Here is a 227,288-nt window from a genome sequence, read left to right as displayed (position 1 = left end):
CTCAAGGGGCCGGCAAATCCTTCCAGGTTGGCATCCAGCCAGGCAGTCAGGGCCGCCACGTCGAACAGATGCTGGTCAGAAACAGGGCGGGTGCCGACGAAATGATCAAAGTCGCTCATGGTGGGAGATTTATGGTTTCAGTTGTCTGCATCAACGATGCGCATGAGCGCATCGCGGTTTCGGATCGTCAATCCAGCCGGCTCGATGCGAATGGCTTCCTCGCGCTCCATGGCCTTGAGTTCCTGGTTGACCCGCTGGCGCGAGGCTCCCAGCAACTGCGCCAGTTCTTCCTGCGCCAGATGCAGGCCGATACGCACTTCGCTGCTGTCCGACAGGCTCGGCACGCCATAGCTGCGCACCAGATGCAGCAACTGCTTGGCCAGACGGGCGCGCAGGGGCAATGTATTGAGGTCTTCCACCAGGCCATACAACTGGCGAATGCGGCGGGCATGCAGGCGCAGCATGGCTTCGTAGAGTTCCACATGCGCCGCGAGAATCTTCTTGAAATCGGTTTTGGCCACGCACAGGATGGTGGTCTCGCCGTGCGCATAGGCATCGTGGGTGCGCCGGTCGCCGTCGAAAATGGACACATCGCCAAACCAGATGCCCGGCTCCACGTAGGTCAGGGTGATCTGCTTGCCCGAGATGGAAGTCGAACTGACCCTGACGGCACCCCGGGCACAGGCAATCCACTCCTCCGGCGGATCGCCGCGCGCAGCAATCAGCTCGCCGTCCTTGTAACGTTTGACGTAGGCGCATCGAAGAATGTCGTGTCGTAGCGATGGAGAAAGTGATGAAAACCAGCGACCGGAGTTGATCGCTTCACGTTCTTCGATGGTAAGAATGGGGTCGTCCATAGCCTGTCTTTTGGGTGACTGATAACGCCTCCATTGTCGCGTGCGGGACCAGGCGGCCGCATTGGGGATGTCACCTGAGTGTCTGCCTTATTCAAGGCCGGGGCAAATGCCGGCGGCTATTCGAAGCGTGGCGTCTGCTTGCTCAAAAAGGCGGCGATCCCGATCCCGGCATTGGCGTGGTGCAGGTTCCGTACAAAGTGATCGCGCTCGGCTGCAAGCTGGCCGCTCAAAGTGTTGTGCGACGCCTCATTGACCAGCTCCTTGATGCTCGCCAGCGCATTCGGCGCCCGGGCGTTCAGGCTCGCGGCGAGCGCCAGGGCCTCGGTCAGCGCGCCGCCCGCATCGGCCAGCCGATTCACCACGCCCAGCTCATGCAGGCGCTGCGCGCTGATCCGTTCACCGCACATCATCAGCTCGGTGACCAGTTGACGGGGCAGGGCGCGGGCGAGGCTCCAGCTGCCGCCGCCGTCGGGCGACAGGGCGATGTTGCTGTACGCCATCACGAATACCGCGTTGGTGGCGGCAACCAGCAAATCGCAAGCCAGTGCCAGCGAGAACCCGGCGCCCGCCGCCGCACCTTCCACCGCCGCGATCACCGGCTTGGGGAAAGCGCGGATGGCCTCGATCCAGCTGTGCAGCCCTTCGATGCTTTGCGCCTGGTAGTCCGGTGGCTGTTGCCGGTTGGCCAGCAGGCGCTGCAGATTGCCGCCCGCACTGAAGATCGCTCCTTCACCCACAAGGACGACGCTGCGCACATCCGCGCTGGACTCGGCCACATTCAGGGCCTCGACGCCCGCGGCATAGATATCCGGCCCCAGGGCATTGCGATGCTCCGGATTGCTCAGCGTGAGCACCATGGTCTGGCCATGGCTGGTGCTTTTGAGTTCAGCGGGCATGATTTAGTGAGTTGAGGACAGGGCTGAAGATCTGTTCTGCAAGGTATCACGATTCTTCATGCAGCAGGCTCAGGCCAATCGCGCCGCGGCGCCGCAGCCACGGGCTGGGACGATAGCGCGGATCGCCATAGACGGTCTGCATGTTGAACAGCACCTCCAGCACATTGGCGGGGCCGTAGCGATCGCCCATGGCCAGCGGCCCCAGGGGATAACCCAGGCCCAGCGTCACGGCGGTCTCCAGGTCTTTGGGCGAGCAAATGCGCTGCTGGCACATATCGGCCGCGATGTTGATGATGGTGGCGACGACGCGCTGCGTCACAAAGCCACCGCTGTCGCGGATCACGCTGACGGCCTTGCCGTCGCGCGCGAACAGGGCATGGGCCGCATCTCGCATGTCGCTACGCGTGGCCGGATTGGTAGCCAGCACGCGGCGTTTGGTGGCAGCATCGTCCACCAGCATGTCGATGCCGATGGTGCGCGCAGGGTCGAGTCGTTCGACCACGGCAACGGTGGTGACATCGAACCCCAGAGGGGCGACCAGCGTCAGCGCAGCGGGCGACGGCGATGCGCCGGTTTCAATCGAAGCCCCAAGGGATTTCAGCAACGCGAGCAGTTCTGCGCGACGGGCCGCGCGCGGTGACACCCACACTGGCGGCATTTCGTCCACTTGCGGAGCTGGGGGCTCGGGGCTGATTTGGGCGACACCGTCTACATAGCGGTAAAAACCCTCGCCGACCTTCTTGCCGACGACGCCGGCGGCCAGCCGCTGCGCCGTGATCACACTGGGGCGGTAGCGCGGTTCCTCGTAGTACTGCTGGTAGATGGACTCCATCACCGGATGCGAAACGTCCAGCGCTGTCAGATCCATCAACTCGAACGGCCCGAGTTTAAAGCCGGCCTGGTCTCTCAAGATGCGGTCAATGGTGACGAAATCGGCGACGCCTTCGCCTACGATGCGCAGGGCTTCGGTGCCGTAGCCGCGCCCCGCGTGATTCACGATGAAGCCGGGGGTATCCTGGGCCTGCACGGCGGTATGGCCCATCTGCTTCGCATAGGCTGCCAGGTTGGCGCAGATGGCGGGATCGGTTTTGAGTCCGGCAACGGCCTCGACCACCTTCATCAGGGGCACCGGGTTGAAAAAGTGATAGCCCGCAAACTGCTGCGGGCGCTTCAACCCTGCGGCAATGGCGGTGACGGACAGCGATGACGTATTGGTGGCCAGTACCGCGCCCGGACGCACCAGACTCTCAAGTTCCGAGAACAGCGCTTTCTTGATGTCCAGCCGCTCCACTACCGCCTCGATGATCAGGTCGCAGTCGGACAGCGACTGCAGCGAATCCGTCGCCAGCAAGCGGGCTTTCTGGCCGGCAACCTGGGCCGCATCCATGCGGCCCTTTTCCTGCAGCTTGTCCCACTGCGCGAAGACCGCGTCGCGCGCCTTGGCAACGGCCCCGGGCTGGGTGTCAAACAGCTTGACGGTGCTTCCGGCTTGCGCCGCGATCTGGGCGATGCCCCGGCCCATGGCCCCGGCGCCCACTATTCCCACATTTGTATAGACAGGTTTCATGCGGGGCATTATCACGCAGCACGTAGCGTGGCGGCTATGTCAGAATTCTTGTTACTTGATGGACCCGACTGTGAATATCCGTAACTTTGCCGCTGGCGGCGCTCTGTTGCTTGCCGCGTTGAGCGGTCATGCGCTCACCTTGGGCGCCATGCGGGGGGCCGCGCTGGTCGGTCAGCCACTTGACGTTTCTGTGCCGGTGGCACTTGAAGCGGGCGAAGACGCCTCTTCCCTGTGCTTTGATGGCGATGTTTTATATGCCGACACCCGGTTGGGCGCCAGCCGGGTCAGCATTGCGCCGCAGGCGGCGTCGGCTCGCCAGGAGGTCATCGTGCGGATCCGCTCGACGGTCGCGGTGGACGAGCCCGTGGTGACGGTGAATCTGCGCGTGGGATGTGCCGGGGCCGTGACGCGGCGCTACGTTTTGCTGGCGGATGCGCCGAACGTTGCCATGGTGGCTCCAGCGTCGCTTGCCGCGCCGGGCCTGTCGCAGAGCAGTGGCGGCAGCAATGCATCTTCCGGTTTGAATCCCGACTCGGGCCCGACTTCGCCGGACGCCGGCCAGGCTGTCGCCACGCGAAGTCCGGGGGCAGCCCCGGGTGCCCGGCGCGTCGCACGCTCACACATCCGCCGTCCGCCGCGGCGCCGTGTCGCACATTCCACTGTCTCGCCCAAGGCGGCTGCGTCGACGGCCGGCAAGCCCGCGCGCGAAGAGATCGCCTCCAACAAGGCACGGCTCAAGCTGGACCTGCTGGCAGAACCTGCCCCTGATCTCAGGGTCTCCAGTGCGCTGCAAAGGCCTCCTGCCGAGAACGACCCCAAACGCGCGGAAGCGGCCGCCATGTGGCGCACCCTGAATGTCCAGCCGCAGGATGCATTGCACGATGCGCTAAGAATGCAGGCGCTGGAGGCCGACATGAACACGCTGCGCGCCCAGAGCCTGAAAAACCAGGCCAGTCTGCTGGAGCTCAGCATACAACTGCAAAGGGCCGCAGACCGGCGGTTCAGTAACGCGCTGGTGTACGCGTTGCTGGCCTTGCTGGCGGCAGCAGTCGGTGTGGCGGCCTACCTTGGGTGGCAGATGCGCCGGGCGCGAGCCCCGGGCCGTCGATCCTGGCGGGGCGATGGCCGCGGTTTGGCGGCTCATGACGAAGAGGTTTTGGGCCCCCTTGGCGCCACCATTGTGAGTCCGCTCAGCGAGCAACTTCCCCAAACTCCTTCTCCTCGGAATGGCCGGTTCGGTGGCAACCAGCCGATGGCGGGGCGGGTTGCAAAGTCAGGGGATGACGACCCTCTTAAACATCCCCCTGCCAGGCCGTCCTCGGACTTCTCTCCCAGCATGGCGCCGGCGGCGCGGGCGGTGAATGCCGAAGAACTGTTCGATATCCAGCAGCAGGCCGATTTTTTTGTCTCCCTGGGCCAGCATGAGCAGGCCATCGAGTTGCTGAGGCAGCACATCGGCGACAACACCGGCACCAGTCCGCTGGCCTACCTTGACCTGCTCGGCATCTACCACAGGTTCGATCTCAGGGACGACTACGAGCGCCTGCGCGTGGACTTCACCCGGGCCTTCAACGTGCAGGTGCCGCCGTTTGGCGCATTCAGCGATGCCAGCAAAGGGCTTGAGGCGTACCCGGCCGCGTTGTCCCGCATAGAAGCGCTCTGGCCCTGCATTCAGGTTCTTGACGTCATTGAAGCTTCGATTTTTCGTCGGCCCGGCACCGGCGACGCTGAAGGGGAACCGTTTGATCCGGAGGCTTACCGCGAATTGCTGCTGCTGTTCTCGATTGCCAGGGAGGTGGCTGTTTCAACGGGCGCCGACAAGCACCTGGCGGCCCCCCGTGCCACCGCGACGTTGCCTGACACCGTGCCTCCCTTGACACCGCCGCCGCCGTCTCCCCGATTGGGGCTCGATATTGATTTGAGCGACCCCTGCGGCCCTTGAGACCCCGAGGTGCCGCCAAAGGCGTCCAGAGTTCTGCCGGGAGGTCGCTATCGACGCACCTGCAGCGCGCCGGGGTTGACGATGTTGGTGGGCGTGCCCTTGATGAAGTTGACGACATTGTCAAATGCCGCGCTGAAGTACATCTCGTAGCTGCCTTGCTCGACATAGCCGATGTGCGGCGTGCAAATGCAGTTTTCCAGGCGCAGGAGGGCATGGCCCTGCAGCGGCGGCTCGGTCTCGTACACATCCACGGCCGCCATGCCGGGGCGGCCGCGGTTGAGCGCGCAGATCAGCGCGTCCGGCTCGATCAACTCGGCCCGGGCCGTGTTCACGAACAGGGCGGTGGGCCGCATGCGTGACAAATCGTCGAGGGTGACGATACCGTCGGTCTGGTCATTGAGCCGCAGGTGCACCGACAGGATATCGGCGCTGGAGAAGAATTCTTCGCGGCTACCCGCTGCCAGCAGCCCATCGCTGACGGCCTTGCTGCGCGAGGCCTCGCTACCCCAGACCATCACATGCATGCCGAAGCATTTGCCGTAGCCGGCGATGATGCGTCCGATCTTGCCGTAGCCCCAGATGCCCAGGGTCTTGCCATGCAGCACGCTGCCGATGCCGAAGTTCGGTGGCATCGAGGCGGTCTTGAGCCCCGATTGCTGCCAGGCGCCGTGCTTGAGATTGGAAATGTACTGTGGCAGGCGGCGCATCGCCGCCATGATGAGCGCCCATGTCAGTTCGGCCGGCGCCAGCGGCGAGCCCACGCCTTCGGCAATGGCGATGCCCCGCTCGGTGCATGCCGCGACATCAATATGGCGGCCAACCTTGCCGGTTTGGGCAATCAGCTTGAGCTTTGGCAATTTTTCGATCAGTTGGCGGCTGAACTGGGTGCGCTCGCGGATCAGGACGATCACGTCGGCATCCTTGAGTCGGACCGCGAGTTGGCCCATGCCCTTCACGGTGTTGGTAAAGACCTTGGCAGAGTAGGCGTCGAGTTTGCTGGCACACTGCAGTTTGCGAACCGCGTCCTGGTAATCGTCAAGAATCACTATGTTCATAGCGCCATTGTGCCTTGGCTCCCGGTGTACCGGCTCACAGCTGCCCAGCGCCTCACACCGCTGGCTGCATACCTTTCCATTCGTTACCAGGACCCATCACCATGTCAATTTCCATGTCATCCGCCAGTCTGCCGGTCTTTACCACCATGCTGGGCAACCTGAGTCATTTGCTGGACAAGGCACAAGCGTGTGCCGATGCAAAAAAATTCGACGCTTCGATCCTGATGCAGTACCGGCTGGCCCCCGACATGCTGCCTTTTACGCGGCAAGTCCTGATCGCCTGCGACACCGCAAAAAATGGCGTTGCCAGGCTGGCCGGCATGGAAGCACCCAAGTTCGAAGACTTTGAATCCACCATCCCCGAGCTGAAGGCGCGGATTCAAAAGACGCTGGATTACCTGGCTACAGTGCCTGCCGGCGCGCTGGATGGAACGGAAGACAAGGACATCACTTTCCCGGTCGGGCGCGACGCCACCCACACCATGAAGGGTGAGGCCTACCTCACGCGCTGGGTTTTGCCGAACCTGTTCTTCCACGTGACCACCGCCTATGACATCCTGCGGCATAACGGGGTGGAGATTGGCAAGCGCGATTATTTGCTGGGCGCAAAGGCCTGAGGCTCAGTGCAGGGTTGCCTCAAAGGCGGCCAGCCGTTCCAGTTCGGCGCATACATCCGCCATGCGGCCAGAGATGACCATCCGCCCGGCACTGGCTGGCGCCGAGTTGGCGTCCACCACACGCCATACGCGCAGCGGCTTGTGCGTGCTTGTATTCGAATGATTTCGGCCTGCAGCCCTTATGGAGTGGGCATGAGAAGCTATTGAACTGATAGCGCTCCGGTCGAGCCGGGTCATCGCCGGCCGTTGTGCGCAGGCGGGTTGGGCCATGCCCGGCATGAGCCAGTGAATGGCGTCGTGAAGTGGTGCGAAGAGCCTGGAGGCGGTGAACAATGCGAGTCCCATGTGAAACCTTTCAATCAAAAAAGAGGGTCGAACACAGACAGGATTGCTTGAAACATCGCCGCGCCAGGGTTGTGATCTGCTGCATTGCGGCAGCCGTCAAACGCCCGTCACCTGGAGCGGCAACTTGAACCTACATGAGCATGGTGTTGCGGATCAGTCCCACGGCCAGGCCCTCGATCTCGAACGGCTCGCCGGGCTCGACGATGATGGTCTGGAAGTCGGGGTTCTCGGCGTGCAGCTCGATCAGGTGCTTGTTGCGCCGAAAGCGCTTGACCGTGACTTCGTCGCCCAGCCGCGCCACCACGATCTGGCCATTCTTGGCGTCTTTGGTGGCCTGCACGGCCAGCAGGTCGCCGTCCATGATGCCGGCGTCGCGCATGGACATGCCGCGCACCTTGAGCAGGTAGTCCGGCTTGCGCTGGAACAGGCTGCTCTCCACGTAGTAGGTCTGGTCCACATGCTCCTGCGCGAGAATCGGGGAGCCGGCGGCCACCCGCCCAACCAATGGAAGCGCCAATTGCGCCAGGCCTTGCAGTGGCAGGGAGAACTGCTTGAAGCGCGATTCGTTGATGGAGCGCAGCGCGTCACTTTTGAGGCGAATGCCGCGCGAGGTGCCGCTGACGAGCTCGATCACGCCTTTGCGGGCCAGCGCCTGCAGATGCTCTTCTGCCGCATTGGCGGACTTGAAACCGAGCTCGGCGGCGATTTCGGCGCGTGTGGGCGGCGCACCGGTGCGCGCAATGGCGCTCTGGATCAGGTCCAGAATCTGTTGCTGGCGGGCGGTGAGCTTGGGCGGGAACGGCGTCTGGTCGATCATGATGACTCCTTGGACTGCGTTTGAAACAGGGCCCGGATGGCAGTTACTGTTTTAATATCCAGTAGCTGTATTTTTAACCAGTTTTTGAAAGTTTGCAAGTCATGGCGCAACAAAGCGACAAAAAAATCGTGGTACTGGGCACGGGCGGCACGATTGCCGGCACGGCGGACAGCGCCGCCGACAACATTGGCTACACGGCCGCACAGGTGGGCGTGGCGCAGCTGCTGCAGGCCATTCCGGCCCTGTCCTCGGTCCTCGCCGGGCGTGCGCTGATCACCGAACAGGTGGCGCAGATCGACAGCAAGGACATGAGTTTTGGCGTCTGGCAGCAGTTGGCCAGCCGCGTGGCGCACTGGCTGGCACAGCCCGAAGTGCAGGGCATCGTCATCACCCATGGCACCGATACGCTGGAGGAGACCGCGTACTTCCTGCAGACCGTCCTCAATCCAGCCAAGCCGGTGGTGCTGACCTGCGCCATGCGCCCGGCCACGGCTGTGACGCCCGACGGGCCGCAGAATGTGCTGGACGCGGTGGCGGTGGCCATGCACCCCGGCGCGCGCGGCGTGGTGGCGGTGTGTGCGGGCACCCTCCACAGCGCGTTCGACGTGCAAAAAGTGCATCCCTACCGGATCGATGCCTTCAACTCGGGCGATGCCGGGCCGCTCGGCTATGTGGAGGAGGGTGCGCTGCGTTTGCTACGAAATTGGCCAGAAGCCCATATGGGTTCAGCACAGTATGCTATTGAAAATATAGCGAATTTCGCACGGTGGCCGCGCGTCGAGATCGTCATGAACTACGCCGGCGCCAGTGGCGCCGTGGTGGATGCGCTGGTGGCGCAGGGCGTGCAGGGCCTGGTGGTGGCTGCCACCGGCAACGGCACGCTGCACCATGACCTGCAGGCTGCGCTGCTCAAAGCCCAGCGCGCCGGTGTCAAGGTGGTGCGCGCCAGCCGCTGCCCCAACGGCCGCGTGCTGGGCCAGCCCGGTGACGCCATTCCCGATTCGCAGGGCCTGTCTGCCGTGAAGGCCCGCGTGGCGCTGATGCTGGCGCTGATGCCCGCTTGACGGAGGGCGCCGCAGCGCGAACGCAGCGAAGGGCCGCCCCGAGCAAGTTCAGCCCCCTCGGGGGGCAGCGCAGTACGCGCAGCGACAAGCGTGGGGGCTCTAGTTCTCCAGCGCCGCAAACGCGCGCGCCGTGATGTCTTCCACGCTGCCGGTGCCGCTGATGGCACGGTATTTGGGCGCAGCAGCGGGCTCGGCCTTGGCCCAGCCGGCGTAGTAGTCCACCAGCGGGCGGGTCTGCGCGCTGTACACCTCGAGCCGCTTCTTCACGGTTTCTTCCTTGTCGTCGTCGCGCTGGATCAAAGGCTCACCGGTCACGTCATCCTTGCCGGCCACCTTGGGCGGATTGAACTTGACGTGGTAAGTGCGGCCCGAGGCCGGGTGCGAGCGGCGCCCGCTCATGCGTTCGATGATGGCGTCAAAGGGCACGTCGATTTCCAGCACGTAGTCGAGCTTGACGCCCGCCGCCTTCATCGCATCGGCCTGCGGAATGGTGCGCGGAAAGCCGTCGAACAGAAAGCCGTTGGCGCAGTCGCTCTGGGCGATACGCTCCTTCACCAGTCCGATGATGATGTCGTCGCTGACCAGCGCACCCGAGTCCATCACGGCCTTGGCCTGCAGGCCCAGCGGCGTGCCGGCCTTGACCGCGGCGCGCAGCATGTCGCCCGTGGAGATTTGCGGGATGCCGTATTTCTGGCAGATGAACGTGGCCTGCGTGCCTTTGCCCGCGCCGGGGGCGCCTAACAGAATCAGTCTCATGAATCTCCTCGAATTTGGTAAACCAGGTGGCATCGCTGGGATCTGGAACCTGCAACGGATCCCGCGACGCTTCATTGGCGGCAAGAATAGCACGCAGGAGCTTCAGGCTGGCTTACGCCGCGCCGATGCTAACGCAGCGAAGGGCCGCCCCCGAGCAAGTTCGGCCCCCATGGGGGGCAACGCAACACACGAAGTGGCAAGCGTGGGGGCTCTACGAGGCAAACAGTTTGCGCACGCGCTCCAGATCTTGCGGCGTATCGACGCCCGGGCCGGGGGCATGCTGCGTCACGTGCACGGCAATGCGGTAGCCGTGCCACAGGGCGCGCAGTTGCTCCAGCGCCTCGGCGTCTTCGATGGGCGCTGTCGCCAGCCTGGGGAACTCGCGCAGAAAACCGGCGCGGTAGCCGTAGATGCCGATATGCCGCAGCGGCGCCGCCGGTGGCAGTTGCGTGACGCCTTGCGCGGCGCCATCGCGCCACCACGGGATCGGGGCGCGGCTGAAGTACAGTGCCAGTCCCTGGCGGTCCAGCACCACCTTGACCACATTCGGGTTGACAAAATCCGCCAGCGTATCGATGGCGTGCGCCGCCGTGCTCATGGCGGCCTCGGGGCGCTGCAGCAGCAGTTCGGCCACGGCATCGATCAGCAACGGCTCGATCAGGGGCTCGTCGCCCTGCACATTGACCACGATATCGTCGTCCGACAAACCGAGCAGATCACAGGCTTCGGCCAGCCGGTCGCTGCCCGAAGAGTGGTCGGCGCGGGTCAACACCGCCTCGACGCCATGGGCCCGGCAGGCGCTGACGATCTGCGCGCTGTCGCCCGCCACCACCACGCGCACCGCCGGCACGCCGCCCCTGCCTGCCATGCCAGACTGCAGGGCGCGCTGCGCCACCCGCACGACCATTGGCACGCCGCCGAGGTCGGCCAGCGGCTTGTTCGGCAGCCGGGTCGAGGCCAGCCGGGCTGGAATCAGGACGGTGAAGCTCATGTCAACAGGTCTCTTGCCTCATTCCACCAGTGGTGTGCGCTTGGGCAGCTTCTCCAGTTCGTCGTCGCTCAAGGTGCGCGCCTCGTCCTCCAGCAGGACCGGAATGCCGTCGCGCACCGGATAGGCGAGCCGGGCGCTGCGCGAGATCAGCTCGTGGTGCGCACGGTCGTAGTCGAGCGGGCCCTTGGTCACGGGGCAGACCAGCAGTTCAAGAAGTTTGATGTCCATGGGCGGGTGTCTCTGAGGTGGCTGTGTGCGGTGATGATAGCTTTGCATCCAGCAGCGCATCGACGGCCGCGAGAAAGGCCGGCTCGGGCGCAAATTGCAATGGAACGGCCAGTGCAGCGGGATGGCCGCGCCACAGTTTGACCGCGTCTTTTTCGGTACAAATCAGGGTGTAGCCCTTATCGGGCGTTGGCATCCAGCTATCAAAATCGTAGTGATCGGGCAACGCGATGGTGTGCGTCAGAGTCAGGCCGCGTGCGCGCAGCATGCTGAAAAACTCCTCGGGCCGCGCGATGGCCGCCACGGCGAGCAGCGGCTGGCCCTGCAACTGCGCCAGGGGCAGCCGCGTGCCGTCCTGCCGGACGGCGAAATCGGCCAGTGCGCGCTTTGAGGTGAAGCCGGCAAAGGCGGGGTGCGCTCCGCTGTGCAGTACCAGATCGACCGGGCGCGGCCAGGACTCGCGCAGCGGGCCTGCGGGCAGCAGGAAACCGTTGCCGGCGCCGCGGTCGTCAAACACGCAAATCTCGATGTCGCGCCGGAGCGCGTAGTGCTGTAGGCCGTCGTCGCTGACGATCACCTGGGTGGCAGGGTGGGCCGCGAGCAGGGCCCGGGCCGCGTCAATGCGCCGGCGTGCTACAAAAACTGGAGTGCCTGTGGAACGCCGGATCAGGGCGGGCTCGTCACCCACTTCCGAGGCCAGGCTGTCGCCTTGAGCCTCGCGGCAGTCGGTCGTGTGCCGCCCGTAGCCGCGCGAGATCACACCGACGACGAGTCCACGCGCCTGCCAGTGTTGCACCAGCGCCATGACGACCGGCGTTTTGCCGGCGCCGCCCGCCACCACGTTGCCGATGACCACAACCACCGGCGGCGGCCCGCCGACGCGGTGCGTCTTGACTAGGCCAGTCCGGTACAACGTGCGCCGCGTCGCGCTCAACACGCCGAAAACCAGGGAAAGCGGCCACAGCAGCCAGGCCAGCGCGCCGCGTCGCGTCCAGGCCCGCAGCAATGCATCCCGCATCGCGCTACTTCGCGCCTGCCTTGGCCGAGGACTGGGTGGCAAAGGTGATCTGGTTCAGCCCGCTGCGCCGCGCCGCTTCCATCACGGTGATGACCGACTGGTGCGTGGCGCTGGCGTCCGCGCTGATGATGACCACGGTGTCCCTGCCGGCTTGCGCCGCCTCGGTCAGCGCCGCCGCGATGGCCTCGACGCTGCGGCCCGCGATCGGCGTCTTGTTGACCATGTAGCGCCCGTCGCTGCTCACGGCCACGATGACTTCCTTGTTGTAGTCGCGCTGCGCCTCGGTGTCGGCCACCGGCAGCCTGAGCTGCATCTCGGTGAACTTGCTGTAGGTGGTGGTGAGCATCAGGAAGATCAGGATCACCAGCAGCACGTCGATGAACGGAATCAGGTTGATCTCGGGCTCGTCCCGCGATTTGGGCCGGAAGTTCATGGCGGGATCCCTCTACCGGCGCAAGGTCGCCAGATGCCGCACAAACCGCTCGGCTGCGAGCTCCAGCGTCAGCAGGTATTCGTCCACGCGGCCGCGGAAGTAGCGCCAGAAAATCAGCGATGGGATCGCGATGATCAGCCCGAAGGCCGTGTTGTACAGCGCCACCGCGATGCCATGCGCGAGTTGCGCCGGGTTGCCGACGCCCGCCGCGCCACCAACGGCCGAGCCGAGGCCGCCGGGCGACTGCGAACCGAAGATCTCGATCATGCCGATCACGGTGCCCAGCAGTCCCAGCAGCGGCGCGGCCGAGGCGATGGTGGCGAGCGCGCTCAGGTACTTCTCCAGCCGGTGCGCGACGGCGCGGCCGGCCCCCTCCAGCGTGGCGCGCAGGTCAGCCTCGCTGCAGCGCGGGTCGATGTTGAGTGCGCGCAGGCCGCTGGCCAGGATTTCACCGAGCGCCGAGTTCTGCTCGAGCTGCGTCACCACGTCGGGCGCCGGCACGGCGGTGCGCGACACCGCAATGGCTTCGTCGAGTAGCCGGGGCGGTGCAATCCTGGCGGTTTTCAGGCTGGCAAAGCGTTCGATGACGAGGGCCAGCGCCACGATGGAGGCGGCAACCAGCGGCCAGATCGGCCAGCCGGCGGCTTGTATGATGGACAGCAAATGGAGTCTCCGCTCTGGAATAGGGCGCGTGGGTAGCGCTGGAAAAGTACGTGGGTGCGGGATGGGATTATGGCCCACCGTTCCGGGATTTTGGAGAATCAGTCGATGATGAATCCTTCGCGCAAGGCCCTGCGTCGGGCCGGGCCCTCGGCCCTTCTTCGGGCCTGGTTCGCGTGCGCGCTGCTGCTCATGGCGGGCGCCGCCGTGGCGGGCGGCCTCGAAGCGGTCAGCCCCTCCGTCCTGCGCACCCGGTACGCGGCGCTGGGCCCCGAACTGGCGAATAACCAGTTCAACGGGCCGCTGCACCTGGACTCGGTCGAGACCTCGCAGCAAAGCGAGGGCGACATCTATGCCGTGGTCGATTACCCGTTTGCCACGGTCAGCAATGCGCTGAACAGCCCCGAGCACTGGTGCGACGTGCTGATCCTGCACCTGAACACCAAGTACTGCCGCGCGAAGACCACAGGCGCGGCAACCCAGCTGGACCTGAGGGTCGGCAAGAAGTTCGATCAGCCGGTGGCCGACGCCTCCGAACTGGTGTTTGCCTATCGCGCGGTCACAGTCACACCGGAATATTTCGATATCGAGCTCGATGCACCGTCGGGCCCATTTGGCACGAGCGACTACCGCATCCTGCTCGAGGCCGTATCCATTGAGGGCGGCCACACCTTCCTGCACCTGGGCTACGCCTTCGGTTACGGCGCGGTAAGCCACATGGCGTTGCAGGCCTACCTGGCGACCGTGGGCCGCGGCAAGGTGGGCTTTACGACCTTGGGCGTGCCCCAGGTCGGGAGCCAGCCAACCTACATTGGCGGCATGCGCGGCCTGGTGGAGCGCAACACCATGCGCTACTACCTGGCCATCGACGCCTACCTGGGGGCGCTGTCGGCGCCGCCGGCGAATCAGCTGGAAAAGAGGTTGCAGAGCTGGTTCGCGGCCACCGAAAAATACCCCCGCCAGCTGCACGAGATGGACCGGACGGCCTATCTGGAGATGAAGCGCAGCGAGTACCGGCGCCAGCAATCGTCACCTTGATGGCGGCTCACAGCATGTCTTCGGAAATCTACTCGAGATTCTGCGTCAACCGGGCATGCGTATACGGCGTTAGAGTGCTTGGAATATGCGTAATAACCCGTTGGATTGTTACAACAACTCTTCATATATCGCTTTTCGGCGCAGGAAGAGTTGGTAGTATTCAAAACGCTTCCCTTAACCCTCTGGAGAACCCTGTATGAAAAAAATCATTTTGCCTCTGAGTATCGCCCTGGCCCAAATGCTGGCCGTGAGCGCTTTTGCCCAAACCTCGACGGGTCAAGCCGACGTTTCCGGCTCCAAGGCTGCTCCGTCTGCCCCGGCGACCCCCGCCGAGAAGGCCGCTGCCAGGACCGAGCGCAAGGCTGAAGGCAAAGCTGCCGCCAAGGAAGAGACGCCCCAAGAGGGCATGCCCAAGAGTGCCGGCACTGCGCGCAAGACCACCAAAGCGCAGCGTAAGGCGGCCCACGCCAAGCGCAAGGCTGCTGCAGCCGCTGCCGTCAAGAGTGGCGAACTCCAAGCTGTACCTGGCGAGAAATAATCTACCCGAAAGACGCACTCGCTGCACAAAGGCGGACCCACCCGGGTCCGTTTTTTTTGGCGATCTCCTCACATCTCTACATTGATTCCAGCTTCAGTGGTTAGGCCGGTGGTCAGGGGCTTGATTGCTGAACGGGTTGACTCGCAGACATGCCTCCATTCTTTTGATTGATGCGGCAAGTGTTCATATACTGGTTTGTTCAACCATCCTCGAAGGAGCCGGTATGAACAAGATCATGTTGACTATGGGTATCGCCCTGGCCCAGATGCTGGCCGTGAGCACTTTTGCCCAGGCCAAGGGCGGCGAAGCTGACACTACGGGTTCCATGGCGGCCCCTTCTGCCCCGGCCACCCCGGCCGAGAAGGCTGCCGCCAAGGCAGAGCGTAAAACTGAAGGCGCTGCCGCCGCCAAAGACATGGCGCCGAAGGAAGGCGAGAGCAAGAGCGCCGGCACTGCTCGCAAGTACACCAAGGCCGAGCGCGCCGAAGCCCGCGCCAAGCGCAAGGCCGAGACCGCCGAAGCCATCAAGCGGGGCGAAGTCAAGTCTGGTGAGATGTACTGAAGATAGACTCGCCTCAACCCGGCGGATTCACCCGGGCCCGTTTTTTGAGAGGAACTCATTGGCAGGGCACGCGCGCAGTGGGCCGATGCAGTAACCGGCTTGCCGTACGTGCGGGCCTTCTTCATGACCCGGATAATGGCGCATCGCGATGCCTCTGAGAAACCAACAAAAAATGTGGATAACTTTGTTGAGAAGTACGTCCGCACCCTGCCGCAGGCCGCGCCAGCGCGTGAATGTGACAAATCGCTTACATTTTGAGCTGAAAAATAGTGAATGAAATCAATAACTTGCACGGTGATATCTGCGTTTGCGCACGGCTCTGATACTTTGTCATGCAGGGTGCGGGCCGCTGTGGAGGGTTGCCGTTTGATGCGGCCCGAATCAAGCCATGCTTGACGCGCCCAGCCCCGTCACGGCGCCGCGAATCTGGCAGGTTGGCGCGCTGTGCCGCGCCGTTGCTGATGCGCTGGACGCCCGCTTCAACCCGGTCGCGGTGCGCGGCGAGATTTCGAATTTTTCACGCGCGGCCAGCGGCCACTGCTACTTCTCGCTCAAGGACGAAACCGGCCAGATTCGCTGCGCCATGTTCCGGCGCGCCGCTGGCCTGCTCGACTTTGCGCCGCGCGATGGGGAACTGGTCGAGTTGCGCGGGCGCCTGGGCGTGTACGAGCAGCGCGGCGACCTGCAATTGATCGTGGAGAGCATGAGCCGGGCCGGGCAGGGCGCGTTGTTCGAGCAGTTCCTCAAACTCAAGGCCAGGCTGGAGCAGGAGGGCTTGTTCGATGCCGCCCGCAAACGCGAACTGCCCGCCATGCCGCGCGGCATCGGCATCGTCACCTCGCTGGGCGCCGCCGCGCTGCACGACGTGGTGACCGCACTCAGGCGGCGCGTGCCCCACATCCCGGTGGTGCTCTCGCCCGCGCTGGTGCAGGGCGCCGGCGCGCCGGCCGATCTGGTCCGGGCGCTATCAAATCTGTATCGCCTCACGCCCTCTGGACAAGGGCTTGCGGCCGATTTGGCTCCAAAAAAGGGCGCGACGCAGAGTCCTTGCATCGACGTGATCCTGCTGGTGCGCGGCGGCGGCTCGATGGAAGACTTGTGGGCTTTCAACGACGAGCAGCTCGCGCGCACCATAGCTAAAAGCCCGGTACCACTGGTCAGCGGCGTTGGCCATGAGACCGATTTCACCATCGCCGACTTCTGCGCCGACCTGCGCGCGCCCACGCCGACCGCCGCCGCCGAGCTGGTGGCGCAGCCGCGTGAGGTCTGGCTCGGGGCGCTGGCGCTGGCGGGGGAGCGGCTGCACGACGCGCTGCTGCGGCAGATCGACAGCCAGAGCCAGCGTGTCGATCTGGCGGCCTCCAGGCTCGGCCGGCCGTCCGCATTGCTCGCTCGCCAGCAGCTGCGTTTGGGCCATCAGGCGCAGCGCCTGCGCTACGGTGCGCTATCGGATTTGCAGCATAAAGCGTCCCTTGTACAAGGGCTGGAGGCCAATTTCCCTGAAAAGGTGCGACGCGCGGCGGCGGCCGCGCAGGAGCGGCTGGCGCGCGCGCGTTTGCGCCTCGAGCTGCTCGATCCGCGGCTGGTCCTGCAGCGCGGCTATGCCTGGCTGGCGGACCTGGAGGGCAGCGCCATCACCCGCGCGAGCCAGACCCACATCGGCCAGGCGCTGCGTGCCACCCTTGCGGATGGCGAGGTTGATCTCACGGTATCGCCGCAACGCCTCATTTAATTCCTACAATCAGCAATCCCGACAACAAACCACGAGGAAAGAAATCATGGAACACAAGCTGCCTGCACTGCCTTACGCGATCGACGCGCTGGCCCCCAGTTACTCCAAGGAAACCATGGAGTACCACTACGGCAAGCACCACAACGCCTATGTGGTGAACCTCAACAACCTGCAAAAGGGTACCGAATTCGAGAACATGGCACTGGAAGACATCGTCAAAAAATCCAGCGGTGGCATCTACAACAATTCCGCGCAGATCTGGAACCATACCTTCTTCTGGAATTGCATGAAGCCGAGTGGCGGCGGCGAGCCGTCCGGCGCGCTGGCCAAAGCCATTGCGGCCAAGTGGGGCAGCTATGCCGCGTTCAAGGAAGCATTCGTGAAGTCGGCGGTCGGCAACTTCGGCTCCGGCTGGACCTGGCTGGTGAAGAAGGCCGATGGCTCGGTGGATATCGTCAACATGGGTGCCGCCGGCACGCCGCTGACCACGGCCGACAAGGCGCTGCTGACCGTGGACGTGTGGGAGCACGCCTACTACATCGACTACCGCAACCTGCGCCCGAAATACGTGGAAACCTTCCTCGACAAGCTGGTGAACTGGAGCTTTGCCGAGAAAAACTTCGGCTGATAGCGGCTACTGTCCCATGAAAAAGCCGGCGCGAGCCGGCTTTTTTGCATCTGGTGCGGGTACCGCGCGCCTTGCTGGCAAAAAGAACGCGCCAGGCGGCAGGTGACGGGCGTCAATGCCCCTCGAACGGTTTGCCACCCAGCTTGAAACCGGCCTTGATCGCTCTTTTGGCAAACCAGCCCTGATTCATTTCCAGCACGTAGCGCACGGGCCTGGCCGAGCAGTGCGAGTCGGTGGTCTGCGGCGCCATGTCGGCCAGATTCACGATGGTGCCGTCGTCGGCCACGAACGCAGCCGTCAGCGGCAGGATGGTGTTCTTCATCCAGAAGCATTGAGTGGCCGGCACGTCAAACACAAACAGCATGCCCTCGGGCTGCGGCATCCGCTTGCGAAACATCAACCCGAATTCGCGCTGCGCGGGGGTCTGCGCCAGCTGGACGTCGATCTGGTACATGTCGGCTGTCAGCTTGATACGCGGCAGCTCCAGTTGCGGGCTGCCCTGGGCGTTCGCCGTGCCTGCCAGCAAGGCGAGGCCGATGACGAGGATGGATAACGACGCGGAGCGCAGATTCATGGCGTTCACCTTCAAAGGGCGGGCTCAAAAACAAAAATGCCCGCAGGAGCGGGCATTTTCGCGCAAAGTCAAAAGGACTTATTCAGTCTTGGGGGCAGCGGCTTTCGCAGCCTTCTTGGCTTTATGGGTCTTCTTGGCTTTGTGGGCCTTTTTCGTGGCCTTGGCAGGAGCGGCAGCGGCTGGCGTGGCGGCAGGTGCTGCGGCAGCGGCGGGGGCTGCAGGTGCAGCAGCGGGGGCGGCAGGCGCTTGTGCGTAGGCACCAACAGCAAACAGACCAGCGATCAGGGCGCCGAGGATTTTGTTCATTTGAGAATTCCTTGAGGTAACGTTATGGTGAAGCTCCCTCCCAGTAATCGGAAGGCTCTTCTGTAACGGGGCCGCTTTGCGCTTGGTTGACAGAAGCGACAGAAATTTTTAAAGCTAAAATCCGCAGGTTCCCTTCGAACAGCAAAAGCGGCCGAATCAAGCCAGTCACCACCGGAGAAGTTCCCCCCATGTATCAGCACATCAAGGTGCCCGCCGAGGGCCAGAAAATTACCGTCAACGCCGACATGTCCCTGAATGTGCCTGACCAGCCCGTGATCCCCTTTATCGAAGGCGACGGCACGGGCGCCGACATCACGCCGGTGATGCTGAAAGTGGTGGATGCCGCGGTTGCCAAGGCCTACGGCGGCAAGAAGAAGATCCACTGGATGGAGGTCTATGCCGGTGAAAAATCCACCCAGGTGTATGGTCCCGACGTCTGGCTGCCGGATGAGACCCTGGAGGCGGTGCGCGACTATGTGGTGTCCATCAAGGGGCCGCTGACCACGCCTGTGGGCGGCGGCATCCGTTCGCTCAACGTGGCGCTGCGCCAGCAGCTCGACCTGTACGTGTGCCTGCGCCCGATCCAGTACTTCAAGGGCGTGCCCTCGCCGGTGAAGGAGCCCGAAAAAACCAACATGGTGATCTTCCGCGAAAACTCGGAAGACATCTACGCCGGCATCGAGTTCGAGGCCGAGTCCGACAAGGCCAAAAAGCTCATCAAGTTCCTGCAGGACGAAATGGGCGTCAAGAAGATCCGCTTCCCGAACACGTCCGGCATCGGCATCAAGCCGGTGTCGCGCGAAGGCACCGAGCGCCTGGTGCGCAAGGCGATCCAGTACGCGATCGACAACGACAAGCCCAGCGTGACCATCGTGCACAAGGGCAACATCATGAAGTTCACCGAAGGGGGGTTCCGCGATTGGGCCTATGGCCTGGCGGCGAAGGAATTTGGCGCCCAGCTGATCGACGGCGGTCCGTGGATGAAGTTCAAGAACCCCAAGACGGGTAAGGACATCACGGTCAAGGACAGCATTGCCGACGCTTTCTTGCAGCAAATCCTGCTGCGCCCGGCCGAATACTCGGTGATCGCCACGCTCAACCTGAACGGCGACTACGTGTCCGACGCGCTGGCCGCGCAGGTTGGCGGCATCGGTATCGCTCCCGGCGCGAACCTGAGCGACACGATTGCCATGTTCGAAGCCACGCACGGCACGGCGCCCAAGTATGCCGGCAAGGACTACGTGAACCCGGGCTCCGAAATCCTCTCGGCCGAGATGATGCTGCGCCACATGGGCTGGACGGCCGCAGCGGACTTGATCATCAGTTCGATGGAAAAGTCGATTCTGAGCAAAAAGGTCACCTATGACTTCGCCCGGCTGATGGACGGCGCCACGCAGGTGAGCTGCTCCGGCTTTGGCCAGGTCATGATCGATCACATGTAAAGTTTGTATTGGCGCGGGCGGCCCACAGCCGCCCTGCACCGGATCACCGCCCCGCAGCGCCTTCTGCGGGGCGGTTTTGCTTTTCGGGCTTGAATGTGGCCCGGGCGTCACCAATTTACCCTCGTGGTGCAGCGCGGCGAACTGCCCGATAGAATGAAATCCATGGCAACCAAAATCCCCTCCAAACCCCCTGCGCCGAGGACTCAGCCGCCCGACGGGGAGAATGGCGACTCGGTCGTTCTGGAGCGGCGCACCCAGAAGGTCAAGCCCCCCCACATGCACCAGGTGGTGATGCTCAATGACGACTACACGCCGATGGAGTTCGTGGTGGTGGTGATCCAGGAGTTTTTCAACAAGGACCGCGAGACCGCGACGCAGATCATGCTCAAGATCCACCTGGACGGCCGGGGCGTGTGCGGCGTGTATTCGAGGGACGTGGCGGCCACCAAGGTCGACCAGGTCATGGACGCCGCCAACAAGGCAGGGCATCCGCTGCAATGTATCAGCGAGCCTGTTGAATAAATTACACAAGCGTCCATATAAAGTTCATCATTACAGCAAGGCAAAAAGGAAATCACATGATTGCCCAGGAATTGGAAGTCAGCTTGCACATGGCCTTCGTGGAGGCCAGGCAGCAGCGCCACGAGTTCATCACCGTGGAGCACCTGTTGCTCGCCTTGCTCGATAACCCCAGCGCCGCCGAGGTGCTGCGGGCCTGCTCGGCCAACATCGACGACTTGCGCAAGTCGCTCGCCAACTTCATCAAGGACAACACGCCGCAGGTGGCGGGTGCCGACGATGTCGATACACAGCCCACGCTGGGCTTCCAGCGTGTGATCCAGCGCGCCATCATGCACGTGCAGTCCACGGGCAACGGCAAGAAGGAAGTCACCGGCGCGAATGTGCTGGTGGCGATCTTCGGCGAGAAAGACTCGCACGCCGTGTATTACCTGCACCAGCAGGGCGTCACAAGGCTGGACGTGGTGAACTTCATCGCGCACGGCATCAAGAAAAGCGATCCGCCCGAGCCCGCCAAGAGCAGCGAATCGGCCGCCCAGGAAGGCGAAGAGGGCGGTGAGCGCAACGAAAAGGCATCGCCGCTGGAGCAGTACACGCAGAACCTGAACCAGCTCGCCAAGGACGGCAAGATCGACCCGCTGATCGGCCGCGAATACGAGGTCGAGCGCGTGATCCAGATCCTGTGCCGCCGGCGCAAGAACAACCCGCTGCTGGTCGGCGAGGCCGGTGTCGGCAAGACCGCGATTGCCGAAGGCCTGGCCTGGCGCATCACGCAAAAGGATGTGCCGGAAATCCTTGCCGAGTCGAACGTCTATTCGCTCGACATGGGCGCGCTGCTGGCCGGCACCAAATACCGCGGGGACTTCGAGCAGCGCCTCAAGGGTGTGCTGAAGAGCCTCAAGGACAAGCCCAATGCGATCCTGTTCATCGACGAGATCCACACCCTGATCGGGGCCGGCGCGGCCTCGGGCGGCACGCTGGACGCGTCCAACCTGCTCAAGCCGGCGCTCAGTTCGGGCCAGATCAAGTGCATCGGCGCCACCACGTTCACCGAGTATCGGGGGATCTTTGAGAAGGACGCTGCGCTGTCACGGCGCTTCCAGAAAGTGGATGTGGTGGAGCCCACCGTCGCCGAAACCGTGGAAATCCTCAAGGGATTGAAGTCGCGCTTTGAAGAGCACCACAGCGTCAAGTACGCCGTGGCGGCGCTGCAGGCCGCAGCGGAGCTGTCCGCCAAGTACATCAACGACCGGCATCTGCCCGACAAGGCGATCGACGTGATCGACGAGGCTGGCGCCGCGCAGCGCATCCTGCCTGCCAACAAGCGCAAGAAAACGATCACCAAGACCGAGGTCGAGGAAATCGTGGCGAAGATCGCGCGCATTCCGCCGGCCAATGTGTCCAACGACGACCGCGGCAAACTCAAGACGCTGGAGCGCGACCTCAAGAGCGTGGTGTTCGGCCAGGACAAGGCCCTCGATGTGCTGGCCAGTGCCGTCAAGATGGCGCGCTCGGGCCTGGGCAAGGGCGACAAGCCGATCGGCTCGTTCCTGTTCTCCGGTCCCACGGGCGTCGGCAAGACCGAAGCGGCCAAGCAGCTCGCCTACATCATGGGCATCGAGCTGATCCGCTTCGACATGTCGGAGTACATGGAGCGCCACGCCGTGAGCCGCCTGATCGGCGCGCCGCCGGGCTACGTCGGTTTTGACCAGGGCGGTCTGCTGACCGAGGCCGTCACCAAGAAGCCGCACGCGGTGCTGCTGCTCGACGAGATCGAGAAGGCGCACCCGGACATCTTCAACGTGCTGCTGCAAGTGATGGACCATGGCACGCTGACCGACAACAACGGGCGCAAGGCCGACTTCCGCAACATCATCATCATCATGACGACGAATGCGGGCGCCGAGACCATGAACAAGGCGATGATCGGCTTCACGACGCATCGCGAAGCGGGCGACGAGATGGCGGACATCAAGCGCCTGTTCACGCCCGAGTTCCGGAACCGGCTGGACGCCACGGTGAGCTTCAAGGCGCTGGACGAAACCGTGATCCTGCGCGTGGTCGACAAGTTCCTGCTGCAGCTCGAGACGCAACTGGCCGAGAAGAAGGTGGAAGTCACCTTCACCGATGCGCTGCGCAAGTACCTGGGCAAGAAGGGGTTCGATCCGCTCATGGGTGCGCGCCCGATGCAGCGCCTGATTCAGGATACGATTCGCCGCGCGCTGGCCGATGAGTTGCTGTTCGGCCGCCTGATGGAGGGCGGACGCCTGACGGTGGACATGAAGGTGACCACCGACGACAAGGGTGTCGAAACCGGCGAGGTGCAGCTCGATATCCAGCCGCTGCCCAAGAAGGAAGGCCGCGCCAAACCGGAGTCGGAAGAAGCGACCACCGGCTGATACCGCCTGCGGCAAAATGCAAAGGGTCGACAGCGTCAGGCTGCCGACCCTTTTGCTATTCTAATAATAGCTATATACCGATATCCAGTAAGGTCTAAAGGCCTATTTCATCCCTAAAACTCCCGGGTGATCATGCACACCTTTCTCTGGCACGACTACGAAACTTTCGGCACCCAGGTGCGGCGTGACCGGCCGGCCCAGTTCGCGGCCATCCGCACCGATGCCGATCTCAACGAGATCGGCGAGCCCCTGATGCTGTACTGCCAGCCGGCGCCCGATTTCCTGCCCGATCCGCAGTCGTGCCTGATCACCGGCATCACGCCGCAGCTGTGCCTGGCGCGCGGCGTGCCGGAGCACCAGTTTGCCGCGCAGATCGAACAGGCGCTGGCCGAGCCCGGCACGATCGGCGTGGGCTACAACACCATCCGCTTCGACGATGAGATCACGCGCTTCATGTTCTGGCGCAACCTGATCGATCCGTACGCGCGCGAGTGGCAAAACGAGTGCGGGCGCTGGGACCTGTTAGATGTGGTGCGAACCGCGTATGCGCTGCGCCCGGACGGCGTCAACTGGCCAAAAAATGCGCAGGGCGGCGCCAGCTTCAAGCTGACCGACCTGACGGCCGCCAATGGGCTCATCCACGAGGCCGCGCACGACGCGCTGTCCGACGTGCGCGCCACCATCGCGCTGGCGCGGCTGCTTCGAGGCGCGCAGCCCAAGCTGTTCGACTTTTGTCTGGGGCTGCACAAAAAGGACCGCGTGGCGGCCGAGCTGGGCTTGCCCACTTCGCACCAGTTTGCCCGGCCGTTTCTGCACATCTCGGGCATGTTCCCGGCCGAGCGCGGCTGCCTCGCCGTGATGTGGCCGCTGGCCAGCCACCCGACCAACAAGAACGAGCTGATCGCCTGGGACCTGGCGCACGACCCGCGCGAGCTCGCCCTGCTGGACGCCGACACGATCCGCACGCGCCTGTTCAGCCGGGCCGACGATCTGCCCGAGGGCATGACGCGCCTGCCGCTCAAGACGGTTCACCTGAACAAGTCGCCGATGGTGATCAGCCAGCTCAAAACGCTCACGCCCGCGATGGCGCAGCGCTGGGGGCTGGACGTTGACCAGGCCCTGGCGCACGCCGGCGCTGCGGCCGCGCTGCCCGACATGAGCGCGATCTGGCAGGAAGTCTTCCGCCGTCCTCCGGAGCCGGCGCCCGACGTGGACGAGGACTTGTACGGCGGCTTTGTCGGCAACAACGACCGGCGCAAGCTCACGCAACTGCGCAGCCTGTCCCCGGAGAAACTGGCCGCTGCCCGCACCGGTTTTGACGACCCGCGGCTGGAGGAACTGCTGTTTCGCTACCGCGCGCGCAACTATCCCGCGACCTTGTCGGACGACGAGGCCCGGCGCTGGGAAGAACACCGCGCGGCCCGCCTGTTCGAAGGCGAGGGTGGTGCGCGCACCGTGGAGCAGCTGTTCACCGAGATCGACCAGTTGTCGGAGACGGCCGACGAGCACGGTGAAGAGATCCTGGGCGCGCTGTACGACTATGCCGAGAGCATCGCGCCCTCGCGGTGAGGCCACTGACATGGGGCGCCCGATGACGATGACCGATCTGGCCGAATTCGCGCAGCGCCACCGGCGGCTGTTCGTGCTGACCGGCGCGGGCTGCAGCACGGAATCGGGCATCCCGGACTACCGCGACGCCAATGGCGACTGGAAGCGCGCCGCGCCTGTGACCTACCAGGCCTTCATGGGCGAGGAGGCCACACGCCAGCGCTACTGGGCGCGCAGCCTGATCGGCTGGCGCGTGATGGGCCACGCACGGCCTGGCCTGGCGCACCGCGCGCTGGCCCGGCTGGAGACGGCCGGGCGCATGGAGCTGCTGCTCACGCAGAACGTGGATGGCCTGCACCGTGCCGCCGGCAGCCGGCGCGTGATCGACCTGCACGGGCGCATCGACATCGTGCGCTGCATGGCCTGCGAAGCCCGCAGCCCGCGCGCGGCGCTGCAGGCCGAACTGTTGCGCCGCAACCCCGAATGGGCCGCACTGGATGCGACGCCCGCGCCCGACGGCGACGCCGACCTCGAGGCCCGCGACTTCTCGGGTTTTGATATTCCCGCGTGCGCCCACTGCGGCGGCCTGCTCAAGCCCGACGTGGTCTTCTTCGGCGAGAACGTGCCACGCGAGCGCGTCAACGAGGCGCTGGGCGCATTGGCGCAGGCCGACGCCGTGCTGGTGGCCGGCTCCTCGCTGATGGTGTATTCGGGCTTTCGCTTCGTGCAGGCGGCCGTGGCGGCCGGCAAGCCGGTGGCCGCCGTGAATCTGGGGCGCACGCGGGCGGATGAACTGTTGACGCTCAAACTGGAGCGGCCCGTGGGCGAGGCGCTGGAGGCGCTCGCCAGCGCCCTGGGCGAACGCGCTTAACCCGCCAGACCGACAAACACGTTCTGCACGTCGTCGTTGCCGTCGATGGCCGCCAGGAAGGCTTCCACCTCTTCCAGCTCCGCGGCGCCCAGGCTTGCGGGGTCGATCGGGTTCTTCGGCCGGTAGCCCAGCTTGGCGGACAAGACGCTGAAACCGTGGGTGGGCAGCGCGCGGCTCACCAGATCGAGATCGGTGGGATCGGTCAGGAACAGGGTGGTGCCGTCTTCCTCGCCCGGCTCGAAGTCCTGGGCGCCCGCTTCAATCGCGGCCAGTTCGGGATCGGCGCCCGCCGTGGCAGGTTCGGCTTCGATCATGCCCACATGGTCGAAATCCCAGGACACCGAGCCCGACGTGCCCAGCTGGCCCTTGCGGAACAGCACGCGCATCTCGGGCGCGGTGCGGTTCACGTTATCGGTCAGGCATTCGACCATCACGGGCACGCGGTGCGGCGCAAAGCCCTCGTACATCACGTGCTCGAACTGCACCGCCTCGCCCGTGAGCCCGGCGCCTTTCTTGATGGCCCGGTCCAGGGTTTCCTTGGGCATGGACACCTTGCGTGCCTGCTCCACGACCAGCCGCAGGCGCGAATTCAGGGCCGGATCGGCGCCGCCGCGCGCCGCCACCATGATGTCCTTGGCCAGTCGCCCGAACAGCTTGCCCCTGGCATCCGCGGCCTGTGCCTTGCCTTTTGCTTTCCACTGCGCGCCCATGTGTGAGGTTCCTTGATGTTTTGCCGCATTGCTGCGTGAACCCCGCAGTTTATGCCAGGGGCCAGCGGCTCCTACAATCCTCCCCTCACTCAAAACACCCGCCATGCAAACCACCGACGCCGAAGACGGAACAGAAAAAATTCAGGAACCGCGCCTGTGGCGTGACAACGGCTGGACGGCGCGCGTCATCAAGAATGAAGACGACGACGGCTGGGCCGTGGCCATGACGCTGCAAGGCCACGCGGAGCCGGCCCTGGTCGGGCCGTGGACCATGGGGCGCGACAAGAAAAACCCCAAGCCGCTGGATGTACCGGCGTTCAACACCCTGGTCAAGACCGCCGCTGAATTCGTGCGGCGGCATGAGCAGCAATTGCACGCCACGCTGCACCAGCAGATCGCCATCACGCACAACACCGAGCGCCTGAGCATCTCGCTCGACATCGAACCCGACGAAGAGAATCCGTCCGCGCTGCTCCGCGCCCTGGATGCCTCTGGCGAGCCGCTGGCGGAAATCCGCGTGGCGCCTTCTTTCAAGCTGACCCGGGCCAGCGCAAGCGCCTGGGCCGAGGCCGGTTTCAGCGCGGATGCCGTGCGCAGGGCGTAGCGTGAGTGGAACCATGAAAGTCGCTGTCATGGGTGCCGGTGCCGTGGGCTGCTACTACGGCGGCATGCTGGCGCGCGCCGGCCACGACGTGGTGCTGATCGCCCGGCCCCCGCACGTGCAGGCCATCCACCGCGACGGCCTGCGCATGGAAACGCGCAGCTTCGACGAGCACGTCCGCCTGGCTGCCAGCGCCGAGGCCGGCGCGGTGCAGGGCGCTAAGGTGGTCCTGTTCTGCGTCAAGTCCACCGACACCGAATCCGCCGGCGCCCAGATGCGGCCGCACCTGCCGGCCGACGCCCTGGTGCTGTGTCTGCAAAACGGCGTGGACAACGCCGACCGGCTGCGCGCGGTGCTGCCCGACACTGCGGTGGCCGCGGCCGTGGTGTACGTGGCTACCGAAATGGCCGGCCCCGGCCACGTCAGGCATCACGGCCGCGGCGAGCTGGTGATCGAGCCCGCCCATTCCGGGTCGTTTTCCAGCGAAGCCGTGGCGCAAGCGCTGATCGCAGCCGGCGTGCCCACCGAGGTCTCCAGCAACGTGCGCGGCGCGCTGTGGGCCAAGCTCATCCTCAACTGCGCCTACAACGCCGTCTCGGCCATCGCCCAGCTACCCTACGGCAAGACCGTGCAGGGCGAGGGCGTAAAAGACGTGATGCGCGACGTGGTGGCCGAATGCCTGGCCGTGGCCCAGGCCGAGGGCGTGCAAGTGCCCGGCGACGCGGTGGCGGCGGTGGACACGCTTGCCGACAGCATGCCCAGCCAGTTTTCCTCCACCGCGCAAGACCTGGTGCGCGGCAAGCGCAGCGAGATCGACTACCTCAATGGGCTGGTGGTGCGGCGCGGCGAGGCGTTGGGGATTGCGACGCCGGCGAACCGGGTGCTATGGGCGTTGGTGAAGTTGCTGGAATCAAAGCGGGCTTAGTGGCGCATCTTCCCGCACGCTCAAAACGGTGGGTCAACCGCCGTTCGCTTCAACGCGCCGGGGCATCGAGCAGTTTTGAAATGATCCGCCAGTGCTGCGGCTCGACCGGCGTGATGGACAGGCGGTTGCCCTTGCGCAGCACCATCAGGTCTTCAAGCGCCTCATGGGCGCGCAGCTCGGGCAGCGCGAGGTTGCGCGTCTTGCGCAGCACCTGCACGTCCACCAGCAACCAGCGCGGCTCCTCTGGTTTTGATCTGGCATCGAAGTAGGGCGACGTCGAGTCGAACTGCGTCGGGTCGGGGTAGGGCGTGGACGCCACCTGCGCGATGCCGACAATGCCGGGCTCGGCACAACTCGAGTGGTAGAACAACACCCCGTCACCCACGCGCATTCCATCGCGCATGAAGTTGCGCGCCTGGTAGTTGCGCACGCCGACCCAAGGCACCGTGGCGCTGGGCGCAGCCAGCGCGTCATCCACCGAGCATTCGCCGGGTTCGGATTTCATGAGCCAGTAGCGTGTCATGAGGCCTGCCTTATTGCGTCATGGATCGGGTGGAAACGAAACGCCTGCCGTGCCGGATTCCCATTTCGGATATTTTTGCATGATCCGGCCATATAGCGCCGAATTCACGAAGGCGGACAACCAGGCCTGCAACGGCGCCCAGGGCTGTTGTGCAAACCAGCCGGTGTCGGTCTGCGCGAACTGGCGCACGAACGGTGCCAGCGCCATGTCGGCCAGTGCCGCGCGCTCGCCGAACAGATGGGGAGTGCTGAGGAGTTGCGCGTTGAGCCGGTCCAGATAGACCGCGGCCTGCGCTCGGTGCGCTGGCGCCGCGGCGCCGTCTGCATCGTCATGGCGGCCGGCGTACTTGTAGCGGTCCAGGTGGTATTTGAAGCCGTCATCGAATTCGGCAATCAGCGCCAGCATGGTTTCAAGATCCGCCCGTTCGGGCCGCAACCATTGCCCGGGATCGTTGTGCCGCAAGGCCCACAGCATGATGTCCAGGCTCTGGTCGATGACCCGGCCGCCCTCATCGATCAGGACCGGCACGGTGGCCTTGGGTGAGGCCTGCAGCAGCTCCGGCGGCTTGTCGCGCAACACGACTTCGCGCAGTTCGCAGACTTGTGCGCTCACCGCCAGCGCGAGGCGTGCGCGCATGGCGTAGGGGCAGCGGCGGAAGGAATACAAAACGGGTGTCAAGGGTGTTGCCACGAGCGTTGCATTTCACGGAGAAATCAAAAGAATTCGCCTCCAGCCGTTGACTGGCGTACACAGACAGCTATTGTTCTTGTAGCGAGCACGCGCCTTGTCCAAATTGCCGCCGCAGCGTTTCGAGATCTGCGAGGATTTTCATGGCGCGCGTCTTTGCGGCCTACTTGGTCCCGAAGATGCGGTCGCCCGCGTCACCCAGGCCGGGCAGGATGTAGCCGTGCTCGTTGAGCTGGCGGTCGATCGCGGCGGTGTAGATCGGCACGTCCGGGTGCGCCCTGTGCAGCGCGGCGATGCCCTCGGGGCAGGTCAGCAGGCAGACGAATTTGATCGACTTCGGGTTCAGTTCCTTGAGCCGCTCCACGGCGGCGATGGCCGAATTGCCGGTCGCCAGCATCGGGTCGACGACCACGATGTCACGCTCTTGCATGTCTTGCGGCATCTTGAAGTAATACTCCACGGCCGTCAGCGTCTTCGGGTCGCGGTACAGGCCCACGTGTCCGACGCGCGCGCCCGGCACCACGTTCAGCATGCCTTCCAGAATGCCGTTGCCGGCGCGCAGGATCGAGACGAACACCAGCTTTTTGCCATCGATCACGCGCGCGGTCATGGTCTCCAGCGGGGTCTCGATCTGCACGTCCTGCATCGGCATGTCGCGTGTGACCTCGTAGGCCATCAAGCTGCTGATCTCGCCCAGCAGGCGCCGGAAGGTGTTGGTGGACGCTTCTTTTTTGCGCATCAGCGTCAGCTTGTGCTGCACCAGCGGGTGATCGATCAGGTGCACATTGGCGGGCAGGGTGGTCATGGGGTTTCTTCTTCCTTTTTCAAAAAACGGTTCCGTCGCTCTCAATTGCGAGGGGCGGCGCGCCGCCGCGCTGGCGCTGCGCCAGCACGCGGCCGGCCGCCCAGGTGCCGCCCTCGAGCACACAGGCCAGCGGCATCTGCGATTCACTCAATCCTAGCTGCTCACGCACCAGCGGCGCCAGTTCGTCCAGCAGGGCAACGGTCAGGGCGCGCCATTCGACGATGAGTTCATCGCCGGCGCGGTGTGTCTGGGTGGCCAGCGCCGCATCCTTCAGGCGCAGCACGCCGGCATCGAGCAGCAGGCCGCCGTTGCGGTATTCGGGCAGGCCCGTGAGCGCATCGAGGCCGGTGACGGTCACGCCCGCCCACTCGAACGGCTCCAGCAGCGAATAGGTCAGCCATTGCGAGAGTTTGTGGAACGGCATCCAGCCGTCCGAGAGACCTTCGCCGCGCACGGCGGAATGCCGCCAGCAATCGCCGAGCGCTATTTTTTCAATAGCGTTGTGTCCAGGCCAGATGGGGGCCAGGGCCGTTAAAAGTGTGGAAAGGATACGGCTGGCCGGCACCGTGGTCGCACCGTCAGTCGCCTCGTCGTTGCTGCCAGTCTGCTCGGGCGCCGTGAGGTAATCGAACAGGCGCCCGGGTCGGCACAGGCCGCCCGCGCCGCCAAAGATTTCGGGCTGCTCGGCAATGACCTCGCCCAGGCGGCGCAGCAGCGCGGCACGCCCGTCCAGCCCCACCATCGGGTTGTCGACACCGACCTGAAATGCGGCGCCGAGCTGGCGTGCCGTCAGCGCCATCAAGCCCGGCGCGTCGGCCTGGCAGCGCTGGGTCGGCTTGCTCGAAAACAGGCCCTTGCGGAAGGCGTTGAAACTCGCCACGCCCAGGCCTTCCGAGCGCGTCAGGCGCTGGCCGGAGCGCGGGTCGAGGTAATGCCAGTCGGGCCCGGCGCCGGCGTCGAGCAGCACGCTGACGACGGCCAGATCGATCTGCGCGCGCGCGCGCCGCGGCGGCGATACCTTGCCCAGGGCTTCATTCAGCAGCGCCACGCGGTCCAGCCCGCCGGCCTCGAAATGCCGCCAGCGGCTGTGGTACGGAATGATCAGGTCCGGGTAGCGCTCGCGGGTGACTTCGGCCACCAGCGCCGCTGCCTCAGCCAGCGCGTCGTTGTGCACCGTGAAGTACACGGACTCACCTGCACGCGCACGCGCCAGCAGGCCCCGGGCGCGCGTGCGGATCGTGTCTGTACTGCGTAATAAGGCTGCAGCCCTTGTTGCATCTGCGCTGTCTGCTATCAAAACAATATCTTTCATTTATCCAGTTGCCGGCCCTTGGCCTTTTTGAGCTCATCGGCATCCGGCACGGCGCCGGGCGTGAAATAGCCGGCCGCCATCTTGGCATCCATCTCGACCCGGGCATCGTCCGGAATCAGGGCATCGGGAAGATTCACGCGCTCGACGATCTCGATGCCGGCCTTGGTGATGGCGTCGAACTTCATGTTGCTCATGGACACGAGCCGGTGGATTTTCGTGATGCCGAGCCAATTCAAGGTGTCGGGCATGAGCTCCTGAAAGCGCATGTCCTGCACGCCGGCCACGCATTCGGTGCGTGCAAAGTACTGCTCGGCGGTGTCGCCACCGAGCTGGCGCTTGCGCGCGTTGTAGACCAAAAACTTCGTCACCTCGCCCAGCGCGCGGCCTTCCTTGCGCGAGTAGGCGACCAGCCCGACGCCGCCGCGCTGCGCGCCCTGGATGCATTCCTCGATCGCGTGCGTGAGGTAGGGGCGGCAGGTGCAGATGTCGGAGCCGAACACGTCCGAGCCGTTGCACTCGTCGTGCACGCGGGCCGTGAGTTCGACCGCCGGGTTGGCCAGGTCGCGCGGGTTGCCGAAGATGTAAATCGTTTGCCCGCCAATCGGTGGCAAGAACACCTCCAGGTCGCTGCGCGTCACCAGCTCGGGGTACATGCCGCCGGTCTCCTCGAACAGCACGCGGCGCAAATCGGCCTCGGTGCAGCCAAAGCGCCTGGCCACTTCGGGCAAATACCAGACCGGCTCGATGGCCGCCTTGGTCACCATGGCCGCGCCGTTTGCGGTGAGGAACTTGCCGTCCGCCTTGAGCCGCCCCGACTGCAGCGCCTCGATCACCTCGGGCAGGATCACGTGCGCCTTGGTCACGGCGATGGTCGGGCGAATGTCGTAGCCCGCCGCCAGCTCGGCCGCGAACACCTCGGCGATGCGGGCGCCCCAGGGGTCCATCGAGACGATCCGGCCCGGCTCGCTCCACTGCGGATAGGGGCCGATGACGTCGGTCGGTGCAGTGTTGGTCAGGTCGGCCTTGTGGTGCGGCGACAGCGCGCCGGAGGCCACCGCCAGCGCCCGGTACACGCTGTACGAGCCGCTGTGCGTGCCAATCACGTTGCGGTGGCTGCGCTTTGATGTGGTGCCGACCACGGGGCCGCGCTCGGCGGCGCTGGCGGCTGCCCAGTGGATGGGCAGGGCGCCATGCCCGCTGGCATGCGAGGTCAGGCGAATATGGCTGGGGCCGGGGGCGCCGCCGGGGGCAACGGGATCGGGGGACTTCGGCGCAACTTCAATGGGCATCGCGGCTCCTCAAAAAATGCAATGTACAGAGGTGTGTCGGGGCTGACAAGGCTCGGTGAAAGGGGCGGGCACGCAAGCTCGCGCTCAAGGCGCCACCAGTTGCGCAAAGCGCGCCAGATCCACGTTGCCGCCGCTGATGATCACGCCGACGCGCGCGCTCTTCAACGCCACGCCGCCGTGCTGCGCGCCCGCAAAACCCAGGCAGCCGGTGGGCTCGACCAGCATCTTCATGCGCTCGGCGAAGAAGCTCATGGCCTGCACCAGTTGCGCGTCGCTCGCGGTCAGGATGTCGTCCACGTCGCGCCGGATGATGGCAAAGGTGTACTGCCCCAGGAACTGCGTTTGCGCGCCGTCGGCGATGGTTTGGGGAGTGTCGATGTGCACGATCTCGCCGCGTTGGAACGACTGCTGGCCATCGTTGCCGGCTTGCGGCTCCACGCCGTAAACCTTGCAGCGCGGCGACAGGGCGCGCGCGGCCAGCGCCGAGCCCGACAACAGACCACCGCCGCCCAGGCACACGAACAGGTGGTCCAGTTCGCCCACCTCGTCGAACAATTCCTTGGCCGCGGTGCCCTGGCCCGCCAGCACATCGGGATGGTCATAAGGCGGGATCAGGGTCATGCCGCGCTCCTGGGCGAGCCGCTGGCTGATGGCCTGGCGGTCTTCGGTAAAGCGGTCGTAGGTGATGACCTCGGCGCCGTAGCCGCGCGTGGCCGCCAGCTTGGCGGCGGGCGCATCCTGCGGCATCACAATCGCGGCGGGCATGCCCAGGATGCGCGCCGACAGCGCGACGGCCTGCGCATGGTTGCCCGACGAGAAGGCCAGCACGCCGGTTTTGCGCTGCGCGGGTGTGAACTGCGACAGCGCGTTGAACGCGCCGCGGAATTTGAAGGCCCCCATGCGCTGGAAGTTCTCGCATTTGAAGAACAGCTGCGCGCCGAGCAGGGTGTCGGCCGTGCGCGAGCGCAGCACCGGGGTGCGGTGCGCGTGGCCCTCTAACCTGCGCGCCGCGGCGGCGACGTCGTCGTAGGTGGGGAGTTGCAATGGGGGCATGGTGATCGGTTCCATCAGCGTTTCTTGCTCCCGAAGATGCCGCCCAGCACGCCGCGGATGATTTCGCGCCCGACCGTAGAGCCCATGGTGCGCACGGCCGATTTGGCCATGGATTGGGCCAGGCCGTCGCGCTGGCCGCCGCGCGGGCCGGTGGAGCCGAACAGCACGTCGCTCAGCCCGCCCAGAATGCCGCCGGATGCGGGCTGCGCCGTCGTGCTGCCAGGCGGATGGGCGCTGGCAGGTGCGGACGCCGTGCGGGCCTGGAGTTTTTCGTAAGCCGACTCGCGGTCCACCACTTTTTCGTAGACCCCGGCGACCAGCGAGCCGGCGATCAGCGCCTGGCGCTGCGCCAGCGTGATCGGGCCGATCTGGCTGCCCGGCGCCAGCACATAGGCCCGTTCGGTCATGCTCGGGCGGCCCTTGGCGTCGAGCAGGCTCACCAGCGCCTCGCCCACCGCCAGTTCGGTGATGGCGGCTTCGATGTCCAGGCCGGGCTTTTGCCGCATGGTCTGCGCCGTGGCCTTCACGGCCTTCTGGTCGCGCGGCGTGAAGGCGCGCAGCGCGTGCTGCACGCGGTTGCCCAGTTGCGCCAGCACCGAATCGGGAATATCCAGCGGGTTCTGCGTGACGAAATACACGCCCACGCCCTTGGAGCGCACCAGCCGCACCACCAGCTCGATGCGCTCCACCAGCACCTTGGGCGCCTCGTTGAACAGCAGGTGCGCCTCGTCGAAGAAGAACACCAGCTTCGGTTGCTCGGGGTCGCCGATCTCGGGCAACTGCTCGAACAGCTCGGACAGCAGCCACAGCAGGAAGGTGGCATACAGGCGCGGCGCGTTCATCAGCTTGTCGGCCGCCAGGATGTTGATGACCCCCTTGCCATTGACCGTCTGCATGAAGTCCGCGATGTTGAGCATCGGCTCGCCGAAGAACTTCTCGCCGCCCTGGGACTCGATCTGCAGCAGTCCGCGCTGGATCGCGCCCACGCTGGCCGCGCTCACGTTGCCGTACTGGGTGGTGAACTGGCCGGCGTTGTCGCCGACGTATTGCAGCATGGCGCGCAGGTCCTTCAGGTCGAGCAGCAGCAGGCCGCTGTCGTCGGCGATCTTGAACACAAGGTTGAGCACGCCGGCCTGGGTGTCGTTCAGATCGAGCATGCGCCCGAGCAGCAGCGGCCCCATGTCGGAGATGGTGGCGCGCACGGGGTGGCCCTGCTCGCCGAACACGTCCCACAGCGTGGCGGGGCACGCCAGCGGCTCGGGCGCGGTGATGCCGCGCTCCTTCAGCACCTGCGCCAGCTTGCCGGCGATACTGCCGGCCTGGCTGATGCCGGTCAGGTCGCCCTTGACGTCGGCCATGAACACCGGCACGCCGATTTTCGAGAAGCCCTCGGCCATGGTCTGCAAGGTGACGGTCTTGCCCGTGCCCGTCGCGCCCGTGATCAGTCCATGGCGGTTTGCCAGGGCGGGCAGCAGCTCGCACAGGGTGGCGGCGTTTTTGGCAATCAGCAGCGGTTCGGCCATGGCGGGGGTTTCCTCGGGGCAGGCGGGTCGTTGAAAAGTAAAATCGGTGGTGTAGATTAAATCAATACCAAAGGATTCTCCGTGGCCGGACACAGTAAATGGGCGAATATCCAGCACCGCAAGGGCCGGCAGGACGAGAAGCGCGGCAAGATCTGGACCCGCATCATCCGCGAAATCACCGTCGCGGCCCGTGCCGGTGGCGGTGATCTCGGCGCCAACCCGCGTCTGCGGCTGGCGGTGGACAAGGCCAAGGCGGCCAACATGCCGGCGGATCGCATCAAATACAACATCGACAAGGCCACCGGCAACGCCGAGGGCGTGAGCTATGAAGAAGTCCGCTACGAGGGCTACGGCATCGGCGGCGCCGCCATCCTCGTCGACACCATGACCGACAACCGCGTGCGCACCGTGGCCGAGGTGCGCCATGCCTTCAGCAAATTTGGCGGCAACATGGGCACCGAAGGTTCGGTGGCGTTCCAGTTCAAGCACTGCGGCCAGTTGATTTTTGCGCCCGGCACCAGCGAGGACAAGGTGATGGAAGTCGCGCTCGAAGCTGGCGCCGAAGACGTGATTGCCGACGACGACGGCGCGATCGAGGTGCTGACGGCGTACACCGACTTTGAAGTCGTGAAGAACGCGCTGGAAGCGGCGGGCTTGAGGCCCGAGGTGGCCGGCGTCACCATGCGCGCCGAAAACACGGTCGATCTCAGCGGCGACGAGGCCGCGCGCATGCAGAAACTGCTCGATGTGCTGGAAGACCTGGACGATACCCAGGAGGTGTTCCACAACGCCAACATCGACGAGGCGGGCAGCGCATGAAGGTTCTTGTGATTGGCGGCGGTGGCCGTGAACATGCGCTGGCCTGGAAGCTCAGCGCATCGCCCAAGGTGCAGCAGGTCTTTGTGGCGCCCGGCAATGGCGGCACCGCGCTGGACCCCCGGTTTGAGTGTGTCGATATCACGGAAGTCAGCGCCCTGCGTGCCTGGGCTGCCATGAACAAGATAGCGCTCACGGTGGTGGGGCCGGAGGGGCCGCTGGCGGCGGGTGTGGTCGATGAGTTTCGCGCGCATGGCTTGCGGATCTTTGGACCGACCAGGGCCGCCGCGCAGCTGGAAAGCTCCAAGGCGTTTTCCAAGGCCTTCATGAAGCGCCACGGCATTCCGACCGCCGAGTACGAGACCTTCTCAAGCGCCGCCGCCGCGCACGCCTACGTGGACAGGAAGGGTGCGCCGATCGTAGTCAAGGCGGACGGCCTGGCGGCCGGCAAGGGGGTGGTGGTGGCCATGACCGCCGCCGAGGCGCACGCGGCGATCGACTTCATGCTGCTGGACGACACGCTGGGCGTCACGCACAACGCGGGCGCGGATGGCCAGGCCGTGCCGCGTGTGGTGATCGAGGAGTTCTTGCACGGCGAGGAGGCCAGTTTCATCGTGCTGTGCGACGGCAAGAACGTGGCGGCGCTGGCCACCTCGCAGGACCACAAGCGTCTGCTCGACGACGACCAGGGCCCCAACACCGGTGGCATGGGGGCCTATTCGCCGGCGCCGGTCGTGACGGCCGACGTGCACGCCCGCACCATGCGCGAGATCATCCTGCCGACCCTCAAGGGTATGGAAAAAGACGGCATCGCCTACACCGGCTTTTTGTACGCCGGGCTGATGATCGACGCCAGGGGCCGGCCCAAGACACTGGAATTCAACTGCCGCCTGGGTGACCCCGAGGCGCAGCCGATTTTGCTGCGGCTGAAATCGGATTTGTTCGAGGTCTTGTGGGCCGCCACCGAGCCCGGCCTGCACGGCCGCCTCGACCAGGTCGATCTGCAGTGGGACCGCCGTACCGCGCTCGGCGTGGTGCTGGCGGCGCACGGCTATCCGGTGAGCCCGCGCAAGGGCGACGTGATCACCGGGTTGCCGCCAGAGGCCAGCGACGCCGTGGTGTTTCACGCCGGCACGGCGCTGGAGGACGGCGTGCTGCGCACCTCGGGCGGGCGCGTGCTGTGCGTGACGGCGCTGGCCGACAACGTCAAGCTGGCGCAGCAGCGTGCCTACGAAGTCACGCGCAGCATCGCGTTCGACGGCATGCAATACCGGCGCGACATCGGCCATCGGGCGGTCAAATGATGACGTCCGGCGGTGATACCGTGCGCGCGGCGCGAACCTATCTGCTGGAGTTGCAGCAAAGCATCACGTCGACCATCGCTGCGCTGGATGGCACGGCCTTTTTGACCGATGTCTGGAAAAAACCCCCCGGCGAGCCGTTGCAGGGCTCGGGCGTGACGCAGATATTGGAGAACGGCCCGGTTTTCGAGCGCGCGGGCTGCGGCTTCTCGCATGTCACGGGCCCGCGGCTGCCGCCCTCGGCCACGCAGCACCGGCCCGAACTGGCCGGCGCACCGTTCGAGGCGATGGGCGTCTCGCTGGTGTTCCATCCGCGCAATCCCTATGTGCCGACAGTGCACATGAACGTGCGCATGCTGGCCGCCACCGCGGCGGGCCAGGCGCCCGTATGCTGGTTCGGCGGCGGCATGGACTTGACGCCGTTCTATGGCTTCGAGGAAGACGCGGTGCATTTCCACCGCACCTGCAAGGCGGCGCTGCAGCCGTTTGGTGACGACAAGTACCCGCGCTTCAAGCAATGGTGCGACGAGTATTTTTTCCTGAAGCACCGGGGCGAGGCGCGCGGTGTCGGCGGCGTGTTTTTCGACGACTTTGCCGAGCTCGGTTTCGAGCGCAGCCTGGCCATGATGCAGTCGGTCGGCTCGGCGTTTCTCGGCGCCTATCTGCCCATCGTGGAGCGCCGCAAGGACACGGCGTATGGCGAGCGCGAGCGCAGCTTCCAGTTGTACCGGCGCGGGCGTTATGTCGAGTTCAACCTGGTGTGGGACCGCGGCACGCACTTCGGGCTGCAATCGGGCGGGCGCACCGAATCCATCTTGCTGTCCATGCCGCCGCTGGCGAGCTGGTCCTACCAGCACCAGACCGAGCCCGGCTCGCCCGAAGAAGCGCTGTACACCCGGTTCCTGCCGCGACGGGAGTGGGTTTGACTGCCGGCCCGCGGCGTGTCGGCATGTTCGGCGGCGCGTTCGACCCGCCCCACAATGCCCACGTCGCGCTGGTCCAGGCCGCCATGGCGCAATTGCAGCTCGATGAGCTGCGGATCTTTCCCACCGGCCACGCCTGGCACAAGCCGCGGGTGCTGACGCCCGCGCAGCACCGGCTGGCGATGGCGCGGCTGGCGTTTGCCGGACTGCCCGGCGTGGTGGTGGACGAGCGGGAAATGCTGCGTGCCGGCCCGACCTACACGATCGACACCCTGCACGAACTGGCGCGGGAGCAGCCCGGCGCGCAGCTGTATCTGGTCATGGGCGCCGACCAGGCGCGTGCCCTGCCGAGCTGGCACCGGTGGCAGGATCTTTTGCAGATCGCTACTATTTCAATAGCTGAACGCCAACAGCCAGAAAGGGCTGGCGCCGGATTTGATGCCAAAAATTATCCGCAGGGGCGGTTTGCGCCGCTGCAACTGCCCCTCATGCCGGTCAGCGCCACCCAGGTTCGCGCGCTGGCCGCCAAGCCTCACAATACGGCTCAGGGGATCGCCCAACTGGTTCCCGGCCCCGTTGCACGCTATATTGAACAACATCACCTCTACCTTGCCCCTTGATGACCACCGAAACCAACGCCAAAAAAGACACCCAGAAACTCCAGCGCGCCATCGTCGATGGGCTGGAGGACGTAAAGGCACAGGACCTGCAGGTGTTCAACACCGAGCATCTGTCCGCGCTGTTTGAGAGGGTCATCATCGCATCGGGCAGTTCCAACCGTCAGACCAAGGCGCTGGCCAGCAGCGTGCGCGATGCCGTGCGCGACGCCGGTTTTCCCAAGCCGCGCATGGAGGGCGAAGCCAACGGCGAGTGGATCATCGTGGACTGTGGCCGCGCGGTGGTGCATATCATGCAGCCCACCATCCGGACCTACTACAACCTGGAAGAAATCTGGGGCGGCACGCCGGTGCGCCTGAAGTTTGGCGCGGCCCGGCCCGAAGTGGCGCCGGCCGCCAAACCGGCAGCCAGGCCGGCGGCAAAAGCTGGCGCGAGGAAGCCCGCCGCGAAAAAGACCGAGTCAAAAGTGGCACCAGCCCCCGCCAAATCTGCAAAGCAGGCTACAAAAATAGTAGTGAAGGCGGAAACATCACCTTCACTGCGCCGCTCGTCCGCCGTCAAAACGGCGGCCCGCGCGGCCAAAACCGCGGCTAAAACGCCGGCCGGAGCGCCGGTCAAGACCGCGCCGCGATCGCGCGCCAAACCTGCTGCCCCAAAAGCGCCGGCCCGCAAGGCCTGACGGCGTCCCGGCTCGCGTGTCATGAAGCTGGTGATCGTGGCCGTCGGCCAGCGCCTGCCCGAGTGGGCGCAGACAGCCTGCGACGACTACGCCAAACGCTTTCCGCCGGACTGCAGAATCGAGGTCAAAACGGTCAAGACCGAGCCGCGCGGCTCCAGGACGCTGGACACGCTGTATGCGGCCGAGCGCGAGCGCATCCAGGCGGCCATCCAGTCCAGCTGCGGCAAAGGCGCTCGCGTGGTGGCGCTGGATGAGCGCGGCAGCACGGTCACGACCGCGGCGCTGGCGGGCAAGCTCAAGCAATGGCAGCTGGAAGGCGTCGACGTCGCGCTGGTGATTGGCGGACCCGACGGACTGGACCCGGCATTCAAGCAAAGCGCCCAAGAGCGCATCCGTTTGTCGGACCTGACGCTGCCTCATGCCTTCGCGCGCGTGCTGCTGCTGGAGCAGCTCTACCGCGCCTGGTCCATCAACGCCGGGCATCCGTACCACCGTGAGTGAATTCATTTACCTGGCCTCGCAGAGCCCGCGCCGGCGCCAGTTGCTGGAGCAGATGGGCGTGCGCTTCGAGCTGCTGCTGCCCGATGCCGGCGAGGACGCCGAAGCCATCGAGGCCGTGCTGCCAGGCGAGGCGCCGGCCACTTACGTCAAGCGCGTGACCGGTCTCAAGCTCGACGCCGCCGTGGCGCGGCTCAAACGCCGCGGCCTGCCGCCCGCGCCCATCCTGTGCTGCGACACCACCGTGGCGCTCGGGCGCACCATCTACGGCAAGCCGGTGGACGGCCCCGACGCCCGGCGCATGCTGCGTGAGCTCTCCGGCACCACACACCGCGTGTTGACCGCCATCGCGGCGCAGCAGGGCCGCCAACGGCTGGCCGCGTTGAGCGATTCGCGCGTGACGTTTGCCGCGCTCACGCCGGCGCAGATCAGGCGCTATGTCGCCTCGGGCGAGCCGCTCGGCAAGGCCGGGGCGTACGCGGTGCAGGGCAGGGCGGCAACGTTCATCACGCACATCAGCGGCAGTTATTCTGGCATCATGGGATTGCCGATGTTCGAGACGGCGCAACTCCTCCAAGCCCTCGGCCTCCAATTTTGATTCACCGCTGGTGAAGCCTGCTGCATGCAACAAGACATTCTGATCAACTGGTCGCCCCAGGAAACGCGCGTGGCCGTGGTGGAAAGCGGTGCTGTGCAGGAGCTGCACGTGGAGCGCACGCTTGAGCGCGGGCTGGTCAGCAACGTCTATCTGGGCAAGGTGGTGCGCGTGCTGCCGGGCATGCAGTCGGCCTTCATCGACATCGGCCTGGAGCGCGCCGCTTTCCTGCACGTGGCCGATGTCTGGCATCGCCAGGAGGGCGGGGAGCCGCCGCTGATCGCGCGCAACACCCAGCCGCAGGTGCCGATTGAAAAGCAGGTATTTGAAGGCCAGGCCCTGATGGTGCAGGTCATCAAGGATCCGCTCGGCAGCAAGGGCGCGCGGCTGTCCACGCAAATCAGCATCGCGGGCCGGCTGCTGGTGTTCCTGCCGCAGGACGACCATGTGGGCGTCTCGCAGAAGATTCCCGCGGCGCAGCGCGACGCCTTGCGCGCGCGGCTGCAGGCCCTGGCGGGGGAGCCCGGCGGCGGCTTCATCCTGCGCACCAACGGCGAAGACGCCACCGACGCCGAACTGGCGGAAGACATTGCCTACCTGCGCAAAACCTGGGCGCGCATCAAGGAGGCGTCGATGCGGCTGCCGCCCAAGTCCCTGCTGCACCAGGATTTGAACCTGCTGCAGCGCGTGCTGCGCGATCTGGTGAGCGCCGAGACGCAGACCATCCGGCTCGATTCGATCGAGCAGTTCAGCATGCTGCAGGCTTTCGGCCGCGAATTCATGCCGGCCGCCGCCGAGAAGCTGCAACTCTACAAGGGTGAGCGCCCGATTTTCGATCTGTTCTCGATCGACGAGGAAATCGCCAAGGCGCTGGGGCGCCGCGTCGATCTGAAGTCGGGCGGCTACCTGATCGTGGACCAGACCGAGGCGCTCACCACGGTGGACGTCAACACCGGCGGCTTCGTCGGCGCCCGAAACTTCGACGACACGATTTTCAAGACCAACCTGGAAGCCACCTGGGCCATCGCGCGCCAGCTGCGCCTGCGCAATCTGGGCGGCATCATCATCGTGGACTTCATCGACATGGTGCGCGAGGAGCACCGCGAGGCCGTGCTGGCCGAGCTGCGCAAGCAACTCGCGCGCGACCGCGTCAAGACCATGGCCGGCGGTTTTTCACAGCTCGGCCTGGTGGAGATGACGCGCAAGCGCACGCGCGAATCCCTGGCCCACATGCTGTGCGAGCCGTGCGAAGCCTGCGGCGGCAAGGGCAGCGTGAAGACCGCACGCAGCGTGACCTACGACATCCTGCGCGAGATCCTGCGCGAGGCGCGCCAGTTCAACCCGCGCGAATTCCGCGTGGTGGCGGCGCCCAAGGTGATCGAGCTGTTTCTGGACGAGGAAAGCCAGCATCTGGCGGGACTGTCCGACTTTATCGGCAAGCCGATTTCGCTGCAAAGCGAAAGCGCCATGGGGCAGGAGCAGTACGACATCGTGCTGCTGTAGGGCATGGCGCGCGCCGGCCGGCCGGCAGCGCAGCCTCAAGCGACCATTTTCGCTGTGTGAGGCTCGTCGAAGCCCATGCGGTGCAGGCGCGCATACAGGCCGCGCTGCGCGACCAGTTCGGCGTGCGTTCCCTGTTCCACCACCTGGCCCGCCGCCATCACGGCGATGCGGTCCGCGTGCTCGATGGTGCTCAGGCGGTGCGCGATGATCAGGGTCGTGCGCCCCGTCATGAGCCGCTGCAAGGCCTCCTGCACCAGCCGCTCCGACTCGGTGTCCAGTGCCGAGGTTGCTTCATCGAGGATCAGGATCGGTGCGTCCTTGTACAGGGCCCGGGCAATGGCCAGGCGCTGGCGCTGCCCGCCGGAGAGCTGGGTCGCGTTGTGCCCCACCAGCGTATCGATGCCGGCCGGCAGCGTGGCGATGTGACTCGCGAGGTTGGCCGCCTCCAGGCAATGCATGACCCGTTCGCGGTCCACTGCCTGGCCGAGCGCCACGTTGGCCGCCAGGGTGTCATTGAGCATGGTCACGTCCTGGCTGACCATCGCGATCTGGCGGCGCAGCGCCGACAGCTGCCAAGTGGCGATGTCGTGGCCGTCGAGCAGCACGCGGCCGCCCTGGGGCAATACAAAGCGCGGCAGCAGGTTGATCAGCGTGGTCTTGCCCGCGCCCGAGGGTCCCACCAGCGCCACGATTTCGCCGGGGGCAATGCTCAGTGTCACGTTGTTCAGGGCCGGCTCTGCCTCGTCGTTGTACTTGACGCTGACCGCATCGAAGGTGATTTGGCCCAAGGCGCTCTTGGCCTGATAGCTGCCGTCGGCCTCGGACGGTGTCTGCTCGATCAGATCGAGCCCGCGCTCGAGCGCCGCGAGCCCGCGGGTGATCGGGTTGGCCACTTCGGAGAGGTGCTTGATCGGCGCCACCAGCATCAGCATGGCCGAGACGAATGCCACAAAGCTGCCCACGCTGATGCCGCTGGTGTTGTTTTGCCACAGTGCGATGGTGATCACCGCCGACAGGGCCGCCGCCGCCAGCATCTGGGTCAGCGGCGTCATGGCTGCCTGCGCGGCGACCGACTTCATGGCGAGCCGGCGGATCACCTGGCTCAGCGTATCGAAGCGGCCGGCCTGGGAGGCCTGCGCGTCATGCAGCCGCACCATGCGGTGCGCCAGCACGTTTTCTTCCACCACATAGGCCAGGGAGTCGGTGGCGTTCTGGCTCGCCTTGGTGATGCGGTACAGGCGGCGCGAGAGCGTTTGCATCACGAACGCGACCGCGGGAAACAGCACACCGACGATCAGGGTCAGCTTCCAGTTGAGGTACAGCAGGTAGCCCAGCAGGGCCAGCAGCGTCATGGAATCGCGCGCCAGCCCCGAGAGCGAATTGACCAGCATGGTGGCGCCCGTTTGCACCTCGTAGACCACGGTGTTGGACAGTGCACTGGCCGACTGGCGCGTAAACAGCGACATGTCGGCATCCAACAGACGTGCGAACAAACTCCGGCGCAGCAACAGCATGCCGTCGTTGGTCACCTTGGCCAGCGCCAGCTGTGCCAGGTAGCCGCTGAAGCCGCGCACCGCGAACAGCAGCAGCAGCGCGGCCGGCACCAGCCACAGCGGCAAGGCGCCGCGCTGGAAGCCCCGGTCCAGCAAGGGCTTGAGCAGCGCCGGAATCAGGGGTTCGGTGGATGCTCCGACGATGGTCGCCACCACTGCCGCGAACCAGGCCAGGCGGGCCTGTCCGAAATACGGCAGCAGGCGCTTCAGGCCTCGCAAAGGCGGGGATGAGGGTGCCGGCACGGTGGCGTCCGCCGTCACGCCACTGCCACCGGGGCTTGCGGGTGCTGCTCAAGGTTCAATTTGAAGGCTCGAAACAAAAGATCACTCCGGTTAACAAGGATGCGAGACAGTGCCATTGTCGCAATGGGCATAATGACGGCTGGCCTGATGATTATCAGACACCGCAGTTTGTGAGTTTTACCAGACAAGATGAATCGAAAAACAATCGAATCGCGCCGGCTCCTGCTGGCCGGCTTGTTGGCTGTTCCCCTCGCACCCGCCTTCGCACAATTCCGGGTTGAAGTCTCAGGCGTAGGCCTGACCCAACTGCCCATTGCGGTCGCGCCGTTTCGTGGCGAAGACCAGTCCCCCCAAAAAATTGGCGCCATCGTGCGCGCCGACCTGGAGCGCAGCGGCCAGTTCCGCGGTGTCGACGCTGCCGGCGTCGCGCTGGACGAAACCTCGCGCCCCGATGTTTCGGTGTGGCGGCAAAAAGGCGCCGATTCGCTGGCCGCGGGCAGCGTCACCAGGCTGGCCGATGGCCGCTTCGATGTGCGGTTCCGCCTGTGGGACGTGGTGCGCGGGCAGGACCTGGGCGGCCAAAGTTACGCCGTGGTCGCGGGTGATCTGCGCCTGGCGGCACACCGGATCGCCGATTTCATTTACGAAAAGCTCACCGGCGACAAGGGCATTTTTTCCACCCGCATCGCCTACGTGACCAAAAACGGGTCGCGCTACACCCTGTGGGTGGCCGATGCCGACGGCGAGAATGCGCAGGCGGCGCTGGCCAGCCCCGAGCCCATCATTTCGCCAGCCTGGTCGCCCAATGGCGGCCAACTTGCGTATGTGTCGTTCGAGTCGCGCAAGCCGGTGGTGTATGTGCACGACGTTGCCAGCGGCAAGCGCCGCCTGATTGCGAACTTCCGCGGCTCCAACAGCGCCCCGGCCTGGGCCCCCGACGGGCGCTCGCTGGCCGTCACACTGAGCCGGGACGGCGGCTCGCAGCTCTACACCATCGGGGCCAATGGCGGCGAGCCGCGCCGGCTCAACCAGAACGCCAGCATCGATACCGAACCCGCGTATTCACCCGACGGCAAGAGCATTTACTTTGTCAGCGACCGGGGCGGCGCGCCGCAGATCTACCGCATGGCGAACACCGGGGGCAGCGCGACGCGCGTGACCTTCGCGGGCAACTACAACGTGTCTCCCGCCCTCAGCCCGGATGGACGCTGGCTGGCCTACATATCGCGAATCAATGGCGCGTTCAAGCTGCAAGTCATGGAACTTACAAGTGGAAACGTGAACTCAATCACTGACACGTCCGCCGATGAACACCCGAGTTTTGCGCCCAACAGCCGCCTGATCGTCTACGCTACGCAGCAGCAAGGCCGCGAAGCGCTGATGACCACGACACTGGACGGCAAGATCAAGGCGCGGCTGGCCGGTCAGGGCGGCGACATCCGGGAGCCGAGCTGGGGCCCGTTCCAGAAACAATGAATTTTTACTTCAGGAGTTTGACTATGAAACGTATCTTGTTGGCATTTGCGGTGGTTGCACTCATGGCGGGTTGCAGCTCGGGCGTCAATCTGAACAAGGCGCCGGTAGACGACAAATCCGGCAGCCTGGTGACGCCGGGCGCTGACAGCGGCAACGCGGCCAAGAGCAATGTGGCGCCGGTCGATCTGAGCAATTCGGCACAGAACGCTGCGGGCCCGGCCGGGGTGGACCACTCCGTGTACTTTGACTTCGACAAGTACATCGTCAAGCCCGAGTACCAGAGCCTCATTGAAGCCCATGCCCGGTTCCTGAAGGCCGACCCGAAGCGCCACTCGGTGATTGAGGGCAACACCGATGACCGCGGCAGCAGCGAGTACAACCTGGCGCTGGGCCAGAAGCGGGCCGAGGCCGTGCGCCGCGCTCTGGATCTGCTGGGCGTGAACGACAACCAGGTCGAAGCGGTCAGTTTCGGCAAGGAAAAGCCGCTCGCGCTGGGTGATGATGAGGCCTCGCGCGCCAAAAACCGTCGCGCCGACATTACCTACCGATGAGATCTGTGGCGACCCTGAAGCTGCTGCGCGGCCTCGTCCTTGCGACGTCGGCCTGCGCGGCCTTGACCGCCGCGCACGCCGGCCTGTTTGAAGACGACGAAGCACGCCGGGCCATTCTGGAGTTGCGCCAGCGCGTCGATGCCAGCCGCCAGGCGGCCGACGCGGCCCAGGCCAAGCAGTCGGACGACAACGCCCAGCTGCGCCGCAGTCTGCTCGACCTGCAAAGCCAGATCGAGGCCATGCGCGCCGACATGGCCAACCTGCGCGGGCAGGACGAGCAGCTGGCGCGCGATGTGGCGGACCTTCAGCGCAAGCAAAAAGACATCGTGCAGAACGTGGATGCGCAGCAGGCCGCGAGCCAGCCGGCGCAGGTCACGGTCGATGGCAAGACTTTCTCGGCCACCCCCGCAGAAAAAACCGACTTCGAAGCGGCGCTGGGCACCTTCCGCCAGGGTGATTTCGCGGGCGCGCAAACCGCATTCGCCGGCTTCGTCAAGCGCTACCCGCAAAGCGGCTACAACCCGTCCGCGCTATTCTGGCTCGGCAATGCCCAGTACGCCACGCGCGACTACAAGGGCGCCATCACCAACTTCCGCGCGCTGGTGGCACAGAGCCCCGATCATGCGCGCGCACCCGAGTCCATCCTGTCCATTGCCAATTGCCAGATTGAGCTGGGCGACACGAAATCCGCGCGCAAGACACTGGGCGACCTGATGAAGGCCTATCCGCAATCGGAAGCGGCCCAGGCCGCCAAGGAACGGCTGGCCAAGCTGAAATAAGCGTGGCCGGCGAGGAGGTTGGGTGACCGGTCCTGCGTCACCGCTCCTTTAAAATTGGGCGATGCAAATTTCTGACATCCAGGCGCTCACCACGCAAGTGCTGTGGGCCGCCTTTCTCCTCTCGGTCATCTTCGGGGCTATTGCCCAGCGCACGCATTTTTGCACCATGGGTGCGGTCAGCGACGTCGTCAACATGGGCGACTGGACGCGCATGCGCCAGTGGGGCATGGCCATAGGCGTGGCCATGATCGGTTTTGCCGTGCTGGTGTACAGCGGGCAAATCGACCCAAGCAAAACCCTGTATGCCTCGAATCGCTGGATCTGGCTGTCGGCCACCGTGGGCGGTGCGCTGTTTGGCTTCGGCATGGTGCTGACCTCGGGCTGCGGCAGCAAGACCCTGATTCGCATCGGCGGCGGGAGCCTGAAGTCGCTCATGGTTTTTATCGTGATGGGGATCGCCGCCTTTGCCACCCTCAAGGGCATCACGGCCGTGGCGCGGGTTGACACCGTGGATCAGGTTGCTATTGATTTTGCAGCTGGTACCGCACTACCCAATTGGGCTGCAGCCGCTTTTGGCATCAAAGCCGCGCTGGCCGGGCTGATTCTGGCCGTGCTGCTGGGCGGCGCCCTGATCGTGTGGGCGCTGGCGGGGCCGGACTTTCGCCGTCCCGACAATCTGCTGGCGGGACTGGGCATTGGCGCGGTGATTGTTGCCATGTGGTGGGTCAGCGGCCATCTCGGCTACGTGGCCGAGCACCCCGACACGCTGCAGGAGACTTTTCTGGCCACCAACTCGGGCCGGGCCGAAGCCATGAGTTTTGTTTCGCCCGCGGCCTACACGCTCGACTGGCTCATGTTTTTCAGTGACAAGAGCAAGGTCCTCACGCTCGGCATCGTCTCGGTGTTCGGCGTGGTGGTCGGCTCGGCAGCCTGCGCCATCGCCATGCGCAACTTTCGCTGGGAAGGCTTTGGCAGCACCGAAGACGTGGCCAACCACATGTCGGGCGCCGTTTTGATGGGCGTGGGCGGCGTTACCGCCCTGGGCTGCACCATAGGCCAGGGCCTGAGCGGCATCTCCACGCTGAGTGCGACCAGCTTTGTCGCCGTCGCGGCCATCCTGGCCGGTGCCGTGGCAGCACTCAAGTACCAGATATGGCGCATGGAGCGCACGGCTTGAACCAAAACAATCCGCTGCCCGTCAGCTTGCCGGGCGACATTGCCGTTGACGCAGAGCGCCGCTTTGGCGGGCTGGCGCGCCTGTACGGCGTGGCCGGAGCCGCGCGGATTCGCGCCGCCCATGTGGCCGTCGTCGGCATCGGCGGCGTGGGCTCCTGGGCCGCCGAGGCGCTGGCGCGCAGCGGGTTGGCGCGCTTGACGCTGATCGACCTGGACCACGTGTCCGAATCCAACATCAACCGCCAGATTCAGGCGCTGGACGCCACGCTCGGCCAGGCCAAGGTGCTGGCCATGCGCGAGCGCATCGGCCAGATCAACCCCGCGTGCGTCGTCACCGGCATCGAGGAATTCGTCGAGGCGGCCAACTGGCCGCAACTGCTGCCCGCGGGGGTGGATGCCGTGATCGACGCCTGTGACCAGGTCCAGGCCAAAACCGCCATGGCCGCCTGGGCGCGCGCGAGCGGCGCCATGTTCATCTGCGCCGGTGCGGCCGGCGGCAAGCGCCATGCGCACAAGGTCGACATCGACGATCTGGCCCACACCACGCACGACCCGCTGCTGGCCCAACTGCGCTACCGCCTGCGCAAGGAGCACGGCGCGCCGCGCGAGGGCAAGAAAATCGGCATCGCCTGCGTCTTCAGCCGCGAAGCCGTCATGCCGCCCGATGCCAGTTGCGCCGTGGAAGGGGACGGCTCCCTCAACTGCCACGGCTATGGCTCGGTAGTCAGCGTCACTGCCACCTTCGGGCAATGCGCGGCGGGCTGGATTCTCGATCAGTTGGCGGTGCGGCACTGAAAAAAGCAGGCGCCAATCACGTTATAATTTATGGCTTTGCTGAAAAGCAAAGATCAGGCGAAAGCCTTGAGGGACCTTAGCTCAGTTGGTAGAGCAGCGGACTTTTAATCCGTTTGTCGTGGGTTCGACCCCCGCAGGTCCCACCAAGCTACACATAGAAAGCCAGCTATCGAAACGATAGCTGGCTTTTTTGCTTCTCAAGGGCGGGGGTGTTCGCGCGCCTGCAGACCCCGTCTTTTTTGCTCCGGGAAGTCCGCGCCAAGGCTTCGCGGTATTGCAGGTGTGGGCGCCGCCCTTGCAGCCTGGGCTGCGTCGAACCGGGACTTGGGCGGAAAATCGCCTGCGCTGTCTGGAGAACGAGCTTGAGAAAAACTGGCAAATCGGGTCCTGATCCTGATCGGACGGAGGCGCTGGCCCTGTACCGCCAGCGTGCCGCCCGGTACGACCTGGAAATGGCACTCTTCGAGCCGATCCGGCGCATGGCGATCTCGCGCCTTGCGCTCAGGCACGGTGACGTCGTGCTGGACGTGGGATGCGGCACCGGGCTCAGCCTGGCCTTGCTGCGGCAGGGGGTCGGCGCCAAAGGTCGGGTCATCGGCATCGACCAGAGCCCCGAGATGATAGCGAAGGCTAAAGCGCGGGTCATGCAGAACCACTGGAGAAATGTGGTTTTGCTGTGCTCGCCGGTCGAGACGGCCAAGATACCGCGACCGGCAGATGCCGCCCTGTTCCATTTCACGCACGACCTCCTGCGCCGGTCCGATGCGCTCGCCAATGTGCTCCATCATTTGAAGCCGGGCGCGCGAGTGGTCGCCAGCGGGCTCAAGTGGAGCTGGGCTATCCCCGCAAACCTGTTCGTGTGGTCCGCAGCGCTGCACTCCGTCACGACGCTGGAGGGGCTCGATAAACCCTGGAGCCGGCTGGCCGCGCGCATCGGGCCCCTGAATGTGGAAACACTGCTGCTGGATACCGTCTACATCGCCAGCGGACAACTCGCAGATCAGGCTTGACCCAATGTATGCCTGCTTCAGGTTAAAGCGGCTTTTGGAGAGTCTCGTGGGCAAAGTCAATTCTGTGCAGCCGGCTACAGAATTTTTGCCAAAAAGTCCTTCGTGCGCTGGGCTTGCGGATTCGAAAAGATATCTTGCGGCTTTCCTTCTTCGACGATGTAGCCGCCGTCCATGAAGATGACGCGATGCCCGACCTCGCGGGCAAAGCCCATCTCGTGGGTGACGACCACCATCGTCATGCCTTCGACCGCCAGCGCCTTCATCACCTGCAGCACTTCACCGACCATTTCGGGGTCGAGCGCGGAGGTGGGTTCGTCGAACAGCATGACGGCGGGCTCCATCGCCAGTGCCCGGGCGATCGCCACACGCTGCTGCTGGCCGCCGGAGAGCTGATCGGGGTAGCTGTCTTCCTTGCCCGACAGGCCGACCTTCGCCAGTAGTTCGCGCGCAATCTTGTTGCTGTCGGCCTCCGACATTTTCTTGACCTTGCGCGGGCCGATCGTGATGTTCTCCAGAATGGTCAGGTGCTTGAACAGGTTGAACTGCTGAAACACCATGCCCACATGCTGGCGCAGCTTGTGGATATTCTTCCTGGAGTGGGTGAGCTTCATGCCGGCGATTTCGATTTCACCGCTTGTCACCTCTTCCAGCCCGTTCAGGCATCGCAGGAACGTGCTCTTGCCGCTGCCCGACGGGCCGATGACAACAACGACCTCCTTCTCCTGCACATGATTGTTGATGCCCTTGAGGATCTCGTGCGCGCCAAAGGACTTGTGGAGATTGTTAACGTTTATCAACTTGAAGCCTCCTCTCCAGATGAGACGCCCACTGCGACACCGCGAAGATGATGATGAAGTACAGGACGGCGATCAGGCCCCAGATCTTGAATGACTCGAACGTGGATGCGATAACGATCTCGCCCTTGTAGACGAGTTCGATGATGCCCACTGGCGCCAGCAGCGAGGTGTCCTTGATCGTTTGCGCCGCCTGATTGACCAGCGGCGGAATCATCCGCTTGAACGCCTGTGGCAGCACGATGTAGCGCATGGTCTGGAAGCCCGTCATGCCGATGCTCTCAGCTGCTTCCCTCTGGCCTCGATCGACACCCAGAATGCCCGCGCGAATGATCTCCGTGACGTACGCGCCTTCGTTCAAACTGAGCGTGAACGCCGCAGCCAGAATCGGATAGGTCAGCTGCCCAAACCATTCGTTGACCGGCAGGATGGCGGGCAGCCCCAGCACGATGAAAAACAGCTGGACCAGCAGCGGGGTGGAACGGAATATCTCGACGTATGTCGACGCGAGCCAGTTCAGGATGCGGAACCGGGACAGGCGCATCAGCGCCGCGACCAGGCCGATGATCACCATGAGGATGATCGCGACGATCGCATACTGGATCGTGAGGCGCAGTCCATCCAGAAGAACGGGGAGGTTTTGCCAGATTACATTCATAAGCCTTGGCCTCGTCTTGTTTTTTTATGCCATCGATTCCGGTGTGGCTGAAAACAAGGTGCGCAGCGCAACGTGCGCACCGCGCGTCCCTCGTGTCAGCCCGGCAAATGAAAGGGAGCCTAGTCTGTGATCGCCACGTCGGCCGGTTTCATCACACCGTTGACTGCGCCGCTGACATCACCACCAAAGTACTTCACAAACAATTGGTGGTACTCGCCGCTCTTCTTGATCTTGGCCAGACCGTCATTGATCTTGCCGGCCAGTGCAGGATTCTTCTTGCTCACCGCGATACCGTAGTATTCACCGGTCAGCAGATCACCCACGACCTTCATGCCCGGGTGCGATGTCTTGAAGTTGACATTGACCGGGTTGTCGAACACCACTGCGTCCACACCGCCGGTGGCAAGCGCCTGGTAGGCGGTATCGATGTCCTGGAACTGCTTGATGTACTCCGGGTTGATGCCGTGCGCGGTCATGTAGTCGACCGACGACGTGGCCTTCTTCGTCGCGACGACGTGGCCCTTCAGGTCAGCGAAACTCTTGATCTTGGAGTCGCTCTTGACGAGCACCGACAGACCCGATTTGTAGTACGCATTGCTGAAGTCGACACTCTGCATGCGGCTTTTCTTGATCGTGATCCCCGCGACCGCGGCATCGATCGATCCGGCCTGCAGACTCGGGATGATTCCGTTGAACGGCATGGTTTTCAGGGTGATGGTCATGCCTTCAGCCTTGGCGATGGCGCTGATCATGTCGATATCGAAGCCCGATACCTTGCCATTCACCTCTGTCTCGAACGGCGGGAACGTGGTATCGGCACCCACGACGATGGACATTTGACCGCCAGCGCTATCCGCGGCCGAGGCCGTCGTGGCACAAACGGAAAAAGCCAGTCCGGCGATCAGGGGAGCGGCCAATGCGGCGAGAAGTGATTTGCTTTTCAAAGCGTTCTCCTTGATTTTGAAAAATTATTGTATGCCTTCAGAGAGCCAGCGCAAGAGCGCCTCGCAGGCGCCGGCGGGGCGGGCCTGGGGCTGCTCGCTCGTCCACCGCCCACCGTCCGGGTGTCAGAATCGGTACTTCGACCTTCTCTCTTGCACTTCAAGATTTCACCATGACCATTTCCATGTATCAGGCCAGCGTGCCGCGGCTGGCGAACATCCTCGGCAACCTGTCGAACATTCTGGACAAGGCGCAGGCTCATGTCGACGCCAGGAAGCTCGATGTTTCCACGCTGATGAACTATCGGCTGTTCCCCGATATGCTGCCTTTCGCAAAGCAGGTGCAGATCGCCTGCGATAAAAGCAGAAGCGTCGTGGCGCGCCTGGCGGGGCTGGATGTGCCGGTCTATGACGACCATGAAAAAACTCTGGCGGAACTCAAGGTTCGTATTGCCAAAACGATTGCCTTTATCCAGAGCGTGTCGCCCGCGCAGATCGACGGCACCGAAGACAAGGAGGTCGTGCTCAAGGTCGCGGGCAAGGAAACGCACTACAAGGGCATGCAACTCCTGCTGGGACATTCCCTGCCGAATGTCTATTTTCACATCACGACTGCGTACAACATCCTGCGCCACAACGGTGTCGGGATTGGCAAACGCGATTACCTCGGCAACCCCTGACCCGGCTGCAGCTCCGCCAATACCGCCTGCATCCGCATTGTTCGGGTCAGCCGTTATGCACCAGCATCTTCGCCTGGGCATTGGCGACTTCGATGCCGTCCTGATTGGTGCAGGTGCCCCCGAGCGTGACCAGCCCGCCCTCGATCTTCGGCTTGGCATCGAGCGCAGCGACCGTCCATTTCACCTTGAGCGTGTCGCCGGCGCGCACCGGGTGGGTAAAGCGGATGTGATGTTCGACATAGGCGATGGCGGTGCTGTGGAACAGCATGCCGAGCGGCGCGGCCATTGCGTTGCTGGTCAGGTAGCCATGCGCAATGCGGCCGCCGTAACGGCTTTTCGCGGCGAACGCTGCATCGACGTGCAGTGGATTGAAGTCGCAGAACAAGCCGGCGCCGAGCACGATGTGCGCCTCCGTGAGTGTCAGGCTGGTTTCAAATTCATTGCCCAGACTGAGTTCGTCGAAGCTGCGACCGATGTACATGTTCATGCTGAGATCCGCAAAGGTGGCCCGATCGGGCCATGCCAGCGCTTGAATGCTGGATGAAAGGCGCGGGCATCATGATAGACCAGCAGCGCCCCATCTCGCCCCAACTGCTTGTCTCCCGGAGTTTGTTCCCCTATGCTTGAAGACCAGCCACTGGAGACAAGCCATGATCAAAGTCAGCGTGATGTACCCCAACACACCCGGGGCCCGTTTCAACCACGAGTATTACCGCGACAAGCACATGCCGCTGGTCAAGAGCAAGATGGGTGACGCCTGCAAGTACTACACGATTGACAAGGGGCTTGCCGGCGGCACTGCTGGCGCGCCCGCGACCTATGTGGGCATGTGCCACATCTTCTGTGATTCCGTGGAGTCGTTTCAAGCCGGCTTCGGACCGCACGCGCAGGAGATCATGGCGGACATTCCGAACTACACCGATTTGAGTCCGGTGATCCAGATCAGCGAAGTCGTGGTGGGCTGAAGGCGCGGGTGTTGGACGGTGCCGGAGACGGCAACGCAAGCTGCGCCGTCTGCGCCACGCGCACGCAGTCCTGGATATGCTGCTCGCCCAGGTAGCGGATGGCCGTGTAGCCCATGGCGGCGGACACGGCCTGGCCGGCCAGAGGCACATACTTGGCGGCCTGCTGCACGGTCAGGCGCATGCCGATCTTTTGCGCGGCCATAAAGACCAGCTCTTTGGTGATGAATTTGCCGATCAGCACCGACCCGACCACGGCGACCGCCTTTTGTACTTGCGCGCGCTGGCCTGGGTCCAGCCGGTCGAGCTGCACGGGCGTGAGGCCGAACTCGGCGCTGATCTTGGGCAGCAGGCGCGACAGCAGGGCGGCGTCCACGGCCCAGTCCAGCCCCGGCACGGGTACCGTGCTGGCCACGGCGGCCACTAGTGCGCGCCGGTGCAGCAACTGGTGGCTGCGGCGCACGGCGGCCGACAGGGCCTCGTCGCCAGCAGCCATTTGCAGGGCGGTCGGCATGCCGTGCCGATCAGGCGAGGGAGATCAAATCGACGGCCAGGCGACCGGGACTGTGCATCATGGTGAGCGCTCCAAAAACGAGTGAATCGGCGAACCACTCTACACCGCTGAGTGTCATTCGATCCCCTCAGGCGCCGGCGGTGTGCTCGATTTCCTCGGTCAGCTCCAGCCAGCGTTCTTCGAGTGCATGCAGCTCGTCGCCGACCGCCTTGAGTCGCTTGCCGGTCTCGGCAATAGCCGCCGGCGCCAGTGGCGTTGCCAGCTGTGCCTCGATCCGCGCTTTTTCCTGCGTCAGCTCCGCCATGCGCCGCTCGCAGCCATCCAGCTCGCGCTTGATGGGCCTGGCCTTGTCCGCCTGCTGCTGCCGGCGCTGCGCGTCGAGTTTTCGCTGTGCCGGTGCATTCTTTGAGTTAAATGTGCCTGTAGCCCCCGTGGGTGCTTCGCTTTCAGCTATTTTTATAGTAGCAACAACGGGCTCCTTCAACGACTCCTTGAGGCTTTCGCGCTGGCGCTTGGCCTCATCCAACAAGTAGCGCTGGTAGTCGTCGAGGTCGCCGTCAAACGGCTCGACACCACCGCGCGTGACCAGCCAGAACTCGTCGCAGACGGCGCGCAGCAGGGCGCGGTCGTGGCTCACCAGCATGACAGTGCCCTCGAACTCGTTGAGCGCCATCGACAGCGCCTCGCGTGTGGCCAGGTCCAGGTGGTTGGTCGGCTCGTCGAGCAGCAGCAGGTTGGGACGCTGCCAGACGATCATGCACAGCACCAAGCGCGCCTTTTCGCCGCCGCTCATGCTGCCCACGGCCTGCTTGACCATGTCGCCGCCGAAGTTGAACATGCCCAGAAAGCTGCGCAGGTCCTGCTCGCGCGTGCCCTGGCCGTGGTTTTGCCCGCGCGCCGCGGTCTCCTTGACGAGACGGATCATGTGCTCCAGCGGCGTATCCAGCGGCCGCAGCACGTCGAGTTCCTGCTGGGCAAAGTAGCCGATGTTCAGGCCCTTGCCTTCGGTGAGTTCGCCTTGAATAGGCGCCAGCGCGCGCGCCACGGTTTTCACCAGCGTGGATTTGCCCTGGCCGTTCGCCCCGAGGATGCCGATGCGCTGGCCCGCCAGCACCGAGCGGTTGACGTGCTGCACGATCACGGTGGGCGGCGTGCCGGCCGGGGCGTCTTCGGGCGGCGGGTAGCCAAAGCTCGCGCCCGACATCGACAGCATCGGATTCGGTAGATTGGCCGGCTCCTTGAACTCGAAGCTGAAGTCGGCGTCGGCCAGCATCGGCGCGATTTTCTCCATGCGCTCGAGCGCCTTGACGCGGCTCTGCGCCTGCCTGGCCTTGCTGGCCTTGGCCTTGAAGCGGTCGATGAACTTTTGCAGGTGCGCGATCTTGTCCTGCTGCTTGCCAAAGGCGGCCTGCTGCAGCTCCATCTGCTCGGCGCGCATGTCCTCGAATTTGCTGTAGTTGCCGCCGTAGCGCACCAGCTTGCCGGCGTCGATGTGCAGGGTGACGTTGGTCACCGCATCGAGAAACTCGCGGTCGTGGCTGATCACCACCAAGGTGCCCTCGTAGCGCTTGAGCCACGCTTCCAGCCACACCAGCGCGTCCAGATCCAGGTGATTGGTCGGCTCGTCGAGCAGCAGCAGGTCGGACGGGCACATCAGCGCGCGCGCCAGCTGCAGCCGCATGCGCCAGCCGCCCGAGAAGCTGTTCACCGGGTTGCTCAGCTCGGTGGTCTTGAAGCCCAGGCCCAGGATCAGCGCCTGGGCACGCGCGGGCGCATCGTGCGCTCCGGCGTCGTGCAGCTCCATGTAGGCGTGCGCCATGCGGTCGTAGTCTTCGGTGGCCTCGGCAGCGATTACCTCGGTCTGGGCGGCCAGCAGGGCGGTGTCGCCCTCGACCACGAAGTCGGTGGCGCTCTGGTCGGTCTCGGGCATCTCCTGCGCGACCTGGCCCATGCGCCACTGGGCCGGGATGTAGTAGTCGCCGCCGTCTTCGTGCAGCGTGCCGTTCAGCAGTGCAAACAGCGAGGATTTGCCGGCGCCGTTGCGCCCCACCAGGCCGACCTTCTCGCCGGGGTTGAGGGTCACAGAGGCGCTGTCGAGCAGCACCTTCGCGCTGCGGCGCAGGGTCACGTTTTTAAGGGTAATCATGATTCAAGAGATTCGCGCGTCACCAGCAGCACCTGGTCAACGCCTGCGCTGGTTTCCAGCCAGACCGCTTCGAGGTGCGGAAAGGCGGCTTCAAAGTGATCGCGCTCGTGGCCGATTTCCAGCACCAGCACGCCGTGTTCGGTCATGTGCTGCGGCGCGTCGCGCAGCAGCTGGCGGATGAAGTCCATGCCATCCGCGCCACCGGCCAGCGCCAGTGCGGGCTCGGCGCGGTACTCGGGGGGCAGGGCGGTCATGCTTTGCGTGTTGACGTAAGGCGGGTTGCACAGAATCAGGTCGTAAGGGCCGCCCACCTGGGCCAGGCCATCGGACGGCAGCAGTGTGATGCGCCGCTGCAGCTGGTGCCGGTCCACGTTGATGCGGGCGACTTCGAGGGCATCGGTGGAAATATCGGCGGCATCGATGCTGACCTCCGGATAGACCATCGCCGCCAGCACGGCCAGACTGCCATTGCCGGTGCACAAATCCAGCACACGACGGGTCTGCGGTTCCAGCCACGGGTCGATGTCGCCGTGTACCAGCAGCTCGGCAATCAGGCTGCGCGGCACGATGGCACGTTCGTCCACATAGAACGGCACGCCCTGCAGCCAGGCCCCGCGGGTCAGGTACGCGGCGGGTTTACGCGTTTCGATGCGCGCTCTTAAAAGAGTAGCTACCTGTGCTTGCTCCAAGGGGGCTACGGGCCGATTTGCTACTGAATCCGGGCCCTGCAGCGGGGAATCCAGCGGCAGGCCCAATTGCCACAGCACCAGCCAGGCGGCTTCGTCGAACGCATTGTTGGTGCCGTGGCCAAAGGAAACGCCGGCTCCTGCGAGCTGCTCGGCGCCCGCGTCGATCAACTCGCCGATGGTCATGCGGACAGCGTTTCCAGCACGCGGCGGTAGATGTTCTTGAGCGGTTCGATATCGGCCACCGCCACGCACTCGTCGATTTTGTGGATGCTGGCGTTGGGTGGGCCGAGTTCGATCACCTGCGGGCAGATCTTGGCGATGAAGCGGCCGTCGCTGGTGCCGCCGGTGGTGGAGAGTTCGGTCTCGAGGCCGGTCTCGGCCCGAATCGCGTCCTGCACCGCGCTGACCAGCGTGCCGGGCGTGGTCAAAAAGGGCAGACCGCCCACGGTCCACTGCAGCTCATAGTCCAGGCCATGCCGGTCCAGCACGGCGTGCAGGCGTTGCTGCAAGCCTTCGGGCGTCGATTCGGTCGAAAAGCGGAAATTGAAGTCGATCACGACCGTGCCGGGAATCACGTTGCCGGCCCCGGTGCCACCGTGGATGTTGCTCATCTGCCAGGTGGTGGGCGGGAAGAATTCGTTGCCGCGGTCCCATTCGACAGTGACCAGCTCGGCCAGCGCGGGCGCGACCAGATGGATCGGGTTCTTCGCCAGATGCGGATAGGCGATGTGGCCCTGCACGCCTTTGACCGTGAGCTTGCCGCTCATGGTGCCGCGGCGCCCGTTCTTGATCATGTCGCCGGTGCGCTTGACCGAAGTCGGCTCGCCCACGATGCAATAGTCCAGCCGCTCGCCACGCACCTTGAGGCGCTCGCAGACCGTCACGGTGCCGTCCAGCGCCGGGCCTTCTTCGTCGCTCGTGAGCAGGAAACCGATGGACAGCGCCGGGTCGGGATGCGCCGCCAGAAACTCTTCCACCGCCACCACCATGGCCGCCAGCGAGGTCTTCATGTCGGCGGCGCCGCGGCCGTACAGCAGGCCGTCCCGATGCGTGGGCGTGAACGGGTCGCTGCGCCACTGCGCCAGCGGGCCGGTCGGTACCACATCGGTGTGGCCCGCGAAAACTATCAATTTGGTAGCGTCTTGTGCCCGTGCAGGCTGGGCATTCGCGTTAAAACCTTTGCGAACCGCCCACAGGTTGGTGACCTGAAAGTGCTCCGGGCCGCCCAGGATGGTTTCGCATTCGAAGCCGAGCGGGGCCAGGCGCGCGCCGATGATCTTCAGGCAGCCCATGTCATTGGGCGTGACCGAGGGTCGGGCGATCAGCTGTTCGGCAAGGTGGAGCGTGGAGGTCATGGAGTGGGTCCGCAATCAGGGCATTGGCATTACAACGGGCCAAAGCCCGTCTTGCCAAAACCGGTGGCGCCGAAACCGGTCGTGCGCACGTCCAGCGTAATTTCTGTGAATGAAGGATCGTCGCTTTGCGGCTCTTCTTCCAGCGCCTTGGCCGCCCGGACCTGGTTGTTCTGCAGGCGCCACATCAGGTTGGTGGGCGAATCCGAATGGCTCAGGCCTTCCTTGCGCTCGACGCTGCCGTCCAGAATCAGGCGCGCGATGTCTTCTTCAAAGCTTTGCGAGCCCTCGGCAATCGAGTTTTCCATGGCTTCCTTGACGCCCGGGAAGTCGCCTTTCTCGATCAGCTCGGCCACCAGCTTGGTGTTGAGCATGACCTCCACGGCGGGCAGCCGCTTGCCGGCGGCGGTGCGCAGCAGGCGCTGCGACACCACGGCCTTGAGCGCGGCGGCCAGGTCGCCCAGCATGGTCGGGCGCACTTCCACGGGGTAGAAGCTCAGGATCCGGTTCAGCGCCTGGTAGCTGTTGTTGGCATGCATGGTGGCCAGGCACAGGTGGCCCGACTGGGCGTAGGCGATGGCCGAGGACATGGTGTCGCGGTCGCGGATTTCGCCGATCAGGATCACGTCGGGTGCCTGCCGCAGCGCGTTGCGCAGCGCGGTTTGCAGCGACTCGGTGTCGGTGCCGACCTCGCGCTGGTTGATCACGGACTTCTTGTTCTTGAACATGTACTCGATCGGGTCCTCGATCGTGAGGACGTGGCCCACGGCGTTTTCGTTGCGGTGGTCGATCATGGAGGCCAGCGTCGTGCTCTTGCCCGCGCCGGTGGCGCCCACCAGCAGCAGCAGCCCGCGCTTTTCCATCACCAGCTGGCTCAGGATGGGCGGCAGGTTCAGCGAGTCCAGCGGCGGAATGTCGTCGGCGATGTAGCGGATCACGGCGGCATAGCTGCCGCGCTGGCGCAGGCCGCTGATGCGGAAATTGCCGACCCCATGGAGCGGAAAGGCCATGTTCAGCTCGCCGGTCTTTTCCAGCTCCTCGATGCGCTCGGGCGCCAGGATTTCGGCCAGCAGGTTGCGCGGTGCCTCGGGCGGCAGCACCTGCGCGTTGATGGGAACGCACTGGCCATTGATCTTGATCAGCGCCGGCGAGTGGGCCGACAGGTACACGTCCGAGGCCTTGCGGTCCGCCATCAGGCGAAGAATTCTCTCCATCGTGTTCATCGTGCGTCTTTTCCCGGAAGTGTTGTGAGGTGGTGACCGGCTCAGTCGCGCAGCAGCTCGTTCAGGCTGGTAGTGGCGCGGGTTTTCGCGTCGACCCGCTTGACGATGATGGCGGCGTACAGGCTATACTTGCCGCCGGGCTTGGGCAGGCTGCCGCTGATCACGACCGAGCCCGCGGGGATGCGGCCGTAGCTCACCGTGTCGCTGGCGCGGTCGTAGATCGGGGTGCTCTGGCCCAGGTACACGCCCATCGAGATGACCGAGTTTTCTTCGACGATCACGCCTTCGACCACTTCGGAGCGTGCGCCGATGAAGCAGTTGTCCTCGATGATGGTTGGATTCGCCTGCAAGGGCTCGAGCACGCCGCCCAAGCCGACGCCGCCGGACAGGTGCACGTTCTTGCCAACTTGCGCGCACGAGCCCACGGTAGCCCAGGTGTCGACCATCGTGCCTTCATCGACGTAGGCGCCGATGTTGACGTAAGAGGGCATCAGGATCGCGCCTTTGGCAATAAAGCTGCCGCGGCGTGCCACGGCCGGCGGCACCACGCGCACGCCGGTGCCGCGCATCTGCTCTGCGTCGAGGTGCGCGAATTTGGTTTTGACCTTGTCGTAAAACCCCAGATCGCCGGCGCGGATGATTTCGTTGTCGTTCAGTCGAAAGCTCAGCAGCACGGCCTTCTTGAGCCACTGGTGCGTGGTCCACTGGCCCACGCCTTCGCGCGTGGCTACGCGCAGATGGCCGTTGTTGAGTTCGCCGATGGCGTGCTCCACGGCTTCGAGCACTTCCTTGGGTGCGGCCTTGGGCGAGAGGTTGGCGCGATCTTCCCACGCGGTATCGATGATTTTTTGCAGTTGTTGGGTCATGGTGGAGGTCTCGGGATCGGGGTTTTGGAAATCAGGATTGGGCTTTGACAAATCGAACGATGCGCTGCGCGGCCTCCAGGCACTCCGCTGTTTCAGCCACCAGCGCCATGCGGATGCGGCCCCGGCCGGGGTTCGAGCCATGGGCCTCGCGCGCCAGATAACTGCCGGGCAACACCGTCACATTGTATTGAGCCAGCAATTCGCTTGCGAAAACGGTGTCATCGCCGGGCCCGCCGGTGCGACTGGCGGGCACCTTGGCCCACAGGTAAAAGCCGGCGTCGGGCAGCGCCACCTCCAGCACTTGGGCAAGCAGTGGCGTGACCTGGGCAAATTTCTCGCGGTACATTGCGCGGTTGTCCACCACATGCTGCTCGTCGCGCCAGGCGGCGATGCTGGCCGCCTGCACCACGCCGCCCATGGCGCTGCCGTGGTAGGTGCGGTAGAGCAAAAACTGCTTCAGCAGCGCCGCATCGCCCGCCACGAAGCCGCTGCGCATGCCGGGCACATTGCTGCGCTTGGACAGACTGGTGAACGAGACCAGATTTTTGAAGTTGCTGCGCCCCAGTTGCGCCGCCGCCTGCAGCGCGCCCAGCGGCGGCTCCTCGCGGAAATAGATCTCGCTGTAGCACTCGTCCGAGGCAATCACGAAACCATGGCGCTCGCTCAAGTCGAACAGCTTGCGCCACTCGGCCATTGGCATCACGGCGCCCGTGGGGTTGCCGGGCGAGCAGGCGAACAGCAGCTGCGTGCGCGCCCAGACCTCGGCCGGCACGCTGTCCCAGTCCACTGCGAAGTTACGTGCCGGATCGCTCGGTGCAAAGTACGGCTGCGCGCCCGCCAGCAGCGCCGCGCCCTCGTAGATTTGGTAGAACGGGTTGGGGCAGACCACGATCGCCCCTGGCCGGGTCGGGTCCAGCACGGTTTGCGCGAAGGCAAACAGCGCCTCGCGCGAGCCATTGACAGGCAGCACCTGGGTGGCCGGGTCCAGCGCCAGGCCGTAACGGCGCTCGAGCCATGCGACAAAGGCCTCGCGCAGTTGGGGCGAGCCCGCGGTGGCCGGATAGGCGGCCAGTCCGCCGGCCGGGTCGGCTGCGGCATTCATCAGGGCCTGTTTGACGAGGTCGGGAGTGGCATGCCGCGGCTCGCCGATGCCCAGGCTGATGGGACGGTAGGAGGTGTTGGGGGTGATGCCGGCGAATAATTGCCGCAGCCGCTCGAAGGGATAGGGCTGTAATTGACTCAACAAGGGGTTCATCCCCGAATTATCCCGGATGGACCGTGCTGTGATGAGGAATCGGCTGGATTTCATGTAAAACAGGGGGCGTTTGGCGCTCCGCCGTCCCGGATACTGGGGGAAGGTCCAGGCAACAAGAAGTCACAACATGAAATTTCTTCCATGAGCCGTTTTTTCCGAGCGCCGGCGTACCTGTCGGCCCTGTTGTGTGTTGCTGCGGCATTGGCAGGCTGCTCGCACCACGACGACAACACTTATCAGGGCTATATCGAGGGCGAATTCGTGTACCTCGGCTCGTCGCAGTCCGGCAAGCTCGCGCAATTGCCGGTGGCGCGCGGGCAGACGGTCGAGGCCGGTGCGCCGGTGTTCGCGCTCGAATCGGTGGACGAAGCCGCTGCGGTGCAGCAGGCGCAGCAGCAACTCGCGGTGGCGCGCGCGCAACTGGCCGACATCCAGACCGGCAAGCGGCCGCCCGAAGTCAACGTCATCAAGGCACAGCTCGCGCAGGCGCTCGCCAATGCGCGCAAGGCCGCATTGCAGCTCACGCGCGACGAGGCCCAGTTCCGCGTCGGCGGGATCGCGAAGGCGCAACTCGACGACTCGCAGGCCAACGCCGATGCGACCGCGGCCCGGGTGCGCGAACTGGCGCATCAGGTCGATGTCGCCAGGCTCCCCGGGCGGTCCCAGCAGATCAGCGCGCAGAGTGCGCAGATCGAAGCGGCGCAGGCGGCCGTCGCCCAGGCGCGCTGGAAGCTGGATCAGACGCGTGTGAACGCGCCGGCCGGGGGGCTCGTGTACGACACGCTGTATCGCATCGGCGAATGGGTGCAGGCCGGCAATCCCGTCGTGCAACTGCTGCCACCGCAAAACGTAAAGGTGCGCTTTTTTGTGTCGGAGACGATCGTCGGCGCCCTGGCGCCGGGCCGCGCCCTGGCGATCCACTGCGACGGCTGCGCTGCGGACGTGCCTGCGAAGATCACGTACATCGCGAACAAGGCTGAATACACGCCGCCCGTGATCTACAGCAACGAGAACCGCGCGAAGCTGGTGTTCATGGTCGAAGCGCGTCCTTCCGCCGCCGCCGCCGCGCGGCTGCATCCCGGCCAGCCCGTCGCGGTGACATTGCAATGAGCCCGACCGCGCCGCCCTACGCCATCGACGTGCAAAAGCTCAACAAACGCTTCGGCGACAAGCATGTCGTGAGCGACCTGTCGCTGCAGGTCGCGCGCGGCGAGATCTTCGGCTTTCTCGGGCCGAATGGCAGCGGCAAGACCACCTCCATCCGCCTGATGTGCGGATTGCTCACGCCGGATTCGGGCACCGGCACCTGTCTTGGCTACGACATCGTGCGCGAGAGTGCGCAGATCAAGCGCAACGTCGGCTACATGACGCAGCGCTTCTCCTACTGGGACGACCTGACGATCCGGGAAAATCTCGACTTTGTCGCGCGCATTTACCAGATGCCGGCCCGCCGCGAAACGGTGGACCGCTCGCTTGAGTCGCTCGGTCTGCAGAGTCGGGCGGATCAACTGACGGGCGCGTTGTCCGGTGGCTGGAAGCAACGGCTCGCGCTCGCCGCCTGCATGCTGCACGAGCCGCAGCTGCTGTTGCTCGACGAACCGACCGCGGGCGTCGACCCCGGGGCGCGCCGCAACTTCTGGGAAACGCTGCACCAGCTCGCTGCGCGCGGCATCTCAGTGCTGGTCAGCACGCATTACATGGACGAGGCCGAGCGCTGCCACAAGCTCGCGTACATGGCGTACGGCAGGCTGCTGGCGCAAGGCACCGCAAAACAAATCATCGACTCGCAGAATCTCGCAACGTGGAGCCTGTATGGCGAACATCTGAGCCAACTGTCGGATCGGCTGCGCGGGATGCCGGGTGTCGATCAGGTCGCCGTGTTTGGTTCGGCGCTGCATGTCAGTGGCAGCGACCACGCTGCGCTCGAAGCCGCTGTCGAGCAGGCGACCGCCGGCACGGGGTTGCGCATCGAGCGTATCGAGACCGGACTCGAGGACGTGTTCATCTACCTGGTGGACCGTTCAAGCGACAACGATGGAGCGCCATCGTGACGACGCGCGTTCTTTTCTCGTGGTCGCGCTGGTGGAGCATCGTGCTCAAGGAGTTCCTGCAACTGCGGCGCGACCGCATCACGTTCGCCATGATCATCGGCCTGCCGATCATCCAGCTCACGCTGTTCGGCTTCGCGATCAACACCGACCCCAAGCACCTGCCCACCGCCGTCGTCATGGGCGACCAGAGCGCCTTCACGCGCAGTTTTGTCGCGGCGATGACCAACTCCAGCTATTTCGACATCGTTGAAACCCTGCCCGATGAGGAAGCCGGCCGACGCGCGCTGGCACAAGGCCGGGTGCAGTTCGTGCTCAACATCCCGGTCGATTTTTCGCGCAGGCTGCTGCGCGGTGAGCGTCCGTCGCTGCTGGTCGAAGCCGATGCCACCGACCCCACTGCGACGGGCAGTGCACTGGCGGCGCTCTCCGGCCTGGTGCAGCCGGTTGCGGACAAGGACATTACCGGGCCGCTGGCCCACCTGAATGGCAGCCCTGCTGCGTTCGATGTGCAGGTGCACAAGCTGTACAACCCCGAGGGCATTACGCAATACAACGTGGTGCCGGGCCTGATGGGCGTGATCCTGACACTGACGATGGTGATGATGACCGGCCTGGCGATCACGCGCGAGCGCGAACGCGGCACGATGGAAAACCTGCTCGCGACACCCGCGCTGCCGGTCGAGGTGATGACCGGCAAGATCGTGCCTTATGTGGTGATCGGGCTGGTGCAGGCGTCCATCATCCTGGCCGCGGCGCGCCTTGTCTTTCATGTGCCGTTCGCGGGCAGCCTGCTCGCCATCTATCTGGCCTCGCTGCTGTTCATTGCGGCGAACCTGACGGTCGGCATCACGCTGTCGTCGATGGCCCGGAACCAGTTGCAGGCCATGCAGCTGACCGTGTTCTATTTTCTGCCGAGCCTGCTGCTGTCGGGCTTCATGTTCCCGTTCGCGGGAATGCCGGGCTGGGCGCAATTCATCGGCAACCTGCTGCCGCTGACCTATTTCAACCGGCTGATTCGCGGCATTTTGCTCAAGGGCAGTGGCTGGGTCGACCTGTGGCCGTCGGTCTGGCCGATGGCGTTGTTCATGGTCATCGTAATGGGCATTGCGCTGCGCTTTTACCGGCGCACGCTCGACTGAGGGGACCGGTCAATGAAGCCGCTCGCTCTTTTCGTCACCATTGCGCTGTGCGGCTGTGCGGTCGGACCGGATTTTCGGCCGCCTGCCGCGCCGGCCACCCAGACCTACACCCGCGAAACCCCGCCTGCGGCAACGGTGGCGGCCGGTGGCGCGGCGGGGGCATCCCAGATCTTTGTCACCGCGCCACACGCCGTCCCGATGTGGTGGACCCGGTTTCACTGCGATGCGCTCAACCGCCTGGTCGATCACGCTTTGCAGCACAGCCCGACGCTCGCGCAAGCCCGCGCAAGACTCATCCAGGCGCGCGAAAACTACCTGGCACAGGCCGGCGCGACCGACTTCCCGAAGATCGACGCGACGCTCGGCGGCGCGCGGCAACAGGTCGATATCGCGGCGTTCGGCATCCAGAATGTGCCGAATCCCGGCCCGTTTTCGTTGTACAACGCGTCGGTCAGCGTGTCGTATGCGCTCGATATCTTCGGCGGCAATCGCCGCGCGCTGGAGGCCTTGAAGGCGCAGATCGACTATCAGTCCTTCGAACTCGAAGCGGCGCGGCTCACACTGGCAGGCAACGTCGTCTCGGCCGCCGTTCGGCGCGCGTCGCTGGCGCAGCAGATCGCGCTGGCACAGCGCCTCGCCGACGCCCAGGCGCAACAACTGGCGATCACCGAGGGACGCTTCGCGGCCGGTGGCGTGGCGCAGCTCGACGTGCGCAGCCAGCGTACGCTGCTGGCGCAGACCCGGGCGTCGCTGCCGCCGCTCGCAACGCAACTCGCGCAGGCCGATCACCAGCTCGCGATTCTGCTGGGCAGCGTGCCGTCCAAGGCGGATTTCGGCGCCATCACGCTCGATGCGCTGCAGTTGCCGGACACGCTGGCGCTCACCCTGCCGTCCACGCTGGCGCGCGAGCGGCCCGACATCCGCGCGTCGGAGGCGCTGCTGCACCAGGCCGGCGCGAATGTCGGCGTGGCGACAGCGAACCTGTATCCGCAGTTCATGATTTCCTCCGGGATCGGCTCGGAGCGCACCCGCATCGAAGATGTCGTGAACGGGCTGAATATCTGGAATGTGGGCCTGGCCCTCACGCAGCCGATTTTTCATGGGGGCGCACTGCAGGCGAAGAAACGCTCGGCGCAGGCGGCGTACGACGCAGCGCTTGCCGGCTACCAGCAGACGGTATTGCAGGCGCTGCAGCAGGTCGCAGACACCTTGACGGCGCTGGGCAACGATGCGCGCGAACTGCAGACCCGCGATGAAGCCGCGCAGCAGGCGCAGGCGAGTCTTGCGATCGCGCAGGAGCGTTATTCAGTCGGCGGCGTCAGCCGGTTCGATCAACTCGATACGCAGCGACAGGCGCTGCAGACGGCGCTGGAGCGGACCCGCGCACAGGCCAACCGGCTCGCCGATACGGCGGCGCTGTTTCAGGCGCTGGGCGGCGGATTGATCACATATTGACACAGGCATCAGCATGACTCGACAACTCATCAGCTCCGGATCGACCTTTGAGCAGGAAATGGGCTACTCGCGCGCCGTGGTGAGCCACGACGCGGGCGGCGACTGGATTTTTGTCTCGGGCACCACGGGCTTTGACTACGCCAGCATGACCATCGCCGGCGACGTGGTGGCGCAGACCGACCAGTGCCTGCGCAACATCCAGGCGGCACTGGCACAGGCCGGCAGCAGCCTGACCGACGTGGTGCGCGTCACCTATGTGCTGCCCGACGCGGCCGATTTCCCGCAATGCTGGCCCACCTTGCGCCGCTACTTCGGCGAAGTTCTCCCTGCGGCCATGATGATCTCGGCCGGCCTGGCCGATCCGCGCATGAAAATCGAGATCGAGGTGACGGCGCGCAAGCCGGCCCCGTGACTCCGTCGGTATAAAAATGATAGCTGCCAAGCCCCGGTTTAAAAGGGCTGCGGCGCTAAAAGGCTCAAATTTCGAGCACCAGCTGGGTTTGCGTCACGACGGCGCACAGCTTGCCCTGGGCGGTCAGGATCTTCGTCTGCCAGACCATCGTGGTCTTGCCCCGGTGCAAGGCCTCGCACTCGGCGGTCACGGTGCTGCCCACCCTGGCGGCACCGATGAACTTGGTGCTCGACTCCACCGTTGCTGTGCGTTTGCCCTCGGCAAGATTGACGAAGGTGCCAACCCCGCCCAGGGTGTCGGCGAATGCCATGATCGCGCCGCCGTGCAGGATTTCACCCGTCGTGCACAGATCGGGCCGGACCTTCAGCGTGGCGACCACGCGGTCCGGCGTCACCTCCACCAGCTGCATGCCGATGAGGCCGGGGAACAGCGGCGCCAGAAGTTCCGCAATGGAAGCAAGATCGTTCACGGTATCTCCTTCGATGTTTGCCGACACAAGGCCCTATTTTGCGGGATTCATTGGCCGCGGGGAGGGGTTCTCGGGCGCGACACTGGCCGACGCAGGGAAGGCGACTGCAATCCGCAACCCCGACTGCGTCGGCTCGCTGGCGTAACCGATGTCGATTTTTGCGTCAAACCGGTCTGCAATGGTCTGCACGATGGACAGGCCCAGCCCGGACCCCACTTCGTCCTGGCCCACGATACGGTAGAAAGGATCGAACACGCGTTGGCGTTCTTCCGGCGCGATGCCCGGTCCCGTATCGGTGACCTGCAAGGTCACCTGGCCCTCGTTGGTGCGCACGGAGAGATTAATCTGGCCCCCGCTGGGCGTATAGCGGATGGCGTTGTCCACCAGATTCTTCACCAGTGTCTTGAGGTCCGCCTCGGGGGCCATCACACTGGCGTCCTGCGCGCCCACGACGCCTGCATCGATATCCTTGACTTCCGCCAGAGGCATCAGATCTTCCAGCACCTGCCGGAAAACCTGTTGCACTGACACCGTTTGGGTTCGCTCCCGGGAAGAATCCTGCACGCGGGCCAGCGTGAGTAGCTGATCCAGCAGACTCCGCGTGCGCCGGATACCGCTGCGCAACACGGCCAGCCGCTCCCTCGCGTGCGCCGACATGTCCGCAGCGTCCAGTTGCTCCGCTTGCAGCGAAAGCGCCGTCAGCGGCGAGCGCAGTTCGTGCGCCGCGTCCGCGACAAAGCGCCGCTGCATCGACACCGACTGGCCCACCCGCGACAGCAACCGATTGATGGCCACCACGAAGGGGCGAACTTCCGAAGGAAGGTGCGCAGGGGCGACTTCGCGCAGATCCTGCTCGGAGCGCCGGTCAAGCTCCAGAGCCATCGTTTTCAGTGGCCGGAACATGTTGCGGATCAGGCCGCCCACCAGCAGCAGCAAGACGGGAATCAGGATCAGGAACGGCATCAAAGTGCGCTGCGCGCTGTCGCGGGCGATCTCATCGCGCACTTCCGTACGCTGACCAATGGCAACCCGGGCTCCGGGCGCCACTGTCTTCACGAACACCCGCCAGGACGTGCCGCCCAGTTTCGTGGTCTGGATGCCATCGGATAAATTGGCTGGCAGGCCGGAGAGCGCCCCAGTCGGCTTGACGAACGTGGCGCTGGCAGGGCGCAGCCACTGCACCATCACGCGCGAGTCGGGATCACCCTCGAGCTTGTCCACGTGCGGGGCGGCGGATGGGACAGGCAACTGCTGCCCATCGAAGAGGGCCGCCATCTGGCGAAGCTGATCGTCCTGCAGTTCGATGGCCTCCTGGAACGCCGACAAAAAAGAAACAATGCCGCCGGCGACCGCAATCATCGCGATGACCCCGCACAGCCAGGCCGACAGCCTGAACTGCAACGACTGCCTCAGCTTTCCCTGGAAACCATCCATCCCACCCCCCGTACATTTTTAATGACGTCACTGCCCAGTTTTTTGCGAAGCGAGTGAATCAGGAATTCGACGGCATTGCTCTCGACCTCTTCGCCCCAGCCGTAAATCCGGTCTTCCAGCTCGCTGCGCGAGAGGATGGCGCCGGGCCGGACCAGCAGGGCTTGCAGCAAGGAAAACTCGCGCCCGGACAGGCGGTTTACCACGCCACTCACGGTGGCTTGCCGTGTGGCGGGGTCGAGCGTCAAAGCACCGTTCGACAGTACCGGGTTGGATGTGCCCCCCTTGCGCCGCAGCACCGCGCGCATGCGCGCCAGCAGTTCGGCCATCTCAAAGGGTTTGAGCACGTAGTCGTCGGCACCGCCGTCCAGCCCGCGAATCCGCTCATTCAGTTCGTCACGCGCCGTGATGATCAGCAGCGGCACGGGGTTGTCCCTGGCGCGGATCGAGGTGAGCACGTCCAGACCATCCTTCCCTGGCAAACCGAGGTCGAGCAGGACGAGGTCATAGTGCTGATCGGCGAGCGTATCAAGCGCTGTTTGCCCATTCTTCACCCAGTCAGCCGCGTAGGAAGCATCCCTCAAAGCACCCTGGATAGCGTCCCCGATCATGGGGTCATCTTCAACCAGCAGAACGCGCATTTATCCTCCGGCGGTCAATGGGCTTGTTTCGCCGCCTTTTGCGGAAAGAACAGGATACAGGTCAGCATCAACGCGAACAGCACCGCCGATGCGGAATAACGGCTCAATGCCAACCCGCCGGCATTCAAAGGCTTGTCGAGAAAGTCACCTACCACAGCCCCCAGGGGGCGCGTGAGAATGAATGCCGCCCAGAACAACAACGTGCGAGAGATGTTTGTCCAGTAGTACGCTGCCGCCATAAGTGCCAGTAGCACGCCAAATACCACCGCACTTCCCTCATAGCCAAGACCTGCCGTGCTGGCCGTCCAGTCGCCCAATGCGGTGCCCAGGGTTTGGGAAAACATGATCGTCACCCAATAGAACATCTCAGCCTTCGGCGAACCGACGGTATCGACCGATACCGTCCCCATGGATCGATACCAGATCGCCAGGGAAGTCATCAACAGGGCAAACAATATGGTCGACCCCCCCGCATAGCCAATGCCAAGAGAACGGTCGGCAAAATCCGCCATCGTGGTCCCGACCGTCGTCGTTGCAATGATGGTGATCCAGTAGAGGAAGGGGTGAAAAGCCTTGGCCTTGATTTGGGCGACCACGGCAATCAGGAAGATGGTCGCAAAAATCGCCGTTGCCACGAGATATCCCAGGTTCATCGACATGGATACCGCGTCGCCGCCGGTTTCACCCAGCGTGGTGGCAGCGATCTTGATGATCCAGAAAATCAGGGTGACTTCCGGGACCTTGCTCAAGGTGGTTGAGAGTTGCTTGTTCATGAGAGGTTTCGCCTTGCTTGTGAGTCCTGCGGCTGCAGTTTGCTCCGGGTTTTGTGTGTGACCGACAGATACCAGATGGCAAAGGTCGCCGCCAGCGCGACGCCGAATACTGCCGTCGTCGTTTGCAGCGGAACATCGAAGCCGTCGACCAGGTTGTCGGTCATGAGCGTGCCAAAAATGCTGAGCAAAACCACTGTGATCCAGTACTTCCATGGCACGTATTTCCTGGCATCCATCTGGGCAACCAAAAAAGCAACAAGCAGCACGCCCATGACGAGCGAGGTGCCCGTCAAGCCCAAATTCAGATTGACGTTGAGAAAGTCCGCCGCCGTCTCCCCAACGGTCGTCGCCAGGATTTTGATGATCCAGAAAAAGATCGTAACTTCTGGAACCTTGTTCAGCATTCGCGCATTGTTTTCGTTCCTGGTGTTCGTCACGGGTTTTCTCCTGTCGGGACTGGTGGTGTTCAAGATGACAGGCACAACTATCGCGGGTGACACTTAGGACAAGCTTAGCGCGTCACTCCGTAAGCCTGCTGCCGCGCATCGGTCGGGCTCGTCGGCTATATTCCACCGGTCGAAGCCGAGGCAAATGACGATCGGCAAATCGCCGAGCCGACCCGCTTCACCGGATCAACTTAACCCAACCCGCCGCGACGAAAGCCGGGGCAATTCACTCGCATGGTCGTCTGCAGATGGCGACGGCCATCAGGAAATCATGGACATTCTTCAAATATTGATATTGGCCATTGTTCAAGGCGCGGCGGAACTGCTGCCGGTCTCAAGTTCGGCACACGTCATCGTTGCCGAGAAGCTCATGGGCCTGGATCCAACCGCGCCTGCCATGACCCTGCTTTTGGTCATGTTGCATACGGGCACGATGTTTGCCGTCATCGCTTATTTCTGGCGGAACTGGGTCGAGACGTACTTCAAATCACCCCATGAGCGACGTACCAATCTCATCGGGATCGTCACGGCCACCGTTGCAACGGGCATTGTTGGATTGACGCTGCAATACCTCATCAAGCACATCGTGGCCAACGGTGACCCTCATTTTGAGATCGAGCAACTCTTCGGGAATTCAAAGCTGATGGCAGCCGCATTGGCAGCGGGCGGGGTGCTGATCATTCTCTCCTCACGGATCAAGGAACGATCAGGCGTTGAGCTTTCACTCAAATCTTCGACCCTGATTGGCGCGGTTCAGGGCCTTTGCCTGCCATTTCGGGGGTTTTCACGCTCCGGAGCCACCATCTCCACCGGCCTCGTCCTTGGCGTATCGCGCCGTCGGGCCGAAGAGTTCAGCTTTGCTCTTGCGGTGGTTTTAACCCCTGCGGTTGTTGCGAAAGAATTGTATCGACTGGTCAAGCACCAAGGCATTGCGCCGGGAGCGTCTTTTCCCAGCCTCATCCACATGGCGGCCCCCGGCCTCCTCGGAATGGTATTCAGCTTCATCGCAGGTCTGGCGGCGCTTCGCTGGCTGTCAAGTTGGCTCGAGAGCGGCAAGTGGTATCTATTTGGTGGCTACTGCCTGGTTGCCTCACTGATTGTGTTGTGGGTGAATTGAAATCGGAGAAGTAGCTGTACGCAGCCAGGCGCTCAGGGCATCAGCAGGCCGAACGCGGCGCTCCACATTATGAAAATCTGTGAGTGCGGCCGCACCCAACCGATATAAGTTGCGCGGTCACCAACGCCTGGCCTGCACCCGTTTTGAGCGCTTTTGCCTCGCAGCAGCAAGGTATCATGACACCCTGTACAGGGCCATTCGGGATGCAGACTTGCAGCCCGTTCGCCGTTCAAATCAATCCGTCAGCGTCAACCGTCCGTGCGTCTCAATTCCATCAAATTATCCGGGTTCAAGTCCTTCGCCGAGCCGACCAACTTCCTGCTGCCGGGGCAACTGGTGGGCGTGGTCGGGCCCAACGGCTGCGGCAAGTCCAACATCATGGACGCGGTGCGCTGGGTGCTGGGGGAAAGTCGGGCCTCCGAGCTGCGTGGCGAATCCATGCAGGACGTGATTTTCAACGGCACCAATCTGCGCAAGGCGGCCAGCCGCTCCAGCGTGGAGCTGGTGTTCGACAACGCCGACCACCGCGCCGGCGGCCAGTGGAGCCAGTTCACCGAGATCGCGGTCAAGCGCGTGCTGACGCGCGACGGCACCTCCAGCTACTACATCAACAACCAGCCGGTGCGCCGGCGCGACGTGCAGGACGTGTTCCTCGGCACCGGCCTGGGCCCGCGCGCCTACGCCATCATCGGCCAGGGCACGATCAGCCGCATCATCGAGTCCAAACCCGAAGAGCTGCGCCTGTTTCTGGAGGAAGCCGCAGGGGTTTCCAAGTACAAGGAGCGCCGTCGCGAAACCGAAAATCGTCTGTCGGACACGCGCGAGAACCTGACCCGCGTCGAAGACATCCTGCGCGAGCTCAATGCCAACCTGGAAAAGCTGGAGAAGCAGGCAGAGGTGGCGCAAAAGTACAACACGCTGCAGTCGGACGTGACCCTGAAGCAGCATCAGCAATGGTTCCTGAAACGCGCCGAGAGCGAAGCGGACCAGGCCCGGGTCCGGCTTGATGCCGAAAAGGCGGTCAACGACCTCGAATCGCGGCTGGCCGACCTGCGCCACATCGAAGCCGACCTGGAGACCATTCGCCAGGCGCATTACGCGGCCGGTGACCAGGTCAACCAGTCGCAGGGCCTGCTGTACGAGGCCAGCGCCGAGGTCGGGCGGCTGGAGGCCGAAATCCGCTTCGTGGTGGAGGGCCGCCAGCGCGTCGAGCAGCGCCTGGCAACCTTGAAAGAGCAAACCGCGCAGTGGGCCGCGCGCGGCGACGATGCACGCGCCGAGACCGAAACCCTGGCCGCGCAGGCACAGGATGCCGAAGAAAAGGCCGAGTTGCTGGCTGCGCAGGTCGAGGAGCAGGCCCAGGTCCTGCCCGATCTGGAAGACGCGCTGCGCCAGGCGCAAACCAAAGCCAACGAGCAGCGCAGCAGTGTGGGCCAGGTGCAGCAGCAAATCCAGGTGCTGGCGGCGGAGCAGCGCAGCATTGAAGAGCAGTCGCGCCAGCTGAATCAGCGCCGCGAGCGTCTGGCCGCCGACAAGAATGCGCTGGCGGCGCCCGACGAAGCGCGTCTGGTCAACCTGAACAGCCAGCTGGCCAACGCGCAGGAAGCGGCCAGCGTGGCCGACGCGCGCCTGCACGAGTTGCAGGAGTCGGTGCCGCAGCTCGATGACGACCGCCGCACCCGGCAGCAGGTGGTGAACAGCGAATCCGCCAAGCAGGCGGATCTGTCGGCCCGCCTGGAGGCGCTCAAGGCCCTACAGGAAAAGGTCAAGACCGACGGCAAGCTCAAGCCCTGGCTGGCCAAGCATGGGCTGGACGGCTTGCAGGGCCTGTGGAGCCGGATCCATATCGAGCAGGGCTGGGAGAACGCGCTGGAGGGTGCGCTGCGCGAGCGTCTGGGGGCGCTGGAGGTGAGCCGGCTCGACATGGTGCGCTCGTTCGGTGCCGACGCGCCGCCAGCCAAGCTGGCTTTCTACAGCCCGCCGCAGGCAGCCCTGCCCGAGAAGGCAGCGGCGCTGCCCCGGCTGGCCGACCTGCTGCGCCTGAACGATGCGGGCCAGAAGGCCTTGCTGACCGACTGGCTGCACGGCTGCTACACGGCGCCAAGCTTTGAAGACGCGCTCGCCAGCCGCGCCCAATTGCAGCCGGGCGAGGTGATTTACGTCAAGACCGGGCATGCGGTCAGCTTGCATAGCGTGAGCTTTTACGCGCAGGACTCCGAGCAGGCGGGCCTGCTGGCGCGCGCCCAGGAAATTGAAAACCTCGAGCGCCAGCTCAAGGCCCAGGTACTCATCAGCGAAGAGTCCCGCTCGGCCCTGGTGCGCGCCGAAGCCGCGTATTCCGATGCGTCGCAGCGGCTGATCGCAGCGCGGCGCGAGGCGGCCGAGAGCCAGAGCCGCGCGCATGAGCTGCAGGTGGAGACGCTGCGCCTGACGCAGCTGGCCGAGCAGACCCGCGCCCGCAGCGAGCAGATTGCCGCCGACCTGCACGAGGTCGATGCCCAGCTGGGCGACCTGCAGGAGCGCCGCGTGACCGCGGAAGGCCGCTTTGAAGAGCTCGACATGCAGCTGGCCGACACCCAGGAGCGCCATGCGCAGCTCGACGAGCGCGTGATCGAGGCCGAGCGCCAGCTGACGCAGTGCCGCGAGCAGCAGCGCAGCCTGGAGCGCCAGGCCCAGGAGGCCACGTTTGCCCAGCGCAGCCTGGAGTCGCGCAAGGCCGAACTGGCCCGCGCCATGGAAACGGCCGCCCAGCAGGCCCAGAGCATCGCGCAGGAGCAGCAGCAGGCCCTTGATGAGCTGACCCGCCTGACCGCCGCCGCGGCCCAGGCCGGCCTGCAGAGCGCGCTGGCGCTCAAGCTGGAGCGCGAAGCCGCACTGGGCGCCAAGCGCAGCGAATACGACGACCTGACCACCAAGCTGCGCGCCAGCGACGAGCGCCGTCTGCAGCTCGAGCGCGAACTCGACCCGCTGCGCCAGCGCATCACCGACTTCCAGCTCAAGGAGCAGGCCGCGCGCCTGGGGCTGGAGCAATACACCCAGCTGCTGGCCGATGCCCAGGCCGACCTGGACGCCGTGGCCCAATCCGTCGCGGATGGCAACGTGCGTTTGCCCGGCATGCAGGGCGAGATCGACCGCCTGCACCGCGACATCGCGGCGCTCGGGGCCGTGAACCTGGCCGCGCTCGAGGAACTGACCACCTCGCGCGAACGCAAGCAGTTCCTGGATGCCCAGACGGCCGACCTGGTGGAAGCCATGACCACACTGGAAGACGCCATCAAGAAGATCGACAGCGAAACCCGCGAACTGCTGGCCGGCACCTTCAACACCGTGAACGAGCATTTCGGCCGCATGTTCCCCGAGCTGTTCGGCGGCGGCAACGCCCGGCTGGTGATCACCGGCGAGGAAATCCTCGACTCGGGCGTGCAGGTGCTGGCCCAGCCGCCGGGCAAGAAGAACCAGACCATTCACCTGCTCTCGGGCGGCGAAAAGGCCCTGACCGCGATTGCGCTGGTGTTTGCGATCTTCCAGCTCAACCCGGCGCCGTTCTGCCTGCTCGACGAGGTCGATGCGCCGCTGGACGACGCCAACACCGAGCGTTATGCGAAACTGGTGCGCGCCATGAGCCGTGAAACCCAGTTCCTCTTCATCAGTCACAACAAGATCGCGATGGAAATGGCCGAGCAATTGATCGGCGTGACCATGCAGGAGCAGGGTGTCTCGCGCATCGTGGCGGTGGATATGGAATCCGCCGTCTCCATGGCCGAGGCGGCCTGACCCGCAGGAAACCGAAGATGAGCACGTTGCAAATCAGTCTGGCCATCGCAGGAGGCCTGGTCTTGGCCGGTGTGGTGGCGCACAGCACCTGGAGCTCGCGCAGAAACGCGCCCCGGCAGGCATTGCCCGAGGCCGGCGACGCTGCGGGCCATGCTGGTCGTGTCGCGCAGGCCGACGGCACCGAGCCGTCGCGCACCGAGCCCACCTTCGATGACGACCTGGCGGCGCCCCCGCTGCCGGTGCCCGAGAAGAAACCGGGCATGGATGCCCTGATTGACGTCATCGCACCGATTGCGCTGGACGCCCCCGTCTCGGGGGACGCCGCACTGGCCGCCATGCCGCCCACGCGGCGCGCCGGCAGCAAGCCGTTTGCGATCGAAGGCTTCAACGAGGCCGCCCAGCACTGGGAAACACCGGCGCCGGGCCAGCGCTACAGCGCCTTCCAGGCCGGTGTGCAACTGGCGAATCGCACCGGCGCCCTCAACGAGATCGAATACTCCGAGTTCGTGATGAAGGCGCAGGCCTTTGCCGACGCGGTCAATGGCGCGCCCGAGTTCCCTGAAATGCTCGATGAGGTGGCCCGTGCGCGCGAGCTCGACCAGTTCGCCAGCGATCACGACGCGCAGCTCGGTTTCTCGCTGCGCGCGCAGCGTGCCGCCTGGAGCCCCGGCTACGTGCAGCAGAACGCGGCGCGCCTGGGCTTTGTACCGGGCGTGATTCCGGGCCGCATGGTGCTGCCCGCGAGCACGGCCGGCCTGCCGCCCCTGCTCGGGCTGGCGTTCGATACCCAGGCCGCCATGGCCGACGACCCGGCGCAGTCGGCGCTGCGCGAAGTCACGCTCAGCCTGGATGTGCCGCAGGTGGATCGCGGCGAGCAGCCCTTCACGCGCATGCGCGAGGCGGCCGCGGCCCTGTGCGCGGCGATGGACGGCATTGTCACCGACGACAACGGCCAGCCGCTGGTGCCCGAGGCCATGGACGTGATCGGCACCGACCTGGAGCAGCTGTACGACACGCTGGACGCACGCGACCTGTCGGCCGGCTCCGCGCTGGCGCGCCGCCTGTTCTCCTGAGCCGGCGCCTGCCGCCGCGTTCCGCCATGGCACACACCGATTTGTTTGCGGCGCCCGAGCCGGACTCCGCCGCCGCGCGCATCGAGGCGCTGCGCCGCCAGCTGCACCACCACGCGCACCGCTACTACGTGCTCGACGAACCCGAAATCCCGGACGCCGAATACGACCGCCTGTTTCGCGAGCTGCAGGCGCTGGAGGCCGCTCGTCCCGAACTCTTGCGCCCCGATTCGCCGACCCAGCGCGTGGGGGGCAAGCCGCTCGACCAGTTCGCCAGCGTGCGCCACGCCGTGCCGATGCTGAGCCTGCGCACCGAGACCGACACCGAACCCACGGGCGCCATCAGCTTCGATGCGCGCGTGCGGCGCGAGCTGGGCCTGACGCTGGACGATCCCCCCGTTGAATACGTGGCCGAACTCAAGTTCGACGGCCTGGCGATGAACCTGCGCTACGAGGCCGGCATGCTCGTGCAGGCCGCCACGCGCGGCGACGGCGAAGTGGGCGAAGACGTGACGCAGAACATCCGCACCATCGGGCAAATTCCTTTACGGCTACCCAGTGGCGTGCCCTCCGTTCTCGAGGTGCGCGGCGAGATTTTCATGCGCCGCGACGACTTCGAAGCGCTCAATGCGAAGCAGCGCGACAAGGGCGAGAAGACCTTTGTCAACCCGCGCAACGCCGCCGCCGGCGCGGTGCGCCAGCTCGACCCCGCGATCGCGGCGCAGCGGCCGCTGAGCTTCTTTGCCTACGGCCTGGGCGAAGTCACGCCCCCCAACCAGGGCGGCCCCGAATTCCGGACCCACTACGAGCTGCTGCAAACCCTCAAATCATGGGGTTTTCCGGTCGCAGCCCAGGTGCAGATTGCACATGACGCTACTGAATTAGTAGCGTACCACCAGGCCATCGGCAGTCAGCGCGACCAACTGCCGTTCGACATCGACGGCGTGGTGTACAAGGTCAACAGCCTGGCGCTGCAACAGCGGCTCGGCTTTGTCACGCGCGAGCCGCGCTGGGCGGTGGCGCACAAATATCCGGCGCAGGAGCAGCTCACCACGGTGCTCGGCATCGAGGTGCAGGTCGGGCGCACCGGCAAGCTCACGCCCGTGGCCAGGCTGGCGCCCGTGTTCGTCGGCGGCGTGACCGTGACCAACGCGACCCTGCACAACGAGGACGAGGCGCGCCGCAAGGACGTGCGCATTGGCGACACCGTGATCGTGCGCCGCGCCGGCGACGTCATTCCCGAGGTCGTGAGCGTGCTGCCGGAGCGGCGCCCGCCCGGTGCGAAGGTCTTCACCATGCCGCGGCACTGCCCGGTCTGCGGCTCGGCGGCGGTGCGCGAGGAGGGCGAGGTGGACTACCGCTGCAGCGGCGGCCTGTTCTGCAGCGCGCAGCGCAAGCAGGCCATCCTGCACTTCGCGCAGCGCCGCGCGGTCGAAATCGAGGGCCTGGGGGACAAGCTGGTCGATCAACTGGTCGACAGCGGCGTCATCCGCACCTTGCCCGACCTGTACCGCCTGGGCCTGACGTCGCTCGTCGCTCTGGATCGAATGGCCGAGAAGTCCGCGCAGAATATCGTCGATGCGCTACAAAAATCGAAGCAGACCACGCTGCCGCGGTTTCTGTTCGGGCTTGGCATCCGGCATGTCGGCGAGGCCACGGCGAAAGCCTTGGCGCGCCATTTCGGCAAGCTCGATGCCGTCATGGACGCCACCGAGGAGCAGTTGTTGCAGGTGGGCGATGTCGGCCCGATCGTCGCCAGCAGCATCCGCACCTTTTTCGAGCAGCCGCACAACCGCGAGGTGGTCGAACAGTTGCGCGCCTGCGGCGTGACCTGGGAGGAGGGCGAGCCCGCTCCCGTGGCGCCGCAGCCATTCGCCGGAAAAACCTTTGTCATCACGGGGACCCTGCCCACGCTGACCCGCGACCAGGCCAAGGACCTGATCGAAGCCGCCGGCGGCAAGGTGGCGGGATCGGTCAGCAAGAAAACCAGCTACGTGGTGGCCGGGACCGAGGCCGGCAGCAAGCTGGCCAAGGCGCAGGAGCTCGAGGTCGCGGTGCTCGACGAGGCCGGTTTGCTGGCCTTGCTGAACGCCCCGGCCTGAAGCGGCCGTTGCATCCAACGTCGATGGCCATGCAGTCGACAGACATCGACATCGGGGAACGCGGCCGCGACAACGCCTGGACGGTGTTTCTCGTGTTCCTGCGCCTGGGGCTGACCTCGTTCGGCGGCCCGATCGCGCACCTGGGCTACTTCCGCGCCGAATTCGTCACGCGCCGGCGCTGGCTCAGCGAGCGCAGCTTCGTCGATCTGGTGGCGCTGTGCCAGTTTTTGCCCGGCCCGGCCAGCAGCCAGGTCGGCATCGCGATCGGGCTCTCGCGGGCTGGCTTGCCGGGAGCGCTGGCCGCGTGGACCGGCTTCACGCTGCCGTCGGCCATCGGACTCACGCTGTTCGCGCTCGGGCTGTCCGCCTGGGGCGACGCACTGCCAGCCGGCATCCTGCACGGCTTGAAGGTGGTCGCCGTCGCCGTCGTGGCCCAGGCCGTATGGGGCATGGCCCGCAAACTGTGCACCGATGCGGCACGCATCGGCATCGCCCTGGCGGCCGCCGGCATCGTGCTGCTGTGGCCGACGGCCGCGGGGCAGGTCGGCGTGATCGCCGCGGCCGCCGTGCTCGGCCTGCTGTGCTTCAAACCTGCCTTGGGCGGCACGCATGATGCGCTGCCGATCTCGGTCAGCCGCCGCACCGGCGCCGTGCTGCTGGGGCTGTTTTTCGCGCTGCTGGTGGGCTTGCCGATCGGGCTGGACGTCTGGCCGAACCAGGCGCTGGGCCTGATCAACGCCTTCTACCGCGCCGGCTCGCTGGTCTTTGGCGGCGGCCACGTCGTGCTGCCGCTGCTGCAGGCCGCGGTGGTGCCCAGCGGCTGGGTCACGAACGAAACCTTTCTCGCGGGCTATGGCGCGGCGCAGGCGGTGCCCGGCCCGCTGTTCACCTTTGCGGCGTTTCTGGGCGCCTCGATGCACAGTGCCCCGAATGGCTGGATCGGCGCCGCGCTGTGCCTGATCGCGATCTTCTTGCCCTCGTTCCTGCTGGTCATCGGCACCTTGCCGTTCTGGGAGCCCCTGCGCCACAGCGTTCGCACCCAGGCGGCGCTCGCCGGCGTCAACGCGGCGGTGGTCGGCCTGCTGCTGGCCGCGCTGTACCGCCCGGTCTGGACCAGTGCCATCGGGCGGCCGCAGGACTTCGCGCTGGCGCTGGTTGCCCTGGTGGCCCTGATGGCCTGGAAGCTGCCGCCGTGGCTGGTGGTGCTGGGCAGCGGCGCGGCGGGCGGGCTGCTGGCAGCTGTGATGCCCTGATGAGCCGGATTCGGCGTCCTCGAGCAGCGAGAACCGCACGGGCAGGATCTCCCGGGTCGACACCGCACCGCTGGCGTCCTTGTCGACCAGGATGAGCTGCTGCTCATCGGGCAGGCCGGCCGGTATCACCATCTTGCCGCCGGGTTTCAGCTGGTAGATGAGCGGCGCTGGAATCAGCTCGGGCGCCGCCGTGACCATCACCTTGTCGAACGGCGCGTGCTCCGGCCACCCGGCGCGGCCATTCCCGATTCTGATCTCGACGCTGGCATAACGCTGCCGGGCCAGTCGTTGCCGCGCCTGCGTAGCCAGCTCTTCAATGAGCTATTGGCAAAAATCGACTTTGCGGCGATTTCCGCAAGCATGGACTGGCGCAGGTCCTGGAAATCCGGTTCGGTCATGGTGGCCTCTGGAGAAGCGGCGCTGACGGGTTGATCCTGCGCTCGCCTGCGGCGTGAGAGCAAGGCCCTGTGAGCGCTGCGCGTTTGCCGTCGCGCAAATGCGGTATTGCGGACGGAGATTGCCGGGCTATAAACAAAATCGCGGCGTTATCCGTAGGGGTGATCCGTCCGGGCTGGACATCACCTCCATCGCACTGCGCGCCAACCCGAGTCTCATCAATCATTGACCTGATGTGGAGGTTGAAATGACACGTAAATACATTGACTGCCGGGAATATCCGAGCGAGATGAATTGCACGGTCGCGCTCTGTGCCGACACGGACAAGGAGTTGCTTGCCGCCGCCGTGCAGCATGCCGTGGCGGTGCATCAGCATCAGGACACACCGGAACTGCGCTCCCAGCTGCAGAAACTGTTCAAGGAAGGCAGCCCGCCGATCGAAGCTCCGCGCAAGTAGCGGACGGCGCAAATGGCTTCGCCAGAGGCTATTGGGCGTAGAAGCCCGAAGCGACCAGGCCCGGGGTTCCATCGATCTTGACCGCCTTCACGTAGGCCCATTTCTGCGATGGCTGGGTCTGCCCGGGTTTTGGAAACATGTAGTCAACCCATCCAGAGCCCCTGGTTTCGGCCGTCTGAATCATGGCATCATGAAATAACTTGCCGTTGGCATCTTTCTGCCCGGTGACCCGCGTTCCCTCGCGGGCCGGGAAAGCAGGATTCAACAGGACATTTGCCTGCAGATCGTAGACAAACAAATAGGTATCGCCGTGAAACCACTCCGAGTCCTTCACCCTGAACTCGGAAAATGCCGCCTTGCCTTTGCTGTCGATCAGTGCTGCGGCCTTGTTGACCAGCATTTCAACCTGCATGGCTCTGTCAGATGCCGGTGGGGACTGCTGCGCATTGGCGGGGTTGACCATCGCCGAGGCGGCCAACGCAGTGCAAACCAGGACTTGCTTAAGCATCGATTTCTCCTTGGCCGATGTGGAAAAAGCCCCGTAAGGCTCGACCTGTGGGGCGAACGCGCGAACTGGCGGCGCCATTGCGTTTTTTAGTCTTGCCGCGACACAAATTCAAGTGCGCGTGCCTTCGGGCCGATCCTGTTCCGCGCCGGCCGACGACCTGGCGCGCGGCTTCAACATCCCATGGTGGATCGCAAACGCTGCGGCTTCGGTCCGGTTCGCCGATCGGGTTTTGCTCAGGATGCTCCGAATGTGGTTGGCCACGGTGTTCGGGCTGACAAACAGCGCGCTGGCAATGTCCCGGTTGCCGCGCCCGGCCGCGACCAGCCGCAATACCTGCGCCTCGCGCTCGCTCAAGCCAGCGGGATAGTCCAGAGCGGCTGAATCGGGTGTCGATTCCCGCCGGCAGCTCTCGATTTGCGTGCGCAGCGATGCCATTCCCAGTGCGCTGGCTTCGACGAGCGCGGCCTCCAGCAGCGCCTGCGCTTGCTGCCGATCGCCCGGTCCATGCCGGGATATCAACATCACTGCGTACTGATGACGGGTTCGCGCCAATGCAGGACGCGCGCCCTGGCGCTCATTCATGGCCAGGGCGGTCTTGTAGTGGCGCTCGGCGTCCTCTTCGCGGCCCAGAGTGGTGCACAACATCCCAAGGAGCAGGTCGGCCGCGCCAAAGCAGGCGATCGAGGTTCCGGCCAGCAGGTTGCGTCCTTCATAGGGCGCCAGCCATCGATAAAGTGCCGCGGCGCTGTCCGTATCGTGCAGCGTGCAGCACACATGGGCGAGGTAGGCCAGACTCGCCAACCAGACACCATCGTGCGCCAGCCCGGCAAAGCCATCTGCTGCCAGCTCATTGAACTCGCCTCGTGCGGCGTCCAGCTGGCCCAGCTCGGCGTAGATCAGCGCAAGCCCGGGCCGCCAGACGTTGGCTTGCCCGGTCGCCGTGACAAGGTGCTGCAACAGCGGCGCCACCTCGGGCAGGCGGCCCTGTTCGCGGCGCAGCGTGAACATCTGCACACCGTACACGCCTGCCGCGTCCAGACCGGGCATGCGGTCGCCAATCTGCAGGGTGCGCTGCGCGAGCGCCTCGACCTGCGCGAAGCGCCCCTCGAACAGCGCATGCATGGTGCGCGAGCAGGCCCCCACATACTGCAGGAAGGGCTGGCGCAATTCATCCGCATCACGCTCGTAGGCCGCCAGGCCGGCTCGCCAGCTCTCCATGTCGCCCAGCTCGAAATGATCGAACATGCGCCACGCGGCGGCCTGTGACATCAGCAGCCGGTCGCCCGCTTGCGTGGCCAGGCGCAATGCCTCCTCGGCGTTGTCCATCCTCTGTGAGGTCCGTTCGTGCTGCCACCGCGCCGACAGCGTTGCAATCAGTGTCGTGGCCAGGGTTGACGGATCGTTCGTGCGCCTGGCCATCGCCAGCGCCTGTTCGAGTACCTTCATCGCCTGGGCTTCCTCACCGCTGAAGATCAGGGCCCGTGAGAGCGCGCTCAACAACTGAACCATCAGGGACAGCTCCCCGCTATCCAGCGTGACGAGCGCCTCGCGCAGCAGGCGGGCGGCGGCAACGCCCGGCAGGCCGGGTGCCCAGCTCGCAGCCTCGAATCCGAGCGAGGCGCGTGCCAGCTCGTGGCTGTTGCCCGCGTCCCTCGCCAGATGTGCCGCCTGCTCGAATACCTCGCGCGCCTGCAGGTATTCGCCGCCTCTGGCATGAGCTTCACCCAGCGCGTTGAGTACCCGGCAGCGCGACACGGCGTCGACGCCCGTGTCTGCATCCATGCCCTGCAGCGCCAGGCCGTAGTAGCGCACCGCCTCTTCATGCGCCATCAGCCTGTCGGCCTGCTCGGCCGCTCGCAGCGCGTACGCGACCGCCAGCGCGGGATCGCCGCCGGGCAGGGCCGCCCAGTAGTGATGCGCCAGGGCCGGCAACTGGCGCCCGGGATCGTTGCGATGCGCGGCCTCCAGGGCACGGCCCACCTTCAGGTGCAAACGCCCGCGCTTCGGGAGCGCGATCTCGTCATAGAGGATTTCCCTGAAAAGGGCATGCCCGAAGTGATAGCGGCCAGGCGTCGTCGGCAGCGCCTCGATCACATTCGCCCGTAACGCTTCCTCCAGCGCGCCGGTCAACGCGTCCTCGTCCAGCTCGTCCACCAGACGCGCGAGCAAAGCAGTATCGAACGAGCGTCCAATCACGGCGGCGCAGGTGAGCACCTGATTGGCTTGCACCGAGAGCCGGTTCAGGCGTTGTCCGATGACCTCCTTGATGCCTTCGGGGATGCGCAGCAGCCGGCCCGCATGCGAAGCGGTTGAACTGCCACATGCCGCGCCTTCGAATGCCTGTTCCTGCACGAGCAGTCGTGTCATTTCGCTCACGAACAGCGGATTGCCCTCGGTCTGGCCGTGCACCCTGTCGAGCAGCGTCGGCGGGACCGCGGCACCAACCGCGAGCTTCATCATGAGGGCTGTCTCGTCCCGGCTCAGGCCGGACAGGCGCAGGCGCGTAAAGTGCCGGTGCCGGGCCAGCTCGCCAAGCGTGCCGGACAGCGGGTGCTGGCGCGACAGCTCCATGTCGCGGTAGGTCACCAGGACCAGCATGTGGCAGGCGCCCAGATCCGGCGCGAGAAACTCGAGCAGGCGCAGTGACGATGCGTCCGCCCAATGGAGATTGTCCAGAATCAGCAGCAGCGGCTGCTCCTGGGCCGCCCGCCTCCAGAACTCCGTGATCGCATGGAACAGCCTGAAGCGTGTCTGCAATGGGTCGGTCGTGGGCAGGAGCGGCGGGAGGTCCGGAAAGCGCTGCGCGACGTCGGGGAGGATTTCTGCCAGCGCCGGCGCAGCGCGCGCCAGCGTACGGCGCACCACCATATCGTCGTGCGAATCGAGCCAGCCCTGTATGACTTCCAGCCAGGGCCAGTACGAAGGCGCTCCCGGCTCCTCGCTGCAGCGCCCCCAGAGAACCTGCATGCCGCGCACCGCGGCGCGCCGGGCCAGCATCTGCGCCGTATGGGTCTTGCCGATTCCTGGATCCCCGGCCAATGCCGCCGCGCCGCCCGAGCCGGCCAGCGCGCGCGTCAGCAGGGCGTCCAGGGCAGCCAGCTCGCGCTCGCGCCCGACAAACAATTCGGACGCAGGTTGAAGGGCCGCCTCTGCGCTGGACGTGGTGCCAATGTCCGCGCACAGCGCCGCGCCGCAGCCATCGCAGAAGAGTGCGGCAGGCCGATTTTCCCGGCCGCAGAGAGCGCATTGCATTGGCATCGTCAGACCTGATCGCGGCGGTGAAGCCTGAAATGGATGAGCGCCGGGCTGGGCGCCCCGCCGGGCCGTCAGGCGAACGACTCCGGACGGATCCGGCTGACCTCGACCACGACGTCGGCAGGCAGGTGGGCCAGTCGCGCCGCTTCGCGAATGGCGTCAGCGCTGGGCGCCTCGTACAGGCAGTAGGTCTTCTTGCGATCAGCCGACAGGAACGAGATCAGCCAGTTGACGCCGACATCGGTGTTGATCTGCTTGACGGCCGCGACACCTGCATCATCAAGTTGCAGTGCGTCGGCGAATTGGCGCTCGATCAGGAACAGTGGCATGGCTTGCACCTCCTGGATGGCCGCCGCCGGCCGTCCACCAGACATTCTGCGACGAACCGCAATCCCGGTCAACGCATCGCGCCAGCGGTCCCGGGATAGTCAATTTTGACCATTGGCCAAGGCATCGGGTGCCTTGAAAAAATGATCAATCCGGCGGATTGTGCGCACGCCCTGCATCTCCTAGAGTGAACTCACGTCGGCGCCCCGGACCGACCGGAACTTTCGATTCCCACCCACCAGGAGTTGCCATGTTCAACGATACCCAATTGCAAGCTTACAAGGCGCAACTGCGCGGCGCTCTCATCGAACCCGGCGACGCCGCCTACGATTCGTCGCGCAAGGTCTACAACGCCATGATCGACAAGCGGCCGCGGCTGATCGCCCGCTGCGCCGATGTGGCCGACGTGATCGCCACGGTCAACTTCGCGCGCGAGCACGCGCTGCTGCTCGCGGTGCGCGGCGGCGCCCATAATGGCGCCGGCCTGGGCGTGTGCGACGACGGCCTGGTGCTCGACCTGTCGGCGCTGCACGGCATTCGCGTCGATCCCAGGGCGCACACGATGCGTGTCGAGGGGGGCTGCACCTGGGGCGATGTCGATCACGCCACCCACGCCTTCGGACTGGCGACGCCGGCCGGCATCATCTCGACCACCGGTGTCGGTGGGCTGACCCTGGGCGGCGGCATCGGGCACCTGTCGCGCCGCTTCGGCCTGACCATCGACAACCTGCTCTCGGTCGATATGGTGCTGGCCAACGGGCAACTCGTGACGGCCGGCAGCAAGGAGAACGAGGAGCTGTTCTGGGCGGTGCGCGGCGGCGGCGGCAACTTCGGCGTCGTGACCTCGTTCGAGTTCAAGCTGCATGCGGTCGACAACGTGGTCGCGGGTCCCACCCTCTGGCCCCTGGAGCGTGCGGCCGAGGTCATGCGCTGGTACCGCGATTTCATCGTCGGTGCGCCGCCGGAACTCAATGGCTTCTTCCTGTTCCTGACCGTGCCGCCCGCGCCGCCGTTCCCCGAGGCGCTGCACCTGAAGAAGATGTGCGGCGTGGTGTGGTGCTACACGGGCGACCCGGCCCGGGCGGAGCAGGTGTTCGAACCCGTGCGTGCCATGAGCCCTGCGCTCTACGGCATTCACGCCTTGCCCTACCCGATGCTGCAGCGTGCCTTTGACGGCCTGTATCCGCCCGGCCATCAATGGTACTGGCGCGCCGACTTCGTCGACGAGCTGCCGGACGCCGCGATTGCCCTGCACGTCGAACACGGTCCGCGCGCGCCGACGATGCAGTCCTCGATGCATCTTTATCCGATCGATGGCGCCGTACACCGGGTGGGCCGCAACGACACGGCGTTCTGCTACCGCAGCTCGAAATGGGCCATGGTGATCGTGGGCGTGGACCCCGATCCGGCGAACCGCGAGAGCATCACCCGCTGGTGCAAGGACTACTGGGATGCGCTGCACCCCTATTCGGCGGGCGGCGCCTACGTGAACTTCATGATGGACGAGGGCCAGGAGCGCGTGCAGGCGACCTACCGGGAGCATTACCCGAAGCTCGCCGCGGTCAAGCAGAAGTTCGACCCCGGCAACCTGTTCCGTGTGAACCAGAACATCAAGCCGGCAGGCTGACCGCGCGTTTTCACGGAATCCGCCGCGGCAGCGGCGTTCAGGTCGCCACCAGGCGCACCACACCTGCTGCGGCCTGCACGTCCTTGTCTCGACGGCCCACGTACGTCAGGAAAGCGCCCTGACGCGACTAGCAGCGTCAGGAATCGGGGTGGGTTCAGCCATTGACCGCCATGGCGCCGCAGCGTAGATTGATGCGCATTCATACCTCTTCTTTGGGAGACGCATCATGTTCCAGCCCACCCTGATGGCCGGCCAGCGCATCCTCGTCACCGGCGGCGGCACCGGGCTGGGGCGCGCGATGGCCGGGAAGTTCCTGTCGCTGGGCGCCGACGTGGCGATCTGCGGCCGGCGCAAGCAGGTCTGTTACGAGACCGCCGCGGTATGGCGTGACCAGTTTCCCAAACGCCGCATCGACACCTTCGGCGTCGACATCCGCAATGCGCAGGACGTCGAAACGATGGTCGCGGCGCTGTGGGACAGCGGCGGGCTGACGGGCCTGGTGAACAACGCCGCCGGCAACTTCATTGCGCCGACCGAGAGCCTGTCGCCACGCGCATTCGACGCCATTGCGAACATCGTTTTTCATGGCAGCTTTTACGTCACGCAGGCAGTCGGCAAGCGCTGGATCGCCGAGGCCAGGGCCGGCGCCTGGCAGCCGGGCCGGCCCTACCGCAGCGTGATGAGCATCGTCGTCACCTGGGTCGACAACGGCTCGCCCTATGTGGTGCCGTCGGCGATGAGCAAGGCCGGGATCGAGGTGATGACCAAGTCGCTCGCGGTCGAGTGGGCGCGCTACGGCATCCGCCTGAACGCCGTGGCGCCCGGCGAGATTCCGACCGAGGGCATGAGCAAACGGCTCAGCCCGGGCGAGGAGCCCGGTGCGCGCAGCAAGCAGCGCAACCCGATGGCGCGCGCCGGCGATATGAGCGAGCTGCAGAACCTGGCGGCGTTTTTGCTGGCGCCCGGCCAGTGCGACTGGCTCACCGGGCAGACGATCACGATGGACGGCGGCAACGCGCTCGCCACCGGCGGCAACTTCTACGAGCTGCGCGAGTGGAGCGACGCACAGTGGCAGGCCGCGCGCGAGCGCATCGAGGCGCAGAACCGCAAGGACAAGGAATAGCGCAGCACAATACACACCATGACCATTCGCGAAATCCTCAAAATGGGCGACCCGCGCCTGCTGCGCATTGCCCAGCCCGTGACCGAGTTCGACACCGACGCGCTGCATTTGCTGGTGTCCGACATGTTCGACACCATGCACGCCGTCGACGGCGCGGGACTGGCCGCGCCGCAGATCGCGGTGAATTTGCAACTGGTGATCTTTGGTACCGACGAGGTCAACCCGCGCTACCCCGATGCGCCGCTGGTGCCGCGCACGGTGTTGCTGAATCCGGTCATCACGCCGCTCGGGCCGGAGGAAGAGGACGGCTGGGAAGGCTGCCTGTCGGTGCCCGGCCTGCGCGGCGTGGTGCCGCGTTTCTCGCGCATCCGCTACACCGGGTTCGACCAATATGGCGACGCTATTGATCGCACGGCAGAGGGCTTTCACGCGCGCGTGGTGCAGCACGAATGCGACCACCTGATCGGCAAGCTGTACCCGATGCGGGTGCGCGACTTCACGAAGTTCGGCTTCACCGAGGTGCTGTTTCCGGGGCTGGATGCCGGGCAGGATGACTAACCCCCGCTTCAGGCGTTCAGGGTTTCCAGCAATTCGGTCTCAATCTCGATCTGCGCGCGGTTGTGCTGCAGCTCCGGCCCGTCGATCAGGAAGGTGTCTTCGACCCGCTCGCCCAGGGTGGTGACCTTGGCCAGTTGCAGATTCAGCTTGTGGCGCGCCAGCACGCGCGCCACCGAATAAAGCAGGCCGACGCGGTCGCTGGCCGAGATGCTGAGCAGCCAGCGCTGCGCCTTCTCGTCCGGGGCCAGCTCGACGCGCGGTGTCACGGGAAAGCTCCTGACACGGCGCGACACGCGGCCGCGGCTCGGGGCGGGCAGCTCACCGGGCTGCTCGATGGCATGCGCCACGCCGGCTTCCACCATGCTGACGAGTTCGCGGTAATGCTCCGGCAGAAACGAGGTGACCACCTGGAAGGTGTCGAGCGCGAAGCCGTTGCTCGTGGTGTGCACCTTGGCGTCCAGAATGCTGAGGCTGGCCTGGTCGAAATAACCGCAGATGCGCGCGAACAGGTCGGGCTTGTCCGGCGTGTACACCAGCACCTGCAGGCCTTCGCCGACCGGCGACAGGCGCGCGCGCACGATGGCCTTGGGCATGGCGGGTGCGGCAGCGCCGGCTTGCCGCGCCACGTGGCGCGACAGCTGGCGCGCGTGCCAGGCAATGTCGGCGGCGTCGTGGCGCATGAAGTAGCCCACGTCGAGCGTGTCCCACAGCGCCTTGTAGGCCTCGAAGGGTTCGGCGTGCAGGGCCAGCAACACCAGCGCCTCGCGCTTGCGCGCCTCGATGTCGGCACCGGGGTCGGGTGCACGGCCGCCCAGCACGCGCAGCGCGAGCCGGTACAGGTCTTCCAGCAGCTTGCCTTTCCAGGCGTTCCAGACCTTGGGGCTGGTGCCGCGGATGTCGGCCACGGTGAGCAGGTACAGCGCGGTCAGGTAGCGCTCGTTGCCGACGCGTTTGGCAAAGGCCGCAATCACGTCGGGGTCGCCCAGGTCCTGCTTCTGCGCGATCCGGCTCATGCTGAGGTGTTCCCTGACCAGGAATTCGATCAGCCTGGCGTCTTCGCGGGCGATGTCGTGCTGGCGGCAAAAACGCCGCACTTCGCTGGCGCCCAGCTCGGAATGGTCGCCACCGCGGCCCTTGGCAATATCGTGGAACAGCGCGGCGGTGTACAGAATCCAGGGCTTGTCCCAGCCCGCGGCGAGCTGCGAGCAGAACGGGTATTCGTGGGCATGCTCGGCGATGAAGAAACGGCGCACGTTGCGCAGCACCATCAGGATGTGCTGGTCCACCGTGTACACATGGAACAGGTCGTGCTGCATCTGGCCGACGATGCGGCGAAACACCCACAGGTAGCGCCCCAGCACCGAGGTCTGGTTCATCAGCCGCATGGCGTGCGTGATGCCTTCGGGCTGCTGCAGGATGCGCTTGAAGGTTTCGCGATTCACCGGGTCACGCCGAAACTGGCCATCCATCACGCCGCGCACGTTGTACAGCGCGCGCAGGGTACGGGCCGACAGACCCTTGACGCCGACCGTGGTTTCGTACAGCAGGAAGGTTTCGAGAATCGCGTGCGGCTGCTTCTCGTACAGATCGTCGCTGGCCACCTCGATCATGCCGGCCTTCTCGAAGAAGCGCTCGTTGATCGGATGCAGTTCGTGCGCGGACGGGCTCAAACGCTCCTCGATGTTCAGCAGCAGGATCTGGTTGAGCTGGGTCACAGCCTTGGCCGCCCAGTAGTAGCGGCGCATCAGCGATTCGCTGGAACGAACAACCGGCCGTTTCGCCGACGGGCCGCCCCTAGGCGAAACAGCCCCCTCGGGGGGCAGCGAGGACACGTCAGTGCCGAGCGTGGGGGTTCCATACCCGAAGGACTCGGCCACCGCGGTTTGCAGATCGAACACCAGGCGGTCTTCGCGCCGATGCGCCAGCAGGTGCAGCCGCGCGCGGATCAGGCACAAGAGCGCCTCGTTGCGCTTGATCTGCCGGGCCTCGAACGCCGTCGCCAGGCCACCTCTTGCCAGTTCGTCCCAGCTCTTGCCCAGGCCGGCCGCCCTGGCCACCCACAGGATCACCTGCAGGTCGCGCAGGCCGCCGGGCGACTCCTTGCAGTTGGGCTCCAGCGCGTAGGGCGTGTTCTCGAACTTGGTGTGGCGCTGGCGCAGCTCCAGCGTCTTGGCCACGAAGAACGCCGCGGGATCCATCGCGGCGTCAAAGCGCCGGCCAAATTCCGCAAACAGGGTTTTGCTGCCGGTGACCAGGCGCGACTCCAGCAGCGAGGTCTGCACCGTCACGTCCTTGGCGGCTTCGGCCACGCAGTCCGACACCGTGCGCACGCTCGAGCCGATCTCCAGCCCGGTGTCCCAGCAACTGCCGATGAAGGCCTCGATCTGCCGCTTGAGCGGTGCGTTGTCGTCGGGATTCAGGTCATCGGGCAGCAGCAGCACCACGTCCACATCCGAGTACGGAAACAGCTCGCCGCGCCCGTAGCCACCGACCGCGACCAACGCCAGCTGGTCGGAGAACGCCGCCATCTGCCACAGGGCCTGGAGCAGGGCGTCGGCCTGGCGGGCCAGCTTGTGCAGCACGCTGTGAATGCCGCGCGTGGATGCGCCGCTGGTGCGCACCGACTGGAACAGCGCGGCTTTCTGGAGACGGTAGTCGTCTCGAAGGGTTTGCAGGTCAGGCATTCGCCTGTGCGTTGACCTGTGCGTTGACAAAAGGCGGCGGCGGCGGGCTGCCCGCGGAGAGCGTGAGCACCTCGTAGCCGGTCTCGGTGACCAGAATGGTGTGCTCCCACTGGGCCGACAGCGAATGGTCCTTGGTCACAATGCTCCAGCCGTCTTTTTCCGGGCCTTCCTTGATTTCCTTTTTGCCCGCATTGATCATCGGCTCGATGGTGAAGGTCATGCCGGTTTTCAGCATCTCCATGGTGCCGGGCTTGCCATAATGCAGCACCTGCGGCTCTTCATGGAACACCCGGCCAATGCCGTGGCCGCAAAATTCGCGCACCACGGAAAAGCCGTTGCTCTCGGCAAAGCGCTGGATGACGTGGCCAATATCGCCCAGATGGATGCCGGGCCTGACCATTTCGATGCCATGCCACATCGCCTCGTACGTCAGCGCCGACAGCCGCCTGGCCAGGATGGAGCCTTCGCCCACGATGAACATGCGGCTGGTGTCGCCGTGCCAGCCGTTTTTGATCACGGTCACGTCGATGTTGACGCTGTCGCCCTTTTTCAACGGCTTGTCGTTGGGGATGCCGTGGCACACCTGATGGTTGACCGAGGTGCAGATTGACTTGGGGTAGGGGATGTTGCCGCCGCCGGTGTAGTTCAGCGGTGCCGGAATCGCCTCCTGCACCTGGGTGATGTAGTCGTACGCCAGCTTGTCCAGCTCATTCGTGGTGACACCGACTTTCACGTGCGGCGTCAGGTAGTCCAGCAACTCGGAGGCCAGTCTTCCGGCAACGCGCATGCCGCGGATGCCTTCTTCATCTTTGTAGGTAATGCTCATGGCCGCAATTATCCCACTGGGTGACTTTGCCCGCAGGTAGCCGGTGCGTCAGTTCGACGAGCGCGTAAATGATTCGTGATGACGACGAGTCGCAGCCTGCAGGCCACCGTACGGCCCTCTTACATCCAGTAAACTTTGATCAAAGGGGAGGGCGGAGTAGTGAGAATGCTTTTATTTGCAGTGCTGCTGCTGTCGGCAGCAGCACAGGCTGACACTATCTACTTGTGTAAGGCCTACAACGACAGCACCTTTTGGTCCAAGGCCCATTGCAACCAGCACCAAGCCTTTATCGAGCGGATTGTCAGCGTTCCGGATGGAATGCCGTTTGAACAGCAAATCAACCTTGCCAAGGGCGAAGTAAACGCTGCCTCGGCGGCGGCGCAGCGGCAAGCCCAGGCTCAGCAGGTCGAGCGAAATACCCGCTGCCTCCAGTTGCATGCGGAGCGGGCCGAGATATGGAGCCGTTATGAGAACCGGCAGTTGCAGCCGATAGAGATCATCAATACGGACCAGATGCGTTGGAAGGGCATTCGTGCCGAGCAGCAGCGATTGGGCTGCTCCATGCAGTAGATGACTTTCAACAAGGGGAATTGAATATGAGCCTTGATGACAGGGATTGGTATCGGGATATCCAGCGTCAGCGAGCTGATCTAAGACCCAAATGGAATCTATGGAGGAGCAAGCGCAAGCAGCAGACTCCCGACCCTCGCTACTTCCCGAAGCAGTTTCGAGACTCCCGATCCAACGCGCAGCGCCGGCGGGATTCAACCTACGACGATGAGTTTCGCCAGCCCGCAAAGACTTGGCATCCGATCCTGATTGCCATGGTCTGGACCGTTGTACTGTTGGTCCTGTTTGTCATCTTCAAAAAGTCCGGTGGCTAATGCAACAGGCCTTGGACTATTGGTGGCCCGCGTAAAATAGGGAGTTTCAACGGATGGCCCGTCCACCGTCATCCCCACCCGAACCAGGCCGCAACCAGTGACCCTGCACCTTACCCAGTTTGAGGGCGGCAATGCCCTTAGCGACTTCCGCGCCCAGCAACTTCTGCCCAAACTTCAGGCGGTCCACGACAGGATCAGCGGCGTCGCCGCCCGATTCGTCCATCTGGTGGCATCCGCCGAGGCCCCGGGCGATGCGGAGCGGGCGCAGCTGGCGGCCCTGCTCACGTATGGCGAGCCGTACCAGGCGCCGAAAGGCGCCGCCGATGGCGCGCTGGTGGTTGTCACACCGCGTTTTGGCACCGTCTCGCCCTGGGCGTCCAAGGCGACCGACATCGCCCACAACTGCGCGCTGGCCGTCAAGCGCATCGAGCGCATCACCGAGTACCGGCTCACGCTAAAAGCCAGTTTGCTCGGCAACCCGGCGCTGAACCAGGAGCAGCTGCTGCAAGTGGCGGCCGTGCTGCATGACCGCATGACCGAGAGCGTCATGTTCGACCGCGATGCGGCCGCCGGTCTGTTCACCGAACTGCACGCCGCGCCCATGGCCTATGTGGATGTGCTCGAAGGGGGCAGGGCGGCGCTGGCACAGGCCAACAGCCAGTTCGGCCTGGCGCTGGCCGGCGATGAAATGGACTACCTCGTGGCCGCCTTCACCCGGCTGGGGCGCAACCCCAGCGATGTGGAGCTGATGATGTTTGCGCAAGCCAACAGCGAGCATTGCCGGCACAAGATTTTCAACGCCGAATTCACGATCGACGGCGCGGTGCAGGAACGCAGCCTGTTCGGCATGATTCGCCACACGCACCAGGTCAGCCCGCAGCACACGGTGGTGGCGTACTCGGACAACGCCGCGGTGATGGAAGGCACGGCCATTGAGAGATTTATAGCAAAATCACCCTCCAGCCCCGACGGGGCGGGCGCAGTAAGCTATCAAAAACATAGTGCTTTGAGCCACGTACTGATGAAGGTGGAAACCCACAACCACCCCACCGCGATCTCGCCGTTCCCGGGCGCCTCGACCGGCGCGGGCGGCGAAATCCGCGACGAGGGCGCCACCGGGCGCGGCTCCAAGCCAAAAGCGGGGTTGACGGGCTTTTCGGTGTCCAGACTCTGGGACGGCTGGTCCGACCAGCCGGGCGGCAAGCCCGGGCACATCGCCAGCCCGCTGCAGATCATGACCGAGGGCCCGCTCGGCGGCGCCGCCTTCAACAACGAATTTGGCCGGCCCAACCTGCTGGGCTACTTCCGCGAGTACGAGCAGACCGTGGCGTCCGACGTTGACACGATCCGGCGCGGCTACCACAAGCCCATCATGATCGCGGGCGGCCTGGGCGCCATCGACGCCGGCCTGACTCACAAGATTGACTTCCCGGCCGGCAGCCTGCTGATCCAGCTTGGCGGCCCGGGCATGCGCATCGGCATGGGCGGCAGCGCGGCCAGTTCCATGGCCAGCGGCGCGAATGCGGCCGAACTGGACTTCGATTCGGTGCAGCGCGGCAACCCCGAGATCGAGCGCCGGGCGCAGGAGGTCATCAACCACTGCTGGGCGCAGGGCGAGGCGAACCCGATCCTCGCGATCCACGACGTGGGCGCCGGCGGCCTGTCCAACGCCTTTCCCGAGCTGACCAACGACGCCGGGCGCGGCGCACGCTTCGACCTGCGCGCCGTGCCGCTCGAAGAATCCGGCCTGGCGCCCCGGGAAATCTGGTGCAACGAAAGCCAGGAGCGCTATGTGCTCGCGATCGCGCCCGAATCGCTCGCGCAGTTCCAGGCCTTGTGCGAGCGCGAACGCTGCCCGTTTGCCGTGGTCGGCGTCGCGACCGAAGAGAGAGACCTCATAGTGTCTGATAGCGAAGTGGCCGCGCGCCGCGCAGGGCGCGCTTCCGAAGCAAGCGCAGCCCCCTCGGGGGGCAGCAAGGACACGTCAGTGGCCAGCAGGGGGGCTCCAGTTCACATGCCCATGAACGTGCTGCTGGGCAAGCCGCCCAAGATGCACCGTGACGTCACCACCGTGGCGCGCCACTTCAAGCCGATCGACCTGAGCGGTGTCGGCCTGCAGCAGGCGGCGATCCAGGTGCTGTCCAGTGCCACCGTCGCCTCCAAGCGCTTCCTCATCACCATTGGCGACCGCACCGTGGGCGGCCTGTCGCATCGCGACCAGATGGTCGGGCCGTGGCAGGTGCCGGTGGCGGATTGCGCCGTCACGCTGGCCGATTACAAAGGCTTCGCCGGCGAGGCCATGAGTCTGGGCGAGCGCACGCCGCTGGCGGCCGTCAACGCGCCGGCATCCGGCCGCATGGCGGTGGCCGAAAGCATCACCAATTTGCTGGCCGCGCCGATCGAGCTGGCGCGCGTCAAGCTCTCCGCCAACTGGATGGCGGCCTGCGGCGAACCGGGGGAGGACGCCGCGCTGTACGAGACCGTGCGGGCCGTCGGCATGGAGCTGTGCCCGGCGCTGGGCATCGCCATCCCTGTGGGCAAGGATTCGCTCTCCATGCGCACGCAGTGGAGCGCGCCGCAAGGCGAGACCGGTACGGACGACGCATCCAGAACAGTCACTTCACCCGTCAGCCTGATCGTGACGGCCTTCGCCACGCTGGCCGACGTGCGCGGCACGCTCACGCCGCAACTCGACGCGACCGAGGCCGACACCACGCTGGTGCTGATCGACCTCGGCCGGGGCCAGAACCGCATGGGCGGCAGCATGCTGGCGCAAACGCTGGAGCAGGTCGGCGACGCCGTGCCCGACCTCGATGACCCGCAAGACCTGGTCCGCCTGGTCAACGCCGTGAATGCGCTGCGCGCGCAGGGCAAGATCCTGGCCTACCACGACCGCAGCGACGGCGGCCTGTTCGCCACTGTGTGCGAGATGGCGTTCGCGGGCCACGTTGGGGTGTCGCTGAATGTGGACCTGCTGGTGACCGAGAGCGACGGCATTGCCGACAGCCGTGCCGAGTATGGCGATGCCAAGAACTGGGCCGGCCAGGTCAGCGCGCGGCGCGAAGAACTCACGCTCAAGGCGCTGTTCAGCGAGGAGCTCGGCGTGGTGCTGCAGGTGCGCACATCCGAGCGCAACGAGGTGATGCAAACCCTGCGCGAGCACGGCCTGAGCCGGCACAGCCATTTTGTCGGCAAGACGCGGCCGGTCACTTCATCCATTGATGCCGGCAAGGGGCAACTGCAGATCTGGCGCGACACCAAGGCGGTGTTCAGTGCCAGGCTGCAAGACCTGCATCAAACCTGGGATGCGGTGAGCTGGAAGATCTGCGGGCAGCGCGACAACCCGGCGTGCGCGGACGCCGAACACGCCGCCGTTGGTGAGCCCAATGACCCCGGACTCCACGTCCAGCTTGCACCAGATGCTTTTGAAAATGTAGCAGCCCCGTATCTGAACCTGAGCCGCCCCAAGGTGGCCGTGCTGCGCGAGCAGGGTGTCAACTCGCATGTGGAAATGGCCTATGCCTTCACCGAGGCGGGTTTTGAAGCCTTCGACGTGCACATGACCGACCTGCAGACCGGCCGCGCCAAGCTGCGCGACTTCAAGGGCGTCGTGGCCTGCGGCGGTTTCAGCTACGGCGACACGCTGGGCGCGGGCATCGGCTGGGCCCGCTCCATCACCTTCAACCCGGCACTGGCGGAGCAGTTCAAGGCTTTCTTTGCGCGGCCCGACACCTTCGGCCTGGGCGTGTGCAACGGCTGCCAGATGTTTGCCGAGCTGGCCGACATCATCCCCGGCGCCCAGGACTGGCCGCGCTTCACCACCAACCAGAGCGAGCGTTTCGAGGCGCGACTGTCGATGGTGGAAGTGCTCGATTCGCCCAGCCTGTTCTTTGCGGGCATGGCCGGCAGCCGCCTGCCGATCGCGGTGGCACACGGTGAAGGCTTCGCCAATTTCGGGCACCGGGGCGACGCCGCCCGCGCGATTGCGGCGATGCGCTTCACCGACAACGCAGGCAGAGCCACCGAGGCCTATCCGTTCAATCCCAACGGCAGTCCCGGCGGGCTGACGGCGGTCACGACGCAGGACGGCCGCTTCACGGCCATGATGCCGCACCCCGAGCGCGTGTTCCGCAACATCCAGATGAGCTGGACCTCGGGCGACCCGAGCGCCTTCAGCCCCTGGCTGCGGCTGTGGCAGAACGCACGGCGCTGGGTGGGCTAGTTTTGCAGCCCGCGACGATCCCGCGGCGCGGCGAGACAATCGGCGGCCACGGCCGGCGCGTCAATGCGGCTTGATCGCCACCTTCAAGACGCCGTCGCGCTGGTTGGCGAACAGCTCGTAGGCGGCCACGATGTCGTCGAGCTTGTAGCGATGCGTCACCATCACGCCCAAGTCCACGCGGCCCGATGCCACGATGTTGAGCAGGCGCCGCATGCGTTCCTTGCCGCCAGGGCACAGCGCCGTGTTGATCTTGTGGTCGCCCAAGCCGGCGGCGAAGGCCGATAGCGGGATCGTCAGGTCGCTCGAATACACGCCCAGGCTGGACAGCGTGCCACCGGGCTTGAGCACGCGCAGTGCCGACTCGAACGTGCCCTGTGTGCCCAGCGCCTCGATCGACGCATCCACGCCGCGCCCGCCGGTCAGCTTCATGATCTCGTCAACCACGTCGCATTGCTTGAAGTTCAGCGTAACGTCGGCGCCCATCTTCTTCGAGATGGAGAGCCGGTGCTCGTTGCCGTCCACCGTGATGATGGTGGACGCGCCCAGCAGGCGCGCGCCCGCCGTGGCGCACAGGCCAATCGGGCCCTGCGCGAACACGGCCACGGTGTCGCCGATCCGGATGTTGGCGTTCTCCGCGCCCTTGAAGCCGGTGGACATGATGTCGGGGCACATCAGGACCTGCTCGTCCGTCAGGCCATCGGGAATCGGTGCGAGATTCGCCTGCGCGTCGGGCACCAGCACGTATTCGGCCTGCGTGCCGTCGATCAGGTTGCCGAAGCGCCAGCCCGCCGTGGCCTTGTAGCCGTGGCAGCCGCACAGGCCGCGCGCCACCAGATAGCTGCCGTCCTGCGAGGGCACGCCATCCTGCGCGGCGTAGGAGTTGAAATTGGGGCAGATGGCGCCGGCGATCACGCGCTGGCCTTCGCTGTAGCCCTGCACGGCGCTGCCGAGCTTCTCGATCACGCCGACGGGCTCATGACCAATCGTCAGGCCCTTGGCCACCGGATACTCACCCTTGAGGATATGCACGTCCGTGCCGCAAATGGTCGTGGTGGTGATGCGGATCAGCGCATCGTTCGGGCCCACGCCGGGAATCGGCTTGTCGGCCAGCTCGATGCGGCCGGGTTCGATGAATACGGCGGCTTTCATCATGGCAACCATTTGTATCTCCTTGTCCGTAATGCACGGTATGCAAAAGAAGTCAATCTAGCACCGGCGTGGGCGGCGCGGCGCATCCCTGCTCGCCAACGCCTGACCTATGTCAAACATCCGGGCGAAAAAGGCTGGCCGTTGCGCAGCGCTTGCCACCGAAACGGACATGCGCGCATACTTGAATTGCGAACAGTTTCACTCAATCGGGCAGGAGGGTGACGCCGCTGGCTGCCGCTCACGGAACTGCTCGTATCCTCGAAGATGCAAAGGAGAATAGTCAATGGGCTGGACTCGTGCACAGATCAACGTCGTCATCGCGGCCTATCTGGGCTGGACCCTCGACGCCTTCGACTTCTTTCTCATGGTGTTCGTGCTCAAAGACATTGCGGCCGAATTCAATACGGGAATTCCGGCGGTGGCTCTCGCGATCACCTTGACGCTGGCGGCGCGCCCTCTCGGGGCCTTGATTTTCGGCAAGCTCGCCGACAAATACGGGCGCCGTCCGACGCTGATGCTCGACGTCGGGCTCTACTCGATTCTCGAACTGCTGTCAGGCTTCTCGCCGAACCTGACCACGCTGCTCGTGCTGCGCTTCCTGTTCGGCATCGCGCTGGGTGGTGAATGGGGTGTTGGCACCGCGCTGGCGATGGAGACCGTGCCGCCGCGCGCACGCGGCTTCGTGTCGGGGCTGCTGCAGGCGGGTTATCCGAGCGGCTATCTGCTCGCATCGATCGTGTTCGGCACGCTGTACTCGCACATCGGCTGGCGCGGGATGTTTTTTGTCGGCGTCATTCCTGCGCTGCTCGTGCTGTACATCCGCACCAGCGTCCCCGAGTCACCCGCGTTCGAGGCCATGGCGAAGAAGCCGCGCCCGGGCCTGCTGGCCACGTTCAAAAGGAACTGGGTCCTCTCGATCTACTGCATCGTCCTGATGACCGCATTCAATTTCTTCTCGCACGGCACACAGGATCTGTATCCGACCTTCCTGCGCGAGCAGCATCATTTCGACCCGCACACCGTCTCGATCATCGTCATCATGCTGAACATCGGCGCGATCATTGGCGGGCTGACCTTCGGCTCGCTGTCGGAGAAGCTGGGCCGGCGGCGCGCGATCTGCATCGCCGCGCTGATCGCGCTGCCGGTGATACCGCTGTGGGCGTTTTCCAGCGGCGTGCTCGCGCTGGCGCTCGGGGCCTTCCTGATGCAGATCTCCGTGCAGGGCGCGTGGGGCGTGATTCCGGTGCACCTGAATGAAATCTCGCCGGAGGCCATCCGCGCAACCTTTCCCGGGCTCGTATACCAGCTTGGCAATCTGCTCGCCTCTGTGAATGCGACGGTGCAGGCGTCGTATGCCGTGGCCAACGGCAACAACTATGGGCAGGCGCTGGCCGTGGTCGGCGGCAGCGCAGCGGTTGCGATTGCGGTGCTGATCTGGTTCAGCCGCGAGCAGCACGGCATCGACATGACTCACGCGGCAGAACGGGTCGCCGCGGCACACTGACGACGCCGGCGCGGCACCTGCATGGCGCCGGCCCCCGGCGGCCATCCCGTCAGCCGCGCAGGAATTTCTCGATACTGGTGGCCAGCGCGACCGGCGTCTCGTTCATCGGGTAGTGGCCCGCATTGGCCATCACATCCAGCGTGGCGTTCGGATACCACTGCATGTAGGTGTCCTTCATGGCCGCAGCGCCCAGCGCCGGGTCGTGCTCGCCGACGATGACCTTGATCGGCACCGGGTTGCCCTGGATCTGCGCGTGAAAGTCGGTTTTGGCCCAGGCCGTCAGGTAGGCCGCAAAAGCGTCTTCATCGGACCCGGCCAGCGACGCGGCCACCATCTGGTCCAGCCAGACACTGGACAGGCGGTTCCCGGTGGTCAGGTCGATGATGCCCTTGCGCGCGCCGGCGTCTTTCGCCGCGCTGGAGAAGAAGGCCCAGCCCGCATCATCGAACGGCACGCCGCTGGCCGGTACCGGTGTGATCGCCACCAGTTTCTCGACGCGGGCCGGCGCATCCACCAGCACGCGCTGGATCGCACTGCCGCACATCGAGTGGCCGATCAGGCTGAAGCGCCGCCAGCCCAGGCCATCGGCCAGCGCCAGCGCGTCCTGCGCGATTTGCGCCATGGTGTAGGGGCCGCCGCTGCCCTTCATGCCGCCGTAGCCGCGGCAATCCATGAAGGCGTAGCTGAAGCTTTGCGTATCCAGCACGTCCACCAACGGCCCCCAGCCTTTGGCGCGGCCAAACCAGCCGTGCAGAGCAATGACCTTGCGCGGGCCCGTCCCGATCAGCAGATGTGTGTTCATGGTGTGAGGTCTCCTTGGGTTGTTGGTGTGAAGTGAATTATCCGCATCCTGATCGGTCATGGATCGGTTATGGTTTGCGGATGAACCCGGCGTCCATTCCACTGACTGCGTCCCGTCATCGCTTCGACGGCGTGGATGCCCTGCGCGGGTGCGCCATCGTCTGGATGACGGTCTTTCACTTCTGCTTCGACCTCAACCATTTTGGCTACCTGCGGCAGAATTTCTACGCCGACCCGTTCTGGACCTGGCAGCGCACGGCCATCGTGAGCCTGTTCCTGTTCTGCGCCGGGCTGGGGCAGGCCATCGCCGTGCAGCAGGGGCAAAGCTGGCCGCGCTTCTGGAAGCGCTGGGCGCAGGTGGCGGGGTGCGCACTGCTGGTCACGGCGGGCTCGTTGTGGATGTTTCCGGACAGCTTCATCTACTTCGGCGTGCTGCATGGCATTGCCGCGATGCTCATCATCGTGCGCCTGTCCGCACCCTGGGGGCGCCGCCATCCGCTGGGCCTGTGGCTGCTTGGGGCGCTCGCCATTGCTTCCAAATTCATAGCTGCGTATGCGCTAGAGACAGGGGCTGTGGCTCATTTTGCTGAAATTTTCAACGCCAGGTCGCTGAACTGGCTGGGCCTGATCACGCGCAAGCCCATCACCGAAGACTACGTGCCGGTGCTGCCCTGGCTGGGCGTGATGTGCTGGGGCATGGCCTGCGGCCAGTGGCTGTTTCGAGCCCGCCCGCATTGGCTCAGCGCCGCCATGCCCCGCCCGGCGGCGCCACTGGCCTGGCTGGGCCGCTGGAGCCTGTCCTGGTACATGCTGCACCAGCCGGTACTCCTTTCAATCGTTTGGGCTGCGCATCAATGGACACATCGATAGCTCCGCACAAGCCAAAGGCCAATTCTGGAGTTTTATACTGTTGACAGCAATGACGAAGCACCTGGCGATCGAAACGGACGCGTCCGTCGGCCTGAAGGCACTCGAAGCGCGACTGTGCGAAGACCTGGCGTGGCTCGAACTGCCACCTGGCAACTGGATGCCGTCCCATCGCCAGGACGGGCGCGAGGTGCTCGACGTCGCGATCATCGGCGCCGGCATGGCCGGGCTCGCCGCCGCGGCCGCGTTGCAGCGCATTGGTATCGCCGCGACCCTCTTTGACCGTGCACCCGCCGGCTATGAGGGGCCATGGGCGACGACAGCACGGATGGAAACGCTGCGTTCACCGAAGCAACTGACCGGTCCGGCGCTGGGCCTGCCAGCGCTGACGTTTCGGGCCTGGTTCGAGGCGCAGTTCGGCGTCGATGCATGGCAGCGGCTCGACAAGATTCCCCGCCTGCAATGGATGGACTACCTGCGCTGGTACCGGCGCGTGCTGGCGCTCGACGTTCGCAACGAGCACGACGTGCGGGCGATCGTGCCGCGCGCTGACGGTGTCGTCGAACTCGACATGGAATCGACGCTCGGGCACCAAAACCTTCTCGCCCGCCGGGTCGTGCTCGCGACCGGCCGCGACGGGCTCGGCGGCGCCTACGTTCCTGAATTCGCCGAAGGCCTGCCGCACGCGCGTTGGGCCCATTCGTCGGACCCTTTCGACGCCGCGAGTCTTGCCGGCTTGCGGGTTGGCGTCATCGGTGCCGGTGCCTCGGCGATGGACAGCGCGGCAACCGTGCTGGAGGCCGGTGCCGCGAGTGTCGATCTGCTGATTCGCCGTGCCGACATTCCGCGCGTGAACAAGGGCAAGGGCGCCGGCAATCCCGGCCTGACCTTCGGTTTCGTCGACCTGCCGGACGACTGGAAGTGGCGCATCCGCCACTACCTGCATTGCGAGCAGACGCCGCCGCCGCGTGCCAGCACCTTGCGCGTGTCGCGCCACCCGAACGCACGTTTTAACCTGGGCTGCGCGATTCTCGACGTGCAATCGGCCGGCGAGGAGCTCACGGTACGCACGTCCAAGGGCGTATTCAGCTTCGACTTCATGATCTTCTCGACCGGCTTTCGCATCGACTGGTATGCACGCCCCGAGTTCGCTGCGCTGGCGCCGCACGTGCGCGCGTGGAAGGATCGCTACCGGCCGCAGCCTGGTGAGGAAGACCGCGAGCTGGCGGATTCGCCCGATCTCGGCCCGGCATTCGAGCTGTCCGAGAAGACGCCGGGTGAATGCCCCGGCCTGTCGCGCGTGCACTGCTTCTGCTACCCGGCCGCCTTGAGCCACGGCACCGTCTCGGGCGACATCCCGGCCATCAGCGACGGCGCGACGCGCCTCGCGCAAGGCATCGCCAGCCTCTTCTATCGCGAGGACATACAAACTCACTACGATCGGCTGCAAGCCTTTTCCGAGCCCGAAGTGTTCGGCGACGAATGGGTCCCCGCAGAGCCGCCACGAACCTGAACCGAACCGCTCATGACATCACCAGCACCATTCCGTGACGACGCCACTGACCTCATCGACCGGCTTGCCGGGATCGAAAACGGCAGCCCGATGCAGGGCTTGCGGCATCAGCGCGACAAGGTCCGTGCCGCGACGCAAGGCAGCTACGAGGCCTTGTTCGACCCGGCGCTTGACGGCCTTTCGGTCCCCGAGCGGCTCCTGGTCGCACTGTTTGCCTGCAGGCTGACTCCGGCGCCCGAACTGGCCGCGCACTACCACGAGCGAGCGGTGGCCGCGTGCGCCGATGCGCAAGCGATCGCCGCGGTCGCCACCGGCGAGCCCGGCGAGATCACCGAGCCGCGGTTGCACGCGATGCTGTCGTTCACGCGCAGCCTGGTCGAGCACCCCGTGGACGGTGACCGGGCCGCATTGCAGGCGCTGCTGGCGGCAGGCATCACGACTGCGGCCGCAATCGCACTGGCTCAGCTGGTCGCCTTTGTGTCGTACCAGACACGCCTCGTCGCCGGACTCGGTGCGATTCAGATGGAGGGCCATGTGGGATGAACGAAAAGACCGCCGACGAACCGATCCGCTCGCACGGTTTCACCAACGAGACGCTGGGCTGGAAGGCCTGGCTCGATGTGGTCGATCTCGCTGCGGCGACGCCGCAGCAAATTGCGGTGCTCGAGGAGAGCCATCCGCAGGCCCAAACTTCGGAGTATTACCGGGCGCTGGTGCATCAGCCCGAGATCCTGCGCCAGCGTTCGGCCGCATTCAACTCGATCATGTATGCGCCGGGCGGCCTGCCCCGCGCCGAACGCGAACTGGCCGCGACAGTCACGTCGCGTGTCAACGGTTGCGTCTACTGCGGCTCGGTGCATGCACAGCGGTTCGAACAACTGGCCAGGCGCCGCGACGTCATACAGCAGGTGTTCGACGACCCCGAACGCGCCGGAACGACCGAGCGCGAACGCGCCATCGTGCAGTTCTCGGTCGAGTTGACCGCGTCGCCCGCCAAGGTCTCGGCCGCGAGCATTCGCAACTTGCGCCGGGCCGGGCTGAGCCCGCTCGAAATCCTCGACCTGATCCATTCGGTGGCGATTTTCGCGTGGGCCAACCGGTTGATGCTCAACCTTGGTGAACCGGTCCACCCGGCACCGCCTGGCTGATCGCCTCTCACAATAACTGGCAGCAAATAACCCACAGCAATCAACCCGGAGATCTCCACCATGACCCAAAAAACCATCGACAATACCCGCAGAAAAATCGTCCAGGGCGGCCTGGTGTCGGCAGCGGCAGCGGTTGTGCCCGGTCTTGCGACCGCGGCGGCAAAGCCAATTTACTACGGCGTCTCAGGCCCGTTCAGCGGCGACCGCGCCGCCTACGGGGCGGTCTGGAAGAAGGGCATGGACATGGCCGTCGCCGAGATCAATGCGCGCGGCGGCATCGAGGGTCGGCCGCTCGAACTGCTCTATCAGGACACGCAGTCCGACCCGAAACAGTCGGTGCCGGTGGCGCAGAAGTTCGTCGACGACGATCGCGTGATTGCCGAACTCGGCGACTTTTCGAGCGCCGCATCGATGGCCGCGTCGCCGATCTACGAGCGCGGCAAGCTGATCCAGTTCGGGCTCACCAACTCCGACCCGAAGTTCACCCGCGGCGGCGAATACATGTTCAGCACGGCACCGACGATGCAGATGGATGCCGCGCTGATGGCCGACATCACGTTGAAGCACCTTGGCAAGCAGGCGGCGGTGTTCTACCAGGCGTCGGACTGGGGCGACACCAGCCAGAAGGTCTTCGTCGAGCGCTTCAAGTCGCAGGGTGGCAACGTCGTCGCGCTCGAGAACTACCTGCTGACCGACAAGGACTACCACTCGATTCTCTCGAAAGCGCGGCGCGCGAACCCCGACGTGCTGGTGCTGATCTCGTACTACACCGATGGCGCGCTGCTGTTGCTGCAGGCGCAGGACGTCGGCTTGAAGGGCAAGATCCTCGCGGCAACCTCGTGCTACTCGAACAAGTTTCTCGAACTCGGCGGCGGCGCGGTCAACGGCACCGTGATGTCGGTGCTGTTTTTTCCCGAAGACCCGCGTCCCGCCGTCCAGCGCTTTGTCAAGGACTACCAGGCACGCTACAACGAGACACCGGATCAGTACGCGGCGCGCGCCTACGACGCGGTCAAGATCGTCGCCTGGGGCGCCCAGCAGGGCGGCGCGACGCGCGAGGGCATCCGCAAGGCATTCATTTCGGGCACTTCGATCCCGAGCCTGCTGTTTGGGTCTTTCAAGTTCGACGCCGAGCGCCGCGTCGCGCACTACAGCGAATCGTTGATCACCGTGCGAGGTGACAAGTTCACCTACTACAGTTAACCCAGCGCCAACACTGATGCCGGAGTTTCTCGATCCACTGGTCACAGGGCTGATCAATGGCAACGCCTATGCCTTGATCGCGCTTGGACTGTCGCTGATCTTTGGGGTCGCCGACCTCGTCAATTTTGCGCATGGCTCCGTGTTCGCTTTCGGCGCCATGCTCGGCTGGTATTTCACTGCGATGCTTCACTGGCCCTTGCCGCTGGCGCTGGCCGGCGTAGTCGTCGCGACGGCGCTACTTGGCATCGTCATCGAGCGGGTCGCGGTGCGGCCACTGGCGAAAGCGCCGCGGATCGCGCCGCTCCTGTCAACAGTGGCGGTCGCGCTGATCCTCGACCGCGTCTCCCAGCTATTGTTCACGCCCGACACGCAGGTGTTTCCGAACCTGCTGCCGAACGCGAACTTCCAGCTCGGCGACATCCGCTTCGGCGCGGCCGACCTCGTGATGCTTGCCGTGACCCTGGTCAGCTTGCTCGCGCTGTGGCTCTTCCTGATGCACACCCGCCTGGGCCGGGCGTTGCGCGCGACTGCGCAGGATCGCGACGCGGCGCTGCAGATGGGCGTCAATGCCGGCGGCCTGGAGGCGCTGGCGTTCGCGATTTCGTCGGCCTTGGCCGGCATCGGCGGCGTGCTGGTGGGAATGTACTACCGCAACGTCGACCCGAGCATGGGCTTTGCCGCCGGTATCGAGGGTTTCGCCGCAGCGACCCTGGGAGGTCTCGGCAACCTGCCGGGTGCGGTCGTCGGTGGCCTGTTGCTCGGCGTTATCGAGAGCTTCGGCGTCACCTGGTTCGGTGGCGCCTCGCGCGGCATGATCGCGTTCGGCGTCCTGGTCGCGGTGCTGTGGCTTCGCCCGGGAGGCCTCTTCGGTTCCTCCAACGCCAGCTTTGCCGAGCCGCTGACCGGAACCTTCTTCGGCCGCGGCCGCCCGGTGACGCTGCACCGCTGGCAACTCGTTGCGATTTTCGTAGCCGCGTTCGTCCTACTGCCTCTCGCTGCCAACGCCTACCTGATGCGCGTCGCCACGATCGTCGTCATCTTCGCGATTCTGGGCGTCTCACTGACTCTGGTCGCAGGCACCGCCGGACTGATGTCGATCGGACAGGCCGGCTTCTTCGCGATAGGTGCCTACGCTTCGGCGCTGCTGGTGAAGAACCATGGCTGGCCGTTCTGGATGGCGATGCCGGCGGCCGGTGTGCTCGCCGCCCTGGCTGCTGCGATCCTGATCGTGCCGGTGTTGCGGCTGCGGGGGCACTACGTCGCGATCGTCACACTCGGCATTGGCGCGATCGTCGTCGCTGCGATTCTCAACCTGCCCGCGATCACTGCGGGGCCGCTGGGTATCACCGCGATCCCGCCGCCGCAGCTGTTCGGCATCGACATTGTTTCGCCGCGCGCTTACTACTTGCTCGCCGCGCTGCTGCTCGTGGTGAGCGTCGTGATGGTCGTGCGGCTGCAGCGTTCGCACCTCGGCCGCGCGTGGCGCGCGATCCGCGAGGACGAGGTAGCGGCACAGGCAAGCGGCGTGCAGCTGGCCGGGCACAAGTCGCTCGCGTTCGCGCTCGGCGCGTTCATCGCCGGAGTCGCGGGCAGCCTGCTCGCACATCAGTATGGCTACATCAACCCCGAAATCTTCGGTGTCGACATCTCGGTGCTGGCGCTGACGATGATCGTGCTCGGCGGCATGTCCAACGTCGTCGGTACGATTCTCGGTGCGATCGTGCTGGTCGGCGCCCCCGAGCTGCTGCGCCCGCTCGGCGACTTTCGCATCCTGACCTATGGCGTGCTGCTGCTGCTGCTGATCCGCTTTCGGCCACAGGGGCTGTGGATCTACCGATGACGATTGCACACCCTGCTTCGGGGATTCAGCCGTGACCACCGCAGGCTGCACTCCATTGGATCTGCCGACGCCTGTGGGCGCGCCATTGCTCGACGTGCGCCACCTCGCAAAGAGCTTCGGCGGCGTGCGCGCGGTCGACGACATTTCGTTCAAAGTCTGGCCGGGCCAGATCGTCAGCCTGATCGGCCCGAACGGCTCGGGCAAAACAACAACCTTCAACCTCTTGAGCGGACAGCTGCGCGCCGACGCCGGAGTGGTGCTGCTGGAAGGGCAGGCGCTAGGTGCCCTCGCGCCGGACCGGATCGCCGCGTGCGGCCTGGCACGAACGTTCCAGAACGGTCGCGTCTTCGGCAACATGACGGTCGAGGAGAACCTGCTGATCGGCATGCACAGCCAGCTGACGGTACAACGGCCGTTCGCGGCACTGCGCGATACGCCGCTGCTGCGCTGGCTGTCCCTGCTTGCCGAGGCCGCCATCGCACTCGCGCGGCCATCCGCGGCGCAGCGCGAAGAGACCGCGGCGCACGCGGCCGTCGAGACCCAGCTGGCGCGCTTCGGCGAGCGTCTGCTGCCGCGGCGCGATCAATACGCCTATTCGCTCTCGTACGCAAACCGGCGCCGCACTGAAATCGGCCGCGCGCTCGCGCTCGCGCCACGCCTGCTTCTGCTCGACGAGCCTACCGCCGGGATGAACCCGACCGAGACGCGTGAGGTGCTGGAGCAAATCGCCCAATTGCGGCGCGAAGGCATGACGGTACTGTTGATCGAGCACAAGCTCGATCTGGTGATGACGCTCTCGGACCACATCGTTGTGCTCGACGGTGGCCATGTGATCGCCGCCGGTCAGCCGGCCGCGGTGCAGCGCGACCCGGCCGTGGTCGAGGCGTATCTCGGCCGCGGGCCGCGCAAAAGGGCGCGACGCGAACGTGCAATGCCGGCGGCGCAAAGCGCAGCATCCATCGTGAGCAGTGCTGCAGTCACAGCGGTCGACACGGCGCGAGCGCCACCCGCGTCGGCCCGCGCGCCAGACGGCGCGGTGGCCACAGCCGTCCCGCACCTGCTTGAACTCCGCGAGGTCGACGCCTTCTACGGCGCGGTACAGGCCCTCACAAAGGTATCGCTGCATGTCGATGCAGCCGAAATCGTCTGCCTGCTGGGCGGCAATGCATCAGGCAAATCAACGACGATGAAGACGATCCTGGGTCTGCTCACGCCCAGCGCCGGCACGGTGGCAATCGAAGGTGTCGACGCGACCGCGCTGCCGACTGGCGAGCGTATCCGGCGCGGCCTGGCCTCGGTGCCAGAGGCGCGTCGCATCTTCCCGGCGATGACGGTGACGGAGAACCTGCTGATGGGCGCGTTTCTGGTTCGCGACCGTGCCGCCATCCGCGAGGATCTGGAACGCATGTTCGATATCTTTCCACGTCTCGCGGAACGCCCGTTGCAACTCGCCGGCACGATGAGCGGCGGCGAGCAGCAGATGCTGGCGATGGCGCGTGCACTGATGAGCAGGCCCAGGCTGATCTGCATGGACGAGCCCACAATGGGATTGGCGCCGATTTTCGTCGAACGCGTGCTCGACACAATCACGACCATCAACCGGCAAGGCGTCAGCGTTTTCATGGTCGAACAGAATGCGACGCTGGCGCTGACGATCGCCGATCGCGGTTACGTGATCCGCCACGGCGCCATTGTCCTGTCCAAGCCTGCACAGGCGCTGCTGCACGATCCGGCAGTGCAGGACGCGTATCTGGGGCGGCGCGAATCCGAAACTGCCAGTTGACCGCGCCAGGCGAGGAAGGTGACTCGCGCCCGGCCCACGCGGGGCGCGATGCGATGCCACGAAAAATGCGGCCGAAGCCGCATTTTTTCAAGGAACGGACGCTGGCTCCAGCGCTGGCTTATTCGATCTTCGCCTTGGCGCGCAGGTCTTCCTGGAATGCGGCCAGCTTTTGCTGTTCCAGCTGCTGCACGATTTGCGGCTTCACGTCTTCGAGCTTGGGCAACTGGGCGGTCCTGACGTCGTCCAGACGGATGATGTGGTAGCCGAACTGGGTCTTCACGGGCGTGTCGGTGGTCTGGCCTTTCTTCAGTTTCACCATGGCGTCCGAGAACTCCTTGACGTAGCTGCCGGCATTCGCCCAGTCCAGGTCGCCGCCCTTGGCGCCCGAGCCCGTGTCCTTCGATGATTTTTTGGCGATGTCTTCAAACTTCGCGCCCTTCTTGAGCTGGGCAATGATCGCCTTGGCCTGGTCTTCGGTGTCCACCAGGATGTGACGCGCGTGATATTCCTGGCCGCCGTTGGTGGCCGCGAACTTGTCGTACTCGGCCTTGACGTCGGCATCGGTCACCGGATTCTTTTTCTGGAAGTCGGCAAACAGGTCGCGAATCAGGATGGTCTGGCGCGCCAGCTCCATCTGGTTCTTGAAATCGGGGGTGACGTCCAGGCCGCGCTTTTGCGCCTCCTGCATGAAGACTTCGCGGGCGATGACTTCGGTCTTGATTTGCGCGGTAATTTCCGGCGTGATGGGCCGGCCCGAGGCGGCCACCTGCTGCGCCAGCGCATCCACGCGCGCCTGCGGGACGGCCTTGCCATTCACGATGGCCACGTTTTGCGCGGCGGCGGGCAGGGCCAGTGCGCCCATGACAGCAGCGGCTGCAAAGGCGGACAGAAAATGCTTCTTCATAAGGTTTCCTCAAGGGTGCTGGGGGATAAAACGTGGGATGCCGCCGGGGCGGCAGTGTTCAGAGTGCGAAGTCAGAGCACTTCAATGGCGATGGCGTGGGCGCCCTGGTCAATGAATTCTTGCAGCGCATCATACACAAGGCGATGCTGCGCCACGCGTGTGCGCCCGGTAAACAGAGGTGACGAAATGCGTATCCTGAAGTGCGAGCCGAAACCCGCCTCGTTGGCACCCGAATGACCCGCGTGGGCGGCGCTCTCGTCGAGCACCTCCAGTTGCGTGGGCGCCAGTACCTGCTGCAGTTGCCGGGCCATCGCCTGCGCACTGACCGGCGCGATTTTGGTGGGGGGCATGTTGGTGCTGTTCATGAGCCGCTGGCCTCGTCGGTCTTGATGTATTTGCCCAGGAACAGCGCCTGGCCGATGACGAACAGCGCCATCAGCCCGAGTCCACCGAACAGCTTGAAGTTGACCCAGGTGTCCAGGTCATAGTGAAAGGCCACCCACAGGTTGAGCACGCCCATGGCCGCAAAGAAGCCGGTCCAGCTCCAGTTCATCATGCGCCAGGCGTTTTCGGGCAACTCCATCTGGGCACCCATCAGCGACTTGAGCAGGTTCTTTTTGAAGATGAGCTGCCCCAGCAGCAGGGCACCGCCCATGATCCAGTACAGGACGGTGGGCTTCCACTTGATGAAGGTGTCGTTGTGCGAGATCAGCGTGGCGCCGCCGAACAGCACGATCACGCCCAGACTGATCCATTGCATGGGCTCGACCTTGCCGTGCTTGTAGTGCAGGTAGCCAATCTGGATCAGCGTGGCGGCGATGGCCACGGCCGTCGCGACATAAATGCCCGCGAACTTGAAGGCCGCGAAAAACAGGATGATGGGGAAAAAGTCGAGGAGGAGCTTCATTTGGGCTTGAAGTCTAACGAAGCCGAGTTCATGCAGTAGCGCAGTCCGGTTGGGGCCGGGCCGTCTTCAAATACATGGCCGAGGTGCGCGCCGCATGCAGCGCACAGGGTCTCGGTGCGCTGCATGCCCAGGGTGCGGTCCACATGCTCCTCGATGGCGGCAGGATCGGCCGCCTGCGAAAAGCTCGGCCAGCCGCAGCCGGCGTCGAATTTGGTGCTGGAGTCGAACAATTTGGCGCCGCAGCAGACGCAGGCATAGGTGCCCGCCTGCCAATGGTCGTCGTACTTGCCGGTATGCGGCCGCTCGGTGGCGGCGTGGCGCGTGACCTCGAAGGCGACCGGCTCGGCCCCTTTTTGCGCCAGCAGCGCCTTCCATTCGGCCTCGGTTTTCTCAATCTTGTGGCTCATGATGAACAGCTGATCTCGATGGTGGATGCCCAGTCGGGCGGGAAGTCCGCGTAGCTGTCAAACCCCGGATGCTCGGCAAATGGGGCCTCCAGCAGGCGCTGCAAGGTGTTGACTCCGGAAAAGTCCTTTAGTTTCGCGAGGCGAATCGCCTGTTCGCCCAAGTGGTTGCGCAGGACGAACTTCGGGTTGGTTTTGAGCATCAAATCTGCCGCCAGCCCATGACCCACCTTGGCAAGCCGCTCTGAATATTGTAGTAGCCAGGCGTCGATTGCGGGCCGGTCGAGGAACAGGTCGCGCACTGAATCGTCGGGCAACGGGGCATCACTCGCCGCACGGCCGCCGACCCAGTGGCTCAGCCGGCGCCAGAAGATCGTGTAGTCGACCCGATCTTTGGCGAGCAGCTTGAAGATGGACTCGATCAGTTCCATGTCGCCGGGCTGTTCGTCGGTCAGGCCCAGCTTGGCCCGCATGCGCGCGCCCAGCTCGGCCGGGAACACGGTCTTGTACGATTCGAGCGCGGCCAGCGCCAGTTCCTGCTCGCCAATCAACGGCAGCAGCGCCTGGCCCAGGCAGAACAGGTTCCAGTACGCGACGTTCGGCTGCTTGTTGTAGGCGTAGCGGCCCTGGTGATCCGAATGGTTGCAGATGTGCGCTGGGTTGAATGCGTCGAGGAACTGGAAAGGGCCGTAGTCGATCGTCAGGCCCAGGATGCTCATGTTGTCGGTGTTCATGACGCCGTGGCAAAAGCCCACGGCCTGCCACTGCGCCAGCATGCGCGCGGTGCGCTCGCTGACCATTTCAAGGAAGGCGGCGTAGGGGTTGCCGGCAAACCTGTCCGTCTCCCGGCACGCCGGATAAAAGCGCTCGATCACGTAGTCGGCCAGTGTTTTGAGCTGCGCATATTGCTCGCGCGCCGAAAAATGCTCGAAATGGCCAAAACGGATGAAGCTCGGCGCGGCGCGGGTCACCACGGCGGCGGTCTCGATTTCTTCGCGGCGTACCGGTGCGTCCGAGCCGGTCACGCACAGCGCCCGTGAGGTGGGGATACCCAGGGCGTGCATCGCCTCGCTGCACAAAAATTCTCGAATGCTCGAGCGCAGCACGGCACGGCCGTCGCCCATGCGGGAGTAGGGCGTCAGGCCGCTGCCCTTGAGTTGCACCTCGTAGCCCGAGGCGGTCTCGCCCAGCAGCAGGGCGCGGCCATCGCCCAGTTGCCCGGCCCAGACACCAAACTGGTGCCCGCTGTAAACGCTGGCCAGCGGCTGCGTGCCGGCAATGGCCTGGTTGCCAGAAAACGCCTCCAGCGCGTCTTGTGATTCGAACCACGACGGCTCCAGCCCCAACTCGCGCGCCACGCTGGCGCTGCGCCCGACCCAGTAGGGCGCGCTCAGGGGGCGCGGTGGCAGCAGCGTGTAAAAGTCGGTGCCCAACTGCGCAAAGCTGTTGCGCCAGGCCAAACCAAGCTCCACTTCCGGGGCAAAATCCTCAACCATGTTCATGCCCGTATTGTCCCGCAGTTGACCGGTGGCCGACGGATGCAGGGCAATTCCCCATGCGCGGCGCACCTGGCTGCGCGATACTGTTGCACATCAGTTTGTTACATAAAAGGAGAGACCCCATGCTGGGTTTGATGCAAAACCAACCTCTGTTGATCTCGTCGCTGATCGATTTTGCCGAGCGCCACCATGGCGACGCCGAAATCGTGTCGCGGCGGGTCGAGGGCGACATTCACCGCTACACCTACAAAGACGTGGCCGCGCGTGCGCGCCAGGTCGCCAATGCGCTCGATGCCATGAAGCTGCAGCAGGGGGACCGGGTGGCCACGCTGGCCTGGAATGGTTATCGCCATCTGGAGTTGTACTTTGGCGTGAGCGGCTCGGGCCGCGTGCTGCACACCCTGAACCCGCGTCTGGCGCCCGACCAGATCGCCTGGATTGCCAACCACGCCGAAGACCAGGTGCTGTGCTTCGACATGACGTTCCTGCCGCTGGTGCAGGCCTTCCACGGCAAGTGCACTACCGTCAAGCAGTACGTCGCACTGTGCGATGCCGACAAGCTGCCTCAGGACAGCGGCATTCCGGGTTTGATCAGCTACGAGGCGTGGATTGGTGCGCAGTCATCCACCTACCACTGGCCCAGTTTCGATGAAAACACGGCGTCCAGCATGTGCTACACCAGCGGCACCACGGGCCACCCCAAGGCGGCGCTGTACAGCCATCGCTCCACCCTCCTGCACGCCTATGCCGCCGCGCTGCCGGACGTGATGTGCCTGTCCGCCCGCGACGCCATCCTGCCGGTCGTACCCATGTTCCACGTGAATGCCTGGGGCATTCCGTACTCGGCCGCCATGACCGGCGCCAAACTGGTGTTTCCGGGCCCGGCGATGGACGGCAAATCGATTTACGAACTGATCGAGAGCGAAAAGGTCAGCTACGCCGCCGGCGTGCCCACGGTGTGGCAGATGCTGCTCATGCACATGCAGGCGGGCGGCCTGCGTTTTTCCACGCTCAAGCGCACCGTGATCGGCGGCTCGGCTTGCCCGCCGGCCATGATTACGGCGTTCAACGACGACTACGGCGTGGAAGTGTTGCACGCCTGGGGCATGACCGAAATGTCGCCGCTGGGCACGCTGTGCACGCTCAAGAACAAGCATCTGGATCTGCCCGCCGACGAGAAGATGAAGATCCGCCTGAAGCAGGGCCGCGCGATTTTCGGTGTCGACATGAAGATCGTCGACGCCGACGGCAAGGAGTTGCCGTGGGACGGCGTGGCCTTTGGCGACCTGTACGTCAAGGGTCCCTGGGTGGTGCGCGAATACTTCAAGGGCGAGGGCGGCAACCCGCTGGTGAAAGATGACAACGGCGTGGAATGGTTCCCCACGGGCGACGTCGCCACCATCGACGCCGACGGCTACATGCAGATCACGGACCGCAGCAAGGACGTGATCAAGTCCGGTGGCGAGTGGATCAGCTCGATCGACATCGAAAACATCGCGGTGGCACACCCGGCGGTGGCGATGGCGGCCTGCATTGGCATCCATCACCCCAAGTGGGACGAACGTCCCATCGTGGTCGTGGTCAAGAAGCCCGGCATGGAGGTCACGGCGGCAGAGCTGCTCAAGTTCTATGAAGGCAAGACCGCCAAGTGGCAGATTCCCGACGATGTGGTGTTCGTCGATGCCATCCCGCTGGGCGCGACCGGCAAGATGCTGAAAACCCGGCTGAGGGAAATGCTCAAGGACTACAAGCTGCCGAACACATGATTCAAGGGACGCCGGCAAGTTCCGCACCGCTCGCAGTCACATTGGTGATAGGACCTAGGACAATCCCTGTGTGCGGCGGTGCATGAAACTGATTACGCTCAGCAGTTGATATTTACTGGAGACCTTCCATGAGATTTGTCATTAAGACTGTGGCGGCTTGCGCCATCGTGGCCTGTGCCGGGGCCGCTTTTGCCCAGAAGGGCGAGACTGTCAAGATTGCCATGATCGAGGGGCTGTCGGGCCCCTTCGCCAATGTGGGGCAAAACCAGCTCAAGAGCTGGCAGTATGTCGCCAGCTATTTTGCCGGTAGCCACAACCCGGCGGGCGTAACTTTTCAAATCAACCCTTTTGACTCCGGTGGCTCGCCTCAGGGTGCCGTGACCCAGCTCAAGGCGGCCATCGACCAGGGCTATCGCTATGTCACTCAGGGCAACGGGTCGGGTGCAGCGCTGGCGCTGTCGGAAGCGGTGACGAAGTACAACGAGCGCAATCCCGGCAAGGAGGTCGTCTACCTCAACTATGCCGCGGTGTCGCCACCCCTGACCAACGAGAACTGCAGCTTCTGGCATTTCCGCCTCGATGCCGATACCACCATGAAGATGGAGGCACTGACCACCTTCATGAAAGACAAGCCCGAGGTCAAGAAGGTGTACCTGCTGGATCAGGACTACTCGCATGGCCACGAGGTGTCCAAGTACTTTCAGGCGGACATCAAGCGCAAACGGCCGGACATCAAGGTTGTTGGCGATGACTACGTGCCAATCGGTCAGGTCAAGGATTTTTCGCCCTATGTGGCCAAGATCAAGCAGTCGGGCGCCGACGCCATCGTGACCGGCAACTGGGGCACCGATTTGACGCTGTTCGTCAAAGCCCTGGGCGAAGCCGGCCTGAATCTGCCGATGTACACCTACTATGCCGGCGTCTCAGGCACGCCGACGGCGCTCGCCGCCATGGGCGACAAGAGCCAGGTTTACGTGGTGGCCTATGGCTACTCCCAGACGACCGGCGATCTGGGCAAGGTCGTGGAGGGTTTCAAGAAGAAGTACAACGACGATTTCTACACGTTTGCGATTTACAACGGCATCAAGCTGCTGGACGCCGCCATGCTCAAGGCCAAGTCGACCAATCCGGTCAAGGTGGCGTTCGCCCTGGAAGGCATGCAGGTTCCGAGCTTCGCGGGGGACGTGACCATGCGCAAGGCGGACCACCAGTTGCAGCAGAGCCTGTTCATTACCAAGTGGGAGAAGGTGAGCGCGAAGTACCCCTACAGCAACGAGAACACGGGCTACACGTTTGCGCCGGTCAAGCAGTTCGAGCCGTATGTCTCAAGCACCCCGACCAGTTGCCAGATGAAACGCCCCACCGAGGGCTAAGCCAGCGGCGGCGGGACCAGCCGGGATTGCAAAGGCCGTCCCGGCTTTTTTATTCCTGATCTACTCTGCAATCACGGCCACTGACCAGACGGGTATCCCATGGAGTTTTACACCATCTCGATTTTGAACGGGCTGAGCTACGGGCTGCTCCTGTTCATGCTGAGCTCGGGCCTCACGCTGATCTTCAGCATGATGGGCGTGCTCAACTTTGCCCACGCCAGTTTCTATATGCTGGGCGCGTTTTTCGCCTACAGCACGACCCGGGTGATCGGCTTCTGGCCGGCCCTGGTCATCGCGCCGCTGCTGGTGGGTCTGATCGGCGCAGCCTTTGAGAGGTACTGCCTGCGCCGGGTCCACAAGTTCGGGCATGTGCCCGAGCTGCTGCTCACGTTCGGGTTGAGCTACATCATCGTGGAACTGGTGCAGCTGGTGTGGGGCCGCGGCTCGGTCGACTACCGGGTTCCGGCCATGCTGGGCGGCCCGTTGTTCACGCTGTACGGCATTCAGTTTCCGATGTACCGCGGCTTCATGATGCTGGTGGCGCTGTTGATGCTGCTCAGTATCTGGCTGCTGCTCACGCGCACGCGCATCGGCCTGGTGATCCAGGCGGCACTGACCCATCCACAGGCGGTCGAATCGCTGGGCCACAACGTGCCGCGCGTCTTCATGCTGGTGTTCGGCGGCGGCGCGGCACTGGCCGGTCTGGCCGGGGTGATTGGCGGCAATGCCTTTGTCACGGAGCCCGGCATGGCGGAAGCTGTGGGCTCGGTGATTTTTGTGATTGTGGTGGTCGGCGGCATGGGCTCGCTGGCCGGGGCTTTTCTGGCGTCCCTGCTGATCGGCATCATCCAGACCCTGGCGGTCGGCATAGACAGCTCCATGCTGGGAGGCGCCAGCATGCTGGGTCTGCACATCACGCCGGACACGTTCGGCTATGCGTTGTGGAGCATGCGGCTCAGCCAGGTGGCCCCGATCCTGCCCTACCTGTTGATGGTATTGATCCTGATCTTCCGGCCCAAGGGTCTTTTGGGTACACGGGAGGGCTGACCGCATGCGATCCAATGTCTATCAATTCAAACCGCTGAACGTCGGGCGATTCATCATCTGGTCGGGCTTTGCCCTGGTGCTGGTGGTGGCGCCACTGGTCTTTACCAGCAGCCTGAGCCAGACCATGCTGTGCCAGATGGGCGTGGCCATCATCGTCTGCCTGAGCTACAACATGCTGCTCGGGCAGGGCGGCATGCTCAGTTTCGGTCACGCGGTGCATTCGGGCCTGGGGGCCTTTCTGGCCATCCATGTGCTCAATCTGGTCAGCGCGGGCAAACTGCCCTTGCCCGTCAGCCTGGTGCCGCTGGTCGGCGGTTTGGGCGGCCTGGCCTTTGCGGTACTTCTGGGCTGGGTTACCACCAAGAAATCCGGCACCACCTTTGCCATGATCACGCTGGGGATTGGCGAGCTGGTGGCGGCCATGTCGTTGATGTTCCCGGGGGTTTTTGGCGGCGAGGGGGGGATCTCGGGCGACCGGGTCACCGGTGCTCACCCGCTGGGCATCACCTTCGGCCCGCAGATCCAGCTGTACTACCTGATCGCGATCTACACCTTTGTCTGCACGGCGCTCATGTTCGCCTTCACGCGCACGCCGCTGGGGCGCATGCTCAACGCCGTGCGCGACAACCCGGAGCGCGTCGAGTTTGTGGGCTACGACACGCAGATGGTGCGTTACATCGCCTTTCTCGTTGCGGGCTTTTTTGCCGGTATTTCAGGCGGGCTGGCGGCGCTGAATTTCGAGCTTGTGACCTCCGAGGTGGTCAGCGGCTACCGCTCGGGCGCCTATCTGCTGTTCACCTTCCTGGGCGGGGCCACTTTCTTTTTCGGCCCCATCATCGGCGGTATTCTGATGGTGCTGGCCACGGTAGTGCTCAGCGAGTTGACCAGGGCCTGGCTGCTGTACCTGGGACTCGCCTTCCTGTTCATGGTCATGTATGCCCCCGGCGGTATTGCCAGCCTGATCATGATGAACGTGCGCGTCGCCTCGTTTGGCAAGCTCAAGCAACTGCTGGTCAACTACCTGGCGCTGGCGGCAACGGCGTTTGTCATCCTGGTGGGTGCGGCCGCCCTGATCGAAATGGTCTACCACGTGCAGCTCAACGCGGGCCAGGGGTCGGCCACGCCTTTCATGGGGGTCACGCTTGATGTGAACGCGCTGGGCAGCTGGCTGGGCGCGGGCTTCGTGATGGGGGTGGGTATCGTTCTGTTCGAGTTCACCCGTCGGCAATTTGCCCGCAAATGGAGCGCCATTCAGGAGTTCATCGAACATGAAACAAAGCGCCGGGAGGCCCTATGAGCTTCGCACTTGAACTCAAGGATCTGCGCAAGAGTTTTGGCAAGACCGAGATCATCCGCGGCGTGAACCTGGCCGTGACGGCGGGCGAGCGCGTCGCCATCATCGGGCCCAACGGGGCCGGCAAGTCCACGCTGTTCAACCTGATCAGCGGCCGCTTCGAGCCGACCAGCGGCGATGTATTGCTCAACGGCCACCGCATCAACGGCAAGCGGCCCTTCGAGATCAATCGCCTGGGCCTGTCGCGCAGCTTCCAGATCACCAACATCTTTCCCAAGCTCAGCGTGTTCGAGAACCTGCGCTGCGGTGTGCTCTGGAGCCTGGGCTACAAATACACCTTCCTGAAGTTTTTGGCGAATCTGGACGACGCCAACGAGCGCGCCGATGCCTTGATGAAAATGATCCGGCTCGACAGGAAACGGGATGTGCTGGCCATCAACCTGACGTATGCCGAGCAGCGCGCGCTGGAGATCGGCGTGACCATCGCGGGCGGCGCCAATGTGATCCTGCTGGACGAACCCACGGCGGGTATGAGCAAATCAGAGACTGCGCGTTTTATCGGACTGATCAAGGAAGTCACCGCAGGCAAGACCCTGCTGACCGTGGAGCACGACATGGGTGTGGTGTTCGGCCTGGCTGACAAGATTGCCGTGGTGGTGTATGGCGAGGTCCTGGCCTTCGACGTTCCCGAGGCGGTGCGCGCCAACCAGCGCGTGCAGGAGGCCTACCTTGGCTCCTCGGTCGCCGACCAGCAGGCGGGAGGGCATTGATGGCGCATCCACGCTCATCACTTCGTGTAATCGCTGCCCCCCAAGGGGGCGCAAGCCTCCCTGGGGGCGGCCTGGCGGGAGTCCCGACATGCTGAAAATCGACAATCTGCACGCCTTCTACGGCAAGAGCCATGTGCTGCACGGCGTCTCGTTCGAGGTCCATCCCGGCGAAATCGTGGCGCTGCTGGGGCGCAACGGTTCGGGGCGTTCCACCACGGCCAAGGCCATCATGGGCCTGGTGCATTGCGAAGGCTCGCTGCGCTGGAAAGACCAGGAGACACTGGGTAGGAAGGCCTACGAGATCGCCCACTCCGGCATTGGCTATGTGCCCGAGAGCCGCGACATCTTCCCCCGGTTGACGGTGCAGCAAAACCTGATGCTGGGCCAAAAAGGCAAGGGCAAGGGCAGCCGCTGGTCGTTCGACGACATGTACCGGATGTTTCCGCGCCTGAAGGAGCGCCAGCACACCGAGGCCGGCGTGCTGTCCGGCGGCGAGCAGCAGATGCTGACCCTGTGCCGCACACTGATGGGTGACCCGGACCTGATCATCATCGACGAGCCCACCGAAGGCCTCGCGCCCAAGATCGTCGAGCTGGTCGGGGAGTACCTCAAGACGCTCAAGGAGCGCGGCATTTCCGTTTTGCTGATCGAGCAGAAGCTGACTATTGCCATGGCCATTTCCGATCGCGCACTGGTCATGGGGCATGGCAGCATCGTGTTCCAGGGCACGCCCGCCACGCTGCGGGCCAACAACGATATCCGCAAGGAATGGCTGGAAGTTTGAGTTGCGCGTAAGCTTGTCCCTGTCGGGACAATGAAGCGTTGCGGTGCAACATAAAGCTTCTAGAATCAAAAGCGAACGTTCGTTCTTTTTCTTCTTTCAAGGAACACCAGCATGACGGCAGAATACAAAGTTCACGGCGATGTTGCCGTGATCACCCTGAACAATCCCCCGGTCAATGGCCTGGGGCATGCAACCCGGCTCGGCATTACCGATGGCCTGTCCAAGGCGAATGACGATGCGGCCGTCAAGGCCATCGTCATCACCGGCGCCGGCAAGGCCTTTTCGGGCGGCGCCGACATCAATGAATTCGGCACGCCCAAGGCGCTGCAGGAACCCAATCTGCTGAGCGTGATCCTGGCCGTCGAGAACTCGTCCAAGCCGGTGGTGGCCGCAGTGCATTCGGTGGCCATGGGCGGTGGACTGGAACTCGCGCTGGGTTGCCACTACCGCATTGCCGCGCCCGGCTGCAACGTGGCCTTGCCCGAAGTCAAGCTCGGCCTGATTCCCGGTGCCGGCGGCACGCAGCGCCTGCCGCGCGTACTCGGCGTGGAAACGGCCCTCAACATGATCGTGAGCGGCGAGCCCGTCAAGAGCGAGATGCTGGCATCCTTGCCCGGCCAGAAGCTGTTCGACAGGATGGCTGCCTCGGCTGAATCGTTGCCGGAAGAGGCGCTGGCCTATGCCCGCTCCGTCGCTGCGGCGCGTCCGCTGCCGCTGGTGCGCAACCTGCCGTGCAAGCACCCGCTGGGCGACGCGTATTTCCAGTTTGCGCGCAACATGGTCAAGGGCATGGCGAAAAACTTCCCGGCACCCGCCAAGTGTGTCGATGCGGTTGAAGTAGCCACTCGACAGAAGTTTGACGCCGGCATGCTGGCGGAGCGCGAGATCTTCATCAACCTGATGTGGACGCCCGAGTGCCGCGCACTACGGCATGTCTTCATGGCCGAGCGGGCTGCCTCCAAAATCCCCGACGTCCCCGCCGATACACCACAACGCGCTATTAAATCGATAGCCGTTATCGGCGCCGGCACAATGGGCGGCGGCATCTCCATGAACTTCCTCAACGCCGGCATCCCGGTGAAGATGCTGGAGATGAAGCAGGAGGCGCTGGATCGAGGCATTGCCACGATCCGCAAGAACTACGAATCCCAGGTCAAACGCGGCAAGCTCAAGCAGGACAAGTACGAGCAGCGCATGGCCTTGCTGTCCACCACGCTCGACTACAACGACCTGAAAGACGCCGACATGGTGATCGAGGCCGTGTTCGAGGAAATGGGCGTCAAGCAAAAGGTGTTCGAGAAGCTCGACGAAGTGATGAAGCCCGGCGCGATCCTGGCCTCCAACACCTCCACACTCGACGTAAACAAGATCGCCGCGTTCACCAAGCGTCCGCAGGACGTGATCGGCACCCACTTCTTCAGCCCGGCCAACGTCATGAAGCTGCTCGAGGTGGTGCGCGGCGCCAAGACGGGCAAGGACGTGCTGGCCACGGTCATGGCACTGGGCAAGAAAATCAAGAAGACCTCGGTGGTCTCCGGTGTCTGCGACGGCTTCATCGGCAACCGCATGATCGAGCAATACGGCCGCCAGGGCGGCTTTTTGCTGGACGAAGGCTGCACGCCCTCGCAGGTGGACAAGGCCATCGAGAAGTTCGGCTTTGCCATGGGTCCGTTCCGCATGGGCGACCTGGCCGGCAACGATATTGGCTGGGCCATCCGCAAGCGCCGCTACACGGAAAAGCCCGACATGAAGTACAGCAAGACGGCCGACCTGCTCTGCGAACTGGGCCGCTTCGGGCAAAAAACCGGCGCCGGCTGGTACGACTATCAGGCCGGCAAGCGCGACGCCATTCCGAGCAAGCTGGTGGAAGACATGATTGCCGAGCACCGCAAGTCGCTGGGCATCACGCCGCGCAAGATTTCCGACGAGGAAATCGTGCAGCGTCTGGTGTACTCGCTGGTCAACGAGGCCGCCCGCATCCTCGAAGAAGGCATTGCGTCCAAGGCCAGCGACATCGACATGGTCTACCTCACCGGCTACGGTTTCCCGCTCTGGCGCGGTGGCCCGATGCTGTACGCAGACCAGGTCGGCCTGTTCAACGTGGTGCAGGCCATGCACCGTTTCGCCCAGAACCCGCTCGACGACGCCAAATTCTGGCAACCCGCGCCGCTGCTGGCCAAGCTGGTCGCCGAAGGCAAGACGTTTAACCAATAAGGACCATCATGACTTCAGCCGTAATCGTCTCCACCGCCCGCACACCGCTCGCCAAAAGCTGGAAGGGTTCCTTCAACATGACGCACGGTGCCACGCTGGGTGGCCATGCCGTGCAGCACGCCATCGCGCGCGCCGGCATCGAGCCCGCCGAAGTCGAAGACGTGATCATGGGCTGCGCCAACCCCGAGGGCGCGACCGGCGCCAACATCGCGCGCCAGATCGCGCTGCGCGCGGGTTGCCCCGTGACCGTTTCGGGCACGACGGTGAACCGCTTTTGCTCGTCCGGGCTGCAAACCATCGCGCTGGCGGCGCAGCGCATCATTGCCGGCGAAGCCGATGTGTTCGTGGCCGGTGGCGTGGAGAGCATCTCCTGCGTGCAAAACGAGATGAACAAACACATGCTGGCCGACCCGTGGCTGGTGAAGAACAAGCCCGAGATCTACTGGAACATGCTGCAAACGGCCGAGCAGGTCGCCAAGCGCTACAACATCAGCCGCGACGCCATGGACGAGTACGGCGCCATCAGTCAGCAAAAGGCCACGGCGGGGCTGGCCGCAGGTCTGTTTGCGGAAGAAATCGCCCCCATCACCGTCACGATGGGCGTGGCGGACCCGGTGATGGGCCTGCGCAGCAAGGAAGTCACCGTCACCAATGACGAAGGCATCCGTGCCGGCACCACCAAGGAAGGCATCAGCGGCATCAAGCCCGCCATTCCCGGCGGCGTGATCGCGGCGGGCAACGCCAGCCAGTTCTCCGACGGCGGCGGCGCCTGTGTGCTGATGAATGAAACCCTGGCCGAGAAAAAAGGCCTCAAGCCGCTGGGACGCTTCCTCGGCTTTGCCGTGGCCGGCTGCGAGCCCGACGAGATGGGCATCGGCCCGGTCTTCGCGATCCCCAAGGTGCTCGCGCGTCTGGGCCTGAAGATCGGAGACATCGACCTGTGGGAGTTGAACGAGGCGTTCGCCGTGCAGGTCATCTACTGCCGCGACAAGCTCGGCATTCCGAACGAGCGGCTGAATGTCAATGGCGGCGCCATCGCTGTCGGCCATCCTTACGGCGTGACCGGCCAGCGCCTGACCGGCCATGCGCTGATCGAAGGCAAGCGCCGCGGCGCCAAGCGCGTGTGCGTGACCATGTGCATCGGTGGTGGCATGGGGGCGGCGGGCGTTTTCGAGGTGCTGTGAGGCGCGGCGCTCCTGGTTTCATAGCTGCCGGCGAAGATAGATACTGGGCTGGCAGCAGTTTTCATTCGAAATACCATGCCCCTTCGTCCCACCCTCGACTTCCTGCTCTACGACTGGCTCGACGCGCCGGCGCTGCAGCAGCGCGAGCGTTTCGCCGACCATTCGCGCGAAACTTTTGACGCCGTGCTCGACACCTGCGAGCGCATCGCGCGCGAAAAATACGCGCCGTTCAACCGCATCGTGGACACCCAGGAGCCGCATTTCGACGGCGAGAAGGTGATCCTGCCCCAGGCCACGCACGATGCGCACAAGGCCTTCGTCGAGTCCGGCATGCTCAGTGCCGCGCAGGATTACGACATCGGCGGCATGCAGCTGCCCTACACGCTGCAGGCGGCGGCCAACAGTTTCTTCGCAATGGCCTCGGTGAGCATCGGCTCGAACATGCTGACCAGCGGCAACGCGAATCTGCTGATGGTGCACGGCACCGAGATGCAAAAAGACGTGTTCGCCAGGAACGAATTCTCGGGCCGCTGGGCCGGCACCATGTGCCTGTCCGAGCCGCAGGCCGGCTCGTCGCTCAGCGATGTCGCGACGCGCGCAGTGCCTGACGAGGCCGACTTCCAGAACGATCCGCTGGGACCGCGCTACCGCCTCACCGGCAACAAGATGTGGATCTCCTCGGGCGACCATGAGCTGACCGAGAACATCGTGCACATCGTGCTGGCCAAGATCCCCGACGAGAACGGCAAGCTGATTCCTGGCACACGCGGCATCTCGCTGTTCATCGTGCCGAAGAAGATGGTCGATGCCCAAGGCCAGTTGACCGGCGAGCGCAACGACGTGGCGCTGGCGGGCCTGAACCACAAGCTCGGCTGGCGCGGCACCACCAACACGCTGCTCAACTTCGGCGAAGGCAAATTCAAGCCGCAGGGCAAGGGCGGAGCCATCGGCTACCTGGTCGGTGCGCCCGGCAAGGGACTGCACTGCATGTTCCACATGATGAACGAGGCGCGCATCGGCGTCGGCCTGGCGGCCACCATGCTGGGCATGGCGGGCTATCACGCGTCTCTCGACTACGCGAAGACCAGGCCGCAGGGTCGGCCCATGGGTCCCGGCGGCAAGGATGCTTCGCAGCCGCAAATCCGCATCATCGAACACGCCGACGTCCGGCGCATGTTGCTGGCGCAAAAATCCTACTGCGAAGGCGCGCTGGCGCTGGAGCTGTACTGCGCGCGCCTGGTGGACGAACAGCGCACCGGAACTGCGCAGGCGGCCGACGAGGCGCGCCTGCTGCTCGAAGTGCTGACCCCGATCGCCAAGAGCTGGCCCAGCGAATGGTGCCTGGAGGCCAACTCGCTGGCGATCCAGGTGCACGGTGGCTACGGCTACACGCGCGACTTCCCGGTCGAGCAGTACTGGCGTGACAACCGCCTGAACATGATCCACGAGGGCACGCACGGCATCCAGGGCATGGACCTGCTGGGGCGCAAGGTGCAGATGGAAGACGGCCGCGGCCTGCAATTGCTGGCCGCGCGCATCGAAGCTACCCGCGCGCGCGCCGCGCAGCTGCCCGAACTGGCCGAGCACGCCCAGGCATTGGGCACGGCACTGCAGCAGGTCACGAGCGCCACGCAAGCTGCGTGGGCGACTGGCCAGCCCACCGACGCGCTGGCCAACGCCGTGCCTTACATGCAGGCCTTTGGCCACACCGTATTGGCCTGGATCTGGCTGGATGTGGCGCTCGCCGCATTGCGCGCGGACGCTACCAAATCAATAGCATCTACCGCAGGCCGGTTGGGGGCCGCAAGGTATTTTTATCATTACGAGCTGCCCAAGATCGGGGCCTGGCTGAAGGTCGTCGAAAACCGTGACCTGACCTGCGCCAGCCTGCCCGAAGATGCGTTCTGATGGGGTTTTTCAAGGAGTCCGGCGCGACCACATCCTCCAGGAACATCGCGCGTTTGCAGGCGCTGATCTGGGTGTTGATCTATGGTGGGCTCTTGACGCTGGTGCTGGGCGTGTTCACGCGGCGCAGCGCCGGCCCGCTGGGCTGGTCGCTGATGGTTGCCGGCGCGCTCGTGGCAGCGGTGGGCGTCGTCCTGATTTACGTCCGCTCACGTTTGAAAGAAGACCGATGATGCCTGTGCACTTACATTTCATTTTTAGCCATTGAACCCACGCTGGAGACCCACATGACTCGCACCATTCAACAACTATTCGACCTCAAGGGCAAAACCGCGCTTGTCACCGGCGGCTCGCGCGGCCTGGGCCTGCAAATGGCGTTTGCGCTGGGCGAGGCCGGCGCGCGCATCATGCTGAGCTCGCGCAAGGCCGAAGACCTGGAAGTGGCCGTGGCCGACCTGCAGGCCGCCGGCATCGACGCGCGCTGGATCGCCGCCGACTGCGCCAAGGAAGCCGACATCCGCCGCCTGGGCGACGAGACCCTGCAGCGCATGGGCGCCGTCGACATCCTGGTCAACAACGCGGGTGCCGCCTGGGGTGCGCCGGCCGAAGACCATCCGGTGGAGGCCTGGGACAAGGTGATGAACCTGAACATCCGCGGCTACTTCATCCTGAGCCAGCACGTTGCCAAGATCAGCATGATCCCGCGCAAGTCGGGCCGCATCATCAACCTGGCCTCGATCGCCGGCCTGGGCGGCAACCCGCCCGAGATGCAGACCATCGCCTACAACACCTCCAAGGGCGCCGTGATCAACTTCACGCGCGCGCTGGGCGCCGAATGGGGCAAGTACAACATCACGGTGAATGCCATCTGCCCGGGCTTCTTCCCGAGCAAGATGACGCAGGGCACGCTCAAGGCGATGGGCGTGGAGAAACTGGCGGCCCATGCGCCGCTGCACCGCCTGGGCGATGATGAAGACCTGAAGGGCCTGACGGTGCTGTATGCGTCGGATGCCGGCAAGCACATCACCGGCCAGTGGCTGGCGGTCGATGGCGGCGTATCGATCGTGACCGGTGGCTGATTGATGGCTGAGCAGGAGCTGTCGATGAAATTCGGCGTCGAGATTCCGTTCGTCAACCACCTCGGCTTCGAGCTGGCGTTGTTCGACGGCGGGCATTCCGAACTGCGCTACGAGGCGCGGCCCGAGCACCTCAATTCGTTCTCCGTCACGCACGGCGGCGCCAGCATGACCTTGCTGGACGTGGCCATGGCGGTGGCCGCGCGCAGCGTGCAAAAAGACATGGGCGTGGTCACCATCGAGATGAAAACCAGCTTCATGCAGCCGGCGCGCGGCCCGCTCACCGCGAAAGGCCACCTGATGCACCGCACCGCCACGATCGCGTTCACCGAGGGCACGATTTATGACGCCGAAGGCCGTGCCTGCGCCCATGCCACCGGAACGTTCAAGTACGTCAGGCGCCTGCCCGTCGGGGCCAGGGGCAGTCATCCGCTGAGCGTGATTTCCACCGACTGATCAACCTAATTTATAGAAAATAGTGCTGTAGCCCTTGACCCGCGGGCGCAGTTAGCTCTTATTTTTGTAGTCCCCCAGATAACCCACCAGGAGCGTTCCATGCCGCACAACAAGCAGATTCTTCTCGACAACCGTCCCACCGGCGAAGCCGTCGCCAGCAACTTCAAGCTCGTCAGCAGCGAGACGCCAAAACTGCAGGACGGCCAGGTGCTGGTGCGCCACCACTACCTGAGCCTGGATCCGTACATGCGCGGGCGCATGAACGACAGCAAGAGCTACGCGGCGCCGCAGCCGCTGGGCCAGGTGATGCAGGGCGGCACCGTCGGTGAGGTGGTGGAATCGAAAAATGCCAAATTTTCCGTGGGCGACAAGGTGGTCGGCTTTGGCGGCTGGCAAGAATACAGCGTGGTCGATGCCAGCCAGGTCGGCATGCTGCGCAAGGTGGACACGGCACACATTCCACTGAGCGCCTATCTCGGCGCGGTCGGCATGCCGGGCGTCACCGCCTGGTACGGTTTGATGAAAATCTGCGAGCCCAAGCCCGGCGAAACCGTGGTGGTGAGCGCTGCCAGCGGCGCCGTGGGCAGCGTGGTCGGCCAGCTGGCCAAGGCGCGCGGCTGCCGTGCCGTGGGCATCGCCGGCGGCAAGGACAAGTGCGATTACGTGGTGCAGGAACTGGGCTTTGACGCCTGTGTGGACTACAAGGCGCACAAAGACCCGAAATCCCTGTATGCGGCGCTCAAGGAGGCCACGCCGGACGGGGTGGACGGGTATTTTGAAAATGTCGGAGGCGTGATCATGGACACCGTGCTGGCGCGCATGAACGCCTTTGGCCGGATCGCCCTGTGCGGCATGATCGCCGGCTACGACGGTCAACCCCTGCCACTGACCACGCCGCAACTGATCCTGACGAATCGGCTCAAAGTGCAAGGCTTTATCGTGAGCGAGCACATGGAACACTGGCCCGCGGCCCTGACCGAACTCGGCACCCTGGTGGCGACCGGCAAGCTCAAGTTCCGCGAATCCGTGGCGCAGGGCATCGAAGCCGCGCCCGAGGCCTTCCTGGGTCTGCTCAAGGGCAGGAATTTTGGCAAGCAGCTGGTCAAACTGATCTAGCGCCAGCGAAAAAGGAGGGCGCCATGGACACCACGCACGAAGTCTTCAACCAGAGCACGCCGCTGGCGGACTACAACCTGTTCAGCGGCAACCAGGCGATGCGCGATGCGCTGGCGTTCAATGCGCCCACACTCGATACCACCCCGCTGCAGGCACTGGGCGCGCAATGCGGGTCTGCCGCCATGCAGACGCACGCGCGGCTGGCGAATGTGCATGCGCCCGAGTTGCACACGCACGACCGCTTTGGGCGGCGCCTCGACGAGGTGGAATTCCACCCGAGCTACCACGCGCTCATGGCGGCGGCGGTGGGAGCGGGCTTGCACGGCTCACCGTGGGCGGAAGGCGCTGACGCCAAAGGACATGCGCATGTGCGGCGGGCCGCCGGCTTCATGCTGTTCACCGAGCTCGAGCCCTCCATCCTGTGTCCGATCTCGATGACCTACGCCGTCACGCCCGCCCTGCGCAGCAACGCGGCGATCTACGCCGACTGGGGCCCCAAACTTGCCAGCCGCGCCTACGAGCCGGCCTTGAGGCTCTGGCGCGACAAGCCCGGCCTGACCATGGGCATGGGCATGACGGAAAAGCAGGGCGGCTCCGACGTGCGTGCCAACACCACGCGAGCCGTGCTGGAGGGCGCGGACGCTTGGGGCCAGCGCTTCGCAGTGACCGGGCATAAATGGTTTTTCTCGGCGCCGATGTGCGATGCCTTCCTGATCCTGGCGCAAACCCCAAGCGGCCTGTCCTGCCTGTTCCTGCCGCGCGTGCTGCCGGACGGCACGCACAACAAGATCGAAATCCAGCGCCTCAAGGACAAGCTCGGCAACAAGGCCAATGCCAGCTCGGAGGTGGAGTTCGGGCAGGCCAGCGCCTGGCTGGTGGGCGAGGAGGGGCGTGGCGTGCCGCAAATCCTGGCCATGGGCAGCATGACGCGGCTGGACTGCGCCCTGGGCACCAGCGGCCTGATGCGCCAGGCGCTCAGCATCGCGCTGCACCACACGGCGCAGCGCCAGGCCTTTGGCAAGCCGCTGATCGAGCAGCCGCTGATGCGCAACGTGCTGGCCGACCTGGCGCTGGAGAGCGAGGCGGCCACCGCGCTGGCGCTGCGACTGGCGCGCTCGTTCGACCGATCGGGCGATGCACACGAGCAGGCCGTCGCGCGCCTGCTCACCCCCATCGCCAAGTTCTGGATCTGCAAGCGCGGCAGTCCCTTTGCGCAGGAAGCCATGGAATGCCTGGGCGGCAACGGCTATGTGGAGGAGGGCGGCGAAGGCATCATGGCCCGCATCTACCGCGAGATGCCGGTCAACTCGATCTGGGAGGGGGCGGGCAACATCATGGCCATCGACCTGCTGCGCGCGCTGCGCAAGGCCGATACCGCGGCCGCGCTGGCGCAGGAACTCGCGCCCGCCAAGGGCGCGCATGCGGCGCTGGACCGCATGGCCGCGGCGCTGCCCACGCGCGTCGAACAGATGGCCACCGAGCTCGAAGCGCGCCGCCTCGCGCAGGATGTGGCGCTGGCCGTGCAGGCGGCGCTGCTGTACCAGAGCGCCCCCGCCGCCGTGTTCAGCGCGTTTTGCGATTCGCGCCTGGATGGCAATTGGGGCCAGACCTTTGGCACGCTGGGCGCAGCCACGGATTTTGACGCGATCATCGCGCGCGCGATGCCCGTTTGAACCTTGCCTCTACTGCCAGGAAACACACCATGAGCGAGCTGATTCTTCACCACTACCCGACCTCTCCATTCTCGGAAAAAGTCCGGCTGATCCTGGGTTACAAAAAGCTGGCCTGGAAATCGGTCGTGATCCCGCCGATCATGCCGAAGCCCGACGTGGTCGCGCTTACCGGCGGCTACCGCAAGACCCCGTTTCTGCAGGTCGGGGCCGACATCTACTGCGACACGGCACTGATCTGCGACATCCTCGAGCACCGCCAGAGCACGCCCGCGTTGTACCCCGCGCACAACAAGGGCCTGGCCCGCGTGCTGGCGCAGTGGGCCGACAGCACCTTGTTCTGGGCTTCCATGGCTTACAACTTCAGCCCGGCGGGCGCGGCCCAGGTGTTTCCAGGCGCACCACCCGAGGTGCTGAAAGCCTTCGCCGAAGACCGGGCCAAGATGCGCGTGGCCGTGCCGCGCCTGCCACCGCCCGATGCGGCGGCCGCCTGCAAAAGCTATCTGCGCCGTCTCGCCAACATGCTCGAGGAGCAGTCCTTTCTGCTCGGTGCCGCGCCGTGCATCGCCGACTTTGCGGCCTATCACCCGCTGTGGTTCACGCGGCACCGCACCCCGGCCATGGCGGGCATCCTCGACCACACGCCGTCCGTGCTGGCCTGGATGGACCGCATGGCCGCCATCGGTCACGACCAGGAGCAGGCCTTCAGTGCGGCAGAAGCCATCGCATTGGCCGCCCGGTCCACGCCCGCGCCGCTCAAGGACGAACCGTTCCAGGACGAGCACGGCATCGCGCTGGGCAGCCAGGTGGTGATCACCAGCGAGAGCTTCGGCCCGGAGCCCACCCAGGGTGAACTGATCGCCGCCACCCGCATGCATTACACGCTGCGCCGCTTCGACGAGCGCGCCGGCACAGTGCATGTGCACTTTCCGCGCATTGGCTACATCCTCAAGAAAGCACCCACCGCATGATCACCGACTTCAAAGGCAAGACCGCCGTTCTCACGGGCGCCGGTTCGGGCTTCGGCCTGGAGTGCGCCCGCATCGGCGCCAGGCTCGGCATGAACCTGGTGCTGGTCGATGTGCAGCAGGACGCGCTCGACAAGGCCGCGGCCGAAATGCAGGCTGCCGGTGCGCCCGTGCTCGCGCGCAAGGTGGATGTGTCGAACGCCGCCCAGATGGAGGCCTTGGCCCAAGCCGTGCAAGAGCGCTTCGGCGCGCCGCACCTGGTGTTCAACAACGCGGGCGTGGGCTCGGGCGGCCTGATCTGGGAGAACTCTGTCCGGGACTGGGAATGGGTGCTGGGCGTCAACGTCATGGGCGTCGTGCACGGCGTGCGCCTGTTCACGCCCATGATGCTAGGCGCCGCCAAAAAAGACCCCGCCTGGCGCGGCCACATCGTCAACACCGCCAGCATGGCCGGTCTGCTGAACCCGCCCAACATGGGCGTGTACAACGTCAGCAAGCACGCCGTGGTCAGCCTGTCCGAGACGCTGTACCAGGATCTGTCCCTGGTGACCGACCAGATCGGCGCGAGCGTGCTGTGCCCATTCTTTGTCGCCACCGGCATCAGCCAGAGCCATCGCAATCGCCCCGGCGATCTGGCGGGCGAAAAACCTACCAAAAGCCAGCTGGTGGGCCAGGCCATGACCGACAAGGCGGTCGGCTCGGGCAAGATCACGGCCTTCGATGTGGCGCAAAAAGTGTTCGACGCCGTGGCCGCCAACCAGTTCTACATCTACAGCCATCCCAAGGCCATCGGCTCGGTGCAGACCCGGCTGGAGGACATCCTGCAGGCGCGCAATCCAACCGATCCTTTTGCCGGCAAGCCCGAGATCGGGGCAGCCTTGCGCAAGGCGCTGCGGGCCGACTGATCCGCGCGCAGATTCAGGCCGCGCCACGAGTTCGGTACAGCGTCAGCAGCCGGCTGACACCGCCTGCAGCGTGCTGCCCGTTTTCGGGTCGAACACCACCAGGTTGACCTGCCGCGCGTGCCCGGGGCTGGGTGCAATGCTGCGCAGGGTGAGCCGCTGCGGCGTGGCCGGATCGGTCCTGTAGTTGCCCGCCGGCGTGTACTGGCGCACCACGAAGTCATGCTGCAAAAATTTACCTGCGTTTTCACCCGCCTTGACCCTGGAGTTGTAGCCGTTCTCGGTGATGGTCCAGTAGGCGCTCCAGCTTGCGGGAGCACCGGCGGCGGGCGTGACGATGGCTTCAAACTGGTCGTCACCGAGTTGCTTGAGCGCGATACTGGCGCGGGCGGCTTGTGTGGCCGCCGGCGCATGCGTGCCCGACGCGGCCCAATCCGGCCAGTCCCGGCCATTCAACACGGCCTGCGGGGTGTAGATGGAGCGCTGCTGGTTCCAGGCCGCCACCTGTCGCTGGCGCTCGGTGTAGGCGGGCGAGGCGAAGCGGTCGACCCAGCCGATGGTGTCCCAGTAGCCCACGTGAAAGGCCTCGATCACGGCGGCCTGGCCTGCACCACGCTCTTTGAAGCTTGACAGCCATTTGTCCGCCGGCGGACAGGAGCTGCAGCCCTCGGAGGTATACAGCTCGATCACGGGCGTGAGGGCCGCGCCTGATTGAAAGACACAGCCGTTTTCCATGGAAAAAGAGGCGGTAGCCCCCGTTGACACTGCACAGATAGCTATTAATTTGATAGTAATTTTCATGAAAACCGCCTCGTCGTGGTGGATGCCTGCGAATGAGTCGGCGCTGCACCGTTTTTTCTTACGTCGCCGCCCGGAAATGGCGGCCGTGTTTTCGGTCTTTTAAACAAGAACCCTTCAAGCGTAACTTTTGTAAAAGATGAAGTCCCTGTGATATTTGTTGTGGAATTTTGTATCGTTCTCAAATAGTGTTGATTTGAGACAACATGATCGCGCCCTTGAACAGTATCCTGAAACATTGGAGTTGTATGAAAAGTGTCGCAAAGGTGTCACAATTTCTTCACAAGATGCGCTAGGCGCCAGGTGTTAAAGGTCACGGTGACGAATGATCTACATGAGGGGGTTTTATGGGCGATCGAAGCCAGATGGAAAGTGAGCCCGGCGTCATGCGCCGGGAAAACCGGGGGGCTGCCCAGCAGTTTGCGCTACGGGGCGACTCCTGCCCATGGCCAGATTTTCTGAATGGCCAGCCAGGTCAGCCGGTGCGCGTGCTGCTGGTCGATGACGACCCGCACTTCCGCAGGGTCATCGCGCAGGAACTGGTGGCCGATTTGCGGATCAGCCTGGTGGCTCAGGGGGGCAGCGCACGCGAGGGGCGTCGCCTGATCGCGCTGCATGAGTTCGAGGTGATGATGATCGACCTGAACCTGGGTGATGGTTCGGGGTTCGACCTGATCGACTACATGAAGTCGATTCGCCCGGCAGCCGAGGCAGTGGTCATTTCCGCCATGGAGGACGAACAGCACGCCCTGCATGCGTTCGAGCTGGGCGCCACGGGCTACCTGCTCAAGAATTCGTGGTTCGGCAACTTCTCGCAGGCGGTGTTGCAGGTGGTCAATGGCGGTGCGTCGATCACACCGAACCTGGCGCGCCGGTTGCTGCTCAAGCTGGACCACGCGCAGGGTGATGCGCAAATGATCAGGGTCTCCAGCAAGCCCGACAAATTGTCCGACCGTGAAAAAGAAGTGCTGAGGATGGTGGCCAGCGGCTACACCAGCGCCGAGATTGGCACCCGGCTGACGATCAGTTGCCAGACGGTCAACTCGCACATCAAAAACATCTATCGCAAGCTGCAGGTGCGCACCCGTGCGCAGGCGGTCAGCTTTGCCGGGGCCCGCGGCCTCTTGTAGCGCTGCATTTTTATAGCGGCGCCGGGCTGCAGGCGCATCGTCTCCGTGGGCAAGCCCCATGTTCGCGACCCCCCGGCGGTCAGGTGCCGGTGCCCGCTGGCCCGTTGAACACGATGAGGACAAAGTGGACCCACAAGCCATGACGCTGACCGCCTGGTGCCGCAAGCGCAGCCGGTTCGACCTGGCGCTGGCGCTGGCCCTGGCGGCACTTGCCGTCAATCTGGGACTGTCGCGCTACGCAGCCGCCGCGGGTACCCCGTCCACCTTCTGGCTGGATATCAGCTACCAATGGTGTGTTGCAGCCGTGGTATTTTTCCTGCTGCAAAGCGCCGGCATCGAGCGGGAGTGGCTGTACTGGCTGTGCCTGTCGCAGGCTCTCGTCGGCACGGTCGTGCTGGGGGGGACGGGCTTGCATGGGCTGCGCAGCCTGCAGGGGCGCATCCCCCTTTTCCAGGCCTGGCAAATCCTCAACGTGGGGTTTTTCCTGCTGCTGGCCGCGGGGATCTGCTATTTCGCGGCCCGCCGGGGCGGCCCCCATCGATGGTTTGTGATGGGCACGACGCTGCTGGGTCTGGGCATTGCGCTGAACGATGTGCTTCATGCGCAGACCCTGCACACCGGAACGGCGTTCGGGCACTACCTTTATCCCGCCTTTCTTCTTCTGGTGTGGCTGGTCATGACCGGTCGCGGCACCGACAGCCACAGCGCGATCGATGCGCAGCAGACAGGGCATCTGCAGGCTTTGAGCCGGCTGCGGGCCGAGCAGGCGAGCCACAGCGACCTGCTGAGCCGGCGTGCCATAGAGAGCGAACGCAAGCGCATCGCCAGTGATCTGCATGACGGGGTGGGCTCCCAACTCGTCAACCTCATCGCCACGCTGGATCCCCATTCTGCGCAACAGCAAGCCATGGCCATTGCGCTGGAGCAGTGCCTTCTTGACCTGAAAATCATGGTCGACTCCATCGACGGGGAGCACGATTCGATCATCGATGCGCTGGCCCGGCTGCGCTATCGCATCCAGCCCGCGCTGGACCGGCTCGGGATTCACATGGCCTGGAGCATGCAGGACGCCGCAGAGCTCGCGCGGGTCACGCCCGACAAGGTGCTGCAACTGCTGCGCATCAGCCAGGAGGCGCTGTCCAACGTGATGCGCCACGCCCACGCATCGACGGTCGAGGTGACCTGCCGGTACCTGCCGTACAGCCAGTGCCTGCTGCTGGAGATATGCGACAACGGGCGGGGCATCCAGGCGGCCATGGCGGACCGGCGCGGCACCGGAAAAGGCCTGTCAGGCATGCGCCAGCGCGCCGAAACCATTGGCGCCAGCATTGAGTTCTCCCGCTGTCAGGGCGATCGAACGGGAACCCGCATCATGCTGCTGCTGCCGCTGTCGCCCCCTTCCAAAGATTCCAGAGCCCAGGCGACGCACAGCCCCATGCGACCATTGGACGAAATGGCCTGACGCGCACGGGGCATCCAGGCAGGCACGCGAGTGCCCTGTGGCAAACTTCCGTCCTTCGACTCACTTCACATTGGATGTCCCGGCGCCGGGCCGGGATTGTTACCACCATGCAGAAAATCATTCGTCAGATCGCCACCGAAATCAAGGTTCGGGACGATCAGATCCAGGCGGCCGTCGATTTGCTCGATGGCGGCGCCACGGTGCCCTTCATCGCGCGTTACCGCAAGGAGGCCACTGGCGCCCTGGACGACATCCAGCTGCGCGAACTGGAGTACCGCCTGGGCTATCTGCGCGAACTCGAAGGCCGGCGCGACGTCGTTTTGAAGAGCATCGACGAGCAGGGCAAGCTGACCCCTGCACTGCGCGCTGCGATCGAGGCGGCCCCGACCAAGCAGGATCTGGAAGACCTGTACCTGCCGTACAAGCTCAAACGCCGCACCAAGGGCCAGATCGCGCGCGAAGCGGGCATCGAGCCGCTGGCCGACCGGCTGTTTGCCGACCCGGCGCTGGATCCCGCGACCGAGGCTGCTGCCTTTACGCGTCCTGCCGAAGTATTGGACGACGGCAAGCCCGGCCCTGATTTCTCCACCGTGCCCGCCGTGCTGGACGGCGTGCGCGACATCCTCTCCGAACGATGGGCCGAAGACGCCGCGCTGGTGCAGAGCCTGCGCGAGTGGCTCTGGATGGAGGGCCTGTTCAAATCCAGCCTGATGAGTGGCAAGGACGAGAACAACGCCGACGTGGCCAAGTTCCGCGATTATTTTGACTACGACGAGCCGATCGGCCGCGTGCCGTCGCACCGCGCCCTGGCGGTATTCCGCGGGCGCGCGCTGGAGATTCTGGATGCCAAACTGGTGCTGCCTGTGGAAGCGGAGCCGGGCAAGCCATCCGTCGCGGAAGGGCGCATCGCCATCCACCTGGGCTGGAGCCACCGGGGCAGGGCGGCAGACGACCTGATCCGCAAATGTGTCGCCTGGGCCTGGCGCGTGAAGCTCAGCCTGTCCACCGAGCGAGACCTGTTTGCGCGGCTGCGTGAAGGGGCCGAGAAAGTCGCCATCAAGGTGTTTGCCGACAACCTGCGCGACCTGCTGCTGGCCGCACCGGCAGGCCCGCGCGTGGTGCTGGGGCTGGACCCGGGCATCCGCACCGGCGTCAAGGTCGCGGTGGTCGATGCCACCGGCAAGCTGGTGGAAACCGCCACGGTCTATCCGCACGAGCCGCGGCGGGACTGGGACGGTTCGCTGCACACACTGAGCCGGCTTTGCGAAAAACACGGTGTGAACCTGATCGCCATCGGCAACGGCACGGCCAGCCGCGAGACGGACAAGCTGGCGGGCGATCTGATCAAGCAGTTGGCGAAACTGCACGACGGCGCGGAAATCCAGAAAGTGGTGGTCAGCGAAGCGGGCGCGTCGGTGTACAGCGCCAGCGAGTTCGCGTCACAGGAAATGCCCGACGTCGACGTGAGCCTGCGCGGCGCCGCCAGCATCGCGCGGCGGCTGCAGGATCCGCTGGCCGAACTGGTGAAGATCGACCCCAAGAGCATTGGCGTCGGTCAGTACCAGCACGACGTGAACCAGAGCGAGCTGGCGCGCGCGCTGGACGCGGTGGTGGAAGACTGCGTGAATTCGGTCGGCGTCGATCTCAACACCGCCAGCGTGCCGCTGCTGTCGCGCGTGTCGGGACTGAGCGGCTCGGTGGCCAAGGCCGTGGTGCGCTGGCGCGAGGCCAATGGCGCCTTCGCGAATCGCCAGCAGCTCATGCAGGTGACGGGCCTGGGCGCCAAGACCTTCGAGCAGAGCGCAGGCTTCCTGCGCATCCGCGGCGGCGACAACCCGCTCGACATGACCGGCGTGCACCCCGAGACCTATCCCGTGATCGAGAGAATCATCGAGAAGACGGGCAAACCGGTGGCCGAACTCATGGGCCGCGCCGAGATGCTCAAAACGCTCAGGCCCGAGCTGTTTGCGAACGAGCGTTTCGGCGTCATCACCGTCAAAGACCTTCTGTCCGAGCTCGAAAAGCCGGGCCGTGATCCACGACCTGACTTCAAGGTGGCGCGCTTCAACGACGGGGTGGACGACATTCGCGACCTGCAGCCCGGCATGATCCTGGAGGGCACGGTGAGCAACGTGGCCGCGTTTGGCGCCTTCGTGGACCTGGGCGTGCACCAGGACGGGCTGGTGCATGTGAGCCAGCTCGCGCACAAGTTTGTCGAGGACGCGCGCGAGATCGTCAAGACCGGCGATATCGTGAAGGTCAAGGTCATGGAGGTGGACATCGAGCGCAAGCGCATCGGCCTGTCGATGAAGCTGGGCGACGCTCCGGCTCGCAGGGATGGGCCGCGCGACAACCGGTTTGAAGGCGCGGGGCGCGGCCAGCAGCCGCCCCGCCACCAGGGCGCGAGCGCGCCGCAATCCACGGCCATGGCGTCGGCGTTCTCCAAGCTGCAGGGGCTGCGCAAGTAGCTGCTACAGGTTTAATAGTCACGAACGTATACTGAAAACTCTGCCCCTTTGGGGCTGCAAGAGGCCCGTCATGTCGATCCGTTCCCTGCTGCTGCTGATTTTTGCTGTTGCGCTCGCCGCTTTTGCGGTGGTGAACTGGGGACTTATCACGCAACCCACCGAGTTGTCGCTGCTTGTCAGCAGTGTCCACGCGCCGCTCGGGGTGGTCCTGCTCGGATTCATGCTGGTCCTGGCGGCGATATTCATTGCCGTCGTCGCCTCCATGCAGACCACGCTGCTGATGGAAGGGCGCCGCCACACCAAGGAATTGGCAGCGCAGCGCGAGCTTGCGAACAAGGCCGAAGCGTCGCGCTTCACCGAGCTCAAAACCTTCATCGCGGAAGAGCTGGTGCGGCTGTCCCGGGAGCGCGTAGAGGGTGCGCAGCAGTTGCAAACGCGCCTGGATGGTTTACAGGCGACGCTGATGCAACGGGTCGATGAGCAAGCCAATTCGCTGGCGGCCTCGCTCGGCCAGCTGGAAGATCATGTGCGCAGCGTTGCTGCCCGCTCGGGTGGAGCCGCCTGAGCCGGCGGCCAACCTGCCGCTTCGGGCGGCTCGCTACAGGGACTGCAGCAGCATCTCGCGGTAGTCCTCGGGTGTCGCCAGGCGCGGATTGGTCTTGTGGCAGTGGTCGGCCAGGGCGCCGCGAATCACGTCGTCGAACTGGCTTTCTTTCACGCCCATGGCGGCGAGCCCCTTGGGCAAACCGAGCCGCGCGTTCATGGCCTTGATGGCGTCGGGAATGTCCTCAGCCGACTTCAGGCCCATGGCGTAGGCCATGCGCTCAAGCCGGTTTTCTTTCCGGACCGACTCGGCGCTCGCATTGAACTTCACCACGGCCGGCAAGAAGACGGCGTTCAAGGTGCCATGATGCAGGCGTGGATCGACGCCTCCCAGGCTGTGGCTGAGCGAATGCACGCAGCCCAGTCCCTTCTGGAACGCCATCGCGCCCTGCATCGAGGTGCTCATCATGTTCAGGCGCGCTTCCCGGTCGGAGCCGTCGCGCGTGGCGCGCTCGATGTGAGTCCAGCCGCGCGCCAAACCGTCGAGCCCGATGCCGTCGGCCGGCGGATTGAACGCCGGCGCCATGAAGGCTTCCATGCAGTGCGCAATCGCGTCCATGCCCGTGGCGGCGGTCAGCATGGGCGGCAAGCCGAGCGTGAGCTCTGGATCGCAAATGGCGGCCTTGGGCACCAGATGCCAGGAATGAAAACCCAGCTTGCGGTGGTCGTCCAGAATCACGATCGCGCCGCGCGCCACCTCGCTGCCGGTGCCGGCCGTAGTCGGCACGGCAATCAAAGGCGCCACGCGTTCGGTGATTTTCAGCGAGCCGCCCTCGATGGTGGCGTAGGTCTTGAGCGGGCCTTCGTGCGTGGCCGCAATCGCCACGCCCTTGGCGCAGTCGATCGACGAGCCGCCGCCCACCGCGATCAGGCCGTCACAGCCATGGGCCTTGTATACGGCCACCGCGGCGCGCACGGCCGCCTCGGTCGGGTTCGATGGTGTCTGGTCGTAGACCGCCATCGTCACGCCGGGCAGCGCATCCTGCACCTTTTGCAACAGGCCGGCCGCCTTGACGCCGGGGTCGGTCACGATCAGCGGGCGTGTGATGCCGACGCGCTGGCATTCCTGCGCGAGCAGCTTGAGCGCGCCAAATTCAAACTGGATCTGCGTCACGAAGTTGATGAAAGCCATGATGTTCCGCGTTGTACGATGGAACCCTCACTGTAACGGACACCTGCAAAAAATGAGATGGAAGAAAACCCTGCTGGCAATGCGATTCGCCCCGGCCGGGTGGAGCAACGGCCGGTGAGTGGCCCACCCTTGAACCCGCGCGCCTTGCTAACGCCGGTCATGCGCGATGTGCTGGACCGCATGGCACGCGCCAGGCGTCCCCCCATGCACCTGCTGTCGCCGCAGCAGGCGCGCGCCGCCTACGAAGCCGGTGCCGGTGTGCTGGAAATTACGCCCCCAAAACTGGCGCGGGTAGAGGATTTCATCATTCCCGCGCGCGACGGCCATGCGCTTCCCGCGCGACTGGTGGCCCCGTCAATGGGGCGGTTGCCCGTGCTGCTGTATTTCCATGGCGGCGGCTTCACCATCGGCAGCATCGCCTCGCACGACGTGCTGTGCCGCCAGCTCAGCCACCTCGCGCACTGCGCGGTACTTTCGGTCGGCTACCGGCTGGCGCCCGAGCACAAGTTTCCGGTGGCAGCGCACGATGCCTGGGACGCCACGGCCTGGCTCGCCGGGAACCGTACGTTGCTGGGGCTGGACGGCACGCGCATGGCCGTGGGCGGCGACAGCGCGGGCGGCACGCTGGCCGCGGTCTGCGCCGTGCTGGCGCGCGATGCCGGCCTGCCGCTGGCGCTGCAGCTGCTGTTTTACCCCGGCTGCGCGGCGCACCAGGACACGCCGTCGCACACCACGTTTGCGCAGGGCTTCGTGCTCGAAGAAGCGCACATCACCTGGTTCTTCAACCAGTACATTCGCAGCCCGGCCGACCGCGACGACTGGCGCTTCGCCCCGTTGAATGCGCCCGACGTGGACGGTGTGGCGCCTGCATGGGTCGGACTCGCCGAATGCGACCCGCTGGTCGACGAGGGCGTGTTGTACGCCGACAAACTGCGCGCCGCGGGCGTCGCCGTCGATCTCGAAATCTACCGCGGCGTGACGCACGAATTCATCAAGATGGGGCGCGCCATTGCCCCGGCGCGCCAGGCCCATGCGGATGCCGCCGCCGCTCTCCGACAGGCTTTCAACCCTTGATGGACGAACCATGAATCGACAGGACTTCCGTTTTTTCCACCGGCTGCGCGTGCGCTGGGCCGAGGTGGATATGCAAAAAATCGTCTTCAACGCGCACTACCTGATGTATTTCGACACCGCGATCTCCGACTACTGGCGTGCCCTGGCGCTGCCGTACGAGGCCGCCATGCTGCAGCTGGGCGGCGATTTGTACGTCAAGAAGGCCACCGTCGAGTTCCATGCCTCGGCGCGCATCGACGACCAGCTCGACGTCGCCATGAAGTGCACGCGCGTCGGCACCTCGTCGATGCTGTTTAGCGGCGCGATCTTCCGCGGCGACGAGCTGCTGATCACGGGCGAGCTGATTTATGTGTTTGCCGACCCGGCCACGCAAACCTCCAGACCGGTGCCGGGCGTGCTGCGCGATATCCTGACCGGGTTCGAGGCCGGGCAGGATGTGGCGGTGATCAAGGTGGGCAGCTGGGCCGAACTGGGCCAGGATGCCGCACGCGTGCGTACCGAGGTGTTTGTCCAGGAGCAGCGCATTCCGGCCGAGATGGAATGGGACGAGGCTGACCGAAGCGCGCTGCATGCGGTGGCCTACAACCGCCTGGGCCAGCCGCTGGCCACCGGGCGACTGCTGCAGCATGCACCGGGCGTGGCCAGGATCGGCCGCATGGCGGTGAACCGCGCCGTGCGCGGCTCGCAGTTGGGCCTGCGCGTACTGCAGGCCTTGATGAACTGCGCCCGCGAGCGCGGCGACCACGAGGTGCTGTTGCACGCCCAGCGCAGTGCCGAGGGGTTTTATGCGCGCGCGGGTTATGCTGTACGCGGTGATCCGTTCGACGAAGTCGGCATTGCGCACGTAGAGATGTTCATGCCGCTTTGAGGTTTGTCTCGGGAGAGGATGCTGTAGTGGCGCGACGCGCGTGGGTCAAATACGTCTTGCTGGCCGCATTTTTTGCGCTGGCCTATGTCGTTTATCAACTGGTTTCCACCGAGCTGCAAACCTCGCGCTGGCAGGCGCACCATCTGGCGCAACTCGGCAGGAAGCTCACCGTGACGGTCGCGCCCGGCCCCAGCGACGCCATCCGGTTTCCGGGTCCGGGCCCCTACGACGAGCGGCTGGGCTATGCGCAGCTGCCGGAGTTCACCGCGCGGCTGCGCCAGCGCGGCTTTGCCATCGCCGAGCAGGCTCGCATGTCGCCGCGCATGACCGAGCTGATTGACGACGGCCTGTTCACGCCGTACCGCGAGAAAACCCAGGCGGGGCTCGAGTTGTTCGACTGCAACGGCCAGGCGCTTTACGCCCAGCGCTATCCGCAGCGGGTGTATCCCAGTTTTGCTGCGGTGCCGCAGGTGCTGGTGCACAGCCTGCTGTTCATTGAAAATCACAACCTGCTGAACCCCGAATACCCGCTGCGCAACCCGGCCATCGACTGGCGCCGCTTCAGCCGCGCCAGTGCCGACCAGGTGCTGCACCTGTTCTCCAGCAGCCGCGCCACACCGGGCGGCAGCACGCTGGCCACGCAGATCGAGAAGTACCGCCATTCCCCCGACGGCCAGACCGGCACCGGCGCCGAGAAGCTGCGCCAGATGGCCAGCGCCTCGGTGCGCGCCTATCTGGGCGGCGAGGTCACGCTGCCCTGGCGCGAGCAGATCGTGCTGGACTACCTCAACACCGTGCCGCTGTCGGGCAGCGCCAGCCACGGCGAGGTGCAGGGCCTCGGCGACGGCTTGTGGACCTGGTACGGCGAGGATTTCGCCGAGGTGAACCGGCTGCTCCAGGACATGGACGGCTCTCTTGTCTCCGCACGGCAGGCGCAGGTGTTCAAGGAAGCGCTGTCGCTGATGATCGCGCAGCGCCGGCCGTCCCCCTACCTGCTGCAGGACCGCGCGGCGCTCAACACCATGACCAACCGCTACCTGCGCCTGCTGGCGAGCGCCGGAACCATCCCGCAGGCCTTGCGCGACGCGGCGCTGGCGGTGCAACTGCAGCAGGCCCGCCCGGTGGCACCGCGCGCCAGCGAGTCGTTCATCGAGCGCAAGGCGGTGACCAGCCTGCGCACGGGCCTGTCGGCGCTGCTCGGTGTCGACTCCCTGTACCACCTGGACCGGCTCGACCTGCGTGCCGGCAGCACCATCGACCAGGCGGCCCAGCAAGCCATCACCGACGCCTTGCAGCGCGTGCGCACACCGGACGGTGCCCGCGCCGCCGGCTTGTATGGCCGCAACCTGCTGCAGTCCGGCGACGACCCCGGCCGGCTCACGTTCAGCGTCACGCTGTACGAGCAGCAGGGCGGCGCGAACCTGCTGCGCATGCAGGCCGACAGCGTGGACCAGCCGTTCGACATCAACAGCGGCGCGCGGCTCAACCTCGGCTCCACCGCCAAGCTGCGCACCCTCGTGACCTATCTGGAGATCATCAGCGCGCTGCACCAGCGCCTGGCCGGCTTGACTCCCGCAGAACGGCGCCGCCTGCCGGTTTCCGCACAGGACGTGCTGAGCCGCTGGGCCCTGGATTACCTGACCCGCACGCCGGGCGCCAGCCTGCAGGCGATGCTGGAGGCCGCGATGGAGCGCAAGTATTCGGGCAACGCCGGCGAAGCGTTTGCCACGGGCGGTGGCCTGCAAAGCTTCGAGAATTTCGAGTCCTGGGAAAACACGCAGGAGTTCACCGTGCGCGTGGGCTTCCAGAATTCCGTCAACCTGGTGTTCGTGCGGCTCATGCGCGACATCGTGCGCTACGAGATCCACCAGATCGAACCCAACGTCGACCAGTGGCTGGCCGACCCCGACTCACCCCAGCGGCGTGAGTACCTGGCGCGCTTTATCGACCAGGAGAGCAGCACCTTCATGCGGCGCTTTTACCGCCAGTACCAGGGCAAGACGGTGAATCAGGCGCTCGATCTGATGTTCGCGGGCAAGCGGGTCTCGCCGGTGGCGCTGGCGGTGGCGCTGCGCAGCGTGGATCCATCCCTGGGCGAGGCCCAGTTCGGGCGCGAGATGCGCCAGCGGCTGGCAGGGCCGCCCCTGTCCGACGAGGCCCTGCACCAGCTCTACGTGAAATATGGCGTCGACAAGTTCTCGCTGCGCGACCGCGGCTACCTGGCGCACGTGCATCCGCTCGCGCTGTGGCTGGTCGAGGCCCTGCGTCGCCAGCCCAAGGCATCGCTCAAGCAGGTGCTGGACGACAGCGCCACCGTGCGCCAGGACGTCTATACATGGCTGACGCGGGCGCGCATCAGCAACGCCCAGACCAACCGCATCCGCCAGCAACTGGAGGCTGCTGCCTTCGTGCGTATTGGGCAGGCCTGGCGTCGGCTCGGCTATCCCTTCGGGAACCTCACACCGTCGCTCGCCACGGCCGTCGGCGCTTCCGGCGACCGCCCCGCGTCGCTGGCGGAACTGATGGGCCTGATCGTGGGCGATGGCGTGCAACGCCCCCTGCGGTCGCTGCACAGCCTGGACTTTGCCGTCGGCACGCCGTATGAAACCCGTTTTGTGGCGCAGGCACAGCCGCAGCAGCGGCTGCTGGCGCCCGAAATCACGACCCTGGTGCGCCGCTCGCTGCAGGACGTGGTCGAAGGCGGCACGGCCAAGAGCCTGCGCGGCACGTTCACCGAGGCGGTGGGCGGCAAAACCGGCACCGGCGACCAGCGCTTCGAGACCTACGGCCCGGGCGGGCGCCTGCTCGGCTCACGCCGGGTGAATCGCTCGGCCACCTTTGTGTTTTTTGTCGGCGAGCGCATGTTCGGCACCATCACCGCCTACGTGCACGAACCCTATGCCGCGCGCTACAGCTTCACCAGCGCGCTGGCAGTGCAGTTTCTCAAGTCGGTGGCGCCCGTGGTGCACGCCATGGCGGGGTCCGGCGGCTGCCGGAACTAACAAGCGCCGATCCTGCCCAGCATTCCTGAATGTATTACGGCCATTCCGAAGACGCCCAGGACGGCAATGGCGCCGATCACCGCGAGCACGATCACGACGGCCTTGAGTGCGCTGCCGTTCGCCGAATCATCCATGAATCATTCCCTCCTTTGAGGTGGCGGGTGTTACCCGTCAACGATGATTCTTGCACTCGCAGAGCGCCATTGCCTGCACCAGTGTGATCACTGCGGCGTGGCTGGTCTAAATATCCAGCAGCAGCGGATAGGGCAGGGCTTGCAGGGCCAGCACAGGTCCGCCGGCCGCGCCCAAGTGCAAGGTACCCGATTCGGTGGCGCTGATCTGCAGCGACACCAGCGCATCGAAACCCCCTGCCGGCGCGGCCGCTGCCTGCGCCACCAGGCCGCAGGGCTGGGTGGCGTCGGCACTGTGAAAAACTTCCTGGCCTGGGCTGGGCGGCGCGTCGCAGTGCACCAGATAAGCGCGGCGCTTGAGCGTGCCGCGAAACTGGCTGCGCGCCACCACCTCCTGGCCCGGGTAGCAGCCCTTCTTGAAATTGACCCCGCCGACCGACTCGTAGTTGAGCATCTGCGGCACAAAAGCATCGACGAGGGGCGTGGTGAGCGTGACGATGCCACTGCGCACCTCGCTCCACAGCCACAGTTCGGTGGCGAGCGGCGTCCCCACTGGCGCGGGCTCGCCAGCGGGCGCGATCCACAGCGCCCGCGGCTGGCCGCCCGCCGGGTACAAGGTCACCACGTTTGCAGAGCCAAAATCGGCTTTGGCCCAGACGGTATGGGCGCCACCAGCTATTTCTTTCGTAGCATCCCCGGCCAGCCCGAAGAGGCTGAAATCCGCGGTCGCGTCCGTCAATTTAGCCTTGGCGCGCAGCACGAACATCGACAGCCGCTTGAGCGTGGGCGCGAGCAGGTCGCGGCTGCAGACCAGCAGGATTTCGCTCGGGCTGCGCTTGAAGCCGACGAAACTGGCCTGCATGCGCCCTTTGGCCGAGCAGAACGCGGCAAGTCGGGCCTCGGACCGACCGAGCAGCGAGAAATCCTGGGTCAGCTGGCCGTGCAGGAACGTGGCGGCATCTTCGCCCGCAACCCGGATAACGCCCAGGTGGGACAGGGGCGCGACGCCGTTCAGGGGCGCAGCAGCGGCGCTTGACGATGAAGATGGAGGGGTGATGGGCAGCGAGGCAGTCATGGGGTGAATTATCATGCCCTGATCATTTCCACGAGGCGGTAGGGCTGTGCGTCGATTGTTGTTGGGACTCTTTTTCTTGCTGGCGCTGGGCGCCGGCGCTGCCGCCTGGTGGCTGCACCAGCCGCTGGTGCTCAACGCCGCCCGCATGGTGCCCGGCACGACCAGCCTGGACCTGTCAATCGAACCCGGCACCACGCCGCGCGGCGTGGCGCAGGCGGTGGCCGATGCCGGCGTGCAGGTCAACCCGCAGGCGCTGTTCTGGTGGTTCCGGCTGTCGGGCCAGGCCCGCAAAATCAAGGCCGGCAGTTACGAGATCGACCCCGGCGCGACGCCGCGCAGCGTGCTCGGCATGCTGGTGCGCGGCGAGGAGGCGCTGCGCACGGTCACGCTGGTGGAAGGCTGGAACTTCCGCCAGTTTCGCGACGCGCTCGCAAAAGCAGAGCAGCTCAGGCCCGACACGCAAGGGCTGAGCGATGATTCCATCATGACCGCGCTGGGGCGTCCGGGCCTCAGCCCCGAAGGCCGGTTCTACCCCGACACCTACAGCTACGCCAAGGGCTCGAGCGACCTGGCCGTGCTCAAACGCGCGATGCGCCTGATGGACACCCGGCTGGCCGCGGCCTGGGCGCAGCGTTCGCCCGACCTGCCGATCAAGACCCCCGACGAGGCGCTGGTACTGGCCAGCATCGTGGAGAAAGAAACCGGCCGGGCCGGCGACCGGCCCATGATTGCCGGCGTGTTCTGCAACCGGCTGCGCCTGGGCATGCTGCTGCAGACCGATCCGACCGTGATCTACGGCCTGGGCGCCAAATTCGACGGCAGCCTGCACAAGAGCGACCTGCTGACTGACACGCCCTGGAACACCTATACCCGGTCCGGCCTGCCGCCGACCCCGATCGCCATGCCCGGCAAAGGCGCCTTGATGGCCGCCGTGCAGCCGCTGGCGACCAAGGCGCTGTATTTCGTGGCGCGCGGCGACGGCTCCAGCGAGTTCAGTGCGTCGCTGGGCGAGCACAATCGCGCGGTCAACAAATTCCAGCGCGGCCAGAACCCGCAGCCCCCTCAGAACCCATGAGCAAGCCCGGCATTTTCATCAGCTTCGAGGGCATAGACGGCGCCGGCAAATCGACCCATATCGAGGCGCTGGCCGCGGCCTTTCGTGCGCAGGGCAGGGCGGTCACGTTGACGCGCGAGCCGGGCGGCACACCGCTGGCCGAAAAACTGCGCGCCATGGTGCTGAACGACCCAATGGATGCGCTGACCGAGGCGCTGCTGATTTTTGCGGCGCGGCGCGACCACCTGGTGCAGGTCATCGAGCCGGCCCTGGCGCGCGGCGACGTGGTGCTGTGCGACCGCTTCACCGACGCCACCTTTGCCTACCAGGGCGGCGGGCGCGGCTTCGATCTTGCCGTGCTATCAGTTCTGGAGCAATGGGTGCAGAGTGGGCAAGGGCTGCAGGCCGATTTGATCCGGCAACCCGACATGACCGTGTGGTTCGACCTGGCGCCCGAGGTCGCGGCGCAGCGCCTGTCGGGTGCGCGTGTGCCCGACAAGTTCGAGGCCCAGCCGGTCGAGTTTTTCCGCCGCGTCGCGCAAGGCTATGCGCAGCGCGCCGCGCAGTCGCCGCAGCGTTTCACCCGCATCGACGCGGCCGGCGATCGGCACCAGGTCTGGCAGCAGATCACCAGCGCGATGGTGCGCCGGGGCTGGCTCGCCATCATGGTCGCCGCGAACGGAGGGCCGAAATGAGTGACGCGCCGGGCCGCCCCCAAGCAAGCTCGCACCGCAGTGCGCAGCACGAAGGTACTCCAGTGAGCGACGCCCTGGCGCCCTGGCTGCAGCAGCAGCTCAGCGCGCTGCTGGCCCAGCGCGGCCATGCCTGGCTGCTGCACGGCCCGTCGGGGCTGGGGCAGTACCGGCTCGGGCTCGAACTGGTGCGCGCCTGGCTGTGCGAGACGCCCACGCCGCAGGGCGCCTGCGGCCAGTGCGGCAGTTGCCACGCGATCGAGGTGCGCACCCATGCCGACCTGTGCGTGCTGATGCCCGAGACCGTGATGATGGCGCTGGGCTGGCCGCTCGGCGAAAAGGCCCAGGCCGACATCGACGACAAAAAGCGCAAGCCCAGCAAGGAGATCCGGGTCGACGCCATGCGCGACACCGTGGAGTTTTCGCAGCGCACCAGCGCGCGCGGGCGCGGCAAGGCGGTGCTGGTGTATCCGGCCGAGCGCATGAACAACGTCACGGCCAACGCCCTGCTCAAGACGCTGGAAGAGCCGCCCGGCGACGCCCGGTTCGTGCTGGCCAGCGAAGCCGCGCACCAGTTGCTGCCCACCATTCACAGCCGTTGCCTGGGCCACACCATGCTCTGGCCCGACGAAGCCTCCGCGCTCGCGTGGCTGCAGCAGCAGGGCGTTGGGGCCGCGGATGCCGCCGCCGTGCTGCGCGCCGCGGGCGGGCGGCCGGACGACGCCCTGCAGTTCCTGCAAAGCGGGCTCGACCTTAAAACCTGGTCGCTGCTGCCGCGTGCGATGGCCCGGGGCGACGCCAGCGCCCTGGCCGGCTGGGCGCCCGCGCAAGCGGTCGATGCGCTGCAAAAACTGTGTCACGACCTGCTGGCGGGCAGCGTCGGCGGCGCGCCGCGCTACTTCAACCCGGCGGACCTGCCGATGGCGAGCACCGCCGCGCTGGCGCGCTGGTCCAGGGAATTGGCGCGCACCGCACGCACCGTCGAACACCCTTTCAATGCCGGATTAATGCTGGAAGCCCTTGTGAGCCAGGCCCGCAACGCACTAAACTCAAAAGCTTGAGCTACCCCACGGCATGAGCACTTCACATTCCCCCCCCCGGCCCAGCGTCATCCAGCTGGCCATCAAGGAAAAAGCCGCCCTGTATGCGGCCTACATTCCCATGTTCACCGAGGGCGGCATCTTCATTCCCACCGCGCGTGAGTACCGGTTGGGCGACGATGTGTATGTGCTGCTGTCCCTGCCCGACGACCCGCAGCGCTACCCGATTGCCGGCAAGGTGGCCTGGGTGACGCCGGCCAAGCCGTCGGGCAATCGCACCCAGGGCGTGGGCGTGCGTTTCCCGCACGACGAGAAATCCCGCCTGCTCAAGCTCAAGATCGAAGAAATGCTGGGTGCGCACCTGGGCTCGGACCGGCCGACACAAACCGTTTGATCGCCGCGCTATACCTTCCATAGCTGGTTGCGTAGAGCGGGCAAGGGCTACAGCCTGTTTTGCTTAAAAAATAATGTTTACTGACTCCCATTGCCATCTCGCCTTTCCCGAGCTGCTGGCCCAGCTGGCCGAGATACGCCGCGCCATGGCCGAGGCGCAGGTGGACCGGGCGCTGTGCATCTGCACCACGCTGGAGGAATTCGAGGCGGTCCATTCGCTGGCAACGACCTACGACAACTTCTGGGCCACGGTCGGCGTGCACCCCGACAACGAGGGCGTGCGGGAGCCCACGCTGCAGGATTTGCTGGAGCGCGCCGCCCTGCCGCGCGTGGTCGCCATTGGGGAGACCGGGCTGGACTACTACCAGATGGACGAGCGCAAGGGCGGGCGCGGCGTGGCCGATATGGAGTGGCAGCGCGAGCGCTTTCGCACCCACATCCGCGCCGCGCGCCAGTCGCGCAAACCGCTGGTCATCCACACCCGCAGCGCATCCAGCGACACGCTGGCGATCTTGCGGGAGGAGGGCGAGGAGGGCGCCAGCGGCAGTGCCGGCGGCGTTTTTCACTGCTTTACCGAGACGGCGCAGGTGGCCCGCGCCGCGCTCGACATGGGTTTTTACATCTCGTTTTCGGGCATCCTGACCTTCAAGAACGCCCAGGATCTGCGCGATGTGGCGGCCTTTGTGCCGCTGGACCGCCTGCTGATCGAGACCGACAGCCCGTACCTGGCGCCCGTGCCGTACCGCGGCAAAACCAATAATCCATCGTATGTGCCGTACGTGGCGCAGCAGCTGGCCCAGCTCAAAAACCTGCCCGTGCAGGACATTGCACACGCCACCAGCGCCAATTTCGAGCGCCTGTTCAGCGGAGTCAATTCATGAGAAATTACTTTAAAACTATTATTTACCTCATTGTTTTAATTGGATTTAATTACGCATCGGCCAACTCCTACAATGATTTCTTCGTGGCCATCAGGCGAGATGACGCCAGCACCATCACGGCGCTCGTCGCGCGCGGGTTCGACCCGAACACGCCGGACCCCAAGGGCCAGAATGGCCTGCTGATGGCGCTGGCAGAGCCCGCGCTGAAGGCCGCGCAGGCGCTCCTGGACGCGCCCAAAATTGACGTGAATGTGCGCAACCAGCAGGACGAGAGCCCGCTCATGATCGCCGCGCTCAAGGGCGAGCTCGACATGGTGCGCGAACTGATCGCCAAGGGGGCCGACGTCAACAAGCCCGGCTGGGCGCCGCTGCATTACGCGGCGACCGGCGGCCACCTTGAAATCATGAGCCTGCTGCTCGACAACAGCGCGTACATCGATGCAGCGTCGCCCAACGGGACCACGCCGCTGATGATGGCCGCCTCCTACGGAACGCCCGCGGCCGTCAAGCTGCTGCTCGATGAGGGAGCCGACCCCACGCTGAAGAACCAGAAAGGCTTGAGCGCGATTAATTTTGCGCAACGTGCCAACCGGCAGGATTCGGCCGACCTGATTGCCGCGTTCGTGCGCGCCGGGCAGCCCAAGGGCAAGTGGTAGTGCAAGCCGAGCAAATCAGGGTGGCCCATGCGCCCGCGCCAGGGGCACCCCACCGCTATCGTCAATATCTGGTTCCGGCATTTGCGTTGTCGGTCGCGCTGGCGCTGGTCGCTGGCTTGTATTTGTGGAACGGGCGCTCGCGTGCTCCCGTCGCTGCCGCGCCTGCCCCCCCGCCGCCCGTCAAGATCAAAACTGTGGAAGTCCAGCGCGGTGATATCGAACAGACCGTTGTCGCGTCCGGCAAGCTGCAGTTGTTCCGCTATGCCGATTTGGGCGCGCCGATATCGGGTGAGATCAGCGATGTGTTCGTGGCGGTCGGCGATGGGGTGAAGGCTGGCAAGCTGCTCATCAAGATCGCACCGAATGTGTCGGTGGCACGGCTGGAAGGCAACCAGGCGCAACTGGCCGGATTGCGCGCCGGATTGGCCGAGCAGCAGGCACAGCTCGATTTTGCCCAATTGCAGTTCAAGCGCCAGACGCAGCTGAAAACGGACCACGCGACCAGCGATGAATCTTTCGAATCCAGTCGCGCCGCCATGACGGCCGCCACCGCACGCGTGGAAGCCATCAAGGCGCGCATCCTGGAGACTGAATCCGCCACCCGGGATGACGATGAAGCACGCAAACATACCGAGGTGAAGGCGCCTTTCTCAGGCACCGTCGTCGCGCTGACGGCGCGTCCCGGACAGGCGGTAACGGCGCATCAGCAGGCGCCGGCGTTGGTGCGCATCGCGGACCTGTCGAAATTGACGGTGCAGGCGCGCGTCGCCGAGATTGATGTACCGCACCTGCACAAGGGCACCAGCGCGAGTTTCACCACACCCGGCTATCCCGGCAAGCACTGGTATGGCAAGGTTCGGCAAATCGTTCCCGTACCGGCCGACGGATCGGGCGAGCAGGGCAGGGACACCTTCTACAACGTCCTGTTCGAAGTCGGCAACGCGAATCTGCAATTGATGAGTGGCATGAGCACGCAGGTCAGTTTTGTCGTCGCGCATGCGCATGACGCCACAATCCTTCCTGTCGCGGCACTGGGCAAGCCGGACGGCGATGGTCTGTACAGCCTCAAAATTCTTGACGCAAACCAGCATCCTCAACGACGCAGGGTTCGCATCGGGATCCGGAACCAGCATCAGGCGCAAGTGTTGTCGGGTTTGACGCCTGGAGAGCAGGTTGTCATCGACGTGCCGGCCGCCGCACCCGCGTCAAACACACCGGCAGCGGCAGGCAACCGGATCGCCGTCAATCCCGTGACTCACCCCACATCCCATTGAAAATGCGAAATTTCCGGATAGCGTATATGTTGAACCTGTCGGTCATCGTGCCGGCCGGTTTGCTGCTCGGCGGATGCGCCCATGTCAGTGATCCGCACGAACCGGCGCTGGCGATGGAGATCCCTGCAGGGTGGGGGCAGGTGCCCAATGGCGGCGGACAGATCTGGCCCGACAGCGATTGGTGGAAGCGGCTGGGCAGTGCCGAGTTGACCGGGCTGGTCAATGAGGGAAGAGCCAGCAATCTGGAGATTGCCGCAGCGGTCGCGCGGGTGCGTCAGGCCGAATCGACGGCGCGCATTGCGGGCGCCCCGTTGCTGCCCAATGTGGACCTTGCCGCCGGCGCCAGCCGCACCTCGCAAATCCCCTGGGGACGAGGTACAAACGCTGTCAGCAGCATGCTCGAAATCGGCTACGAGGTCGATTTCTGGGGCAAGAACAAAGCGGGTCTGGCCGCTGCGCAGGCGTCCCTTGATGCCAACCGCTTTGACCGTGAGACGGTGGCCCTGACCGTGACAACCGGCATCGTGTCAACGTATCTGCAGGTCCTGTCTTTGCGCGACCAGCTGGCGATTGCCCGGGAAAATGTCGCCAACGCGCAGCGCGTGCTGAAACTGGTCGAGGCGCAAAGCCGCGCCGGTGCCACGTCGCCGCTCGATCTGGCAAGGCAGCGTTCCGTCGTGGCCGGTGAACAGGCCGTGATTCCCAGTCTGTTGCAGCAGGAGCGCGAAGCGCGTACCGCCCTGGCGGTCCTGCTGGGTCGTCCGGCCCAGTCCTTCACGGTTTCCGGACAGGGCCTGGGCAGCATCCTGTTGCCGGAGGTATCGCCGGGCTTGCCGTCGGAGCTGCTGGCGCGCCGTCCTGATATACGGGCTGCCGAGGCCAACCTGGCGGCTGCCAACGCCAATGTCATGGCGGCGCACGCGGCGCTTTTTCCCAGTATCAACCTATCCGGTTCGGCGGGCGGACAAAGCAGTGCGCTGCTTTCGTTGGTGAACGCGCCCAACCTGCTGATGAATTTTGGGGCGGGAATCGTGGCGCCGATTTTTGATGCGGACCGTCTTAAAAACCAGCAGGCATTGGCGCTTGAACAGAAACAGGAGCTGCTGCAGATATATCGCTCGACCGTGATTGCCGCTTTCGCGGAAGTCGACAACGCGCTCGGGCAGATTCGCAATCTGGCCGAGCAGGACAGGCTCAAGCAAACGGAATGGGAGCAGGCACGCCTGGCGTTCAATCTTTCGGAGGCGCGCTATCGCGCCGGCGCCGAAGACTTGATGACGGTGCTCGACACGCAACGCTCGCTCGCCGGGGTGCAGAACGAATTGGGCCAGCTCAAGCTAAAGCGATTAAAGGCGACCGTGTCGCTCTACAAAGCCCTGGGCGGCGGCTGGAAGGATGAAACCGGCCATGACGCTGGAAGCCGGGCTGACGCGGCTGGCGTCATTCCCGGTTGAAAAGGTTTGATCGTTCGCGGGCTCGCCGTGCCAAAGCCCGGGCCGGCATAGTTCGGGGTTCCTGATCCGGCGGCGCCGACGGCCCGCGCCATCAAAGCGTGCGCGCATCACGGAACGGGCCGGGATGGTTTCCCACTCGCTGCGCGGCGCGCTGCTTCCCATCAGCTTGCGCATGGCCGCACTGTCTATGCGCACTGCATCCGGGCGCGACCATACCGCGCAGATTTCATGCCGCTCGGCGGGCGTGAGCCAATCTATCTGCGCCAATGCAAGCCGCGCGCGACGCTGCCAGCTTCTTCGCGTGGCCTTGTCGCGTGTCGTTCGGATGTGAAAAAAGATGGTGGCGAGGCCCAAGCCTGGCTTGGTGCGTGAGCGTCCCTGCATTGGAAATGTCTCTTTAAATGACGTTGCTTGTACTTTATACGATGTATATTATGTTAAATTATTAAAATGAAAATTCATGAGCATTGCTTTGCTGTCGGAGCAACCTATCCCAGCCAACGTGATTACTTCACTCTGCCCCTCAGCAACGCGTTTGAGAACCCTGGCGCGTGCCGATGGGGATTCTCATTCTTTCGATCGCTCGGACTTGCTCAATCGCCCTTGAGCTTCTTGACCAGGGCCGCCCCGGTGAGCAATTCCAGCTGCGCCTCCAGCCGGATAACCCGGCCTGTGAGGTCTTCGATCTTGCTCTGCTGATGCTTCATTGCCTCAACCTGGCGGTCGACCTTATCCTCCAGCTTGATCACGGAGGTAAAGGCTCCCCAAATCTTTTCCGTAACGCCCATCAGGCGGTCCTTCGCGCAGAGGCCTTCGCAGCCTTGGCTTCCATCGCCGCAATCCGGCTATTGCTGGCTTCGATGAAGCTCAAGGCGTCATCAATCGCCGCACCGGCGCGGTCAGCGGCTCCTTTGGCCGCGTCCGCCAGCGCGCCAAGTTCCGCGTCCGATTCGCTCGATTCGTAGGCGAACGCGCCGCGCCGCATCAATTCAGAAACCGGAATGTCCAGCTTCTTCGCCTTGGCGGCGATGATCCTCTTGTCCTGCGCCGTCGCCTGCACAACGATTCGCTCTACAGCTGCTGCCATTTGAATTGCTCCAACGGAGTTGATATGTACATGGACATTGTATGTACACACAGGCGACATGTCAACCTGGCGACACTGCCATGCACCCTGCGGCTGGAGGCTATCGCCGATAGACCAAGATCCCTAATGAGGGGCGGGATGCGCAAAACATCACCATCAACTCCGGGTTATCCCTATAATTCGTCTATGCTGCACTGCAACATAAATGAAGCAGGCACCCGATCCGTTTAACCAGACTCAAGGAAATAGACATGAACAACACCGCCGAACAATTCATCGCCACCAACAAAGCAAATGCGCAAGCCCTCGAAGGCCTGGCGTCCCAGGCTCACGCCAGCATGGAAAAGCTGGTCGAGTTGAACATGACCGCCTCCAAGGCTCTGCTGGACGAGTCGTTCGGCCATGTCCAGGCCGTTCTGGGCGCCAAAGACGCCCAGGAGTTTCTGGCTTTGCAATCTGGCACGCTCAAGCCGCTGGCCGAGAAATCTGTCGCCTACCTCCAGCACGTCCAGACCATTCTGGCCGCCAGCGGCGCAGAGTTTGTCAAGGCCGTAGAAGCCAAGACGGTTGAAGCGCAGAAGGCGTTCAACGGCGTGCTCGAAAACCTCGCAAAGAACGCTCCCGCTGGAACCGAATCCGCTGTTGCCGCCTTCAAGAGCGCGCTGACCGCGGGTCAGTCCACCGTCGAGTCGGCCCAGGCTTCGGCCAAGAAGGCAGTGGAAGCGGCTCAGTCGCAGTTCACGGCAGTGACCACGCAAGCCGTCGATGCGGTTAAAAAAGCCACGCGCGCAGCTTAAATCACAGGCTGCCTCGGGGCAGTGACGATCAGATGGCACCTACGGGTGCCATTTGTATTTTGGCGCTTGGTATGCTCTGCGTTTCTTGCCCGAAGCCCCCTCCACTCTCTTGACCATCATGAACACCAAGTTCCTCTGCGCCGCGATCGTAGCGGTGTCCCTTCTACTTGCCGGCTGCAACAAGGCGCCCGGCAGCACAGCGGGTGCCGACACCACCGCGAAGGCCGCGTCCCAGCCCGTCTCCATTGCCGCCGTCACGGCCGACGCCAAAGGTTTCACGGTGGGGGCGCCAATGAGCGCGCATACGGTCTACGTTTTCTTTGATGCCCAATGCCCGCACTGTGCGGAGCTGTGGGACGCCGCCAAGCCGCTGATACCCCAGGCGAAATTCGTCTGGATTCCAGTCGGCCTGCTGAACCCGGCGAGCACGGAGCAGGGCGCCGCCCTGCTCGCCGCCAAAGACCCGGTCAGCGCGATGGATGCGCACGAAGCCTCGATGCGCGCCCATCAGGGCGGTATCACGGCCAGCGGTGACATGGACGCACAAAGGGCCGAGGTCAGGAAAAACACCGACTTGATGACCCGTTTCGGTTTTGGCTCCATCCCGACCATCGTCGCCGCGAACGCCCGGACCGGCGCGCTGGTAACGCAGGAAGGCGCTTCCGGGACCGCAGCACTCGCAACGCTACTGGGATTGCAGATGCCTGCCGCGGCCCTCCCCGCCCCCGCCAACTAAGGGATCAGCGCCCTCCTGCAGCAGCCGGGTAGCACTGGCTACCGCATCGGCAACACTCCAGAACAGCCGGTTCTCGAAGAGCGCCGGCTCCATCTTCAGCAATAGTTGGCGCACCGGATCTTTCACCCGCGCCAGCAGCAGCGTTTTCCCGCGGCGCTCGAGCATGCGACACAGATCCACCAGGCATTCGGCCGCCGTGCTGTCCAGGTCCGCGCTTTGCTCCAGGCTGAGAATCAACACCGTGAGGTCGCTGCGCGCCTCCAGCCGCGCCATGGTTTCAACCAGCACGCCTTCAACACTGGCAAAGAAAAGCGGCTCCTCCGGGCGCAGGATCAATATTTTGTCGTGGGGTCGGGCCTCCGGGTGGCTGTCACGGTCGATGTAGTTGCGGCTCTGATCCAGCTCGGCCAACTCCCTGACAACCGGCTGGCTGAACGCGCGGATGGCCGAGGCCAGCGACAGGGCGATGGCGATCAACATGCCATGCAACAGACCGAACGCGAGCACGGCGGCAACCGCCGCGAGCGCGACGTACTGATCCCGATTCACGCGCCAGAGGATCAGCAGCGGCCCCGGGCTCAATGCGTGCATCAGGGCGCTGATCACGGCGGCGGCAAGAACAGGTTGGGGAATATGCTCGATCAACGACTTGCCAAACAGCACGAGCAACAGCACCGCCGCGGCACAGACCACGGCTGCCCCCTTGCTTTGCGCCCCGGCCGCCTCATTGGCTGCGGTGACCGAAAAGCCGGCCCCAACGGGCATCCCCTGCAACAGGCCGGAAACCAGATTTGACGTGCCAATGGCCCACAACTCGCGGTTGGGCTCGATCGCATCGCCGTGGAGCAGCGCCATGCTGCGAACGCTGCCCCAGGATTCCGCAAAAACAATGACCAGCAGGCCGCCCGCCAACTCCGCAATGCGCAGCCAGCGGTCCATCGACAATTGCGGCAGCCCCACGCTGGGTAGCGTCAACGCGATGGGCCCCACCGTTGCCACGTGCAGTTCGTTCAGGTCCACCGCGTAGGCCAGGCCGATGCCCAGGGCCAGCACCGCGAGCGCTCCCGGCACTTTGGGCCGGCGCGCCAGTAGCAGCATCAGCGCGAGCGCCCCGCCGCCGACCGCCACGCTCCAGAGCGCCCAATGATTCGCCTGCGCCAGCAATTCAGCCAGCAGCCGGACAGGATTGCCGCCGCTGGCGTTGACGCCGAAGCCGAAGCCCACCAGGATCGGCAACTGGTTGATGATGATGGTCAGCGCCAGCCCGAACGAGAACCCGTGCAGGACCGGGCGCGAAACGAAGGCCGACAAGCGCCCTAACCGGGCACCGGCCACCAGCAGCAGGCCGAGGCCGGTCATGATCACCAGCCCGACCGCCAATGCGCTGCTGTCGGCATCTCCGGTCGGGTTCAGCGAGAGCACGGCCGCAGCGAGCAAGGCCGCGGTCGATGACGTGGGCGCCACTACGGCGAAGCGGCTGCCGCCGACCACCGCGTAGCAAACCAGGCCCGCCAGCGCCGCAACGATGGCGTGCTGAATGCTGAGATGCGCGATGGCCGCATACGCCACGGCTTGCGGCAGCAAGATGCTGGCAACCGATAACCCCGCCACCGAATCAGCCGGGATCGAAGCGCGCAAGGGACGTGTCATCGGGCCGGGAAGATTCGGGGTCAGCCGTTCAGGGCGACATGACCAGGCGGTGGCGGATCTCGGGCGGGTTCATCTGCAGCGGCCGGTACTGCACGCCGGCCCAAGCCGGGCTCATGTCGCGGTAGCGCCTGGAGAACACCAGCCCGCTCTGCCCCGTCTGGTAGATGAATTGTGAATTTTCCAGGTTGGACAAGTCATACACAGCGCGCAACGAGGCCGCGTGGCGGCTCGCAAACGGCATCTTTTCTTCATTCGCCCAATACTGTCCCACGTTGATGGTGTAGGCGTCGCCGCCGGTCGGCACCGTGACGTCGAAGAAGGGCGCGAGCAGCGCCACGCTGCCAAACGGGCGGTGCGTGCTGACAGCCGGGTGCGCGTCGCCCCATTGCCATTTCGCCACGTCACTGCCATACAAGGCCTGCAACCGATCAAGCGCGCGCGTCAGCGCGGCGCCAGACTGCGCCTGGCACGTCTGCGGCGCACACCACCAGGCGTCGTTGTGCAGCAGCACGTCTTCGACCGTGGCGCGAAAGTTGCGCTTGCCGTACATCGCCGCAAAGCGCGCCTGGCCCAGCCGCGGCGCGATCAGCCCGCGCGTGAGCTCGTCGGCCCACACCGCAAAAATCAACGCCGCCGAGCTGTCGGCGCGTACCGTGCCGTCGAAGGTTTTGAGCTGCTGCTGCGCCGCACCGGCCAGCGGATGTGTCGATACCGTTTTTTGCAGATACGGCAGCAGTTTTTGCGTGGCCAGCGACAGCTGGTCGCCCTGGATTTTCTGCATGCTGGCCACATCATGCAGGGGCGTTGCGGCCAGCAGCTGTTCGATGCGGTTGAAGCGGTACGGCACCACCCAGTCCTGCCCCATGAAGTACGGGTAGCCGGGCGGCGTGATGCGCTGGTTGGCCGAGGCGTACCAGCCCTTCGCGTCGATCTGCGCGGCACCAGCCTGCGGTGTCTCGCTGGCGGGAATCCAGCCGGCCCAGTCGTATTTTGCGAGCCAGCCAGGCGACGGCGCCACGCCCATGATGTCGTTGTCGGGGCGGCGCAGCGGCACCTTGCCGACGGCCTTGTACGCCACGTTTCCGCCCACGTCGGCCATCACCACGTTTTGCATGGGCGAGTGGTTGTCGGCGTAGGCCTTGAGCAGCTCGTCGACCGATTGGGCCTGGTTGGCCTTGACGCCGGCCTCCATGGTCCGGTTGTCGGCATCGAGCGCACTCCAGCGCAGTGCCACCGCGTACTTGCCCAGATCCAGCAACCCGGCGTAGGCTTTCTGCGCGTCGCTGAGCACCGGGCCGTGGCGGGTCTCACGCACCGCCAGCACGACGTCGGGCTGGTTCTTGACCTTGATGACTTCCCGCCGCGTCTGGAACTCGGCCCAGACCGGCTGGCCGTCCACGTCCGGCGTGCGGTATTGCTCTGGGTTGGCGGGGTTGATCTGCTCGAGGTACAGGTCCTGCACGTCCGGGCCTGTGTTGGTGAAGCCCCAGGCGACCTTGTCGGTGCGGCCCAGCACCACGAACGGCAGGCCGGGCAGCGTGGCCCCGATCACATTCAGTCCGGGCGCCTGCAGCGCGGCAAAATACCAGATGGCGGGCGCGCTCAAACCCAGGTGCGGGTCGTTGGCGAGCAGCGGCTTGCCGCTGGTGCTGTGCGTGCCGGCCACCACCCAGTTGTTGCTGCCCTTGCCTTCGACGGTGCCGGCGCTCTGCGAAAAATCGGCAGCCCATTGCCGCAGGCCCGCCGAGAAGTTTGAATCAAAAAGGCCACTGGCCCTTATGGAATATTGGATTTTAGCTATTGATTTCGTAGCGGCCGGCGCCTCGGCGCGGTACACGCCAAGGTCGGCATACAGCTTGGACAGGTCCGTTTTGGAGGCCGGCGGCTCGCCGGGATAGGGTGGAAACAATTGCCACAAATGCTCGGTGCTCAGCACCTTGGCTGCCGATAACCGGGCAAACTCGGTGCCCCAGTTGCCACCCAAGTCGAGCGCCATCATGATCGACCAGCCCACGCTGTCCTCGGGCGTCCAGGCCGGCCCCGAGCCACCGCCCGGACGAACCCCCAGGATCTGGAACTCGGGGCTCAGTGCCTGCGAGGTATTGGCGTAAAACGCGTTAATGCCGTCGCTGTAGGCCTGCAGTGACTCTTTCGCATCTGCCGGCAAGCCCGCCAATTGGGCGCGGGCCGCACGCATGACACCGAGCGTGCGCAACAGTTTGTCGGTCTCCAGCGTGGCCGGCCCGAGCACTTGCGACAACTCGCCGTGCATGACACGGCGGTTGAACTCCAGCTGCCAGCCGCGCTCTTGCGCATGCACATAGCCGAGCGCAAACCAGGCGTCGCGCGCCGATCCGGCCTTGATGTGGGTCACATCGGCGCCGTCGCGCTGCACCGTGACGCTGGCGGCCAGGCCGGGGATTTTCAGCTCACCGTCGAGTTGCGGAAAAGTCCGCCAAGCATAAATGCCCGCGGCCACGGCCAGCACAAGCAGCAACCCCAAGAGGGCCCAGGCTGAGCGTTTCAACCAGGTCATTTTGTCTCGCCCCCGGAAAGTGATCAAAGTCAGGTCCGGCCGGCGCGGTGCGCCAGGGCCACCACGCCAGCCGACAGATGGAAGGCAACGGTCGGCACCGTGAAGTCACTGAACGGTGCACCCAGCGCCATCTCGCCGGCGCCTAGCAGGACGCACTCCTGGCGGCGCAGGGGCAATTCGGTGGGTACATCCGTGCCATTGGAGGTAAAGCGCACCCAGGTGCCGTAGCTGCTGATGTCCGCCAGCACGAATGCGCCCTGACGCCATTCGATTTTGGCGTGCAGGCGCGACACGCGCGGGTCGTTGATCACGAAATCGGCTTCGGCCACACGCCCGATATGGATCGGCAAAGTCGATGCATTGAACGAAGCATTGACATCCAGCCAGGACAAATCGATCTGGCCTGGCAGTGTGCCGCCGGGCGGCGCGGCGGCCTGCTCGAGCCCCCCTGCGATGGTCAGGAAATCGGTCGCCACTTCCGATTGCCATTCAATGCGGTAGATCACGCGGGCCTCGGTTTTACCCTTGAGGTTGATCGGCCCCAGGCTGCGAAACCGCACGTCTTTGGGTGACAGCTGCTGGATCACGGTGTCGGTTGCCCAGATCTGGCCGGCGCCCGACATGTCGCTCAGGCGCGAGGCCACGTTGACGGCATCGCCATAACAGTCGCCATTGACCTCGACAATTTCGCCGCACGCCACGCCCACCTGCAAGTGCATGTGCAGATTGGCGGGCCAGGCTTTGATGCGTTTTTGGTGCACGCGCTGCATTTCAATCACCGCGGCGACCGCCCGGCCGCCTTCGGGGAACACGGCCAGCACTCCGTCCCCCAGCATCTTGACGACGCGGCCTGAATGAGCCTCGCACACCTGTCCAATCCAGTGCGTCAAGCGGGTAATGGCTTGCGTGGCTTTGGCATTGCCCAGCGTTTCGAAAACGCCGGTACTCCCGGTCAAATCAGCAAAAACGACAGTCGTTGGGGCATCCATGCAATGGATATTCGGCTTAAAGGTTGTTACTAAATAATAAGTTTAGGGCATTCAGGTCCACTCAGGTTGTGTTGGGGACGGCGGGAATTCGAACCCCCGCCATTCCCGCACCCCTGCTCCTGCGGCCATCGTCTGACTGCGGATGGTCATACGGCTTACTACAGAATATCCCGAGTAAGCCAAAAGCATCAAGCTCCAGAAAGCACTTTCGGTGTATTTGTTAAATCATTGATTTGATTGTTGTTTTTTTATAACCATATTGATGTCATTTTTCTTGCCTTCAGGGCCCTGCGAGCTTACTGTAGAGCCATTAAAAGAGACTTACTCAGTCGTTGGAGTAATGAATGCGTCAATTAGCGTTGAGATTTTTCAGTATGTATGGCCTGCTGGCCAGGCCGGCCCGGGCGTCAAAAACGGTCGCTGCCGGCCGCATGGAGAGCATCCGCCACGCCATGCTGGATGCCTTGGGCGAAACCGGGGATGACAGCTTTCCCCAAACCATGCGCAAACTGCGTTTTGCCAGTGACGTGCAGGGCCTGTGGTATTTGCGTGGCGAAATCATGGAAGCGCTGGCCAGCCTGCATGGCGAAGCCTCGGCACAGAAGCAGCTCGAGCATCTGAGTGTCCTGTTCCAGGGCCTGCTGCCCGGAGGGCTGTCTTCGCGGGTCAGCCCGCTCAAGCAACTCAACCACTGAATCGGCGCAGCGACGCCCGCAGGGCTCGCCCGCCTCCTCCGCCGAACTCAATGGTGGTGCCCCCACAGCAAAAAGGCATCACGCCCGTCGACGGCCAGTTCCACATGCGCGCCGACCGGCAGCAACACCTTGGTCGGCACATGGCCAAACGGTAAATTGGTGAGGACGGGCATTTTGACCTGGCTGCGCAGCCAATTCACGACGGTTTGAAGTTTGAAGCCCTTGTCGTGCGGCACCAGTCTGTACTCGGTGAACTGGCCCAGGACAATGGCCTTTTGAGCGCCCAGGATCCCTGCGTGCAACAGTTGCGTGAGCATGCGCTCGATGCTGTAGGGGTGTTCCGCCACATCTTCAAGAAACAAAATCCCGCCCTTGATCTGCGGCAGAAACGGCGTGCCCACCAGGGAACTCAGCACGGCAAGGTTGCCGCCCCAAAGAGGCGCATGTTTCACGGTAAAAGTTCTGCTAGCCCTCGGTGAGCGTGATTTTTCAGCTCCTGAACTTGTAGCAGCCGGGGCGGCTTCGCGCAGTTGGCGCCAGCCCGCGCCCTCCCCCTGGCCGGTGATCATGTCGTCGAAACACGCCTCCATGATGTCGTCAGGGCCGAGGCTTTGGCCGGGGCCATGGCCATCTGCGGCATCGGCCTTGTCGTCCGCGCCAAACCCCTCACACAGCGCCGGGCCGGCCCAGGTCACCTTGCCGGTTTTGGCCAGCACCGCCATTTGCAGCGCCGTGAAGTCGCTCATGCCAACGAACTGCGTGCCCTTGTCGATGGCCTTGCCGAGCGCCTTGTAGTTGATACGCGGCAGCAGGCGCGTGAGGCCATAGCCGCCGCGCGTGATGAGCGCAACATCCGCGCCGCTGGCCGCCGCCCGGTGGATGGCCGCCAGCCGGGTGTCGTCGTCACCGGCAAAACGCAGATGGCTGGCCAGCGCCGCCGCGTCGATTTCCACCTCGTGGCCCAAGGTCTTGAGCCTGGCCACGCCGCGTTTGAAAGCCGCCTTGTCGCGCACGGCACCCGAGGGGGAATAAATGTAGATGTGTTTTTTCATGAAGACGCAATTATCACGGCGCGAAATAATCAACCGCCGCCACCGCAATCGGCTCACCCTGTTCCTGCACAAAATGCCCGGCCTGCGCCAGCAGCATGGGCTCGCCGCAGCCGCGAATGAGTTTTTGCAGGCCGCGCATCACGGGCAATCCCAGCACCGGATCCTGCTCGCCCACTGCCATGAAGGTTTTGCCGCTCCAGCGGTGCTGCCAGAAATCGCGGGCCTCGCGCGAAATGGCGGCGCCCTCGGAATCCTCGAACTCGGGCACCATAGTCGGGAAGGCGCGCAGCGCAGCGCGGTGGCCGCGGTCCGGGAACGGCGCGTTGTAGGCGGCGCATTCCCCGGCGCTCAGCTGCGGATTGCCGCGCGCGATCAAACGGGCCACGTCGAACTCGGGGTTTTTGGCGCACATCTCGCGCCAGGCGACAAAACCGGGGCTGAGCGGCACATCGCCCGTACCGAGCGCGGTGTTCATCACGAGCAGGCCGGTGTAGCGCCCAGGCGCCGCCAGCGGCAGGGTCAGGCCCAGCAGCCCGCCCCAGTCCTGCACCACGAGCACGACGTTGCGCAGGTCCAGCCGCTCGACCAATTCCAGCAGCACCTGGCGGTGCCAGCTGAACGTGTGGGCGCCCTCCTTCTTCGGTTTGTCACTCCTGCCAAAGCCGATCAGGTCCGGCGCCACGACGCGCTGCCCTGCTGCGGTGAACGCCGGGATCATCTTGCGGTACAGGTAGCTCCAGCTCGGGTTGCCGTGCAGGCACAGCCAGGTCAGCGGCGCGCCGCCGGGATCCTCGTCCAGGTAGTGCAGGCGCAGCCCGGCCAGCGCCGGCAGGTCGTTCAGGTAGTGCGGCGCCCACGAATAGCCGGGCAGGCCCGCAAAGCGCTCATCGGGCGTGCGCAGCGCATCCTCGCGCAGCGGGTGGCTGGTTGCAGCGTCGTCACGCATGGCTTGCCTCCTTCGTTGAAAAAAATCCTGTAGCAGGGCGCCGCACTCAAAGGCCAGCACCCCGCCCTGCACCGCGGTCTGGTGATTGAGCTGCGCCTGTGCAAACAGGTTGACGACCGAGCCGGCCGCGCCCGTTTTGGGATCGCTCGCGCCGAACACCACGCGCTTGAGCCGTGCGTGCAGCATCGCGCCGGCGCACATGGCGCAGGGCTCCAGCGTGACAAACAGCTCGCAGCCATCGAGCCGGTAGTTGCCGAGCACCTGCGCGGCGGCGCGCAGCGCGTTGACCTCGGCGTGCGCGGTCGGGTCACGCGAGTTCACCGGGCTGTTGCGGCCCGTGGCGATCACCTGCCCGTCCCTGACCACCACGGCACCGACCGGCACCTCGCCCGCGCCAGATGCCTCGCGGGCCTGCGCCAGCGCCAGTTGCATGAAAGTGGAGTCCGCCATCGGCACTATTGATTCGATAGCTGTAAGCGCAGATCCCTTAAGGGCTACAGCCTGATTTTGTTGTTAATTATCATCTGGCACGGGGCGCGCCTTTTGCATCGCTCGCTCGATCGCCTGCTTGTACTGCTGCTCGATCTGCCGGCTTTGCTGCCTGACCGTCGCGGCCGGCGCGCCGTCCGGGCCGGCTGCGCCTTGCACTGCCGGCAGCTGCAGCGCGGGCATCGCCTGCTGCGTGGCGGCGAGCTGCTTTTTCACGAGCAGGCCCACAATGACCAGTGCGATCAACAATCCGGCCAGGCCGAAAAAACCTCTCATGAACCACCTCCAGGCTCGCCGGCATGCATGCCGAGCCGGTCCATCCACTCGCCCAATTCGCGATCATCCTCGCCGCCCGCCGCGTAAATCTCGCGCATCCGCGCAAACGCCTCGGGCCGGTGCTGATTCAGCTTGAGCTTGCATTGCAAGTCGGTCACCTGCAGCTCAAATGCCACGATGCCGGCGAGCATCTTGAGCTGGAATTCGGGCGTCATCGCGCGCCACTGCTCGGCATACGCGGGCTCGTGGTCGCCGATCAGGGTCTTGAGCAGCGCATCTTTGCCGTTGGGATCTTCGATCAGCGTGGCCTGCACCGTGCAATGCACCGCCAGGTAATTCCAGGTCGGCACGCGCGCCAGATCGGGATAGACCTTGGGCGACATGTAGGCATGCGGGCCGAGGAACGTGACCACCGCGGTCGGGCGCGCCTGCAGGTAGCGCCAATGGTGGTTGGGTTTTGCGACGTGGCCCAGCAGCACGAGCTGCTCGCCGCGCTCCACCAGATGCAGCGGCAGGTGCGTCACATACGGCAGACCGCTGTCGTCGTTGCTGATCAGGCTGGCAAAGGGGTGGCTGCGCATGAGCGTCAGCGCATGGGCCCGGTCTTTGGCGTTGAATTGGGGAGGCATGTACATGGTGTGCTTACTTTAGCCCATGCCAGGCCGGCTCACCCGATCAGACGCGCAGCGGCCAGCGCGCCAGTGGCACATGCAGTCCCTGCCCGAGCAGGCTGTGCACGAGAACGAACTCGTGGACGCGCCATCCGATCGTCTCGATGGCCTGTTCGGCGACGTGGCGGTCGTCGTACAGCAGTGTCACGTGGGGCGTGTACTGCGGCTCCACCCAGCGCCCGAGCCCGGTCTTCTTCATCGCCTCGCCCAGCGTCTGCTGAAATGCCCTCAGTGCGGCGACGCCATCGCCTGCGCGCAGCACGAACGGCCGGTTGCGCGGCCGTCCGGAGAAACTCCCCGCGCGGTCGAACGCGACCTCGAAAGGCGACATCACGACGGCTGCCGCAGCGTCGCCCGCAGCAGCGACCACGCTCTGCGGCAGCCCGACGTAGTCACCGAGGTGATGCAGCGTGATGTGAAAGCGCTCCGTCGCGAGCGGTCTGCCCTTCAACCCATGTTCACCGCGCAGATGCTGTGCAAGCTGCGCGATACGCGCCGCGGCAGTCGCGCCTGGAAAGATAGCGAAGAACAACCTGTCCGTCGGCTGCGACGGAGCATCGAACCCGGGTAACGAAAGCTGCCCGGGCACGCCGGGAATTTGTCTGGACACAGCGAAACCCCGCGCCTCCCCCTACTCCCACTCGATCGTTGCCGGCGGCTTGCTACTGACGTCGTAGGTCACGCGGTTGATGCCTCGCACCTCGTTGATGATGCGGCTGGACACCTTTTTGAGCAGCGCATAGGGCAGCTCGGCCCAGTCGGCGGTCATGAAGTCGCTGGTCTGCACGGCACGCAGCGCAACCACGTAATCGTAGGTGCGCCCGTCCCCCATCACGCCCACGCTCTTGACCGGCAGGAACACGGCGAAGGCCTGGCTGGTCAGGTCGTACCAGCTTTTGCCGCTCGCCTCGTCCTTGAAATTGCGCAACTCCTCGATGAAGATGGCGTCGGCGCGGCGCAGCAGGTCGGCGTAGTCCTTTTTGACTTCGCCCAGGATGCGCACACCCAGGCCCGGGCCGGGGAAGGGATGGCGGTACACCATGTCGTACGGCAAGCCCAGCGCGACGCCGAGTTCGCGCACTTCGTCCTTGAACAACTCGCGCAGCGGCTCCAGCAGCTTCAGGCCCAATTGTTCGGGCAGCCCGCCGACGTTGTGGTGGCTCTTGATCGTCACGGCCTTCTTGGCTTTACCGCCGCCGGACTCGATCACGTCGGGATAGATGGTGCCCTGAGCCAGCCATTTCGCTCCATTTTTTGTAGCATCTGATGCCCGCAGCTTCTGGGCTTGCGCCTTGAATACCTCGACAAACTCGCGCCCGATGATCTTGCGCTTGGCCTCCGGCTCGCTCACGCCCGCCAGGTGCCCGAGAAACTGCGTCGCTGCATCCACCCGGATGACCTTGGCGTGCAGCTTGCCGACAAACATGTCCATCACCATGTCGCCCTCGTTCAGGCGCAGCAGTCCGTGATCGACGAACACGCAGGTGAGCTGGTCGCCGATGGCGCGGTGGATCAGCGCGGCCGCCACGGAGGAATCGACGCCGCCGGACAGGCCCAGAATGACTTCATCGCTGCCGACCTGCGCGCGGATTTTCTCGACCGCCTCGCCGATGTAGTCGCCCATGATCCAGTCGGCGCGAGTGCCACAGATGTCCAGCACAAAGCGCTCCAGAATGGCCGCGCCGCGCTTGGTGTGCGTGACTTCAGGGTGGAACTGCACACCGTAAAACCGGCGCTCTTCGTCGGCCATGCCGGCAATCGGGCAGCTGTCGGTGGACGCCATGAGCCTGAACCCGGGTGGCAACTCGGTGACCTTGTCGCCATGGCTCATCCACACCTGCAACATGCCGTGGCCCATCGGGGTGGTGTAGTCCTGGATGCCCTCGAGGAGCTGGGCGTGGCCATGCGCCCGCACATCGGCAGGGCCGAACTCTCGCTTGTGCCCGCTTTGCACGACGCCGCCCAGCTGGTGCGCCATGGCCTGCATGCCGTAGCAAATGCCCAGCACCGGCACGCCCAGATCGAATACGGCCTGCGGCGCCTTGTCGGTGGTCTCCTCGTAGATGCTGGCGTGGCTGCCGGACAGGATCACGCCTTTAAGCCGGCCGTCCTTCGCATACTCGTGCACCCACTCGTTGGTCACGTCGCAGGGGTGAACTTCACAAAAAACGTGGGCATCGCGCACACGCCGCGCAATGAGCTGGGTGACCTGCGAGCCGAAATCGAGGATGAGGATTTTTTGGTGCTGCATGAAAAAGAAAATCAGTCGGCGCGGTAGTTGGGGGCTTCTTTGGTGATCTGCACGTCGTGGACATGGCTCTCACGAATGCCGGCGGTGGTGATTTCCACGAACTCGGCCCTGTTTTTCATGTCCTCGATCGTGGCGCAACCGCAGTAACCCATGCTGGCGCGCACGCCGCCCGCCATCTGGTACACGATGGAGACCATCGATCCCTTGTACGGCACGCGGCCTTCAATGCCCTCGGGCACCAGCTTGTCGGCATTCGGGTTGCCGGTGGTAGCCTCCTGGAAGTAGCGGTCGGCGCTGCCCTGCTGCATGGCGCCAATGGAGCCCATGCCGCGATAGCTCTTGTAACTGCGGCCCTGGAACAGGATCACCTCGCCAGGCGCCTCTTCGGTGCCGGCGAACATGCCGCCCATCATCACGGTGCTGGCGCCGGCGGCAATCGCCTTGGCAATGTCCCCCGAATAGCGGATGCCGCCATCGGCGATCAAAGGCACGCCGCTGCCCTGCAGGGCTGTTGCCACGCTGTCGATCGCCATGATTTGCGGCACGCCCACGCCGGCCACGATGCGCGTGGTGCAGATGCTGCCGGGGCCGATGCCGACCTTGACCGCATCGGCGCCGGCCTCGACCAGCGCCAGCGCCGCCGCGCCGGTGGCGATGTTGCCGCCGATCACATCCACCTGCGGGTAGTTGCGCTTGACCCAGCGCACGCGTTCGATCACGCCCTGGCTGTGGCCGTGCGCGGTGTCCACCACGATGGCATCGACGCCGGCCTTGACCAGCGCCTCCACCCGCTCTTCCGTGCCCTCGCCCACCCCGACCGCCGCGCCCACCCGTAGCTTGCCATGCGAGTCACGTGCGGCATTCGGAAAGCTGGTCTGCTTGGTGATGTCCTTGACGGTGATCAAACCCTTGAGCTCGAACGCGTCGTTCACCATCAGCAGCCGCTCCAGCTTGTATTTGTTCAGCAGCGCACGCGCTTCGGCGGAGGTCACGCCTTCCTTGACCGTGACCAGCTTCTCGCGCGGCGTCATGATCTCGCGCACGGGCACGTCGTAGCGGGTCTCGAAGAGCAAATCGCGGCTGGTGACGATGCCCACCACCTTGCCGGCATCGCAGACCGGAAAGCCCGAGACACCGAGCTGCTCCGACAGGTCCATGACCTGGCGCACCGTGTGGTTGGGCGTGATCACCACCGGGTCGCGCAGCACGCCCGACTCGTAGCGCTTGACCTTGGCCACCTGGGCGGCCTGTTCCTGCGCGGTGAAGTTCTTGTGCACGATGCCCATGCCGCCTTCCTGCGCGATGGCGATTGCCAGGCGGGCTTCCGTGACCGTGTCCATGGCGGCGGACACCAGGGGCAGGTTCAGGGAAATGTTGCGGGAGAAACGGGTCGCGAGAGAAGTGTCCTTGGGCAGGACCTGGGAGAACGCTGGCACCAGCAACACATCGTCGAAGGTGAGCGCTTTTCCTAATAGGCGCATGAGATGGCTCCAAAAAACAGATTGTACCCGCGCCTCTGGTGTTTACCCTGAAGGGCGATGGCCGGCAAAAGTTGACAAACTGCCGCCCAGCACGATGCCAGTGGAAGGAATGCAACACAAAATTCGCGATGCCGGCGCTAAACTACCCCGCATGAATTTGTCTAGAGTTTTCCTGTTCGGCGTGGCCTGCCTGATGTCGATGTCGGCCATGGCGCAGTGGCAATGGATCGATAAGGATGGCCGCAAGGTGTTCAGTGATCGTGCTCCGCCCGCCGACACACCGGAAAAAAATATCCTGAAGCAGCCCGCCGGGCGCAGCCCAGCCGTCATTTTGCCGGCCGCTGCGACCGCACCCGGTACCGACGCGGGCACTTCGAGCGCCAAAGTGGAAGGCATGGCGCCCAAGCTCAGCGGCAAGGACAAGGAACTCGAAGAGAAGAAAAAACAGGCCGAAGACGCGCAAGCGGCCAAGAAAAAGGCCGAGGAGCAAAAGATAGCCCAGGCCAAAGCCGACAACTGCGCCCGCGCCAGGCAATCGAAGGCCGGCCTGGACTCCGGCGTGCGCATTGCCAGCACCAATGACAAGGGCGAGCGCGTGATCATGGACGACGCCGCGCGGGCCGCTGAGACTCAGCGCGTTCAGTCCATCATCAATGCCGACTGCAATTAGGCCGGCCATTCCTGCACGGCCGCTGGCTCAATAGCCGGCTTTGGCGCCCGAGCGCTTCTTGGCAAACAGCCCGGCCGCCTTGGCACCCTGCTTGCGAAAGCGCTCGCGCCGCGCCACCTTGGGGTCCACCGTGAGCGGCCGGTAGACTTCGACCCGATCATGCTCGCGCAGCAGTTGGTTCAGGCCGGCCTTGCGACTCCAGACCCCGACACTCGCATGCGCCAGGCCAATCCCGGGAAATGCCTGCAGCACACCACTGATCTGCAAGGCCTGCAGGACGCTGGCGCCATCCTCCAGCGTGACCCATTGCTCATGGGTGTGGCGCGGCCCGCTGGAATAGACAATGCTGACGCGGATCGTCATGGCCTTACCCGTAAACCTGTCCGGCCCGCTTGACGAAGGCATCCACCAGGCTGCCGGCGATCTTGTCGAACACCGGCCCCACCAACGTCGCCAGCGCCGCATTGTCGAAGCCGTAGTTGAGTGTGAGCTCAACCCGGCAGGCGCGCTCGCCGCCTTCCCCCAGCGGCACGAAGTTCCACTGCCCGTCCAGCCGGGAAAACGGCCCCTTGACCAGTCTCATGCCCACCTGGCGTCCCGCCACATGGTCATTGCGGGTGATAAAGACCTGGCGGATGCCGCCGAACGAGATGCCAACTTCGGCCGTCATGCCCGCGGCATCGACCTCGACCACAGCGGCGTGGTCGCACCAGGGCAGGAACTGCGGATAGCGCGCCACATCCGTGACCAGGGCGAACATTTCTTCGGGGCTGTACCAGATCAGGACGGACTTGTGGACGGTTTTCATAGAATGTAAGGCTCGCGGAATTGTAGACAAGCCTTGCGCGCCCTCTTACAAGCCCGCTTTTCAACCCCATCTGGACCCCATGGCCAAGAAACCCGATACCGCTGCACAAAAACCGACCCGGATTGCCGACAACAAGAAAGCTGCATACAACTACTTCTTCGAGGAGCGTTTCGAGGCCGGCATGGTGCTGGAAGGCTGGGAGGTGAAGTCGCTGCGCGAGGGCAAGGTGCAACTGACCGATGGCTACGTGGTGATCCGCGACGGCGAGCTGTATGTGATTGGCTGCCAGATCAATCCGCTGGGCAGTGCCTCCACCCACATCAACCCCGACAAGGTGCGCACCAAGAAGCTGCTGATGCACAAGGAAGAGATCAAGCGGCTGATTGGCAAGGTGGAGCAAAAGGGCTACACCCTGGTGCCGCTCAACCTGCACTGGAAGGCCGGCAAGGTCAAATGCGAAATTGCGCTGGCCAAGGGCAAGGCCGAGCACGACAAGCGCGACACCATCAAGGACCGCGAGGGCAAGCGCGAGGTTGAACGCGCCATGAAGGTGCGCCATCGTTGATGTAACGCGGAAATAAATCCGGCGCCCATGGAATATAGACGCATGCCTCGGCGTTGATGCGGGTGCAGACCTTTTTCTGCCCCCGCAACCCAATGGAGAACTTCATGAAACTGATACCCGCCGCCGCCCTCGCCGCCACCCTGCTCGCAGGCTGTGCTTCCATGTACGCCCAAACGCCCGCCAAGGTGGCCGACGGCGTGCTGGTCGGCCCCAACGACATGACGCTCTACACCTTTGACAAGGACATGGCGGGCTCGGGCAAGTCCGCCTGCAATGGAGGCTGTGCGACCAACTGGCCGCCGTTCGTGGCCAGCAGCAGCGACAAGGCCTCGGGCGACTACACGATGATCACCCGTGAAGATGGCAAGATGCAATGGGCCGTCAAGGGCAAGCCGCTGTATTACTGGTCCAAGGACGCCAAGCCCGGCGACAAAGGCGGCGACGGTTTTCTGAAGCTGTGGCACGCCGCCAAGCCGTAAGAGTCGGCGCGACAGCCACAGTCCATGGATCACCGCTCCGAACTGGTTGCCCAGATCCCCGGCCTGCGGCGCTACGCGCGTGTGCTGACCGGCGATGCCTGGGCTGCCGACGACCTGGTACAGGACACGCTGGAGCGCGCCTGCAGCAAGTGGCGTCTGTGGACGGCAGGCTCGAATCTGCGGGCCTGGCTGTTTACCCTGATGCACAACCAGTTTGTCAGCCAGGTGCGGCGCAGCGCGCGGCAATCGGCCGCGGGAGTCCGGGTCGATGTGGACGATGCGGGCCACGAACTGCAGGCCAGCGGTGCGGCAACAGACCTGACGCTGGACATCGAGCGCTGCCTGCTGCGCCTGCCTGAAGAACAGCGTGTGGTGCTGTTGCTGGTCAGCGTAGAGGATCTGCGCTACGACGAAGTCGCCCGCATCACCGGCGTGCCCCTGGGCACCGTGATGTCACGCCTGTCGCGCGCGCGCAGCCGCCTGCGCGAATTGATGGAGGGCCGGCCCGACAAAGCCAGCCATCCACCTGTGCTGCGCCGGCTCAAATAATGCCCCCGGACCACCCCATGGATACCCCAAATTTCACCCCGGTCACCGAGGACGAGCTGCATGCCCTGCTGGATGGGCAGCTCACCGGGGCCGAGCAGGCCGCGCTGCAGGAGCGGCTGGCACAGGATTCCGCCGCCCACGCCACCCTGGTGGCCTGGCGCGCCCAGCGCGAGGCTCTGCGCAGCCTGCACGGATCGTTGCGCGACGAGGCCATACCGCCCACCTTGCTGGCGGCCGCGCAACGCGCCGCCGGTGCATGGGACCAACTCGATCACTGGTGGCGCCTGAGTGGCGTCGCCGCCGGCGTCGTGCTCGCATTTGGCGTGGGCTGGCTGGCGCATGGCGGCTACGACCATGCCCAGGCGCTGCGGCCCGGAGTGGTGCAAGCGCTGGACAAGGCCCGGGCCGGCCAGGAATTTGCGCATCAGGCCGCCGTGGCCCATGCCGTTTATGCGCCCGAGGTGCGCCACCCTGTCGAAGTCACGGCGGCGCAGCAGGAGCATTTGGTGCAATGGCTGTCCAAACGCCTGGGCAAGCCCTTGAAGATCCCCGACCTGTCGGCGCAGGGCTATGCGCTGGTGGGCGGACGACTGCTGCCCGGCGACGACGGCGCACGCGCCCAGTTCATGTTCCAGAACACGAGCGGCGAGCGCGTGACCTTGTACCTGGGGGCCGTGACGCACGACGCGACCAACGCACACGCCACAGGAGAGCCTGGCAACGGGCGCGGTGAAACCGCATTTCGCTTCTCGACCGATGGCCCGGTGCCTCGCTTTTACTGGATCGACCAGGGCTTTGGCTATGCGCTGGCAGGCCAGCTGCCGCGCGAAAGTCTGATGAAACTGGCCGACGCGGTCTACCAGCAGCTTGAGCCGGCCCGCTGAGGGGCCGTCGAGATAGGCGTCGAATCAGTCATGTGCTGCACGGTGGGCAGCAAGAATAAGGATCAATTCGGCCTGTAGTCCCCACAAGGTGGTCACTTTCAGCTATTAATCTGGTAGCACTCCATTGCTCTGCCTGTATGCTGCCGGATTCGATCGCTACCTTAAAACTACCGTGCGCATCCCGTTGATAAAGACACGGTGCTCCAGGACGTATCGCAACGCGCGGCTCAAGGCAAGGCATTCGACATTGCGCCCGGTACTGAGCAACTGTTCGGGGCTGAAGGCATGGTCCACGCGTTCCAGCGCCTGCTCGATGATGGGTCCTTCATCGAGATCGCTTGTTGCAAAGTGTGCCGTGGCACCAATCAGCTTGACGCCTCGCGCGTGTGCCTGCTCATAGGGGCGCGCACCCTTGAAACCGGGCAGGAACGAATGATGAATGTTGATGACGCGCCCGGCCAGCGTGCGGCACAGGTCTTCAGACAGCACCTGCATGTAACGCGCCAGCACGACCAGCTCGGCGTCGTATTGCTCGATGCAGCGCAGCAGCGCCGCTTCTTGCTGCGGCTTGGTATCGGCCGTGATGGGCAGATGATGGAAAGGCAGGCCTTCGGCTTGCACGATCGGCCCCAGATCGGCGTGATTTGAGACCACGGCCACTATATTCATGTTCAACTCGCGGCGGCGCCACTGGTCCAGCAGATCGCGCAGGCAATGATCGGCCTTCGAGACCATGATCAGCACCCGGGTCGGGTGGCTCAGTTCGTGCACGGCACCTTCGGCCTGGTCGAAGCTGGCCACGAGTTTTGCGTATGCCTCGCGCAGGACACCGAGTTCGGTCGGCCCGGTGGCGTCGAGTCGAAACACCGTGCGCACGTAAAAGCGCGACACGAGCACATCGTCGAATACGGTGAACTCCTCGATGTAGGCCCCGTGTCGTTCGAGCAGGGCAGTAAGCGCTGCCACCTGACCGCGCGCACTGGCGACGGCGAGGGTCAAGACATAGCGCGCAGAGTCAGGGTGTGAGGGCTGCATACGGTTCCCTTTCATGGTTGATCGGATTGGCAACGAGCCGTGCCACAGCCATACCGGCGGTGCACTGCTGTGCTTCGAACTCGACCCGGGTCGTACACCGCTCGATCCCGACCGCCACGGCCTGCTGGCTCATGCGCTGTTTGTAAAGGCCAACCCACACATCCTGCACCCGCTCATCCAGGCCAAACACAAAGTCGAGCAACTGGTTGATGCGCGTCTCGAGCAAGGGCGTGTGCGGCGTGCGCGGCCATACCTGCGTCAGCCAGTGGCACAGGGGCTCATAATCGAAACACTGGTCGAGTGCGCTCGGCGACGCACTGGCCGCACCGCTGGCCGTCAGGCTGACCCACACCGGCTGCGGCTCCAGTTCGTAGGCGTAAATGCCCACCGGCAGGAGGATTTCCATCCGCTCGATCCTGATGGTCCAGGTGGTGTTCATTGGAAGCGGCGCGTGACCAGGCCGCACTCCTGCGTGCTGCGCTCCAGCATTAGCCAGAAGTAGCCCATAAAGCTGCTGCGCACCAGCACCTCGTAGATGGGTGCCTCGTCGGTCTGCCACAGCCATATCGAAGCTTTGAAGAAGAGCGAGCCGGCGCTCGAGCCGGGCCCGAACACGCGCGGGTGCAGATCCAGCGGGCAGCCCTGGGCCAACACTTCGCGCACGGGTGTGCCGCTGAGGTGCAGAACGGTATAGCCGCCGCTGACGTCGGTGACCGCATGATGCATGCCGGCCAGTGCTGCGCGCAGCTTCGCCTCGATCACGCTGGCCTGGCCCTTGGGGCCGATGACAAACCAGTCGTCAGGCCCGATCCAGACCAGGCGGTGCACGGCGTCGGCAATGCTCGAACAGGGCCGAACCGGCAGCTCCAGGTTGAGTGCGCGCGACACCGCCTCCCGAAACGCCGGGTCTTCTGCGTTTCCACGCAGGTTGACGATCGCCAGTCCCGTGCGCCATCCGGCCAGCAGGGCCCGATCGGAGAGGGCTGTGGTGGTGGCGGGCGCACGGCCGCCGGGTAAAGCAGTGCGCTGTAGAGGTTCAAGCATTTTGACGCTCCGCTTTGGGGTCGAAGAAGACCGGGTTGGCGATGATGGCTGTGGTGGTGCGGCCATCGCGCATCGAGACATGCACGCGCTCACCCATGCGGCTCGCGCCGCCCTTCACGAGCGCCATCGCGATCGAGCGATCGAGTGTCGGGCTCATGTAGCTGGAGGTGACGTGACCGACCATCGGCGCCGGGATTTTGAGCGGCACGTCGTTCAGAATCTGTGCTCCCTCGGGCAACACAAACTGCGGGTCGTCTGGCAGCAGCCCGACAAGTTGCTTGCGATCGGAGCGCTGGGTGTCGGCGCGCGCCAGCGAACGCTTGCCCAGGCAGTCCTTGGTCTTGGTCACCAGGCCGCCCATGCCGAGATCGAACGGGCTGACCGAGCCATCGGTGTCCTGACCAATGATGATGTAGCCCTTTTCGGCGCGCAGCACGTGCATCGTTTCAGTGCCGTACGGCGTGATGCCGAACTCCGCCCCCGCGGCGTGAATGGCCTCCCAGGCGCGCAGCCCGTCGCCGGACGCCACGTTGACCTCATAGCAGCGCTCGCCCGAAAAGCTGATGCGCATGATGCGGGCCCTGATGCCGGCCACCGTGCCCTCGCGGTACGACATGAACGGGAAGGCCGCATCGTCGAAATCGACATCCTGGCAGATCTTCTTCAGCACGGTACGGCTCTTGGGACCCGCCACAATCGAGGTGGCCCAGTGGTCGGTGGCACTGGTCAGGTAGACCTTCAGGTGCGGCCATTCGGTCTGCAGCCAGCGCTCCATCCAGGCCAGCACGCGCGCTGCGCCACCGGTCGTGGTGTGCATCAGGTAGTGGTTTTCGCCCAGGCGCACGGTCACACCATCGTCGAACACCATGCCGTTCTCGTCCAGCATCAGGCCATAGCGGCACTTGCCCATTTCGAGCTTGGACCAGGCGTTGCTGTACATCCAGTTCAGCAGCGTGGTGGCGTCCGGCCCCTGGATGTCGATCTTGCCCAGCGTCGAGCCATCGAGCGTGCCGACGCCGTTGCGTACCGCCAGCACCTCGCGCTTCACGGCCGCATGCAAATCTTCACCATTCTTCGGGTAGTACCAGGGGCGCTTCCATTGCCCGACGTCCTCGAACAGCGCGCCTTGCTTGACGTGCCAGTCGTGCATGGCGGTGGTGCGGATCGGATCGAACGCGTCGCCGAGCTCAAGCCCCGCCACCGCGCCGAAGGTCACGGGCGTGTAGTTAGGGCGGAAGGTGGTGGTGCCGACCTGTGGAATCGTCTTGCCGAGTGCCTGCGCGGCGATGCCCATGCCGTTGATATTGCCGGTCTTGCCCTGGTCGGTGCCAAAACCCATCGCGGTATAGCGCTTGACGTGTTCGATCGACTCAAAGCCTTCCCGGATGGCAAGGTGGATATCGGAGGCGGCCACGTCGTTCTGCAGATCGACGAACTGCTTGGGCGCACGGCTGACCCCGCGTGCGTGCGGCACCAGCCACAGCGCCCGCAGGTCGCCGGCGTCGCTCGCGGCGACGCTGGGGGCCGCCGTTTCCACGGCCTTGAGACCGAGTGTCTGGACCGCGGCGATGCCCGCGGCCAAGCCATCCCGGGCGCACTCATGCAGTGACAGCAGGCCCCGGCAGGCCCCGGCCGAGCGCTCGGCCTGGGCTGGTTTGCCTGGCAGGAAGGCCGCCCGCGCATCGTCCCAGACGGCCTTGCTGCCGGCCTGGCAATGCAGGTGGATCACCGGGCTGAAGCCGCCCGACAGCGCCACCAGATCGCAGGCCAGCGTGCGCGCCGCACCCGTCAGCCGGTCTTGCGCGTCGATGCCCTGGACCACGACGGCGCTGACACGCTTGCCGCCGCGCGCTTCCGTGATCACATGGCCAGCGAGGATTTCAATGCCGGCGCCCCTGGCGCGCTGGCTTAGCGAGCCGCGCGGCGTGGTGCGTGCGTCGACCACCTGGACAGCGGCGCCGGCACCCTTGAGGGCCAGCGCGGCGTCGTAGCCGGCGTCGTTGTTGGTGAAAACCACGGCCTGGCGCCCTGCCAGCACGGCATAGCGGCGCACGTAGGTGGAAACGGCGCCCGCCAGCATCACGCCCGGCAGATCGTTGTTGCCGAACACCAGCGGGCGTTCGTGCGCGCCGGTGGCCAGCACCACCTGTTTGGCGCGCACCCGCCACAACCGCTCGCGAAACACCGGCGCTTGTCCGGTCGGTAGGTGGTCGGCGCGGCGCTCGGCCAGCGCCACCAGATCGTGGTCCAGGTAACCAAAGGCCGTGGTGCGTGGCAACAGGGTCACCTCAGGCATCGCGGCCAGCTCGGCGAGCGCGCGCGCCACCCACTGCGTGGCCGGCAACTGGTCGATCGTCTCGTCACTGGACAGTAGCCAGCCCCCCGGTTCGGCCTGTTCGTCGCACAGCATGACGCGGGCGCCGGAGCGGCCCGCCGCGAGTGCTGCCGTCAGGCCCGCGATACCGGCGCCGACCACCAGCACGTCGCAGTGCGCGTAACGCTTGTCGTAGCGGTCGGGATCGCTCTCGGTGGGCGAAGAGCCCAGGCCGCTTGAGGCACGGATGTGTTTCTCGAAGAAATGCCAGGCCGACTGTGAAGCCATGAAGGTCTTGTAGTAGAAACCGGCCGGTATCAGGCGTGAGAACCAGCCGTTGACTGCCTTGGCGTCGAACTCGATGCTCGGGCTGGCATGGATCGAGCGTGCGTTCAGGCCTTCGACCAAAGCGACTTCGGTCATACGCGCATTGGGCACGGTGCGCGCACCGTCGAACAGCTGCACCAGCGCGTTCGGCTCCTCGACGCCGGCGGACAGGATGCCGCGCGGGCGGTGGTACTTCCAGCTGCGTGCGACCAGCGAGACGCCGTTGGCCAGCAGCGCTGACGCCAGGGTATCTCCCTCGAAGCCCTGGTAGGCACGGCCGTTGAACTTGAAGTTCACGACGCGCCGGCGGTCGATCCGGCCACCCGAAGACAGGCGTGCGTTCATTTCGCACCCCCGACGTGAACATGGGCAGCCGCGGCGGCGGGCACCGGCTCGCCGATCTTCCAGATGGCATCGAAGCGGTAGCTCACCGTGTCGCGCAGCGCATTGAACCAGCGCCCGCAGCCACTCGAGTGGCGCCACTGTTCGTAGTGCAGGCCTTTGGGGTTCTCGCGCATGAAGACGTAGTCGCCCCACTGCGCGTCGGTCATGGTTTCAGTGGCGGTGGGCCGGACGATGCCGCCTTCGCCGCCGCAGGTGAATTCGGTCTCGGCGCGGGGGCCGCACCAGGGACAGTTGATTTGCAACATGGTTTTTCCTCAGTGTGCGACGCCGGCCGCGCCGTGCTCATCGATCAGGTGGCCGTTGTAGAAGCGATCCAGGCACAGCGCTTCATTGAGCGCATGCGGCCGGTCTTGCGCGACGGTGTGCGCCATCACCCAGCCCGAGCCGGGCGTGGCCTTGAAGCCGCCGGTGCCCCAGCCGCAATTGATGTACAGGCCCTTGACCGGTGTCAAGCCGATGATGGGGCAGGCATCGGGCGAGACATCGACGATGCCGCCCCATTGCCGGTTCATGCGTACGCGCGAAAACAACGGGAACATCTCGACAATCGCCTGCAGCGTGTGCTCGATGGTGTGGTAGCTGCCGCGCTGGCCGTAGCCGTTGTACTGGTCGACGCCGGCCCCTATGACCAGATCGCCCTTGTCGGACTGGCTGATGTAGGCGTGGATCGCGTTGCTCATCACCACGTTCGGAAAGATCGGCTTGAGAGGCTCGGACACGAGGGCCTGCAGCGGCCGGCTCTCGATCGGCAGGCGGATGTCGGCCATGCTGGCGATCACGCTGGAGTGGCCGGCTGCCACGATCGCCACTTTTTTGGCCTTGATGAAGCCTTGGGCGGTCTCGACGCCCACCACCGCGCCGTTATCGCGGCGAATGCCAGTGACCTCGCAGTTCTGGATGATGTCCACGCCATGCGCGTCGGCGGCGCGTGCGAAGCCCCAGGCGACTGCGTCGTGGCGTGCCACGCCGCCGCGGCGCTGCAGCGAGGCCCCGAGCACCGGGTAGCGCGTGTTCAGGTTGATGAACGGGACCATCTCCTTGATCTGCGCCGGCGTGACAACCTCGCCGTCAACCCCGTTGAGCCGGTTCGCGGTGACCCGGCGCTCGATGTCGCGCATCTCCTGCAGGCTGTGGCCCAGATTCAGCACCCCGCGCTGGCTGAACATCACGTTGTAGTTGATGTCCTGCGACAGGCCTTCCCACAGTTTCATCGACTTCTCGTACAGCGCCGTGGATTCATCCCACAGATAGTTGGAGCGAACGATGGTGGTGTTGCGTGCCGTGTTGCCGCCTCCCAGGTAGCCGCGCTCCACGACTGCGATGTTGCGCACGCCGTGCTCCTTGGCCAGGTAGTAGGCCGTGGCCAGGCCGTGGCCCCCGGCGCCGATGATCACCACGTCGTACTCGCGCTTCGGTTCGGGCGAGCGCCACTGCTTTTGCCAGCCCTCGTGGTAGGACATGCTGTTGCGCAGCAGCGACCAGATTGAAAATTTTTGCATGGTGTGTTCCTTGACTCAGCACTCGACGATATTCACGGCCAGTCCGCCGCGCGAGGTTTCCTTGTACTTGGTCTTCATGTCGGCGCCGGTCTCGCGCATGGTCTTGATGACCTTGTCGAGCGAGACGAAATGCTTGCCGTCGCCGCGCAGCGCCATGCGCGCGGCGTTGATCGCCTTGACCGATCCCATCGCGTTGCGCTCGATACACGGGATCTGCACCAGTCCCCCGACCGGGTCGCAGGTGAGCCCAAGGTTGTGCTCCATGCCGATCTCGGCGGCGTTCTCGACCTGCTCCGGCGTGCCGCCCATGACCTGCGCCAGCGCGCCGGCAGCCATCGAGCAGGCCACACCAACCTCTCCCTGGCAACCGACCTCGGCACCGGAGATGGAGGCGTTTTCCTTGTACAGGATGCCAATGGCGGCGGCGGTCAGCAGGAAATCGATTACGCCCTGCTCGTTCGCGCCGGGGACGAAGCGTGTGTAGTAGTGCATCACGGCCGGCACAATGCCCGCCGCCCCGTTGGTGGGCGCTGTGACGACGCGGCCACCGGCGGCGTTTTCCTCGTTGACGGCCAGCGCATAAAGGTTGATCCAGTCCATCATTTGCAGCGGATCCTTCAGCGCCGCCTCGGGGTGCGCCGTCAGGTCGCGGTGCAACTCGGCGGCGCGACGCTTGATCTTGAAGCCGCCAGGCAAAACGCCCTCGGTGGCGATGCCGCGCTGCACGCAGGCCTGCATGACGTTCCAGATACGCAGCAGGCCGGCGCGCACCGCCTCGGCGTCGCGCCATGCCAGTTCGTTGTGCCACATCAGCTGCGCGATGGACAGGCCGCTTTCGCCGCAGCGCAGCAGCAGTTCGTCGCCGCTCGAGAACGGGTAAGGCAGCGGTTGCGGGTCGGGCACCAGTGCCGGCTGGCCCTGTGCATCCTGGCTGATGACGAAGCCGCCACCGACCGAATAGTAGGTTTTCTCGAGCAGGGTCGCGCCGCTCGCATCGAAGGCATACAGACGCATGCCGTTGGGGTGGAAAGGCAGCGTCTTGCGCAGGAACACAAGGTCTTCGCGTTCGTTGAACGCGACCAGATGTACTCCAAGCAGGTTCAGGATCTGCGACTCGCGCAGGCGCTGCAGTCGCGGCGCGATAGCGTCCGGCTCGACGAGGTCGGGCTCTTCGCCCTCCAGGCCCAGCAACACGGCCTTGTCGCTGCCGTGGCCCTTGCCGGTGGCGCCGAGCGAACCATAGAGTTCGCAGCGAACGCGGTGCACGGCCTTCAACCAGGCACTCTGTCGCAGCGCCACCGCGAACAGGCGGGCCGCACGCATCGGCCCGACGGTGTGCGAGCTGCTCGGCCCGATACCGATCTTGAACAGATCGAAAGTACTGAGTGACATGGGGTGGGTCTCGCTGTTCAGCCGTACACCGGGAAGGCAGCGGTCAGCTTGGCCACTTCGGCGCGTACCTTGTCCATTTCCGCTTCGTTGTCCGGATGGTCGAGCAGGTCGGCAATCAGGTGTCCGACCTGGCGTGCCTCGGCCTCCTTGAAGCCGCGCGTGGTCATGGCTGGGGAGCCCAGGCGCACCCCGCTGGTCACCATCGGTTTTTCGGGGTCGTTGGGAATGGCGTTCTTGTTGACGGTGATGTGGGCGCGGCCGAGCAAGGCTTCGGCGGCCTTGCCGGTCATGCCCTTGGCGCGCAGGTCCACCAGCATCACATGGCTTTCGGTGCGGCCCGACACGATGCGCAGGCCGCGCTGCACCAGCGTCTCGGCCAGCGTTGCGGCATTTTTCACCACCTGCTGCTGGTAGGTTTTGAATTCGGGCGCCAGCGCCTCCTTGAAGGCTACCGCCTTGGCGGCAATGACGTGCATCAGCGGGCCGCCCTGCAGGCCGGGAAAAATCGCGCTGTTGATCGCCTTTTCGTGCTCGGGGCGCATCAGGATGATGCCACCGCGCGGGCCGCGCAGGCTCTTGTGCGTGGTGCTGGTGACGATGTCGGCGTGCGGGATGGGGTTGGGGTACTGGCCGGCCGCGATCAGGCCGGCATAGTGCGCCATGTCTACCATCAGCAGCGCCCCGACGTCCTTTGCCACCTTTGCGAAGCGCTCGAAGTCGATGCGCAGCGCATAGGCCGAGGCGCCGGCGATGATGATTTTCGGCCGACTCTCGTGCGCCTTGCGCTCCATCGCGTCGTAGTCGATTTCTTCCTTCTCGTTCAGGCCGTAGCTCACCACATTGAACCACTTGCCGCTCATGTTCAGCGCCATGCCGTGCGAGAGATGGCCGCCTTCGGCCAGGTTCATGCCCATGAAGGTGTCGCCCGGCTTCATGAAGGCCATGAACACGGCTTCGTTGGCCTGCGCGCCCGAGTGCGCCTGCACGTTGGCGGCCCAGCCATGGCGGTCGGCACCGAAGAGTTGCTTGACCCGGTCGATGGCAAGCTGTTCGGCCTGGTCGACGAATTCGCAGCCGCCGTAATAGCGCCGGCCCGGATAGCCTTCGGCATACTTGTTGGTGAGCTGGCTGCCCTGCGCCGTCATCACCGCCGGGGAGGTGTAGTTCTCGCTCGCGATCAGCTCGATGTGCTGCTCCTGGCGTTGGTGCTCATGCTGGATCACGGCCCACAGATCGGGGTCGACGGCTTGAAGGGTCTGCTTGCTGTAGCTGAACATGGTGTGGGTCCTGTAGGGATCGGAGGATTCGATGTGAAGCGAATCTTCGTCGCCAACAGCTGACCATGCAATGCCGATTGCGTCAGAAGATGTGCAAATTGCGACATGCGAGGATGCGGGTTTTCCCTGCGACGCCCCTGCATCATCGGCGCGCTCCGAGTTGGAGTTTTATGGTGAGCGGGGGGCGTGCGTGGCGGCCATGCGCAGGCGTGCATTCGCGACGAGGAAGTCCCTGAATCCGTGCAACACCTCTGACGGGTTGTCGGCCACCCACACGGCAAATGTGGGGATCACGTCGCTCACGTCAACCAGTGGTTTGACGACAACGCCGACACGCCCGATGTTGCGCGCGCAGCCGGCGTAGACACTTACACCGACCCCCGCGGCCACCATGCCGAAGATGCCGCTGGTGTTCGACGCCAGCTGCACGATGTTCGGGAAGAAGCCGGCGGTGTGACACACGGGAAAAAACAGCCGGCGAAAGGTGCTGAATGCGTCTTCGGTACCCATTACAAAGGGTTCTTCGGCCAGGTCGGCCAGGCGCAGCGTGCGGCGCGACGCCAGCGGGTGCGTGTCGGGGAGCAGCGCGACATAGTCGTTCTGATCGACGAGCACGTTCAGCACCTTCTGGCTCTCGAATTCTCCGATCACGAAGCCGACGTCGATACGGCCCTCTAGCAGCGCAACGCGCTGCTTCGAACTCGGGTTGTATTCGAGGTCGAGCACCGCTCTCGGAAACCCGGCACGGAAGCCCTGCAGCAGGGAGGGCAGGCGCCCGTTGATCGCAAAGTCCATGTAGCCAACCCGCAATCGGCCGGCGCGGCCGTCGGCCGCTTCGAGGGCCGCGGTGCTCGCGCGTTCGAGGTGCCCCAGCGCCAGGCTGCATTCAGCGGCAAAGGCCTCGCCGGCCGATGTCAGGCGTACGCGCCGCGTCGAGCGTTCGAAGAGCGACACGCCCACCGCATCTTCGAGCGCATGGATGGTGCGACTCAGCGCGGGCTGACTGGTGAACAGGCGCTCTGCAGCCCGCCCGAAGTGCAGCTCCCCGGCGACCACCAGGAAGGCGCGAACCTGGCGCACGTCGAATTTAGGCAAACGCAGGGTGCCTGTAGATATCTCGCTCATGGCGTTACCAAAAAATGCATTAATCGTAGCGTTATTGGTATCAAACGATGCTTTCCGCAAATTATATTCACTTCATCGGCCCTTCAATGCGACCGCCACCCGGATCGCAGCCGAGCCTGACTAACCAAGGAGTAACCCATGTCAGACGCCCTCGAACAAGCCCTCGAAGCCGCCTTCGCCGAGGCCACGCGCCGCTACAAGGAGCGTGGCTTTCAACGCCGTATCGGATTCGGCAGCAAGCCCGCGTTGATCAGCGTCGACCTCGCCAACGCCTGGACACGTCCCGGCAATCCCTTTACCTGCGAGCATGTCGACGACCAGATCATCCCTTCGATGCAGGCGCTACTCAAGAGCTTTCGCAAGTACGACTTTCCGGTGGTGCACGTGACCACCTGCTACCAGATCACGGACCGCAAGAACTCGAACACCGACATGGGCCTGTGGCACGACAAGATTCCGGTCGACGTGGTGGCCCAGAGCAACCCGGAGCTTTGGGCGATCGACTCGCGCATTGCCCCGATTGAAGGCGAGCAGTTGCTGATCAAGAAGCGCGCCAGTTCGTTCCACGGTACCTATCTGGCCGGCTACCTGCGCGCCGCGGGTGTCGACACCATCCTGGTTACCGGTGTCACCGCCTCGGCCTGCGTGCGTGAGACGATTTGTGACGGCCTCGCCGACGGGTTCCGCACGATTGCAGTGAAAGAGGCCATCGGCGACCGCGTGCCGGGTGCGGTGCTGTGGAACCTGTTCGACATCGACGCCAAGTTCGGCGACGTCGAGACCACCGAGACCTGCCTGAAATACCTGGACCGCATCGGCCAGGCCAAGCTGGCCAGCGAAAAGCTCGCCGCCTGAGACAACGCCTAGCAGTACGGAGCGGCCTGCCGGCCGCTCCCGCTCACATATCAAAGGAAGAGACATGGCAAGAATTGGCGTTGACGTCGGTGGCACGTTCACCGACCTGGTCCTCGAAACCGAGGGCGAAGGTGGGGGACCCCAAAGAGTCTTCCTGCACAAAGTGGCCAGCACCCCTGCGGACCAGTCCGTGGGGGTGTTGAAGGGCGTTCTGGAGATTTGCCGCATCGCGGACATTTCGCCCGTTGATGTACGCATGATCGTGCACGGCACCACCGTCGCGACCAACATCACCATCGAACACAACGGCGCCGAGGTCGGCATGCTGACGACGCGTGGCTTCCGCGACATCCTGCACATCGGCCGTCATAAGCGGCTGCACAACTTCTCGCTACAGTTCGACGTACCCTGGCAATCGAAGCCGCTGGTGAAGCGGCGCAACCGCATCCCGATCACCGAACGCCTGCTGCCCCCTACCGGTCGCGTCTCGGTGCCGCTCGCTGACGATGAGGTGCGGGCCGCGGCCGAGTTGCTGAAGTCTCGCGGCATCGAGTCGGTCATCATCTGCTTTCTCTACTCGTTCCTGAATGACGTGCACGAGCAGCGCGCCAAGGCCATCGTGCGCGAAGTCATGCCCGACGCCTACGTATCCTGTTCATCGGAGATCGCCAATGTCATGCGCGAGTACGAGCGCTTCTCGACGACGGCGATGAACGCCTTCGTCGGCCCGAAGACCTCGCGTTACCTGAAGAACCTCGAGCGCAAACTGAAAGAGGCGGGTTTGAGCCCGCACCTGCGCATCATGCAGAGCAATGGCGGTGTCTCCACCGTCGATAAATGCTCGCGCGAAGCCGTCACGATCCTGATGTCGGGTCTGGCCGGCGGCGTGATGGGTGGGCGCTGGCTGGGCGAGATCTCGGGCACCAAGAACATTATCACCGTCGATATTGGCGGCACATCGGCCGACTTCAGCACCATTCCCGACGGTCAGGTGAAAGTGATGAACCCGCGCGACACCTATGTTGGCGCCTACCCCGTGCTGTCCCCGATGATCGACGTGGCCACCATGGGCGCCGGCGGCGGCTCGATTGCCTATATCGACGAAGGCGGCTTGTTCCGCGTCGGCCCACGTTCGGCCGGCGCCGACCCCGGCCCGGCCTGCTACGGCAAGGGCGGTACTGAACCGACCGTGACCGACGCGCAGGTGGTGCTCGGTCGGCTCGATCCCGACCACTTCCTCGGCGGCGACCTGAAGATCGACGCCGGGCTGGCCCATCAAGCGATCAAGACGAAGATCGCCGACCCGCTGAACATGACAGTCGAGCAGGCTGCGCTCGGCATCATTCGCATTCTGAACTCGAACATGTCGCTGACGATCCGTGCGAACTCGGTCGCCAAGGGCTACGATCCGCGCCAATTCGCGCTTGCACCCTACGGCGGCGCGGGACCGTTGAACGGCGTGGCACTGGCTGAAGCAGTCTCCGCCATGGAGGTGATCGTGCCGCCGGCCCCCGGTATCACCGCGGCGATCGGGCTGCTCGAGACCGACATGCAATATGAGTTCGCGCGCTCGGTGCTGATGGTGCTCGACAACGCTCAGCAGGCCGCGCTGGACCGCATCAACCAGGCAATCGACGAGCTGACGCGCCAATGCCGCGACAGCCTTGATGCCGATGAGGTGCCGGCCGACAAACAGAGCTACATACGGATCGCCGAATGCCGCTACCACGGCCAGGGCTTCGAGTTGCGCGCCGGGATTCCTGAAGGCCCGCTGACGCTGGCGAACATCGATGCGGTGAAGCAAAACTTCCACGCCCAGCACCGGCGCGACTACGGCTGGGCCTTCGACGACGTCGACGTCGAGATCGTCACGGTGCGCATCATTGGCGTTGCGAAGACCCCGCGGCTGATCTGGCCCGAACTGGAGGCGGCCAATGGCAGCGCCATCGCGCCGGCGCTGATGTATGAACGCCCGACGATATTTGACGATGGCAAGACCTATGCGACACCGCGCTACCACCGCCCGAAGTTGAAGGCCGGCCACGAGGTGCCGGGCCCGGCGATCATCGTTCAGCACGACTCGACCACGCTGGTGCCGCCGGCCTATATCGCCCGTGTCGGCGGCAGCGGCACTTTGCACATCAACCGGCTCGTCGCCTGAAGGAGACTCTGATGCAAGCTATTCAAAACACGACCAAGGTCGACCCGATCACGCTGCAGGTGATGAGCGGCGCGCTGCACACCATTGCCGAGGAGATGGCGCATGTGCTGTACCGCATGTCGTTCTCGTCGATCATCCGCGAGTCGCAGGATATTGGTGCGGGCCTGTTCGACCTGGACTTCAACACCATGACCGAGTCGGAAGGCTCACCGCTGCACATCGGCTCAATCCCCGGCTACCTGCGCGGCATCGCACAGTGCCTGCAGGGCGGGCAGTGGCACGAAGGCGATGTGGTGATCCACAACCACCCATATTACGGCGCCAGCCACAGTCCCGACCTGTGCATCGTGGTGCCGATCTTCTGGCGCGGCGAACTCGTCGCGTTCGCCGGCAACACTGCGCACCATGTCGACATCGGCGCGGCGACACCCGGCCTGATCATCGACGTGCCTGACGTGTTTGCCGAAGGCATGTTGTTCGCCGGCATCAAGCTCTACGAGCAGGGTCGGCGCAACGAAGGCCTGTGGCAGTTCATCTCCCACAACAGCCGCACTGCCAAGCAGACCAAGGACGACATCGACGCACAGATCGCCTCGGCCCAGCTCGGTGCGCGCCGCTTCCAGGAGCTGCTCGATACCTACGGCAAGGAAACCGTGTTTGGCGCTTCGGCCCAGTTGATGGACTACACCGAGTCGATGATGCGCAGCCGCATCCGTGAAATTCCCGATGGTGAATATTTCGCGGAGGGTTTTCTTGACGACGACGGCCGCAATCGCGACAAACGCCTGCCTATCAAGGTCTGCGTGCGAGTGACCGGCGACAGCATCGAGGTCGATCTCACCGGTTCGGCGGATCAGGTTCAGACCGGCTTCAATGTGCCGTTCGAGGGCTCGACCAAGCCGGCGTGCTATTGCGCCTTTCGCGCGATGCTGACAGACACCGCAATGATGGACGTGAAGATGCCCCCCAACGAAGGGTCCTTCCGCCCCATCAAGGTGACGGCGCCGAAGGGTTCGATCTTTAACCCGATCTACCCGGCCGCGGCCGAGGCGCGCTTCACGCAGTGCAACCGCATGATTGACCTGATCATCCGTGCGCTATCGCCGGTGTTGCCGTTGCGCACGACCGCCGGCAACTCGGCGACGCTGTCGTTCGCGGCCTATTCGGGACTGAAACCTGAAGGCGATTATTGGGTGTTCCTCGAGGTCAATGAAGGTGCCTACGGCGGCCGGCCAGGCTCGGATGGCCCCGACTCGATCGACAACCTGATGGCCAACACGCGCAACAACCCGATCGAGGATCTCGGCATGCACCTGCCGATGATCTGCGAGCGCTACGAGCTGCGTGACGACGTGATGCCCGGCGCCGGCCAGTACCGCGGCGGCATCGGTGTCGTCAAATCGCAGCGGCTGTTGACCGACGGCTTCATCACGCATGAATCCGAGCGTCATCACGATGTGCCCTGGGGTGCGTTCGGCGGTACGCAAGGAACGGTCGGCAAGGTCGAGATCTTCGACGCCGACGGCCATGTCGAACAGACCTACGCAAAGTTCTCGAACCTGGCGGTTCAGGCCGGTGGCGGCATGAGCTACTACGCGCCTTGTGGCGGCGGCTACGGTGACCCGCTGAAGCGGCCGGCGCAAAAAGTGCTCGATGACGTGCTTGACGACTTCTGCACGCGTGAGCGCGCGTTCGAAGTCTACGGTGTCGTCATTGACGCTGCGCTCCAACTCGATAGTGTGGCGACCGAACGGCGCCGCGCCGAGTTGCGCGCACATTCCACAAGCGCGCCGCACTCGCCAAAGAGCGAGAAGGTGCTGGAGCCAATGTCGTAGTTGTTCGAGGCCGCAGGCACTGCGGCCGGCGCGCTGACCCGAACCATGGCGGCGCGCTGAAGACTCAAAGCATATGAACCCCGCCATCCGTTCGCCAGAACAGTGGGCATTACCCTGAAGGAGACAATCCATGGCTATCAGATTCAACAACAGCTCGTCCGAGCTTTGGAACGAGGACCTCGCTCCCACCGACCCCAGCCACCGCACCTGGACCGCCTACCACTACGCCGCGCTGTGGATCGGCATGGTCATGTGCATCCCCTGTTACATGCTCGCCGCGGGGCTGGTCGACCAGGGCTTCTCGGCGTGGCAGGCGGCCGGCATGGTGCTGGCGGGCAATGCCGTCGTGCTGATTCCGATGCTGCTCAACGGTCATGCGGGCGCCAAGCTCAGGATACCGTTTGCCGTTCTGGTGCGCACGTCCTTCGGCGTCAAAGGGGCCAAACTGCCCGCCTTCATGCGCGCTGTGGTCGCCTGCGGCTGGTTCGGTATCCAGTGCTGGGTCGGTGGCAGCGCCATCTACGCAGTCGCCAACATCGTGACCGGTGGCGGACTGGTCGGCGTCAAGATGGGCTGGATCGGCATTGACGCCGGACAGCTCGTGTGCTTCTTTGTGTTCTGGGCACTGCATCTTTACTTCATTGCGCATGGGCCGGAGTCGATACGCTGGATCGAGAGCATCACTGCGCCGATCAAGGTCGTGATCGTGCTGGCCCTGCTCGGTTGGGCCTATACACGGGCCCATGGATTCGGCGAGATGATGCACGCGCCATCGCAGTTCGCGGAGGGCGGCAAGAAGGCCGGACAGTTCTGGGCGCTGTTCTGGCCCTCGTTCACCGCGATGGTCGGCTTCTGGTCGACACTGGCGATGAATATCCCTGACTTCACGCGCTTTGCGCGCAGCCAGAAAGATCAAATCATCGGTCAAACCATTGGGCTGCCCATTCCGATGGGCCTGTTGGCGTTCGTCGGTGTTGCGGTGACGTCTGCCACCGTGACGATCTACGGCAAGGCAATCTGGGATCCGGTCGATCTGGCCAGCCGCATGGAAGGCATTGCCGTTGCGATCGGCCTCGCCATCATCACCATCGACACCCTGTGTGTGAATCTGGCCGCCAACGTGGTGGGCCCGGCTTACGACTTCGCGGCCATTTTTCCGCGCCACGTCAACTTTGCCCGCGGCGGTTACATCACCGCCGTTCTGGGCGTGCTGATGATGCCGTGGAAGATGATCGAGTCCTCCGGTGGCTACATCTTCACCTGGCTGGGTGGCTATGGCGCCCTGCTCGGGCCCGTGCTGGGGATCATGATCGCCGACTACTGGCTGATTCGCCGCACGCGCGTCGATATCCAGGAGCTCTACGACCTCGACGGCCCGTACGCCTACCACAATGGCTGGAACCCGGCCGCGCTGGTCGCATTTGTAGTCGCCGTCGCGCCCAACGTGCCCGGCTTCCTGGCAACGGCCTTTCCCAGCAGCTTCGGCAATGTGTCTGGCGTTTTCAAGGAAATCTACAACTACGCCTGGTTCGTCGGTGTGTTCTTGTCCGTCGTGGTGTACCTGCCGCTGATGGCGAAGGAGCGGCGACGTGTGGCGCGGATGGCGATCACCGTCTCCATCTGACAATTGAATTGACCACAAGGAAATCTCCAGAAAAATGGCATGCGTCTTGCTTGCAAATGACGTGTCTAAGGTTGGTGCTTAAGACCTGCACCATTGATAGGCGGATGCGCGATGCGGCGGCCAACAAGTTCGCCGCAAAGTGAAAATTATTTACACGTTGAGGTGTCTCATGTTTGATAAAAACAGCTTCCCCAGTCCCAATGCGCGCCGGCGCGAAATACTGCTCGGGGTTGGCGCGGCTAGCGCGTTGGCCGCAGCCGGCCAGCCCGTATGGGCCCAATCCGGTGAACTCGTCGTGAGCAACTGGGGCGGTGACTGGAACGACCGCACGGTGCGTTTCATTGAAGCGCCGCTGGTCGAAAGCCGGGGCATCAAGATCGTGCGCGCGCTCAACATGGAGCCCGAGCGCAAGACCAAGCTGCTTGCCGAGCGCGGCCTGCCGCGCGGCAGCATCGACGTTGCGCATTTCAGCGCGGGCGACGCCTTCGACCTGAACGAGCAGGACGTGCTCGAACAACTTGACCTGAAGAAGATTCCCAACTACGCCAGCGTGCGCCCCGGCCTGCGCGCCCCGTACTTCGTGCCCTGGGTGTTCGGCGGTGTCACGCTCGCCTACAACCCGAAGTTCATCAAGGAACCGCCAACATCGCTGGCCGAGCTGTGGAATCCGAAGTACGCCGGTAAACTTGGCGTGCTGGATCAGAGCTACTACAACTGGATCTACATGGCGGCTCTTGCCGGCGGCGGCAAGATGAACCAGGTCGAGCCCGGCTTCGCGAAGCTGGTGGAAATGAAGCGGACCATGCAGCCCAAGATCTATCCGACGCACCAGCAACTCGCCGCGGCCTTCGCCAGCGAAGACGTTTGGATCTCGGCCAACTACTCGGCGCGCATCGCGCAGTGGGCCAAGGACGGCGTGTCGGTGCGTTCGTCCTACCCGAAGGAAGGCGCGGTGACGATCGTGTTCGGTGCAACGATGCCGAAACGCGCGCGCAACAAGGACGCAGCTTACCTGTACCTTAATGCGCTACTCGATCCAAAGGGGCTTGGCGGGTACGCAACGGCATCGATGTATGCGCCGGCAACGAACAACGCACAGCTGTCCGACGAGGTGCGCGCAGCGATCGACTTCACACCCGCACAGCACGCCACTCTGCAGAACCCCGATTATGGATACCAGTCGAAGAACATCGCAAAGTGGCAGGAGTGGTGGAACAAGGAATTCAAGGGATGAGTTCGTTGCGCCGCCGCCCCGAAGCGATGCGAATATGGAGAACCCGGTGAGCGCGGCGGTTGCGAGCGCCACCGCTGGCGGTGTGGCGGCGGATAGCGCGGCCGCCGTCGCGCGGACGGCACGTCCGGCGTCGGCACTGGTCGTGCCGGCACTGCTACTGGTCGTGGTGTTCCTGCTTGCGCCGCTGGCGCTCATCGTTCGCTACAGTTTTGACCTGTACGACCCGGCGAAGTTGATGCTGGGCGTGTTCAGCCTCGACAACTACGTGCGTGCCTTCGCCGATCCGTTCTATCAGAAGGTGCTAGGCGTGACCGCGCGCATCGCGGGGCTATCGACTGTGATTGTCGTGGTGTTGGCGTTTCCGGCTGCGTACTGCATCTCGCGTACGCGTTCCGAGAAGCGGCGCAGCTGGCTGATCATCATTACAGTGTTGCCACTCCTGCTCGGAAACGCCGTCCGCTCCGCAGCCTGGATGATCGTGATGGGTACCAAGGGCGTGGCCAACACGGTCTTCATCGCCCTCGGACTCACGGCGCAGCCGATCGCCATCCTGTACACGCCGACAGCGGTCGTGATTGCTCTCGTCTCGGTGCTGCTGCCGTTCGCCATCATCACGATGCAAAGCGTGCTCGACTCGATTCCGACCAGCATCGAGGAAGCAGCGATGTCGCTCGGCCAGTCGCCGCTGGGCGCGGTGTTCAGTGTCGTGCTTCCGCTGTCGATGCCAGGTCTGGTCGCCGCCGCAGCGATCTGCTTCGCGTTGACGATGAACGCCTATGCCACACCGGTACTGATCGGAGGGCCGAGTATGCAAATGATGGGTCCGGTCGTCTATGAGCAGATCGCCAAGGTCCAGAACTGGCCGTTCGGCTCGACTCTGGCATGCATCCTGATGTTGACCACCTTGCTGCTCACTATTGTGTCCACCCGATTCCTAAGTAGAAAGTACTTTTAATCATGGAGCGTGTTTCGATTGGCCGATTCGTATACCTGACTTTTGTGACGCTGATCTTCGCCTTCATCATCGCGCCGTTGCTGGTCATCGTATGGGCCAGCTTCTTTTCCGACCGTATCCTCACCTTTCCTCCAAGCGGCTATACGCTGAGCTGGTTCGCGCGGGCGTGGGCTCTGCAGGATTTCGCCTCGGGTTTCACCACCAGCCTTGAGGTCGGTGTCTGCGCGACGTTAGGTTCGCTGCTGCTCGGCGTGCCAGCTGCGCTGGCGATCGAGCGCTTTCCGTTCCCTGGTCGCGAGACCGTGCGCCACCTGCTGCTGTCACCCATGTACGTCCCGGCCATCGTGGCGGGAGCGGCGGTCTATATCTACTTCGTTCAGATCGAAATCCTATCGGGCGTTCAGTTTGCTGCCACGTTCCACGGCTTGGTCATCGCACATACGCTGGTGGCGCTGCCGTGGACGATGCGGCTGGTGTGCGCTTCTTTGATGACTGCCAACGCCGTGCCTGAAGAAGCGGCGCGAAGCCTGGGCGCAAATGCGCTGCAGACCTTCTTCCTCGTCACGCTGCCGACGATTCGGCCCGGCATGATCGCAGCGGCGATGTTTGCGTTCATCGCCTCGTTTTCGGACCTCGAAAAGTCGTTGTTCCTTGTCGGGCCCGGCGTAACCACCTTGCCGATCTCGATCCTCAATTACCTTGAATGGAATCTCGATTCGACCATCGCCGCCGTCGCAACGGTGCAGATTGCGATCATCGGCGCGGCGCTCCTGATATCGGATCGTTTTGTCAACCTTGGAAAGGCCTTTTGACATGGCTGGCGTCACACTCTCGAAGATCCGAAAAACATACGGCGAATTTTGCGCCGTCGAAGAAACCTCCCTGGACATTCGAGAAGGCGAACTGCTCGCGCTGCTTGGCCCCAGCGGCTGCGGCAAGACAACGACGCTGCGCATGATCGCCGGTTTCATCGCGCCGACATCGGGCACGATGCACATAGGCGCGCGCGATGTCACGCGCCTGCCGGTGCACAAGCGAAACGTCGGGATGGTGTTCCAGGGTTATGCGCTGTTTCCGCACTTGACCGTCGCACAGAATGTCGAGTTTGGCCCGCGTCTGCGCCGCTGGGACAAGGCGCGCATGGCTAAACGTGTGGATGAAATGCTGCGTTGGGTGCAACTCGACAAGCATGCCGACCGATACCCAAAGGCGCTGTCAGGCGGACAGCAGCAACGTGTCGCGCTGGCGCGTGCCATGGCAGCGCAGCCCGAGGTGCTGCTGCTCGATGAACCCTTCTCGGCGCTCGATGCCAAGCTGCGCACGCAAATGCGTACCGAGATTCGCGAGTTCCAGCAACAGGCTGGCATTACGTCAGTGTTTGTCACGCACGACCAGGAAGAGGCGATGGCCATCGCCGACCGCATCGGCGTCATGAATCAGGGTCAGCTCGAGCAACTCGGCTCGGCGGAAGACTTGTACCAGCGGCCGGCGTCGCGCTTCGTCGCAACCTTCATCGGAAAATGTAACCTGATCGAGGGGCGCGCCACTGCCCCAGGTTGCTTCGAATCGCGCGATGGTCGTCGGTTGCGCTTCAGCAATGCTACTGCGCCTGGAAGTGCTTCGGCACTGTGCTTTCGTCCCGAGAATGCACGTCTCGCCAGCGCCGAATCCACCGACGTCAATGCACTGGAGGTGACCTTGAAGTCGGCCACTTACCTTGGTCCGGTGATCGAGCACGAGGTGGTGACGGCTGCGGGCGACCGGCTTGTTGTCTCGTCGGCTTCGGCACAAGCTGTCTCACGCCCGGAGCCGGGACAGCGCTTGCACCTGAGCTGGCGTGCTGAGGACTGTTTCGCACTCGCGTAGAGCCGGCGCTCGCCGACAGCCGCCCGTGATGAGAGTTCCCGCACCCAGGAATCTCTGCAGCGATCAGGCGTCAATAGTGGCCTGCTTGCCTGGCACCGTGCCAGTGGCCGATTTCCCGGCAGCGCGCACCTCGCGCGGGCTGGCCCCGAGCGATTGCCTGACCACGCGGGCGAAGTGCGTGCTGTTCTGGAACCCGCACTCGAACGCGACTTCGGTAACTTCGAGGTCGGTGTGCTGCAACAACCAGCGCGCACGCTCCACGCGCAGGCTCTGGCGATACCCCGCCGGGCTCAGACCGACATCGCGCTGGAATCGCCGCTCAAGCTGGCGCCGGCCAATGCCCAGCGGCTCACACAGTTGCTCGATTGGCAGCGACGTGTGCAGTTGCTGCTCCAGCAGCAGCATCGCCTTGCGAACCACGGTGTCGGTGGAGCGCTCCGACAACACTTCCTCGGGTTGCAGCGTCCTCGAAGGAAGCGGCTGCTCTTCAATCATGATGCGCAGGGCCTTCACGGCGCTGGCGCGTCCTATTATCTTTTCAATAACGTAGGCGGCCAGGTGAACCACGCTGGTACCGCCGGCGCAGGTGAGGCGATTGCGGTCGACCACGAACATCTGGTTCGACACGACGCGCAGATGTGCAAACTCGGTCACAAACGCCTCGCGATGAAACCAGCTCACGCAGGTGAGATGACCATCCAGCAGCCCGGCGCGCGCGAGTACGAAAGATCCCGTGCACAGGCCGATGAGCTTGACACCCCTGGCCGCCGCTTCCTGCAGGAAGGCATACGTGGCCTCCGGCACCTGCTGCCCGCCATGCAGCAGGCCGCCAACAACGACCAGGTAGTCATAGGCTTCGGGCGAGTCCATCGGCGCGGTCGGGGTGACACTCGCGCCGCAACTGGATAGATGTGTCGTTCCCGCGGCGCCAAGAATATCCCATCGACACAGCCTGGGGCGGCTGCGGTCTCCCTCGTCTGCGGCCAGTCGCAGTGCATCGACAAAGCCGGCAAAGGCGGTCAGCGTGAAGCGCGGCGTCAGCAAGAAACCGACCCGCAGCAATGGGGCGACCTGTTCATCGGCACTCACCGCGCCACGGCGCGGTTGGGATGTGGTTCGTCGCTGGCTCATGGGCGCAGAATATGCCTTGGAAAGTTTTTTATTTTACGCATAGCGCATGCTCCGTGCGATAGCGCTAGTGGGCAGCTTTCGAGTCAGGACCGGGCGGCGTGCATTCATCGAGCACGGCCTCCAGCCAACCGCGCAGGCTGTTCATGAAGGCCAGCGCCTGCACCCGGGGCAACTCGTCTACCCGCACCACGGCTTCCGTCACCCGTCTTTCGCGCAGCCAGCGGGCCCGCCCGATCCCGCCCAGCAGGCCGCAGTGCAGCGCCGGCGTGACCCAGCGCCCGTCCAGCAGCAGGGCCACATTGCCGCGGGTGCACTCGGTGAGCTCTCCGCGCCGGTTCCACAGCAGGGTGTCGAAGACGCCGGGTTCGCTGGGGGTGAAAGCGTCGTAATGCGCACGCCGCGTGGTCTTGAAGCGCACGAACTCACTGTCCGCTTCTTCGAGCGCGCTCGTGGCCAGTCTTAAGCGAACTGGGGTCGGCGTCAGGTCCAGCGGGTAGGCTTCGGCCTGAACCTGTCCGCGGGCATCGAGCCGCAGGCGCACCCGCCAGTGCCCCCGAAGGTGCGCATCGACCAGTTGCCGCAAGCAGTCCGCAACACGCCCTGAGGCCCATGGATAGGCAAAATGCGCGGCCGCATCCGCCATGCGCGCCAGATGGGCCGGCACGTCGCGCAGGGCACCATCTTCCAGCGCCAGGGTTTCGAGCAATTCGAACGGCTGGCTTGCGCGTTCGAGAAAGGCACGCTTGTGGCGCCATTCCTGCCATTCGCCCTCGGCCTGCGCATCGGCCGTAATGCCGCTGCCGATGCCGCAGCTCGCCGCCGTGCCGCGCAGGGTCACGGTGCGGATCGCCACGTTGAACGTCGCATGCCCGCCCGGTCGGACAACACCCACCGCGCCGCAATACACGCCGCGGGCCTGCGGCTCCAGATCGCAGATCATCCGCATGGCCTGCACCTTGGGTGCACCGGTGATCGAACCGCAAGGGAACAAGGCCGTGAACACGTCGGCCAGTGTGATCCCGGCCCGGGTGAGCGCCTCAACATCGGAGGTCATCTGCCACACGGTGGGCAGCGCTTCGAGGTGGAACAGCCGGGGCACGCGCACGGAAAAAGGCTTGGCAATGCGTGACAGGTCGTTGCGGATCAGGTCAACAATCATGACATTCTCGGCGCGCTCCTTCGGCGAGGCGGCGAGGCCTGCCGCCAGTGCTTCGTCGTCCGCCGCGGTGGCGCCGCGCGGCGCCGTGCCCTTCATGGGGCGAGCCAGGATGCGGTCATCGAGCCAGTCGAAAAACAGCTCCGGCGACACCGACAACAGCTGCTCCGCTCCGCTGTCGATGAACGCGGCATAGCCATGGGGCTGCGCCCGGCGCAGCGCCATGAACCAGGCCCGCGCATCGCCGCGGAACTCGGCGCGCAGCGGCGCGGTGTAGTTGACCTGGTACAGATCGCCTGCGGCGATGGCCTGGTGAATGTCCGCCATGCGCCGCTCGAACGTGGCGCGCGGCAGGTCGCTATGCCACACGGCGTCGGCTGCGGCGACGTCCGTGCCTATTGGCGGCCACGGCTGCGCGGCATCGTGCACCCCGAACCACGCCAGCGGACCGTCGCTGCCGCGATGCACCGCAAGCGCCGTGTCGAACGCAGGGGCGGCCTCGTAGCGCAGGTACCCGACGCACCAGCGCCCCTGCCGGGCCATGGCATCCACCGCCTGCAGCACCGGTCGTACCTGGGCTAAGGTGTGTGCCAGCAGCACCTCGCGCGGTGCCCCAAATGCGACACGCAGCGGCGCGCCCTGATCGCCCCGGGGGTTGGCAAAGTCGATCAGGGTTTGCACGGCGTGCCTGTATCCTGTCCTGAGGCACCACGCGTCAATACAGGCGCGCAGAGGTAAATATCAAGGGCTATTCTCATCATCCCAAAAAAGGCAGTCCAACAAATTGCCCTATTGTGTCTCTTGCCAGAGGCAATTCCGTCCCGGCGCACACGGGTTGCGCGTGTGACCATAATTGCACCATGTCTACCGACACTCCCGCTTCGCACAACGCCGCCAGCGTACAGCGCTTTGGTTTTCTGCTGATCCCTGCTTTTTCGCTGATTGCGCTGAGCTCGGCCGTTGATCCTTTGCGGCTGGCCAATATGGCGCTGGGGAGAAAAGCGTTCGAATGGGTCACGGTCGGACTGCGCGACGAGCCCGTTCTGTCGAGCGGCGGTATCCGCGTGCTGCCGGACCAGGTGATGGGCGAGAGCAGCCGGTTTGATACCGTGTTCGTGATCGGGCCCAATCCGCTGCCCAAGCACGGCTATGGCGACACCACCCGCTGGCTGCGTCAACTCGCAGCCCAGGGCGTCACGCTGGGCGGCATCGATACCGGAAGCTACTACCTCGCCAAAGCCGGGCTGCTCAACGGTTACCGCTGCACCATCCACTGGGAAGACCGCGAAACCCTGGTCGAAGAATTCCCCGAAGTCTTTGTATCCAGCCGCCTGTTCGAAATCGATCGCGATCGCTACACCTGTTCGGGAGGCGTGAGCCCGCTCGATCTCATGACCTTTGTGCTGCGGCGCCCGCCGGGAGGCCGCGAGCTGGCGCAGCAGGTGTCCGACCTGCTCGTGTCGCACCAGCGCAGCCAGGATGAAAACCAGGCACTGCCCATGCGTTACCGCTACGGCAACATGCCCGAGGTATTGCTCGATGCGCTCGAGATGATGGAGAGCAATGTCGAGGAGCCGCTGAGTCCGGTCGAGATCGCCGATTACCTCAAGGTGTCGCGCCGCCAGCTCGAACGCCTGTTCGAGCAATACGTACACACTTCGCCGTCCCGCAAATACCTTGAAATCCGGCTCGCGCACGCACGCCTGTCGGTGCTGCGCACAACCCGGCGCATCGATGAGATCGCCCTGTCGTGCGGTTTCGCGGCACCGGCGCATTTCATCGCACGCTACCGCGAGGTCTATGGCAACACCCCGATGGCCGAACGACTTGCCCTCTCGCGGGCAGAACACTCCGCCTCGAACTGACCTTCAGGCCAATGGTGATCTGACCGTCACCGTAATTCAAGGGTTAACCCTTGTAAATTGATGACGTCACCGGCTGCACCGACCCTGTGTTCCGTAATCAGGATATTCGGTGTCGCAACTGTAGCTCAGGCAAAGGCCAAGCTATCTACAGTTCGCTCCATTGATCAACCACCGATGGAGCCCACTGAAATGATGAACATGCCCGACCTGATCCGCCTGCGCAACGGCGAGAAAGTCCAGAACACCTTCTCCGCGAAAGAGTACGCCACCCGCATGGCCAAGGTTCGCAAGCACATGGCCGAGAGCAACATCGACGCGGTGTTGTTCACGTCGTACCACAACATCAACTTCTACAGCGATTTCCTGTACTGCTCGTTCGGGCGCTTCTACGGCCTGGCCGTCACCCACGACAAGACCACGATCATCGCCGCCAACATCGACGGGGCCCAGCCCTGGCGCAAGGGCGTGGCCGACGACATGCTGACCTACACCGACTGGCAGCGCGGCAACTATTTCCGCGCGGTGCAGGCCTGCATCCCCAACAAGGGACGTGTCGGCATCGAGTTCGACCATCTGCCCATCGAGCGGCTGAACATGCTCAAGGCCGCGCTGCCGAATGTGGAATTCGTCGACATCGCCGCGGCGTGCATGAAGATGCGCATGGTCAAGACGGCCGAGGAGATCGAGTTCATCGCCAACGGCGCGCAGGTGTGCGACATCGGCGGCGCGGCGCTGGTGGCCGCCGTCAAGGAATGCGTGCCCGAGCATGAGGTCGCGCTGGCCTCCACGCAAGCCATGGTGCGCGAGATCGCCAAACGCTACCCGCACACCGAACTGATGGACACCTGGACCTGGTTCCAGAGCGGCATCAACACCGATGGCGCGCACAACCCGGTGACCACGCGCAAGGTGCAAAAGGGCGACATCCTGAGCCTGAACTGCTTCTCGATGATCTCGGGCTACTACACGGCGCTGGAGCGCACGCTGTTCCTGGACCACGCCTCGGACGCGCATTTGCGCCTGTGGGAGGTCAATTGCAAGGTGCACGACGAAGGCAAGAAGCTGCTCGTGCCGGGCGCCAGGTGCAGCGATATCGCCCTGGAGCTCAACAAGATCTTCGCCGAGCACGACCTGCTGCAATACCGCACCTTCGGCTACGGCCACTCGTTCGGCACCTTGAGTCACTACTACGGCCGCGAAGCCGGGCTGGAGCTGCGCGAGGACATCGACACCGTCCTGGAGCCCGATATGGTGATCTCGATGGAGCCGATGATCATGCTGCCCGAGGGCATGCCAGGCGCGGGCGGCTACCGCGAGCACGACATCCTGGTGATCACCAAGGACGGTAACCGCAACCTCACCGCCTTCCCCTACGGACCTCAGCACAACATCATCAAGGCTTGAATGACACGCCAGGCCGGGTTCCGATTTACCGCCAGCCCGGCCATTCACATGAGGAGACACGAGTATGAGTACGAGCAAGCCTTTAGAGGTGAATAAAAAGATCCGCGGCCCTGCTACGCGGCATGATTCGGCGCGGGCAACGCCCGCGCTTGACGCGAATGGGCCGGTGAGCAGCGGCTTGCTGAAAAAGGCTGCCGCAGCCAGCTTTATCGGCAATTTTGTGGAGTGGTTCGACTACGCGTCTTACGGCTATCTTGCGACGGTCATCGCCGTCGTGTTTTTTCCGCAGACTTCCCCGACCAATGCACTGCTCGCGACGTTCGGCGTGTTTGCGGTCTCATTCATTGTCCGCCCCATTGGCGGAATCGTGTGGGGTCACTTCGGCGACAAGATCGGGCGCCGAACGGCGCTCTCGCTTTCAATCCTCATCATGTCGGCCGCGACTTTCCTGGTTGCCTTTCTTCCGACTTACGAACAGGTCGGATTATGGGCTCCAGTACTGCTTTTGCTGGTTCGGATTGTCCAGGGTTTTTCGGCGTCCGGGGAATACGCAGGCGCGTCGTTGTTTCTGGCGGAGTACGCGCCCGAACGCAAGCGCGGCTTCTACACCAGCATCGTCCCCGCCAGCACCGCCGCAGGCCTGCTGTTCGGCTCGCTGCTGGTGGCGCTCATGCACGCCGTATTGACAACTGAGCAATTGCAATCCTGGGGCTGGAGGCTGCCGTTCCTGCTGGCCGCCCCGTTCGGCCTGATCGGTCGCTACATTCGCGTGCGCCTGGAAGACACGCCGAAGTTCAAGCAGTTGGAGAAGACGCACCACGTTGCCAAGGCACCAGTCACGGAACTGCTGGGAACACATAAGCGGGCCATGATTATCGCGTTCGGCGTCACCTGCCTGAATGCCGTGGCCTTCTACATCATCCTGAGCTACATGCCGACCTACCTTTCGACGGAGATGGGTGTCGGCGAAACCGAGTCGTTCCTGGCCACGACCATCTCCCTGGTGGCGTACATCTTCTTCATATTCTTCATGGGCACGCTGTCGGACCGCTTCGGTCGAAAGACCATGCTGATTGCCGCGTCGGTGCTGTTCATTGCGCTGACGGTCCCGCTGTTCAAGGCCCTCGGCACGGTGGGCTTCGTCGGGATCGTCGCGATCCAGGTCGCATTCGGCGCCTTGCTGACCATGAACGACGGTACCCTTCCCTGCTTTCTCTCCGAGATCTTTCCAACCAAGGTCAGGTACAGCGGGTTTGCGTTCACCTTCAATTCCGCCAATGCGCTGTTCGGCGGCACCGCACCGCTCATTGCAACGTGGCTGATCAGCGTGACGGGCAGCAAGCTGGCGCCGGCCTGGTTTCTCGTTGCCGCCGCGGTGGTCGCGCTGGTCGCCATGCTCGCCAGTCGGGAGACGGCGTGGGGTGCGCTGAAAGATGAATGAATGAGTGGCGGGAGGCGGTCGGTGCGTGCAGGGGCGACTCCAGTGCAGCCTCATGAAGAAGGGGAGTGACAATGTACGCAATGCGCCGATAGTCCGTACGTCATGCCCGCGGGCTTCAGACCGTTTACCGGGTGCTCGAGAAGGTCATGACCGCCCTGCGCCCCCTATGGGCCCGGGTCGGTAATGTGCGAGTGGAAAAGCCGGTGGCGACCCTGGAGCGGGCAGTCAAGGGTTTGCTCTTCGACTGCCGGATGTGCGGCCAATGCATATTGGGAGACACTGGTATGTCGTGTCCCATGAATTGCCCCAAGAATCTTCTCGTGATCACGGTAACGGCCACGCTTGCAGGCTTCGACCAGGGCCTGTTCCGCGCCGCACGCAGCCTTGGGGCCTCGCCCACGACGGCTTTTCGCCGCATCACGCTGCCCATCATCTGGCCTGGCGTGTTTTCGGGCGCGCTGTTTGCGTTTGCCACCTCTTTTGACGAAGTCGTGGTGGTACTGTTCCTCGGCGGCGTCGAGCAACGCACCATCCCGCGTCAGATGTGGACCGACCTGCGCGAGCAGCTGAGCCCGACCATCCTGGCCGCAGCCGTAGTGCTGGTGCTGATCTCGGTGGGGATGTTGCTGACACTGGAGGCCCTGCGCCGGCGCAACGCCAAAATGCGCGGGCTGGTTGACTAACGGCGCTGCACACGTAGTTCTATTTCTAAAGTCGTGCGCAAGCGCCAACCCAGCACCTCGTTGCCGACCAGCGCACCAATCACCAGTGCGCCGCCGATCAAAACTTCCGCGGAAGGGACTTCGTTGGCCCCCAGCCAGGCCCAGAGAATGCCGAAAATCACCTCGAGCAGGGCGAGCAGAGCCACCTCGGGCGCTTTCAGCACACGCGCGCTGATGACCGAAAAAATGCAGGGAATCGCCAGTTGAACCAGCCCGAGAAAGGCCAGCAGACGCAAATCGGGGCCTGTGGCCACGAAGGGATAGGCCAGCGGCAAGGTCAGCAGGGTCGAGAGCACGGCGCCGACCAGCAAGCTGGGGACCAGATCGATTTTTTCACCGTGGGCCTGGCTGCGCTGCACCACGGTCCAGTTGACTGCGGCCGCCATCGGCACGCACAGCGCGACCAGGGATCCCAGCAGCGCGCCATCATTGCCAGCGGCAACGTTCACCTGGGAGCCGAACATGTAGGCGATGCCCAGACCCGCCAGCGCAATGGCACCCCAGGTGCGCGGCGCAATGCGATGGCCGATGAAGACGCGCGCGAGCAAGGCGGTCAGCAAGGGGCCGATCGACATGGTGACCAGCACATTGCCCACCGAGGTGAGCGTGAGCGCCACCATGTAGGCAGTGAACATGACACTCCAGCACACGCCCGATATCCAGAACGCCGGGCTGGTCCACTGCATGGCGCGAAACACGCCGCGCCCCTGCCATGCGGGCAGGATCACCAGCAGCGACACCGTGGTGAAGAAGCTGCGCCAGAACGTGACCTCGAAGCTGTGCGCGTTTTGCAGATGCCGCGTCACCACGCCGGCGACCGACCACATCAGGGTCACCGCCACCATCATGAACACGGCTTTGGTATGGGTGAGTTTCATTGCGCCTCATTCACGGGCAGCTTCCTGCCCGGCTCTCCTTCTGCCCGGTTTATGCGGTGTCGCGGCCGGCCCGCTTGCGCTCGTGCTCTTTCAGGAAGCGCTTGCGCAGGCGGATCGATTTGGGCGTGATCTCGACCAGTTCGTCGTCCTCGACGAACTCCACGCCATACTCCAGCGTGAGCGTGATGGGCGGCGTGATCTTGATCGCGTCTTCCTTGCCGCTGACGCGAAAGTTGGTCAGCTGCTTGGTGCGCGTTGCGTTGACCACGAGGTCGTTGTCGCGCGAGTGGATGCCGACGATCATGCCCTCGTACACCGGATCGTTGGCACGCACGAACATGCGGCCGCGGTCATCGAGCTTGCCCAGTGCGTAGTTGAAGATCTCGCCGTCGTCCATGGAAATCAGCACGCCGTTCTTGCGGCCGGCGATCTCGCCCTTGTACGGCTCGTAGCTGTCGAAGATGTTGGAGATCAGGCCCGAGCCGCGCGTCAGGTTCAGGAATTCATTGGTGAAGCCGATCAGCCCGCGTGCCGGGATGCGGTATTCCAGCCGCACACGCCCGCGCCCGTCCGGCTCCATGTTGACCAGGTCGCCCCGGCGCTCGCCCAGGGCCTGCATCACACCGCCCTGGTGCTGCTCCTCGATGTCGGCCGTGACCAGCTCGATCGGCTCGTGGCGTTCGCCGCCCACGTCCCGGAACACCACACGCGGCTTGGACACGGCCATCTCATAGCCTTCGCGGCGCATGTTCTCCAGCAGGATGGTCAGGTGCAGTTCGCCGCGGCCCATGACCTCGAACACGCCCTCCTCGTCGGTTTCGCGCACGCGCAGGGCCACGTTGTGCTGCAGCTCCTTCTGCAGCCGGTCCCAGATCTGCCGGCTGGTGACGTACTTGCCTTCGCGCCCGGCCAGCGGGCTCGTATTCACGCAGAAGTTCATGGTCAGCGTCGGCTCGTCGACCTTGAGCATCGGCAGCGGCGCGGGTTGCAGCGGGTCCGTGACCGTGACGCCGATGCTGATATCGGCGATGCCGTTAATCAGCACAATGTCCCCGGGGCCGGCTTGCGTTACCTGCACGCGCTCCAGGCCCTGGAACGTCAGCACCTGGTTGATGCGTCCCTTGTATGACGCGCCATCGGGCCCTTCCATCACGAGCACGTCCATGCCGGGCTTGACGGTGCCGGCGTTGACACGCCCGACGCCGATGCGGCCCACGAAGGTCGAGAAGTCGATCGCCGAAATCTGCAACTGCAGCGGCGCGTCCGCCTCGCCCTCATGCGGCGGAACGTGGGCCAGAATGGTGTCGAACAGGGCCGACATGTCGGGCCCCCACTGCTCTCCCTGGCCGCCCTCTTCCATCGAGCTCCAGCCGTTGATGCCCGAGGCGTAGACGACGGGAAAGTCCAGTTGCTCGTCGGTGGCGCCAAGCTTGTCGAACAGATCGAACGCCGCGTCGACGACGTATTGCGGGCGCGCGCCCGGCTTGTCGACCTTGTTCACCACCAGGATCGGGCGCAGGCCCAGCGCGAGCGCCTTCTTGGTCACGAAGCGCGTTTGCGGCATCGGGCCTTCCTGCGCGTCGATCAGCAGCACCACGCCGTCTACCATGGACAGGGCGCGCTCCACTTCGCCGCCGAAGTCGGCGTGGCCGGGCGTGTCGACGATGTTGATGTGCGTGCCCTTCCAGCTCACGGCGCAGTTCTTGGCCAGGATGGTGATGCCGCGCTCGCGCTCGATGGCGTTGTTGTCCATCACGGTGTCGACCACCTTTTCGTGCTCGGCAAAGGTGCCGGACTGACGCAGCAGCTGATCGACCATGGTGGTCTTGCCATGGTCCACGTGGGCGATGATGGCGATGTTGCGGATTTGTTTGTTGCTCATGGTTTGCTTTCTGGATATTCGAGGATTTGTTGTATTTCAGGGGGGCTGAGCAGTCGCCCCGGGATCAGTTCGCCGGCCTTGATGTGCGCGCTGCCCAGCAGGGCGTGCGGCGCTTCGCCATAGACCGCGACCTGCTCGGCGTCGGGCCAGTGGCCGCGCCGGCGCACACCGCTGAGGAAGCGCCCCGCATTGTCGGCATCCAGCGTAACGCGGATGTGGTCCGGCAGCAGCGATTCCACGGGCAGAAGGCAGGCCAGGCGCTCGGGCTCCGTCATGGCTTCCAGCGCCTCCAGCGTCACGCAGCGCGCGAGATCGAAGTTGCCCGTCGCCGTGCGGCGCAGGGCTGTCAGGTGGGCGCCGCAACCGAGTGCTTCGCCAATGTCTTCACCCAGCGTGCGGATGTAGGTGCCCTTGCTGCATCTTGCTCTTATATTAATAGCAGTATTCCCATGCACCATATGGGCTAGAGCCACATTTAGCTCAAATATCTCGACGTCTCGCGGTGCCCGCTCCACTTCGATACCGGCGCGGGCGTATTCGTACAAAGCCTTGCCGTCCTTCTTGAGCGCACTGTGCATCGGCGGCACCTGCCGCAGACGGCCGGTGAACCGGCGCGTGACTTCCGCAATCTGCGCTTCCGTGACGTTCACGGGGCGCTGTGCAATCACCTCTCCTTCGGCGTCGCCGGTGCTGGTCTTGATGCCCAGCAGCGCCACCGCCTCATAAGTCTTGTCGGCATCGAGATGCAGCTGGCTGAACTTGGTCGCCGCGCCAAAGCACAGCGGCAGCACACCCGTGGCCAGCGGATCGAGCGTGCCGGTGTGGCCGGCTTTTTCCGCGCGCAACAACCATTTGGCTTTTTGCAGCGCGTCGTTGCTCGACAGGCCCAGGGGCTTGTCGAGCAGCAGCACCCCGTGCACGGGGCGCCTGGCAACCCGTGCACGAGGCGCACGGATGTAGCCCCCACGCTCTTTCACTTCGTGTAAATCGCTGCCCCCCAAGGGGGCCTTCGCACCTTGGGGCGGCCCGGCGGTGCGAATGCAGCCCCCACGCTCTTTCACTTCGTGTAAATCGCTGCCCCCCAAGGGGGCCTTCGCACCTTGGGGCGGCCCGGCGGTGTTCACGCTATTCCTCTTTGGAACGCGAGGCGACGGCCTGCGCAATCAGCGCGTTCATGTCGGCCGCATGCTCGGTGGTGCGGTCGAACAGGAAATGCAGCGTTGGCACGGTATGGATGTGCAGGCGCTTGAACAGGCCGGCGCGCAAAAAGCCGGCGGCCTGGTTCAAGCCTTCCTCGCACTCTTTCGGGTCGCCCTGCAACACGCTGAAAAACACCTTGGCGTGCGCGTAGTCGGGCGTGACCTCCACGGCCTGGATCGTCACCATGCCGACACGCGGGTCTTTCAGCTCGCGCGCGATCAGCTCCGTCAGATCGCGCTGGATCTGATCGGCCACCTGAAATCCGCGATTGGGCTTGCTGGCTTGCTTTTTCACCGTGACTGCTCCAGCGCCATTACAGCGTTCTCGCGACTTCCTTGATCTCGAAGAACTCCAGCACGTCACCCTCTTGAATGTCGTTGTAGTTCTTGATGTTCAAACCGCACTCGAAGCCTTCCTTGACTTCCTTGGCATCGTCCTTGAAGCGCTTGAGCGACTCGAGTTCACCCGTGAAGATGACCACGTTGTCGCGCAGCAGGCGCAGGCGCGCGGTGCGCCGCACCACGCCCGCGGTGACCATGCAGCCGGCGATCGAGCCGATCTTGCTGACCTTGAACACCTGGCGGATCTCGGCGGTACCGATGACCTCTTCCTTCTTGTCCGGCGTGAGCATGCCCGACATCGCCACCTTGAGCTCATCGACAGCGTCGTAAATGATGCTGTAGTAGCGGATGTCGACCCCGTTGTTCTCGGCCAGCTTGCGCGCGCCGGCATCGGCGCGCGTGTTGAAGCCGATGATGACGGCCTTGGACGCAATCGCCAGGTTCACATCGGACTCGCTGATGCCGCCCACGGCGGTGTAGACCATCTGCACCTTGACCTCGTCGGTGGAGAGCTTGAGCAGCGACTGCGACAGCGCCTCCTGCGAACCCTGCACGTCGGCCTTGACGATGATGGGCAGCATCTTGACCTCGCCGGCGGCCATGTCGGTAAACATGTTCTCCAGCTTGGCGGCCTGCTGCTTGGCCAGCTTGGTGTGGCGGAACTTGCCGGCACGGTAGGTGGCGATTTCACGGGCCCGGCGCTCGTCCGACATCACCATGAATTCGTCGCCAGCCTGCGGCACCTCCGTCAAGCCCTGGATTTCCACCGGGATGGACGGGCCTGCCGTTTTGCTCGACTTGCCGTTCTCGTCCAGCATGGCGCGCACGCGGCCATAGGTCGAGCCGGCCAGCACCACGTCGCCGGTCTTGAGCGTGCCCGATTGCACCAGCACGGTCGCGACCGGGCCGCGGCCCTTGTCGAGCTGCGCCTCGATCACCAGACCCTTGGCCATGGCGTCCACCGGCGCGCGCAGTTCCAGCACTTCGGCCTGCAGCAGTACTTGCTCCAGTAAAGCGTCAACGCCCTCGCCGGTTCTGGCCGAGACACCCACAAAGGGAGATTCACCGCCAAACTCTTCGGGAATCACCTGCTCGGTCACCAGCTCGCCCTTGACGCGCTCCAGATTGGCGTCGGGCTTGTCGATCTTGTTGATCGCCACCACGATTGGCACACCGGCAGCTTTCGCGTGCTTGATGGCTTCACGGGTTTGCGGCATGACGCCGTCGTCGGCCGCCACCACCAGGATCACGATGTCGGTGGCCTGCGCACCACGGGCCCGCATGGCGGTGAACGCCTCGTGCCCCGGCGTGTCCAGGAACGAGATCATGCCGCGTGGCGTCTTCACATGGTAGGCGCCGATGTGTTGGGTGATGCCGCCGGCCTCCCCGGACGCCACCTTGGCGCGCCGGATGTAGTCCAGCAGCGAGGTCTTGCCGTGGTCGACGTGGCCCATGACGGTCACGACCGGCGCGCGCGGCAGCGATTCTGCCTCCTGCAGCGACACTTCCTCGTCGGTGAACGCTTCCGGATCGTCCAGTGCGGCAATGATGGCCTTGTGCCCCATTTCCTCCACCACAATCATGGCGGTGTCCTGGTCCAGCGGCTGGTTGATGGTGACCATCTGCCCCAGCTTCATCAGTTGCTTGATCACCTCGGAAGCCTTCACCGCCATCTTGTGCGCGAGTTCAGCCACCGTGATGGTTTCGGGCACGTGCACTTCGAGCACGCGCGCCTCCACCGGTGCCATCTGCACGTATTCTTCACGGCCACCGCGCTCGTTGCCGCGCCGCCCGCGCGGACCACCGCGCCAGCCGCCCCGGCCCACGCCGCCACTGCTGTCGCCGCGCGTCGGGATGGCCTTTTTCTTGGCCGGATCACCGGCCCAGCTGGAGGACAGCTTGGCCGACTTGACTTCCTTGCCAGCCGCGCCCGCCGGGGTTGCCGCAACACCGGGCCTGGCCACAGCGCCGGGCGCGCCCACGGGCTTGTGCAGCGTCCCCTTGATCACGCCCTTGGCGTCCACCGCACCCGGCTTGGCCACCACTTTGGGCTCGGGCTTCTTGGCCACCAGCACCTTTTGCGGCGTGGACATCATGGAGCGGATCGCCGCGGCCTCGGCCTCGGCCTTGCGCCGGCGGTCCCCCAGGTCTGCGGCACGTGCCGTGTCCTCGTCAGCACGCGCCTTCGATTCACTGGCGGCTTTTTCACGGGCCTGCGTCTGCGCGCGGACTTGCGCCTCGGCGCGGCTTGCAGCCTGCGCTGCAGCGTCATCTGCTGCGCCGTTGCCGGCGTCCTCCGCCTGCGCCAAGGCAGGTTCCGGCTGTTTTTGAGCGGCCTGCGCCTCGACGGCGGCTTGCGCGGCTTTCTCTGCCACTTCGCGTTCGCGTGTTTCCTGCGCTTCGCGCTGGCGCCGCTTTTCGGCCAGTTCTTCTTCCTGGCGGCGAATCAACTCGGCCTGGCGACGGGCTTCTTCCTCGCGGCGGCCAAGTTCGGCATCGCTGATCACGGATTGAGCGGGCGCTTCCGGAGCGGGCTCGGAGACTTCCACCGGCGCGTCGACGTCCTCATCGCGCTTCACGAACGTGCGCTTCTTGCGCACCTCCACCTGAATGGTGCGGGCCTTGCCGGTGGCGTCGGCCTGCTTGATCTCGCTGGTGGATTTTTTCACCAGCGTGATCTTCTTGCGCTCGGTGCTTGCCGTGCCGTGACTGGCTTGCAGGTGCACCAGCAGCTTGTGCTTGTCGGCCTCGGTCAGCGGGTCGGACGCGGCCGTTTTGGCCACCCCCGCCGACTTGAGCTGTTCAAGCAGGGTTGTGGTTGATTTCTTGAGTTCGGTTGCAAACTCGGCGACTGTAGTACTGGACATATTTGGTTCGTGCCTCCATGACCATTACTCTTGGCCCGCGAACCAATGCTCGCGCGCCTTCATGATCAACGTTTTGGCTTCGTCCTCGGACTGGCCGGTGATATCGGTGAGCTCATCGACGGCGAGGTCGGCCAGGTCGTCACGGGTATGGACGCCGGCCTCGGTCAGCCTGGTGATCAGCTCGGGAGTGAGGCCTTCGAGGTCCTGCAGATCCTGCGAGACGGCCCCATCGTTTTCTTCCTTGGCGATTTCCATCGTGAGCAGCGCATCCTTGGCGCGCGTGCGCAGTTCGGTCACGGTATCTTCGTCGAAGCTTTCGATTTCCAGCATCTCCTGCAGCGGCACATAGGCCACTTCTTCGAGGCTGGTAAATCCTTCGTGGATCAGGATGTCGGCGATTTCTTCGTCGACATCGAGTTTTTCCATGAACAGCTTGCGGCTGGTATCGGTCTCGCTGGCCTGCTTCTGGGCCGATTCGGCCGCATCCATGATATTGATCTTCCAGCCGGTCAGGTCGGACGCCAGGCGCACGTTCTGGCCGCCGCGGCCGATCGCAATCGCGAGGTTTTCTTCGTCCACCACCACATCCATGGCGTGGCGCTCTTCGTCGACCACAATGGACGAGACATTGGCCGGGGCCAGCGCGCCAATCACGAACTGCGCCGGGTCCTCGCTCCACAGCACGATGTCGACGCGCTCGCCGGCCAGCTCATTGGTGACGCCGTTCACGCGGGTGCCGCGCACGCCGACACAGGTGCCGATCGGGTCGACCCGCTTGTCGTGCGACAGCACGGCGATCTTGGCGCGCGAGCCGGGGTCGCGGGCGCAGGACTTGATCTCCAGCAGACCCTGCTCGATCTCGGGCACTTCCTGGCGGAACAGTTCGATCATGAACTCGGGGGCCGAGCGCGACAGGATGATGGGCGCGCCGCGCAAGGTCAGGTCCACTTCCATGATCATGGCGCGCACCCGGTCGCCCGAGCGCAGGTTTTCTTTGGGGATCATCTCGCTGCGGCGCAGGCGGCCTTCGACGCGCCCGCTCTCGACGATGATGTCGCCCTTGTCCATGCGCTTGACGGTGCCGACAAAAATCTTGTCGCCACGCGACATGAAGTCGTTGAGCAGCATTTCGCGCTCGGCATCGCGGATTTTTTGCAGAATGACCTGCTTGGCCGCCATGGCGCCAATGCGGCCGATGGGCACCGACTCGACCGGCTCCTCGATGTAGTCGTCGACCTCGATGTCCGGGATCTGCTCCTTGGCCTCGAACAGCAGGATTTCCGCGTCGGGCAGCTGCAGGCCCGCCTCGTCGGGCACGACGTGCCAGCGGCGAAAGGTCTCATAGTCGCCGCTGTCGCGGTCCACCGAGACGCGGATATCGACTTCGGCGCCGGCATAAATCTTCTTGGTGGCTTGCGCCAGGGCCGCTTCGACCGCGCCAAACACCACATCGCGCTCGACGTTCTTCTCGCGCGAGATGGCATCCACCAGCATCAACATTTCGCGATTCATGTCACGAATCTCCTGTCTTGAACTTAAATCTCGCCACCGGCAGCGGTGGCCCTGGCCTTGCGGCCCTTGAAATCAACAATCGGTGCCAGACGCGCTTCGCGCAATTCGTCCAGCGTAAAACCCAAGGCCTGCAGCGGCGCAGGCACCCTCTTCTTGCTGACCTTTTGCCCGGGCTTGAGCGCCGGCTCGTCGCGCCAGACGATTTGCCAGCCCGCCACGCCGCCCGCTGGGGCCCGCTCCAGCGTGCCGCGAAACCTTTTCCGGCTCGCATGGACCGGGTTGGCGGCTGCAGCGCCCACGTCCTTGCCGATGGGCGCCTTCAGGGTGATATCGATCACCTCGCCGGCAAACCGCTCAAAATCCTGCTCACGCTTCAAGGGGCGGTCGATACCGGGCGAGGACACCTCCAGCCGCCTGTATTCCACCGCATCGACTTCGAATGCAAAGTGCAACTGGCGCGTGACTTTCTCGCAGTCTTCGACGTTGATGAACTGCTGACCTGCACCCGGCTTCCACGGGAAGTCAATCGTGATGCGCAGCAAGCCCCCTGCGGAGCGCTCGATCTCCACCAGCTCGTAACCGAAACCGGTCACGGTTTGTTCAACGATTTCCTGTAACGCCACGTCGCCTCTGTTGCTTCCCTAAAACCATACCAAAAACAGTCGCCCAAAAAAAACGGGCGGTTGGTACCCGCCCGTTTGGTCGTGAGCCTTGCATTGTAGCGCAAAACCAGTGCAAGTGCTTTGATTTGTAAGGGCTTCGCCCCGGCTCAGGTGGCTGCAGCGACCAAAATCCGGGTGTAGTCATGCTGCGGCGCAGCAAGAACCTGTTCGACCGTGCCGGATTCGACGATCTCACCGTCCTTCATGACGATCACCCGGTGCGCCATGGCGCGGATCACGTCCACATCGTGGGTGATCAGCAGGTAGCTCAGGGCGTGCTCGCGCTGCAGGCGCTGCAGCAGCTGCAGCACCTGCTTCTGGATGGTCACGTCCAGCGCGCTGGTGGGCTCGTCGAGCACCAGCAACTGCGGCCCGATGATCAGGGCGCGCGCAATCGCCAGGCGCTGACGCTGCCCGCCCGAAAACTCATGCGGATAGCGCTGCGGCAGGCCGGGAAACTGGTCTGCACTCATGCCGATTTCGGCCAGAGCCCGGGCCACGCGCAGCCGGCGCCCGTTCGCGTCCAGCTCGGGCGCATGCACGAGCAGGCCTTCGCCCACGATTTCCTCGACCGTCAAGCGCGGCGAGAGCGACGAAAACGGATCCTGAAACACCACCTGCACGGCCCGGCGCATGGCCTTGTTGCGCGCCGCATCGCGGCTCCAGGCCTGGCCCGCCGCCTGCAGCTGACCCTGGTGCGGCAGCAGGCCCAGCGCTGCCAGCGCCAGCGTGGATTTGCCTGAACCGGACTCCCCCACCACACCCAGCGTTTGCCCCGCCGGAACGCTGAAATCAGCGCCCCTGACCGCCACGAATTCGCCCTTTTTGAACCAGCCTCGCAGCCCCGGCAGCGGCACGGGATAGCTGACCCGCAGACCAGACGCCCGCATCACGGGCGGGCGCGCCGGGTCCGGCGGCACCTCGGCCACATCGCGCGTGGGCCGGCTGTCGATCAGCCTGCGGGTGTAGGCATGGCGCGGGTTGGCAAAAACGTCGGCGACAGAGCCGTGCTCCACGATATGGCCGGCCTCCATCACCGCCACGCGGTCGGCAAATCGGCGCACCAGGTTCAGGTCGTGCGTGATCATCAGCACCGCCATGCCATATTCCTTTTGCAGCTCGGAGAGCAAATCCAGGATCTGGCCGCGCACGGTCACGTCGAGCGCGGTGGTGGGCTCGTCGGCCAGCAGCAATTTGGGCTTGCAGGCCAGCGCCATCGCGATCATGGCGCGCTGGCGCTGCCCGCCCGAGAGCTGGTGCGGATAGGCTCCCGCGCGGCGTCGAGGCTCGGTGATGCCCGTGGTTGCTAGTAACTTGATAGCTACTTGCGCAGACTCCTTGCGGGCTACACCTTGTTTTAGCTCAAGAACCTCGGCAATCTGGTCGCCCACGGTAAACAGCGGGTTCAGCGCCGTCATGGGCTCCTGGAAGATCATGGCAATGTCCTGGCCGCGAATCCCGCGCAGCCGGTGCAGCGAAATGGACAGCAAGTCGCACGGACCGGCGGGCGCGTCGAACAGCGCCTGCCCGGTGACATCGGCGTCGTGCGCAAGCCGCAGCAGGCTCAGCGCGGACACGGTCTTGCCCGATCCGGACTCCCCCACGAGGGCCAGCTTTTCGCCCGGCCGGATGGAAAAATCGATGCCGCAGACGACCTCCTTGCCGCCAAAGGCCACGCGCAGGTTTTTCACCTGCAGTAGAGTCTTCATCTGTCTGCCTTTCGCGGATCCAGGGCATCACGCAGGGCATCGCCCATGAAGGTCAGCAGCAGCAGGGTGATCACCAGCACCGCAAAGGTGGAGAGAGAAATCCACCACGCATCGATATTTTCCTTGCCCTGCGCCAGCAACTCGCCCAGCGACGGCGTGCCGGGCGGCACGCCCAGCCCGAGAAAGTCCAGCGAGGTCAGGGCCAGGATGGCGGCGCTCACGCGAAACGGCAGGAACGTGACCACCGGCGTCAGGCTGTTGGGCAGCACGTGGCGCGTGATGATCTGCCAACTGGACAGGCCCAGCGCGCGCGCGGCACGCACGTAGTCGAGCTGGCGGTTGCGCAGGAACTCGGCGCGCACGTAGTCCGACAGGCCCATCCAGCCAAACAGGCTCAGCAGCACCAGCAACAGCGCAATGCTGGGCTCGAACACCGCGGCAAAGATGATCAGCAGGTACAGCTCGGGCATCGAACTCCAGATCTCGATCAGGCGCTGGAACGCCAGATCGGTCTTGCCACCGAAGAAACCCTGGACCGCGCCGGTCACGACGCCCAGCACTACGCCGACCACCGTCAGTGCGAGCCCGAACAGCACCGAGATGCGAAAGCCGTAAATCAGCCGCGCCAGCACATCACGGCCCCGGTCGTCGGTACCCAGCCAGTTGTCGCGCGAAGGAGGCGCCGGATTCGGCTCTTTGGCGAAGTAGTTGATGGTGCTGTAGTAGTAACGGTTCGGCGGGTACAGGGCAAAGTTGCCGGGCCTGGCAAACTGCTGCTGGATGAAGGGGTCGAGGTAGTCGGTCGGCGTCTGGAAGTCGCCGCCGAACGTGGTCTCGGGCACATTCTTCAGGATGGGCAGGTACCAGTGTCCGTCGTAGCGGGCCAGCAGCGGCTTGTCGTTGGACAGCAGTTCGGCGCCCAGGCTCAGCACCAGCAGCGCGCTGAACACGGCCAGGCTCCAGAAACCCAGCCGGTTGCGCTTGAAGCGCAGCCACGCGCGACGCCCCGGCGAGGCCGGCAAACCAGCCTCTTTCGCCAGGCCAGCGCGGAACGGGCTTTGCCCGGCCGCTGGTGGCGCCTCCCTGGAGGGGAGGCGAGCGGAGGTCGCTTCGGGGGGGTCAGTCAAACCTGACACGCGGGTCCACCCAGACGTAGCAGAGGTCGCTGATGAGCTTGGTCACCAGCCCGATCAGTGTGAAGAAGTACAGCGTTCCCAGTACCACCGGATAGTCGCGGCGGATCACGGACTCGTACGACAGCAGGCCCAGCCCGTCGAGCGAGAACAGCGTTTCGATCAGCAGCGAGCTGGTGAAGAACGCGCCGACGAAGGCGGCCGGAAAACCGGTGACCAGCGGAATCAGCGCATTGCGCAGCACGTGCTTCCACAGCACGCGGCGCTCGGACAGCCCCTTGGCGCGCGCCGTCAGCACGTATTGCTTGCGGATTTCCTCGAGAAACACGTTCTTGGTCAGCATCGTGATGACAGCGAACGCGCCGACCACACTGGCGATGACGGGCAGCGTGATGTGCCACAGGTAGTCCGTGATCCTGGCGCCCCAGCTCAGGGCATCCCAGTTGCTCGAGGTCAGCCCGCGCAGCGGAAACCACTGCAGCTGACCGCCGAAAATTACGAGCATCGCCACGCCGAGCACGAAGCCGGGAATGGCATAGCCCACCAGCACGACCAGGCTGCTCAGGGTGTCGAAGCGCGAGCCGGCGCGCACCGCCTTGGCAATGCCCAGCGGCACCGAGATGAGGTAGCTCACCAGAAAGGTCCACAGCCCGAGGCTGATCGACACCGGCAGCTTCTCCTTCACCAGCTGCCACACATCCTTGGGATAGTAAAAGCTCTTGCCGAGGTCAAAGCGCGCGAACTGCCCGAGCATGCGTAAAAAGCGCTCGGGAGCCGGCCTGTCGAAGCCGTAGAGCTGGCGGATCTCGGCGATGCGCGCCGCATCCACACCCTGGCGCCCGCGGTAGCCAGCCCCCGACGCCGCAGGCCCTTCCCCGCCCGTGTTGCGCCCCTGCAGTTGCGCCACCATCTGCTCCACCGGGCCGCCCGGCACGAACTGGATCACGACGAAGGTCACCAGCAGCACCCCCAGCAAGGTGGGAATCATGAGCAGCAGCCGTTTGAGGACGTAGGAGAACATGGGTTGATACCGCTCAGGGCTGGTCCCGCAGATTCGCCGCGGACGCCCACCAGACCGAGGTGACCCAGCTGTCGGGCTGGTAGTAGCGCGGCGTAATCGCCGGCTGCTCGAAGCGGCCGGCGCGGTAGGCCACCCGGAACACACTGCTGTACCAGTGCGGCACCACGTAGTGGCCAAAGCGCAGCACGCGGTCCAGCGCGCGCACGCTGGCGATCAGTTCGGGCCGGGTGTGCGATGACGTCACCTTGTCCAGCAGCGCGTCCACCGCGGGACTTTTGACGCCGATGAAATTGCCCGAGCCCTCGGTGTCGGCCGCCTTCGAGCCGAAGCGATCGAGCAGTTCGCTGCCCGGCGCCTCGCTGCCGACCACGCGGTTGCTGATGATGTCGAAGTCGAACACATCCATGCGCTTTTGCAGGATGGCGAAGTCGATCACACGGTAGCTCACTGCGATGCCGAGCTTTTCGAGGTTCTGCGCGTACGGCGTGACCACGCGTCCCATGGAGCCGGAGTTGTCGAGAAACTCGATGCTGAAAGCCTCCCCTTTGGCGTTGCGCAAGGCCCCGTCGCGGTAGGTCCAGCCGGCCTCCATCAGCAGGGCCTTGGCGCGGCGCAGGTTGTCGCGCAACGTCATGCCGGAGCGGGGATCGAGGCTGGTCACCGGTGGCAGCGGCACGGGTTGCGTGAACACTTCGGGCGGCAGCTTGCCCCTGAGCGGCTCCAGCAGCGCCAGCTCGTCCGCGCCGGGCATGCCTTTGGCCTCGAAGTCGCTGGCCACGAAGTAGCCGCGCACGCGGGTGTAGGCGTTGTAGAACAGCTGGCGATTGAGCCATTCAAAATCCATGGCCAGCCCGATCGCCTGGCGCACGCGCACGTCCTTGAACTTGTCGCGCCGCGTGTTGAACAGAAAGCCCTGGAAGTCTCCGGCGTTGCCGTTCCTGAGCTCCTTCTTGATGAGCCGGCCCGAGTCGAACTGCCGTCCCGTGAAGGCGCGCGCCCATTCGCGCGCAATGAAGGACTGGATGTAGTCGAACTCGCCGGCCTTGAAGGCTTCCAGCTGGGCCGTGTTGTCCTGGTAGATCTTGTAGGTGATACGCTGAAAATTGAACATGCCGCGGCGCACGTTGACATCGCGCGCCCAGTAGTTCGGGTCGCGTTCGTAGCTGATGTCCTTGCCGAAATTCACCTTGCCGATCTTGTACGGCCCGGTGCCGATGGGCAGATCGGCGATGATCTGGTCCAGCGATTTTCCCTGCCCCCACTTGGGGCTGAACACCGGCAGGCCGCCCACGATCAGCGGCAGCTCGGCATTGGCCCGCTTGAAGTCGAAGCGCACACTGCGCGCGTCCAGCACGGTGGCACCCTTGACCTCGCCAAAAAGGGTGCGAAATTGCGGCGCGGCTTCCTTGCTGGTGATCTTGTCGAACGAGTACTTCACATCCGCTGCCAGCACCGGGTCGCCGTTGTCGAAGCGGGCCTTCGGGTTCAGGCGGAACACCACGGACAGCTTGTCGGGCGCCACCGACACGTCCTCGGCGAGCAGGCCGTACGCCGTCGTCGGCTCGTCGAGCGTGCCCGTCAGCAGCGTTTCGAACACCAGGCCGTTGAGGCCCGGTGGCGCACTGCCTTTGAGGGTGAACGGGTTGTACTTGTCGAAGTTGGACAGGCGCGTGGGCGGCACCAGCGTGATTTCGCCGCCCTTGGGCGCCTGTGCATTGACGTAGTCGAAGTGATCAAAGCCGGCCGGGTACTTGATGTCGCCAAACTGGGCGTAGGCATGCGCGGCCCAGCACGGCGCACAAACCCAGATCAAGCCACAAAACAACAGACCTCGCATGCGACAATTCTGCACGAACAAGGAGTTACGCATCATGGGTTTTCTCACGGGCAAGAAATTGCTGATCACCGGCGTGTTGTCGAATCGCTCGATCGCCTACGGCGTCGCCAAGGCCTGCCACGCGCAGGGAGCCGAGCTGGCCTTCAGCTATGTGGGCGAGCGTTTCAAGGACCGCATCACCGAATTCGCTGGCGACTTCGACTCGAAGCTGGTCTTCGACTGCGACGTCGGCGACGATGCGCAAATTGACAAGCTGTTCGCTGACCTGGCGCAAACCTGGCCCAAATTCGACGGCTTTGTGCACAGCATCGGGTTCGCGCCGCGCGAGGCCATTGCCGGCGACTTCCTCGAGGGCCTGAACCGCGAATCCTTCAGGATCGCCCACGACATCAGCGCCTATAGCTTCCCCGCGATGGCCAAGGCAGCCCTGCCCTACCTCAACGACAAGTCGGCCCTGCTGACCATGACCTACCTTGGCGCGATGCGCGCGGTGCCCAACTACAACACCATGGGCCTGGCCAAGGCCAGTCTGGAGGCTTCAGTGCGCTATCTGGCCGAGTCGTTCGGTCCGCGCGGCATGCGCGTCAACGGCATCAGCGCCGGCCCGATCAAGACGCTGGCGGCCAGCGGCATCAAGGACTTCGGCAAGCTGCTGGGCATGGTCGCGTCGGCCTCGCCGCTGCGCCGCAACGTCACCATCGAGGACGTGGGCAATGTCGCGGCCTTCCTGCTCAGCGATCTGGCCAGCGGCGTCACCGCGGAGATCACCTATGTGGACGGCGGCTTCAGCCACACCGCGGGTATCTCGCGCGACAACGTCTGACACCGGGTTGACGATGAAATCGTGCTGCAGCCCCTATCCAATATTGGCTGTCAGCTCCCATTTTGGTAGCAACCGCCTGACGTAAGCATGCGCCGCAGACACCTGCTCGCGCTGCTGGCAGTGGGCGCCGCGGGCAGCCCATTGACCTGGGCCACCGCCGGGGTCAACTCGCCGTTGATGCTGGCCAACGTCTACCACCCCGGTGTGCCGCTGGCGGACTATTGGGTGAGCGAGAAGTATGACGGCGTGCGCGGTTACTGGGATGGCCAACAACTGCTGACGCGGGGCGGCGAGCGCGTCAATGCACCGGCGTGGTTCACCGCGGGTTGGCCGGCCACCCCGCTCGACGGCGAGCTGTGGGCCGGCCGCGGGCAATTCACCAAGGCAGTCTCCACGGTGCGCCAGCAAATACCCATTGATGCCGCCTGGCGCGGCATGCGCTTCATGGTGTTCGACCTGCCGGCGCAGGGCGGCCCGTTCACCGAGCGCATTCCGGTGCTGAACCAGCTGCTCGCTACGATGGCGGTGCCCTGGGTCCAGCCGGTCGCGCAAAGCCGTGTCGCCAGCCACCAGACGTTACAGGCGCTGCTGGCCAAAACCGTCAGGCTGGGTGGCGAAGGCTTGATGCTGCACCGCGGCGCATCGCTGTACCGGGCGCAGCGCAACGACGATCTGCTCAAGGTCAAAACCCATGAGGACGCCGAGGCCCGGGTCATCGCGCACATCCCCGGCAAGGGCAAGTACGCGGGCCTGCTGGGCGCGCTGCTGGTGCAAATGCCGGATGCAGCAGGCCAACCGGGCCTGCGCTTCAAGCTGGGCACGGGGTTCAGCGACGAACAGCGCAGGAACCCGCCCGCGCTGGGCAGCTGGGTGACTTACCGCTTCAGGGGGCTGAACGACAGCGGCCTTCCCCGCTTCGCCAGCTTCATGCGCGTGCGCGAGGACATGCCGTCCTGAGGCAGGTTGGCGCTTGCCGCCGGGTTATTCCTGCACGCAGTCGGCGAAGTAGTGCTTCTTGCCGTCGGCATCCTCTTCTTCGACCAGGCCGTGAATATCGGTCTCGAAGCCCGGACATTGCGCGTTGAATTCGCGTGAGAACTTCAGGTAGTCCACGATCTTCCTGTTGAAGACCTCGCCCGGGATCAACAGCGGGATGCCCGGCGGGTACGGCGTCACCAGGCCGACGGTGATGCGCCCTTCCAGCTGGTCGATCTCCACGCGTTCGGTCTTGCGCAGCGCGATGTGGGCATAGGCGTCGCTGGGCTTCATGGCCGGCGTCAGGTCGCTCAGATACATGTCGGTGGTGAGCCGCGCAATGTCGTAGCGGGCATACAGCGCGTGCAAATGCTGGCACAGGTTGGCCAGGCCCATTTTTTCGTATTTCGGGTACTTCTGGCAGAACTCCGGCAGGATGCGCCACATCGGCTGGTTCTTGTCGTAGTCGTCCTTGAACTGCTGCAGCGCGGTCAGCATGCTGTTCCAGCGGCCCTTGGTGATGCCGATCGTGAACATGATGAAGAAGCTGTAGAGCCCCGTCTTCTCGACCACCACGCCGTGCTCGGCGAGGAACTTGGTCACGACGCTGGCCGGAATGCCGGTCTTGGCAAACTTGCCGTTCAGGTCCATTCCGGGCGTGACGATGGTGGACTTGATCGGGTCCAGCATGTTGAAGCCCGTGGCCATCTTGCCAAAGCCGTGCCAGTTGACGCCGGCCTTGGCCTTCTTCGACTCGCCCTTGATGATCCAGTCGTCGGCGCGGCCGATGCCTTCTTCCACCAGCTTGTCGGGCCCCCAGACCTTGAACCACCAGTCGCCGCCGTACTCTTCGGCAATCTTGCGCATGGCGCGGCGAAAGTCCAGTGCCTCGGCAATGCTCTCCTCCACCAGCGCCGTGCCGCCGGGGGGCTCCATCATGGCGGCGGCCACGTCGCAGCTGGCGATGATGCTGTACTGCGGCGAGGTCGAGGTATGCATCAGGTACGCCTCGTTGAACAGATGCCGGTCCAGCTTGACGTTCTGCGAATCCTGCACCAGCACCTGGCTGGCCTGGCTGATGCCCGCCAGCAGCTTGTGAATCGACTGGGTGGCATACACCACCGAGTTCTTCGGCCGCGCCCGCTTCTTGCCCATGGCGTGGTAGGTGCCGTAGAACGGGTGAAACGCCGCATGCGGCAGCCAGGCTTCGTCGAAGTGCAGGTTCTCCACGTAGCCATCGAGCATCTTCTTGATGGTCTCGGTGTTGTAGAGCACACCGTCGTAGGTCGATTGCGTCAGGGCCAGCACACGTGGCTTGATCTTGCTCGCATCGACGCCCGCGAGCAGCGGATTGGCGCGGATCTTGGCGCGGATCGAGGCCGGTTCGAACTCGCTTTGCGGAATCGGGCCGATGATGCCGAAGTGGTTGCGCGTGGGCTTCATGAACACGGGGATCGCGCCGGTCATGATGATGGCGTGCAGGATGGATTTGTGGCAGTTGCGGTCCACTACCACCACGTCGCCGGGCGCCACGGTGTGGTGCCACACCATCTTGTTCGAGGTGCTGGTGCCGTTGGTCACGAAGAAGCAGTGATCGGCGTTGAAGATGCGCGCGGCATTGCGCTCGCTCTCGCCAATCGCGCCGTCGTGGTCCAGCAACTGGCCCAGCTCCTCGACCGCGTTGCAGACATCGGCGCGCAGCATGTTCTCGCCATAAAACTGGTGGTACATCTGCCCCACCGGGCTTTTCAGGAAGGCGACGCCCCCCGAGTGCCCCGGGCAATGCCAGGAGTAGGAGCCATCCTCGGCGTAGTCGAGCAGCGCCTTGAAGAACGGCGGCTGCACGCCCTCCAGGTAACTCTTGGCCTCGCGGATGATGTGGCGCGCCACGAACTCGGGCGTGTCCTCGAACATGTGGATGAAGCCGTGCAGCTCACGCAGGATGTCGTTGGGGATGTGGCGCGAGGTTTTGGTCTCGCCGTACACGTAAATCGGCACGTCGAGATTCTTGCGCCGCACCTCCTCGATGAACGAGCGCAGGTTCAGCACCGCCGGGTCCAGGTCCGGACCGGGCGTGAACTCTTCATCGTCAATCGACAAAATGAACGCACTGGCGCGGCTTTGCTGCTGGGCAAACTGGCTCAGGTCGCCGTAGCCGGTCACCCCAAGCACCTCGAAGCCCTCGCTCTCGATGGCTTGTGCCAGGGCGCGAATGCCCAGACCCGAAGTGTTCTCGGAGCGGAAGTCTTCGTCGATGATGACAATGGGAAAGCGAAATTTCATGCAGGCCTCGGCGCCAGTGAATGGGAAACAGAAAAAACCAGCCAGCGCGAAGTGTAAGGAATTAAAGTGTCCGCGCTCTTGCGAAGCCCCCTTTTGCCTCAAAATGTGTCTCAGGCAACACAATGGAGAAGCGGGAAACATGGCTGAATCAACCATTTGGTGGCTGCTCGCGGGCATTGCAATCGTCGTGGAGCTGACGACGGGCACCTTTTACCTGCTGATGCTCGCCATAGGGCTGGCCGCGGCCGCTGTGGCGGCGCAACTGGGCGCCAGCACGGTCACGCAACTGCTGGTGGCCGCCGTGGTCGGCGGTGGCGCCGTCGTGGCCTGGTATTTCATTCGGGGCCGGCACCCCGCCGCCGCGTCCGCCAGCACCAACCGCGATGTCAATCTGGACATCGGCGAAACGGTCAACGTCGAATCCTGGAATCCCGACGGCACGGCCACGGTGAAATACCGCGGCGCCAACTGGACCGTCATGCATCGCCCCGGCAATCCGCCCTCCAGCGGGCCGCACCGCGTGGCCGAAGTGATTGGCAGCCGCCTGCTAGTCGACAAAATCTGAGCCTCTGTGGAGCCGGGCTTGCTGCGTCGCGGCAGGCCCTGCTCTGAGCGCATCCATCCATCAACCAACAACCAACAACCAACTCATCAAGGGAAAATATGGAAATCGCCATCGTTATCTTTGTCATCGCCGTCATCTTCATCACGCGCTCGATCAAGGTCGTGCCGCAACAGCACGCCTGGGTGATTGAGCGGCTGGGCAAATACCACGGCACGCTCACGCCAGGCCTGAACTTCCTGGTGCCTTTTGTCGACCGGGTGGCCTACAAGCACGTGCTGAAGGAAATCCCGCTGGATATTGCAAGCCAGATCTGCATCACGCGCGACAACACGCAGCTGCAGGTGGATGGCATCCTGTACTTCCAGGTGACCGACGCCATGCGCGCCAGCTACGGCTCGTCCAACTACATCCTGGCCATCTCGCAGCTGGCGCAAACCTCGCTGCGCTCCGTGATCGGCAAGCTCGAACTGGACAAGACCTTCGAGGAGCGCAACATCATCAACGCCCAGGTGGTGCAGGCCATCGACGAGGCCGCGCTGAACTGGGGTGTGAAGGTGCTGCGCTACGAAATCAAGGATCTGACACCGCCGAAAGAAATTCTGCATGCGATGCAGCAGCAGATCACCGCGGAGCGTGAAAAGCGCGCCCTGATTGCCGCCTCCGAAGGCCGCCGGCAGGAGCAGATCAATATCGCCACCGGCGAGCGCGAAGCCTTCATCGCGCGCTCGGAGGGCGAAAAGCAGGCCGCCATCAACAACGCGCAGGGCGAAGCCGGCGCCATCACCGCCGTGGCCGAAGCCACCGCCAGGGCCATCGAGGTGGTGGCGAACGCCATCCGCCAGCCCGGCGGCGAGCAGGCCGTGCAGTTGAAGGTGGCGGAACGCGCGGTGGACGCCTACAGCAAGGTAGCGGCAGAGTCCAGCACCACGCTGATCGTTCCCAGCAACATGACCGAGGTTTCGGCTTTGATTACCTCAGCCATGAAAATGATCCAGACGCAGAAGGCGCAGTAGGCCGCAGGCGACCCGGCCATTGCCCAAAGAAAGCCGCCCCGCGCTGATACAATCACGCCCACTGGAGCGGTGGATGAGTGGTTTAAGTCGCACGCCTGGAAAGCGTGTGAGGGGTAAAACCCTCCGCGGGTTCGAATCCCGCCTGCTCCGCCAGATACATAGCATTCATGCGGGTTCCCAGCCCATCAAGCGAATCTACCCACGTTTTAGCCCATGCCGCAGGGCTCAAGGTGAACCGTGCACGAACCGTGCACGAACCGTGCACGAACCGTTGCCGGCGACGTAACCCACTGGGTTTCGGCTGCGCAGCACTTGCGAGCAGCTGATGGCGAGTGCGAGCGTTGCACTATTGCCGTTCGCTGTGCGTTACCTGAAATTGCCTGTTCGCGTTGCGGGTCCGTTGAACGTCCGTTGAACGTCCGTTGCAGGTGGCGTAACAGGTGCGTTGCCGGACGCAAAAAAGCCCCATCGAAGGGGCTTGCAGGGGTCTCGCAAGGGGCTCAGTAGTGGCACAGCACGGCCAGCGGCCCGGCACCTTGCACTAGTGCGGTCGCTCGGGCCTGCAATGCCTCGATACTCTCGCCAGCCAGGCGCACCACGTCTTGCGACAGGCGCGGGCCAGAGGCGCGAATGCCGACAATGTCGCCGTCGGGTTTATCCACACGGCCAATCAAAATCAGGCGCGGCCCGTCTGCCTCGGCACTTGCGCGGGTTTCCAGCACCTTCAATCGGCGGTCAATCGCGGCGCTCATATGCAAGCATCCACAAATTCAGAAAAGCGGAACACCTCGCGGCCACCACGGCGCAGGCGATCTAGTTCGCGGTCTGTCGTTTCGTCGGGCACCACGTCGGGCAGTTGCTTGCCGTCACCGTCTTGTGGCGGAACCTCCAGCGCCTGAAGGCGGCGTTTGATGGCCGCGCTCACTTGCTGGCCTCCAATGCTTCGATGCGTCTTTCAAGGTCGCCCGTCTCGATACAGCGGGCCAGGATTTGCAGCACGTTCGCCAGGCGGGACACGTCCGACACGTCACGCGCGCCCGTCTTGCCCTCTCTGTAGATGCGCGCCAGCTCGCGGCGTACATCTTCGGCGCTCGATAACTTGAGACGCAGCCGGACGGGGGGTGTCGGTGCATCGGTTGGTTTGGTGCGGGTTGCAGGTTTTTTCATGATGCCTTTCAGTGCCGGTACGGGCGCGCAGCGTTGCCACCACGCGCCCGAATTGGTATGCCGTTGGTTACTCGCCAGCGGGTGCCGGTGCAGGGGCTGACGCTGGCGTGAAGTTCACATCCTGACGCGGTTTGGGCTCCAGCCAGGCCACGGGATCTTCAGCGGCCATGCTGAATGCCAGTGCATCGGGCGCGAGTGTGTGGATGTCTGACAGGCCGACGGTTTCCCGCGTCGCATCGACGGCCAGGCGCAGCGCCCGCTCAGTCGTTTTGAGTTGGTCCAGTTGCGTATCGAGCATCTCGAACTCAGCGGGTTTTTGCGCCTTGATGAGCCCAAGCTTGATTTCTGCGCGCAGGTCGTCGGGGATGCCGCAAATTTCACGCGGCACGCGCAGCAACGCCTCGGCCAATTCCAGCCGCACCAGCGGCATCTCGCGCATTTCGTGAAGGACGCCGGCACGCTTGCCCGCCGGCAGCGCGGCAAGCCAGTCGATCAGGCGTAAATCATGGGTCGCTTGCCAGTGGCCGCAGTCTTTGTAATTTTTCACGGGGTTCAACATTGAGACCTGAGCGCGGACAGACTCTTTTTGCGCCTTCAACTTTGCAGTCGCGGCGTTGAGTGCTACCAGGGTCGGCCCAGCGACTTCGCGCAGGCGTTGACCCATCTCAGCCGGGCCATAGTGCCGGCTCTGGCGAATGTCGTGAGCGGATCGCAGCATGGCCTCGCTGGTGCGCACGGTCTCGGACAAGACGCCATGAAGCGGGCCGGCTTTCTGGCCGCGCCAGGCTCCCGCGATAAGGGGTTTGCCGGTCGGGTCCGGGTTGGTAATTTTTACGATTGCTTGGAGACGGGGATCAATGTAGGTCATGGTTTTGCCTTTCAGCGGTTGGTTGAGAAAAATTGGTTTGCAATTGCGCCGGCCTGCTTGCGCCCGATGCCGTGGGCGGCAAGCACAGCCTCCAGGCGGCGTTTTTGCTTGGTGCGGTATGGCCGGGTGAGCCTTTGCCAGATTCGGGCGCGTAGTGTGTTTTTCATGATTGATGGTGTGGGTTGATATGTGGGTAAATTGGCCGCGCGGTCGTTTTTGACTCACGCATTGGCGGAACATGACTCCGTTGCGCTCGTTTTTGCTGATGGCCGCTTTTGGGTTTTCCCCAAAAATGCCGCTTTTGTTTCCGGGCTCAGTGAGTCAGGAATAGCCGGGCTCCGAACACCAGCAGATGGCTTCTCTAGATGGTGTCCGTGGGGCGGTACAGAGAGACCCCCCAAAACAGGCCTGATAGCACCGTGGGGCGGTACAGTGGGCGGTGTCTCTGTACCGTGGGGCGGTGCAATAGACGGCCTCTCTGTACCGTGGGGCGGTATAAGGCTTGCGTTTTTCAGTGGTGCGGCTTTTTGGTACGCGCCACGCTCGAAACTCTCAGCCGCGCCGATGTCATAGCCGGGCAACCTGTCGAGGGTTCGCCAGGTGCAGGCGTACCAACTGGCCTTGTTGGGCCGATGGCCTTTCACGGTCTCGAATATGAACCCGCCTTCGATCAGTTCGCGCTTTGCTTTGGCAAGCATGTCAGCCGACTTCCAGCCCCGTGTTGCCATGTAGGCACGCGACAGCAACATGCGCCCGTTGTTGTCGCGCACGAACTGGCGAGCCACCTCCAGCAGCAAAGCCCGCGCGTGCATGGATAAACGGGCGTAGGCGGGGCAATCGAGCACCGACCAGGGCAGAGCTACAAACCCGCCCGAATCGCGCCCAGAATCGCCTTTGCCGCGATTACGTCCGTTCGCCATTGGCAGGCTCATCAACCAGGGAATAGACGGCCACGCGGGGATGGCAGAAACCTTCTTCGTCCCAGAGATCGCGCAGCGCCACCGTGGGGATGTAGAACCCGTGCTTGTCGTTCAATTCCTTGATGCGTGCAGCCGGGGCCATAATCCCGGCCTTGCGAAAATCAAAGGTTGAACGTTCGCCGATGCGCAACATGCGAACGATGCGTTCGTATTGCGCTTCCGTCGCGGTGGACTTCGCGCTAAACTTGCGGGCGGTGGTAGTGTTTTTATCGAAGGGCTTGGATTGCCGTCCAGGCCCTTTGTCATTGGCGGCGGTCATTCCGTCACCTCGCATTCGCGGGCGTGGGCTTGAAGCGCCTCGAAGTCGCGGCAATACTGGCGCACGCCCATGCGGAACACCATGAAGTCGCCCGCTGGGCCACGGCGGACAAGATGCCCGGCCACGTCGAATCGGGCAATCATGGCTTTAATCGCCCGGTCGGTGCGGCGCTGTTCGGCTTCGCTGTCAATCATGCTGCAGCCCTCGCAGCAATGAAGGCGCGAATGTCGCCCACTTTCCAGCGCGTGCACTTGGTGCCCAGGCGAATCGGCTGGGGAAAATCGGGCTCGGTTTTCGCACGTCGCCAGATCGTGGAATCGCCGGCATCCATGACGGCGCTAAACGCTTTGACGGGAACCAATGCCGCATCGGGCAATTGGTCGAAGTGGCTTACATCGGTCTTCATTGGGGCCTTTCAGGATTGAAGGCCCAATGGTCTTTTTTGTGACGCCTTACGTCACGGGACAACGGATGCCCTGATTTGTCCCCCCGCGCTACAAACGCTTGCGCCGCTTGTCCCGTTTGACGGCCTTTTCAACAGCGTCGGGCGTCATAAAAAGCTCGGTCGCTACGCGCTCGTACACGTTTTGCAAGTTCCGCATGTCAGCATCGCCCGCGCGCATGTTGACGTGACGTTGCCCACGGTTCGCTTTTGTCCAATCGACCCACAAAGAGTAGCGGTGCACCAATGCCAAAACTTCGTGTTGCCTGCTCACATTCTCATGGTGGCGCGTTCTCTTAAATTTACCCTCAAGCATGTCAGCAATGAATAGCGCGCTGGCGCTGTGTGGCTCCACTCCAAAAGCCCGAATAGCAGCCGCGAGCGGTGCCTTGTTGCCTGCATTGAATTGGAGTATCAAGTACGGCCATGCGTCGCCATCCTTGGATGCGTCAAGCGCGGCTTGAACCTCTGAAAACGCGGGTTCTGGCTTGGTCATGCGGCCACCTTTGAACGAATCGCCACCACGTCGCCACCAGTGCGAACCTTGCCGCAAAACTCTGCCCAGTCGCTCATGAGTGCCCGGCGCTTTTCCAGCAGATCGCCGCGCCGGTACGCGGCTTCGGACTTGTCTTCTACCGCATGGGCCAGCGCCATCTCTGCCACGTCGCGCGGGTATGCCGTGGACTCTGCGCACCAATCGCGGAACGTCGAGCGGAACCCGTGGACCGTCAGGTCTGCCCTGTCCATGCGCTTCAAGGTCGCAAGGCAGATCATGTTGGACACGGCGCGGCCCGGCTTGCCGGGGAAAACAAATTCAGATCCATTCGATTCTGCTTTGGCCTTTTCCAGCGCGGCCAGCGCAGCAGCCGACAAGGGGACGCGATGCTCCCGGAACCCTTTCATGCGTTGCGGCGGGATAGTCCACACGCCCGCATCAAGGTCAAACTCTGCCCACGTCGCGTTCAGCACTTCGCTTGTGCGAGTCGCGGTCAGGATGATTAGCTCCATCGCCAGCGCGCCCGCGCCTTGCATGGCCCGCAGCTCCTGCATGAATGCGCCCACGTCTGCCCACGGCAGCGCGGCATGGTGCCCGGCCTTTGCCACCTTGGACGGCTTGGGCAGCACTTCGGACAAGTGCCCACGCCATGCGGCGGGATTGTCGCCAGCGCGGAACCGTTGCACCTTTGCCCAGTCGAGAATCTTTTCGATGCGGCCGCGCACGCGGGTTGCTGTCTCATTCTTGGTTGACCAGATCGGCTGCAGGATGCGCAGCACCAGGGCGGTGTTGACCTCAGACACGGGCAGATTGCCGATCACTGGACTCGCGTAGGTCGCAAGTGTGCTGCGCCACTGTTCGCCGTGTTTCGCGTTGCGCCATCCGGGGCTATTGCCTTCAATGAAGGCGGCGGCGGCTTTGTCGAACGTGATGATGCTGGCATCAGCCATGCGCTTTTGCAGAATGACCGTGCGGCGCGCCTCGATAGGGTCAACCCCGTCTGCCAGTAGCTGGCGCTTTTCTCTGGCACGTTGTCGGGCATCGGCCAGGGTGAACGTCACGAACGAACCTAGGCCCATCTCTCGCGGCTTGCCGGCCAGGACGTAGCGCAATATCCAGCTTTTAGAGCCCGTGGGGCTCACTTGAAGGTACAGCCCGGCCCCGTCGCAGTAATAGCCCGGCTTGGTCAGCTTTGCCACCTGCAGGGCGTTCAATCTCTCTACTTTTCGTCCCATATCACCCGCCTTTCTACCCACGTTGGAAAGTTAGATTGTAGGGGACTATCCGGGACTGTGCAAGACAGACGTTATTTTCTAAGTGGTTGATTCAGCTTGTTTTTTAAGCCAACATGAGACAAACCAGGATTGAAGGTAAAACGGACGCCTGCTCCGCCAGGGAACAAGCAAACACGGGGCCTAGCGCCCCGTTTTCCTTTTAAGCCCATCATCCCATCCATCAATCGAGATCCGGCGCAGTGGAGATGGTCCGGGGCCGTTGGCTGCTGAATCACCACGCTGTGATTTAGCGCTTCCGCCACGCGGGCATCCAAAAGCCGCCCAGGGGCGCCAGAAATAGTTTGCAATAATGTTAGCTCAATGCTAATATTTGTCCATCCATTCGATTGAATACACCAAGCAGGCCGTGAAGGCGCTGGCGTCCATGCCGGCCAACACACGGGAGTGGGTGAAATCGAAGGTCCAGACGCTGGCAGCGAACCCCACGGGCGCGGTCAACGTCAAGAAGCTGGTAGGCCGCCCGGGCTATCGGCTTCGTGTGGGCAGCTGGCGCGTGATCTACACGCTGGATGCCGGGCGGTTGGTCATCCTCGTGCTGGAAATCGGCGCGAGGGGTGGAGTCTACAAATGAGCGAAATTCAGGTGATCGAGCAGGGCGGCAAGCCGGCGTTCTACGTGCTGCCGGCGGCCCTTTGGGAAAAGGTCCGCAGCAAGGTGGAAGACCTGGACGACGTGGCGGCCTACGACCGGGCGATGGCGAATGATGATGGCGCCCGCTATCCGGCCGAAGTGGCGCACGCGATGGCAGAGGGCATGCACGCGATACGGGCCTGGCGCGAGCATCGCGGCATGACGCAAGACGCCCTGGCTGTAGCGGCGGGCGTCAGCAAACCATTCATCAGCCAGATCGAGGGCGGCAAGCGTGAGGGCAGCGTGGGGACGCTCAAGAAACTTGCGGCCGCATTAGGTGTGCCGCTGGCCGCGCTGACTTGACCTGCGCATCGACATGCGTAAAAAAGCCAGCTCGGGGCGGGTTAGATCATGAACTAAACATCGAATGTCAGTTGAACAGCGTCCCCTTATATCTTTCAAATAGTTCAAACTTCAGTAGTCAAGGCGGTGAGCGCCTTGATTGCCGAGCGGGTTGACTCGCCAACGCGCAGCCTGGGTCTCCTGCGAGCCCGAGCTCGAATCTCAGCACAGG

At 64.5% G+C, this 227,288-nt stretch carries 217 protein-coding genes, 2 tRNA genes and 3 pseudogenes (1 of these 222 running past the window's edge); 117 read left to right on the top strand and 105 right to left on the bottom strand.

Annotated elements, in window-relative coordinates; all coding sequences use genetic code 11:
* From B0E49_RS06105 to B0E49_RS06090, 4 genes are all read right to left on the bottom strand, one after another.
* Positions 1-119: the 5' portion of a phosphotransferase gene (locus B0E49_RS06105; protein ID WP_077561216.1), read on the bottom strand. The gene continues 967 nt to the left of window position 1, outside the view; the window shows 119 of its 1,086 coding nt (coding positions 1-119); its start codon is at positions 117-119; its stop codon lies beyond the left edge, outside the window.
* Between the two features lie 18 nt (positions 120-137).
* Positions 138-857 (bottom strand): Crp/Fnr family transcriptional regulator, encoded by a 720-nt coding sequence (locus B0E49_RS06100; RefSeq protein WP_077561214.1) that lies wholly within the window; start codon positions 855-857, stop codon positions 138-140.
* A gap of 116 nt (positions 858-973) precedes the next feature.
* Positions 974-1,753 carry an oxepin-CoA hydrolase, alternative type gene (locus tag B0E49_RS06095; protein ID WP_077561212.1) on the bottom strand — a complete coding sequence of 260 codons (780 nt, stop codon included), beginning with the start codon at positions 1,751-1,753 and terminating at the stop codon, positions 974-976.
* Between the two features lie 46 nt (positions 1,754-1,799).
* A complete protein-coding gene (locus B0E49_RS06090; protein ID WP_077561305.1) occupies positions 1,800-3,320 on the bottom strand; it encodes a 3-hydroxyacyl-CoA dehydrogenase in 1,521 nt (506 codons plus the stop codon).
* A 70-nt stretch (positions 3,321-3,390) separates the two neighbouring features.
* Between B0E49_RS06090 and B0E49_RS06085 the strand changes: the two genes are divergently transcribed.
* Positions 3,391-5,262 carry a type IV pilus assembly protein FimV gene (locus tag B0E49_RS06085; protein WP_144264460.1) on the top strand — a complete coding sequence of 624 codons (1,872 nt, stop codon included), beginning with the start codon at positions 3,391-3,393 and terminating at the stop codon, positions 5,260-5,262.
* A 47-nt stretch (positions 5,263-5,309) separates the two neighbouring features.
* On the opposite strand, the gene B0E49_RS06080 is transcribed toward B0E49_RS06085, so the two are convergent.
* Positions 5,310-6,317, bottom strand: a complete 1,008-nt coding sequence (locus tag B0E49_RS06080) for a D-2-hydroxyacid dehydrogenase family protein (RefSeq protein WP_077561207.1) — start codon at positions 6,315-6,317, stop codon at positions 5,310-5,312.
* A 101-nt stretch (positions 6,318-6,418) separates the two neighbouring features.
* On the opposite strand from B0E49_RS06080, the gene B0E49_RS06075 reads away from it, so the two are divergent.
* Positions 6,419-6,934, top strand: coding sequence for a DUF1993 domain-containing protein (locus tag B0E49_RS06075; protein WP_077561205.1), 516 nt, complete (start codon positions 6,419-6,421; stop codon positions 6,932-6,934).
* A 3-nt stretch (positions 6,935-6,937) separates the two neighbouring features.
* Here the strand turns inward: B0E49_RS06075 and B0E49_RS06070 are convergent, their stop codons facing one another.
* A complete protein-coding gene (locus tag B0E49_RS06070; RefSeq protein ID WP_077561203.1) occupies positions 6,938-7,279 on the bottom strand; it encodes a hypothetical protein in 342 nt (113 codons plus the stop codon).
* Positions 7,280-7,409: 130 nt separating this feature from the next.
* The gene (lexA, locus tag B0E49_RS06065; protein ID WP_077561201.1) at positions 7,410-8,096 is read right to left on the bottom strand and encodes a transcriptional repressor LexA; all 687 of its coding nucleotides are present in this window, start codon (positions 8,094-8,096) and stop codon (positions 7,410-7,412) included.
* A gap of 101 nt (positions 8,097-8,197) precedes the next feature.
* Between lexA and B0E49_RS06060 the strand changes: the two genes are divergently transcribed.
* Positions 8,198-9,160, top strand: coding sequence for an asparaginase (locus B0E49_RS06060; RefSeq protein ID WP_077561199.1), 963 nt, complete (start codon positions 8,198-8,200; stop codon positions 9,158-9,160).
* Between the two features lie 99 nt (positions 9,161-9,259).
* On the opposite strand, the gene adk is transcribed toward B0E49_RS06060, so the two are convergent.
* The 6 genes from adk to B0E49_RS06030 all read right to left on the bottom strand — a co-directional run bounded on the left by adk (position 9,260) and on the right by B0E49_RS06030 (position 13,246).
* Positions 9,260-9,916, bottom strand: a complete 657-nt coding sequence (adk, locus tag B0E49_RS06055; RefSeq protein ID WP_077561198.1) for an adenylate kinase — start codon at positions 9,914-9,916, stop codon at positions 9,260-9,262.
* Between the two features lie 211 nt (positions 9,917-10,127).
* Positions 10,128-10,907, bottom strand: coding sequence for a 3-deoxy-manno-octulosonate cytidylyltransferase (kdsB, locus tag B0E49_RS06050; RefSeq protein WP_077561197.1), 780 nt, complete (start codon positions 10,905-10,907; stop codon positions 10,128-10,130).
* An 18-nt stretch (positions 10,908-10,925) separates the two neighbouring features.
* Entirely contained in the window at positions 10,926-11,135 is a 210-nt protein-coding gene (locus B0E49_RS06045; RefSeq protein ID WP_077561195.1) for a Trm112 family protein, read from the bottom strand.
* Complete coding sequence (gene lpxK / locus B0E49_RS06040; RefSeq protein WP_077561193.1) at positions 11,116-12,150, bottom strand: tetraacyldisaccharide 4'-kinase; 1,035 nt, start codon at positions 12,148-12,150, stop codon at positions 11,116-11,118. Before lpxK ends, B0E49_RS06045 begins: the two co-directional genes overlap by 20 nt.
* A 4-nt stretch (positions 12,151-12,154) precedes the next feature.
* A complete protein-coding gene (locus B0E49_RS06035) occupies positions 12,155-12,583 on the bottom strand; it encodes an ExbD/TolR family protein (RefSeq protein ID WP_077561191.1) in 429 nt (142 codons plus the stop codon).
* Between the two features lie 12 nt (positions 12,584-12,595).
* Positions 12,596-13,246 carry a MotA/TolQ/ExbB proton channel family protein gene (locus tag B0E49_RS06030; protein WP_077561189.1) on the bottom strand — a complete coding sequence of 217 codons (651 nt, stop codon included), beginning with the start codon at positions 13,244-13,246 and terminating at the stop codon, positions 12,596-12,598.
* 105 nt (positions 13,247-13,351) lie between these two features.
* Between B0E49_RS06030 and B0E49_RS06025 the strand changes: the two genes are divergently transcribed.
* From B0E49_RS06025 to B0E49_RS06005, 5 genes are all read left to right on the top strand, one after another.
* Positions 13,352-14,281, top strand: coding sequence for a hypothetical protein (locus B0E49_RS06025; RefSeq protein ID WP_286137831.1), 930 nt, complete (start codon positions 13,352-13,354; stop codon positions 14,279-14,281).
* Positions 14,282-14,477: 196 nt separating this feature from the next.
* Positions 14,478-14,819: a hypothetical protein gene (locus B0E49_RS06020; protein ID WP_077561187.1), complete on the top strand. Its 342-nt coding sequence runs from the start codon at positions 14,478-14,480 to the stop codon at positions 14,817-14,819.
* 223 nt (positions 14,820-15,042) lie between these two features.
* The gene (locus B0E49_RS06015; RefSeq protein ID WP_077561184.1) at positions 15,043-15,381 is read left to right on the top strand and encodes a hypothetical protein; all 339 of its coding nucleotides are present in this window, start codon (positions 15,043-15,045) and stop codon (positions 15,379-15,381) included.
* Positions 15,382-15,769: 388 nt separating this feature from the next.
* Entirely contained in the window at positions 15,770-17,113 is a 1,344-nt protein-coding gene (xseA, locus tag B0E49_RS06010) for an exodeoxyribonuclease VII large subunit (RefSeq protein WP_077561183.1), read from the top strand.
* 46 nt (positions 17,114-17,159) lie between these two features.
* Complete coding sequence (locus B0E49_RS06005; RefSeq protein ID WP_077561181.1) at positions 17,160-17,741, top strand: superoxide dismutase; 582 nt, start codon at positions 17,160-17,162, stop codon at positions 17,739-17,741.
* Positions 17,742-17,853: 112 nt separating this feature from the next.
* On the opposite strand, the gene B0E49_RS06000 is transcribed toward B0E49_RS06005, so the two are convergent.
* Both B0E49_RS06000 and B0E49_RS20470 read right to left on the bottom strand, forming a co-directional pair.
* Entirely contained in the window at positions 17,854-18,315 is a 462-nt protein-coding gene (locus tag B0E49_RS06000; protein ID WP_077561301.1) for a DUF192 domain-containing protein, read from the bottom strand.
* 78 nt (positions 18,316-18,393) lie between these two features.
* On the bottom strand, positions 18,394-18,621 hold the full coding sequence (locus B0E49_RS20470; RefSeq protein ID WP_077561180.1) for a hypothetical protein: 228 nt from the start codon (positions 18,619-18,621) through the stop codon (positions 18,394-18,396).
* 188 nt (positions 18,622-18,809) lie between these two features.
* Here B0E49_RS20470 and icd point away from each other — a divergent pair, with 188 nt between their 5' ends.
* The 5 genes from icd to B0E49_RS05970 all read left to right on the top strand — a co-directional run bounded on the left by icd (position 18,810) and on the right by B0E49_RS05970 (position 25,400).
* On the top strand, positions 18,810-20,063 hold the full coding sequence (gene icd / locus B0E49_RS05990; protein WP_077561178.1) for an NADP-dependent isocitrate dehydrogenase: 1,254 nt from the start codon (positions 18,810-18,812) through the stop codon (positions 20,061-20,063).
* 162 nt (positions 20,064-20,225) lie between these two features.
* On the top strand, positions 20,226-20,585 hold the full coding sequence (clpS, locus tag B0E49_RS05985) for an ATP-dependent Clp protease adapter ClpS (RefSeq protein ID WP_077561176.1): 360 nt from the start codon (positions 20,226-20,228) through the stop codon (positions 20,583-20,585).
* A 56-nt stretch (positions 20,586-20,641) separates the two neighbouring features.
* The gene (gene clpA / locus B0E49_RS05980) at positions 20,642-22,981 is read left to right on the top strand and encodes an ATP-dependent Clp protease ATP-binding subunit ClpA (protein WP_077561174.1); all 2,340 of its coding nucleotides are present in this window, start codon (positions 20,642-20,644) and stop codon (positions 22,979-22,981) included.
* Positions 22,982-23,110: 129 nt separating this feature from the next.
* A complete protein-coding gene (sbcB, locus tag B0E49_RS05975; protein ID WP_077561300.1) occupies positions 23,111-24,550 on the top strand; it encodes an exodeoxyribonuclease I in 1,440 nt (479 codons plus the stop codon).
* Between the two features lie 22 nt (positions 24,551-24,572).
* Complete coding sequence (locus B0E49_RS05970; protein WP_286137830.1) at positions 24,573-25,400, top strand: NAD-dependent protein deacetylase; 828 nt, start codon at positions 24,573-24,575, stop codon at positions 25,398-25,400.
* Here the strand turns inward: B0E49_RS05970 and B0E49_RS05965 are convergent.
* Entirely contained in the window at positions 25,397-26,110 is a 714-nt protein-coding gene (locus B0E49_RS05965) for a YebC/PmpR family DNA-binding transcriptional regulator (RefSeq protein ID WP_077561171.1), read from the bottom strand. The genes B0E49_RS05970 and B0E49_RS05965 overlap by 4 nt on opposite strands.
* A 103-nt stretch (positions 26,111-26,213) precedes the next feature.
* Here B0E49_RS05965 and B0E49_RS05960 point away from each other — a divergent pair, with 103 nt between their 5' ends.
* Complete coding sequence (locus B0E49_RS05960) at positions 26,214-26,714, top strand: hypothetical protein (protein ID WP_077561170.1); 501 nt, start codon at positions 26,214-26,216, stop codon at positions 26,712-26,714.
* Between the two features lie 13 nt (positions 26,715-26,727).
* The gene (locus tag B0E49_RS05955; protein ID WP_077561168.1) at positions 26,728-27,636 is read left to right on the top strand and encodes a ketopantoate reductase family protein; all 909 of its coding nucleotides are present in this window, start codon (positions 26,728-26,730) and stop codon (positions 27,634-27,636) included.
* A gap of 49 nt (positions 27,637-27,685) precedes the next feature.
* Here B0E49_RS05955 and B0E49_RS05950 read toward each other — a convergent pair whose 3' ends face one another.
* From B0E49_RS05950 to B0E49_RS05920, 7 genes are all read right to left on the bottom strand, one after another.
* Positions 27,686-28,159, bottom strand: coding sequence for an EVE domain-containing protein (locus tag B0E49_RS05950; protein ID WP_077561166.1), 474 nt, complete (start codon positions 28,157-28,159; stop codon positions 27,686-27,688).
* Between the two features lie 18 nt (positions 28,160-28,177).
* Positions 28,178-28,849, bottom strand: a complete 672-nt coding sequence (locus B0E49_RS05945) for a glutathione S-transferase (RefSeq protein ID WP_286137829.1) — start codon at positions 28,847-28,849, stop codon at positions 28,178-28,180.
* Positions 28,850-29,009: 160 nt separating this feature from the next.
* Complete coding sequence (gene upp, locus B0E49_RS05940; RefSeq protein WP_077561164.1) at positions 29,010-29,651, bottom strand: uracil phosphoribosyltransferase; 642 nt, start codon at positions 29,649-29,651, stop codon at positions 29,010-29,012.
* Positions 29,652-29,670: 19 nt separating this feature from the next.
* Positions 29,671-30,963, bottom strand: coding sequence for a URC4/urg3 family protein (locus B0E49_RS05935; protein ID WP_077561162.1), 1,293 nt, complete (start codon positions 30,961-30,963; stop codon positions 29,671-29,673).
* Positions 30,960-32,252 carry a GTP cyclohydrolase II gene (locus B0E49_RS05930; protein ID WP_077561160.1) on the bottom strand — a complete coding sequence of 431 codons (1,293 nt, stop codon included), beginning with the start codon at positions 32,250-32,252 and terminating at the stop codon, positions 30,960-30,962. Before B0E49_RS05930 ends, B0E49_RS05935 begins: the two co-directional genes overlap by 4 nt.
* A gap of 84 nt (positions 32,253-32,336) precedes the next feature.
* Entirely contained in the window at positions 32,337-33,320 is a 984-nt protein-coding gene (locus tag B0E49_RS05925; protein ID WP_502688698.1) for a threo-3-hydroxy-L-aspartate ammonia-lyase, read from the bottom strand.
* Positions 33,320-34,828 (bottom strand): helicase HerA-like domain-containing protein, encoded by a 1,509-nt coding sequence (locus tag B0E49_RS05920; protein WP_077561158.1) that lies wholly within the window; start codon positions 34,826-34,828, stop codon positions 33,320-33,322. The genes B0E49_RS05925 and B0E49_RS05920 overlap by 1 nt, the downstream gene beginning before the upstream one ends.
* Before the next feature lie 81 nt (positions 34,829-34,909).
* Here B0E49_RS05920 and B0E49_RS05915 point away from each other — a divergent pair, with 81 nt between their 5' ends.
* From B0E49_RS05915 to rng, 8 genes are read left to right on the top strand one after another with little or no spacing between them, the layout of a single operon-like run.
* Positions 34,910-35,647, top strand: coding sequence for a YebC/PmpR family DNA-binding transcriptional regulator (locus B0E49_RS05915; protein WP_077561157.1), 738 nt, complete (start codon positions 34,910-34,912; stop codon positions 35,645-35,647).
* Positions 35,644-36,948 (top strand): phosphoribosylamine--glycine ligase, encoded by a 1,305-nt coding sequence (gene purD, locus B0E49_RS05910; RefSeq protein WP_077561156.1) that lies wholly within the window; start codon positions 35,644-35,646, stop codon positions 36,946-36,948. The genes B0E49_RS05915 and purD overlap by 4 nt, the downstream gene beginning before the upstream one ends.
* The gene (gene hemF, locus B0E49_RS05905) at positions 36,945-37,871 is read left to right on the top strand and encodes an oxygen-dependent coproporphyrinogen oxidase (protein WP_144264458.1); all 927 of its coding nucleotides are present in this window, start codon (positions 36,945-36,947) and stop codon (positions 37,869-37,871) included. The genes purD and hemF overlap by 4 nt, the downstream gene beginning before the upstream one ends.
* A 23-nt stretch (positions 37,872-37,894) precedes the next feature.
* Positions 37,895-38,488 (top strand): nicotinate (nicotinamide) nucleotide adenylyltransferase, encoded by a 594-nt coding sequence (gene nadD / locus B0E49_RS05900; protein ID WP_077561154.1) that lies wholly within the window; start codon positions 37,895-37,897, stop codon positions 38,486-38,488.
* Positions 38,488-39,165, top strand: coding sequence for a ribosome silencing factor (rsfS, locus tag B0E49_RS05895; protein WP_077561152.1), 678 nt, complete (start codon positions 38,488-38,490; stop codon positions 39,163-39,165). Before nadD ends, rsfS begins: the two co-directional genes overlap by 1 nt.
* Before the next feature lie 21 nt (positions 39,166-39,186).
* Positions 39,187-39,666, top strand: a complete 480-nt coding sequence (gene rlmH, locus B0E49_RS05890; RefSeq protein WP_077561150.1) for a 23S rRNA (pseudouridine(1915)-N(3))-methyltransferase RlmH — start codon at positions 39,187-39,189, stop codon at positions 39,664-39,666.
* On the top strand, positions 39,659-40,261 hold the full coding sequence (locus B0E49_RS05885) for a Maf family protein (protein ID WP_077561148.1): 603 nt from the start codon (positions 39,659-39,661) through the stop codon (positions 40,259-40,261). The genes rlmH and B0E49_RS05885 overlap by 8 nt, the downstream gene beginning before the upstream one ends.
* A 24-nt stretch (positions 40,262-40,285) precedes the next feature.
* Positions 40,286-41,761 (top strand): ribonuclease G, encoded by a 1,476-nt coding sequence (gene rng, locus B0E49_RS05880; RefSeq protein WP_077561146.1) that lies wholly within the window; start codon positions 40,286-40,288, stop codon positions 41,759-41,761.
* A 35-nt stretch (positions 41,762-41,796) separates the two neighbouring features.
* Here rng and msbA read toward each other — a convergent pair whose 3' ends face one another.
* Positions 41,797-43,575 carry a lipid A export permease/ATP-binding protein MsbA gene (gene msbA / locus B0E49_RS05875; RefSeq protein ID WP_077561144.1) on the bottom strand — a complete coding sequence of 593 codons (1,779 nt, stop codon included), beginning with the start codon at positions 43,573-43,575 and terminating at the stop codon, positions 41,797-41,799.
* Between the two features lie 171 nt (positions 43,576-43,746).
* Here msbA and tolB point away from each other — a divergent pair, with 171 nt between their 5' ends.
* The 7 genes from tolB (at position 43,747) to B0E49_RS05840 (ending at position 49,344) form a co-directional block, all read left to right on the top strand.
* Positions 43,747-45,033 carry a Tol-Pal system beta propeller repeat protein TolB gene (tolB, locus tag B0E49_RS05870; protein WP_077561142.1) on the top strand — a complete coding sequence of 429 codons (1,287 nt, stop codon included), beginning with the start codon at positions 43,747-43,749 and terminating at the stop codon, positions 45,031-45,033.
* Positions 45,034-45,056: 23 nt separating this feature from the next.
* On the top strand, positions 45,057-45,584 hold the full coding sequence (gene pal / locus B0E49_RS05865) for a peptidoglycan-associated lipoprotein Pal (RefSeq protein ID WP_286137826.1): 528 nt from the start codon (positions 45,057-45,059) through the stop codon (positions 45,582-45,584).
* On the top strand, positions 45,581-46,363 hold the full coding sequence (gene ybgF / locus B0E49_RS05860; RefSeq protein WP_077561138.1) for a tol-pal system protein YbgF: 783 nt from the start codon (positions 45,581-45,583) through the stop codon (positions 46,361-46,363). Before pal ends, ybgF begins: the two co-directional genes overlap by 4 nt.
* Before the next feature lie 61 nt (positions 46,364-46,424).
* Positions 46,425-47,540 (top strand): YeeE/YedE family protein, encoded by a 1,116-nt coding sequence (locus tag B0E49_RS05855; RefSeq protein ID WP_077561136.1) that lies wholly within the window; start codon positions 46,425-46,427, stop codon positions 47,538-47,540.
* The gene (locus B0E49_RS05850; RefSeq protein ID WP_077561135.1) at positions 47,516-48,334 is read left to right on the top strand and encodes a tRNA threonylcarbamoyladenosine dehydratase; all 819 of its coding nucleotides are present in this window, start codon (positions 47,516-47,518) and stop codon (positions 48,332-48,334) included. The genes B0E49_RS05855 and B0E49_RS05850 overlap by 25 nt, the downstream gene beginning before the upstream one ends.
* A 70-nt stretch (positions 48,335-48,404) precedes the next feature.
* Positions 48,405-48,480 (top strand) — tRNA-Lys (locus B0E49_RS05845).
* Positions 48,481-48,696: 216 nt separating this feature from the next.
* Positions 48,697-49,344 carry a class I SAM-dependent DNA methyltransferase gene (locus B0E49_RS05840; protein ID WP_144264457.1) on the top strand — a complete coding sequence of 216 codons (648 nt, stop codon included), beginning with the start codon at positions 48,697-48,699 and terminating at the stop codon, positions 49,342-49,344.
* A 74-nt stretch (positions 49,345-49,418) separates the two neighbouring features.
* On the opposite strand, the gene B0E49_RS05835 is transcribed toward B0E49_RS05840, so the two are convergent.
* The 3 genes from B0E49_RS05835 to B0E49_RS05825 all read right to left on the bottom strand — a co-directional run bounded on the left by B0E49_RS05835 (position 49,419) and on the right by B0E49_RS05825 (position 51,740).
* The gene (locus B0E49_RS05835) at positions 49,419-50,141 is read right to left on the bottom strand and encodes an amino acid ABC transporter ATP-binding protein (protein WP_077561134.1); all 723 of its coding nucleotides are present in this window, start codon (positions 50,139-50,141) and stop codon (positions 49,419-49,421) included.
* A complete protein-coding gene (locus B0E49_RS05830) occupies positions 50,128-50,796 on the bottom strand; it encodes an amino acid ABC transporter permease (RefSeq protein WP_077561133.1) in 669 nt (222 codons plus the stop codon). Before B0E49_RS05830 ends, B0E49_RS05835 begins: the two co-directional genes overlap by 14 nt.
* A gap of 119 nt (positions 50,797-50,915) precedes the next feature.
* On the bottom strand, positions 50,916-51,740 hold the full coding sequence (locus tag B0E49_RS05825) for a basic amino acid ABC transporter substrate-binding protein (protein ID WP_144264456.1): 825 nt from the start codon (positions 51,738-51,740) through the stop codon (positions 50,916-50,918).
* 170 nt (positions 51,741-51,910) lie between these two features.
* On the opposite strand from B0E49_RS05825, the gene B0E49_RS05820 reads away from it, so the two are divergent.
* Positions 51,911-52,417 carry a DUF1993 domain-containing protein gene (locus B0E49_RS05820; protein ID WP_077561130.1) on the top strand — a complete coding sequence of 169 codons (507 nt, stop codon included), beginning with the start codon at positions 51,911-51,913 and terminating at the stop codon, positions 52,415-52,417.
* Positions 52,418-52,463: 46 nt separating this feature from the next.
* Here B0E49_RS05820 and B0E49_RS05815 read toward each other — a convergent pair whose 3' ends face one another.
* A complete protein-coding gene (locus tag B0E49_RS05815) occupies positions 52,464-52,904 on the bottom strand; it encodes a MaoC family dehydratase (RefSeq protein WP_077561128.1) in 441 nt (146 codons plus the stop codon).
* Between the two features lie 163 nt (positions 52,905-53,067).
* Between B0E49_RS05815 and B0E49_RS05810 the strand changes: the two genes are divergently transcribed.
* The gene (locus B0E49_RS05810; protein WP_077561126.1) at positions 53,068-53,382 is read left to right on the top strand and encodes an EthD family reductase; all 315 of its coding nucleotides are present in this window, start codon (positions 53,068-53,070) and stop codon (positions 53,380-53,382) included.
* On the opposite strand, the gene B0E49_RS05805 is transcribed toward B0E49_RS05810, so the two are convergent.
* The 7 genes from B0E49_RS05805 to dapC all read right to left on the bottom strand — a co-directional run bounded on the left by B0E49_RS05805 (position 53,360) and on the right by dapC (position 61,424).
* Positions 53,360-53,893, bottom strand: a complete 534-nt coding sequence (locus B0E49_RS05805; protein ID WP_077561124.1) for a hypothetical protein — start codon at positions 53,891-53,893, stop codon at positions 53,360-53,362. The two genes, B0E49_RS05810 and B0E49_RS05805, sit on opposite strands and share 23 nt — an antisense overlap.
* Positions 53,894-54,020: 127 nt before the next feature.
* Entirely contained in the window at positions 54,021-56,039 is a 2,019-nt protein-coding gene (locus tag B0E49_RS05800; RefSeq protein WP_077561122.1) for an ABC-F family ATP-binding cassette domain-containing protein, read from the bottom strand.
* On the bottom strand, positions 56,036-56,911 hold the full coding sequence (gene prmB / locus B0E49_RS05795) for a 50S ribosomal protein L3 N(5)-glutamine methyltransferase (RefSeq protein WP_077561120.1): 876 nt from the start codon (positions 56,909-56,911) through the stop codon (positions 56,036-56,038). Before prmB ends, B0E49_RS05800 begins: the two co-directional genes overlap by 4 nt.
* Entirely contained in the window at positions 56,908-58,083 is a 1,176-nt protein-coding gene (gene dapE, locus B0E49_RS05790; protein WP_077561118.1) for a succinyl-diaminopimelate desuccinylase, read from the bottom strand. The genes prmB and dapE overlap by 4 nt, the downstream gene beginning before the upstream one ends.
* Positions 58,084-58,112: 29 nt before the next feature.
* The gene (locus B0E49_RS05785; RefSeq protein WP_077561116.1) at positions 58,113-59,303 is read right to left on the bottom strand and encodes a PilT/PilU family type 4a pilus ATPase; all 1,191 of its coding nucleotides are present in this window, start codon (positions 59,301-59,303) and stop codon (positions 58,113-58,115) included.
* 41 nt (positions 59,304-59,344) lie between these two features.
* Complete coding sequence (dapD, locus tag B0E49_RS05780; RefSeq protein WP_077561114.1) at positions 59,345-60,169, bottom strand: 2,3,4,5-tetrahydropyridine-2,6-dicarboxylate N-succinyltransferase; 825 nt, start codon at positions 60,167-60,169, stop codon at positions 59,345-59,347.
* A 31-nt stretch (positions 60,170-60,200) separates the two neighbouring features.
* The gene (dapC, locus tag B0E49_RS05775; protein ID WP_077561100.1) at positions 60,201-61,424 is read right to left on the bottom strand and encodes a succinyldiaminopimelate transaminase; all 1,224 of its coding nucleotides are present in this window, start codon (positions 61,422-61,424) and stop codon (positions 60,201-60,203) included.
* A 141-nt stretch (positions 61,425-61,565) separates the two neighbouring features.
* On the opposite strand from dapC, the gene B0E49_RS05770 reads away from it, so the two are divergent.
* From B0E49_RS05770 to B0E49_RS05750, 5 genes are read left to right on the top strand one after another with little or no spacing between them, the layout of a single operon-like run.
* Positions 61,566-62,534 (top strand): HlyD family secretion protein, encoded by a 969-nt coding sequence (locus tag B0E49_RS05770; protein ID WP_077561099.1) that lies wholly within the window; start codon positions 61,566-61,568, stop codon positions 62,532-62,534.
* A complete protein-coding gene (locus tag B0E49_RS05765; RefSeq protein WP_077561097.1) occupies positions 62,531-63,475 on the top strand; it encodes an ABC transporter ATP-binding protein in 945 nt (314 codons plus the stop codon). The genes B0E49_RS05770 and B0E49_RS05765 overlap by 4 nt, the downstream gene beginning before the upstream one ends.
* Positions 63,472-64,614: an ABC transporter permease gene (locus B0E49_RS05760; protein WP_077561092.1), complete on the top strand. Its 1,143-nt coding sequence runs from the start codon at positions 63,472-63,474 to the stop codon at positions 64,612-64,614. The genes B0E49_RS05765 and B0E49_RS05760 overlap by 4 nt, the downstream gene beginning before the upstream one ends.
* Before the next feature lie 12 nt (positions 64,615-64,626).
* Complete coding sequence (locus B0E49_RS05755; RefSeq protein WP_077561091.1) at positions 64,627-66,069, top strand: efflux transporter outer membrane subunit; 1,443 nt, start codon at positions 64,627-64,629, stop codon at positions 66,067-66,069.
* A gap of 13 nt (positions 66,070-66,082) precedes the next feature.
* On the top strand, positions 66,083-66,481 hold the full coding sequence (locus tag B0E49_RS05750) for a RidA family protein (protein WP_077561090.1): 399 nt from the start codon (positions 66,083-66,085) through the stop codon (positions 66,479-66,481).
* Positions 66,482-66,545: 64 nt separating this feature from the next.
* On the opposite strand, the gene B0E49_RS05745 is transcribed toward B0E49_RS05750, so the two are convergent.
* The 5 genes from B0E49_RS05745 to B0E49_RS05725 are packed head-to-tail and all read right to left on the bottom strand — an operon-like array spanning position 66,546 to position 70,232.
* Positions 66,546-66,950, bottom strand: coding sequence for a PaaI family thioesterase (locus B0E49_RS05745; RefSeq protein ID WP_144264455.1), 405 nt, complete (start codon positions 66,948-66,950; stop codon positions 66,546-66,548).
* Positions 66,951-66,983: 33 nt separating this feature from the next.
* The gene (locus B0E49_RS05740; RefSeq protein ID WP_077561084.1) at positions 66,984-68,384 is read right to left on the bottom strand and encodes an ATP-binding protein; all 1,401 of its coding nucleotides are present in this window, start codon (positions 68,382-68,384) and stop codon (positions 66,984-66,986) included.
* Positions 68,360-69,022, bottom strand: coding sequence for a response regulator transcription factor (locus B0E49_RS05735; RefSeq protein WP_077561082.1), 663 nt, complete (start codon positions 69,020-69,022; stop codon positions 68,360-68,362). The genes B0E49_RS05740 and B0E49_RS05735 overlap by 25 nt, the downstream gene beginning before the upstream one ends.
* Positions 69,023-69,036: 14 nt before the next feature.
* Positions 69,037-69,795 carry a COG4705 family protein gene (locus B0E49_RS05730; protein WP_077561080.1) on the bottom strand — a complete coding sequence of 253 codons (759 nt, stop codon included), beginning with the start codon at positions 69,793-69,795 and terminating at the stop codon, positions 69,037-69,039.
* Positions 69,792-70,232, bottom strand: coding sequence for a COG4705 family protein (locus B0E49_RS05725; protein WP_286137824.1), 441 nt, complete (start codon positions 70,230-70,232; stop codon positions 69,792-69,794). The genes B0E49_RS05730 and B0E49_RS05725 overlap by 4 nt, the downstream gene beginning before the upstream one ends.
* A 280-nt stretch (positions 70,233-70,512) precedes the next feature.
* Here B0E49_RS05725 and B0E49_RS05720 point away from each other — a divergent pair, with 280 nt between their 5' ends.
* From B0E49_RS05720 to chrA, 5 genes are all read left to right on the top strand, one after another.
* Positions 70,513-71,358, top strand: a complete 846-nt coding sequence (locus tag B0E49_RS05720) for an undecaprenyl-diphosphate phosphatase (protein ID WP_077561078.1) — start codon at positions 70,513-70,515, stop codon at positions 71,356-71,358.
* A 258-nt stretch (positions 71,359-71,616) separates the two neighbouring features.
* A complete protein-coding gene (smc, locus tag B0E49_RS05715; RefSeq protein WP_077561076.1) occupies positions 71,617-75,132 on the top strand; it encodes a chromosome segregation protein SMC in 3,516 nt (1,171 codons plus the stop codon).
* A 17-nt stretch (positions 75,133-75,149) separates the two neighbouring features.
* The gene (locus B0E49_RS05710; RefSeq protein ID WP_077561074.1) at positions 75,150-76,205 is read left to right on the top strand and encodes a cell division protein ZipA C-terminal FtsZ-binding domain-containing protein; all 1,056 of its coding nucleotides are present in this window, start codon (positions 75,150-75,152) and stop codon (positions 76,203-76,205) included.
* 26 nt (positions 76,206-76,231) lie between these two features.
* Positions 76,232-78,304 (top strand): NAD-dependent DNA ligase LigA, encoded by a 2,073-nt coding sequence (gene ligA / locus B0E49_RS05705; protein WP_077561072.1) that lies wholly within the window; start codon positions 76,232-76,234, stop codon positions 78,302-78,304.
* 29 nt (positions 78,305-78,333) lie between these two features.
* Entirely contained in the window at positions 78,334-79,557 is a 1,224-nt protein-coding gene (chrA, locus tag B0E49_RS05700; protein ID WP_077561286.1) for a chromate efflux transporter, read from the top strand.
* A gap of 75 nt (positions 79,558-79,632) precedes the next feature.
* Here the strand turns inward: chrA and B0E49_RS20850 are convergent.
* Positions 79,633-79,842 (bottom strand): annotated as a pseudogene (locus tag B0E49_RS20850) (protein-L-isoaspartate O-methyltransferase family protein); the annotation flags it as partial.
* On the opposite strand from B0E49_RS20850, the gene B0E49_RS20845 reads away from it, so the two are divergent.
* Positions 79,774-79,989, top strand: a complete 216-nt coding sequence (locus tag B0E49_RS20845) for a hypothetical protein (protein ID WP_286137823.1) — start codon at positions 79,774-79,776, stop codon at positions 79,987-79,989. The pseudogene B0E49_RS20850 and the gene B0E49_RS20845 overlap by 69 nt on opposite strands.
* 211 nt (positions 79,990-80,200) lie before the next feature.
* The gene (locus B0E49_RS05690) at positions 80,201-80,410 is read left to right on the top strand and encodes a DUF1059 domain-containing protein (protein WP_077561070.1); all 210 of its coding nucleotides are present in this window, start codon (positions 80,201-80,203) and stop codon (positions 80,408-80,410) included.
* Positions 80,411-80,438: 28 nt separating this feature from the next.
* Here B0E49_RS05690 and B0E49_RS05685 read toward each other — a convergent pair whose 3' ends face one another.
* The 3 genes from B0E49_RS05685 to B0E49_RS05675 all read right to left on the bottom strand — a co-directional run bounded on the left by B0E49_RS05685 (position 80,439) and on the right by B0E49_RS05675 (position 84,502).
* Complete coding sequence (locus B0E49_RS05685; RefSeq protein ID WP_174571070.1) at positions 80,439-80,918, bottom strand: cache domain-containing protein; 480 nt, start codon at positions 80,916-80,918, stop codon at positions 80,439-80,441.
* A gap of 108 nt (positions 80,919-81,026) precedes the next feature.
* Positions 81,027-84,170 (bottom strand): AAA family ATPase, encoded by a 3,144-nt coding sequence (locus B0E49_RS05680; protein WP_168175010.1) that lies wholly within the window; start codon positions 84,168-84,170, stop codon positions 81,027-81,029.
* A gap of 74 nt (positions 84,171-84,244) precedes the next feature.
* A complete protein-coding gene (locus B0E49_RS05675; protein ID WP_077561064.1) occupies positions 84,245-84,502 on the bottom strand; it encodes a DUF4242 domain-containing protein in 258 nt (85 codons plus the stop codon).
* Between the two features lie 248 nt (positions 84,503-84,750).
* On the opposite strand from B0E49_RS05675, the gene B0E49_RS05670 reads away from it, so the two are divergent.
* From B0E49_RS05670 to def, 3 genes are all read left to right on the top strand, one after another.
* Positions 84,751-86,127 carry an FAD-binding oxidoreductase gene (locus tag B0E49_RS05670; protein ID WP_077561062.1) on the top strand — a complete coding sequence of 459 codons (1,377 nt, stop codon included), beginning with the start codon at positions 84,751-84,753 and terminating at the stop codon, positions 86,125-86,127.
* 226 nt (positions 86,128-86,353) lie between these two features.
* Positions 86,354-87,250: an SDR family oxidoreductase gene (locus B0E49_RS05665; protein WP_077561060.1), complete on the top strand. Its 897-nt coding sequence runs from the start codon at positions 86,354-86,356 to the stop codon at positions 87,248-87,250.
* Between the two features lie 18 nt (positions 87,251-87,268).
* Positions 87,269-87,808 (top strand): peptide deformylase, encoded by a 540-nt coding sequence (gene def, locus B0E49_RS05660; protein WP_077561058.1) that lies wholly within the window; start codon positions 87,269-87,271, stop codon positions 87,806-87,808.
* A gap of 8 nt (positions 87,809-87,816) precedes the next feature.
* On the opposite strand, the gene B0E49_RS05655 is transcribed toward def, so the two are convergent.
* Together B0E49_RS05655 and map are read right to left on the bottom strand one after the other, a co-directional pair.
* The gene (locus tag B0E49_RS05655; protein ID WP_077561057.1) at positions 87,817-90,492 is read right to left on the bottom strand and encodes a [protein-PII] uridylyltransferase; all 2,676 of its coding nucleotides are present in this window, start codon (positions 90,490-90,492) and stop codon (positions 87,817-87,819) included.
* Complete coding sequence (map, locus tag B0E49_RS05650; protein ID WP_077561055.1) at positions 90,485-91,318, bottom strand: type I methionyl aminopeptidase; 834 nt, start codon at positions 91,316-91,318, stop codon at positions 90,485-90,487. Before map ends, B0E49_RS05655 begins: the two co-directional genes overlap by 8 nt.
* 165 nt (positions 91,319-91,483) lie before the next feature.
* Between map and B0E49_RS05645 the strand changes: the two genes are divergently transcribed.
* The 3 genes from B0E49_RS05645 to purL all read left to right on the top strand — a co-directional run bounded on the left by B0E49_RS05645 (position 91,484) and on the right by purL (position 96,424).
* Positions 91,484-91,888: a hypothetical protein gene (locus B0E49_RS05645; RefSeq protein ID WP_077561053.1), complete on the top strand. Its 405-nt coding sequence runs from the start codon at positions 91,484-91,486 to the stop codon at positions 91,886-91,888.
* 26 nt (positions 91,889-91,914) lie between these two features.
* Positions 91,915-92,202 (top strand): hypothetical protein, encoded by a 288-nt coding sequence (locus B0E49_RS05640; protein WP_077561051.1) that lies wholly within the window; start codon positions 91,915-91,917, stop codon positions 92,200-92,202.
* A gap of 97 nt (positions 92,203-92,299) precedes the next feature.
* Positions 92,300-96,424 (top strand): phosphoribosylformylglycinamidine synthase, encoded by a 4,125-nt coding sequence (gene purL, locus B0E49_RS05635; RefSeq protein ID WP_077561049.1) that lies wholly within the window; start codon positions 92,300-92,302, stop codon positions 96,422-96,424.
* A 60-nt stretch (positions 96,425-96,484) separates the two neighbouring features.
* On the opposite strand, the gene B0E49_RS05630 is transcribed toward purL, so the two are convergent.
* A complete protein-coding gene (locus tag B0E49_RS05630; protein WP_077561043.1) occupies positions 96,485-97,585 on the bottom strand; it encodes an NAD(P)-dependent alcohol dehydrogenase in 1,101 nt (366 codons plus the stop codon).
* A 271-nt stretch (positions 97,586-97,856) separates the two neighbouring features.
* On the opposite strand from B0E49_RS05630, the gene B0E49_RS05625 reads away from it, so the two are divergent.
* A complete protein-coding gene (locus tag B0E49_RS05625) occupies positions 97,857-99,077 on the top strand; it encodes an MFS transporter (protein ID WP_077561041.1) in 1,221 nt (406 codons plus the stop codon).
* Positions 99,078-99,126: 49 nt separating this feature from the next.
* Here the strand turns inward: B0E49_RS05625 and B0E49_RS05620 are convergent, their stop codons facing one another.
* A complete protein-coding gene (locus B0E49_RS05620) occupies positions 99,127-99,879 on the bottom strand; it encodes an alpha/beta fold hydrolase (protein WP_077561039.1) in 753 nt (250 codons plus the stop codon).
* 80 nt (positions 99,880-99,959) lie between these two features.
* On the opposite strand from B0E49_RS05620, the gene B0E49_RS05615 reads away from it, so the two are divergent.
* The 7 genes from B0E49_RS05615 to B0E49_RS05585 are packed head-to-tail and all read left to right on the top strand — an operon-like array spanning position 99,960 to position 108,232.
* Positions 99,960-100,748: an acetyltransferase domain-containing protein gene (locus tag B0E49_RS05615; protein WP_144264454.1), complete on the top strand. Its 789-nt coding sequence runs from the start codon at positions 99,960-99,962 to the stop codon at positions 100,746-100,748.
* A gap of 49 nt (positions 100,749-100,797) precedes the next feature.
* Positions 100,798-102,258, top strand: a complete 1,461-nt coding sequence (locus B0E49_RS05610; RefSeq protein ID WP_077561037.1) for an FAD-dependent oxidoreductase — start codon at positions 100,798-100,800, stop codon at positions 102,256-102,258.
* Positions 102,259-102,270: 12 nt separating this feature from the next.
* Positions 102,271-102,801 carry a CMD domain protein gene (locus B0E49_RS05605; RefSeq protein ID WP_077561036.1) on the top strand — a complete coding sequence of 177 codons (531 nt, stop codon included), beginning with the start codon at positions 102,271-102,273 and terminating at the stop codon, positions 102,799-102,801.
* Positions 102,798-103,406, top strand: coding sequence for a peroxidase-related enzyme (locus tag B0E49_RS05600; RefSeq protein WP_077561034.1), 609 nt, complete (start codon positions 102,798-102,800; stop codon positions 103,404-103,406). The genes B0E49_RS05605 and B0E49_RS05600 overlap by 4 nt, the downstream gene beginning before the upstream one ends.
* A 60-nt stretch (positions 103,407-103,466) precedes the next feature.
* A complete protein-coding gene (locus B0E49_RS05595; RefSeq protein ID WP_077561032.1) occupies positions 103,467-104,609 on the top strand; it encodes an ABC transporter substrate-binding protein in 1,143 nt (380 codons plus the stop codon).
* Between the two features lie 16 nt (positions 104,610-104,625).
* On the top strand, positions 104,626-106,449 hold the full coding sequence (locus B0E49_RS05590; protein WP_077561031.1) for an ABC transporter permease: 1,824 nt from the start codon (positions 104,626-104,628) through the stop codon (positions 106,447-106,449).
* A 31-nt stretch (positions 106,450-106,480) separates the two neighbouring features.
* A complete protein-coding gene (locus tag B0E49_RS05585) occupies positions 106,481-108,232 on the top strand; it encodes an ATP-binding cassette domain-containing protein (protein ID WP_077561029.1) in 1,752 nt (583 codons plus the stop codon).
* Positions 108,233-108,350: 118 nt separating this feature from the next.
* Here B0E49_RS05585 and B0E49_RS05580 read toward each other — a convergent pair whose 3' ends face one another.
* From B0E49_RS05580 to B0E49_RS05560, 5 genes are all read right to left on the bottom strand, one after another.
* Positions 108,351-109,136, bottom strand: a complete 786-nt coding sequence (locus B0E49_RS05580) for a peptidylprolyl isomerase (protein WP_077561027.1) — start codon at positions 109,134-109,136, stop codon at positions 108,351-108,353.
* A 71-nt stretch (positions 109,137-109,207) separates the two neighbouring features.
* Positions 109,208-109,486 carry a BolA family protein gene (locus B0E49_RS05575; protein ID WP_077561283.1) on the bottom strand — a complete coding sequence of 93 codons (279 nt, stop codon included), beginning with the start codon at positions 109,484-109,486 and terminating at the stop codon, positions 109,208-109,210.
* A gap of 11 nt (positions 109,487-109,497) precedes the next feature.
* Positions 109,498-110,043: a septation protein A gene (locus B0E49_RS05570; protein ID WP_077561025.1), complete on the bottom strand. Its 546-nt coding sequence runs from the start codon at positions 110,041-110,043 to the stop codon at positions 109,498-109,500.
* Positions 110,040-110,450: a peptide-methionine (R)-S-oxide reductase MsrB gene (msrB, locus tag B0E49_RS05565; RefSeq protein ID WP_077561023.1), complete on the bottom strand. Its 411-nt coding sequence runs from the start codon at positions 110,448-110,450 to the stop codon at positions 110,040-110,042. The genes B0E49_RS05570 and msrB overlap by 4 nt, the downstream gene beginning before the upstream one ends.
* On the bottom strand, positions 110,447-111,949 hold the full coding sequence (locus B0E49_RS05560; RefSeq protein WP_077561021.1) for a protein adenylyltransferase SelO: 1,503 nt from the start codon (positions 111,947-111,949) through the stop codon (positions 110,447-110,449). Before B0E49_RS05560 ends, msrB begins: the two co-directional genes overlap by 4 nt.
* A 119-nt stretch (positions 111,950-112,068) precedes the next feature.
* Here B0E49_RS05560 and B0E49_RS05555 point away from each other — a divergent pair, with 119 nt between their 5' ends.
* The 16 genes from B0E49_RS05555 (at position 112,069) to B0E49_RS05480 (ending at position 130,474) form a co-directional block, all read left to right on the top strand.
* Positions 112,069-113,712, top strand: a complete 1,644-nt coding sequence (locus B0E49_RS05555) for a 3-(methylthio)propionyl-CoA ligase (RefSeq protein WP_077561019.1) — start codon at positions 112,069-112,071, stop codon at positions 113,710-113,712.
* A gap of 128 nt (positions 113,713-113,840) precedes the next feature.
* Positions 113,841-115,085 (top strand): branched-chain amino acid ABC transporter substrate-binding protein, encoded by a 1,245-nt coding sequence (locus tag B0E49_RS05550; RefSeq protein WP_077561017.1) that lies wholly within the window; start codon positions 113,841-113,843, stop codon positions 115,083-115,085.
* Between the two features lie 99 nt (positions 115,086-115,184).
* Entirely contained in the window at positions 115,185-116,132 is a 948-nt protein-coding gene (locus tag B0E49_RS05545) for a branched-chain amino acid ABC transporter permease (RefSeq protein WP_077561015.1), read from the top strand.
* Between the two features lie 4 nt (positions 116,133-116,136).
* Complete coding sequence (locus B0E49_RS05540) at positions 116,137-117,429, top strand: branched-chain amino acid ABC transporter permease (RefSeq protein WP_077561013.1); 1,293 nt, start codon at positions 116,137-116,139, stop codon at positions 117,427-117,429.
* Positions 117,426-118,196, top strand: a complete 771-nt coding sequence (locus tag B0E49_RS05535) for an ABC transporter ATP-binding protein (protein ID WP_077561011.1) — start codon at positions 117,426-117,428, stop codon at positions 118,194-118,196. Before B0E49_RS05540 ends, B0E49_RS05535 begins: the two co-directional genes overlap by 4 nt.
* Positions 118,197-118,284: 88 nt before the next feature.
* On the top strand, positions 118,285-118,980 hold the full coding sequence (locus B0E49_RS05530) for an ABC transporter ATP-binding protein (protein ID WP_077561009.1): 696 nt from the start codon (positions 118,285-118,287) through the stop codon (positions 118,978-118,980).
* Between the two features lie 111 nt (positions 118,981-119,091).
* The gene (locus B0E49_RS05525) at positions 119,092-121,194 is read left to right on the top strand and encodes a 3-hydroxyacyl-CoA dehydrogenase NAD-binding domain-containing protein (RefSeq protein ID WP_077561007.1); all 2,103 of its coding nucleotides are present in this window, start codon (positions 119,092-119,094) and stop codon (positions 121,192-121,194) included.
* An 8-nt stretch (positions 121,195-121,202) separates the two neighbouring features.
* The gene (locus B0E49_RS05520; protein WP_077561005.1) at positions 121,203-122,378 is read left to right on the top strand and encodes an acetyl-CoA C-acyltransferase; all 1,176 of its coding nucleotides are present in this window, start codon (positions 121,203-121,205) and stop codon (positions 122,376-122,378) included.
* Between the two features lie 75 nt (positions 122,379-122,453).
* Positions 122,454-124,286: an acyl-CoA dehydrogenase gene (locus B0E49_RS05515; RefSeq protein ID WP_077561003.1), complete on the top strand. Its 1,833-nt coding sequence runs from the start codon at positions 122,454-122,456 to the stop codon at positions 124,284-124,286.
* Entirely contained in the window at positions 124,286-124,516 is a 231-nt protein-coding gene (locus B0E49_RS05510) for a hypothetical protein (RefSeq protein ID WP_077561002.1), read from the top strand. Before B0E49_RS05515 ends, B0E49_RS05510 begins: the two co-directional genes overlap by 1 nt.
* A gap of 54 nt (positions 124,517-124,570) precedes the next feature.
* Entirely contained in the window at positions 124,571-125,362 is a 792-nt protein-coding gene (locus B0E49_RS05505; RefSeq protein ID WP_077561000.1) for an SDR family oxidoreductase, read from the top strand.
* 24 nt (positions 125,363-125,386) lie between these two features.
* A complete protein-coding gene (locus tag B0E49_RS05500) occupies positions 125,387-125,815 on the top strand; it encodes a PaaI family thioesterase (RefSeq protein ID WP_077560998.1) in 429 nt (142 codons plus the stop codon).
* Positions 125,816-125,914: 99 nt separating this feature from the next.
* Positions 125,915-126,931: an NADP-dependent oxidoreductase gene (locus tag B0E49_RS05495; RefSeq protein ID WP_077560997.1), complete on the top strand. Its 1,017-nt coding sequence runs from the start codon at positions 125,915-125,917 to the stop codon at positions 126,929-126,931.
* Positions 126,932-126,954: 23 nt separating this feature from the next.
* Entirely contained in the window at positions 126,955-128,604 is a 1,650-nt protein-coding gene (locus tag B0E49_RS05490; RefSeq protein ID WP_077560995.1) for an isovaleryl-CoA dehydrogenase, read from the top strand.
* A gap of 29 nt (positions 128,605-128,633) precedes the next feature.
* The gene (locus B0E49_RS05485; RefSeq protein WP_077560994.1) at positions 128,634-129,572 is read left to right on the top strand and encodes a glutathione S-transferase family protein; all 939 of its coding nucleotides are present in this window, start codon (positions 128,634-128,636) and stop codon (positions 129,570-129,572) included.
* Positions 129,569-130,474 carry an SDR family oxidoreductase gene (locus B0E49_RS05480; RefSeq protein ID WP_077560993.1) on the top strand — a complete coding sequence of 302 codons (906 nt, stop codon included), beginning with the start codon at positions 129,569-129,571 and terminating at the stop codon, positions 130,472-130,474. Before B0E49_RS05485 ends, B0E49_RS05480 begins: the two co-directional genes overlap by 4 nt.
* Before the next feature lie 42 nt (positions 130,475-130,516).
* Here the strand turns inward: B0E49_RS05480 and B0E49_RS05475 are convergent, their stop codons facing one another.
* The gene (locus tag B0E49_RS05475; protein ID WP_077560992.1) at positions 130,517-131,272 is read right to left on the bottom strand and encodes a DUF1223 domain-containing protein; all 756 of its coding nucleotides are present in this window, start codon (positions 131,270-131,272) and stop codon (positions 130,517-130,519) included.
* A gap of 383 nt (positions 131,273-131,655) precedes the next feature.
* Here B0E49_RS05475 and B0E49_RS05470 point away from each other — a divergent pair, with 383 nt between their 5' ends.
* The 4 genes from B0E49_RS05470 (at position 131,656) to B0E49_RS05455 (ending at position 136,894) form a co-directional block, all read left to right on the top strand.
* Entirely contained in the window at positions 131,656-132,399 is a 744-nt protein-coding gene (locus tag B0E49_RS05470; RefSeq protein ID WP_286137839.1) for a LuxR C-terminal-related transcriptional regulator, read from the top strand.
* Between the two features lie 124 nt (positions 132,400-132,523).
* Positions 132,524-133,861, top strand: coding sequence for a sensor histidine kinase (locus B0E49_RS05465; protein WP_168175009.1), 1,338 nt, complete (start codon positions 132,524-132,526; stop codon positions 133,859-133,861).
* A gap of 107 nt (positions 133,862-133,968) precedes the next feature.
* The gene (locus B0E49_RS05460; RefSeq protein ID WP_077561279.1) at positions 133,969-136,329 is read left to right on the top strand and encodes a Tex family protein; all 2,361 of its coding nucleotides are present in this window, start codon (positions 133,969-133,971) and stop codon (positions 136,327-136,329) included.
* A gap of 70 nt (positions 136,330-136,399) precedes the next feature.
* A complete protein-coding gene (locus B0E49_RS05455) occupies positions 136,400-136,894 on the top strand; it encodes a LapA family protein (protein ID WP_077560989.1) in 495 nt (164 codons plus the stop codon).
* A gap of 33 nt (positions 136,895-136,927) precedes the next feature.
* On the opposite strand, the gene gbd is transcribed toward B0E49_RS05455, so the two are convergent.
* Positions 136,928-138,064, bottom strand: a complete 1,137-nt coding sequence (gbd, locus tag B0E49_RS05450; RefSeq protein WP_077560987.1) for a 4-hydroxybutyrate dehydrogenase — start codon at positions 138,062-138,064, stop codon at positions 136,928-136,930.
* A 159-nt stretch (positions 138,065-138,223) separates the two neighbouring features.
* On the opposite strand from gbd, the gene B0E49_RS05445 reads away from it, so the two are divergent.
* From B0E49_RS05445 to B0E49_RS05435, 3 genes are read left to right on the top strand one after another with little or no spacing between them, the layout of a single operon-like run.
* The gene (locus B0E49_RS05445) at positions 138,224-139,138 is read left to right on the top strand and encodes an alpha/beta hydrolase (protein ID WP_077560986.1); all 915 of its coding nucleotides are present in this window, start codon (positions 138,224-138,226) and stop codon (positions 139,136-139,138) included.
* 10 nt (positions 139,139-139,148) lie between these two features.
* Positions 139,149-140,006 (top strand): YbgC/FadM family acyl-CoA thioesterase, encoded by an 858-nt coding sequence (locus tag B0E49_RS05440; protein ID WP_077560984.1) that lies wholly within the window; start codon positions 139,149-139,151, stop codon positions 140,004-140,006.
* A 26-nt stretch (positions 140,007-140,032) separates the two neighbouring features.
* On the top strand, positions 140,033-143,008 hold the full coding sequence (locus B0E49_RS05435) for a transglycosylase domain-containing protein (RefSeq protein WP_286137821.1): 2,976 nt from the start codon (positions 140,033-140,035) through the stop codon (positions 143,006-143,008).
* Here the strand turns inward: B0E49_RS05435 and B0E49_RS20465 are convergent.
* Both B0E49_RS20465 and ygfZ read right to left on the bottom strand, forming a co-directional pair.
* Positions 143,005-143,142, bottom strand: coding sequence for a hypothetical protein (locus B0E49_RS20465; protein ID WP_168175008.1), 138 nt, complete (start codon positions 143,140-143,142; stop codon positions 143,005-143,007). The two genes, B0E49_RS05435 and B0E49_RS20465, sit on opposite strands and share 4 nt — an antisense overlap.
* Before the next feature lie 106 nt (positions 143,143-143,248).
* Positions 143,249-144,214 (bottom strand): CAF17-like 4Fe-4S cluster assembly/insertion protein YgfZ, encoded by a 966-nt coding sequence (ygfZ, locus tag B0E49_RS05430; RefSeq protein ID WP_077560982.1) that lies wholly within the window; start codon positions 144,212-144,214, stop codon positions 143,249-143,251.
* 46 nt (positions 144,215-144,260) lie between these two features.
* Between ygfZ and mltG the strand changes: the two genes are divergently transcribed.
* From mltG to B0E49_RS05390, 8 genes are all read left to right on the top strand, one after another.
* Positions 144,261-145,289 carry an endolytic transglycosylase MltG gene (mltG, locus tag B0E49_RS05425; protein WP_077560980.1) on the top strand — a complete coding sequence of 343 codons (1,029 nt, stop codon included), beginning with the start codon at positions 144,261-144,263 and terminating at the stop codon, positions 145,287-145,289.
* Positions 145,286-145,963: a dTMP kinase gene (gene tmk, locus B0E49_RS05420; RefSeq protein ID WP_077560978.1), complete on the top strand. Its 678-nt coding sequence runs from the start codon at positions 145,286-145,288 to the stop codon at positions 145,961-145,963. Before mltG ends, tmk begins: the two co-directional genes overlap by 4 nt.
* Positions 145,960-147,021: a DNA polymerase III delta subunit-related protein gene (locus tag B0E49_RS05415; protein ID WP_077560976.1), complete on the top strand. Its 1,062-nt coding sequence runs from the start codon at positions 145,960-145,962 to the stop codon at positions 147,019-147,021. Before tmk ends, B0E49_RS05415 begins: the two co-directional genes overlap by 4 nt.
* Before the next feature lie 13 nt (positions 147,022-147,034).
* Positions 147,035-147,394, top strand: coding sequence for a PilZ domain-containing protein (locus tag B0E49_RS05410; protein WP_077560975.1), 360 nt, complete (start codon positions 147,035-147,037; stop codon positions 147,392-147,394).
* A 73-nt stretch (positions 147,395-147,467) separates the two neighbouring features.
* On the top strand, positions 147,468-148,274 hold the full coding sequence (locus tag B0E49_RS05405; protein WP_077560973.1) for a TatD family hydrolase: 807 nt from the start codon (positions 147,468-147,470) through the stop codon (positions 148,272-148,274).
* A complete protein-coding gene (locus tag B0E49_RS05400) occupies positions 148,271-148,930 on the top strand; it encodes an ankyrin repeat domain-containing protein (RefSeq protein ID WP_077560971.1) in 660 nt (219 codons plus the stop codon). The genes B0E49_RS05405 and B0E49_RS05400 overlap by 4 nt, the downstream gene beginning before the upstream one ends.
* Complete coding sequence (locus B0E49_RS05395) at positions 148,930-150,204, top strand: efflux RND transporter periplasmic adaptor subunit (protein ID WP_286137818.1); 1,275 nt, start codon at positions 148,930-148,932, stop codon at positions 150,202-150,204. The genes B0E49_RS05400 and B0E49_RS05395 overlap by 1 nt, the downstream gene beginning before the upstream one ends.
* A 26-nt stretch (positions 150,205-150,230) precedes the next feature.
* Complete coding sequence (locus B0E49_RS05390) at positions 150,231-151,658, top strand: efflux transporter outer membrane subunit (RefSeq protein WP_077560967.1); 1,428 nt, start codon at positions 150,231-150,233, stop codon at positions 151,656-151,658.
* A gap of 593 nt (positions 151,659-152,251) precedes the next feature.
* Here B0E49_RS05390 and B0E49_RS05385 read toward each other — a convergent pair.
* Together B0E49_RS05385 and B0E49_RS05380 are read right to left on the bottom strand one after the other, a co-directional pair.
* Positions 152,252-152,446 (bottom strand): hypothetical protein, encoded by a 195-nt coding sequence (locus B0E49_RS05385; RefSeq protein WP_077560965.1) that lies wholly within the window; start codon positions 152,444-152,446, stop codon positions 152,252-152,254.
* The gene (locus B0E49_RS05380; RefSeq protein WP_077560963.1) at positions 152,446-152,745 is read right to left on the bottom strand and encodes a hypothetical protein; all 300 of its coding nucleotides are present in this window, start codon (positions 152,743-152,745) and stop codon (positions 152,446-152,448) included. Before B0E49_RS05380 ends, B0E49_RS05385 begins: the two co-directional genes overlap by 1 nt.
* A 251-nt stretch (positions 152,746-152,996) precedes the next feature.
* On the opposite strand from B0E49_RS05380, the gene B0E49_RS05375 reads away from it, so the two are divergent.
* Both B0E49_RS05375 and B0E49_RS05370 read left to right on the top strand, forming a co-directional pair.
* Positions 152,997-153,542, top strand: a complete 546-nt coding sequence (locus B0E49_RS05375; protein ID WP_077560962.1) for a phasin family protein — start codon at positions 152,997-152,999, stop codon at positions 153,540-153,542.
* A 118-nt stretch (positions 153,543-153,660) separates the two neighbouring features.
* The gene (locus tag B0E49_RS05370) at positions 153,661-154,278 is read left to right on the top strand and encodes a thioredoxin domain-containing protein (RefSeq protein ID WP_077561276.1); all 618 of its coding nucleotides are present in this window, start codon (positions 153,661-153,663) and stop codon (positions 154,276-154,278) included.
* Here B0E49_RS05370 and B0E49_RS05365 read toward each other — a convergent pair.
* The 3 genes from B0E49_RS05365 to B0E49_RS05355 are packed head-to-tail and all read right to left on the bottom strand — an operon-like array spanning position 154,228 to position 159,453.
* Positions 154,228-155,928 (bottom strand): SulP family inorganic anion transporter, encoded by a 1,701-nt coding sequence (locus B0E49_RS05365; protein ID WP_077560960.1) that lies wholly within the window; start codon positions 155,926-155,928, stop codon positions 154,228-154,230. The two genes, B0E49_RS05370 and B0E49_RS05365, sit on opposite strands and share 51 nt — an antisense overlap.
* A gap of 28 nt (positions 155,929-155,956) precedes the next feature.
* Entirely contained in the window at positions 155,957-158,464 is a 2,508-nt protein-coding gene (locus B0E49_RS05360; protein WP_077560958.1) for a penicillin acylase family protein, read from the bottom strand.
* Between the two features lie 29 nt (positions 158,465-158,493).
* Positions 158,494-159,453, bottom strand: a complete 960-nt coding sequence (locus tag B0E49_RS05355; protein ID WP_077560956.1) for an adenylate/guanylate cyclase domain-containing protein — start codon at positions 159,451-159,453, stop codon at positions 158,494-158,496.
* Between the two features lie 344 nt (positions 159,454-159,797).
* Between B0E49_RS05355 and B0E49_RS05350 the strand changes: the two genes are divergently transcribed.
* The gene (locus B0E49_RS05350) at positions 159,798-160,148 is read left to right on the top strand and encodes a hypothetical protein (RefSeq protein ID WP_077560954.1); all 351 of its coding nucleotides are present in this window, start codon (positions 159,798-159,800) and stop codon (positions 160,146-160,148) included.
* A 47-nt stretch (positions 160,149-160,195) separates the two neighbouring features.
* Here the strand turns inward: B0E49_RS05350 and B0E49_RS05345 are convergent, their stop codons facing one another.
* The 7 genes from B0E49_RS05345 to guaB all read right to left on the bottom strand — a co-directional run bounded on the left by B0E49_RS05345 (position 160,196) and on the right by guaB (position 167,314).
* Complete coding sequence (locus B0E49_RS05345; RefSeq protein ID WP_077560952.1) at positions 160,196-161,200, bottom strand: LD-carboxypeptidase; 1,005 nt, start codon at positions 161,198-161,200, stop codon at positions 160,196-160,198.
* Positions 161,201-161,213: 13 nt separating this feature from the next.
* Positions 161,214-162,596, bottom strand: coding sequence for a tRNA adenosine(34) deaminase TadA (tadA, locus tag B0E49_RS05340; RefSeq protein ID WP_077560950.1), 1,383 nt, complete (start codon positions 162,594-162,596; stop codon positions 161,214-161,216).
* 63 nt (positions 162,597-162,659) lie between these two features.
* The gene (locus tag B0E49_RS05335) at positions 162,660-162,911 is read right to left on the bottom strand and encodes a hypothetical protein (protein ID WP_077560948.1); all 252 of its coding nucleotides are present in this window, start codon (positions 162,909-162,911) and stop codon (positions 162,660-162,662) included.
* The gene (locus B0E49_RS05330; RefSeq protein ID WP_077560946.1) at positions 162,908-163,546 is read right to left on the bottom strand and encodes an FMN-binding negative transcriptional regulator; all 639 of its coding nucleotides are present in this window, start codon (positions 163,544-163,546) and stop codon (positions 162,908-162,910) included. Before B0E49_RS05330 ends, B0E49_RS05335 begins: the two co-directional genes overlap by 4 nt.
* A 40-nt stretch (positions 163,547-163,586) precedes the next feature.
* Positions 163,587-164,171: an RNA 2',3'-cyclic phosphodiesterase gene (gene thpR / locus B0E49_RS05325; RefSeq protein WP_077560944.1), complete on the bottom strand. Its 585-nt coding sequence runs from the start codon at positions 164,169-164,171 to the stop codon at positions 163,587-163,589.
* 42 nt (positions 164,172-164,213) lie between these two features.
* A complete protein-coding gene (gene guaA, locus B0E49_RS05320) occupies positions 164,214-165,833 on the bottom strand; it encodes a glutamine-hydrolyzing GMP synthase (RefSeq protein ID WP_077560942.1) in 1,620 nt (539 codons plus the stop codon).
* An 11-nt stretch (positions 165,834-165,844) separates the two neighbouring features.
* A complete protein-coding gene (guaB, locus tag B0E49_RS05315; RefSeq protein ID WP_077560940.1) occupies positions 165,845-167,314 on the bottom strand; it encodes an IMP dehydrogenase in 1,470 nt (489 codons plus the stop codon).
* Here guaB and B0E49_RS05310 point away from each other — a divergent pair.
* Positions 167,313-167,984: a DUF4124 domain-containing protein gene (locus B0E49_RS05310; protein ID WP_353647343.1), complete on the top strand. Its 672-nt coding sequence runs from the start codon at positions 167,313-167,315 to the stop codon at positions 167,982-167,984. The two genes, guaB and B0E49_RS05310, sit on opposite strands and share 2 nt — an antisense overlap.
* 27 nt (positions 167,985-168,011) lie before the next feature.
* On the opposite strand, the gene B0E49_RS05305 is transcribed toward B0E49_RS05310, so the two are convergent.
* Positions 168,012-168,347: an RnfH family protein gene (locus B0E49_RS05305; protein WP_077560938.1), complete on the bottom strand. Its 336-nt coding sequence runs from the start codon at positions 168,345-168,347 to the stop codon at positions 168,012-168,014.
* A 4-nt stretch (positions 168,348-168,351) separates the two neighbouring features.
* Complete coding sequence (locus tag B0E49_RS05300; protein ID WP_077560936.1) at positions 168,352-168,792, bottom strand: type II toxin-antitoxin system RatA family toxin; 441 nt, start codon at positions 168,790-168,792, stop codon at positions 168,352-168,354.
* A gap of 79 nt (positions 168,793-168,871) precedes the next feature.
* Here B0E49_RS05300 and smpB point away from each other — a divergent pair, with 79 nt between their 5' ends.
* From smpB to B0E49_RS05280, 4 genes are all read left to right on the top strand, one after another.
* On the top strand, positions 168,872-169,357 hold the full coding sequence (gene smpB, locus B0E49_RS05295) for an SsrA-binding protein SmpB (RefSeq protein ID WP_077560934.1): 486 nt from the start codon (positions 168,872-168,874) through the stop codon (positions 169,355-169,357).
* A gap of 104 nt (positions 169,358-169,461) precedes the next feature.
* On the top strand, positions 169,462-169,836 hold the full coding sequence (locus tag B0E49_RS05290) for a COG4315 family predicted lipoprotein (RefSeq protein ID WP_077561272.1): 375 nt from the start codon (positions 169,462-169,464) through the stop codon (positions 169,834-169,836).
* Positions 169,837-169,860: 24 nt separating this feature from the next.
* Complete coding sequence (locus B0E49_RS05285; RefSeq protein ID WP_077560932.1) at positions 169,861-170,385, top strand: sigma-70 family RNA polymerase sigma factor; 525 nt, start codon at positions 169,861-169,863, stop codon at positions 170,383-170,385.
* Between the two features lie 17 nt (positions 170,386-170,402).
* Complete coding sequence (locus tag B0E49_RS05280; RefSeq protein ID WP_174571069.1) at positions 170,403-171,269, top strand: anti-sigma factor family protein; 867 nt, start codon at positions 170,403-170,405, stop codon at positions 171,267-171,269.
* A gap of 156 nt (positions 171,270-171,425) precedes the next feature.
* Here the strand turns inward: B0E49_RS05280 and B0E49_RS05275 are convergent, their stop codons facing one another.
* The 9 genes from B0E49_RS05275 to B0E49_RS05235 form a co-directional block, all read right to left on the bottom strand.
* Positions 171,426-172,304, bottom strand: coding sequence for a formyltetrahydrofolate deformylase (locus tag B0E49_RS05275; protein ID WP_077560928.1), 879 nt, complete (start codon positions 172,302-172,304; stop codon positions 171,426-171,428).
* Complete coding sequence (locus tag B0E49_RS05270) at positions 172,285-172,743, bottom strand: hypothetical protein (RefSeq protein WP_077560926.1); 459 nt, start codon at positions 172,741-172,743, stop codon at positions 172,285-172,287. Before B0E49_RS05270 ends, B0E49_RS05275 begins: the two co-directional genes overlap by 20 nt.
* Complete coding sequence (locus B0E49_RS05265) at positions 172,740-173,348, bottom strand: sarcosine oxidase subunit gamma (RefSeq protein WP_168175007.1); 609 nt, start codon at positions 173,346-173,348, stop codon at positions 172,740-172,742. Before B0E49_RS05265 ends, B0E49_RS05270 begins: the two co-directional genes overlap by 4 nt.
* Complete coding sequence (locus B0E49_RS05260; RefSeq protein WP_077560924.1) at positions 173,341-176,334, bottom strand: sarcosine oxidase subunit alpha family protein; 2,994 nt, start codon at positions 176,332-176,334, stop codon at positions 173,341-173,343. The genes B0E49_RS05265 and B0E49_RS05260 overlap by 8 nt, the downstream gene beginning before the upstream one ends.
* A complete protein-coding gene (locus B0E49_RS05255; RefSeq protein WP_077560923.1) occupies positions 176,331-176,639 on the bottom strand; it encodes a sarcosine oxidase subunit delta in 309 nt (102 codons plus the stop codon). Before B0E49_RS05255 ends, B0E49_RS05260 begins: the two co-directional genes overlap by 4 nt.
* Positions 176,640-176,648: 9 nt before the next feature.
* On the bottom strand, positions 176,649-177,893 hold the full coding sequence (locus tag B0E49_RS05250) for a sarcosine oxidase subunit beta family protein (RefSeq protein WP_077560922.1): 1,245 nt from the start codon (positions 177,891-177,893) through the stop codon (positions 176,649-176,651).
* A 15-nt stretch (positions 177,894-177,908) separates the two neighbouring features.
* Positions 177,909-179,285, bottom strand: a complete 1,377-nt coding sequence (locus B0E49_RS05245) for an L-serine ammonia-lyase (protein ID WP_077560921.1) — start codon at positions 179,283-179,285, stop codon at positions 177,909-177,911.
* 17 nt (positions 179,286-179,302) lie between these two features.
* The gene (glyA, locus tag B0E49_RS05240; protein WP_077560920.1) at positions 179,303-180,562 is read right to left on the bottom strand and encodes a serine hydroxymethyltransferase; all 1,260 of its coding nucleotides are present in this window, start codon (positions 180,560-180,562) and stop codon (positions 179,303-179,305) included.
* Positions 180,563-180,730: 168 nt separating this feature from the next.
* Positions 180,731-181,687, bottom strand: a complete 957-nt coding sequence (locus tag B0E49_RS05235; protein ID WP_077560919.1) for a LysR family transcriptional regulator — start codon at positions 181,685-181,687, stop codon at positions 180,731-180,733.
* A 138-nt stretch (positions 181,688-181,825) separates the two neighbouring features.
* Between B0E49_RS05235 and B0E49_RS05230 the strand changes: the two genes are divergently transcribed.
* The 8 genes from B0E49_RS05230 (at position 181,826) to B0E49_RS05195 (ending at position 192,217) form a co-directional block, all read left to right on the top strand.
* A complete protein-coding gene (locus B0E49_RS05230) occupies positions 181,826-182,542 on the top strand; it encodes an isochorismatase family protein (RefSeq protein ID WP_077560918.1) in 717 nt (238 codons plus the stop codon).
* 64 nt (positions 182,543-182,606) lie between these two features.
* Positions 182,607-184,703: a hydantoinase/oxoprolinase family protein gene (locus B0E49_RS05225; protein ID WP_077560917.1), complete on the top strand. Its 2,097-nt coding sequence runs from the start codon at positions 182,607-182,609 to the stop codon at positions 184,701-184,703.
* Between the two features lie 11 nt (positions 184,704-184,714).
* On the top strand, positions 184,715-186,538 hold the full coding sequence (locus B0E49_RS05220) for a hydantoinase B/oxoprolinase family protein (RefSeq protein WP_077560916.1): 1,824 nt from the start codon (positions 184,715-184,717) through the stop codon (positions 186,536-186,538).
* A 130-nt stretch (positions 186,539-186,668) separates the two neighbouring features.
* Entirely contained in the window at positions 186,669-188,162 is a 1,494-nt protein-coding gene (locus tag B0E49_RS05215; protein ID WP_077560915.1) for an NCS1 family nucleobase:cation symporter-1, read from the top strand.
* 169 nt (positions 188,163-188,331) lie between these two features.
* Entirely contained in the window at positions 188,332-189,396 is a 1,065-nt protein-coding gene (locus B0E49_RS05210) for an ABC transporter substrate-binding protein (RefSeq protein ID WP_077560914.1), read from the top strand.
* 34 nt (positions 189,397-189,430) lie between these two features.
* The gene (locus B0E49_RS05205) at positions 189,431-190,351 is read left to right on the top strand and encodes an ABC transporter permease (RefSeq protein ID WP_168175006.1); all 921 of its coding nucleotides are present in this window, start codon (positions 189,431-189,433) and stop codon (positions 190,349-190,351) included.
* A gap of 44 nt (positions 190,352-190,395) precedes the next feature.
* Positions 190,396-191,163 (top strand): ABC transporter permease, encoded by a 768-nt coding sequence (locus B0E49_RS05200; protein ID WP_217349219.1) that lies wholly within the window; start codon positions 190,396-190,398, stop codon positions 191,161-191,163.
* Between the two features lies 1 nt (position 191,164).
* Positions 191,165-192,217, top strand: a complete 1,053-nt coding sequence (locus tag B0E49_RS05195) for an ABC transporter ATP-binding protein (protein ID WP_077560911.1) — start codon at positions 191,165-191,167, stop codon at positions 192,215-192,217.
* Between the two features lie 63 nt (positions 192,218-192,280).
* Here B0E49_RS05195 and B0E49_RS05190 read toward each other — a convergent pair whose 3' ends face one another.
* Together B0E49_RS05190 and pabB are read right to left on the bottom strand one after the other, a co-directional pair.
* On the bottom strand, positions 192,281-193,348 hold the full coding sequence (locus tag B0E49_RS05190; protein WP_077560910.1) for a GlxA family transcriptional regulator: 1,068 nt from the start codon (positions 193,346-193,348) through the stop codon (positions 192,281-192,283).
* Between the two features lie 64 nt (positions 193,349-193,412).
* On the bottom strand, positions 193,413-195,185 hold the full coding sequence (pabB, locus tag B0E49_RS05185) for an aminodeoxychorismate synthase component I (protein WP_077560909.1): 1,773 nt from the start codon (positions 195,183-195,185) through the stop codon (positions 193,413-193,415).
* Positions 195,186-195,364: 179 nt separating this feature from the next.
* Between pabB and B0E49_RS05180 the strand changes: the two genes are divergently transcribed.
* The 5 genes and pseudogenes from B0E49_RS05180 to B0E49_RS05165 form a co-directional block, all read left to right on the top strand.
* Positions 195,365-196,369, top strand: a complete 1,005-nt coding sequence (locus B0E49_RS05180; RefSeq protein WP_077560908.1) for a GlxA family transcriptional regulator — start codon at positions 195,365-195,367, stop codon at positions 196,367-196,369.
* Between the two features lie 192 nt (positions 196,370-196,561).
* The gene (locus B0E49_RS05175) at positions 196,562-197,773 is read left to right on the top strand and encodes a M24 family metallopeptidase (RefSeq protein ID WP_077561270.1); all 1,212 of its coding nucleotides are present in this window, start codon (positions 196,562-196,564) and stop codon (positions 197,771-197,773) included.
* Positions 197,774-197,837: 64 nt separating this feature from the next.
* The gene (locus tag B0E49_RS05170; RefSeq protein ID WP_077560907.1) at positions 197,838-199,214 is read left to right on the top strand and encodes an MFS transporter; all 1,377 of its coding nucleotides are present in this window, start codon (positions 197,838-197,840) and stop codon (positions 199,212-199,214) included.
* Positions 199,215-199,360: 146 nt separating this feature from the next.
* Positions 199,361-199,522, top strand: a pseudogene (locus B0E49_RS20995) (methylenetetrahydrofolate reductase C-terminal domain-containing protein); the annotation flags it as partial.
* A gap of 9 nt (positions 199,523-199,531) precedes the next feature.
* Positions 199,532-199,897, top strand: a pseudogene (locus B0E49_RS05165) (ABC transporter permease); the annotation flags it as partial.
* Here B0E49_RS05165 and B0E49_RS05160 read toward each other — a convergent pair.
* From B0E49_RS05160 to B0E49_RS05110, 11 genes are all read right to left on the bottom strand, one after another.
* Positions 199,894-200,814: a DMT family transporter gene (locus B0E49_RS05160; protein WP_077560906.1), complete on the bottom strand. Its 921-nt coding sequence runs from the start codon at positions 200,812-200,814 to the stop codon at positions 199,894-199,896. The pseudogene B0E49_RS05165 and the gene B0E49_RS05160 sit on opposite strands and share 4 nt — an antisense overlap.
* 49 nt (positions 200,815-200,863) lie before the next feature.
* Positions 200,864-202,696, bottom strand: coding sequence for a translational GTPase TypA (gene typA, locus B0E49_RS05155; RefSeq protein ID WP_077560905.1), 1,833 nt, complete (start codon positions 202,694-202,696; stop codon positions 200,864-200,866).
* A complete protein-coding gene (gene truB, locus B0E49_RS05150; protein ID WP_077561266.1) occupies positions 202,693-203,652 on the bottom strand; it encodes a tRNA pseudouridine(55) synthase TruB in 960 nt (319 codons plus the stop codon). The genes typA and truB overlap by 4 nt, the downstream gene beginning before the upstream one ends.
* Before the next feature lie 169 nt (positions 203,653-203,821).
* Positions 203,822-204,190, bottom strand: a complete 369-nt coding sequence (gene rbfA / locus B0E49_RS05145) for a 30S ribosome-binding factor RbfA (protein WP_077560904.1) — start codon at positions 204,188-204,190, stop codon at positions 203,822-203,824.
* Between the two features lie 19 nt (positions 204,191-204,209).
* Positions 204,210-207,104 carry a translation initiation factor IF-2 gene (infB, locus tag B0E49_RS05140; protein ID WP_077560903.1) on the bottom strand — a complete coding sequence of 965 codons (2,895 nt, stop codon included), beginning with the start codon at positions 207,102-207,104 and terminating at the stop codon, positions 204,210-204,212.
* Between the two features lie 24 nt (positions 207,105-207,128).
* Positions 207,129-208,616 (bottom strand): transcription termination factor NusA, encoded by a 1,488-nt coding sequence (gene nusA / locus B0E49_RS05135; protein WP_077560902.1) that lies wholly within the window; start codon positions 208,614-208,616, stop codon positions 207,129-207,131.
* A gap of 23 nt (positions 208,617-208,639) precedes the next feature.
* On the bottom strand, positions 208,640-209,239 hold the full coding sequence (gene rimP, locus B0E49_RS05130) for a ribosome maturation factor RimP (RefSeq protein WP_077560901.1): 600 nt from the start codon (positions 209,237-209,239) through the stop codon (positions 208,640-208,642).
* 146 nt (positions 209,240-209,385) lie between these two features.
* On the bottom strand, positions 209,386-210,987 hold the full coding sequence (locus B0E49_RS05125; RefSeq protein WP_077560900.1) for an ABC transporter ATP-binding protein: 1,602 nt from the start codon (positions 210,985-210,987) through the stop codon (positions 209,386-209,388).
* Complete coding sequence (locus tag B0E49_RS05120; protein ID WP_286137811.1) at positions 210,984-212,009, bottom strand: ABC transporter permease; 1,026 nt, start codon at positions 212,007-212,009, stop codon at positions 210,984-210,986. The genes B0E49_RS05125 and B0E49_RS05120 overlap by 4 nt, the downstream gene beginning before the upstream one ends.
* Before the next feature lie 97 nt (positions 212,010-212,106).
* Positions 212,107-213,141, bottom strand: coding sequence for a microcin C ABC transporter permease YejB (locus tag B0E49_RS05115; protein ID WP_077560899.1), 1,035 nt, complete (start codon positions 213,139-213,141; stop codon positions 212,107-212,109).
* Positions 213,142-213,154: 13 nt separating this feature from the next.
* The gene (locus B0E49_RS05110) at positions 213,155-214,978 is read right to left on the bottom strand and encodes an extracellular solute-binding protein (RefSeq protein ID WP_077560898.1); all 1,824 of its coding nucleotides are present in this window, start codon (positions 214,976-214,978) and stop codon (positions 213,155-213,157) included.
* A gap of 34 nt (positions 214,979-215,012) precedes the next feature.
* On the opposite strand from B0E49_RS05110, the gene fabI reads away from it, so the two are divergent.
* Positions 215,013-215,801 (top strand): enoyl-ACP reductase FabI, encoded by a 789-nt coding sequence (gene fabI, locus B0E49_RS05105; RefSeq protein ID WP_077560897.1) that lies wholly within the window; start codon positions 215,013-215,015, stop codon positions 215,799-215,801.
* Between the two features lie 87 nt (positions 215,802-215,888).
* Entirely contained in the window at positions 215,889-216,758 is an 870-nt protein-coding gene (locus tag B0E49_RS05100; RefSeq protein WP_077560896.1) for a DNA ligase, read from the top strand.
* Between the two features lie 24 nt (positions 216,759-216,782).
* Here the strand turns inward: B0E49_RS05100 and B0E49_RS05095 are convergent, their stop codons facing one another.
* Positions 216,783-219,059, bottom strand: a complete 2,277-nt coding sequence (locus tag B0E49_RS05095; protein WP_077560895.1) for an arginine/lysine/ornithine decarboxylase — start codon at positions 219,057-219,059, stop codon at positions 216,783-216,785.
* A gap of 139 nt (positions 219,060-219,198) precedes the next feature.
* Here B0E49_RS05095 and B0E49_RS05090 point away from each other — a divergent pair, with 139 nt between their 5' ends.
* From B0E49_RS05090 to B0E49_RS05080, 3 genes are all read left to right on the top strand, one after another.
* Positions 219,199-219,624, top strand: a complete 426-nt coding sequence (locus tag B0E49_RS05090) for an NfeD family protein (RefSeq protein WP_077560894.1) — start codon at positions 219,199-219,201, stop codon at positions 219,622-219,624.
* Between the two features lie 98 nt (positions 219,625-219,722).
* Positions 219,723-220,637: an SPFH domain-containing protein gene (locus tag B0E49_RS05085; protein WP_077560893.1), complete on the top strand. Its 915-nt coding sequence runs from the start codon at positions 219,723-219,725 to the stop codon at positions 220,635-220,637.
* A gap of 63 nt (positions 220,638-220,700) precedes the next feature.
* Positions 220,701-220,790: transfer RNA gene (locus tag B0E49_RS05080), tRNA-Ser, on the top strand.
* A gap of 347 nt (positions 220,791-221,137) precedes the next feature.
* Here the strand turns inward: B0E49_RS05080 and B0E49_RS05075 are convergent.
* The 11 genes from B0E49_RS05075 to B0E49_RS05040 form a co-directional block, all read right to left on the bottom strand.
* Positions 221,138-221,389 (bottom strand): hypothetical protein, encoded by a 252-nt coding sequence (locus B0E49_RS05075; protein WP_077560892.1) that lies wholly within the window; start codon positions 221,387-221,389, stop codon positions 221,138-221,140.
* Positions 221,386-221,562 carry a hypothetical protein gene (locus B0E49_RS20460; RefSeq protein ID WP_168175005.1) on the bottom strand — a complete coding sequence of 59 codons (177 nt, stop codon included), beginning with the start codon at positions 221,560-221,562 and terminating at the stop codon, positions 221,386-221,388. The genes B0E49_RS05075 and B0E49_RS20460 overlap by 4 nt, the downstream gene beginning before the upstream one ends.
* On the bottom strand, positions 221,559-221,804 hold the full coding sequence (locus tag B0E49_RS05070; RefSeq protein WP_077560891.1) for a hypothetical protein: 246 nt from the start codon (positions 221,802-221,804) through the stop codon (positions 221,559-221,561). The genes B0E49_RS20460 and B0E49_RS05070 overlap by 4 nt, the downstream gene beginning before the upstream one ends.
* Positions 221,805-221,871: 67 nt before the next feature.
* Positions 221,872-222,672 carry a hypothetical protein gene (locus tag B0E49_RS05065; RefSeq protein ID WP_077560890.1) on the bottom strand — a complete coding sequence of 267 codons (801 nt, stop codon included), beginning with the start codon at positions 222,670-222,672 and terminating at the stop codon, positions 221,872-221,874.
* A gap of 11 nt (positions 222,673-222,683) precedes the next feature.
* A complete protein-coding gene (locus tag B0E49_RS20455; RefSeq protein WP_168175004.1) occupies positions 222,684-222,839 on the bottom strand; it encodes a hypothetical protein in 156 nt (51 codons plus the stop codon).
* A 54-nt stretch (positions 222,840-222,893) separates the two neighbouring features.
* On the bottom strand, positions 222,894-223,592 hold the full coding sequence (locus B0E49_RS05060) for a hypothetical protein (RefSeq protein WP_077560889.1): 699 nt from the start codon (positions 223,590-223,592) through the stop codon (positions 222,894-222,896).
* Entirely contained in the window at positions 223,576-223,911 is a 336-nt protein-coding gene (locus B0E49_RS05055; RefSeq protein ID WP_144264452.1) for a helix-turn-helix domain-containing protein, read from the bottom strand. The genes B0E49_RS05060 and B0E49_RS05055 overlap by 17 nt, the downstream gene beginning before the upstream one ends.
* Entirely contained in the window at positions 223,908-224,105 is a 198-nt protein-coding gene (locus B0E49_RS20040) for a hypothetical protein (protein WP_144264451.1), read from the bottom strand. Before B0E49_RS20040 ends, B0E49_RS05055 begins: the two co-directional genes overlap by 4 nt.
* Positions 224,102-224,317, bottom strand: coding sequence for a helix-turn-helix transcriptional regulator (locus tag B0E49_RS05050; protein WP_077560887.1), 216 nt, complete (start codon positions 224,315-224,317; stop codon positions 224,102-224,104). The genes B0E49_RS20040 and B0E49_RS05050 overlap by 4 nt, the downstream gene beginning before the upstream one ends.
* Before the next feature lie 88 nt (positions 224,318-224,405).
* Entirely contained in the window at positions 224,406-224,849 is a 444-nt protein-coding gene (locus B0E49_RS05045) for a hypothetical protein (RefSeq protein WP_077560886.1), read from the bottom strand.
* Entirely contained in the window at positions 224,846-226,063 is a 1,218-nt protein-coding gene (locus B0E49_RS05040; protein ID WP_353647342.1) for a tyrosine-type recombinase/integrase, read from the bottom strand. Before B0E49_RS05040 ends, B0E49_RS05045 begins: the two co-directional genes overlap by 4 nt.
* A gap of 391 nt (positions 226,064-226,454) precedes the next feature.
* On the opposite strand from B0E49_RS05040, the gene B0E49_RS05035 reads away from it, so the two are divergent.
* Both B0E49_RS05035 and B0E49_RS05030 read left to right on the top strand, forming a co-directional pair.
* Complete coding sequence (locus B0E49_RS05035) at positions 226,455-226,715, top strand: type II toxin-antitoxin system RelE family toxin (RefSeq protein WP_286137810.1); 261 nt, start codon at positions 226,455-226,457, stop codon at positions 226,713-226,715.
* Positions 226,712-227,077 carry a helix-turn-helix domain-containing protein gene (locus tag B0E49_RS05030; protein WP_077560884.1) on the top strand — a complete coding sequence of 122 codons (366 nt, stop codon included), beginning with the start codon at positions 226,712-226,714 and terminating at the stop codon, positions 227,075-227,077. The genes B0E49_RS05035 and B0E49_RS05030 overlap by 4 nt, the downstream gene beginning before the upstream one ends.
* The last annotated feature ends 211 nt before the right edge of the window (positions 227,078-227,288 follow it).

This window comes from Polaromonas sp. C04 (assembly GCF_002002705.1).
In the GTDB taxonomy this organism is placed as follows: Bacteria; Pseudomonadota; Gammaproteobacteria; order Burkholderiales; family Burkholderiaceae_C; genus Rhodoferax_A.
This window is presented reverse-complemented; position numbering and strand designations above follow the sequence as displayed.

Coding starts and splice junctions, on each gene's coding strand:
- pal (WP_286137826.1), top strand. CDS start 45,057: ATGAAACGTATCTTGTTGGCATTTGCGGTGGTTGCACTCATGGCGGGT.
- B0E49_RS05530 (WP_077561009.1), top strand. CDS start 118,285: ATGCTGAAAATCGACAATCTGCACGCCTTCTACGGCAAGAGCCATGTG.
- def (WP_077561058.1), top strand. CDS start 87,269: ATGACCATTCGCGAAATCCTCAAAATGGGCGACCCGCGCCTGCTGCGC.
- B0E49_RS05090 (WP_077560894.1), top strand. CDS start 219,199: ATGGCTGAATCAACCATTTGGTGGCTGCTCGCGGGCATTGCAATCGTC.
- B0E49_RS05415 (WP_077560976.1), top strand. CDS start 145,960: ATGAGTGACGCGCCGGGCCGCCCCCAAGCAAGCTCGCACCGCAGTGCG.
- B0E49_RS05630 (WP_077561043.1), bottom strand. CDS start 97,585: ATGGTTGCCATGATGAAAGCCGCCGTATTCATCGAACCCGGCCGCATC.
- B0E49_RS05685 (WP_174571070.1), bottom strand. CDS start 80,918: ATGCTTAAGCAAGTCCTGGTTTGCACTGCGTTGGCCGCCTCGGCGATG.
- B0E49_RS05575 (WP_077561283.1), bottom strand. CDS start 109,486: ATGCCCCCCACCAAAATCGCGCCGGTCAGTGCGCAGGCGATGGCCCGG.
- B0E49_RS05230 (WP_077560918.1), top strand. CDS start 181,826: ATGTCAGACGCCCTCGAACAAGCCCTCGAAGCCGCCTTCGCCGAGGCC.
- B0E49_RS05190 (WP_077560910.1), bottom strand. CDS start 193,348: ATGAGCCAGCGACGAACCACATCCCAACCGCGCCGTGGCGCGGTGAGT.
- B0E49_RS05470 (WP_286137839.1), top strand. CDS start 131,656: ATGCGCCGGGAAAACCGGGGGGCTGCCCAGCAGTTTGCGCTACGGGGC.
- B0E49_RS05100 (WP_077560896.1), top strand. CDS start 215,889: ATGCGCCGCAGACACCTGCTCGCGCTGCTGGCAGTGGGCGCCGCGGGC.
- B0E49_RS05935 (WP_077561162.1), bottom strand. CDS start 30,963: ATGAAAGATATTGTTTTGATAGCAGACAGCGCAGATGCAACAAGGGCT.
- B0E49_RS05460 (WP_077561279.1), top strand. CDS start 133,969: ATGCAGAAAATCATTCGTCAGATCGCCACCGAAATCAAGGTTCGGGAC.
- B0E49_RS20455 (WP_168175004.1), bottom strand. CDS start 222,839: ATGAAAAACACACTACGCGCCCGAATCTGGCAAAGGCTCACCCGGCCA.
- B0E49_RS05365 (WP_077560960.1), bottom strand. CDS start 155,928: ATGACACGTCCCTTGCGCGCTTCGATCCCGGCTGATTCGGTGGCGGGG.
- B0E49_RS05355 (WP_077560956.1), bottom strand. CDS start 159,453: ATGGATGCCCCAACGACTGTCGTTTTTGCTGATTTGACCGGGAGTACC.
- B0E49_RS05085 (WP_077560893.1), top strand. CDS start 219,723: ATGGAAATCGCCATCGTTATCTTTGTCATCGCCGTCATCTTCATCACG.
- B0E49_RS05060 (WP_077560889.1), bottom strand. CDS start 223,592: ATGGCGAACGGACGTAATCGCGGCAAAGGCGATTCTGGGCGCGATTCG.
- B0E49_RS06080 (WP_077561207.1), bottom strand. CDS start 6,317: ATGAACATAGTGATTCTTGACGATTACCAGGACGCGGTTCGCAAACTG.
- lpxK (WP_077561193.1), bottom strand. CDS start 12,150: ATGCGGGATGCATTGCTGCGGGCCTGGACGCGACGCGGCGCGCTGGCC.
- B0E49_RS05815 (WP_077561128.1), bottom strand. CDS start 52,904: ATGAACATGTACATCGGTCGCAGCTTCGACGAACTCAGTCTGGGCAAT.
- map (WP_077561055.1), bottom strand. CDS start 91,318: ATGAGCATTACCTACAAAGATGAAGAAGGCATCCGCGGCATGCGCGTT.
- B0E49_RS06100 (WP_077561214.1), bottom strand. CDS start 857: ATGGACGACCCCATTCTTACCATCGAAGAACGTGAAGCGATCAACTCC.
- B0E49_RS06090 (WP_077561305.1), bottom strand. CDS start 3,320: ATGAAACCTGTCTATACAAATGTGGGAATAGTGGGCGCCGGGGCCATG.
- B0E49_RS05655 (WP_077561057.1), bottom strand. CDS start 90,492: ATGCCTGACCTGCAAACCCTTCGAGACGACTACCGTCTCCAGAAAGCC.
- B0E49_RS05045 (WP_077560886.1), bottom strand. CDS start 224,849: ATGACCAAGCCAGAACCCGCGTTTTCAGAGGTTCAAGCCGCGCTTGAC.
- B0E49_RS05280 (WP_174571069.1), top strand. CDS start 170,403: ATGGATACCCCAAATTTCACCCCGGTCACCGAGGACGAGCTGCATGCC.
- nusA (WP_077560902.1), bottom strand. CDS start 208,616: ATGAATCGCGAAATGTTGATGCTGGTGGATGCCATCTCGCGCGAGAAG.
- B0E49_RS05350 (WP_077560954.1), top strand. CDS start 159,798: ATGCGTCAATTAGCGTTGAGATTTTTCAGTATGTATGGCCTGCTGGCC.
- B0E49_RS05540 (WP_077561013.1), top strand. CDS start 116,137: ATGCGATCCAATGTCTATCAATTCAAACCGCTGAACGTCGGGCGATTC.
- adk (WP_077561198.1), bottom strand. CDS start 9,916: ATGAGACTGATTCTGTTAGGCGCCCCCGGCGCGGGCAAAGGCACGCAG.
- B0E49_RS05180 (WP_077560908.1), top strand. CDS start 195,365: ATGTCTACCGACACTCCCGCTTCGCACAACGCCGCCAGCGTACAGCGC.
- ligA (WP_077561072.1), top strand. CDS start 76,232: ATGGCACACACCGATTTGTTTGCGGCGCCCGAGCCGGACTCCGCCGCC.
- B0E49_RS05210 (WP_077560914.1), top strand. CDS start 188,332: ATGTTTGATAAAAACAGCTTCCCCAGTCCCAATGCGCGCCGGCGCGAA.
- B0E49_RS05675 (WP_077561064.1), bottom strand. CDS start 84,502: ATGCCACTGTTCCTGATCGAGCGCCAATTCGCCGACGCACTGCAACTT.
- ygfZ (WP_077560982.1), bottom strand. CDS start 144,214: ATGACTGCCTCGCTGCCCATCACCCCTCCATCTTCATCGTCAAGCGCC.
- clpA (WP_077561174.1), top strand. CDS start 20,642: ATGATTGCCCAGGAATTGGAAGTCAGCTTGCACATGGCCTTCGTGGAG.
- purD (WP_077561156.1), top strand. CDS start 35,644: ATGAAGGTTCTTGTGATTGGCGGCGGTGGCCGTGAACATGCGCTGGCC.
- B0E49_RS05505 (WP_077561000.1), top strand. CDS start 124,571: ATGACTCGCACCATTCAACAACTATTCGACCTCAAGGGCAAAACCGCG.
- B0E49_RS05055 (WP_144264452.1), bottom strand. CDS start 223,911: ATGACCGCCGCCAATGACAAAGGGCCTGGACGGCAATCCAAGCCCTTC.
- B0E49_RS05475 (WP_077560992.1), bottom strand. CDS start 131,272: ATGAAAATTACTATCAAATTAATAGCTATCTGTGCAGTGTCAACGGGG.
- B0E49_RS05255 (WP_077560923.1), bottom strand. CDS start 176,639: ATGTTGCAAATCAACTGTCCCTGGTGCGGCCCCCGCGCCGAGACCGAA.
- B0E49_RS05305 (WP_077560938.1), bottom strand. CDS start 168,347: ATGACGATCCGCGTCAGCATTGTCTATTCCAGCGGGCCGCGCCACACC.
- B0E49_RS05235 (WP_077560919.1), bottom strand. CDS start 181,687: ATGAGCGAGATATCTACAGGCACCCTGCGTTTGCCTAAATTCGACGTG.
- B0E49_RS06025 (WP_286137831.1), top strand. CDS start 13,352: ATGATGAATCCTTCGCGCAAGGCCCTGCGTCGGGCCGGGCCCTCGGCC.
- B0E49_RS05485 (WP_077560994.1), top strand. CDS start 128,634: ATGAGCGAGCTGATTCTTCACCACTACCCGACCTCTCCATTCTCGGAA.
- B0E49_RS05125 (WP_077560900.1), bottom strand. CDS start 210,987: ATGAAGACTCTACTGCAGGTGAAAAACCTGCGCGTGGCCTTTGGCGGC.
- B0E49_RS05215 (WP_077560915.1), top strand. CDS start 186,669: ATGGCTATCAGATTCAACAACAGCTCGTCCGAGCTTTGGAACGAGGAC.
- B0E49_RS05275 (WP_077560928.1), bottom strand. CDS start 172,304: ATGCAGCCCTCACACCCTGACTCTGCGCGCTATGTCTTGACCCTCGCC.
- B0E49_RS05050 (WP_077560887.1), bottom strand. CDS start 224,317: ATGAAGACCGATGTAAGCCACTTCGACCAATTGCCCGATGCGGCATTG.
- B0E49_RS05065 (WP_077560890.1), bottom strand. CDS start 222,672: ATGACCTACATTGATCCCCGTCTCCAAGCAATCGTAAAAATTACCAAC.
- B0E49_RS05380 (WP_077560963.1), bottom strand. CDS start 152,745: ATGGCAGCAGCTGTAGAGCGAATCGTTGTGCAGGCGACGGCGCAGGAC.
- B0E49_RS05525 (WP_077561007.1), top strand. CDS start 119,092: ATGACGGCAGAATACAAAGTTCACGGCGATGTTGCCGTGATCACCCTG.
- B0E49_RS05270 (WP_077560926.1), bottom strand. CDS start 172,743: ATGAACACCACCTGGACCATCAGGATCGAGCGGATGGAAATCCTCCTG.
- hemF (WP_144264458.1), top strand. CDS start 36,945: ATGATGACGTCCGGCGGTGATACCGTGCGCGCGGCGCGAACCTATCTG.
- B0E49_RS20470 (WP_077561180.1), bottom strand. CDS start 18,621: ATGAACAAAATCCTCGGCGCCCTGATCGCTGGTCTGTTTGCTGTTGGT.
- B0E49_RS06095 (WP_077561212.1), bottom strand. CDS start 1,753: ATGCCCGCTGAACTCAAAAGCACCAGCCATGGCCAGACCATGGTGCTC.
- B0E49_RS05445 (WP_077560986.1), top strand. CDS start 138,224: ATGCGCGATGTGCTGGACCGCATGGCACGCGCCAGGCGTCCCCCCATG.
- B0E49_RS05405 (WP_077560973.1), top strand. CDS start 147,468: ATGTTTACTGACTCCCATTGCCATCTCGCCTTTCCCGAGCTGCTGGCC.
- B0E49_RS05225 (WP_077560917.1), top strand. CDS start 182,607: ATGGCAAGAATTGGCGTTGACGTCGGTGGCACGTTCACCGACCTGGTC.
- B0E49_RS05245 (WP_077560921.1), bottom strand. CDS start 179,285: ATGTCACTCAGTACTTTCGATCTGTTCAAGATCGGTATCGGGCCGAGC.
- B0E49_RS05285 (WP_077560932.1), top strand. CDS start 169,861: ATGGATCACCGCTCCGAACTGGTTGCCCAGATCCCCGGCCTGCGGCGC.
- B0E49_RS05950 (WP_077561166.1), bottom strand. CDS start 28,159: ATGACACGCTACTGGCTCATGAAATCCGAACCCGGCGAATGCTCGGTG.
- tadA (WP_077560950.1), bottom strand. CDS start 162,596: ATGGCGGACTCCACTTTCATGCAACTGGCGCTGGCGCAGGCCCGCGAG.
- B0E49_RS05850 (WP_077561135.1), top strand. CDS start 47,516: ATGGCGCATGGAGCGCACGGCTTGAACCAAAACAATCCGCTGCCCGTC.
- B0E49_RS05765 (WP_077561097.1), top strand. CDS start 62,531: ATGAGCCCGACCGCGCCGCCCTACGCCATCGACGTGCAAAAGCTCAAC.
- B0E49_RS05160 (WP_077560906.1), bottom strand. CDS start 200,814: ATGAAACTCACCCATACCAAAGCCGTGTTCATGATGGTGGCGGTGACC.
- B0E49_RS05560 (WP_077561021.1), bottom strand. CDS start 111,949: ATGAACATGGTTGAGGATTTTGCCCCGGAAGTGGAGCTTGGTTTGGCC.
- B0E49_RS06000 (WP_077561301.1), bottom strand. CDS start 18,315: ATGAATCTGCGCTCCGCGTCGTTATCCATCCTCGTCATCGGCCTCGCC.
- B0E49_RS05800 (WP_077561122.1), bottom strand. CDS start 56,039: ATGATTACCCTTAAAAACGTGACCCTGCGCCGCAGCGCGAAGGTGCTG.
- B0E49_RS05605 (WP_077561036.1), top strand. CDS start 102,271: ATGACATCACCAGCACCATTCCGTGACGACGCCACTGACCTCATCGAC.
- upp (WP_077561164.1), bottom strand. CDS start 29,651: ATGACCACCCTGCCCGCCAATGTGCACCTGATCGATCACCCGCTGGTG.
- B0E49_RS06045 (WP_077561195.1), bottom strand. CDS start 11,135: ATGGACATCAAACTTCTTGAACTGCTGGTCTGCCCCGTGACCAAGGGC.
- B0E49_RS05385 (WP_077560965.1), bottom strand. CDS start 152,446: ATGGGCGTTACGGAAAAGATTTGGGGAGCCTTTACCTCCGTGATCAAG.
- B0E49_RS05030 (WP_077560884.1), top strand. CDS start 226,712: ATGAGCGAAATTCAGGTGATCGAGCAGGGCGGCAAGCCGGCGTTCTAC.
- B0E49_RS05750 (WP_077561090.1), top strand. CDS start 66,083: ATGACTCGACAACTCATCAGCTCCGGATCGACCTTTGAGCAGGAAATG.
- B0E49_RS05610 (WP_077561037.1), top strand. CDS start 100,798: ATGACGAAGCACCTGGCGATCGAAACGGACGCGTCCGTCGGCCTGAAG.
- infB (WP_077560903.1), bottom strand. CDS start 207,104: ATGTCCAGTACTACAGTCGCCGAGTTTGCAACCGAACTCAAGAAATCA.
- B0E49_RS05170 (WP_077560907.1), top strand. CDS start 197,838: ATGAGTACGAGCAAGCCTTTAGAGGTGAATAAAAAGATCCGCGGCCCT.
- B0E49_RS05855 (WP_077561136.1), top strand. CDS start 46,425: ATGCAAATTTCTGACATCCAGGCGCTCACCACGCAAGTGCTGTGGGCC.
- B0E49_RS05220 (WP_077560916.1), top strand. CDS start 184,715: ATGCAAGCTATTCAAAACACGACCAAGGTCGACCCGATCACGCTGCAG.
- rng (WP_077561146.1), top strand. CDS start 40,286: ATGCAACAAGACATTCTGATCAACTGGTCGCCCCAGGAAACGCGCGTG.
- B0E49_RS06075 (WP_077561205.1), top strand. CDS start 6,419: ATGTCAATTTCCATGTCATCCGCCAGTCTGCCGGTCTTTACCACCATG.
- B0E49_RS05550 (WP_077561017.1), top strand. CDS start 113,841: ATGAGATTTGTCATTAAGACTGTGGCGGCTTGCGCCATCGTGGCCTGT.
- B0E49_RS05410 (WP_077560975.1), top strand. CDS start 147,035: ATGAGCACTTCACATTCCCCCCCCCGGCCCAGCGTCATCCAGCTGGCC.
- B0E49_RS05345 (WP_077560952.1), bottom strand. CDS start 161,200: ATGAAAAAACACATCTACATTTATTCCCCCTCGGGTGCCGTGCGCGAC.
- guaA (WP_077560942.1), bottom strand. CDS start 165,833: ATGCAGCACCAAAAAATCCTCATCCTCGATTTCGGCTCGCAGGTCACC.
- msrB (WP_077561023.1), bottom strand. CDS start 110,450: ATGAGCCACAAGATTGAGAAAACCGAGGCCGAATGGAAGGCGCTGCTG.
- rlmH (WP_077561150.1), top strand. CDS start 39,187: ATGAAGCTGGTGATCGTGGCCGTCGGCCAGCGCCTGCCCGAGTGGGCG.
- B0E49_RS05690 (WP_077561070.1), top strand. CDS start 80,201: ATGACACGTAAATACATTGACTGCCGGGAATATCCGAGCGAGATGAAT.
- icd (WP_077561178.1), top strand. CDS start 18,810: ATGTATCAGCACATCAAGGTGCCCGCCGAGGGCCAGAAAATTACCGTC.
- B0E49_RS05735 (WP_077561082.1), bottom strand. CDS start 69,022: ATGCGCGTTCTGCTGGTTGAAGATGACCCCATGATCGGGGACGCTATC.
- glyA (WP_077560920.1), bottom strand. CDS start 180,562: ATGTTCAGCTACAGCAAGCAGACCCTTCAAGCCGTCGACCCCGATCTG.
- B0E49_RS05770 (WP_077561099.1), top strand. CDS start 61,566: ATGAGCCGTTTTTTCCGAGCGCCGGCGTACCTGTCGGCCCTGTTGTGT.
- B0E49_RS06005 (WP_077561181.1), top strand. CDS start 17,160: ATGGAACACAAGCTGCCTGCACTGCCTTACGCGATCGACGCGCTGGCC.
- B0E49_RS05590 (WP_077561031.1), top strand. CDS start 104,626: ATGCCGGAGTTTCTCGATCCACTGGTCACAGGGCTGATCAATGGCAAC.
- B0E49_RS05300 (WP_077560936.1), bottom strand. CDS start 168,792: ATGAAAACCGTCCACAAGTCCGTCCTGATCTGGTACAGCCCCGAAGAA.
- guaB (WP_077560940.1), bottom strand. CDS start 167,314: ATGCGCCTATTAGGAAAAGCGCTCACCTTCGACGATGTGTTGCTGGTG.
- B0E49_RS05480 (WP_077560993.1), top strand. CDS start 129,569: ATGATCACCGACTTCAAAGGCAAGACCGCCGTTCTCACGGGCGCCGGT.
- B0E49_RS20040 (WP_144264451.1), bottom strand. CDS start 224,105: ATGATTGACAGCGAAGCCGAACAGCGCCGCACCGACCGGGCGATTAAA.
- B0E49_RS05310 (WP_353647343.1), top strand. CDS start 167,313: ATGAGATGGCTCCAAAAAACAGATTGTACCCGCGCCTCTGGTGTTTAC.
- B0E49_RS05500 (WP_077560998.1), top strand. CDS start 125,387: ATGAAATTCGGCGTCGAGATTCCGTTCGTCAACCACCTCGGCTTCGAG.
- B0E49_RS05360 (WP_077560958.1), bottom strand. CDS start 158,464: ATGACCTGGTTGAAACGCTCAGCCTGGGCCCTCTTGGGGTTGCTGCTT.
- B0E49_RS05785 (WP_077561116.1), bottom strand. CDS start 59,303: ATGAACACGATGGAGAGAATTCTTCGCCTGATGGCGGACCGCAAGGCC.
- B0E49_RS05095 (WP_077560895.1), bottom strand. CDS start 219,059: ATGAAATTTCGCTTTCCCATTGTCATCATCGACGAAGACTTCCGCTCC.
- B0E49_RS05400 (WP_077560971.1), top strand. CDS start 148,271: ATGAGAAATTACTTTAAAACTATTATTTACCTCATTGTTTTAATTGGA.
- B0E49_RS05830 (WP_077561133.1), bottom strand. CDS start 50,796: ATGAATGTAATCTGGCAAAACCTCCCCGTTCTTCTGGATGGACTGCGC.
- B0E49_RS05370 (WP_077561276.1), top strand. CDS start 153,661: ATGAACACCAAGTTCCTCTGCGCCGCGATCGTAGCGGTGTCCCTTCTA.
- B0E49_RS05330 (WP_077560946.1), bottom strand. CDS start 163,546: ATGTACATGCCTCCCCAATTCAACGCCAAAGACCGGGCCCATGCGCTG.
- B0E49_RS05645 (WP_077561053.1), top strand. CDS start 91,484: ATGCTTTTATTTGCAGTGCTGCTGCTGTCGGCAGCAGCACAGGCTGAC.
- B0E49_RS20465 (WP_168175008.1), bottom strand. CDS start 143,142: ATGGATGATTCGGCGAACGGCAGCGCACTCAAGGCCGTCGTGATCGTG.
- B0E49_RS05265 (WP_168175007.1), bottom strand. CDS start 173,348: ATGCTTGAACCTCTACAGCGCACTGCTTTACCCGGCGGCCGTGCGCCC.
- gbd (WP_077560987.1), bottom strand. CDS start 138,064: ATGGCTTTCATCAACTTCGTGACGCAGATCCAGTTTGAATTTGGCGCG.
- B0E49_RS05920 (WP_077561158.1), bottom strand. CDS start 34,828: ATGGCCGAACCGCTGCTGATTGCCAAAAACGCCGCCACCCTGTGCGAG.
- B0E49_RS05955 (WP_077561168.1), top strand. CDS start 26,728: ATGAAAGTCGCTGTCATGGGTGCCGGTGCCGTGGGCTGCTACTACGGC.
- B0E49_RS05625 (WP_077561041.1), top strand. CDS start 97,857: ATGGGCTGGACTCGTGCACAGATCAACGTCGTCATCGCGGCCTATCTG.
- B0E49_RS05535 (WP_077561011.1), top strand. CDS start 117,426: ATGAGCTTCGCACTTGAACTCAAGGATCTGCGCAAGAGTTTTGGCAAG.
- B0E49_RS05930 (WP_077561160.1), bottom strand. CDS start 32,252: ATGCCCATTGAAGTTGCGCCGAAGTCCCCCGATCCCGTTGCCCCCGGC.
- B0E49_RS05755 (WP_077561091.1), top strand. CDS start 64,627: ATGAAGCCGCTCGCTCTTTTCGTCACCATTGCGCTGTGCGGCTGTGCG.
- B0E49_RS05720 (WP_077561078.1), top strand. CDS start 70,513: ATGGACATTCTTCAAATATTGATATTGGCCATTGTTCAAGGCGCGGCG.
- B0E49_RS05925 (WP_502688698.1), bottom strand. CDS start 33,320: ATGGAACCGATCACCATGCCCCCATTGCAACTCCCCACCTACGACGAC.
- B0E49_RS05335 (WP_077560948.1), bottom strand. CDS start 162,911: ATGAGAGGTTTTTTCGGCCTGGCCGGATTGTTGATCGCACTGGTCATT.
- B0E49_RS05600 (WP_077561034.1), top strand. CDS start 102,798: ATGAACGAAAAGACCGCCGACGAACCGATCCGCTCGCACGGTTTCACC.
- B0E49_RS05960 (WP_077561170.1), top strand. CDS start 26,214: ATGCAAACCACCGACGCCGAAGACGGAACAGAAAAAATTCAGGAACCG.
- B0E49_RS06015 (WP_077561184.1), top strand. CDS start 15,043: ATGAACAAGATCATGTTGACTATGGGTATCGCCCTGGCCCAGATGCTG.
- B0E49_RS05545 (WP_077561015.1), top strand. CDS start 115,185: ATGGAGTTTTACACCATCTCGATTTTGAACGGGCTGAGCTACGGGCTG.
- B0E49_RS05510 (WP_077561002.1), top strand. CDS start 124,286: ATGGGGTTTTTCAAGGAGTCCGGCGCGACCACATCCTCCAGGAACATC.
- B0E49_RS05580 (WP_077561027.1), bottom strand. CDS start 109,136: ATGAAGAAGCATTTTCTGTCCGCCTTTGCAGCCGCTGCTGTCATGGGC.
- B0E49_RS05665 (WP_077561060.1), top strand. CDS start 86,354: ATGTTCCAGCCCACCCTGATGGCCGGCCAGCGCATCCTCGTCACCGGC.
- B0E49_RS06070 (WP_077561203.1), bottom strand. CDS start 7,279: ATGGGACTCGCATTGTTCACCGCCTCCAGGCTCTTCGCACCACTTCAC.
- B0E49_RS06060 (WP_077561199.1), top strand. CDS start 8,198: ATGGCGCAACAAAGCGACAAAAAAATCGTGGTACTGGGCACGGGCGGC.
- chrA (WP_077561286.1), top strand. CDS start 78,334: ATGCAGTCGACAGACATCGACATCGGGGAACGCGGCCGCGACAACGCC.
- B0E49_RS05390 (WP_077560967.1), top strand. CDS start 150,231: ATGTTGAACCTGTCGGTCATCGTGCCGGCCGGTTTGCTGCTCGGCGGA.
- B0E49_RS05515 (WP_077561003.1), top strand. CDS start 122,454: ATGCCCCTTCGTCCCACCCTCGACTTCCTGCTCTACGACTGGCTCGAC.
- dapE (WP_077561118.1), bottom strand. CDS start 58,083: ATGACCTCCACGCTCCACCTTGCCGAACAGCTGATCGCCCGACCCTCG.
- prmB (WP_077561120.1), bottom strand. CDS start 56,911: ATGACCATCGGCGAGTTGATCGACGCGGGCGCCGAGCAGCTCGCAGGA.
- B0E49_RS05070 (WP_077560891.1), bottom strand. CDS start 221,804: ATGAAAAAACCTGCAACCCGCACCAAACCAACCGATGCACCGACACCC.
- xseA (WP_077561183.1), top strand. CDS start 15,770: ATGCTTGACGCGCCCAGCCCCGTCACGGCGCCGCGAATCTGGCAGGTT.
- tmk (WP_077560978.1), top strand. CDS start 145,286: ATGAGCAAGCCCGGCATTTTCATCAGCTTCGAGGGCATAGACGGCGCC.
- tolB (WP_077561142.1), top strand. CDS start 43,747: ATGAATCGAAAAACAATCGAATCGCGCCGGCTCCTGCTGGCCGGCTTG.
- B0E49_RS05620 (WP_077561039.1), bottom strand. CDS start 99,879: ATGAACACACATCTGCTGATCGGGACGGGCCCGCGCAAGGTCATTGCT.
- B0E49_RS05670 (WP_077561062.1), top strand. CDS start 84,751: ATGTTCAACGATACCCAATTGCAAGCTTACAAGGCGCAACTGCGCGGC.
- B0E49_RS05810 (WP_077561126.1), top strand. CDS start 53,068: ATGATCAAAGTCAGCGTGATGTACCCCAACACACCCGGGGCCCGTTTC.
- B0E49_RS05805 (WP_077561124.1), bottom strand. CDS start 53,893: ATGCCGACCGCCCTGCAAATGGCTGCTGGCGACGAGGCCCTGTCGGCC.
- B0E49_RS05260 (WP_077560924.1), bottom strand. CDS start 176,334: ATGAACGCACGCCTGTCTTCGGGTGGCCGGATCGACCGCCGGCGCGTC.
- B0E49_RS05640 (WP_077561051.1), top strand. CDS start 91,915: ATGAGCCTTGATGACAGGGATTGGTATCGGGATATCCAGCGTCAGCGA.
- kdsB (WP_077561197.1), bottom strand. CDS start 10,907: ATGAGCTTCACCGTCCTGATTCCAGCCCGGCTGGCCTCGACCCGGCTG.
- B0E49_RS05205 (WP_168175006.1), top strand. CDS start 189,431: ATGGAGAACCCGGTGAGCGCGGCGGTTGCGAGCGCCACCGCTGGCGGT.
- B0E49_RS05455 (WP_077560989.1), top strand. CDS start 136,400: ATGTCGATCCGTTCCCTGCTGCTGCTGATTTTTGCTGTTGCGCTCGCC.
- B0E49_RS06035 (WP_077561191.1), bottom strand. CDS start 12,583: ATGAACTTCCGGCCCAAATCGCGGGACGAGCCCGAGATCAACCTGATT.
- B0E49_RS05250 (WP_077560922.1), bottom strand. CDS start 177,893: ATGCAAAAATTTTCAATCTGGTCGCTGCTGCGCAACAGCATGTCCTAC.
- B0E49_RS05680 (WP_168175010.1), bottom strand. CDS start 84,170: ATGCAATGCGCTCTCTGCGGCCGGGAAAATCGGCCTGCCGCACTCTTC.
- B0E49_RS05730 (WP_077561080.1), bottom strand. CDS start 69,795: ATGAACAAGCAACTCTCAACCACCTTGAGCAAGGTCCCGGAAGTCACC.
- ybgF (WP_077561138.1), top strand. CDS start 45,581: ATGAGATCTGTGGCGACCCTGAAGCTGCTGCGCGGCCTCGTCCTTGCG.
- typA (WP_077560905.1), bottom strand. CDS start 202,696: ATGAGCAACAAACAAATCCGCAACATCGCCATCATCGCCCACGTGGAC.
- B0E49_RS05555 (WP_077561019.1), top strand. CDS start 112,069: ATGCTGGGTTTGATGCAAAACCAACCTCTGTTGATCTCGTCGCTGATC.
- dapC (WP_077561100.1), bottom strand. CDS start 61,424: ATGAACCCCTTGTTGAGTCAATTACAGCCCTATCCCTTCGAGCGGCTG.
- B0E49_RS05570 (WP_077561025.1), bottom strand. CDS start 110,043: ATGAAGCTCCTCCTCGACTTTTTCCCCATCATCCTGTTTTTCGCGGCC.
- B0E49_RS05520 (WP_077561005.1), top strand. CDS start 121,203: ATGACTTCAGCCGTAATCGTCTCCACCGCCCGCACACCGCTCGCCAAA.
- B0E49_RS05195 (WP_077560911.1), top strand. CDS start 191,165: ATGGCTGGCGTCACACTCTCGAAGATCCGAAAAACATACGGCGAATTT.
- B0E49_RS05075 (WP_077560892.1), bottom strand. CDS start 221,389: ATGAGCGCCGCGATTGACCGCCGATTGAAGGTGCTGGAAACCCGCGCA.
- nadD (WP_077561154.1), top strand. CDS start 37,895: ATGTTCGGCGGCGCGTTCGACCCGCCCCACAATGCCCACGTCGCGCTG.
- B0E49_RS05820 (WP_077561130.1), top strand. CDS start 51,911: ATGACCATTTCCATGTATCAGGCCAGCGTGCCGCGGCTGGCGAACATC.
- rsfS (WP_077561152.1), top strand. CDS start 38,488: ATGACCACCGAAACCAACGCCAAAAAAGACACCCAGAAACTCCAGCGC.
- B0E49_RS05710 (WP_077561074.1), top strand. CDS start 75,150: ATGAGCACGTTGCAAATCAGTCTGGCCATCGCAGGAGGCCTGGTCTTG.
- B0E49_RS05615 (WP_144264454.1), top strand. CDS start 99,960: ATGAACCCGGCGTCCATTCCACTGACTGCGTCCCGTCATCGCTTCGAC.
- B0E49_RS05290 (WP_077561272.1), top strand. CDS start 169,462: ATGAAACTGATACCCGCCGCCGCCCTCGCCGCCACCCTGCTCGCAGGC.
- B0E49_RS05115 (WP_077560899.1), bottom strand. CDS start 213,141: ATGTTCTCCTACGTCCTCAAACGGCTGCTGCTCATGATTCCCACCTTG.
- B0E49_RS05970 (WP_286137830.1), top strand. CDS start 24,573: ATGACGATGACCGATCTGGCCGAATTCGCGCAGCGCCACCGGCGGCTG.
- clpS (WP_077561176.1), top strand. CDS start 20,226: ATGGCAACCAAAATCCCCTCCAAACCCCCTGCGCCGAGGACTCAGCCG.
- B0E49_RS05495 (WP_077560997.1), top strand. CDS start 125,915: ATGCCGCACAACAAGCAGATTCTTCTCGACAACCGTCCCACCGGCGAA.
- B0E49_RS06020 (WP_077561187.1), top strand. CDS start 14,478: ATGAAAAAAATCATTTTGCCTCTGAGTATCGCCCTGGCCCAAATGCTG.
- B0E49_RS05440 (WP_077560984.1), top strand. CDS start 139,149: ATGAATCGACAGGACTTCCGTTTTTTCCACCGGCTGCGCGTGCGCTGG.
- B0E49_RS05740 (WP_077561084.1), bottom strand. CDS start 68,384: ATGGATGGTTTCCAGGGAAAGCTGAGGCAGTCGTTGCAGTTCAGGCTG.
- B0E49_RS05595 (WP_077561032.1), top strand. CDS start 103,467: ATGACCCAAAAAACCATCGACAATACCCGCAGAAAAATCGTCCAGGGC.
- B0E49_RS05375 (WP_077560962.1), top strand. CDS start 152,997: ATGAACAACACCGCCGAACAATTCATCGCCACCAACAAAGCAAATGCG.
- smpB (WP_077560934.1), top strand. CDS start 168,872: ATGGCCAAGAAACCCGATACCGCTGCACAAAAACCGACCCGGATTGCC.
- B0E49_RS05490 (WP_077560995.1), top strand. CDS start 126,955: ATGGACACCACGCACGAAGTCTTCAACCAGAGCACGCCGCTGGCGGAC.
- lexA (WP_077561201.1), bottom strand. CDS start 8,096: ATGATCGACCAGACGCCGTTCCCGCCCAAGCTCACCGCCCGCCAGCAA.
- fabI (WP_077560897.1), top strand. CDS start 215,013: ATGGGTTTTCTCACGGGCAAGAAATTGCTGATCACCGGCGTGTTGTCG.
- B0E49_RS05175 (WP_077561270.1), top strand. CDS start 196,562: ATGAACATGCCCGACCTGATCCGCCTGCGCAACGGCGAGAAAGTCCAG.
- dapD (WP_077561114.1), bottom strand. CDS start 60,169: ATGACCCAACAACTGCAAAAAATCATCGATACCGCGTGGGAAGATCGC.
- B0E49_RS05965 (WP_077561171.1), bottom strand. CDS start 26,110: ATGGGCGCGCAGTGGAAAGCAAAAGGCAAGGCACAGGCCGCGGATGCC.
- B0E49_RS05110 (WP_077560898.1), bottom strand. CDS start 214,978: ATGCGAGGTCTGTTGTTTTGTGGCTTGATCTGGGTTTGTGCGCCGTGC.